At 48.7% G+C, this 163,473-nt stretch carries 120 protein-coding genes, 2 pseudogenes and 2 riboswitches (1 of these 124 cut by a window edge); of the genes and pseudogenes, 30 read left to right on the top strand and 92 right to left on the bottom strand.

Annotated features, from left to right (window positions below; translation table 11 throughout):
* From PLA01S_RS19230 to PLA01S_RS19250, 5 genes are all read right to left on the bottom strand, one after another.
* Positions 1-956, bottom strand: partial view of a sensor histidine kinase gene (locus tag PLA01S_RS19230; RefSeq protein ID WP_127593585.1) — the 5' portion only. 796 nt of this gene lie to the left of the window's left edge; 956 of the gene's 1,752 nt are visible here — the first part of the coding sequence; the start codon lies at positions 954-956; the stop codon falls past the left edge of the window.
* Positions 957-1,166: 210 nt separating this feature from the next.
* Positions 1,167-1,766 (bottom strand): GNAT family N-acetyltransferase, encoded by a 600-nt coding sequence (locus PLA01S_RS19235; protein ID WP_127593586.1) that lies wholly within the window; start codon positions 1,764-1,766, stop codon positions 1,167-1,169.
* 15 nt (positions 1,767-1,781) lie between these two features.
* Complete coding sequence (locus tag PLA01S_RS19240; RefSeq protein WP_127593587.1) at positions 1,782-2,459, bottom strand: DUF6320 domain-containing protein; 678 nt, start codon at positions 2,457-2,459, stop codon at positions 1,782-1,784.
* Complete coding sequence (locus PLA01S_RS19245; protein WP_127593588.1) at positions 2,456-3,727, bottom strand: alcohol acetyltransferase; 1,272 nt, start codon at positions 3,725-3,727, stop codon at positions 2,456-2,458. Before PLA01S_RS19245 ends, PLA01S_RS19240 begins: the two co-directional genes overlap by 4 nt.
* 85 nt (positions 3,728-3,812) lie before the next feature.
* Complete coding sequence (locus tag PLA01S_RS19250) at positions 3,813-4,451, bottom strand: YkoP family protein (protein WP_246059693.1); 639 nt, start codon at positions 4,449-4,451, stop codon at positions 3,813-3,815.
* 461 nt (positions 4,452-4,912) lie between these two features.
* On the opposite strand from PLA01S_RS19250, the gene PLA01S_RS19255 reads away from it, so the two are divergent.
* Positions 4,913-7,303, top strand: a complete 2,391-nt coding sequence (locus PLA01S_RS19255) for an Ig-like domain-containing protein (protein WP_127593589.1) — start codon at positions 4,913-4,915, stop codon at positions 7,301-7,303.
* Between the two features lie 399 nt (positions 7,304-7,702).
* Here PLA01S_RS19255 and PLA01S_RS19260 read toward each other — a convergent pair whose 3' ends face one another.
* From PLA01S_RS19260 to PLA01S_RS19325, 17 genes and pseudogenes are all read right to left on the bottom strand, one after another.
* A complete protein-coding gene (locus PLA01S_RS19260; RefSeq protein ID WP_127593590.1) occupies positions 7,703-9,166 on the bottom strand; it encodes a chitinase in 1,464 nt (487 codons plus the stop codon).
* Positions 9,167-9,778: 612 nt separating this feature from the next.
* Entirely contained in the window at positions 9,779-10,273 is a 495-nt protein-coding gene (locus tag PLA01S_RS19265; protein WP_246059667.1) for a YdcF family protein, read from the bottom strand.
* Between the two features lie 18 nt (positions 10,274-10,291).
* Positions 10,292-10,426, bottom strand: coding sequence for a hypothetical protein (locus tag PLA01S_RS32855; RefSeq protein WP_272868158.1), 135 nt, complete (start codon positions 10,424-10,426; stop codon positions 10,292-10,294).
* Between the two features lie 466 nt (positions 10,427-10,892).
* Positions 10,893-11,468 carry a hypothetical protein gene (locus tag PLA01S_RS19270; RefSeq protein ID WP_307719762.1) on the bottom strand — a complete coding sequence of 192 codons (576 nt, stop codon included), beginning with the start codon at positions 11,466-11,468 and terminating at the stop codon, positions 10,893-10,895.
* A 1-nt stretch (position 11,469) separates the two neighbouring features.
* Positions 11,470-12,030 (bottom strand): hypothetical protein, encoded by a 561-nt coding sequence (locus PLA01S_RS19275; protein WP_246059669.1) that lies wholly within the window; start codon positions 12,028-12,030, stop codon positions 11,470-11,472.
* A gap of 291 nt (positions 12,031-12,321) precedes the next feature.
* A pseudogene (locus tag PLA01S_RS32665) lies at positions 12,322-12,671 on the bottom strand (DUF3267 domain-containing protein); the annotation flags it as partial.
* A 138-nt stretch (positions 12,672-12,809) separates the two neighbouring features.
* Positions 12,810-13,346, bottom strand: a complete 537-nt coding sequence (locus tag PLA01S_RS19280) for a DUF6886 family protein (RefSeq protein ID WP_127593592.1) — start codon at positions 13,344-13,346, stop codon at positions 12,810-12,812.
* 78 nt (positions 13,347-13,424) lie between these two features.
* Complete coding sequence (locus PLA01S_RS19285; protein WP_127593593.1) at positions 13,425-14,024, bottom strand: transglutaminase-like domain-containing protein; 600 nt, start codon at positions 14,022-14,024, stop codon at positions 13,425-13,427.
* A 416-nt stretch (positions 14,025-14,440) separates the two neighbouring features.
* A complete protein-coding gene (gene comI, locus PLA01S_RS32670; RefSeq protein WP_246059671.1) occupies positions 14,441-14,533 on the bottom strand; it encodes a competence inhibitor ComI in 93 nt (30 codons plus the stop codon).
* A gap of 101 nt (positions 14,534-14,634) precedes the next feature.
* Entirely contained in the window at positions 14,635-14,898 is a 264-nt protein-coding gene (locus PLA01S_RS19290; RefSeq protein ID WP_246059672.1) for a PM0498 family protein, read from the bottom strand.
* Positions 14,899-15,544: 646 nt separating this feature from the next.
* The gene (locus tag PLA01S_RS19295; RefSeq protein ID WP_127593594.1) at positions 15,545-16,357 is read right to left on the bottom strand and encodes a DUF2785 domain-containing protein; all 813 of its coding nucleotides are present in this window, start codon (positions 16,355-16,357) and stop codon (positions 15,545-15,547) included.
* Positions 16,358-16,611: 254 nt separating this feature from the next.
* Positions 16,612-17,043 (bottom strand): GNAT family N-acetyltransferase, encoded by a 432-nt coding sequence (locus tag PLA01S_RS19300; protein ID WP_127593595.1) that lies wholly within the window; start codon positions 17,041-17,043, stop codon positions 16,612-16,614.
* Positions 17,044-17,170: 127 nt separating this feature from the next.
* Positions 17,171-17,935 carry an SDR family NAD(P)-dependent oxidoreductase gene (locus PLA01S_RS19305; protein WP_127593596.1) on the bottom strand — a complete coding sequence of 255 codons (765 nt, stop codon included), beginning with the start codon at positions 17,933-17,935 and terminating at the stop codon, positions 17,171-17,173.
* A gap of 174 nt (positions 17,936-18,109) precedes the next feature.
* Positions 18,110-18,928, bottom strand: a complete 819-nt coding sequence (locus tag PLA01S_RS19310) for an SPL family radical SAM protein (protein WP_127593597.1) — start codon at positions 18,926-18,928, stop codon at positions 18,110-18,112.
* A gap of 90 nt (positions 18,929-19,018) precedes the next feature.
* A complete protein-coding gene (locus PLA01S_RS19315) occupies positions 19,019-19,732 on the bottom strand; it encodes a 2OG-Fe(II) oxygenase (RefSeq protein WP_127593598.1) in 714 nt (237 codons plus the stop codon).
* Positions 19,725-20,273, bottom strand: coding sequence for a methylated-DNA--[protein]-cysteine S-methyltransferase (locus PLA01S_RS19320; protein WP_127593599.1), 549 nt, complete (start codon positions 20,271-20,273; stop codon positions 19,725-19,727). The genes PLA01S_RS19315 and PLA01S_RS19320 overlap by 8 nt, the downstream gene beginning before the upstream one ends.
* Positions 20,260-20,856, bottom strand: a complete 597-nt coding sequence (locus tag PLA01S_RS19325) for a bifunctional transcriptional activator/DNA repair enzyme AdaA (protein ID WP_127593600.1) — start codon at positions 20,854-20,856, stop codon at positions 20,260-20,262. Before PLA01S_RS19325 ends, PLA01S_RS19320 begins: the two co-directional genes overlap by 14 nt.
* Before the next feature lie 141 nt (positions 20,857-20,997).
* Here PLA01S_RS19325 and PLA01S_RS19330 point away from each other — a divergent pair, with 141 nt between their 5' ends.
* Positions 20,998-21,984 (top strand): DNA-3-methyladenine glycosylase family protein, encoded by a 987-nt coding sequence (locus PLA01S_RS19330; RefSeq protein WP_246059675.1) that lies wholly within the window; start codon positions 20,998-21,000, stop codon positions 21,982-21,984.
* 62 nt (positions 21,985-22,046) lie between these two features.
* Here PLA01S_RS19330 and PLA01S_RS19335 read toward each other — a convergent pair whose 3' ends face one another.
* A complete protein-coding gene (locus tag PLA01S_RS19335; RefSeq protein WP_164817471.1) occupies positions 22,047-23,393 on the bottom strand; it encodes a TcaA 3rd/4th domain-containing protein in 1,347 nt (448 codons plus the stop codon).
* A 155-nt stretch (positions 23,394-23,548) separates the two neighbouring features.
* Entirely contained in the window at positions 23,549-24,016 is a 468-nt protein-coding gene (locus PLA01S_RS19340; RefSeq protein WP_246059677.1) for a DUF3574 domain-containing protein, read from the bottom strand.
* A gap of 159 nt (positions 24,017-24,175) precedes the next feature.
* Between PLA01S_RS19340 and PLA01S_RS19345 the strand changes: the two genes are divergently transcribed.
* Positions 24,176-24,769: a TetR/AcrR family transcriptional regulator gene (locus PLA01S_RS19345; RefSeq protein WP_127593603.1), complete on the top strand. Its 594-nt coding sequence runs from the start codon at positions 24,176-24,178 to the stop codon at positions 24,767-24,769.
* A gap of 71 nt (positions 24,770-24,840) precedes the next feature.
* Here PLA01S_RS19345 and PLA01S_RS19350 read toward each other — a convergent pair whose 3' ends face one another.
* From PLA01S_RS19350 to PLA01S_RS19385, 9 genes are all read right to left on the bottom strand, one after another.
* Positions 24,841-25,887 carry an ATP synthase beta subunit C-terminal domain-containing protein gene (locus PLA01S_RS19350; protein ID WP_127593604.1) on the bottom strand — a complete coding sequence of 349 codons (1,047 nt, stop codon included), beginning with the start codon at positions 25,885-25,887 and terminating at the stop codon, positions 24,841-24,843.
* A gap of 73 nt (positions 25,888-25,960) precedes the next feature.
* Entirely contained in the window at positions 25,961-26,917 is a 957-nt protein-coding gene (locus tag PLA01S_RS19355; RefSeq protein ID WP_164817472.1) for an acetamidase/formamidase family protein, read from the bottom strand.
* 443 nt (positions 26,918-27,360) lie between these two features.
* Entirely contained in the window at positions 27,361-28,443 is a 1,083-nt protein-coding gene (locus PLA01S_RS19360; RefSeq protein WP_127593605.1) for a glycoside hydrolase family 172 protein, read from the bottom strand.
* Positions 28,444-28,583: 140 nt separating this feature from the next.
* Positions 28,584-30,260 (bottom strand): ribulokinase, encoded by a 1,677-nt coding sequence (locus PLA01S_RS19365; protein ID WP_127593606.1) that lies wholly within the window; start codon positions 30,258-30,260, stop codon positions 28,584-28,586.
* Position 30,261: 1 nt separating this feature from the next.
* Entirely contained in the window at positions 30,262-30,396 is a 135-nt protein-coding gene (locus PLA01S_RS32860) for a hypothetical protein (protein ID WP_272868159.1), read from the bottom strand.
* A gap of 31 nt (positions 30,397-30,427) precedes the next feature.
* Entirely contained in the window at positions 30,428-31,435 is a 1,008-nt protein-coding gene (locus tag PLA01S_RS19370; protein WP_127593607.1) for a LacI family DNA-binding transcriptional regulator, read from the bottom strand.
* 351 nt (positions 31,436-31,786) lie between these two features.
* On the bottom strand, positions 31,787-32,641 hold the full coding sequence (locus PLA01S_RS19375; protein ID WP_246059679.1) for an aminoglycoside phosphotransferase family protein: 855 nt from the start codon (positions 32,639-32,641) through the stop codon (positions 31,787-31,789).
* Between the two features lies 1 nt (position 32,642).
* Positions 32,643-33,176, bottom strand: coding sequence for a hypothetical protein (locus PLA01S_RS19380; RefSeq protein WP_127593609.1), 534 nt, complete (start codon positions 33,174-33,176; stop codon positions 32,643-32,645).
* Between the two features lie 188 nt (positions 33,177-33,364).
* Complete coding sequence (locus PLA01S_RS19385) at positions 33,365-33,742, bottom strand: winged helix-turn-helix transcriptional regulator (protein ID WP_127593610.1); 378 nt, start codon at positions 33,740-33,742, stop codon at positions 33,365-33,367.
* 238 nt (positions 33,743-33,980) lie between these two features.
* Between PLA01S_RS19385 and PLA01S_RS32865 the strand changes: the two genes are divergently transcribed.
* Positions 33,981-34,472: an MFS transporter gene (locus PLA01S_RS32865; RefSeq protein WP_272868160.1), complete on the top strand. Its 492-nt coding sequence runs from the start codon at positions 33,981-33,983 to the stop codon at positions 34,470-34,472.
* Between the two features lie 26 nt (positions 34,473-34,498).
* Positions 34,499-35,416, top strand: a complete 918-nt coding sequence (locus tag PLA01S_RS19390; protein WP_272868161.1) for an MFS transporter — start codon at positions 34,499-34,501, stop codon at positions 35,414-35,416.
* Between the two features lie 90 nt (positions 35,417-35,506).
* Here the strand turns inward: PLA01S_RS19390 and PLA01S_RS19395 are convergent, their stop codons facing one another.
* Entirely contained in the window at positions 35,507-37,381 is a 1,875-nt protein-coding gene (locus PLA01S_RS19395; protein WP_127593683.1) for a beta-L-arabinofuranosidase domain-containing protein, read from the bottom strand.
* Between the two features lie 191 nt (positions 37,382-37,572).
* On the opposite strand from PLA01S_RS19395, the gene PLA01S_RS19400 reads away from it, so the two are divergent.
* The gene (locus tag PLA01S_RS19400; protein ID WP_127593611.1) at positions 37,573-38,433 is read left to right on the top strand and encodes a helix-turn-helix transcriptional regulator; all 861 of its coding nucleotides are present in this window, start codon (positions 37,573-37,575) and stop codon (positions 38,431-38,433) included.
* Positions 38,434-38,458: 25 nt separating this feature from the next.
* On the opposite strand, the gene PLA01S_RS19405 is transcribed toward PLA01S_RS19400, so the two are convergent.
* The 3 genes from PLA01S_RS19405 to PLA01S_RS19415 all read right to left on the bottom strand — a co-directional run bounded on the left by PLA01S_RS19405 (position 38,459) and on the right by PLA01S_RS19415 (position 41,540).
* Complete coding sequence (locus PLA01S_RS19405) at positions 38,459-39,253, bottom strand: SDR family NAD(P)-dependent oxidoreductase (protein ID WP_127593612.1); 795 nt, start codon at positions 39,251-39,253, stop codon at positions 38,459-38,461.
* 120 nt (positions 39,254-39,373) lie between these two features.
* On the bottom strand, positions 39,374-40,219 hold the full coding sequence (locus tag PLA01S_RS19410) for an aldo/keto reductase (RefSeq protein WP_127593613.1): 846 nt from the start codon (positions 40,217-40,219) through the stop codon (positions 39,374-39,376).
* A gap of 115 nt (positions 40,220-40,334) precedes the next feature.
* Positions 40,335-41,540: an MFS transporter gene (locus tag PLA01S_RS19415; RefSeq protein ID WP_127593614.1), complete on the bottom strand. Its 1,206-nt coding sequence runs from the start codon at positions 41,538-41,540 to the stop codon at positions 40,335-40,337.
* A gap of 191 nt (positions 41,541-41,731) precedes the next feature.
* Here PLA01S_RS19415 and PLA01S_RS19420 point away from each other — a divergent pair, with 191 nt between their 5' ends.
* Positions 41,732-42,136: a winged helix-turn-helix transcriptional regulator gene (locus tag PLA01S_RS19420; RefSeq protein WP_127593615.1), complete on the top strand. Its 405-nt coding sequence runs from the start codon at positions 41,732-41,734 to the stop codon at positions 42,134-42,136.
* A 137-nt stretch (positions 42,137-42,273) separates the two neighbouring features.
* Here PLA01S_RS19420 and PLA01S_RS19425 read toward each other — a convergent pair whose 3' ends face one another.
* From PLA01S_RS19425 to PLA01S_RS19440, 4 genes are read right to left on the bottom strand one after another with little or no spacing between them, the layout of a single operon-like run.
* Positions 42,274-43,272 carry an ABC transporter substrate-binding protein gene (locus tag PLA01S_RS19425; RefSeq protein ID WP_127593616.1) on the bottom strand — a complete coding sequence of 333 codons (999 nt, stop codon included), beginning with the start codon at positions 43,270-43,272 and terminating at the stop codon, positions 42,274-42,276.
* 32 nt (positions 43,273-43,304) lie between these two features.
* Positions 43,305-45,020: an ABC transporter ATP-binding protein gene (locus tag PLA01S_RS19430; protein WP_127593617.1), complete on the bottom strand. Its 1,716-nt coding sequence runs from the start codon at positions 45,018-45,020 to the stop codon at positions 43,305-43,307.
* Positions 45,021-45,074: 54 nt separating this feature from the next.
* The gene (locus tag PLA01S_RS19435) at positions 45,075-46,109 is read right to left on the bottom strand and encodes a FecCD family ABC transporter permease (RefSeq protein WP_127593618.1); all 1,035 of its coding nucleotides are present in this window, start codon (positions 46,107-46,109) and stop codon (positions 45,075-45,077) included.
* Positions 46,110-47,165, bottom strand: a complete 1,056-nt coding sequence (locus PLA01S_RS19440; protein WP_127593684.1) for a FecCD family ABC transporter permease — start codon at positions 47,163-47,165, stop codon at positions 46,110-46,112. It lies immediately after the preceding gene.
* Positions 47,166-47,396: 231 nt separating this feature from the next.
* Positions 47,397-47,457: riboswitch (Fluoride riboswitch) on the top strand.
* A 72-nt stretch (positions 47,458-47,529) separates the two neighbouring features.
* Here PLA01S_RS19440 and PLA01S_RS19445 point away from each other — a divergent pair.
* Complete coding sequence (locus tag PLA01S_RS19445; RefSeq protein WP_127593619.1) at positions 47,530-48,855, top strand: voltage-gated chloride channel family protein; 1,326 nt, start codon at positions 47,530-47,532, stop codon at positions 48,853-48,855.
* A 16-nt stretch (positions 48,856-48,871) separates the two neighbouring features.
* Here the strand turns inward: PLA01S_RS19445 and PLA01S_RS19450 are convergent, their stop codons facing one another.
* From PLA01S_RS19450 to PLA01S_RS19460, 3 genes are read right to left on the bottom strand one after another with little or no spacing between them, the layout of a single operon-like run.
* Entirely contained in the window at positions 48,872-49,555 is a 684-nt protein-coding gene (locus PLA01S_RS19450; RefSeq protein ID WP_127593620.1) for a hypothetical protein, read from the bottom strand.
* On the bottom strand, positions 49,552-50,442 hold the full coding sequence (locus PLA01S_RS19455) for an ABC transporter ATP-binding protein (protein WP_127593621.1): 891 nt from the start codon (positions 50,440-50,442) through the stop codon (positions 49,552-49,554). Before PLA01S_RS19455 ends, PLA01S_RS19450 begins: the two co-directional genes overlap by 4 nt.
* On the bottom strand, positions 50,442-50,810 hold the full coding sequence (locus tag PLA01S_RS19460) for a GntR family transcriptional regulator (RefSeq protein ID WP_127593622.1): 369 nt from the start codon (positions 50,808-50,810) through the stop codon (positions 50,442-50,444). The genes PLA01S_RS19455 and PLA01S_RS19460 overlap by 1 nt, the downstream gene beginning before the upstream one ends.
* A 231-nt stretch (positions 50,811-51,041) precedes the next feature.
* On the opposite strand from PLA01S_RS19460, the gene PLA01S_RS19465 reads away from it, so the two are divergent.
* The 3 genes from PLA01S_RS19465 to PLA01S_RS19475 all read left to right on the top strand — a co-directional run bounded on the left by PLA01S_RS19465 (position 51,042) and on the right by PLA01S_RS19475 (position 54,960).
* Entirely contained in the window at positions 51,042-52,175 is a 1,134-nt protein-coding gene (locus PLA01S_RS19465; protein WP_127593623.1) for a phosphodiester glycosidase family protein, read from the top strand.
* Between the two features lie 297 nt (positions 52,176-52,472).
* On the top strand, positions 52,473-54,539 hold the full coding sequence (locus PLA01S_RS19470) for a restriction endonuclease fold toxin (RefSeq protein ID WP_246059683.1): 2,067 nt from the start codon (positions 52,473-52,475) through the stop codon (positions 54,537-54,539).
* Positions 54,540-54,558: 19 nt separating this feature from the next.
* A complete protein-coding gene (locus tag PLA01S_RS19475) occupies positions 54,559-54,960 on the top strand; it encodes an immunity 7 family protein (RefSeq protein WP_127593624.1) in 402 nt (133 codons plus the stop codon).
* A 134-nt stretch (positions 54,961-55,094) separates the two neighbouring features.
* Here PLA01S_RS19475 and PLA01S_RS19480 read toward each other — a convergent pair whose 3' ends face one another.
* The 4 genes from PLA01S_RS19480 to pxpB form a co-directional block, all read right to left on the bottom strand.
* Positions 55,095-55,733 (bottom strand): pyroglutamyl-peptidase I, encoded by a 639-nt coding sequence (locus tag PLA01S_RS19480; protein ID WP_127593625.1) that lies wholly within the window; start codon positions 55,731-55,733, stop codon positions 55,095-55,097.
* A 65-nt stretch (positions 55,734-55,798) separates the two neighbouring features.
* The gene (locus PLA01S_RS19485; protein ID WP_127593626.1) at positions 55,799-56,557 is read right to left on the bottom strand and encodes a LamB/YcsF family protein; all 759 of its coding nucleotides are present in this window, start codon (positions 56,555-56,557) and stop codon (positions 55,799-55,801) included.
* A 6-nt stretch (positions 56,558-56,563) separates the two neighbouring features.
* Entirely contained in the window at positions 56,564-57,565 is a 1,002-nt protein-coding gene (locus PLA01S_RS19490) for a 5-oxoprolinase subunit C family protein (RefSeq protein ID WP_127593627.1), read from the bottom strand.
* Positions 57,562-58,281, bottom strand: coding sequence for a 5-oxoprolinase subunit PxpB (pxpB, locus tag PLA01S_RS19495; protein ID WP_127593628.1), 720 nt, complete (start codon positions 58,279-58,281; stop codon positions 57,562-57,564). Before pxpB ends, PLA01S_RS19490 begins: the two co-directional genes overlap by 4 nt.
* 235 nt (positions 58,282-58,516) lie before the next feature.
* On the opposite strand from pxpB, the gene PLA01S_RS19500 reads away from it, so the two are divergent.
* Positions 58,517-58,696 carry a hypothetical protein gene (locus PLA01S_RS19500; RefSeq protein ID WP_127593629.1) on the top strand — a complete coding sequence of 60 codons (180 nt, stop codon included), beginning with the start codon at positions 58,517-58,519 and terminating at the stop codon, positions 58,694-58,696.
* Positions 58,697-58,833: 137 nt separating this feature from the next.
* On the opposite strand, the gene PLA01S_RS19505 is transcribed toward PLA01S_RS19500, so the two are convergent.
* The 7 genes from PLA01S_RS19505 to yqeK all read right to left on the bottom strand — a co-directional run bounded on the left by PLA01S_RS19505 (position 58,834) and on the right by yqeK (position 68,579).
* Entirely contained in the window at positions 58,834-60,045 is a 1,212-nt protein-coding gene (locus PLA01S_RS19505; protein WP_127593630.1) for a VWA domain-containing protein, read from the bottom strand.
* A gap of 3 nt (positions 60,046-60,048) precedes the next feature.
* A complete protein-coding gene (locus tag PLA01S_RS19510; RefSeq protein WP_174819230.1) occupies positions 60,049-62,421 on the bottom strand; it encodes a DUF5682 family protein in 2,373 nt (790 codons plus the stop codon).
* Positions 62,400-63,503 carry an ATP-binding protein gene (locus PLA01S_RS19515; RefSeq protein WP_127593632.1) on the bottom strand — a complete coding sequence of 368 codons (1,104 nt, stop codon included), beginning with the start codon at positions 63,501-63,503 and terminating at the stop codon, positions 62,400-62,402. The genes PLA01S_RS19510 and PLA01S_RS19515 overlap by 22 nt, the downstream gene beginning before the upstream one ends.
* 15 nt (positions 63,504-63,518) lie before the next feature.
* Entirely contained in the window at positions 63,519-65,381 is a 1,863-nt protein-coding gene (locus tag PLA01S_RS19520; protein WP_127593633.1) for a HEAT repeat domain-containing protein, read from the bottom strand.
* A 25-nt stretch (positions 65,382-65,406) separates the two neighbouring features.
* Positions 65,407-66,837, bottom strand: coding sequence for an SWIM zinc finger family protein (locus tag PLA01S_RS19525; protein WP_127593634.1), 1,431 nt, complete (start codon positions 66,835-66,837; stop codon positions 65,407-65,409).
* A gap of 352 nt (positions 66,838-67,189) precedes the next feature.
* Positions 67,190-67,921 carry a metallophosphoesterase family protein gene (locus PLA01S_RS19530; RefSeq protein ID WP_127593635.1) on the bottom strand — a complete coding sequence of 244 codons (732 nt, stop codon included), beginning with the start codon at positions 67,919-67,921 and terminating at the stop codon, positions 67,190-67,192.
* A gap of 22 nt (positions 67,922-67,943) precedes the next feature.
* Positions 67,944-68,579, bottom strand: a complete 636-nt coding sequence (gene yqeK, locus PLA01S_RS19535; RefSeq protein ID WP_127593686.1) for a bis(5'-nucleosyl)-tetraphosphatase (symmetrical) YqeK — start codon at positions 68,577-68,579, stop codon at positions 67,944-67,946.
* Positions 68,580-69,065: 486 nt separating this feature from the next.
* Between yqeK and PLA01S_RS32675 the strand changes: the two genes are divergently transcribed.
* From PLA01S_RS32675 to PLA01S_RS19550, 4 genes are all read left to right on the top strand, one after another.
* Positions 69,066-69,281 (top strand): hypothetical protein, encoded by a 216-nt coding sequence (locus PLA01S_RS32675; RefSeq protein ID WP_246059685.1) that lies wholly within the window; start codon positions 69,066-69,068, stop codon positions 69,279-69,281.
* Between the two features lie 8 nt (positions 69,282-69,289).
* Positions 69,290-70,321, top strand: coding sequence for an extracellular solute-binding protein (locus PLA01S_RS19540; protein ID WP_246059694.1), 1,032 nt, complete (start codon positions 69,290-69,292; stop codon positions 70,319-70,321).
* A gap of 87 nt (positions 70,322-70,408) precedes the next feature.
* Complete coding sequence (locus PLA01S_RS19545; RefSeq protein ID WP_127593636.1) at positions 70,409-71,368, top strand: carbohydrate ABC transporter permease; 960 nt, start codon at positions 70,409-70,411, stop codon at positions 71,366-71,368.
* 16 nt (positions 71,369-71,384) lie between these two features.
* On the top strand, positions 71,385-72,206 hold the full coding sequence (locus PLA01S_RS19550; protein ID WP_100537780.1) for a carbohydrate ABC transporter permease: 822 nt from the start codon (positions 71,385-71,387) through the stop codon (positions 72,204-72,206).
* Positions 72,207-72,438: 232 nt separating this feature from the next.
* Here PLA01S_RS19550 and PLA01S_RS19555 read toward each other — a convergent pair whose 3' ends face one another.
* On the bottom strand, positions 72,439-74,019 hold the full coding sequence (locus PLA01S_RS19555) for an MDR family MFS transporter (RefSeq protein WP_127593637.1): 1,581 nt from the start codon (positions 74,017-74,019) through the stop codon (positions 72,439-72,441).
* 200 nt (positions 74,020-74,219) lie between these two features.
* On the opposite strand from PLA01S_RS19555, the gene PLA01S_RS19560 reads away from it, so the two are divergent.
* Both PLA01S_RS19560 and PLA01S_RS19565 read left to right on the top strand, forming a co-directional pair.
* On the top strand, positions 74,220-74,591 hold the full coding sequence (locus tag PLA01S_RS19560; protein WP_127593638.1) for a MerR family transcriptional regulator: 372 nt from the start codon (positions 74,220-74,222) through the stop codon (positions 74,589-74,591).
* Between the two features lie 125 nt (positions 74,592-74,716).
* Entirely contained in the window at positions 74,717-75,946 is a 1,230-nt protein-coding gene (locus PLA01S_RS19565; protein WP_127593639.1) for an aminopeptidase, read from the top strand.
* 202 nt (positions 75,947-76,148) lie between these two features.
* Here PLA01S_RS19565 and PLA01S_RS19570 read toward each other — a convergent pair whose 3' ends face one another.
* The 10 genes and pseudogenes from PLA01S_RS19570 to fabD form a co-directional block, all read right to left on the bottom strand.
* On the bottom strand, positions 76,149-81,359 hold the full coding sequence (locus PLA01S_RS19570; RefSeq protein ID WP_127593640.1) for an S-layer homology domain-containing protein: 5,211 nt from the start codon (positions 81,357-81,359) through the stop codon (positions 76,149-76,151).
* Positions 81,360-82,136: 777 nt separating this feature from the next.
* Complete coding sequence (locus tag PLA01S_RS19575; protein ID WP_127593641.1) at positions 82,137-82,709, bottom strand: DUF1697 domain-containing protein; 573 nt, start codon at positions 82,707-82,709, stop codon at positions 82,137-82,139.
* The gene (locus tag PLA01S_RS19580) at positions 82,706-84,103 is read right to left on the bottom strand and encodes a protoporphyrinogen oxidase (RefSeq protein ID WP_127593642.1); all 1,398 of its coding nucleotides are present in this window, start codon (positions 84,101-84,103) and stop codon (positions 82,706-82,708) included. Before PLA01S_RS19580 ends, PLA01S_RS19575 begins: the two co-directional genes overlap by 4 nt.
* A 516-nt stretch (positions 84,104-84,619) precedes the next feature.
* Positions 84,620-85,363, bottom strand: a complete 744-nt coding sequence (locus PLA01S_RS19585; protein ID WP_100537787.1) for a GTP pyrophosphokinase — start codon at positions 85,361-85,363, stop codon at positions 84,620-84,622.
* Positions 85,364-85,715: 352 nt separating this feature from the next.
* Positions 85,716-86,702 (bottom strand): acyltransferase domain-containing protein, encoded by a 987-nt coding sequence (locus PLA01S_RS19590; protein ID WP_127593643.1) that lies wholly within the window; start codon positions 86,700-86,702, stop codon positions 85,716-85,718.
* A gap of 11 nt (positions 86,703-86,713) precedes the next feature.
* A pseudogene (locus PLA01S_RS19595) lies at positions 86,714-87,390 on the bottom strand (MBL fold metallo-hydrolase).
* Positions 87,391-87,463: 73 nt separating this feature from the next.
* On the bottom strand, positions 87,464-105,469 hold the full coding sequence (locus tag PLA01S_RS19600; protein WP_127593644.1) for an SDR family NAD(P)-dependent oxidoreductase: 18,006 nt from the start codon (positions 105,467-105,469) through the stop codon (positions 87,464-87,466).
* Positions 105,466-115,800, bottom strand: a complete 10,335-nt coding sequence (locus PLA01S_RS19605) for an SDR family NAD(P)-dependent oxidoreductase (RefSeq protein WP_246059698.1) — start codon at positions 115,798-115,800, stop codon at positions 105,466-105,468. The genes PLA01S_RS19600 and PLA01S_RS19605 overlap by 4 nt, the downstream gene beginning before the upstream one ends.
* A 15-nt stretch (positions 115,801-115,815) precedes the next feature.
* A complete protein-coding gene (locus PLA01S_RS19610) occupies positions 115,816-125,529 on the bottom strand; it encodes an SDR family NAD(P)-dependent oxidoreductase (protein ID WP_127593646.1) in 9,714 nt (3,237 codons plus the stop codon).
* Between the two features lie 20 nt (positions 125,530-125,549).
* On the bottom strand, positions 125,550-127,934 hold the full coding sequence (gene fabD / locus PLA01S_RS19615) for an ACP S-malonyltransferase (protein WP_127593647.1): 2,385 nt from the start codon (positions 127,932-127,934) through the stop codon (positions 125,550-125,552).
* Positions 127,935-128,292: 358 nt separating this feature from the next.
* Here fabD and loaP point away from each other — a divergent pair, with 358 nt between their 5' ends.
* Positions 128,293-128,883, top strand: coding sequence for an antiterminator LoaP (gene loaP / locus PLA01S_RS19625; RefSeq protein WP_246059687.1), 591 nt, complete (start codon positions 128,293-128,295; stop codon positions 128,881-128,883).
* A gap of 85 nt (positions 128,884-128,968) precedes the next feature.
* Here loaP and PLA01S_RS19630 read toward each other — a convergent pair whose 3' ends face one another.
* A complete protein-coding gene (locus PLA01S_RS19630; protein ID WP_127593648.1) occupies positions 128,969-129,871 on the bottom strand; it encodes an EamA family transporter in 903 nt (300 codons plus the stop codon).
* A gap of 159 nt (positions 129,872-130,030) precedes the next feature.
* Entirely contained in the window at positions 130,031-131,779 is a 1,749-nt protein-coding gene (locus tag PLA01S_RS19635; RefSeq protein WP_127593649.1) for an RNA polymerase sigma factor, read from the bottom strand.
* Between the two features lie 339 nt (positions 131,780-132,118).
* Here PLA01S_RS19635 and PLA01S_RS19640 point away from each other — a divergent pair, with 339 nt between their 5' ends.
* Both PLA01S_RS19640 and PLA01S_RS19645 read left to right on the top strand, forming a co-directional pair.
* Positions 132,119-132,691, top strand: a complete 573-nt coding sequence (locus PLA01S_RS19640) for a thymidine kinase (protein WP_127593650.1) — start codon at positions 132,119-132,121, stop codon at positions 132,689-132,691.
* A gap of 49 nt (positions 132,692-132,740) precedes the next feature.
* Entirely contained in the window at positions 132,741-132,953 is a 213-nt protein-coding gene (locus tag PLA01S_RS19645; RefSeq protein ID WP_127593651.1) for a hypothetical protein, read from the top strand.
* Positions 132,954-133,130: 177 nt separating this feature from the next.
* On the opposite strand, the gene PLA01S_RS19650 is transcribed toward PLA01S_RS19645, so the two are convergent.
* Positions 133,131-133,997 (bottom strand): YitT family protein, encoded by an 867-nt coding sequence (locus PLA01S_RS19650; RefSeq protein ID WP_127593652.1) that lies wholly within the window; start codon positions 133,995-133,997, stop codon positions 133,131-133,133.
* 108 nt (positions 133,998-134,105) lie between these two features.
* Complete coding sequence (locus PLA01S_RS19655; RefSeq protein ID WP_127593653.1) at positions 134,106-134,714, bottom strand: TetR/AcrR family transcriptional regulator; 609 nt, start codon at positions 134,712-134,714, stop codon at positions 134,106-134,108.
* 147 nt (positions 134,715-134,861) lie between these two features.
* On the opposite strand from PLA01S_RS19655, the gene PLA01S_RS19660 reads away from it, so the two are divergent.
* Together PLA01S_RS19660 and PLA01S_RS19665 are read left to right on the top strand one after the other, a co-directional pair.
* The gene (locus PLA01S_RS19660) at positions 134,862-135,890 is read left to right on the top strand and encodes a CPBP family intramembrane glutamic endopeptidase (RefSeq protein WP_307719763.1); all 1,029 of its coding nucleotides are present in this window, start codon (positions 134,862-134,864) and stop codon (positions 135,888-135,890) included.
* Between the two features lie 189 nt (positions 135,891-136,079).
* A complete protein-coding gene (locus PLA01S_RS19665; protein WP_127593654.1) occupies positions 136,080-136,733 on the top strand; it encodes a TVP38/TMEM64 family protein in 654 nt (217 codons plus the stop codon).
* 227 nt (positions 136,734-136,960) lie between these two features.
* Here the strand turns inward: PLA01S_RS19665 and mnhG are convergent, their stop codons facing one another.
* From mnhG to PLA01S_RS19695, 6 genes are read right to left on the bottom strand one after another with little or no spacing between them, the layout of a single operon-like run.
* The gene (gene mnhG / locus PLA01S_RS19670; protein WP_127593690.1) at positions 136,961-137,356 is read right to left on the bottom strand and encodes a monovalent cation/H(+) antiporter subunit G; all 396 of its coding nucleotides are present in this window, start codon (positions 137,354-137,356) and stop codon (positions 136,961-136,963) included.
* Positions 137,340-137,633, bottom strand: coding sequence for a Na(+)/H(+) antiporter subunit F1 (locus PLA01S_RS19675; protein ID WP_076321947.1), 294 nt, complete (start codon positions 137,631-137,633; stop codon positions 137,340-137,342). Before PLA01S_RS19675 ends, mnhG begins: the two co-directional genes overlap by 17 nt.
* Positions 137,630-138,109, bottom strand: coding sequence for a Na+/H+ antiporter subunit E (locus PLA01S_RS19680; protein WP_100537810.1), 480 nt, complete (start codon positions 138,107-138,109; stop codon positions 137,630-137,632). Before PLA01S_RS19680 ends, PLA01S_RS19675 begins: the two co-directional genes overlap by 4 nt.
* A 5-nt stretch (positions 138,110-138,114) precedes the next feature.
* Positions 138,115-139,596, bottom strand: coding sequence for a Na+/H+ antiporter subunit D (locus PLA01S_RS19685; RefSeq protein ID WP_127593655.1), 1,482 nt, complete (start codon positions 139,594-139,596; stop codon positions 138,115-138,117).
* Positions 139,589-139,927, bottom strand: coding sequence for a Na(+)/H(+) antiporter subunit C (locus PLA01S_RS19690; protein WP_071220369.1), 339 nt, complete (start codon positions 139,925-139,927; stop codon positions 139,589-139,591). The genes PLA01S_RS19685 and PLA01S_RS19690 overlap by 8 nt, the downstream gene beginning before the upstream one ends.
* Before the next feature lie 2 nt (positions 139,928-139,929).
* Complete coding sequence (locus PLA01S_RS19695; RefSeq protein WP_127593656.1) at positions 139,930-142,788, bottom strand: Na+/H+ antiporter subunit A; 2,859 nt, start codon at positions 142,786-142,788, stop codon at positions 139,930-139,932.
* A 241-nt stretch (positions 142,789-143,029) separates the two neighbouring features.
* Here PLA01S_RS19695 and PLA01S_RS19700 point away from each other — a divergent pair, with 241 nt between their 5' ends.
* Positions 143,030-143,251, top strand: a complete 222-nt coding sequence (locus PLA01S_RS19700) for a hypothetical protein (protein WP_127593657.1) — start codon at positions 143,030-143,032, stop codon at positions 143,249-143,251.
* An 18-nt stretch (positions 143,252-143,269) separates the two neighbouring features.
* Here PLA01S_RS19700 and PLA01S_RS19705 read toward each other — a convergent pair whose 3' ends face one another.
* The 3 genes from PLA01S_RS19705 to PLA01S_RS19715 form a co-directional block, all read right to left on the bottom strand.
* Positions 143,270-143,899 carry a DedA family protein gene (locus tag PLA01S_RS19705; RefSeq protein ID WP_100537814.1) on the bottom strand — a complete coding sequence of 210 codons (630 nt, stop codon included), beginning with the start codon at positions 143,897-143,899 and terminating at the stop codon, positions 143,270-143,272.
* Between the two features lie 124 nt (positions 143,900-144,023).
* Positions 144,024-144,299, bottom strand: a complete 276-nt coding sequence (locus tag PLA01S_RS19710; RefSeq protein WP_071220365.1) for a hypothetical protein — start codon at positions 144,297-144,299, stop codon at positions 144,024-144,026.
* Positions 144,300-144,327: 28 nt separating this feature from the next.
* A complete protein-coding gene (locus PLA01S_RS19715) occupies positions 144,328-144,531 on the bottom strand; it encodes a hypothetical protein (RefSeq protein ID WP_127593658.1) in 204 nt (67 codons plus the stop codon).
* Positions 144,532-144,755: 224 nt separating this feature from the next.
* On the opposite strand from PLA01S_RS19715, the gene PLA01S_RS19720 reads away from it, so the two are divergent.
* Positions 144,756-145,799 (top strand): UCP032817 domain-containing protein, encoded by a 1,044-nt coding sequence (locus PLA01S_RS19720; RefSeq protein ID WP_127593659.1) that lies wholly within the window; start codon positions 144,756-144,758, stop codon positions 145,797-145,799.
* Positions 145,800-146,042: 243 nt separating this feature from the next.
* Here the strand turns inward: PLA01S_RS19720 and PLA01S_RS19725 are convergent, their stop codons facing one another.
* From PLA01S_RS19725 to PLA01S_RS19760, 8 genes are all read right to left on the bottom strand, one after another.
* The gene (locus tag PLA01S_RS19725) at positions 146,043-146,519 is read right to left on the bottom strand and encodes a hypothetical protein (RefSeq protein ID WP_127593660.1); all 477 of its coding nucleotides are present in this window, start codon (positions 146,517-146,519) and stop codon (positions 146,043-146,045) included.
* Positions 146,520-146,853: 334 nt separating this feature from the next.
* The gene (locus PLA01S_RS19730; RefSeq protein WP_127593661.1) at positions 146,854-147,870 is read right to left on the bottom strand and encodes a hypothetical protein; all 1,017 of its coding nucleotides are present in this window, start codon (positions 147,868-147,870) and stop codon (positions 146,854-146,856) included.
* On the bottom strand, positions 147,857-148,219 hold the full coding sequence (locus PLA01S_RS19735) for a PadR family transcriptional regulator (RefSeq protein WP_127593662.1): 363 nt from the start codon (positions 148,217-148,219) through the stop codon (positions 147,857-147,859). The genes PLA01S_RS19730 and PLA01S_RS19735 overlap by 14 nt, the downstream gene beginning before the upstream one ends.
* Positions 148,220-148,491: 272 nt before the next feature.
* On the bottom strand, positions 148,492-149,292 hold the full coding sequence (locus PLA01S_RS19740; RefSeq protein ID WP_127593663.1) for a Cof-type HAD-IIB family hydrolase: 801 nt from the start codon (positions 149,290-149,292) through the stop codon (positions 148,492-148,494).
* Positions 149,293-149,498: 206 nt separating this feature from the next.
* Complete coding sequence (locus tag PLA01S_RS19745) at positions 149,499-150,920, bottom strand: sucrose-specific PTS transporter subunit IIBC (RefSeq protein WP_127593664.1); 1,422 nt, start codon at positions 150,918-150,920, stop codon at positions 149,499-149,501.
* Positions 150,917-152,419 carry a glycoside hydrolase family 32 protein gene (locus PLA01S_RS19750; RefSeq protein ID WP_127593665.1) on the bottom strand — a complete coding sequence of 501 codons (1,503 nt, stop codon included), beginning with the start codon at positions 152,417-152,419 and terminating at the stop codon, positions 150,917-150,919. Before PLA01S_RS19750 ends, PLA01S_RS19745 begins: the two co-directional genes overlap by 4 nt.
* Before the next feature lie 182 nt (positions 152,420-152,601).
* Positions 152,602-153,594 carry a LacI family DNA-binding transcriptional regulator gene (locus PLA01S_RS19755; RefSeq protein ID WP_127593666.1) on the bottom strand — a complete coding sequence of 331 codons (993 nt, stop codon included), beginning with the start codon at positions 153,592-153,594 and terminating at the stop codon, positions 152,602-152,604.
* 315 nt (positions 153,595-153,909) lie between these two features.
* Positions 153,910-154,758, bottom strand: a complete 849-nt coding sequence (locus PLA01S_RS19760; RefSeq protein WP_127593667.1) for a bifunctional 5,10-methylenetetrahydrofolate dehydrogenase/5,10-methenyltetrahydrofolate cyclohydrolase — start codon at positions 154,756-154,758, stop codon at positions 153,910-153,912.
* 67 nt (positions 154,759-154,825) lie between these two features.
* Positions 154,826-154,905: riboswitch (ZMP/ZTP riboswitch) on the bottom strand.
* A gap of 159 nt (positions 154,906-155,064) precedes the next feature.
* Between PLA01S_RS19760 and PLA01S_RS19765 the strand changes: the two genes are divergently transcribed.
* From PLA01S_RS19765 to PLA01S_RS19775, 3 genes are all read left to right on the top strand, one after another.
* Complete coding sequence (locus PLA01S_RS19765; RefSeq protein WP_127593668.1) at positions 155,065-156,075, top strand: permease; 1,011 nt, start codon at positions 155,065-155,067, stop codon at positions 156,073-156,075.
* A 96-nt stretch (positions 156,076-156,171) separates the two neighbouring features.
* The gene (locus PLA01S_RS19770; RefSeq protein WP_127593669.1) at positions 156,172-157,143 is read left to right on the top strand and encodes a TIGR03943 family putative permease subunit; all 972 of its coding nucleotides are present in this window, start codon (positions 156,172-156,174) and stop codon (positions 157,141-157,143) included.
* Positions 157,144-158,247 carry a CobW family GTP-binding protein gene (locus tag PLA01S_RS19775; protein ID WP_127593670.1) on the top strand — a complete coding sequence of 368 codons (1,104 nt, stop codon included), beginning with the start codon at positions 157,144-157,146 and terminating at the stop codon, positions 158,245-158,247. It begins immediately after the preceding gene.
* Positions 158,248-158,328: 81 nt separating this feature from the next.
* On the opposite strand, the gene PLA01S_RS19780 is transcribed toward PLA01S_RS19775, so the two are convergent.
* Positions 158,329-158,580 (bottom strand): YolD-like family protein, encoded by a 252-nt coding sequence (locus PLA01S_RS19780; protein ID WP_090908448.1) that lies wholly within the window; start codon positions 158,578-158,580, stop codon positions 158,329-158,331.
* A 201-nt stretch (positions 158,581-158,781) separates the two neighbouring features.
* Here PLA01S_RS19780 and PLA01S_RS19785 point away from each other — a divergent pair, with 201 nt between their 5' ends.
* Positions 158,782-158,931, top strand: coding sequence for a maltose acetyltransferase domain-containing protein (locus PLA01S_RS19785; protein WP_127593671.1), 150 nt, complete (start codon positions 158,782-158,784; stop codon positions 158,929-158,931).
* A 324-nt stretch (positions 158,932-159,255) separates the two neighbouring features.
* Here PLA01S_RS19785 and PLA01S_RS19790 read toward each other — a convergent pair whose 3' ends face one another.
* The 4 genes from PLA01S_RS19790 to hxlA all read right to left on the bottom strand — a co-directional run bounded on the left by PLA01S_RS19790 (position 159,256) and on the right by hxlA (position 162,331).
* Entirely contained in the window at positions 159,256-160,464 is a 1,209-nt protein-coding gene (locus PLA01S_RS19790) for a GTP-binding protein (protein ID WP_127593672.1), read from the bottom strand.
* Positions 160,465-160,630: 166 nt separating this feature from the next.
* Entirely contained in the window at positions 160,631-161,047 is a 417-nt protein-coding gene (locus PLA01S_RS19795; RefSeq protein WP_127593673.1) for a winged helix-turn-helix transcriptional regulator, read from the bottom strand.
* An 81-nt stretch (positions 161,048-161,128) separates the two neighbouring features.
* Positions 161,129-161,692: a 6-phospho-3-hexuloisomerase gene (gene hxlB, locus PLA01S_RS19800; RefSeq protein WP_127593674.1), complete on the bottom strand. Its 564-nt coding sequence runs from the start codon at positions 161,690-161,692 to the stop codon at positions 161,129-161,131.
* 6 nt (positions 161,693-161,698) lie between these two features.
* Positions 161,699-162,331, bottom strand: coding sequence for a 3-hexulose-6-phosphate synthase (gene hxlA / locus PLA01S_RS19805; RefSeq protein ID WP_127593675.1), 633 nt, complete (start codon positions 162,329-162,331; stop codon positions 161,699-161,701).
* Positions 162,332-162,719: 388 nt separating this feature from the next.
* On the opposite strand from hxlA, the gene PLA01S_RS19810 reads away from it, so the two are divergent.
* Positions 162,720-163,265: an AAA family ATPase gene (locus tag PLA01S_RS19810; RefSeq protein WP_127593676.1), complete on the top strand. Its 546-nt coding sequence runs from the start codon at positions 162,720-162,722 to the stop codon at positions 163,263-163,265.
* The last annotated feature ends 208 nt before the right edge of the window (positions 163,266-163,473 follow it).

Here is a 163,473-nt window from a genome sequence, read left to right on the forward strand (position 1 = left end):
GGTCCGATGACAGCAGCTCCCAGCGGACAATCCGGCTCCTGGCACTGAATATGCGCCCGATCTGCGATCAGTTGCTCCCCTTGTTCAATGACCCGGCGCGTCACTTCCGTCTGCAGTGGACGGCCTGCCGCATGATGATCAGCCCCCGTGCCGACATGGGCCAGAATCATCCGATCATTCGTAATCGCAATCGCACTGGCGTTGACTTCCTCGTAAAGAATCCGGCATACCGCTTCCGCGGATTGCGCATTCATCCCCTGGCGCATGTATCCAATGGTCCTGCGGGCAATGCGAAGAGAAGCTTGAGCCTGCTGAGCCGCTACCTTCTCCTCTTCATTCAAGACGGATCGAATAATGAGCAGAAACAAAGCACAACCGATCCCGTTAGCTACAATCATCGGAACTCCAATATAGCCGACCAAAGACATCGCCTGTTCGAAGGGTCTGGACAAAAGCAGGATGATCAGCATTTGAAGGGACTCCGCCAATGCCCCCATTAGAAGCGCAGCTGAGAAACGAACCTGCTCATTCTTCTTATGAAACAAGCTGGCCAGAAGACCTGCAAGTATGGTCGCGAGCCCACAGGCCAAACTCGTAAATCCCCCTAATGTAAAACGGTGAAGCCCTGCTATCAGTCCTGCACCGAGCCCGATTCTGTAGCCTCCGAACAATCCGGCCATGACAACACCGACAACCCTTGAATTCGCAATCGCTTCGTCTCCGGAAACCTGCATCATCCATTTGTTGACTTCAAGTGATTCGGTGTTCACCGTAATCCCGGTATACGTACCGATTATACCTAAAATACCGAAGACTAATATGGCCTGAAGCTGTTGTACAGACGTCAGCTTGTCCTGACTTATCATCGACCGGAAGAACCTCAACCGGGTTACGATAAATGCAATCGTCACAATAATTCCAATCCGCTCGGTCATTGTAATCAGCAGTTCAAACATGGCGTCACCCCGCAATCTGACTTGGAACTCGGTTACTCGTCACGCATAGATTCCTTATGAAGTTTGCCGTAAACCTGGCAATACATACTAAATTATCATGGCTGAAGCTCAAAAAACAACAAAAAACCTCCCGCTTCAATTCGTTCTAAAGCGGAGGTTGTTAAACTCCAAACTGCCATATTCGTGTGAGAATCTAAGTTTAGATGAATATCACCTTATGAACGGTTTTCTCCATTCCATATAAATACGGTCGTTAAAGCCTTTCTCCCCCGAGTCATTTTCGGATATGCGTTTAAACTCCCGAAACCCTAATTTCTGATATAACCGAAGCGCGGTTTGGTTGCTGTCGGTCACTTCCAGAACATAACGCTTGTATGGCAGCTCCTCCATGACATGCTTCATTAAGGCGGTGGAAACGCCTTTGCCCCGCGCTTTCGTGGTAGTTGCCACACATTCGATATAACCCGTCTCGTCATCATAGGACAATGCCGGGTTAAATTCGTTTTTCATGACGTTATATGCAAATTCCCCTGTCTTGTCTCCAAATGCCTCCTGAAGCGGAGCTGATTCGACTGGCATGGCCCTCTGCCCATTATGGGAACATGCTAAAATCCCGATAATGATGCCCTGGACCTCCGCCACATAAAACACCTCAGGACTGAACAGACTTCGGAAGGCTTTCTTTAACGTGTTTCGGTCCTGGGTGAAATAGGACAATTCGTTATAATACCCATCAACAAACACTTCCGCGACTTCCTCGCGAACGTCTCGTTCATATTCTGCCATTCTTCTAATCGTAATGGAGCACATCTTGTTCTCCTCCTGTCAAAAATGTAATCTGCGCTTCATATCCTTTCGGAATCCCTTATCTGCAATCAGACACATCCCGCCAAACGTTAATAAGGCATATACGGCTGCCGCAACGGCTGTCCATAATACGTGCGACATGCCGACGGCATACAGTAATAAGGGCACAAACCCAAGCAAGATCAGGGTCAATAAGTAACCTGCGAACTCACGCCAGCGCATTTTTCTGGTGCAGCATATAACGGTAATCAGAAGGGTTGCCGCCATCATCAGGAACGGAATGACATAGCCGGTTGACCAGTAGTTTGTACCCGCTGCCACGTTAAGCCAAAGCAACATGCCGGAAAGCCCGAGCAGCTGTACGACGATTTTGCCGCCGAGATGCGACTTGGACATCAAGGTATGTCTGATGAACAGCCATGCATATAGCACGCAAGGCATGAGGTACAGACTCCACCATACTTCGTGATTTCCCAGAATATTTATAAGAACGGACAAACCGATGACGGATACTGCAATGAAGATAAGCCACTTGGATAACAGACTGCTCGCACGCTGCTCCTCTACAGCCTCATAGACGGGATACCAAGAATTGCCTACGGATGGTGCATCGCCCTTACCATGTAAATTTCTTCGGCATAAGGGACAAGTTGCGTGCGCCGGGTCTACGGATACCCCACAGCTCTCGCATCTCATGCGCCCATCCCCCAATCATTGCTGACAATCCTGATATCCAATTCGCTTAGGTTGGCAAGCTGACGAAAAAAGTGCCTGATCACATCGCTCTCAACGATATTCCTGGCAAAGGTGATGGTAAGCTGGTCATTGATCGAACTGACGGCACAGTTCATGGGACTCTTGGCCGTCGGGTACATCGTGGTTTCCATCGACTCGATATGCGCAGCCATACTCGCAGGGATCTCGACTCGGCCCAGATTGGTAAGCGTAAGCGTCTTGGCTTCTTCACCGTAATGGTCGAATCCATATCGAATCGCCAGATCCTTCAATTTCAGCGGCGTGAATCGGGATAACAGGTTCTTCTCATATTTCATGCTGCTGGCCATCGCTTGGGTTAGATAAGGCTTCGTCGATTTCTCTTTCATCTGTGCATGCACGATACCTTGTACCTCATCAAATGTCATGCCTTCCTTCATCTGTACGCCAATGTTAATGACCGCAAAAAAGTTGCGCAGGCTGCTCGAAGGGAAGACTTTTCGCAGGTTCACCGGCATGCTGATCACGATCGGCCGATTCCCGTTGTTAAAAGGCAACGTGGTCTCATAAACCGCCATGATCAAAATCGCTGTCAGGTAAGCGGTGAGGATCACTCCCTTCTGCTTGGCCGCGGCATTCAGCCGCGAAGCGTGAATCATGCCGTGGATGACGTTGTGTCCATAAGGCGAGAATCGGGTACCGGGAATTTGCAATGCCTCCGGCATTCTGGAATCGGCCGTGACCGATGTATAATGAGCTTTAAAGCTGTCCTGTGCTTCGGCATAACGGGCAAATGAAGCGGGCGGCAGAATCAGACCTTCCTTGTCCTCCACGTTCTCACCGAGCAGATATAAATATTGGAACACCAAGGTTTTGAGGAACTCCAGTGCTCCTCCTCCGTCCGTCAGCGCATGGAATATCTCCACACTGATTTTGTTGCCATGATATAAAACCCTTACCAAGCTTCCGTTCTCAGTCGAGAGGGCTGCAGGAGCACAGGGATAGGTGGTTTCCGGTTCCACCATCAAACGCGTCTCCTTCTCCCGCAGGAATTTCCAGAACAGGCCATTTCTAAGCTCGACATTTAACAGAGGGAATCGCTTTATTACGCTATCGAGCGCCTGTTGCAAAACCGATGGCTTCACGTGACTTGTCAGCATCATCGACAACCGGTAGGTTGATGAATTCTCCCTTCCCGCAACCGCGGGAAACAGCTTCCCGGCGTGGTCAAGTTTATACCATTCTTCCATCTGTTGCTCTCCTCATTTCTTTTTGAACTCCCATATAGCTGCACACAACAGCCTTATCTTATGTACGTGGCAATGCCTCTTTCACTCAAGCTTCAACCGCAGCCGATACCAAGACGGTATGCCCCTCTTCACGTGAAGGCCGCTTATCCGCCATTGAAAATCGCTTCAACAGCGATGAGCGGGTATGTATCAACATCATGGGAACGAGTAATTCGGTTCTTCGATCAATCCGGCTCTTGCCATCCGGATGCATCACGGATAACAGCATTCGCAGATAGGAAGTGGTCAGCTTTTGGAACAAGTCCGGCTTCATCGCTTGATGCTCAAAACCAAGCCCATGCGTTAATCCACGGTGCAGCAGGGTAATCCCGACCAATGCGCTGACCTTGCTGAACTCGGACTGGTCTTCATATGCACGGCAAATCTGCAGCATGGACTTTCTTGCAAGTCTTGCTATTTTCAGAGCCGCACGATCCGGCCCTTCCGATCGAATTAGTTTCAGAATCGTTTCATTATCTAAATGAAGCTCGCCGACCAGATCTCCATTCTGAATAACCGTTGAGTCCTCGCAGAGGATGCACTCTCCTCGATGCTTCTTAATCATGACCGTGCATATGCCAAAGCGCGAGATATGCGAGCTGCGGAACCTGGAAATGAAGCTGAAGATACGTTCCCATATCATCCAGGAGCTTTGCATGACGGTTTTAAGTAATTTTCGCAGCAGTTGGAACACCCCACTATTTTTTGATAGAATATTTCATTCCATGTTTTTCCGGTAGAAATCCGTTAATCTCATCATAAAGGAGATCTGCACAGGTTCACACCGTCTCAGGTACAGAGTTGCTCTCGGTCTCAAGACGTAGATGCGGATAAAACAGTTGCGCCGCGACGATCACCCCGAATCTGATGATGCGGCCCGTTCACGGTATGCCTATGCATATAAGCCGGGAACATGGCAATTTTGAACGGGTTGTCATCGGCTTATCGAATATGGAGTTGAACCTGCCTGCCATAAAAAATAATAATTTGACACGGACCCGACATCGGTTCTATTCGGTTTTTTTCGTAATATTAAAAAGTAAGCGCTTCATATTTACGAAAATGTATACTCCTAGGATAAGCAAGCGATTGTAACTGCCGTAGAGTCCATTAGGTTTACATCATACTGACAAGGATGTGACTAAGATGATGTTTTCACATTTCCGTAGGTGCGGGCTTTTGTTTCTGGCGGCAGTTCTAATTTCTGCAATCTGTATCCCATCTCCCCATGCCAAGGCAGCAGCGTTAATTACAATCGATTCCCATCAGGAAGGGCAAACGCTTCAGCCGGGTGTGGCTGAGTTATTCGGGACCTACTCCGGCGTGTATGAGCTTCAGCTCATCGTAAATGGTGAGTTTGTGACGGATGTTCAGATGGATGATCCCAACGGTGATAACAGCGGGTCCTGGTCCTACAAGCTCGACACAAGTCAATTGGACGGTTCAGTCGAAATTGTGCTGAAAGCAAATGACGCGGTTACGCGTTATGGCATCTGGTCTCCTTGGATTCACCTGAACGTCGATAATCCTGCAGCCCATATTCCGGAAGTAGAGATTACCAGCCCTATAGAGTATACGTTGCAGCGTAACAAAGTGGATATTAACATATCCGCTACAGGTAAAAATCCGATATCACTTGTTGAGCTGCGCATCAATGGTGGAGAATGGCTGCAGGTCTCCCCTGCCAAAAACGGATATCAATATACATTCGATTCGCGTCAATCCCCGCAACAGGTTCACAGCCTGGAAGCCAGAGCAACCGATACTTATGGCAATACAGGCTATAGCCTAACGGTCTATGCAAGAACAGGGGGGAAGCCCCCGGTTAACCAAGGTAAAAATCCCGCGACGGTTACAGATGCCGTCTATATGGATCTCATCCATCCTACTCAAGTTAGCGTAATAGATGAAGTATACAATCCCTCCGCGACGAATCCTGAAACGGTAACTAGCAACACCTATACTCCGGAACCACTGCCGGATCAGGATCGAGCGATCTGGATCTGGGAAAATGCCTCCTACCCTCTCGTCCTGAATCCGAACTCCCGCGTTGTCCTCTCGTCCATGGCAAAGGATACAACGACCTTTAATCAACGTCCGATTACGACACTTTATTTGGCTGTCGGTCAATATAACGGAACCAAAATGCTGGAGGATCATCGAAGCGAGGTTCAACAATTCATCGAGTGGGCACACGCCGAGGGTTTTCGGGTTCAAGCGTTGATCGCCGGCGGTACTACCCCGCCTTACTTCGGAGCCTATAGTCGATATCAGACTCATGCCGTAAGGGAATTTGAGCAGATATTGAATTACAATTTGGCCTCAGGCGAGTCCGCACGTTTTGATGGCGTGAACTTGGATACAGAACCGTATATCCTGCCGGATTTCAAAACTGCAAAGCCTTCCGTCCAGATTCAGTACCTGGATATGCTGCAGCTGCTAATGGAACGTAAGCAGGCATCGGGACTCGCCTTGTCAGTCGGCGCCGCGATTCCAAGATGGTACGACACTTCTGCCGACGCCAGCAATATTTCATGGAACGGAAAGACGAAATGGCTGTCTGAGCATATTCAGGACACAGCCGATTATATCTCGATTATGAATTATCGCGATCAGGCCGAAGGCAGCGCCGGCATCATCGCGCAAGCGCTAAATGAGCTGGCCTATGCCAATTCGATCGGCAAGCCGAAGTCGGTTGTGATCGGAGTCGAGACGAAAGACATCGCGGATGGCGGGGATCCGGAAACCATCAGCTTCCATGAAGAAGGGCGAACTTATATGGAGCAGGAGTTAAACAAGGTGTACGACGCATTTCTGAATGATTCGGCGTTTGGCGGCATTGCACTCCATCATTACTCCTCGATCGTTGATTTCCCAAGCGAATGGGGCCCTGGCGGCTACGCATGGCAGCCTCCTTCCGACCTTGAACCACCAAGCACGGTTAGCGGGGCAACAGCGGCCATGTTTGATTTTCAGCGCATTCATGTATCTTACAATATGGCGATGGATAACACGGCGGTGAATGCATATCGGATCTACCGCGGGACCGAAGCCAACTTTGAGATCGGACCGGCTACTTTAGCCGGAACCTCCAAAGGACTTTCCTACAAAGATAACGGGCTGCTGCCGAGCACCACCTATTATTATAAAATCACGGCAGTTGATATCAGCGGCAATGAAGGAGCTGCCAGCGCGGCTGCTTCAGCAACAACAGCACCGTCCACCATGAAACCGATGGTGATTGATCAGATGACCGTCACCTACTCTGCCGGTGTCGCCAGTGTCTCCTTGCAGATGGTCGATATGGAAACAAGGCTGCCTGTTACGGCCAAGATCAGCGGACGATTCACCCATATGGCAGGCAAATATGTTAATGCCGCAACAAATGCGGAAGGCGTATTCCAATCGCAGTCCGAGCTCATCTCCGTTTCCCGAGGGGAGATCGGTTTCCTGCCGCGGCGCATCATGGCGGACTCCTATTACTGGGCCAGTGCTTATGACCAACTCCCGTACCCGACGGTAATATGGGAGCCCTGAGGCTCTGTTTGATCGTAAATTACAGTCGCAGATAGACAAGAGACGCCCGGGCCTAGGCCTGGGCGTATTGTTGCTTCACTATTTTGCATGATAAAAAACAGCCGTCCTCCTTACAGTGTCTATGGACGAAGCGATGCAGCAATACAGCACTACGTATGCGGATCATGCTTCCGATCCCTATTGCCCCCAGATTTCTTATGATCCTATTATAAGGTTGAAATCCGGGGACAAAGGGGACCGCTCTGCTTCTCCAGCATAATTCCGCCTTCTCCGTTGAAGTTAGGTATCCAAATAGAAACCTCTCTATGATAATGACGGTTTAATACCACCACCTATCAAAGAGAGGTTTCCTTCTATTAAATATAAAAATCTACTGAAATTGTACTAATATCATTAATGTTAAGGCAGCGTGTTCAAGAATGGTCTCACCGTTTTGGCAAGCGTGTAATTCGTGGTCGCATCCCAGTTAATGGACCAAGTCATCGCTCCCCGGATAGCAGGGTATTTAGCAATGGGCTTATAACTTCCACAGCTGTTTCCAGTTGCTAAACAATTTAGGGCATTATTTACGACCGTTGAAGAAACATATCCTCCTCCAGCAGCTGAAGAGGTAGCAGGTACTCCTATTCCCAATTGGGAAGGTGATACCCACTGCAGCGTTAAGTCCGAAAGAGCCGTCAGGAAATCAACCGTGCCTTGGGAATAGCATTTTCCGTCACGTCCTAGCATGCATCCAGAATTATAATACTGGACGTTAATTACGGTTGTCATATCCTTCAGATTGTTATAAAGCTGCATATAAGAGGTGTTTGGATTCTGCATGTCTATCGTTTGGGGAGCCATCGTCAGAACAAAATCATTTCCTACTTTTTGCTTCAGTTGGCGGATCGCATTGGTTAAATTAGGTACATTCATACCGTGCTCCAGATCAATGTCTATCCCATCAAGACCAAATTGAGTGATGATTCCGTACATGCTGTTCACAAAGTTCGCTACATTCGGGGAAGGATTATTCAAATTAATGTTCCCCATTTCCCCTCCAATGGATATAATGACCTTCTTGCCTTGAGCGCGTTTGGCCTGAATATCCGCGATCAGTTCGGCATTGGTGTACCCGCCAAGCGCTGCGGATAGAGCAGAATCTACAGTGAAAGTGACACCACCAGGGTTAGCAGGGTCCATCTCAGCAAACGCTAAAACAATGATGTCGTACTGATCCGGTATATCTCTCACTTTCAATTTGCTCGCACCATTAACAAAGTTCTGCCAGTACCCTGTCAATATATGCTTCGCCGGCTGGGGACCTCCCCCTGTTTCTTCTGAAGTGGTTGCATTCACGGTCGCACTAGCAGTAGAAAGATTCCCGGCAGCATCCTTAGCAATGACCTTAAAAGAATATGTCGTGTTCGGTGAAAGACCCGTTATTATCGCTGTCGTACCGGTAACAGAAATGGCAAGGGATGTGCCTTGGTATACATCATACCCTGTCACGCCTACATTGTCCGTAGATGCTTGCCAGGATAAAGTAACACTTGAAGAGGTGACTGCACTTACAGTTACATTCGTAGGAGTTGTCGGAGCTACAGTATCATTACCTCCACCCCCTTGAACAAACTGCCACAATGCAGGAACATTGGGCGGTTCCCATCCGGGTAATGAGGTATGAGATTGAATTGCTTTATACGTTTTTCCATCGTACGTCACGTTGTCGTTTACGGCATAAGATACATTGGGTGCCCAAGCACCTCGTTCTGCTGCAGACACCTCAAGGGGAAAAAAGTTCATCACCATAGACACGACGACCAATAAAGGCAACATCATCATTCTCGATTTGTCCAGCACTCTGGATAAACCCTTTTTCATCCATTAATCCCTCCTCAAAATAAGTGATAGTTAAGCCTTAGCCTATGTTGCGTAAGACGACATCACCTCCTTTATAAAACACGATGATCTTGCTAAATTCCCTTAAATTAGGTCGATTCATTTCATTTACTCAATTTTGATTAATTTACATATTTAGTAAATTGATTCATATGTCAAGAATTTACTTTATATGTTAATTTTTATCAATAGCTCTAACGGATCAATTTGTGTTGTATGTAAGAAGATTTTCTAACAAGATACGCCCGGGCCTAGGCAACACAAAAACAACCGTCCTCCTTGAAATGGTTTCAGGAGAACGGCCTCTTCGATCATTATATGCAATGGTGATAAAAACCCAACTCATCGTGAGGCAGCACTACGTATGCGGATCATGCTTTCGATCCCTGTTGCCCCCAGATTTCTTATTGTACTTCTCCAAGGTTGAAATCCGGGGGCAAAGGGGACCGCTCCGCTTCTCCAGCATGATTCCGCCTTCTCCGTTGGAGTCTGGAAGACCCTCAAATGCGAATTATCGAACATGCGTCAATATATCAGGTTTGAACCCTAATGACAGTTAGAGACTGGATATAATCGGTGAAATCTTGATTATTTTCAAAATTCAATCTCCGCATCAACAAAATATCGGCCCCTTACCCCACCAATCACTTTGTTAAGTTCACTCAGCACCCGTTTCTCTTCGACAGGATCGGTCCACCAATTGTCACGTCTCCCTAGAGAACGATGGTCCGGACACCATACATACTCATACCAAGGGGGCATAAAAGTCTTGAGCATAAGTTGGCATCGGCGCATATGACCAGGTGCACTGACAAGCAAGAGTCGGTGGATTCGTTGTAACCCCAATGCCCGGTCTAGCACGGTTAGGGAGGCCATAATGTTTTCCTTCGTATGGTTGGACATCGTTTCAATAAAAATGGATTCTGCCGGAACACCCATTTTTATCGCTTCATCCCGCATCATAACCGCCTCAGGTTGCTCCCACTCGCCAAATCGGTCTCCACCAGTGAATAATAGATAGGGGGCGCGTCCGCTTTTGTATAATTCAACCGCTTTCCATACCCGGTCCAGGTTTTTTCCGCCAAACACAAAGATACAATCTCCGGACTAAGTACCATCATCAACTTCCGTTTCCGCTCCGAACACCACCGTTGTGATCTGTTCTCTCGTTAATGTCTCTGGATTCATCTGTGAGATCAGCAATAAGATCGCCTCCCGTTTATCATATTCATCAAAACCCAAGCCAGGCTTGGTCGACTTCCGTATCGATAAAATTACACAAGTTTTGCAGCGTCTAGAGCCCTCCATGTTCCATAAACGTTGGACTGAACGAGAACTCTATGCTTTAGCCTAATCTACTGATTTAACCCGCTTTGCCATAATAATATCCGGTTTTCCTATTCCATTCGCATCTGGTATAACGCCGACGATTGCAAAACATAACTTTCTATAAAAGTTCGCTGGGTGATCTAGACTTTCAAAATTGGATAGATGGGACGGAATATCATCATACAAATTCACGTTTGCTAGACTGGTTTGATTATACTCATCATCCGTACCCAATATGGCAGAGTCTATTGTGGGCCATGCTTCAAAACTCTCATGCAGTAGCCTCGCTGTTTAATTTATCTTTTCAGTATCCGTTTCTAACAAATCCATTATGATCATGCATGTACTCCCACCATTCTTTAGATTCTATAACATCATCTCATTCCTTTAGATTACTCAAAAAAAGACGAATCACGCGATCGTCCCATACCTGAACTTCAATATATCGTTCTGGTCCTTGATCTCCATCTTTATTCCAATCTTGCGGCCAACCATATTCATCCACCAGCCGGAGGACTTCATTCTTTAAGTAAACCTTCCCTCTGTAAGGCTTGTCGTCTTTATAGCGCATTGTGGGAAATAAGTCACCATAAGTAAAGCTAATCGTCTCGGGGGCAACATCAGCGAGGGGAATCCTGACTTCCCTCCCGTTCTGATACCAATGCTTGATCCATTCGCAAGGGCCAAGTGTCATGTAATGTGGATATGTATTCGTCGGCCTGCCCCCCTTGGCTATGAATAAATCTCTTGCACGCATTTCAAGATCCCGACGAATAACGATATAATCATCTGAGCGTTGACTCGCAAACATATTTTTATTTTGTTGGAGTCTTCTCTGAACTTGCTGTGCTTCTTCTATGGATAGTGCGGATAGATTTCGAAAGGGTCCGGTTGCTGCTTCATAATAATGATATAAGAATAATTCCATGGATTTTTCCTTTCCTTGTGAAACCATACTACTGTCTCCTCCAAAACTCAGGATCTCCCATTTCATACAACATCTCGCCCTCATCGTTGAAACTTCGAATGGTAATGGGTGAGTTCAAGACTTCGTCCATAAGCGCATACCACATGGTATAAGATTTATTCTTTATTATGGTGGCTGCCTTATTTTTCTCACTTAATAGAACGATATGGCTGGTTTCCGGATTATTCACGATCCCATACAACAAATGAATGTTTTCCGACGGTGATTCTTTTCCATACCATGCTAATTGATTTTCAATGCCCACCTGATCTTTCCCGATATACCCTTTTAATTTAAAGCCTCGGTATGCTTCCTTTAATGTTACTACCCCTATTTCGTTTTGTAATGTTGAGAAAAACACCAGTGTATTATTCTTATCCAAATGTACATGCAATATCTCATTGAGACCTGGCTCCAACTCACGGATAGTTTTTTCAATCTGGCTATAGACAGTATCCTTTCTCAGTGACCCAATAAAGAGAATAGTAATGCAGATAACGACGATCAACGTAATGGAGATCACAGCTATTTTTTTGTTAGATAACCGCATCATAACCTCCTTCACGAAACTTTATATAACTACTGTTTTTTATCAATTTTCTGCGTAGTTCTATTAATTCATGGGAAATCACTGCTAGATAAAGGACATCCATACTCCCGAAATAATTCGGAGCTCCCACACGTATTGGAAAATCACCGAAATTCGAAATCACCTTTTGACACGGTGGTAGCCACCTTATATCTTCCGTTAGTCCACATGCTTGATTATATTTCCGTGTAAATCCGTTGTTTGGCGAATCGCTCAATGCTTTCAAACCGTCTCAAGCAGTCCATGATCATATTACTGTAAACGGTAGTATCCTCTACAAAATATACTATTCTTAGGTTTAATAAGAATTAAAAAAGAATTGATGATATCAGAAGATGATATGACCATGTTAAACCAACAAATGTATAACATGAGTGATTTCATAAATCCGCTCATAAATATTGAAGCAAAAGCTGGAACTATAGACACCATCATAAGCGGAAGACTCATGAATAACCAAAATCTCTATTAGATAGGGAAGCATTTGTATTAAGCCAAAAAAATATGACGCTAAAAGTCAAACTTATATCACCAAGCTTATAAATAACTATAATGTGAAAGAACTCGTGTAATATGAATATACAAGCACTAAATAGGATTAATGTTACAAAATATCGGTTCGCAATCAGTAAAGGACAATGCTTCTTATGATCCAACTGCTGATCAATTTCCCGTAAGGGTGCGGGCAAGGACATCTGAGGCAAATAAGGGAAACGCTGAATGCTGTTGACAGGTTGGTATCATCCTTTGTTCACATTAAGTTTTGACGATTTCTTGGCATTATTAAATCTATGTATTCCATATTCCTTAAAATCTGAAGAAATAATTGATTCCCTAAGAGGACATAAATTGGGTGTAACCCTTAATTCAATTCCCTTACTTAATAGTCGTTCCACCAGTCTATCAACTTTCTCTACGCCAATTGGCTTTACGGTTTGGTAGGAAATATAATATCCTGCAGTCTTATCAAATATTTCAAACCCCTCGTCCTCGAAGTGGTACTTATATAATGTTTGTTCAACGATTCTTCCATACCAATCACTTTCTACAGTTACAATAATGTCAGCAAACGTGTTATTAAAAAATAATTCATTGTTTTTCTCACTGATATCCTCTGTTCTTCTACATACGATTCGCGGACAATCCCTCGGGAAGTAATATGAGAATTCATGTTCCTCATCTATTGCCCAAACCACTGCCGGAAAATCCGATCGGTTCTGATTTTCTCTTGGGATGAAGATTTCAATATCAGCCTCTTCGCTAAAATGAAAAAGCATTCATGCACCTCATTTTTATATATGTATTTCTGTAATTCCGTATTCAATTACCGCCTTTTGCTTGCTGCCTTCATAAGTTCACTCACTCAGGTCTTCTGGTAATCCGCCTAGGTACATCTCCATACCATTTGAATAGGTTTCTAGTGTTTTAATAATGAGGGGGTGAGGCTGATCGTAATTAATCTTATAATCCTTCTCGCCATATTCTTTCCTCATGGGAAATGCTAATCTCTCCTTATCTATTGAAAACTGTGCATTTACGCCCTCCTTATTTCCTCTTCCGTCTAACCGTATCCACCTGTCATATTCCTTCAAATACACTGTATTCAATGCATGTATGCAGTACCCATCCTCGGGTTTATCGAATAGGGTTATCCTTTGATAACAAATGCCTGAAGGTATACCCATTCCACGCAGTATTCCTGCTAACAAATGAGATTTGGCATAGCATATTCCATGTCTTTTGTTCAATACTTCAGAGGCCTTCCTTGTTACTTCATCGTTTTTAATATCAAAAGAATGATCAATCTGGTCGCGCACAAATTCAAATGCTGCTTTTATTCTTTCGATTTCAGTTTCTTCTGTAAAAGATAAGATCACATCTTGTATTTGAGCATCAAAATAATCAATATACTCAGATGCCTGTAGATAAGCTTCCATTGATGATAACTGCTTCATTGTTTCTCCTCCTAGTTGTCTGTCCCAATGTCAGTTAACGTTCTTGTGCCTACGAACCCCAGAGGCTAAGGGAGCAACGCGACTGGTCCGAAGGACTAAGCCTCGTAGATCTGTTCGCTGAATTCACTTCACTGTATTCCTCGTCTCGCGAACCAAGGGCAAAGCCCGTAGCGGAGATATATTGTTATATGATGGGGATGCCAACTTCGATTCACCTACAATAAATCGTTTCTATTTGTTTCTAATTGTAAATTTTTATTTCAGGCTTTGATACATTTTTTCATTGTGTTATTATATATGTAATAAAGACCAAGTGCTGCGAACACTTGGTCAGTACAATTGGCTTGGATGGTTATTCCCTTCCTAGTCAGATAAGAACGAAACCCACCTTCAGCTTCCAACCTTAGGGTGGGTTTTTACTTTTTCTTGTTGTTATTAATGTATGTTAAAAGAGCAAGAATGAACGTCCCAAAGAGGAACATGATCGTTAATGCATCTTTAACTTCCATGGCTTCACCTCCTTTCGAAGGGAAACCATGCCCCCCAAGATTCAATTGTAGTTATATTTTACCTTTTATCACATCTACGTACAAGCGTTCCTATCATTTTATTAATTACTTTTGAAGGTTTTTGATATATCTATCATATGGATATGACTTTCACTTGCTTCAAATCCAGATCGATCCCCAAACTGTTGAATAATATGGTCAATATTGATTTCTATATGATCTTCAGAGTTTTTCTTTATTACAATGCAACCTTCTACCTCCACAAAGTCTGGCCATACTACATCAATTAATTCAGATTTATCATGATATTTAAGATCATACGCTCTCTTAAGAATTTCATTGATTGTCTTATTTGATATCTCCATCGTATCAGTCCTTAAAGATTTATTACTGCGCCAATTTCGCATAACGTTATTGTATTCACGACGCTCCACCACCATTAAGTCCAAAGGACCGCGATGCGGTTAGGTGGTGCTGGTGTGTCCGCCCGGGATCGTCTCCAGCTTGATCCATGTCTTGGCGGACCGAGGGGCAAATGCCCCGAAGCGTGAAGTTATGTATAGTCAGTCACTTCATTGAACTCTCCACATCGTTCCTCTTAACAGTCTTATTTAGGATTAGTCGAACAACTTCTTCTGTTCCTATATGGTCCGTCAATCAATGGCTTAAAGGCATCCCAATAAGTTCCTAACCCCGAATTTGTAAATAATTCTTTGATATCATTATAATTTGCTGGACCTATGTATGCGGGTGAGAAATCTGTTATTTAACGTTCACTCACCAAATCGTTATCAAAATCATAATAAAATCACAACAATGAAACAAACCATAATTCGTATTGAAGTATTAAGGACCTTTTACTTACTTGGCTCCGCCACTTAACCTTACAGGGTTGTCTGCTGAATTACCTCTTCGAAAAGCCTCTTGTAGACCAAGGGCCAAATGCCCGCGTGATATGTTGTTATCGTTCGTTCGGGACTTCTTCGATTTAGCTAGAATTAGATTTGTTTTTTAAAGCTGTTTTAATGTTTTTATTATTTCATTTGTTATAACTTCAGATCCACTAATATCCAGTAATTTAAAATAGACACTTCGTAAAAGGTTTTTGGTATTTCCTCTTTTAATCTCATCTTGAGGATACATTCCCAATCTTTCAAAGCCTCCAAGTTGTTGCACCCAATTAATTAAAATATCTTTCTTTAGAATATTACGTTTTACAATTTGAATAACTACCTCTGCTATCCTATCATCTTCACCGTTTATAAAGTAATGGTTATTAACACAAGCCTTTTCCCCTATCATTTCTAAAATAATCAATATCTGTTTATGAGAATAATAGGACGAGGCTACAATAGAATCTAAAGCATCAGCTGCATGTGCAATCGAATGTGCCCATCCCTTATCTAATATATATCCTCTTAAATCCTTTTCAAGTTCAAAATATAAAGTCACTCTAGAGTAAATATATTCATAATCAGTTTCAGTTAAATAATTGAAGATATCGTTATAATGTAAAGCAAGCGGTATGAACAAGACTGAAAAAGAACGCGTAAATACTGTATCTTGATCGTTATCACCTATTCCATAGAATAAATGATCATCATCTAAAGTAACGTACAACACTTGTCTTACTATTTCTATACTTAGTTCTTGATTCATTATCCATTTACTTAAAGTTCCATAAATGAGCTGATCCCTTAATTCCTCATCGATCGACCCAATGTGTTGAATCATTTCTTGAACTACTTGATTCATTTCTGTTCCTTTAGGAACTTTATAATTATTATTCCTTACATCTCTTAGAAGTTCTTTTATCTTGTTCATATATTTCTCCTTATTTTAGATATCTCCCGAATCTCCGATAACGTTTATGTATTCCCGAACCCGAGAACCTTAAGGCCCGAAGGGCCGGTCGCGGCGCGGTTAGGTTCGCAGGGTTGTCCGCCAACGCTTCCCTGTACCTCTGAATTCGCTCCGCAGTGAAATCCCTTCGCTCTTGGCGGACAAGGGGCGAACGTCCCGCTGCGGGAATATGGTGTTATGTGATGTCTGCCTCATCTTCGAAAAACTTTCAAAAATTATAAGTACTTCTTAAAGGCTTTACTCGAATCACCGTCATAACCTAACTTTGTATAGAACTCGTGTGCTTGCTTCCTCGAAGCTCCGCTTGTTAAAAAGACCTTAACACAATCCCTTGAAATACACAGATCTTCAATATGCTTCATAATGAGCGATCCATAACCTTGACCTTGTCTGTTTCCAGATACAATTACACGTTCTACAACCCCAAAAGGTTGTGACTCTATCAACGCATCTAAACATAGATGCAGATGTGCAGTGGCAACGATCTCTTGGTCTACTTCGCAAATGAACAAGAAACTATTAGGATTTTGTTTAATTTCTTCTATTCTATCTTCCAACACTTTTATTTTTGTGTTGTTTGGAAGCAACTCTTTATATAGTCGTTCAATAGCTTCGGCGTCATTTGTTTCAGCTTCACGAATTATCATTCACATTCTCCTCTGTATTTAGGCTGATTTCACATAACTCCAAATCCACGAACTTCGCAAATCCCCATCACAATGAGAATCCACGAAGTTCATGAACACGGCTGAACTCACTCCATTAACGAAACCTCTAGATCCCCACCATCACATTCCCGCCACACACTGGGATATATGCCCCGGTAATAAACGATGACAAGTCCGAAGCCAGGAATGCCACGGCATTGGCGATCTCCTGGTCCGTTCCGCGGCGCTTCAATGGAACGGAGGCTTCATAGGAGGCGCTGTGTTCGGTTCCGTTCTCCCGATCGCGGTCGCTGATCGTCCAGCCTGGCGCGACCTGGTTGACGGTGATACCGTGCTCGCCGATCTCTTTGGCGAGCACGCGGTAGACGCCGTCCATGCCGCGTTTTCCCGCAACGTAGGCCGACTGGCTCGGAAAGTTTTGGATCGAACATTCGGTGTTGATCCCGATGAAACGGCCGCTTTGACGCTCGATCATAGCAGGTACGAAGGCTTTCGCCAGATAGACGCTTTGCATGACGCAGGATTGGAACTGACTCTCGTAATCTTCCGGCGCTTGCTCCAAGACGGATGTCCATTGATAGGATTCGACGGCATTGGCAACAATGATATGCGGGAGCGCACCGAAGTGTTCAAGCACCGCATCCCGCATGGCATTCACCGAAGCTTGATCCGTCACATCGGCTTGCACCGGGAAAGCTCGTCTTCCCATCGACTCTACTTCTCGCTGAAGCTCTTCGGCCTTGGCTTGGCTCCCACGATAGTGAATAACCACATCCGCGCCGCATTCTGCTAGAGTTCTGACCATGACGCGGCCTAATTGGCCCGCGGCTCCCGTAATTAACGCAATTTTATCCGTCAAATCCATCTTCATTGTTCATTCGCTCCTCTACGTTTGACTGGTTATTTTCGCCTATCATACCATAATCCTCTACCAGCAGACATGGCAAAAAAGACCGGAAACGTTCTCCCAGTCCTCGCCTAAACCTATCAAAGTCTATCTAATCCATGAATCACGGATTATCTACTATACTTGCCAACCTATCCCCTAAGGTTCAAAACCCTGCTGGCTCACAAACAACTGCTCCTCCGGAAACTCTCTGCTAAATCGATCGTAGACCACTTGATAAGCAGTAGGATCGTACCATTCCTGCTCCCCAAGCTCCTCATACAGAGCCTGAACTGGCAGTCTCTTCGTACGTTTACCGCCACTGCCGTCCCCCATAAAATAATCGTCGATGCACACGCGATGAACGAGTTGCCGCAGGATCAGTGGGAAAGCCTCCGAGCTCGGAAGCACGGGTGCAATCGCTGCTTGAGCGGGAATTCCTGCGTCCCTCAGGAGTGCGAGGGTCTTCAGTCTCGCTTGGATCGGCGGGGCAGACGGCGTAAAATGTTTGCGTATCTCCTCACGGTCCGTCTCGACCGTCATGCTTACCCGCACGCGTTCTCCTAACTGCTGCAGCAGATCGATATCCCGCCGGATCAACGGACTGCGCGTCTGTACGAGCAGAAAATCCGGCGGCTCGCCGACCATCACCTCAAGCAACGCGCGAGTCACCATTTCCTTGGCCTCAACCGGCTGGTAAGGATCGGTGCTGGAAGACATGAAGATCGTGACGGGTCCCTTGGACTTGGCACGCTTCAGTTCTTTTCGCAATATATCAGCAGATTCGAGCTTAATGTCGACCCAGCTTCCCCATTCCTGATTGCGGAATATCGATACCGGCATTTGCCGGACATAGCAGTAAGAACAAGCGAAGGCGCAGCCCGTATACGGGTTCAATGTATGGCTGTATCCATTCAGGAATCCCGTTCCTTTATTGAGTAGGGTCTTCGGCGTTTTATAGTACACTTCATGTTTCACCTTGGACACACCTCATTTCTACACTTTCTTCTATTATACTATTTCGCTCCTCCCATCCCATAATGAGTGAGTAAACACACACGCCCCCCTCTACTTCGCATCATGAAAAATAATCCCGAGGCTGTATCTGGTCCCCGACGTAATCGTGCTGACGCCATGCCGAAGCGTGGTCCGGTAATACCCCCGCGCTCCCTGAACGGGACGATGGTTGGTTGGAAAGATTAACCCCGCCCCTTGTTCCAAGGTGATTACATGTCCCCGGCTCTGTGCCCGCGGCCGCTGCTCCATAAGCAGAAACTCTCCGCCCGTGTAATCGACTTCCTTCTCATTCAGCACAAACACCACTTGAAACGGGAAGAATTCATCTCCGTACAAATCCTGATGCAAGCAGTTATAGCCGCCCTCTTCATATTTCAAAATCAACGGCGTCGAACGCTCTTGCCCTTGCGCGTGACACATCTCGAGAAACGCATCCAATCTCTCCGGATACCTCTGTTGATGCCCAAGCTGCGTCAACCAGCGGTTAGCCGTCAGTGCAAGCTCAGGATAGAAGCTTTCCCGAAGCTGCTGCAGCGATTCTGGAAGCGGAGCTTGATAATACTTGTACTCTCCGATCCCAAACCGGTACCTAGCCATATTGATCGTGTTTCGGAACCGCTCCTCTTCCGAATATGTGTTGATAATCTCTGTACACTCTTCAGGCAGCAGCAGCTTTGGAATGACCGCATATCCCTGTTCATCCAGAGCTGCTTGTATCCCTGCCCAATCCAGCCCTGCTATGCGTTGTGGCAACGATTTAGGCATACTTCATAGACTCCCTCATCCTGGCTCGCTCACCCTCAAGCTCCAGCAGCCGGGTCTTCATGGCAAGCCCCCCGCGATACCCCGTCAAAGCGCCGCTTTTGCCAATTACCCGATGACAAGGCACTGTTATCAGCAGCGGATTAGCTCCAATAGCCGCTCCTACAGCTCGAACCGCTCCCGGCTTTCCAATCTGGTTGGCGATGTCAGAATACGTAAAAGTCTGCCCATACGGGATCTGGCACAACGCATTCCATACCGCCATCTGAAAAGCGGTCCCCTTGTAATCCATAGCCAACTCAAACCGATCGCGCTTCCCCTGAAAATACTCCACCATCTCGGCGGCATACGACTGCATGGCTTCATCATTCTTCACGAGTTCACAGCCAGGGAATTTCGCTTGTACCCAGTCCTCCAACTCTGTTAAAGGCTTATCCTGTGATCCGACGTAACATAAGCCCTGCTCCGTGGCCGCGATGTATACGCTCCAGTTATCATGACGCAGTTGAGTCCAGTTCATGGTAATTGAATTATTGGATTTCATGATCGTGCACCTCCGCACTCGTATTTTTCAAATATTGCCCGCGATAGCTAAGGGGAGTCATCCCCGTCTTCTTCTTAAACAGCGTGATAAAATAAGCCGTGTTCTCCATGCCCACCTTATGGCCGATATCCGAAATGGCCAAGCTGGAATTCGTCAGGAGTTCCTTGGCCTTGCCGATCCGGTAATCTTGAATGTATTCCATCGGGGTCTGACCTTTGACGCGCTTAAAGATCCGGTGCAGATGGTACGGACTGCCGTGGCTCACATCGGCCAATACATCAAGCGACAAATGATCCGTGTAGTGTTTATCGATATACTCGGTGACGAGTTCAATCCATTCATGGTCCGGCAGGCGTTCTCCCGTCGGCTTGCACCTTTTGCATGGTCGGAAGCGCTCAGCTCTCGCTTCATCGGCCGATTGAAACACGCGTACATTTTCAAACTTCGGGGGTCTGGATTTGCAGGATGGTCTGCAGAAGATCCTCGTTGTCTGCACCGCATAAAAAAACTTGCCGTCACTATCCTTGTCGTTGTCGATAATAGCTTTCCACTGGGCTTCAGTCGGTTGTATCCGGTATGCCACGTTTCCTCACCTCCGCTAACATTATAACCACAGGATATCCTTGTTGTACGCTTTTTGGAATAGAAGAGCAAGATAACAAAATTATACGCCCCCTGTTTATGGTACAACTAGTATAGATAATTCCAGGAGCGAAAGGAAACGATGAAGATGCAGGAACGAAACCAGACACATGACGACAAGCGATATCCTATCGAGAATCAACTCCCCCAGGACAGTTGGGAAGACCATGCCCATACAGTAAGGCTTTTTGTACCGAAGGAGTTCAGTTTTACGGAGAACCTCAATTATTTGCAAAGATCGCCGAACGAATGTCTTTATCATATCCGGAATGACAGGATCTACCGGGCTATCCCACTTGATGGTGATATCGCTGTAATTGAAGTCCGTGCGGAGCCTCAAAAGCAAGCAATCCTTGTTCGGTTCTTGGGGAATACCGCCCCATCCGATCCCTGCAAGCGAGAGGAAGTTGCGGGTTATGTCCGAGACTGGTTCGATCTGAATACCGATCTCATACCGTTCTATACGATGGCGGAGGCAGATCCATTGCTCAGTCAAGCCGTTCAATCCTTCTATGGGCTTCGCAACATGGGCATTCCCGATTTGTTCGAGGCTTTGTGCTGGGGCATTCTGGGGCAGCAAATTAACCTGGCCTATGCCTATACGTTAAAAAGACGTTTCGTTGAAGCCTTCGGCTGCCGCGTGGAGTGTGAAGGAGAGATTTATTGGATTTTTCCAAGACCTGAGGACATTGCACCGCTACGTGTTGAAGACTTGGACGGGCTTCGGATGACCGTGAAAAAAGGCGAGTATCTTATCGGAGTGGCCCAGCTTATGGTAGAAGGAAAATTGACGAAGGAGCAGCTGCTTGAAGCAGGCAGCTTGAAACAAGCGGAGAAACAATTGGTCAGCATTCGGGGGATCGGACCGTGGACGGCAAACTATGTGCTGATGCGCTGTTTGCGAATGCCGGCGGCTTTTCCGATCGATGATGTGGGTCTGCACAATGCCATCAAACATCTGCTGGGTTTGGAGGTCAAACCGACGAAGAAGGAGATACTGGAGCTGTCGGCAGCATGGGCGAACTGGGAATCCTACGCCACCTTTTATCTGTGGAGGTTTCTCTATTAGAGAAAGAAGGGGATGCCCACGTCTACATTTGTAGCTCCGTCAGAGACATCCCCCTCGTTAATTTAAAACACCTTTAAAACCGTCCAAGCTCCATCTTCGTAACCAATACTTAAATTCAATAATTGGGTATTATCGATATCATCGATTTCACCATCAGATAGTGTCAGTATATATTCCGCCACGATCCCGGTCACTTGAATCACATATTGATCCAATTCTATATCGTAATAAACCTTGACGTCCTCAAGTGGATCATCGGAAATCCAAATATCTTCAAACTCCACTTCTTTCAAGGTTCTTTCGGAGTACGCACCCGAGTAATACAAACTACCGAGACCGTCCAGGACACCTTGGAGTAAATCGCCTTCATGATGAGGGTAGATTTTCTCTAGTTCGCTAACGTCCTTAGAGCCATACGCTTTTGCTCTGGTGTCTAAGAATTGACGGACAAAATCAATCACTTCGTGTGCCGTCTCCTCTTGAAGCTTCGGCGTTATATCATAATCGGATGATAGGTCTTCTATATTGACCGGCTCGCTTTTGGCTTCTCCCCAAGGAAATTTAGCCACGCCATAGATTTTCTGCGATCCATCGTCGAAGGCTGGATAAAAATAATCCGACGATTCCTGTTCGGTATCCATGTAACTTCTCTGTATAAAAGGAGTCGGCTTATCGTTCAGATACAGTTGGACTTCCCCAAGATCGCTGTTAATTTTGACCTGCTCGCCCGTGACATATCTAGAATAATCGGTCTCGGATTCCAAGCCGAATAAGCTGACCGTCTCGCTCTCGGTAATTTCTTTGTCCGCATATTCAAACGTGGTAGTTAAATCAACCTGATACTCACCGGGGAATAGCGGCCCCATTTTCGACGTTTGATTATCCTTGGCAACCTTCAATATCTCTTTACCATCCACCTTTATGGTACCATTATCGTTCTCGAGCGTTATGCTCAAATATTGCGGACGAACGCCGATTTTGAACGTATCGGATAAGAATCCCGACTCTTTCTTTAAATACAACTCGCCCGCATTTAGAAGTTCTTCTGGCGACATGCTGTCCAGCAAACCGGTGTTTACATAGTCTGCTTCCTCCAACACAGCCTGTTGCCCAGCGATAATCTCCAGCGTTTCCTCATAATATTCCGGTTCTTCCTTCATATACTGGATCAGCCGATGCAGACGGTCCTCCGTCGCCTCCATGGCCTCGTCGTCCACGGACAGCAGCTTTTTCAAAGCTTGAGTATCTTCTGCCGCTATTGCATTTTGAAACTTCCGAATGGTCTCGGATGCCTGTTTATCTCCCTTAGACCCTGCTGAAAACACTAATATCAAAACTATGGCAATAACGATGACAGCGGCGATAATGAGGACAGGCTTATTTTTAAACCTGAGTCCAATCGGTTGCATACTCGGCCCACTATTGGATGGCTGGCTCATGAATTCCCTCCAAATTGACAAAGTAAAAGGCAGAAGATCCTTCTGCCTCATATTTTTAATGATTTTAGATAAATGAAATATGTTAAAACGCATTATAATTCCAGTCATTATTTAGCCCGCTGGTTTTATTCAATGAAATACATCTTGCCATCCACCTCAATGGATACCGAAGATTGTGCGAGATCCTCTTTCACCTGCTTCGCGTAGGCCACCACTTGATCCAAGGATTTTTTATCCAATGATTCAGCAAAAGCGTACACGATCGTCACATCCTCCTTGACCAATGATTTGTCTTTATCGACCCAAGCACCTTCACCGTCTACAGCCGTAGCGCCGCCAAACCATTCCGAGAATTTAGTTAGTGCCTGATCAACAAACTTTTGCTGTGCTTCCTCAGTGATTGGAATATTCCCCTTCACCGTGGATGGGATATAAATCTTGACCACGTGGCTGAGGTGAAACTGTCCGTCAAGAGCACTCCCCGTAACGCCAGCTGTCGCTGCCCCCTCCGCACTGTAAGACTGCTGGACCGGCACGAGAACCAAAGCCAACAGAATTACAATTGCAACTGTAATCATCCAATTCTTTTTCATCACTCTTATCTCCTTTACACCTTTTTTCACCGAGCGGTTCCAAGCCACAATCACAATTCCAGTTTGGATACCAACCAGTCGGTATTAGTTGGGAATATTATATAAAAGAGATATGTTATAATCAATGGGACGTCAGAATTATAAAAAGGGGAATTTTGGATGGGAAATCAGGAGCAATCACAGCAAACCATCGAAAAATTAATGAGGTCCGGAGTAGAGCTGTTCTCTCGCCAAGGTTATTCCAGTACAAGCGTAGATCAAATTGTAAAACATGCAGGATACTCCAAGGGAGGCTTCTATGCTCACTTTTCCAGCAAAGAGGAGTTCTTGCTTACCATAATTAAAGATGGCATTGATTTTTATTTCGATGATCTGAAGGCCGCGCTGGCACGGAATGACAGAAATTTGCTTACAAATTTCAAGGACTATTCGCTGCGTTTAGTTAGAGAATCGTATAAGCAAGGATCCTCTATGCTGTTGATTCAAGGGTGCATGAACTCGAATGAGCTGCCAATGGTCAAGGAAAGGCTTATTCAACAGATGGAGGAATGGAGACAATTTCTCGCACACTTTTTCCAAGTGATGAAGGATGAAGGCATTGTGGGCAGCCCGTTGGACGCCAGGATTCTTGCAACAGCATCCATGGCGATCTTTAATGGAATTAATCTGCAGCACTTCGTTGATGAACGGGTCCAATTGGAAGAAATGCTGCTTGTGATCCTTGAGCTGCTTCAAATCCGGGAACCAAAGTAAATAGTACTTTTTATACGCCAAAGAGCCGAATCCTGCTTCGCAATTAGGAATCGGCTTTTATGGTTTTTGGACTAATTCAGTTTCCCGATCCAGGATAAACTCTCCACTGATCGGTGATCCATGCTGCCGTTCAAAATAGCTTGAACATCATGCAGCGTATCCTGCAAATGCACCCGCTCGCCTGGTAACCCGGTATAAGCTTCGGCAACGTAAAAAGGCTGCGTAAGATAGGCCTCGAGCCGTTCTCCCCTCTCATAAACCTCCGTCTCGGATGCCGGAATGGCCTGCAATCCTCGAACTTGAACCAGTGAACGCAGCTCGCGATAACGGCGCAGCAGCTTCTGGGCCCGCTGTTGGATCGATACGTGAGCCTGATCCAGATGAACGCCTTCTGATACGGATGATGTAGAATATAACGGGTTGACCGCAGGGAACATATGTCTTGCCGCCAGATCGGCATCGAAATACCACAACGTCTCCAGCGGTCCGTAAGGCATGTCTTCATCAACAACCGCACCTTTGAGGTCCACAAGAAAAGTCGTGACCTGCCTCATGCCCTCTTGTTGAAAACGTTCCTGAAGATCGTAGATTTTGCCGGTCAAGACGTGCTCCCGGTCTGCTGCAAACACAATGTCTTTCTCGGTATTCGCATTCGCCACAATGGAATAGGTTTCTTCTATAGAAAAAGCAACCTTTTCTACGTCATTCAGCATATCCTGCAGTTCGGGATGTTCGCCTTCCGGCTTTAGCAAAATCGTCATGAACCCTTCTTGCTTGAAGTGATGAAACAGCTCGCCGAGCAGCACGAGTTGACCCATACCGGGACGGGCGACCAGACCAACGGTACCGCCTTTTGCCAAAGGGGCAAATAGATCAAGCGGTTTGATGCCGGTTTCGATCATCTCCACGCTTTCCCCGCGCAGGATCAGTTCATCCAGACTGCATTTCGCCAGAGATGCCAATGCGGCAATGGTGCGGACTTCCGCCCGACCAACGGGTATTTTTCCCGTACAAAGGTTGGAGACTGTGGCGGGCCGCAATCCGACGGATTTGGCTGCGCTGGTCAGGTTCGGAACCCTTTGTCGTAAAAGTGATACATTCAGCTTCAGATTGTCCAAGTGCGTACACCCTTTTAAGTGATAGATTGATGGTACTGCTTCATCTCTTTCAGAAAAGAATCTTAACTTCCTTTCACCTCAATGCCCCAAAAGGTAAAAATGCGTGCACGCCCTTAAGGATGTTCACGATCTGGGTTACCCTCAGATCCACCGTCAAGGTGGCGTAGGCGTACGCCTCCGTTCTTGAAATAGAGTAAAGCTCGGTCATGAGATCCAGCATCCCGCTTAATGCCATCCACATTGCTTCGTCCAGGTCCTCGTGAAACCCCATCGTAAGCCAGCCGGTACTCGTCTTGGCTCTGGGCATCGTTATGGGCATGTCGTCTCGGATATGAAAGGTTAGACACACCTTCTCCATGGGGCATTCCAGGGCGGGACCGCTAACTTCGCCGTCTCCCTGAGCCGCATGTCCATCCCCTGTTGAGAACAGCCCGCCATCCACCGGGATCGGCAGATACAAGGTGCTGCCGGCGGTTAATTCTTTGCAATCAAGGTTTCCTCCATATGGGCGCGGTACAAAAGTCGAGTGCTTGCCTTTTTCCTTCGGGGGCATGCCCATAATCCCCATAAACGGCTTCAGACCGACGCTGTACTTGAAATTTCCGAACTGGCTCCTGCCTGTCATTGTCCGGGTATCCAATTCATAGTCCAGCGTCACTTCCTTGGCGTCGGCCATGCCCAGCTTCTCGTTCCAATAGCTGGGAAAACCGCCGGCAGAGGTCCACCCCCACGATCCGGGAACGACTTCGTTGATCTGGATCTCCAATGTAAGGCCGGGTTCGGCCCCTTGAATATGGACGGGACCCAATAAAGCATGCCCAAAATGCTTCTCCTGCCGCTCCGGCTTACGCTCCGTAAACTTCGTTCTCGACGCTCCTGGGGCAGAACGCTTCTCCAGTCCCCAACCCGCGTCCAGGGTTTGATACACGACGGTATCCCCGGACTGAATATAAAGCGCCGGCTCCAGTTCCCTGCTGAAGAATCCATGAAGCGTATGAATATCCGGTTTTAGCATATGAACCTGTGACATCCATCTTTCTCCCTTCACAGCCGTAATCAGAGTGGCCATTCCATATCTCATATTCTCACCCTGTTACTTTATAAGGTATTTTAAATTACTCTTAGAGTCAACAATTAATTACTTCAAGACGTAATAATAATTACTCTTAACGCAATCCATTGCTCATTCCCGGTTGTACCATGGTGGGTCGTCGGAGCATAAAAAACCGTCCGCTGCGCAGTATCACTGCGAGGGACGGTTCTCATCACCATGTCCAGTTAAATTTCATATCAGCTAACGATGGAGCGTTCATCGTAATGGTATCCGTTACTATACGTCCGGTCATTCTCATTGCACTCTATCAGGTTTGATCGGGCGCATAGTTCATTTCTTTGGAAGCGCCATGCGCTCCCGCAAAAGGCTCCATTTATTCACACTATCACCTTACCGGCTGGTAAGCAATAGCTCCTCCTTTATATAACCTCCCGCTCATCATTATCCGGAAGCTCTGGGAATGGCGCATGGGGCTCGGCTTGATACCAGAACGCCGTCGATGCAATATCGCTCTGCTGCGGAAGATACCTTCCTCCGGACCTCCAGCCGAGATCCTGAATGGTCACGCGAAGATCGTTTTGAAAGCGGATTGGATCCATGACATGCCATCGATACATGCCAAAACGCTGCTGACTTCGATACAATCCATCGGGCTTCAGCACTTGGTGCATCCCCAAATATGGCGTCGAGTAGGTTCGATAGGTACCAATCGGCTGCTCCCAATTCCAAGCACCACCAAAATAATCTTCCGTTCCCGTACCGCATATGGTCGGATAATCCTGATCCCCGTCCATATAGAACTTGATCTCGCCTTCACCCCACCAGCCGTTATTATTCACCTGCCAGGCGAGGTAAGTCCCTACATAGTGACCGTGTCCAGTCACCCCATCCAGAATGGTGTAAACCTCTTTATAAGGAACGGGATTCGTTCTCCGCCACTGCGCGTGAAAATAAGCCTCATCATCCGGGATGTCCGTCAGCGTATAGTCAATTTGATAGTAAAGGACTGCCTTTTCCGGCGCACGGTTCTCCATCGTCAAACGGGCATGCTTGCGGAAGGGCATCTGCCAGTAGCTGTTCATGCCGCCGGCCGGATTCACGGCAACCGGAATCGAATTGACATCGCTGCGCTCGCCCCATCCGTTACAGAACAAATCACCGACGGGTACTTCAACCGAAGGGTCCTGCTCATCATCCCAATACATGCGGATAATCAGATTGCGCCACAGCGTCGGATGGCAGGTGAGCCAGATATGCTGAATCGCCCCGGGACCCTGAATGTCACCCATCGTAAAGGTTTCTCCAGGTAAGATCTCCACGGAAGGAGAGACCTTCCAGCCCACGCCCAAGTCCCTGGAAGCCGCTGCGCCCGTGCCATCGGTGGCCATACCGCCCTCTCCTTTTTCACCGGTAAAATTCTCCGCGCTGATGGATCTCGTCTGCGCATTGGACAGCCGGGATAAATTTCCGAGGTGCATGTTAAGCCCATTAAAGTTCATCATCTATTATCACTCCTTAGTATGTGATATCGTTACGCCCGCTCCCACTGCTGTTTTGTTTTTTCATTTTCGGGACAATACATCATGACGAACGAGGCCTGCAAAGCGGCAATCACGCGTTCATTTAGGTGTTCACTCTTGCATCATTCCGGCGATTTTCCGCTTCGTAATGCCTTCAAGCGTTTCAGCACCCCGTTTTCGCCTCTTCCCAAATAATCATGAAGTCCTTTATATTCCTTGTATAATTGATCATATACACGCACATTGGCCTCAATCGGCTTAAAGGTCTCTTCGCGAACACGAGCCATGACTTCTGCCGCCTCTACGATGCTCCCAAAGCCTCCCTGCTCTTTGCCTGCCGCCACGGCGCCGAACATGGCTGCACCAAAAGCAGCCGTCTGGACGGTATCGGCTATTTTGATTTCTCTGCCGGTAACATCGGCATAAATTTGCATCAGCAGCCGGTTTCGCTGCGGCAATCCGCCGCAAGCATAGAGCTCCTGGACTTCTACGCCGCTTTCGGTAAAGGCCTCGATGATCGCCCGCGTTCCAAAGGCGGTGGCCTCCAGCAGTGCCCGGTATATTTCAGCCGGCTTGGTCTGCAGGGTCACTCCAAGGATGACGCCGCTCAGATCGGCGTCCATCAGTACGGAACGGCTTCCATTCCACCAGTCCAGAGCCAGCAGGCCACTTTGGCCAGGCGCGTATTGCGCCGCTTCCTTCTCAAGCCACTCATGAATGCCAAGGCGCTCCTCGGCAGCCTTGCGTCGGACATATTCCGGTACTGCCTCATCCACATACCAGGCGAATATATCGCCAACGGCCGATTGTCCTGCCTCATACCCGTAATAACCGGGAATGATCCCGTCCTCGACGACACCGCAAATGCCTTCCCCCGTCACTTCCTTGTCGCTTAATATTAAATGACAAGTTGAGGTTCCCATGGCGAGTACCAGTTTACCCGGGGTTACGACACTGACGGCCGGTACCATGGCATGGGCATCGATGTTGGCTACGGCTACCGCGGTGCCCGGAAGAAGTCCGGTCAAAACGGCCATCGATTCGGTTAATCCGCCCGCTTTCGAACCCAGTGGCTTGATCGGGCCTCTCAGCTTCGTCTCCACGAGGGCCCCGAACCTCGGATCAAGCGACTGCAGGAATTCCTTGGACGGATACCCCTCCCGTTTATGCCAATTGGCTTTATAGCCTACGGTGCAGCTGCTCCGTGCGAGCTGACCGGTCAATTGCATGACCACCCAATCGGCGGCCTCCATGATCAGTACAGCTTGCTCATACAGCTCGGGAGCTTCATTCAGAATCTGCAAAGACTTCGCAAGCATCCACTCCGAGGACAGCTTCCCCCCATAACGTGCAAGAAATTTCTCCCCTCGCCGCTTAGCAGCTTCATTGATCAGGTTCGCTTCATCCTGCGCCGCGTGGTGCTTCCACAGCTTTACCCAGCTATGCGGATTGTTCCTCCATTCCTCCAGCATGCACAGCGGAGTCCCTCCGGCATCCAGCGGCATCATCGTGCATGCCGTGAAGTCGATGCCGATCCCGATGACTTGATCCGGTGATACGTTTTCCTCCGACAGCACACGCGGGATGGATTGCCGAAGCACCTCCATGTAGTCGCCCGGATGCTGCAGCGCCCAATCCTGCTCCAGCTTCAAACCCGAGTGGATCAGCACCTCGTCCATGACTCCGTGCGTGTATGGCGTCACATGGGTAGCAACTTCTTGCCCGGTCGTGATATCAACCAACAGAGCTCTGCCCGATTCCGTACCGAAATCCACGCCAATGGTGTATAACTGCTTCATGTTATCTGCCTCCTATTTGTACAAAGGACCATAAGCTGCGCATGCCCGGTAATCGGCCGAGACCGGCTCCAATCAGCCGAAAGAGGCCCAGGCGCTTGGCTGGAATATCCGTTCCTCCGTAACGTTGTGCATGCACACCGGAATGCGGAGCATCGATGCCAAGGTGATTAATTCAGCTGTTTCACTTCATTGCTGTAAATCTCAATTTCAGGCTCGGACAGCGGGGCCTCATCGCGAATTCGACGCAGAAGAATCTCCCCGGCTTTGATCCCCATGTCATAGGGATGCTGCTTCATATAATAGAGTCCCGATTCCTTGAGTAATGGACCGGCCTCTACCTCACCGAAAGAAGCTACCGCTATGTCGGCCGGAATCTTTAGACCGCTGCGTACAATTTCAAGCAGAACGCCAAGACTCATTCGGTTGTTCAGGGATATAATTGCAGTTGGCCGACGCTCCGAACTCAGAAAATGCCGCACCGCCCGGATTCCGTCCTCTGTAGAAAAGTCACCGTTATACACCATGGGTTCCTCGTTCAGGCCGTATTCCTTCATCGCTTTCCGAACACCGTCAAGACGTTCCCTGCCTGTGCTGGATCTCGTCGGACCATTTACTACTCCAATTGCCGTATGACCATCCTCAAGCAGCTTCCGGGTCAGGAGGGATGCGCCTTCGGTATTGTCCTCGGCTACCAAATCGAGAGTCAATCCCGCTTCCGGCGAGTCCGGCTTTCGGTCTACGAGAACGATCGGCATTTTGGCATCCGCCAGCTGCTGGATCGCTGGATCATTACCGCCTGACGTCGCCAGTACGACAGCGTCCACGCGCTTTTCCTGCATAAGCTTAAGCAATCGTCTTTCCTTGTCGGGATTCTCATCCGAGCTGCAGAATATAAGCTGAAAGCCTTCTTTGCCTACAATATCCTCAATACCTCTGGAAATGCCCATAAAATAAGGGTTGGAAATATCGGGAACGACGACCCCGATCATATAGGTTCGGTCCTGCTTCAGACTGCGGGCGATGGCGCTTGGACGGTAATTCAACTGGTTCACCGCCGCCATCACTCGCTCTTTAATCTCATCGCTTACATAATCGCTGTCGTTCAGCACTCTTGAAACGGTTGCCGTGGATACTTCTGCTGCCGCTGCTACTTGTTTAATCGTTGCTTTTGCCAAACATTGTTCACCTCAAAACGTCATGATTCCGATATGTAATCGATTACGTAAACGATTACATTCACAGATTACAAGATGGGACATACTTATGTCAACCCTCTTTATTCAAACTTCGGAGAGAAGTTTAATCGAGCTTTTTGCAGAGCTTTAACTTATCTCAATCTTGGTCGATTGGATGGGTTATCACGCTGCTTTTAATAGAAGAAAAGCCCCGTACCATCATGCAAGACGGTTGATGCTTCCACTGCGATCAACCGTCTTGCATGATAGTATCTTAGGGGGGCAAGTGTACTACTGCAAGAATCCTCAAATCAAGCACACATTAATAGGGAACCGAGATGTATTTGGGGATCAGACTTCAAGAGGCTTGAATTTTAAATACGCGTTGCTCTTCAATATCGACCTGACCCTTGCGATCGTATCCTTTCTAATGGGTGGGTGGTCCGCTCTACTGAGCAAAACCCAGCGCAGGCACGCTATGGCTTCAAACAGCTCAAGCTCATCCGTTTCGTAACGGTTCTCGGCACAAAATGCAGCACGGTAAAAGGAAGCTTGCTTCTCGCTTACATATATCCAAATTAAGATAATCGACCATGCGATGTCATATCGGGGATCGCCTATTTGGACATTCGTCCAATCGATCACGGTCAGTTCGTTTTCATTCTCAAGAATATTGCCAAGGTGATAATCGCCATGGATGACATATTCTTGTTTCATGTTCGCACGCTGAACAAGTTCCATCAATGGATGTTGGATATCCGGAAACTCATCAATTCGAGGATAAAAATAGGAGATGAAGTCATAACTCGGCAGCCCGAATCCGTTCAGGCTATCCAGGGGCAGCTTATGTATATCCATTAACATCTTCGCAAGCTTTACTAGTTTAGGCCGATTGACTTTTTGAACGGGCGTGCCGTCGTAACTGGTCAGCATCGCTGGATTGCCATTCCGGTCTGTCCCCCAGCCCAAAGGCTTCGATACTGCTCTTCCGTGCGAGTACAATGCATTCAATATTTGATATTGCATTTGAACATCGGGCTTGGACGCTTTATTCCATACCTTTAGTACATAGTCTGCCGGTGATGTGGTGATCTTCACCACCTCTGCTTCCAGACCGGAATCTAACGGGACGACTTGAAATGTAGTTTCATGTTCCAGTAATAACTCAAGCGTCTCGTTTTTCTTCAACCAGTTTATTTCTCGCAAATTACGTTCCTCCGTCATTGTGCAACGACTCGATGGTTGTGAAAATACGCGAATAAACAGCTTGGATATTGGTCTCATTCATTACACCGTTGTATAAACCGTAACCCCAATGCTCAGCATCCTTGCCGTAGTATCCTGTTGCGTACATATCCGTTGAAAGATCCGGAACCTCATCATAGGACAATTCTTCGATCGTGAAGGGGACATGAGATTTGTTAGACTCGATATAGAAAAAGGGAACTTCAGCCTTGTTATAAACTTCTGTATACTTGGGCTCAGAAGCTTCCACCAGATGTTCTTTCGTTATGAAAACGGCGTCAAGCTCTGTGGAAAGGTTTAAATCCTCTAACTGCTCAAATGTAACCTCCTTAAAATTCACATGTCCCTCCTCCCTTACTTGCGGTGTTTTTCCGATCACCCCAATAACGAGGCTTCTGCCCTCATAAAGGGGCATATCGATCGAATCTCGTTGAGCATTGCCATTTATCAGAATAACAAATACAAGCAATAGGACCACTATTATTTTTTTTCTCATGAAGATCTCCTTCGGTAATTTTCCCTTTCACCAACCTAACATCAAGGGATGAGGTCCAGTACCATCTTTTCCAATAACTCCATATTATGTGTATTTCTGAGCTTCGTAAACACTTATCTTAACCTTGAAGGCATATCTGTACAACAAAAAAACCGCGATCAACGCGGTTTTTCGTGAATTTCGTTTATCTATTTCTCTGCTGAGGAACTGGCTTTTCCTAATGGAGCCAGATGCTTTTTCCTAGAAGCTCCCCAATCATGTATCACATTTAGGACATCTTCAAATTCTCTACCCTGGTCTGTCAATGAATACTCCACGGTAACCGGCATAGTCGGCAGTACCTGGCGGTTAATGATGCCGTTTTGCTCCAGATGCCTCAGAATCACTGTCAATGATTGCGTGCTGATATTGCCCAAACTCCGACGCAAGCGGTTAAACCGCTGGGGACCATCATGCAGTTCACCAATTACGTGAACTGCGCGTTTCACTGCGACTATTTTTAAAACCTCGCCAATAACCTCCGTACATTCTTCATAATCTTCACCATGCTCTGAACGATCGCTCAAGTCATCACCACCCTAACGTAAAGTAAGTTGGTCTATATTAAATGATCTAATCAATAAATATTGCCTACTGTTATTGTTGGTTTAGAGTCATTATAATTTGGCACATAGCTGTTATCAAGGTGCAAACTTGAATACTGCTTTACGTATCACCTGGAATCGCGCGATTCTCTTTCTGAATGGGGTCACATATCCGGAGATGTGGCTTCGAACAAAAAAATATAACAGAAGGAGACAATACATGTCGACCACCATTACTACCATAAAAGAAATTCGCGCACCCTTATTCGCTATTATCATTGGCATGTTTATGGTCCTACTTAATATGACAGCCATGAATGTAGCCATTCCTAATCTAATGCATTCCTTTCAAAGCTCATTATCTTTCATGCAATGGGCGACCACGGGTTATATTCTTGCCGAAGCGGCCATCATTCCGGTAGCCGGCTGGCTGGCTGACCGTTTTGGCAGCAGGCGCATGTTTATCCTGGCGATCTTCATTTTTACAATCTGCTCTATTCTGTGCGCACTCTCGGTCAACGCAGAGCAATTTATACTATTTCGTGTACTTCAAGGCTTAGGAGGAGGCATAGTCATGCCCATTGGTTATGCCATTGTCTTTCAGATCAGTCCTCCTGATAAGGTAGGGACCGTAATGGGATCGTACTTGGGCGTTCCCATTCTTATTGCACCAGCCATAGGCCCCGTGTTTGCCGGGTGGTTGGTGGATTAAACGTTAGCTGGCCATCTTTATTCTGGGTGAATGTACCTGTAGGCTTATTAGGAATCTGGTTTGGACTACGATATCTTCCTAAATTGAAGAATCAGACTCAAGCCAAGCTGGATAAACTCGGAATGATTTTTGGTCCAATCGCTTTTGCCGCCCTCGTCTATGGCGTGAATCAAGGGGGCGATGCAGGATGGGGTTCCATACAGACCATTATCGGCCTTGCGGTTGGTGTTGCTGCGCTTCTACTATTCATCCTGGTTGAACTTCGCATGAGCGAGCCTCTCCTTGAGCTGCGATTGTTCCGCTCCAAGTCTTTTACAAGTGCTATGTTAATTCTATGGATAACAGCCGCTGCATTCTATGGAAACTTCTTTCTCGTTCCCGTTTATCTCCAGCAAGTGAAAGGATTTAATGCTTTTGATACTGGGCTGCTCATGATTTCACCTGCCATTGCCAGTATCGTACTCATGCAGATTGGTGGACGTATGTATGACCGGATTCGGAGTGTAAAGCTGCTTGTTATTATCGGTACTGCACTTCTAGGTCTGGGAGCATTCTTGCTCTTTACGGATTCATCTGGCAGAGGAACGGGAACGATAATTGTCGCAATGACCTTATCGGGATCCGGCCATGCATTATATGCTATGTCTTTGAATGCCTTCGTCATGAAAGCTGCACCGCAAGGGTTAATCAACCGTGTTACATCCCTAAACAATGCTTCACAGCAAGTGGTGGGCTCCTTTGCCGTGGCTGTCTTCTCAACATTGTTGACGACCCGTATTCCGGCTTCTTTTCATTCAGTACCGCAAATCGATGCTTGGGCTGACGCATTCTCGTTTACATTCCTTGTTGTAATGGCTGTGGCCGCTCTCGGGGTCGTCGTGGGGTTATTCCTCCGTAAACCGACGGAACAAGTGGTTAAACCCATCGATCAGCCAACAGCATGATGAGATGACGGATGGATAAACAAGAATCCCCCTAAACAGGGGGATTCTTCATTATAAACCGATTATAGCATGCTTACTTTTGCTTATTTCTTAGCTCCCCTTTTTCCGCTCTCCAATCAGAGGAAATTCACCGATCCGTAGCCTGGCGCTTCCATACGGAACTAACTCCAATTCCATAATGGGCTGTCCGTCCGTGTTCGGATGCAGCGGAGGGTTTCCGGCGTTGTTGCCTTCCATCTTCCAATCCCGAATCAGCTGGCCTTTAACCTTCACCCTAACAGGTGTATCCTTTGCCAGGAACGGCTGGCGGACCATATCCTGCTCAAGTACCTCGAATGACGTATCGGAGACTAAACCATATTTCCACGGGGATGCAGGGTATATCTCCCAATCGTGGAACATGTCGCGCTGCCGGATCATCTGCCAGTTCTCCTTCACGGGCAGCACATACACCAACGGCCCTCTTTCAATGCTAGTAGCGTACATGCTGCGCGACACGGTCTTCACTTCCATGGGCAAATGAATGTCCAATCGGTCGCCGTTCTGCCAGTTCTGTACGATTCTTGCATAACCGGACTCCACCTGGAATGGCAATTCGCGCCCATTCAGAGTTATGACGGGATCGTCGCACCAAGCCGGGATGCGCAGTGATAGTGGAAACGATTCCGCGTATTCCAACGACAATTTAATTTGAATGCGATCCTTGAACGGATACTCTCCGGTTACCTCGACTACAGTCGGAACGCCTTGACGACCGACCGTGGTTCTCACCGTGCATGGGGCATAGGACACGGCAACAAGCCCTTCCTCCTGATCCTTCATCCATAAATGCGAGGTCAGCTTGGGCCAGCCCTGATGCATGTTAGCCGTGCAGCACCCGAAGTTCGGCTCCAGACCGAAGACGTTGGCGTCCGGGCTGTTGCTCCAGGACCGCGGAGCGACATTGCAGATCATCTGGTTGACTTGCTGATCATACTGATGCGAGGTCCAATCCGGAGAGATGGCGGCAGGCAGCGCATTAAAAGCGACCTTTTCCAGGATATCCCCGAAACGTCCGTCCCCGAAAATACGCGTCAGCTGCTCCATCGAGAACATATACTCCACGACGGCACATAATTCCACGCCTTGACTCGGATGGGTGCCGGATAACCACTCGTCCCCCGAAAACATGCCGTGCGCTTGACCGTGGTACGTCATCAGGGAATCAATGCCCCGATGTACGCTTTCCCGCTCCACCGGATTTCCGTTCAGTTCATACAGCAAGCCCGGCGTTTTGATTCCCATCGCCACATTCACGACATGGGTTGTCCAATCCCACTCTTCGACCTTTCGCCAGAACGGAAAATCATGAAAGATATCGCTCCAGTCCGTGGTTTGTCCGGCAACGATATCGGCAAGCTCTAACAGAAAGGGCTGCTTCGTACGTCTATATAACCACACCATGCACAGCAGCATCTCTGCTCCCCTTGTTTGGGCCCAGCCCCGCAGCGGTTGTTCCTCGATAACCGAATGGACATAAGTGAAAAACTTCGTCAGAAAAGGGATGATCCGTTCATCGCCTGTTGCTTCTTCATGCTGCATCATCACTTTCAGCATGATCATGTAATGCCACCAGTCCTGCTCCTTATCAATATCCTGATTGACGGAGGTTATACGGGCCGGACCGAACATGCCATTTTCCTGCTGGCTGGCAAGCGACCACTCGACCCAGCGATTCGCTTTGGCAATCAAAGACTCGTCTTCAAGCAAATAAGCTAACGGAAGCAAGCCATCGACATAATACGGTCCCCGTTCCCAGCTCTCTCCTTGGCCGCCGAGCCACCCATTCTCATCCCCCACGTCTTTCCACTGTTCTTCCAAATGTCCGGTAAACCCGCTTGCTTGAATCTCCAACTGACTCTTAAGCCAGCCGGTCGGTTTAATTGCTCGAAGTGGCAAGCTGTTAAAGGCAGCATCATGCAGCATCAATTTCCACGCTCCTTGTTTCTGTCTTGTTGGTGCACACTCTGGTTGAAATATACCATCTCAACCAGGCGTACCCTATACACAGAAACAACATCTTTTTATCCGATTGCAACATGCTGTGTTATTGATTCCGGATCAGCATAACGATTATCATAGAGAAAAGCTCGTTTGAGGAGGAGGCCTGGCCGCAGATGATCTTCCAGTTCACGGCGCCGCCGCTACCGCACTATATGATTTGTGGAGAAGATACCTATCAGGTAGGAGACAAACATCCGGATCGCTATAACATCGGCGTCTTTGATCTGATTCTGGTGACAAGAGGGGCGTTATTCCTGGAGGAGAACGGCATTGCTTACAGGGTACAGAGCGGCTGCCACCTGATTCTAAGGCCCGATGCCGCGCACCGGACATATCTGCCCTGTCAGGAGGAGACCCACTTTTATTGGCTGCATTTTCAGACACTCGGTCGTTGGATTGAAACGGAGGAGCTGACCCTTTTTGCCTTATCGCAAACCGATCAGCCTTATGTACAGATCGAGAGTTTTTCTTTTTACATACCCAAGTATGGAGAGCTGCCCACGATAGAGCAAGCGAGACTCCTGATCGAACAATTGCAGAACCTTCAGCAATCATCTTCTTCCGCGGCACGCTGGAAGCAGCAGCAGCTGCTGCATGAGCTGCTCCTGCTGTTTCAGGCCGAAGAGGAAGGAATCCAGCATCAGAATCCTCAATATGCCATAGCCGAACGAACCGCCAACTATTTGAGACAACATTACAAAGAACCGGTGAGCTACCAGCAATTATCCGATGCGATGCATTTCCACCAGAACTATCTGTCGATCTGTATGAAAAAAACGTTTGGCTGCACGCCCCTGGAATTTCTGACACGGCATCGGATCGAACAAGCAAAGCAAATGTTGATCCACACCAATGATCCGATTGGATGCATTGCCGAAGAATCCGGGTTCGGTTCATTTCCGTATTTCATTCGCTGCTTTGTTCGTTATACAGGCTTCAAACCCAAATCCTTTAGGCAAAAATACCGCTCATAACGAATTTTTCAATTCATTACCTTGCTCAGAATACGCTTCGTACCAAGCCCCCGTCGATTCGAAGCGCCGAACCGTTAATCGCCGAGGATTTGGGGCTGCTGAGGTACGTAACAAAATCCGCAATCTCCTCCGGTCGAATCAACCGCTGGATAATGGAAGTCGGCCGATTTTCCTTCATAAACCGCTGCTCTGCCTCTTGGATGGCAAGTTCCTCGTCTGGATATAGCGTATTCAGCATCGTTTCAACGCCTTCCGTAAGAGTGGATCCGGGCATCACGGTATTTACCGTTACGCGGGTTCCTGTCGTCAGCTCGGCCAAGCTCCGGGAAAGGGACAGCTGCATCGTCTTGGTCGCGCTGTAATGTGCCATCTCCTGGGAAGGCATGACAGCTGCTTCGCTTGCGATAAAAATAACTCGACCCTCATTGCGATTGATCATGTTCTTCAAATAATGTCTGGTTAACCGGACACCGCTCATGATATTCGTCTCGAAGAACCTGAACCACTCCGAATCGGGTATATCGAAAAATTCAGCAGGCTCGAAGATCCCTAAATTATTGATCAGAATATCAACGACCGGAGCAGCTTCCCTGACCTGATGACAGCCCTCCTCCGTTCCGAGATCCGCCACGGCATAACGCAGCTCGGCATCCGGGTGCACGGCATGAATGTCATGGATCGCCTGTTTAACTTTATCCTCATGCCTTCCATTAATAATGACGGAAGCTCCCTCGGCTGCCAGCGACATGGCTATCGCTTTGCCAATACCGGATGTCGAGCCTGTTACCAATGCGACTTTTCCCTTAAGATCCAGATTCATCTTGTTCTCTCCTTCCAAATTATGTAGGAATGGACTCTCCTGACCCCTGTTGTGCTGCCGACAGTACAGGAGAGCCACAATATTCATTACACTTCTATTCTTGCCGTTCACGCAGATTTCTTAGAAATCAAAATTGTCGGGATCCGGTCCCACTCTGTGATCCTGATTCAAGCTGTCGATGCGCTGCATCTCCTCAACAGACAATTCAAAATCAAAGATGGCCGCATTCTCGGCGATCCGATGTTCTTTGGTCGATTTCGGAATCGTGACTACGCCGTTCTGCATATCCCAACGAAGAATAATCTGGGCAATGGATTTATGATGTTTGTCGGCAATGTTTCGAAGCTCCTCTTGATCCAGCAGCTGTCCTTGCATTAAAGGAGACCAAGCCTCAAGCTGAATTCCGTTCGCCTGACAGTACGACTGCAATTCTTTTTGCGTTAATCGGGGATGATATTCCACCTGGTTCACCATCGGTTTGATTTCCGTTTCCTTCATTAACCGCTCCAGATGATGAATCTGGAAGTTGCTCACACCGATCGCTTTCACGCGTCCTTCTTTGTACAACGTTTCTAACGCCTTCCACGCCTCTATATATTTCCCTTCAACCGGCCAGTGTATAAGGTACAAATCCAAATATTCCAGGCCCAGTTTCCGAAGACTCTCCTCGTAAGCCTTCATAGTCGATTCATAACCCAGATCGGCATTCCACACTTTGGATGTGACAAACAGATCTTCCCGCTTGATACCGGCAGCTTCCAAGCCCTCGCGAATGCCTTGTCCCACGCCTTCTTCATTGCCGTATATGGCGGCCGTGTCCACGCTGCGATACCCATGCTGGATGGCCGTACGTACGGCATTCACCAGCTCCGGTCCTTCTTCTACCTTAAATACGCCTAATCCAAACCAAGGCATGTTGACGCCATTATATAAAGTGGTTGTATCTTGTAAGTGTTGTGCTGTCATGTTGATAAACCTCCGAACATTTTTTGGGTTGTGATTAAATTAACCTATAATGAAGTATCTCCGATAAAACGCTTAGACATCACCTCCCTTCATCATAAAATAATCACTCAGGCATTCAGGCCGCTTGCTTATCCGGCTTCTCCGAGTTCTTCCGTTCCAGCTTCAAGCTCCATCCGGTGAGAACCACCGCGCCGAGTACCATCAGCGCCCCGATCCATGCCGTATGAATCAGACCCATGGAATTCGTGATCAAGCCTCCTAGAAAAGCGCCGATGGCGATGCCGGCATTAAATGCGGCAATGTTGAGCGCGGACGCCATATTCACAGCCCCCGGTGCAAACCGCTCAGCCAGCATCACGACATAAACCTGTAGTCCCGGCACATTCATGAAAGCCAGAAATCCCATGAGAATAATGGTGATGAGTCCCGCCACTTGAAACGGTGCGGTAAACGTAAGCGTGAACAGCACCAGCGCTTGGGCGATGAACATATAGAACAGTGCTTTAAGCGGGTTGCGATTGGCTGCCTTCCCGCCGATCACATTGCCGACCGCAATAGCGATCCCGTATACAAGCAGGATGATGGCCACCGTATTTTCCTTAAAGCCTGTTATATCCTGCAGCAATGGGGATAAATAAGTGAAGACCACGAAGGTGCCGCCATAACCGAGAGCCGTAATCAGGAGCATAAGCAGCAGTCTGCCATTCGTCAGCAATTTAGCCTGGTCCCGGAATGAAGTGCGTTCTCCCTTAGGCAAGTCCGAAGGGACCAGGATACTGTTCGCAATCAACGCAACAATACCGACTACAACAATGGCAACAAAAGCAAGTCTCCAGCCCCACTGTTGACCTATAAACGTTCCAAGCGGAACGCCCGTGACCGTGGCTACCGTCAGGCCCGTAAACATAATGGAGATCGCCGATGCCCGGCGATTCTCTGGCACCACGCTTGCGGCAATGATTGAGCCGATCGACATAAATACGCCATGAGAAAAGGCCGACAGTACGCGTGCGGCAAGCAGAATACCAATGGAAGCTGTACTGGCCGCCAAGCTGTTACCGATGATAAAAATGATCATAATCCAGAGCAGCAATGTTTTTCTGGACATCCTGGACGTTAGCGACGTTAGGATTGGCGCCCCAAAGGTAACGCCCAGCGCATACATCGAAACGGTTAATCCGGCCGTTGTTACGGATATATTCATATCCTCCGCAATCAACGGCAGCAGCCCTACGCTGATAAATTCCGTTGTTCCGATAGCGAAGGCACTAACGGCAAGCGCCAGCAGCGCAAACAAACTTCTTCTTTTATCTATCATCATGGTGTTGATATTTCCCCCTATCCTATTCTCTTGCTTGTATATTGTAAAAATATTGAGTATGGTGTAATCCAGCTGGCAAATGCTATTATGATCTATATCGTTTTTTGTGTGAAGAACGTACTTTTTTGTAATGTAGGTACCTGACAGTACCCTAGGCACTTTTTAGTGCCTATAGAAATAGGAGGATGACTATGCAAGCAAAGAAATACAACATCGCCGTCGAAGCGACATTGGAAGTGATCGGAGGCAAGTGGAAATGCGTCATTCTGTGTCACCTGACCCATGGCCGTAAACGAACCAATGAACTGAAGCGTCTCATGCCGCATATCACGCAAAAAATGTTGACCCAGCAGCTGCGGGAGCTCGAGGATGATGGCGTGATCAATCGCATTATTCATAATCAAGTGCCGCCCAAAGTGGAATATGAGTTGAGCGATTACGGCATGAGTTTGAGCGGAATTCTGGATATGCTCTGTGCATGGGGAGAAAAACACATTACGAAAGTATATGGGGACAAATTCAGCGTGCTTGAAGATAGTATTCTGAATGATAAACTGAAAGCCGTGGACGAGCCAACATCCACAGATGCGCGCTAAATCTGAATGTTAAGCAATCCTAATAACAACAAGGGCACGGTCCGTGATCACGGACCGTGCCCTTTTCGTATAAACCCTCTCTTCCTAGCATATTCGAAGTCGCCCAGCAATCTATCCGGGATCACCGATACCGCTGGTTATTTCGCGTTTTCCTTCTCTTTTTGGCTAACGATCATTTCCGTCACTTCCTCCGCCTGAGCCAGGACAGCAATGGGATCAAACGGCCAGAACCGCTTGGCATCCAGATAAAACACGCGATCCTGCTTCACCGCCTCAATCGATGTCCACACCTTATCCTTCTTATCCATCTTGGCACCGTTAGACTCATCAAAGAAGATATAATCGCCTGCATAATCGTTGAGCACTTCCAGGGAGACCTCTTTATATGTCACGTTGGCATCAATCAATTCTTTTTGAATCGTTGCCGGAGGTGTTAGCTGAAGCTCCTTGTAGATCGCCAAGCCCCCGCGATAAATGCCGTCACCGTACAGATAGAAGGTTTTGCCGAATGCACCAAAGATCGAGAAAGTCTCTCCCTCTTCCACCACAATATTCACTTTCGCGCGCAGTCCTTCTATTTTCTCATCAAAATCAGCTAGCCATTTCTTCGCTTCTTCTTCTTTGCCTAGAATAGCCCCCAATCCCTCTACTTCTTCGTGCACGCTTCGATAGGTTTCATAAGGAAGAATGACCGTCGGTGCGATTTTGGACAATTTCTCGTATAATTCCGGGTCCGAGTTAGCGCTGATAATCAGGTCGGGGTTCAATTCCACAATCTTTTCCGGAGCGCTTCCCCCCGTGTTCTCTATGCCCTCAATCATGTCTTGAATATGGACGTTCTCGAGATCCGTCGCTGTCGCGCCGACCGGCTTTTCTCCGAGCAGCAGCAGAGTTGGCAGGTAGGCATCAACTACAATTCGCTCGGGCACGGCCGGAATTTCGATTTCTCCGTTAATCGTATCCACCTTTTTAGTCGTGGGCGCTGAGGCCTCAGTCAGGGGCTTGTCCGTGCCCGCAGTGGTTTCACCGGCAGAGCCCCCATTATTCGCGGTATTTCCATTCCCGCTGCATGCCGAAATAACGATCGAGCATAACACGAGCGTGGAGAGCATGACACGTATTTTAGACTTGAACATGTTTTATCCTCCTAATAAAATGATGGCTGGATTTAAGCCCCGAATTGAGCTCGATGTAATCGGCTGTATATGCCGTGCGCCGCGAGCAGTTCCTCATGGATTCCTTGTTCGGCAATGCCTTTGTCTGCAACAACCACAATGCGGTCTGCATTCTTGATCGTTGCGAGCCGGTGTGCAATCACCAGGGTCGTGCGTCCCTCCGACAGTTCGGCCAGCGCCTGCTGAATCGCCGCTTCGGTCTCCGCATCCAATGCAGACGTCGCTTCATCCAGAATAAGAATTGGCGGGTTCTTGAGGAACATCCGGGCGATCGACAGGCGCTGCTTCTGTCCGCCGGACAGCTTAACGCCTCTCTCGCCGATTAAGGTGTCCAGCCCATCCGGAAGTGAAGCGACCAGCTCCTCAAGCTGGGCACGGCTCACGGCTTCCATAATGTCGCTCTCTGCAGCGTTGAGCCGGCCGTAGGCAATATTTTCGCGGATGCTGCCGTCAAACAGGAAAACATCCTGCTGCACGATGCCAATATGGGAACGAAGGGATTGCAGCGTCATGTCTCGGATATCGATCCCGTCAATCGTTATCCTCCCGGCTTCAACGTCATAGAAACGCGGCAGCAAAGAGCACAACGTTGTCTTGCCTGCTCCGGACGGACCCACAAGCGCAACGGTTTCACCTGCTCGGATGGACAAACTGACATTCTGCAGCACTTGATCTTTGTTCTCGTACCCGAAGGATACCCCGTCAAAGGCAATGTCTCCCCGCAGATGGTTAACCGGCTTTGCACCCGGCGTATCCGCAACGTCCGGTTCGCTCTCAAGCAGCTCCAAATAACGCTTAAAGCCGGCGATTCCCTTCGGATACATCTCAATGACCGCATTGATCTGTTTAATCGGACCGAGGAACACATTGGACAGCATAACAAAAGCGATAAATTCCCCGTTGGTCATCCGGCCTTCGATCACGAACCAAGTACCGCACACCAAAACGAACAGGGAAATGAATTTCATCAGGATAAAGCTGATCGAAGAGTTCCACGCCATAATGCGGTAGGCAATCAGCTTTGTCACGCGGAAGCGGTTGTTGTTCTCAGCAAAACGCGTCATTTCATGCTCCTCATTCGAAAAGGCTTGAACCACACGGATACCGCTGACGTTGTTCTCCACACGTGCGTTGTAATCGGCAATATCGGAGAACATGCGCTTGAATGCTGCCGACATTTTTCCACTGAAATACAGCGATAAATAAATCATCAATGGAACGATCACAAACGTCATTACGGCAAGCTGCCAATTAATCCCGAGCATGATGCCCAAGGCTCCGGCAAGCGTCATAAGGGCAATGAACAGATCCTCCGGACCGTGGTGGGCAATTTCCCCGATATCCATCAGGTCGTTTGTCATCCGCGAGACTAGATGCCCCGTCTTGTTATTGTCAAAAAAACGGAAGGATTGCTTCTGAACCCGATCAAACAGCTTTTTGCGCATATCGGTCTCAATGTTGATGCCGAGTTTATGCCCCCAATAGGTGACCACGTAATGCAAGAAGGAACTGACAACATAAATGCCGAGAAGACCCAAACAAGCGTATAAGATCCACTTCCAGTTTCCACTCGGCAGCAGGTCGTCTATCACGCGGTTGACAGCAACCGGGAATATCAATTCCAGCAAAGCTGCAAAGATCGCGCAGCAAAAATCCAGTATGAACAGCCCTTTATAAGGCTTGTAGTAGGAAAAAAATTGACGCAGCATAAGGACCTCCTTAATCCGTAATTCCGTTATAGAAATGAGCAAGTCCTTCCCCTTTTAAGCTCTTGACCTGGATAACAGGTACAGGAAATAGGGAGCACCAATCACCGCAACCACGATCCCCGTAGGAATCTCAGAAGGTTGGATAATCCAACGTCCCAGAGTGTCGGCTGTGATGACCAGCAGTGCACCGACCAACGCCGTTACCGGCAGCAGCATCTGATGCTTCGCACCGACCAAGCGTCTGGACAGGTGGGGCGCGATAAGTCCGACAAATCCAATTCCGCCGCTTACCGCGACGCAGGAGGCTGCTAAGCCAACCGCCGCTGCCAACAGCTTCAGCTGCTCCCTTGTGACGGAAGCACCGAGTCCGGTCGCCATCGGTTCTCCAAGATTGAGCACGTTCATCACCTGCGCTTTATACATGACGAAGGGCAGAAGCACAAGGATCCATGGGAGCAATGCCAATACAAACTTCCAGCTCGAACCCCAAATGCTGCCCGCTAGCCAAGTGGCAACAAACTGGTATTTTTCAGGACTCAAGCGCAGCGTTAGCACGATCATAGCCGCACTAATGCCAGCCGCAACGGCAATCCCAGTTAACAGCAGCCCAGTCGGCTTAAAGCCCTGATTTTTCTTATAGGCCAGCACGCATATTAAGGCAGCGGTTAAGCTCGCCCCAATCAATGCAAGCACCGGCAGTAGATAGACAGGAGCCGCCGTCGTGCTTGGGAAAAATGAAATGAACAGCATCACCATCAAGCCTGCTCCCGAATTAATCCCCAAGATTCCCGGATCCGCCAGCTCATTACGGGAGATTCCCTGCATCACACATCCCGATATCGCTAACCCGGCCCCAATAAGCAGCGAGATGACGATCCGCGGCAAGCGGAATTCGAACAGCACCAGTTCCTGCTTGTCCGTCCCGCTGCCAAACAGGGTTTTTATGACCTCAAGCGGCGATAAACGAATGACTCCCGTGTTCATACTGATCAGAAAGACCAGAATGATTAATGCAACCAGGACAGACAGTGTCATGAACCTGCGCTTCCTGCCTTTTCGTTCATGCATGTTATTGGTAACAGCTTCCATTCACAGTTCCCTCCTTTCTTTGCGTGCCAAGTAGAGGAAGAAGGGCACCCCGATCAACGCGATGATCGCGCCCACCGGTGTCTCGTAAGGGGGGTTCACCATTCTTGCTGCAAGGTCGGCAATGACGACCAGCAAGCTCCCAAGTACTGCCGAGCAAGGAATGATGAGCCGGTAATCCACGCCGACCAGCTTGCGCGTGACGTGCGGAATCATGAGACCGACAAAGCCTACCGCACCGACAACCGAGACGGCAGCGCCAGCCAGCACCAGCACGATAACCGTTCCGGCCAGCTTGACGAGTCCTGTTCGCTGCCCGAGCCCGCGGGCAATTTCATCGCCGAGGCTAAGCATGGTAATGGAGCGTGACAACGCAATAGCTCCCAATATAGCAGCGACGATCCACGGCAGCATAATCTTCAGATGGACCCACTTAATCCCCGCCGTTCCGCCTGCATACCAGAAAGCCATGTCCTGTCCGACCTGAAAATACAATGCGATGCCTTCGCTAAGCGCACTTAACAGAGCACTAAGCGCAGCACCCGCCAGAACAAGACGTACCGATGTCAGACCGCCTTTTGCCATGGAACTGACACCATACACGAGTACCGCACCTAATCCTGCCCCAAGGAATGAGAACAGAATCAGGTACATATAAGGCAGCCCCGGAAAAAACGAAAAGCAGAGGGCAATGGCAAAACCCGCTCCCGCATTTAATCCGAGCAAACCTGAATCAGCGAGCGGATTCCGGGTCATCCCCTGCATGATCGCGCCCGATACCGCAAAGCAGGCGCCCACCATCGCCCCACCGAGGACCCTCGGCAAGCGCAGCTCCTGTATAATCTGATGCTCCGTCACATCGGGATTAAAGAAAAACACCGCCTCCCATACCTTTCGCAGATCAATCTCGGCCGCACCGAGCGATATCGATAAAGCTATGCCAAGCACCAGCGCTGCCATGCCTCCGGTGAGAATCAGGGTCGCAGCCCATGGTCGCCCCTTGAGTTTAACGTGGGTCTTGGAATCTGTAAGACTTGGATTGGACGTGTTTGATGACATCATTTTCCCCTCAATACTTTGATATTGATTCTCATTATCATCTGTAACTATAAAATAAAGGTCTTTCCTGCGTCCATGGACATCTTGAATTTCTTACCTGAAAAAAGTCCATGTCCAAGTCAAGCACTTTTTTCCAAATTAAAGCATACCTCTTTTGGCTCAACAAAAAGCTCGCTCCTGATGGATTGTGCCATTGACACAGAAACCTCTATTCCATTACAATAAATGCTAATTGAATGAGGCGATGGAGTTCGCCATAACCGCTTCGATAGCTAATGACTCCTACCAGAGGTCGCTTTCCTGGTAGGAGTCTGTTTGTATATTGAAGGGTTAGCGGCGAATACATAGAAACGGGTGAATTTGCATGATTAAAAAATGGTTTGAAGGTACCGAAAAATGGCCCTACGCCTTGTTGTCCGGTTACTTCATCAAATGGATCGTTCTGGGAAGCTTCGTTGGATTGATGACGGGCAGTGCCTCCGCCTTCTTTCTTTACAGTCTGGACTATGTAACCTCCCTTCGCATGGAGAACCCTTGGCTGCTGTTCTTCCTTCCCATGGGAGGCGCCGTGGTCAGCTACCTATATTTCAAGTTTGGCAAGAGCAGTACCAAAGGGAATAACCTCATCCTTGAACAAATCCATGGCGGTACGGAATCCGTTCCATTGCGAATGGCGCCTTTAGTTCTAATCGGAACATTAATCACGCATCTGTTCGGGGGCTCCGCAGGACGTGAGGGCACTGCCGTTCAGATGGGAGGAAGTTTATCGGAATGGTTCGGTAAGCTTATCCGCGTAACGCCGGCGGATCGAAAAACCCTGCTTATCTGCGGAATTAGCGGCGGTTTCGGATCCATCTTCGGCACGCCGCTAGCGGGAACGCTGTTTGGACTTGAAGTGCTTGCCATCGGAGTGATCTCGCATCAAGCACTATTACCTGCATTCGTAGCCAGCTTGGTCGGGAATCTGACGGCCACCTCTCTATGGGGTGTCAGCCATCTGCATTATTCGATCGGAGACATTCCGGCTTTGAGTTTCATGGTGATCCTAAAGGTGATTTTGGCCTCGATACTCTTTGGTCTGACAAGCCGACTATTCAGTGAGCTAACCCATTCCTTGAAACGGTGGTACAGCTATTTCTTCCGGAATCCGATGATCAAAAGCGCTGTCGGCGGCATCATCATCATTGGACTGGTTTATCTGCTTGGGACACGCGATTATTTGGGGCTGGGGCTCCCCCTGATCGAAGCCTCCTTCACAGGCGAAGTATCGCCTCTCGCCTTTCTCGGCAAAATCCTCTTTACCTCGCTGACGCTCGGAGCAGGGTTTCAGGGAGGAGAAGTTACCCCATTGTTTGCCATCGGGGCAACGCTTGGCAACGCGTTGTCGGGATGGATCGGATTATACGCACCGTTCCTGGCGGCATTAGGATTTATTGCCGTCTTCTGCGGAGCGACGAACACGCCAATTGCTTGTTTTATCATGGGAATCGAACTGTTCGGCGGGGAAGGTGCCGTTTATATGTTTATGGCCTGCGTCATCAGTTATCTCTTTTCCGGTCACTCCGGCATTTACACATCTCAGCTCATCGGCACTTCCAAACACCCACGGCTCTCGTACCCGCCGGGCACGACCCTTGCCGGATCGAAGACGTTAAACAAACGGAAGCTAAGGCAAAAGACGTCCGAGTAATCGGACGTCTTTTGCCTTACACCGAGCTTTTGCGAATCGAACGGTAACTGAAGAGAGCAAGGATAAGCGTGATCGGAATGAACCACAGCGACAATTCAAAAGCAGTGTATTTCACAACCCAGTCAATCACATGTCCCCACCAGCCATATTGGGTGATCAGTACGCTGAGCCCCGATAATAGAATGAAATAGGTCGCAAGCATGACAAAGGTCTTAATGCCGCGATTACGAAGATAGAACACGCCGATTCCTATCCCAATAAAGGCAAATGTAAGAAGCAATATGAAATAAATGATGAATTGTTCTAATAGCGTGCCGTCATTCAAATACGGCAGGTTGAAGAACGATATCCGGTCTCCCCAAGAACCCGTAATACGTTCAATTTCTGCTAAAACTAATAATATAATCGACGTAAAGACGCTGTACGATACCACCATCAGAACAGAGCCCAGATAGAAGTCCGTTCTTCGAATGCTGAATCCGAGGGAGAATGGAAACAGCTGCAGCACCGATACCAGAGCCGCGATAAACACATAGATAAAGATCGTTGCCAATCCCCCGGCATAGATCGCTTCACCATTAACCAATACGCTGATAATGTAGTTGATCAGAAAGCTGAATGCCGTGATGGCCCAGGGCAAATAGAACCAGGATAGTTTCTGTCTCGAATAAATATGGATTACGCCAGGAATTCCGTTCATGGTTGGATCCCCACCTTTTCGCGCTTAGTTAAATATACGATCAATTGTTGAAGGGAAACGGGGGTTGTTTCCAAGCCCAATTCCTCCGCCTCTTTATGCAACTTCGTAGTCGCACTTCCCATCACCGTGACGGACAACATGGAAGCGAACGACTCCCGATGTATCACTTCCAGCCCTTGGATAAACGATTCAACCGTTCCGGAGGGACCGACGATCTTAAACGCACGTCCCCGCAAGTCATCCGTAGCATCGTCAAGCAAAATTCGACCGGAATCGATAACGATGATATGCTCCAGCAATTTGCTAACCTCATCAATCAAATGCGTGGACAGAATAATCGTGCGTGGATGATTCGTGTAATCCTCGATCAGATGATCATAGAACAGCTCTCTTGCCACGGCGTCGAGTCCAAGATAAGGCTCATCAAAGATCGTGATCGGTGCGCGGCTGGCGAGTCCGACGATGATGCCTACCGATGAGAGCATGCCGCGGGACAATCTCTTTACGAGTCGTTTCATAGGCAGCCGGAATACCTCGATCAGTTTGTTCGCATATGCCGCATCCCAATTCGGATAAACGTTAGCGGCAATTCCCATAACGTCCTTGACCGTAAAGATATCCGGATATTTCTGGCCTTCCTTAATGAAGCATACCTGCCGGATCACCTTCTGATTTTCGTATGGATGCTCTCCGAATACGCGAATCTCCCCTTGGCTTGGGAACAGCTGCGCCGTTATCATCTGCATGATGGTCGTTTTGCCCGCGCCGTTCCTGCCCAGCAATCCATAGATCTTATTCGCCTCGATGGTAAAGCTCACATTATCGACAGCCGTTGCATCCTTGTATGCCTTGCTCAAATTCTTGACTTCAATCACGGTTTGGCTCATCAGTCTTGCTCCCCCCTGCGGATCATTTCCGATAATTGATCTTTGGTAATCCCAAGTTTAGCCGCTTCCTTAACCATGGCGACCACGTACTGTTGATAAAACTCCGTCTTGCGCTTCTCCATCAGCAGTTCACGAGCTCCAGAAGCTACAAACATGCCAATCCCCCGTTTCTTGTACAAAATTCCTTGATCCACCAGCAGATTTACGCCTTTGGCAGCCGTTGCCGGATTGATCTGGTAAAAGGCTGCAAACTGATTCGTTGATGGAACCTGCGTTTCCTCAGGCAGTCGTGCTTCGATGATGTCATCTTCAATTTTGTCGGCAATTTGCATGAATATCGGTCTGCTGTCATCAATCTGAAATGCCATTTACCTCACCAACTTTCGTTTATAACCTCGTTAGATAATTGGTTAGTTACTCATGTAATTAACCATATAAGAGATGAAGTTCTTTGTCAATGGGTTCTCGGAATTTTTTCACAAAAACAGGAGAGATCATAGACTTTTGTCCTAAACAAATAGTCCCTGTAAGCCGATAAAATATAGGCACAAATTCTACGCCCAATACAGATAAAGAGAAAAAGGAGCTTGAGAGAAAACATGAAAAGAATCATTGCAATCGTTGTACTGGCCATGCTGACGGTCATCACGCCGCTTTATGCCGCATCCGCCCCCAAAAATTTGGCCTACGTGGACAAGAACAACCAGTCCTTCATCTCGGTCGGGGTACTCAAGACCTATGACGGCGTAAAGGTAGCTTATACAGCTGCAGAGAAGAAACTCAACATCACCCGTGAAGATACTGCTCTAACGCTATATCTGGGCAGTCGGAATGCCTATATAAACGGCAAAAAGGTTCAGGCTAAAGCAGCCCCGTTCTCCGAGAACGGCTCCACTTATGTACCGCTGCAATTTGTCAGCCAGCATCTGGGTCTTAAGCTGTCCTGGAGCAATAACAGATCCACCCTGAACATTACGGACGGCAGCGTGTCAAACACCCTACCCGTTCTTTCGGGGAACATGATGACCCGTTCATCCAAGGCCGTGACGTCGGCCAGAAAAACATTTAAAGTGGGCTCCCGTTCCTTCAGCGCACAGGTCGTCACCGTTTCGCTGCTCCATCCGAAGGTGGAACTGGACGTGGTTTTGGCAGGCAATAAAGCAGGGAAAGTCGAAGACTTGCGGAGCATAGCGAAGCGCAGCAACGCCGTAGTTGCCATCAACGGGACGTTCTTTGACGCCTATACTTCGGGAGCGTACAAAGCACCGTACGGTTATTTGGTCAGCAAAGGCAATATTTTTCACAAGGCCTCGGGAGATAACCGGACGATCTTCACCTATGACAGCAACAATCTGGCGACGATGATGCCGGGACTCGACTTCAAATCCGTATATGATGCAGGCCGCATGGAAGGAGCACTTCAAGCGGGTCCGCGTCTGTTGACCAATGGCACGGTGACGCTGGACGTCAAGAAGGAAGGATTCAAGGATCCGAAGATACTGACGGGCGGCGGCGCACGAAGCGCGCTGGGTATCACGAAGGATCATAAGCTGATTATGTTAACGACAGGCGGAGCAACCATTCCTCAACTGGCGGAAATCATGAAGCAGGCAGGTGCCTACCAAGCAATGAATCTAGATGGCGGGGCTTCCAGCGGATTGTATTATAACGGCTCTTACTTAACGACGCCAGGCCGTCAGATCAGCAATGCCATCGTCGTAAAATATAAATAATCACCTCCTCTCCCCTGGTTATCCGGATATTCTACCGGCTGATCAGGGGAGTTTTCTTTTTTTAGCAGCACTACCTCCCCTTCGAACCGCATATGCTGATCAAAGAAATGTTTCACTATGAGGACCCATTGTGTAAATATATAGCAAACTGTCTATAGGGAGCGATTCGTAAGATAGTGGTTCATTCAGCGGGGGGTGGATTCGATTACATCGTCTATTGCAGTCATTCGGACGAGAATCAGGGACACGATGGAGGGGATATATCGGGTTTGGAAGGAATGGATTGGGAGGTACCCTTTGATTGCCAAGGTGTATCACTTATTTTCCTGGCTTTCCCTGCTGGTGCTCGTTATAAGTCTGGTTCTGATCGAAGAGTCGCGGACCATGCTTGTGCAATATTTGTGGTCTTTCTATGTACTACTGCAATTTTGGCTGCTAAGCCGGAGCAAAACCGTTACCTGGAAGCAGGTCAGCTTGTTTGTACTCTCAGGCGTTCTTTTGGTCATTCCCTTGACCAACGGGACCATGCAGGGACTTCATTTGATTTTTGGAGGACGGACGACCGACACATGGTCATTCGCCGTCATGACACCGGTCGTTGAGGAAATCTACAAGCTGCTGCCGCTGGCATTGTATTTATTTTTTTCAAGAAGAGCCACTACGTTAAGCCTGAGCGATTATGTATTATTAGGGGCTGCTCCCGGCATTGGCTTTCAATTTATGGAGGAGCTGTCAAGACGCTTGGTCCAAAGCAATTACGGGGTGTCTTTTCTCGGCGGCAAAACGCTCCACTGGGAGTTCTTCGATTGGTTTCCGGGCTACTTTGAGGAAAGCTTTATTCCGACCATGATGAATGTTACGCATCCTGTACATAGTGCCATGATCGCGCTTGGAATCGGCATAGCATTTCGATACGCCAAACGTCTGACACGCTGGGTCTATGCATTTCCGGCTGTCCTTCTGTTCTGGGCTATCCTGAATCATGCGGCCTGGAATGGACAGAATCGGCTGCCGGAGTGGGTACTTACTCTTCATGAATGGACTGGTGAGGGCTACCGAACCGAAGGCATCTTCCTAATCCTGCTGGTTGCAGGGTTATTCATCGACTATTTCGATCTGCATCGAATTCGTGACCGTCTCCCGGTTCTGAAGGGTGAGGCTCTCATCAATCCATTAACGGAGTGTTGGCAGATGACGCGGGCTCTCTTTACAGACCGGAAACGCCTCGGTTACCTGATCGGATTCTACCGAGAACGACGCGAGCTCGGATATTCGTTATTGTATGGCAATCTCGAAGCAGCAGGCCAAAGGGATCAGGTCCAGGAAAATGTAAGAAAGTATACCGCCGTTCTGGGAGCCATCGGCATCCTCATACTTGCTGCCGGGATCCTGTCCAGTATCGGCGCTTCGATGATAGCTGGCGACTCCTCTTGTTTCGCGTGCTTGTTCGACTCTCTCCAGAACTGGTGGGATCGGCTTAGCGGCTGGGAACAAGCGGGTCTCATATTGGGAGCTTTTGCCCTTTCCCTGCTATTTGTCAGCTTCTGGCCTGCTCTTGGTATTGCCTTGACCGGTGCCGGCATTGCCGGTGGCGGACACGAGATTGCCGGATACATCCGTGACCCGAAGAAGCTGCTATCCCCACAAAATGCGGCCGCTGCCGTGTTAGCCGTTATCCTCAGCCGTATTCCAGTCGGTAAAGGGTTATCTTGGCTGTCCAATAAGCTGGGCCCACGAGCCGGGAGGTGGCTGGATACACTCGCCGAAAAAGTCGGCTTGAAAACGCGCGATGAGCCGGATACTCCAACTGGCGGAACTCGCGATCCAAAGCCTGACGGTACGAATGAACAACCGGAAGAGAATCCGCGGAAGCCAGATGGTGACCATGAGAATAAACCTGATGAAGATAAGCCGAATCCAGATAAGCCTGACAACGAAAAGCCGGAGGAAGAAAAGCCAAAAGACAAACCCGATGATGAAAAGTCTGACGAACCAAACGACACACCGCAAGAGGTGCCGAGATATTCCGGAGAACTGCAGAAGGTTAACAAACCGGATGCTGCCGCCGATGCGCTTGCGGAGCGACTTGGCGGAGAATCGAGAATGAAGTTTGATTCCGACCCCATCGGGCGGGAATTCGACGCCGTTAGCGATGAATATATTGCCCAGACCAAGCCGGCTTTGCAGCAGGTTAACAAAAAGGTCCGTGATCAAATGAAAGCGACCTTTGAAGCAGCGGAGCAAACCGGCAGAAAGGTCTATTATCATTTTGAAGGAGAGCCTGCCCAATCCGTTATTGACAAATTACATGAATACAGCCAAAGATATGGAATAGAAGTCCACATTGATACCGATCCATTATAACGACAAGGAGTGAACATTCATGTATGAATTTCACGGCTGGGCTACCATCCAGGAGAATCCTGCCGAAGCGGATGCCGGGCAGCTCGACATGATCATTCAGAAAATACAGCTTAAGATGACCGAGTTTGCATGGGGCAGCGGCTTGCTATCCTTAAATGCGGCTAACGGCTCCTATTACCTTCATGTCGGAGGTTTTACGAACCGCAAGGGAGCTGAGGCTGCCGAGATCGTAGCGCTGTACCAATTGATTGGCGAAATCGCTCCCGGCTCATACGGTCTTCTGTATACCCGAGATGATGAAAATCTGGAGGGTTATGACAACGAGTTCCGGGTTCAGGTGCTGGCACGGGGACAACTGCGGGAACAACGCGATTCGTTTCTCTCCCCTTGCGTCCCGGTGATCGAAGATGAGGTCGATTAATGACCATATGAAATCATAGAAATCCCGCAACCCCACCATGTTTTGTTCTCATGGTGGGAAGCTGCGGGATTTTTGTTGAGCCGTTATCGTTGGTATATCCGAATGGATATTACCAATGGATGAGTGACAGTGACTTAAGCTCGTCCGTTCAATTCTTCCATCGTTGCCTGCACGATGATCCGCAGGCCATTCAACATCGTTTCATGGGATAAGGTCGGCAAGGCCGGCTTCTCCACGGCCATCTCCGTCGAAGCCGGAAAATGCACAAAGCCGCCAATAGCAGATCTTTGCTGAAGGCGAATTTCGTTCAAAATCGCATACATCGTATTGTTGCAAATATATGTTCCGGCTGTATTGGATACCGAAGCAGGAATTCCAGCTTCCTTCAGCCGGTTGACCATCAAACGGATCGGGAGAGTCGAGAATAGTCCGTCCGGTCCGTCAGCGTCTATAGGCTCATCTTGAGGTCTTGCACCACGATTATCCGAAATCGTCGATTCCGGCGGTATATCCTTGATATTGATGGCGATCCTCTCCGGTGTAATGGCGGTCCGCCCACCCGCTACGCCGCAGGCGATGACCGCATCGGGTTCGTATGCCTTCATCTCTTGCAGCAGAATGTCCGCACACTCATCGTAATGTACGGGAAGAAGCAGCGTTCTGATTTCTGCACCGGGGAAGTCGTCGTGCTTGATCTCCTTAACCAGTTTTTCGGTTGGATTGATAGAACTTCCGCCAAAAGGTTCAAAGCCTGAAATTAATATTTTTAACATCTGTCATATCTCCTGTACTCGTTTATGTAAGCTGCCGGGTCACGTAAATAGCATCCTGACTTTTATTATAGCAGCGCTTGAATGCTTACTCCTTCAGCTCCAAGCCGTGATCGCAAGGTGCTGGCGAACAGCGATGCGTGCGCGCCATCTCCATGAATGCAGACGGTATCTGCCGTAATGGGGATCACCTTGCCGCTCAGGGTAACTACCACTCTTTCTTTCACCATCCGCACGACTTGCGTGACCGCAGCTTCGGGATCGCTTATGATGGCATCCGGCAGATTTCTCGGCGTGAGGGTGCCGTCATCCTGGTAGGTACGATCCGCAAACACTTCGCTTGCTGTGCGAAGGCCAGCCCTCTCCCCCGCCGCGATTAACTCGCTGCCTGCCAACCCATACAGAATGAGCGTTGGATCGATATGCTTGATTGCCGATGCAATCGCGTCTGCAAGGGGTCTGGAGGTCGCTGCCATATTATACAGAGCACCGTGAGGTTTTACATGCTGCAGCCCGGACCCTTCCTGTATCGCAAAAGCCATCAAGGCTCCAACCTGATAGGTTACCATATCATAAGCTTCGGCAGGCGTAATCTCCATTCTTCTTCTTCCGAAACCGACCAGATCAGGCAAGCCAGGATGGGCACCGATCGCGGTACCGTTTGCGATAGCCTGACGGACCGTTGCCCTCATGACCGCCGGATCGCCTGCATGAAATCCGCAAGCAATGTTTGCTGAAGTTATACTGCGAAGAAGCTCCGTATCATTGCCTAACCTGTAAGCACCGTAGCTCTCTCCCATATCGCAGTTTAGGTCCACTCGAACCATGCTGACTCACAACTCCTTTAATTTAAGCTTGATCATGGTTTCCAACATTCGAAGCTCTCGAACGTGAGCTGTATAAAGCTGTTCTGCTTCTGCCAAGGATATTTCCGCAAAGCGAATCGCAGCCCCAGGCGACAGCTGAGCGATCAACGAAATATCGACGGTCGCCACTTGTGCGATTTTGGGATAGCCTCCAAGCGTCTGCCGATCCGCCATTAGAATGATGGGCTGGCCATCTGCAGGTACCTGCACCGTTCCAAGGGCTACCGGCTCGGATATATATTCTTTTGCATGGCTTAATTGAAGCAACGGGCCGGACAATCGGTAGCCCATACGGTCCGATTGCGGAGTTACGGTGAACCGTTCTCCGAGCAGCGCCTGCTTGCTGCCTTCGTCAAAGTTATCATATTGACGCCCTTTCAGCACGCGTATCACCGCCTCCTGTCCTGGACCAGGATACCCTTCAGCAGAGACGGCCCATTTTACGGTGAGGAAACCGCCGTAATCATCAAGGTATCGTTTAGACGAAACCAGGGGAAGCCGAGAAGGATGGGCATGCACCGTATCCCCTTTCTTCAACGGTCTCCCTTCATGCCCGCCGATTCGGGCCCTTAAATACGTACTGCTGCTTCCCATGACCTGGCAGACATCAAATCCGCCCGATACGGCCATATAAGCGCGACAGCCCGTTACCGGCTGTTGAAAGCGCAGAACACGGCCCGCTTTGATCAGCACGGGACGCCACATAGGAACCTTCACGCCTTCGATCGATGGCGATAGATCTCCGCCTGTAATGGCAACCCACCGATCGCTATGAAATTCAACCGCGAATCCTGACCATGTAATTTCCAGAACGGCCCGTTCATCCTCATTGCCAACTAGTCGATTGACGATCCGATAAGCGTAGTTATCCATGGCTCCTGCCATGATAATACCGTATCTGCCGTAACCCCGTCTTCCCGCATCCTGAAGAGTAACAAGAAGTCCCGGCTTTATAACGGTTATACTCATAGACCCACTTCCCTTATCTGTTCGTATTCCTCCGCTTGAATAGGCCGAAACCGGATATATTGCCCGCTCTTCAACAGCGTTGGAGGCTCAGCTTCGGGGCGAAATAAAGCGAGCGGTGTCCGGCCGATAATCTGCCACCCGCCCGGCGTTTCGATCGGATAAATGCCGGTTTGCGTGCCGGCGATTCCTACCGATCCAGCCGGTATAAGCAGCCTTGGAGTCTGTTTCCTCGGTGTCGCAATTTGCTCCGGGATACCTCCGACATAGGGGAAGCCGGGCGCAAATCCGATGGCGTAGATTAAGTAATCCTGCCCGGAATGAATGCGGATGACATCCATGGGAGAAAGGTGGTTCTTCTGAGCGACTTCGTCCAGGTCCGGTCCATAGTCGCCCCCATAACAAACCGGAATGTCAACAACCTCATATTTTGTGATGTCCTTCCCTCCAGCTTCCTCCTCCATCCGCTCATCCAACATCGAACAGACATAAGCAAACACCGTATCGAATCCGTCTGGTTTGCCGATCTTATCATGATCATAGTAAACCGCAACGCTCGTATACGAAGGGATGCATTCGATCCAGCCTGGAATAGGGTTCTTTTCCAATCGCCTCGTCATACCTGTAACCAGGCGATGTACCTTCTCGCTCACGATGTCTTCGAATTGAATGAGAACAGCCGAATCCCCTAAAGGGAAGAACGAATAAGACTTACTCATAGGACATTCTCCGTTCCATATGGACTGCTGATTATCGTCAATCATTGAATGATTATTCCTATGATAGCAGAGAAACGGGCATCCGTTGAATATGAAGTTAAATTATTTGTCGATAGAATCAGGAACAGTTGGCTCTGTACGGATCATGTCAAGCGTCCATGCTGTTATCTGCATAATTTTAGGGAATGGTTGGCAAAATACAGAAGTCGTACTTTAATAAGGAGGTGCCACCAACATGAGCCCACAAAACCATAACAGTAACGAACCGACAAAAGCAGAAGTACAAACCACGAAATTGAACAAAATGCCGATTCCAGGTGAATTTGACACCGAGATTTCTGCCGAAGAAGCAGCCGAGGTGTTTAAACAGCAGCAGCAACCAAACTCTGGTCATAGCTCCGAGAACCAACAATAATACAAGTAGAAGACCTCACGGATGATCCGTTGTTTACAGGATCGTCCGTGAGGTCTTTTTAGGTGTATTATTTTACAGTCATTCGGGTTTTTATGGTTTAATTAGCCATCCATGAAGCTCTTATTTAAGCTTTCGGTTTAAATCCCCTTGGTGCCTAACCGCTTCGCAAGTTCCGCCAGATCATGCCCTTTAAGGGCTCCTTCCACCAGCTGCGGAAGAAGCGCAGGGGTGCATGCAAAGCAAGGTGTTCCGTCTCTCGACAGTGACCTGGCTACCTGCTCATCATAGAACGGTTTTCCCTCGTCGGATAATGCGAGGAGACACATCGTCTTGACTCCCGCTTCCCGTAATTCACGCATTCGCCGAATCAGCCCGGCTTGATTGCCGCCCTCGTACAGATCCGAAATGATGATAAACAGAGTCTTTTTCGGTTCTTCAATAAATTGCTCGCAATACGCAACGGATTTATGAATATCCGTTCCGCCGCCAAGCTGGATGCCGAATAACATATCCACCGGATCATTGGCACACTGCTCCGTCAAGTCAACGACTTCCGTATCGAATACAACCACACGGGTGTCGAGCGAAGGTATGCTTGCAAATATGGATCCAATGACCGAAGCCCAGATCACGGATTCCGCCATGGAACCGCTCTGGTCGATATCCACGATGACGGTCCATTCTTTTCTTCGTCTTACTCTGTCAAAATAATAAAAACGCTCCGGAATGATCTGCTTGCGGTCCGCATCATAATTTTTCAGATTTCGCTGTATCGTCCGCTTCCAGTCAATACCGCTGAGCGAAGGAAGCGGTGTATGCCGCCTGCGGTTCAAGGCACCAGTCACTGCCCTGCGAATATCATCCTGCAGGCGCTGGACAAGCTCGTCCACAACCGCCTTCACCAGCAGGCGTGCCGTATCCTTGGTTTTCTCGGGAATCTTGCCTTTCAGGGACAGCAGCGTGCCAACCAGCTGTATATCCGGCTTGACCGTAGCCAGAACCTCCGGTTCAAACAGCAGCTGCTTCCAGCCCTTTCGTTCCATGGCATCATTCTGGATAATGGAAACCACGTCTTCGGGGAAAAAGGAGCGGACATCACCCAGCCACTGCGCGAGCCGGGGAGCCGACTTTCCTTGCCCGGCTGCCCGCTGCCCCGCGGACGCACTTCCAGCTTCCGCCCCGCCGTCCGTACTATCATAAATCGCGGCCAGCGCACGGTCCATAATCATTTCTTCCTCCGACAGCTGTACGTTTCCCCCGGCGCTATAGCCCGCTAGCTGAGGTTCAGCCGACTGGCCCAGAATAAGCCGCCAACGCGATATTTGGTTTGGTTCCGGTATGCCACTCATCGCCTAAAAGTCCTCAAAGTCAAAATCATTCAAGTCGTCGATCATCTCCGCTTCTTCCTCCTTCAGGTCACCGGTCAAAATTTCGGCAGCCTGCTCTGCATTCACGCCCCATAGCTCGCCAAGCAGCTCGGCAATCATGGTCTTCTCCTTCGCCGAAAAGCTGCTGAACGCCCGGCGCAGAAAAACAAGCGCACGAGTGAATTCATCATCCTCCAGAGACTGGATGTAATCATTCAGCTGCTCCCACAGGCTCAATCGCGAGAGAAGGGCATACCGGTTCCGCATCGATAAGCCTTCAAACCATCCTGCACCCAAATCGGCCGGAATGCCGGGCGATAGTCTGCGAGATACTTCTTCGGCACACTGCCGGGCGGAAATCGCATTCCGCTCCATCAATACCGCACACGCATATCCCGACAACCTGGCGTTCAAGTCATCCCTCTCAGACAAATGCCCGAGTTCTTGCAGCCAAAGTTCCTCATCCACCTGCTCCGCGTGCTCCATGGCGACACTGTTCAGTTCATTCAAGGCAGTTATCATCGAGCCTGATACCTCGTCGCTGCACTGGCTGCCATCGAGCAAAAACAAACAAGCGCGCATAAAGAGCTGCTGCAGCAGCGGTACTAACGGCTCTGTATTCATCCGTCTGATTCCGCCGTAGCGGATCAGAACGGATAACTCCCGGGAAGCTGCCGCAATCTGTACGACATCGCGGCTGTCCACAGCAAGCTTTTGCAGGGTCTGCCGACCTGCTTCCATCTGGTGAATCATCCCGCATTCATATGCGATCCGGATGAGCGAAGAGGCTTCGTCAATCGAGCTGCAGCCCGCCAGCTTCTGCTGGAGCATATAAGCGGCGGCTACCTCTACCGTCTCTCCCAGCAGCGTCGATTCGACAACCTGAATTTCAACCTCAGGCGTCCATTTCACAACCCAGTGCTCCGCCCACGCCCCTTGCTCCTGCCCGCTGGGTCTGGCCTTAACAAAATCAATCCCCAACAGCTTCAAGCGGTGAAACAAAAAGGACCGGTTCAAATCGAGATACGCGGACTCTTTCGAGGTTACCCTCCGGTTCTCGCGCAAATCCAATATTAAATCGTTCGCCACAACCGATTTATACTTCTCAAGCTTCAGCCTTTTCAGCTGGCGGTTCAGGTCGTCCTGGATCGGTGTCTGGCTGACGCCTTCGGCCAGCTCGCCGATCGCCGTACCGATCTCCACTCGTGCAAGCTCCTCTGCTACGACGGAAAGATCGCCGTGCCCAAGCAGCGTCTGGGCCGCATCCCGCAAATCCCGCAGTGTCGGGAGACCGCCACGATGAAGCGCTGCGAGCGACTCCGCCAACCGGACGGCTTCGATCACCTCCGCCGTGGAGCGGTGGGTACCATTCTTTCTCATCGAGCCCGCGACCATGGATAGATAATGATGCGGCAATTCCGCTAGCGCGCCCTGCTGCATTCGTTCCCACATCATCTCAAAATAATGGGGAGCGATATTCCCGGCACCATAACCGGAAATGGACGACAGTTTATAGTAGGAATAAGGCATCAGCGTCAGCTTGGTTATCCGGTTAGGAAGCTGATTCAATTCCTCGTCGCTCATCGGGCTGGACAAATCGCTAAGCGCGGAGGCATGGTAAGCCCCGCAAACGACTACAATGCGCTCGGGGTCATGCCCTGCCGCAATCGCTTCAACAATCTGACGGCGCATATACGACTCCCGGACGGCATTGTAGGCGTATTCCACAGTATCCTCACGACGCTCCTTCTCCTCCGACAGCTCTCGCATATGCACGGAAAAAGCCGATATGGATTGCCGGTAAGAGCCTTCGCTCAGATTATGTTCGTAACTCCGCTCCCAGTACATATCGTAATCATATTCGCCGGCAAGCTCGGCAATCCGCTCATATACGGATTTTTCGTCCGGCTGGCTCTCGTCCATCGGCTCAGCTGCCCCCGAGCTGGATCCATGATCCTCGCCTTCAAGCTCTTCCCCGTCCGTTTCGCCGTCCGAGCTGCGGCGCAGCTCCTGCAGACAGACGGCAGCAGATGAGGGCAGATCGATAAATGCGGCATAAGCTCCGTGCTTCTGCGCCCATCTCATGGCCTGATATTCCGGGGAATATACCGCAAATGGCCACAGAATCGTTCGTACGGGCAGTTCTTCGGTAAACGCCAATATAGCAACCGGCGGCTTTGTTGTTGCCTGGGTCAGATGCCGTATTTCCCCGCTTGCATCCGACGGCCCTTCGATGAGCACCGCCGTAGGATTGATCTCATTCAGAAAGTCCAGTACATGCTTCGCACCGGCGGGCGACAAATGCCGAACTCCAAAAACATGTATGCCGGCAGCATTCACTGGTTGATCTCCTTGCATGCGTTATATAAACCCCGCCACTGCGCTCCGCGTTTCTTCATGATATTATCAAGATATTCCTTCCATACGAGCCGGTCTTTATCATCATCCTTCACAATCGCCCCTTGAAGTCCCGCTGCCAAATCCTCATCCGTCAGCTCACCGCTGCCAAAGCTCGCTGCCAGCGCCATGCTGTTCGTCAGGAGCGAAATCGCTTCAGCCGTCGAGATCACTCCAGCCGGGGACTTCACCTTTTCCTTTTTGTCCAGGGTCATGCCGCTGCGCAGCTCTCGAAAAATCGTCACGACCTTGAGCAGTGCTTCATCTGCGGGAGCAGCAGCCTGCAGATCATAAGAGGAGGCAATCTCGGACACCCGTTTCTTCACGATTTCGATTTCGGTACTCAGATCCGCTGGAGCAGGAAGAACGATAATATTGAAACGACGCTTGAGCGCTGTTGACATCTCATTGACCCCGCGGTCTCTTGTATTTGCAGTAGCGATAATAGAGAAGCCTTTTCGGGCGTTCATTTCTTTTCCGAGCTCAGGCACCGATATCGTCTTTTCGGACAAAATGGAGATGAGTGCATCCTGTACCTCCGAGGCACAGCGGGAAATCTCTTCGAACCGGGCGATCCCTCCCGCTTCCATCGCCCGCATGATCGGACTCTGCACCAGCGCTTCGGGTGTAGGGCCTTGAGCGAGCAGCATGGCATAGTTCCAGGAATACCGGACGTGCTCTTCACTCGTTCCGGCCGTTCCCTGAACGACCAGACCGGACTTTCCGTAGATCGCTGCCGCCAGATTTTCGGACAGCCAGGATTTGGCCGTGCCTGGTTCCCCGATTAATAACAGGGCACGGTCGGTTACCAAGGTAGCGACCGCCATCTCGATCAACCGCTTGTTCCCGATATATTTAGGCGTAATTTCCGTTGGGCCTGCCTTGCCGCCGACGATGAATTTGAGTACGGATTGAGGTGACATCTGCCATCCGGCAGGAATGTTCCCGGAATCCTCCTCACGCAGTGCTTCCAGCTCGTGACGGAACAATATTTCCGCGGGCTGCCGCATGATATCTTGTAATTGCTCTTGTCCTGCTGCCATGGGCTTTTCACTCCTTTAAATTTCTTGTTCCTTCATCATCCGAAGGATGTAACGAAGCTGATCTTCGGCGCTGTCCCGATAGTTGCCCAGCACCGCATGAACGCGGTCATAATAGCCTGACGGTAATCGGCAAAGCTGCTTAAATATAAAAGGTTCAATCATATAGCAGTCCTGATTGCGCTTATCCTCCATTGCGACCACAATAGCTTCCAATAACGCTTCATCCTTCATGCCGGAACGTACAAGCCCCATAATGATCAAATTGGCAAACCGATTGCGGAATTCCGGTGAATTCTTCAGCTTCGACAGCAAATACGACTCGGCTTCGAGGTGTCCCCGGCGGGCGAAAGCGCTCACCAGTGCAAGCTCATCCTGCTCGATAAACAGCTCAAGCCATCTGTCATCCCAGCTTGCTTGCAGCTGCTCCTGCGGAAGCATTTCCACGTAATGCGTATAGCTCTCCTTCCCCGTAAACGGCATAACTTCCTCATATGGTTTATACTGCCTATGGATGACCATATCTGACAGGGTGTCCAAAAGCCTTTTTCGTTCTTTGGCCGCGTTGCCAAGGGACGAGGAGGCGAAGCCTTGTAACAGAACGTCCTTGTATTGTTCATATACGCGGTCCGGCGGGAGCACGCGAGCGGCTTTTTGGAATACCTCGCGGACATAAGAGCTGCCATGTCTGTATTGCTCCAAATCATTCTCCGCGTTTTGGCGAAGCAGTTCCCTGGCTTCCTCGGAATCCACGCGATTCATGTAAATGACCGCTTCATTCATAAGGTATGTCCAGCCCAAAGACTTGATATATAAGGAATATTGCTTAAGCACGTTCCGGTACAGCTCCTCGAGCGCCGGACTTTGTTTATCGTGCAGTGCCCACAAGCAGCGCTTCACCTTGCTCCAGCTCTCCTCCAGCTGTTGCTTGTCATCCGGAAATTCGGAAACCGCTTGAAGCTCGGCGGACATGTCTCGTACAAGCCAATCTGTCAACAAGGCGGAACGGCATTTGCCCAGGGCAGGGTTAACCAACTCTTTGTCTTTTCCTTGAGCGGCTTCATACAATCGCTCCACGGCTCGTTCCGAACCGTTCTCGGCAAGTGCATCATAAGCCGCCTCGCGGATCACCTTCTTCTTGCTCTTGCTCCATTCCATCAGATCAGCTTCATACTCATCGTGGCCTGCAAGCAGTTTGATCGCCATGCACCGCACCTCATCGCTGCCGGTCTCGGCCGCTTGTCGGATCAGCTCTACTATTTCCTTGCCGCCGGTTTGCGCCATCACCTTCAGCTTCCGCGACTCCGGCTTTCCGCCCTCCGGATTAAAGCTTTCCAGCAGAAATGGAACGATTTCCGGGCCATACGCTGGCAAAATCTCATTGGCTGCTAGCTCTCCAATCTCGACATAGGGGTCATTCAAAGCTTCAATTGCAAGATATACCAGTCGGAAATCCCGGAACAAGCCTTCCTTCCATGCTTCTTCTATGATCTCGTAACGGCCGCCGCCCGTTGTAGTCAGCGCGGTCTGTACAGCGGAAAGCTTGCGGAAGGATAAATGGGATGATAGTGAAACCGGATGATGGTCTACCAGGTGGAGCTCTCCTTCAGGGGCTGTCGTTCCTTGGGTATGCAGCACGGAGCTCAGCAGCTGGTTCAAATCCTGAAGCAGCTGTGCCGACTGGGTCTCCTTCCCGGATTCCGGTTCCATTAAAGCGCTGATCCCTTCACCCAATCTCTTGAACACGGGAGCGCGCTCTCCGAGCTGCTGAAACTGCGGCAGCAGCCTCTTGAGGCGGAAGTCGCCTGCCGCGAGTTCGCTGCCGGCAATATATAAACGCCTAACCTCCTGGTTAAGCTCCTGCAGTAATGCCGTACTCATGGTTGTTCCTCCTTCTTTACCCTGCTCAGTACAATAGCCGGATGATTTCGTGATTCGTAATGATGGTCAGCGGCTGCGCCAAGAGGCGGCCTGTCGTCAGGCAGTGCTCAAACATAACCAGCATGGAGACACCGCTCAGCTTCTCCTCCGGCAGATACCGCAGCATCGGTACCGTCGGCTGTAAAAATACGTCACCAAGCGCAACCGACTGTCCGGCTTCATCCGTGATGGCATACTGACCTTCGGCGTTCCGGCTGATCCGGGAAACATGAAGCAGCATCACGGGATGGCTGTCAGCGAGCGGATTTTTCAGCTGGTTCTTCACCTTTTTAATTGCATCAGCATAAGAGCCCGCCGCATATTCGTGAATCCAAACCATATCCTCCTCTGTCACCGGAGTTGAAGTCATCTCTTCAAAGCGGACTCGCCGGTTCATATCCCCCGGATAACGGTACAATACAGGGACTCGGGCTTTTTCGAAAAAGCTGTCTTCCTCACGCATCAGCTTGGCGGCCTTATAGGGACGGTACTGGATCGTTCGGTGAATTTCGCCGCTGTCCTTCTGAATCCAGTATCCGGTATCCACATGCTCCAGCCGTGCATCGTCGGCATAACTCAGAAAAGAAAGCTGGATCAACTCTGCCTGTTCACTTACGAGCCCGAAGCTTTGCAGCTCCGTCAGCTGCCAGGCATGCCCCAGCCATTCCTCAATCGTCGACTCATGATCCAGCGCCATTTCCGGATCCTCAAGCTTTGAAGTCAGATATTGTCTGCCCTTTTTAATAATTGCGTTCATGACGGCTAGCTGCTCCACTGCATATGTATAAGCTTTCTCCTGGTCTTTGTCCGACAGCACCAGCGCCAAGCGGCGAAGTTCCGACTGAGCACCCGACAAGTAATAATTGCCCATCTGCTTTACATGTTCCTGGATCAGCTTTTGTTCCTTTTTATCCAATGTTCCTAATCCGTTCCGGATCAACGAGTGGATCAGCTTCTCCAATACGTCCAGACCTTCCAGTTGCGCATTGATTTTCTTTTTTAATGCCGATTTGTTGACCTTCTTCGGTTTGGGCGCTGCCCCTTCGGCCGTTTCTTTGAGTTTACGCTCTTCCCGCTTCTCCGCTTTCTCCCGCTTGGCAGCCAAATCTTCCGGCACCTCGGCAGGGGTAAACGACGCTCCCCCAACATACGCATAAAGCAGTCCAAGCACATGCTTGCACGGAAACTGCCGGCTCGGGCAAGTGCACCGCATAACCGGCTTCTCCGGCACCGCAAAATCGGCGGACGGCTGGTAATCGGAGCTTCCGCTGCCTGCACATGTGCCGAACAGCACGGCATGGTCCTCCGAATGATGCAGCTGCAGGAACCGTCCTTTTTTTACAAGACCCTGCCCGTTCTTAATGGCTGCACTATTCGGTGCATGCGAATCGATCCATGTCTCTGTAATCTCAACCAAACTCATACCCTCCTAAATCAAGTCACTGCTGGTCATGCACAGTGTAATTATCCATTACTCTTAATCATATCTAATCGGTGTCTGGCTCCCTACCCTTCTTAAGACCTATTTAAGAACATTCATTCCTATTTATTTAAACATCTTCTTCTTTTAATAGATAATAATGTAAAATCCGATTTATGTGATTCCTAACATAAGATAAACGTCTATCGACATACTTTCTCAGTAGACAGACCGCATTTAGCGGAAGTTTTTCTTGCGAGATAAGGATGCTAAGCCTTGGAAGTTTATACTTTCTTATCTCTTAAAAAAGAGCCGGCATAACCGGCTCTTCAGAAATCGATATCATCCATTAGTCTTTCCTTACTTGATACCGTCCCGTTCTAACCTCAAGAATATAGTCCTCAGGGGAAGGCATGCCGGATTCCAAGGCATCCTGTACGGCTTGTTCAATAGGGTATGGCACGCGAATAAATTGAATGTTGAAAGGAGCAGGATCTTCGCTGTCATAGATCCCCTCCAAAATGGCATAGGAGGCGTCAGGCATTTCAAGGGGGTTGCCGACGCTGCCGGTATTAAACAGCGTTCTCCCGTCCAGATGCTGGTGATACGCATTATGAATATCCCCGTAACCGGCGACATCCGCGATTCTCGGGTCCCCACACAGCGGGGAACTGTGAAACAAGGTTTCCCGCTGCTCCTGATCATCCCAGGGCTGTATCCGCTCGTACACGCTGCGGGGCGAAGCATGAAACAACCGGATCCATTTACCGCTCATCATGAACTCAAGGATATACGGAAGATCGGCAAGATATTGAAGCCTCTCGCTTCCGAGTCGATGCTGATGCCATTGGAGGACCGGATTGTCGGTTTCCTTACCTATAAAGTCATCCCAGTTCCCCTTGATGACTTGCTGGCAATGGGTTCTCACCATATCAACCGCGATATCTCCGTGAGGGCCTTTGCCAATCAAGTCACCCAGGCAATAGATGGTTTCGATTCCGCGCTGTTTGATATCCTTCAGAACGGCCTCAAGGGCAGGGATGTTTCCGTGTATGTCGGAGATCAATGCAATTTGCGTCAATGAACCCGCCTCCAAACTTCATTTATTTCGGATTGCTGTCATTATAGTTTAGTGAATCCCGTAATTCATCATATGCGTCTCGAAGCCAAGGATGGACAACTTTCAGCGATTCACGCCGTCTCCATAAGTATTGTATATATTCAAATGAGGCATGATCCAGCGAGATTTGCAACTGCTCCGTAATCTCCTTTAAATATGGGGGAGTCCCCTTCTGATCCCACTCGATCTTGTTAGCGACGAACAATACCTTGTCTACCAAAGATGCCTTGGCTCTCAACGTTGTATGGCAGCCAACCGCATTTAAAATTTCCTGTTCTGTAATCTTGAACATATTCTCGGCCATGTATGCCGATATTTTCTGATGTATGATCATCGGAAATTGCTCTTCTTCAGGCAATAGATCCAACCCGATCTCGCGGGATACCTGAATGCGGACGTGATTTGGAAAAACGGCGCTAATATCATGAAGATACCCGGCATATTCAGCAGCGGTCGGATCGGCACCATAGAGAACAGCAATTCTGCGGGCTTCCTCCCCCACTTTCAGTACATGCTCCGCTGTCTGTGGACATTGGTGTTTCTGCAGAAAGCTGGCCACGTCATTCCTAAGATTCCCGGTGAGCTTGTGCCCCCCAAGCTCACCGTAGGAACTGATCATCAATCGACGGTTACGCGGGTCATTCACTCTTTTCACCTCACCTAATCTCCTTGAATTTACCAATCTAGCACTTCATTTTCCATACAATATTCACTTATACTGAGAATAGTTTGAAGCTATTATACATGAAAGTCAAAGAAAGGAGGTCATCCGATTCCTTGCATCGTCGGCCGGGTATTAGAGCACGCGATGCGTATATCCACAACAACGACAATACATAACGCACATTGGAAGGAGGCAATTATACACGGGAACGAGCCCAAAGGATTCTATTAAAAAGCAGCCCGGAGGCTGCTTCATTCAATGGAATTAGTTAGGGATGATCCGAAAACGCACCGTTTGTCCATTTATTATTCCTTAATATGGAATGTTTCGATTTTTAGTCTAATGTTTATAAAGGTAATCATATATTTTTACTCACGCAAGCTTGGTAACTGAATAAGATTTAAGCATCACCGACTTCACCACGTTAGGAGGCTGACGATAGTGAATACACGCAGGATGGTTAGCTTGGGGTTACTGATTCTTGTTATGGTCATCAGCGGTTGCGCTGGGAATGTTTCCACCGAAAAAACGAAAACGCTTACACTTTGGTACTGGAACCGAAGCCTGGACGATGAGCTGATTAAGTCCGTTGAAAAGGAATTTCCGGGATCCGAATCGATGCGCAAAAAATCGGTGGCGACTTCAAATCGAAGCTAAAAACAACGCTGGCGGCCGGTTCCGGAGGACCGGACATCGTCGCTTTTAACGACTGGGTGGCAGAGCTGTTTACGAGTTCGGATCGTTTCTACGATCTGTATGAGCTGGGCGCCAAGGACATTGAGCCCGATTTCCTGGATTGGAAATGGAAGCTAGGCGTTACGCCCGAAGGCACCATGATTGCCCTTCCGATCGATACGGGGCCAACGGCTCTATACTACAGGGCCGATTTGTTCGGGGAAGCCGGGCTTCCGACCGAACCGGATGATGTCCACGCGCAGCTCGGCACCTGGGATCAATATTTCGAAGCCGGGCAAAAGCTGCAGGAGCATTTTGATCAAAAAGTGAAAATGCTCGACAACATCACCAACATTTACACGCAAATGAATGCTCAGTCTGAACGCATATATTTTGCCGAGGACGGTACGTTTATCGGCGAAACCGCTGAATCTTCCATGAAGCGGGCCTGGGATACGGCGGTGAAGGCTTCCCAGATGAATCTGAGCGCCAACGCCAATACTTCCTCCTCCGAATGGAATGCCGCCATGAACAATGGACGGGTCGCTTCCTTTGTCGGTGCGGTATGGATGAAGGAAATATTGATGCAGGCGGCGCCGGATACCAGCGGCAAATGGAGAGTAGCACGCGCACCTGGCGGGGACGGGAACAATGGCGGCTCCTTCCTGGCCATTATGAAAACGAGTAAATATCCGCAAGAAGCATTTGAAGTGATGAAATATATTCAGAATCCGGAAAATCAGGTTCAATCCTTTAAGAAGATCAACCTCTTCCCTTCCGCCAAAGACGCGCTGGATGCCCCCGTGATGAAGGAACCCGAGGAATTTTTCGGGAATCAGGCGACTGGCGAGGTGTTCTCGGAATCTGCGCGTAACGTCAAACCTGCTTATTTCGGCGGTAAATTCGCAAATGTAAACGGCATTGTCAATCGAGAGCTGTCATCCGTTGCGCTCCAGGGCAAGAATCCTGATAAAGCCTGGGAAGACGCGCTGGCCAGAGTCAAAAAAGAACTGCTGCGCTGACCCGGATCCGTTTTTCGGTTCTTACCTGTATGTTTCTCGATGGCTATAAGTACTTAAATACCAACCGCTTGAGGAGGTTACAGTACGATGGATAATCCAATGCTGAATCATACGCCCGCGGAACAGAAGCCTGTTCCTAAGCATCCGAAATCACAAGACAGACTGTCCGCACAGATATGGAAACACCGCAAAGAATATTTGGCGATTTCCCCTTTTTACATTCTATTTGCCATATTCGGGCTCTTCCCGATCGGCTTCTCGATGTTCCTGTCCTTTCAGAAATGGGACGGCATCGGCGAGATGACCTATAACGGGCTGGGCAACTACCAATTCATGCTCACCGATCCGGAATTCTGGAGAGCCGTCGGCAACACGCTGCTCATCTGGATCTACTCCACGATACCGATGCTGTTTATCGCGCTGGTTGTTGCCTTCCTGCTTAACGCATCGTTTGTCCGATTCCGCACATTCTTCCGAATCGGTTATTTCCTGCCGAACGTTACCTCACTCGTAGCGGTTGCCATCGTGTTCGGTACGGTATTCTCGAACAATTACGGCCTGCTCAACTATATTTTGTCCTTGCTCGGCCTGAACTCTATCGAGTGGTTGAATAAAACATGGGGCATACAGCTCGCCATTTCGGTCATGGTCATATGGAGATGGGCAGGGTATAACGCCATTATCTATCTTGCCGGGCTGCAGAGCATCCCGACCGTCCTGTACGAAGCTGCCAAGATCGACGGTGCCTCCGGCATGCAATCCTTTTTCAAGATCACCATTCCCAATCTAAGGCCCATCATACTCTTCACGGTTATTACTTCGACCATCGGCGGCATGCAGATCTTTACTGAACCGCAGGTGCTTGTCGGCAATGATGGCGGCGTCAGCGGCGGCGGTATGACCATCGTCCTCTACCTATACCGTGAAGCCTTCGTGAATAACTATTTCGGATATGGCGCTGCCGTCGGCTGGGGAATGTTCCTGCTCATTGCACTCTTTTCCATCGTGAACTGGAAAATGGTGCAGGGCAGTCCTTCCAATGACTGAAATGGGGGTGAATCGTATGTTCAAATGGAAATCCATATTCCTTCACATCGGGTTAATCGCCGGACTGCTGCTGTCGATTTTCCCCTTCTATTGGCTGCTTGTAATGGCAACGCGCACCACTTCGGATATTTACAGTTTTCCTCCAAAACTATGGTTTGGTCCTCACTTGCTCGATAACGTGTCGAGGGTGCTGAGCAGCATCGATTTCTTCGGCGCCTTCTGGAATACCCTGTTCGTAGCTTCTGCTTGTACGCTGTTAGTCTTATTCTTTGATTCCCTGGCCGGATTCACGTTCGCTAAATTCCATTTCCCGGGCAAAAAATGGCTGTTTGTGCTGCTGCTAGCTACCATGATGGCGCCTGCCCAGTTGTCCCTGGTGCCCTCGTTTGTCATTATGGCAGAGTTCGGATGGGTAGGAACTTATAAAGCGTTGATCATTCCGGGAATGGTAAACGCCTTCGGGATCTTCTGGATCAGGCAATATGCGCAGGAGTCGGTACCCTCGGAGCTGCTCGATGCCGGCAAAATCGACGGCTGTGGATTCTTCCGCCTCTACTGGAATATATCGCTGCCGATTCTGCGTCCCGCCCTGTCGTTCCTGGCCGCCTTCACGTTCATCGGCGTTTGGAATGACTACCTGTGGCCGCTTATTATTCTAAATGATGAGAACAAATTCACCTTACAGGTTGCGCTCTCCTCATTGAACGGAATATATACGACTGACTATTCGATGGTCATTGCCGGTACGCTGCTCGCCGTCATTCCGCTGATCGTTATGTTCCTGTTCATCAGCAAGCAATTCATTTCCGATATTGCAGCAGGTGCCATTAAGAGTTAACCATCAGGGGGTGCCCCAAAAGATCCTGGATCTGGCGGGATGCCCTCTTTTTCTCCTAAGAGCAACCGACTGAAAAGCAAGAAATGGCGGTGCAAGGATAACATCCTGAGCACCGCCATTATTTCATAGAACATAGCTTTCAACCTGACGAACCATCAGTCCAATGAGCAATCTGCTTGTGGGACAAATCTTTGATATTTTGACCCCAGATCATACCACCGAACTGTAAACGCTACGGCACCATCACCAGCTTTTCATTTTCCGGAGTTTCTCCCTCTTCTTCTGAATCAACCATTGCCTCCCTCTTTAACTCCGCTGTTTCATCCAACTTTTTACGGCCCATTAACGTTGCTGCTGCAAGCGCTAATGCTGCAGGAACAATTGCCCAGGCAAATGTAACCGCAATAGAGGAAGCGAGGGTGTCCGAGATCGGTTTGAGCAGCTCTGATGGAATCAGAGACCTCGTCTCCGGCGCCAATAAAATGTGGGGATCCTTCAGATCGAATCCTTCAGGAAGACTAGTGGTGTTCATTCCTCCCGATGACAGGGATCCGGTGAAGGAGCGGCTCTGTATTAACCCGAACACCGTTATGCCAATGGTCATTCCAAGCGATCGCGTGAAGTTGAAAGTCGAACTCGCCATCCCGCGCTGTTTATAGGATAAGCCATGCATGACGGCTGTACCCAGCACGGAGAACGATCCGCCGATGCCAAGCCCGATCAGCACCATATATAGGGTTACGATGAACCTGCTGGATTCCGCCGTAAGCGTCGATGCGAGCACCATCCCTCCCGTGAACAGGACAAGCGTCGGGATCATGATATTGCGATACGATATTTTACTCATCAGAAAACCGCTCACCGTAGCCGTGATGACGGAACCCACCATCATGGGCAGCAGGACGAGCCCCGAGTTCGTTGCGCTTCCGCCGAGTACGCCTTGTATGAAGATCGGAATATACACGGAAGCCACGATGAACGATCCTCCGCTAAATAAACCGCACAGCACACTGGATGTATAGAGTTTATTCCTGAACAAACGAAACGAGATTATCGGTTCCTCCGCCCTTCTCTCCGCAAGCACGAAGAGAACCAGCATGACAAACGCCATAGCAAACAACGCCAGAATGATCCAGGAATTCCACGCCAACTGCTTGCCGCCAAGCTCTAAAGCAAACATGAAACAGATGACACCCGTCAGGAGCGTAGCTGCTCCCATCCAATCAATCGGCTGCTTGGAACGTTCATGCGATTCCTTATAAAACAGCGTAACCATCATGAAAGCCGCGATGCCGATTGGCAAATTAATATAGAATATCCACTGCCATGTAATATGATCCGTAATATACGCACCTGCAAGCGGTCCGAATATGCTGGATAATCCGAACACGGCTCCGAATAACCCGGTGAGCTTACCCCGCTTGTCTAGGGGAACCGTATCGAACATTATAGCGAATGCAATCGGGATGAGCGCACCGCCGCCGATACCTTGCACGGCACGATATAGCGCCAGTTCTGTAATGGAGTTCGCCGTTCCGCACAGCACGGAACCCAGCATAAATACAATCATCCCGAATACAAAGAACTTTTTGCGACCGTACATGTCGGACAGCTTCCCGAAGATCGGCATTCCCGCAAGCTCGGCGACCATATAAGCGGAGGTCACCCATACGAAATGATCAAGCCCTCCGAGCTCCCCGACGATGTTCCCCATTGCGGTCGCTACGATGGTATTGTCCATGGAGGCCATTAATATGCCGAGCAGCAGGCCGGCAAGCACGATGGGTAATTTGTTCGTTGATTGTGTCTTCAAGTTCTCATACACTCCTTCTAAGTAAGTTTCTTTCTTTACTGTTGTCATTGTAATTCAGAAAATATGACAGGTGACTGTCACACTTTTTGCCCTACTTCTCTTTTTTTTCGACTATATAAATAAAGCCCAGACACTTTAAACCCACATACCTGGTAGCGTATAATCTGGGTATCCAACTCATGCAAGGAGGTTCATGTGGAATGAAGATCAGTGAATTATCGCAAATCAGCCAGGTCAGTGCACGCTCCATCCGGCATTATGAACAAAAAGGCCTGCTTGAAGCCGACAGGCTTGATAATGATTACCGTCATTTCGACACATCGGCCATCGAACGGGTTAAGATGATTCAATTGTATTTGAAACTGGGATTAACGACGGATCAAATCAAAGCTTTATTCAAAGGTGAGGTCACTTCTCCAGATGATTACGAGTATTGCGAGGAAATGCTCTCCATTTACCAAGAGAAGTTAAGTCATGTGGATGGTCAGATCGCAGCTCTCCATGAGTTGAAAAGACTGCTTGAAAGGCAAATTTCCCTTACGATAAAGAAAAAGAATCAGGTCCCTGTCTGACGACATCCGCGGCCCCGAGCGTCATCATGCTCAGGGCCGTTCATTTCAAGGATTAGATCCGTTATCTGCATTCCTACTTAACATGTTAAAATAAAGTGTACATCTGAAATGGAGGAAATCTACATATGGACAATTTCGAGAAAAATCTAGAGAAATACGCGGAGCTGGTCATTAAGGTTGGCGTAAACGTTCAACCGGGCCAAGTGCTGATCGTCAATGCTCCAATCGAAACCGTAGAATTGACACGCCACATCGTGGCCAAGGCGTACGATGCAGGCGCGAAATATGTGCAAGTCGACTGGGATGATGAGCGAATCACCCGCATTCGCTACGAGAAAGCACCCGATGACTCTTTCGGTTATTATCCGCAGTGGCAGGCTGACACCATGCAGCAGCTTGCTGAAGGTGGAGGAGCCATTCTGCGCATTAAGGTTCCGGATCCGGAGCTGTTTCGCGGCATTGATTCGGCCAAAGTATCTACAGCCGTGAAAGCCGCTGCCGTAGCTAACGAGAAATACCAGGTTTATGTGCGCAACAATAAAATCAGCTGGTCGCTCATTAAAGCCCCTACCCGTGCCTGGGCCGATAAGGTATTCGCGGATCTTCCTGAAGAGGATCGTATTCAAGCGATGTGGGATGCGGTATTCCAGATGAATCGGGTGGGTAGCGAAGATCCAGTTGCTGCTTGGCGGGATCATATTGCTCAGCTGAAGCAACGCCAGAATCACATGAATGCCAAACGCTATAAGAGTTTCCACTATCGTGCGCCGGGAACGGATCTGCGCGTGGACATGCCGGAAGGGTATCTCTGGCTCGGCGGCGGCGACGAAAATGAAGCCGGCGTATATTTCGTGGCAAACATGCCAACCGAAGAAATCTACACGATGCCGCACCGTACCGGCGTGAACGGGACCGTAACCAGTACGCTTCCGCTTAATTTGAACGGCCGCCTGGTGGAAGGCATGAAGCTCACGTTCAAGGACGGCAAGGTTGTCGAATATGAAGCCGAATCCGGACGGGAGCATCTTACAACACTCCTGGAAACGGACGAGGGCGCGTCCTATCTAGGAGAAATGGCACTCGTACCGCATGACTCGCCAATCTCCCAGCTGAACCGCGTCTTCTATAACACCGGTATCGATGAGAATGCATCGTGTCACTTTGCCCTGGGAAGCGCCTATCCTGTCAATATCGAGGGCGGCACCAAGATGAGCAAAGAAGAACTGCTCGCTCGCGGAGCCAATGTTAGTCTGACGCATGTTGATTTCATGATCGGTTCGGCTGAGCTCGACATTGACGGCGTGCTGGCTGACGGTACAATTGAACCTGTATTTCGCGGCGGACTATGGGTTTAAATTCTCTCTGAAAGGGCTGGCCAACTTATTGAGGATGCATACCCTTAAAGCGTAACCTTCCATCCGCATCGCTCGCGACTCCCGGCGCGGCGTGTTTGGCGTTACATGACGGTGGTCAACCATTAAGCCTTCAACATCAAAAAGGCTTACACTAAAGCGCCCGCTCTAGTGTAAGCCTCTTATTTGTTCTTAAATCTTATGGTTATTCTCCATGCTCCAGCATCCGAAGAATCATCATGACCGCTTCCGCACGGGTAGCAGATTCCCGAGGATCAAACCGGTTACCCGAACGACCATTCACGATGCCGGCCGCGGCCGCGGCTGCGATTTCCTTCTCCGCCCAAGCCGGAATGGCTTGCTGATCACGGAATTCCGTTTCTGTTTCTGGTAAGGCAAGGCCCAGATAACGTGTGATCATGACCGCCATTTCAGAACGGTTGACGGATTGATTCGGTCTGAATGAGCCGTCTTGATATCCCTTCACAATGCCTTCGGATACAGCCCATTGAATCGCTTCAATTGCCCAGGACCTGATCAGGGAACTGTCTTTGAAATTCAGCTTCCCAGTATTCCCTTGTCCTTCCAATGCTTTGGCCATCATCACCATAAATTCAGCGCGTGTTACTTGCCGATCCGGTTTAAAGGTCTGATCCGGATAGCCGCCAACGATACCGAGCTGAACAGCTTCCTCTATCGCCGACGAAGCCCAATGTCCAGCGATGTCTGTTAACATCACCGGTTTTGGCTCCGGCTTCGGTTCTTCGGTCCCCGGCTTCGCCTTACGGTGAATGGTTAACTGGTAGGTTTTGGTCGTACCGTTCTCCGCCCGAATCACCAGCTTCAACAGGTTAGCCCCTTCCTTCAGCGCGATTACCTGATCCTTCTTCAGTGGTTCTTCTCCCAGAAGGATTGTTGCCTTGCTATGCGCCGCATCAACACGGAGCTGCACGGAATCGGCTTCCGTCTCAAGTCGATACTCTGTCGTGTTCTCATGGAATGCAGGGGTTAGTTCAGCTGCTTTGCCGCCGATGATCACTTCAAGTCCTTTTAAACGGTTGTCTCCAGATAATACATGGCCTCCAGAGGATCCCGGTTCTGATCCCGATGATGGAGGATTCTCCGGTGAAGGTACAACCGAAGCGTTATAGGCACGAATCGCGGCTTGCAGAGCGTTGATCGCATCCTGTACTTCCTCGGCAGTTGCATGATCCTGTTGCGCTATGGCGCTGGCGCTTTCAATGGCAGCACGGAGTGTTGACCTTGCTGCGGCCGGATACTGCCCCGGCGATGTACCTTCCCGTGTTTTGTCAAGCCTTTGCTGTGCCGATGCAATCAATCCGATTAACTCGCTCTTGTCAACTGCTGCTGCCGGTGTTGTGACCGAGTTATGAAGTCCGGCGCTCTCTCCCGCAGCATTATAGGCTTTTACGGTAAAATGATATCGGGTGTCCGGCTCCAAACCGGAGGCGGTATGCGAATACACATCATTTGTCACCGTAACTACCGGTTCAGTTCGCCCTTTCAGATATACACGATATCCATCCACGCCATCATCTGCGGTCGCTTCCGGCCAGCTCATGGATACGCCGTTTGATGTGATGTCCGAAAATTCAAGCTTCCCGGCTGTCCACACAGGTGCACCCGGAATTTCTACGGCTTGAGTGATGACCGTTAAAATCTCACTCGGAGCCGATTCCGTGCCTTGCTTATCCACGGCGGTAACTTTGAATTCATACAGCGTGTCCGGGGTCAGCCCAGTCGCTTCATATACGCTATCCGTGACAGTTGCCACGCGCTCCCCGTCCTGATACACATTATAGTTCACAACTTGTTGGTCCGGACCGTTCGCGGGATCCCAACCGATTTGAACCGTTGACGATGTCACATTCAGTTCTTTCAGGTTGGTCGGAGCATCAAGCTTTCCGCCATCTGTCGTGAAAGTCCACACATCCGAAAGGGTTTTCCCTCCGAATTTGTCTTGTGCGACGACATACCAGGCATAGGTTCCATCGGAATGAAGTCCTGCCCACGGCTGAGTAACCTCAGTACCGCTAGCCACGTTCTGCGGTGTACCGATGGGTGCTCCTCTCAGATGATTTACTTGGATCGAATCCGTTGCTACCCGCTTTAATTTCGGTTCAAGATCCAGATTCATCATGAATTCATCCGAGCCATTCGTATAATAATTGTACTTGTCCAGATAAGGAGAGTACGTATTCACGTAAATCTGATTGCTATCCTTATTAAAATGCAGCAATCTCAAGTAACCACTACCGCCATCGGCATGTCCTTGATAGTCTGCCAGCATCTGATACACGGTTCTGTCCGCAGTACCGTCACCATTATCATCCAATTCATTTTTAAGCAGACTGGCTCCCGTGTAATGGCCGCTTAGAACGGCAACTACGTTGGGGTTCGGTACGACAACTTCCTTGTACAATTTGTTGCCTATACCGGAGCGGGTTCCGTTCGCGAGCATGTAATCGTGGAAATTCAGAAATGCGATACGGTCCGGATATTCTGCGAGAACCTCGTTCATCCATTTGATGTCCTCGTCTTCGACGCCCCATCCCATATACATCATGATGAAGTCGTTGCCTTCAACGGAGACAAGATCGTAGTGTCCGCGATTGTCCTTGTAGGAACCTCCGTAATATGGCTGATTCTTATAACGGTCCTCCCCGAAGTATTGACTGTAGGTCGTGTAATCCCAATCATAACTTCCCACATCATGATTCCCGGCAAGCACGCCGTGCGGAAGATTTGCATCCTCCAGCATCTTCATGTAATCATCGGCACGCTTCCATTGATACTCAGCTGTTGGATCATTCACGATATCACCGGTATGGAACAAATATTTGATGTTCATATCATCGATGGAATCGACAATCCAGTCGAATTGCTTCTGCTGGATACGCGGGTACAGCTCCGTTAAGAATTGGGTATCCGATACCCATACAAACGTGTAATCATAATCCCCACGGGAAGGGATTTCATCCTGTACGATGACATCCACTTTGCTGTTCAGTACGTAGTCTGCTGCCGTCAGTTCGCCTCGAAGCGTAAAATCATTTTCAGACTGGGCAATATGTTTAGTAACTTCCGTCCACTTGTTCAAATTGTGGTTCCATGCATACATCGTAACCTTGCGGCCGGGCACCGTGTGTCCTTCCCAAGTCACTTCAACGCTGTCACCCGGCTCCACGGCATGCTCCAGCTCTACCTCAAACCTGATATAAGGGAATTTGGACGTGGAATCCACCGTGACATATTGATCGTTGGATTCAGCTACCAGCTTCAATTCCTCTTCGGTCAGCGCGGTTTCGCCCGCCGGGAACCTATCTTTAGGCGGCTCTTCATCCGAGGCATTCTTGGACAGCTTCACCCGATCGCCGCTTAATGCATGATACGGATAAGCCTGATGGAAGGAGACCTCAAGCTCGTCATCCGATGGATCGCTGACTTGAACCTTAAGCTCCGGCGATAACCCGGTTCCGCTCTCCATATCTGCTGGTGAGATCAATACAGGTGCATTCGGATGCTCCGGTGAAGTGTTAAACGTAACCATACGTTCCGAGATGTTGCCGATCTTGTCCACTGCGCGGATTTCCAGCTTATGATCGCCTGGATCAAGCTCGGAGGATGAAGTATCATATGGCACCTGGATGGCTTGACCATCTAGCAGGACCTCCACCCGTTCCACGCCGGATACATTATCTTGGGCAGTCACATCGATCGGAATGCTTCCCTTATAACTCTTCCCCTCTTCAACGGTCACGTTAATTTCCGGTCCATTGTTATCGACCTGAACGTTGGCAAGTGCTTCAGACTTACCCTTTACATTCAAATCAACCTTGTGCTGCCCGTCTGTTACCGACGTGGTATCCCATGCGTAAGACAGGGCTTTTACTTTATCGGCAGGAATATCGAATTGAAACGCAACAAAAGGCAGAAACCGTCCATCGTCTCCAAGGTCGTGGATAAGCGCAGGATCCTTAAATTGCGGATCCCGGATTTCGGTCCCATCTCCTAACAGCAGCCGTACGTTGCGGGCATTAAAGTCATCCATATTTCCCGTCGGCTTGTCATCCTCGAAATAGGTTTTCTCGTTATCGCCGGCCCGAAGGGTAATTTCGTTTGTGCCGCTTGTCAGCCATTGCGGTTCGATGGGGACAGCAATCGTTTGATAGCCGTCAATGTTCGCCTCGGTCTTGAACAGAACATCCTTGCCAATGGTTACCGTGTTGATCCCATCGTCAATACCATCGCCTTCAAAAACAAAATAAGCGGAATGCTCCATAACAGGTGTGCCTTGAACCGGCTGCCCGTCGATATGAAGCTCAAGATCGGCAGGTTCTACCCCATCCGCTGCCCCCCGAATATACGTTATCCCGGTAACTGTCTGTTGATCGTCAACATTCAGGCTGGCGCTGGCACCATTCCCCGTAAGATCGACTTCGTATTTGGGACTTTCTACTTCCTTAAAGGTGTTGGACACTGTGAAATAGTACTCCAGCTTGGTGTGTCCCAGCAGTTCCAGATAAGAAATCGTATGGCTGAGGCCTTGCTCCCCTTCCTGAAGCTGTACGACCTTGTAATCGTTCTGTCCATCGACACGATAAGATAGCGCGAGGGAAGTAACCATACGATCATCATGCGCTTCTGCGGCAATCTCCAGATTTTCGCCCGGCTCCACATTCGTCGTTGTCGTCCGGTTGGCAACGGTTGGTTCCTTGGTCACGTCGATATGTACCGGCTCCGCAGGCACCTCGGAATGCTGCATCGAACCCGGCGTAGCCTTATGCTCCAGCTGGGAAATTCGCTGCATCTTCAGGCTGCCATCCTCCGGATACTTATAGAAGATCCCCTGATCGGAGCCGTTATGAACATCTCCGTCATTGTAAAATGCGGACACGATCGGACGGCCAGTGTTTGTCACAACCACGAGCTCCCGCATGCGTGAATTGGACATGCCGCCTGAGAATATTTTGACAACATCGGTGTTTTCAATCAGGTTCGTGCCGTAATTTTTATTAAAATCAGCAATCGTGGATTTGCTGTTCTGAGCGTTAATGATCCAGAACACCAGCGTGCCTCTGGATGGAATCATCACCTCATCGGGAACATGAGCCCAAAGGGTATCACTCTCCAAGTAACGATAACGAATTTTGTAATGGCTGAAGTCGATGTCTTGATCGGTATTGTTGTATACTTCAATAAATTCATATCCGTCGGCGGTTCCTACATTCGTAGAATCAGGAACAAGCTCGGTGATCAGCAGTTCAGGCACATTGTTCAGCTTGGTGGATGACTGGGCTGAAGCCTGTCCTGCGAAACCGGTAAACGAGGCCGACAACACGATACAGAGAATCAAGAAGCAGGATATACATCGATTCAGGACGATCTTAGACAATGGAAAACCTCCTAGAAATGATTTTTTGAACAATCAATTCAGTTCCCCAATTCTCCAGGTCTCCATGGGATCTCCAAATTTTAATTAAAGCGTTTTCAACATTAAATCCCTCACGATATCAGATTCAGGCTATCTCCTAGAGAGATCTATTTAGCACCTCACCTCCTAAGATCAATAATTGCATATTCCCTTCGTTTTTTAAACCACTTTATGTAAAATCTGATAAATGATACACAAGTCCCGGAATCAGCTAACCATCTAGTAAAATAGGACAATATGTCAACAGACCTTCATCACTATTTTTTGAGTAAGCATCCATATCTCAAGGTCCGCATACGAGATTAGCATGACGTTTAAAGCTCATTACTTCCGGACTATTCACGTCTAATCCGGTTCATCTTTGAGCAAGCATCTGTCCCATCCTCTATCATAGGATATGGCTTCTGCTTATTCTGCACAAAAAAAAGACCCCGCGAATGATATCGCAGGATCCTTATCAGTGGGAAGCGATTCTGTTATTCATTATGCAGCAATTTTCCAATTGCTAGGGTGCCTTACCTGAAAAGAATCGAAGAAACTTCGCTCTCCTTCTCCTTTTGCGAGTGTTCATGGCGAATCAACTGCCTTTCGGAATGACATCATGTTCTTCCGTCCGTCGATTGACAATACCACTTCCCACTTGTTCTATATTTACCCGTTCCTCAGAAAGTGAAACACTCTAGCCCGAACTTCCTCTCGAATTGGGAGATCAACCTATGTCCCCTTCATTTGTATAAATTATTGCGATTGCTCACTCTTCATCGACTGGGACAGTTGTACCAGCTTGTTCATGGTTTTCCAATTCCGCATCGTCATCGGTACGCTAAGCTTCGACAACTGAACCGCCAGCTTGGAATTCCGAACGCTTTCCTTGAACAGTAAGTATACCTCTTCACCGATAACTTCGAAGGTTTCTTTTTCGTTCGCATAAAGCCTTAATTTCTCCACGTCTTCAGCAGCAGGCGCTTCCGGCAGCATGGCAACATAAAGACTCTCAAACTCCGATGCCTCCTCCGCTTGACGTATCGTTTCATCCGAAAATGGACCATTCCGGACGATCCCCTCAATTTCCTCGGAGGTTCTGAGCATCACCGATATCGGGAAGCCGAACGTTTCAAGTATGCCTTGCTCCATTAGGACTCGAAGCGTTTCCTTGGATTCCGCAGATTCAAAGAGCACGTTTCCGCTCTGGATGTAGGTCTGCACACGAGCTAGGCCCATACGTTCAAGCATCTTCCTTAGATCGGCCATTTTGATTTTGTTGTGCCCGCCGACATTGATCCCTCTGAGCAAAGCGATATAGATTGTCATTGGGGCATCCTTTCCATGATCAGACCTGCCGTCTTCTCCCCGTTTGCGATGCAATCCGGTATACCCACTCCATAATAGGAGCATCCCGCAAGCAGCACGTTAGGATACAGTTCATCCATTTTATGCTCTAATGACTCCACGATTTGCCGGTGCTTCAAATGATAATTCGGCATATTGTCATGCCATTTGGTGACTTCGCATGACACGGGCTCAGCCTCGATGCCTAAACTCCAGCGGATATCCTCCATCCCGACACGCTTCAATTCTTCGTCGGATAATCGGATTAATTCGTCATAATGCGGATTGGAGCTCTTGTAGAACAATCGCATCAATAACCGATTATTCTCGGAGGTATGTTCCCATTTCCGGCTCGTCCAGGTGCAGGCATCACATTTTAACTGGGTTCCCTTAGCCGTAATAAATCCCGTTCCATCATAAGGAAGCTCTTCGTCTTGAATATCATAGGCAAGGTACACGCTGATGAGCGATTTGGTATAGAGCTGGTCAAAGTCCTCGTTAAGCTGCGGATCTTGCAGCAGTTCCTTTGCCGCAGATCCCAGCGTGCTTAATACAACAAAATCTGCTTCAAGCTTTTCACCATTTGCCAACCTTATCCCGTAGCCGCTAGCTGTTTTCTCCAGCTTCTCTGCGGCAACGCCCTTGTATATCTTCGCACCTGCTTCTGTCAGGCTCTGTGCCAATGCGTCAATCACAACCGAGACTCCGTCTTTGAAGGAAAGAAATTTCTTATTGCCCGAACCAAGAAATTTCTGTTTATTCTCGGCCAAACCACCCATGATGCTGCCGTACGTATTTTTGTACTCCAGCAAATAGGGAAACGTGGATGCGATGGTCAGGTCATGAAGCTCCCCGGAATAGACGCCCGATATGACCGGAGCGATCTGATTCTGAACGGTTTCCTTGCCTAGGAAAGACTCGAGGAACTGCCCCAGAGAATCATGCTTGGTAAACGTCTCATTCGGCGTGTAGTAGTCCTTGAGCGCCTCCACCTTCCCCTCGGCAGACACCAGCTCGCTTTCGGCCAAGGATTTCAGGCTAAGCGGTATGCCGAATACACTCTCATCCGGGATTCTTTTCAAACCTGCAGTCGTATATATAAAAGAAGTCCCCGTGGCATTATACACAACCTGGTCTGTTAACTGAAGTTCCTCCAGAAGTGGTGCCACATTCGTTTTCCGGGATACGATCGAATCCGCTCCGGTTTCCATCATAAATTCACCGTTCTGAACGGTTCGGATTTTGCCTCCCAACGTTTCACTTGCCTCGATAAGCACCAGTTCCATATCCTGTTGATGGCGATTCAACTCTTTTTGCAGATAGTATAAGGTCGACAGTCCGGTAATGCCGCCGCCGATGACTACGGTAGTTGTCACTGTACATACACCTCTATTATGTAGGTTCATAACATCTTAATCATGATTGTTACCATTGTATCCAATTTCTAAGTATATCATAGAGGCCGTTCTTTCGAGGATCGCCATTCCCTCAATATTGTGAACAGATCCGTTCACAGCCACCGGCTTCCCGCCCGGCGCTAATATATCGTGCGTACTGCTCCCTTTTATGCACGTGCTTGGATGGTTGTCGACAGCAAAAAACTCCGCGAGATCACTCGCAGAGTTTTTTTATCGTGGGAAGCGGTATATCCATTCTGACGCCATCATTCCATTGCTTTAATAGCTTGCGGTGTACTTTGGAATAATTCAGATTGTGTCGTCCTTATTCCTCGTCATGTTGTACATGGGTATCAAATCCTTTCGGTAATTCCGACTTAACGTCTTGTTATCCGTCTGGTGTTGATGTGTTTCCACTTCCCACTTAGGATATATATACCCGGTGCACGGTCGATGAAACAGGTGAAACTTTTCTTATTTCCCCCGGCGAGAACTTTATTTATCCTCGGTCAACACTTCAAGCAAGCCTGCCGGAAGCTCATACTTGCGGTTGTTGATCTGAATGCTCTTCAATTCCTCCAGCAGCGAATCATCGCTTTCCGAATCCTTAATGGCCTGCACTTCGTGGTGCAATTGCTCCATCTGACGGTCCAGCGCGTTAGCCGTATCGGCAGCCTTCTTAAGCTCTTCCAGCAGATGCTGAGGAACCGACTTATTATATTTGTAGAAAATTTTATGCTCCAAGCTCGCCCAGAAATCCATGGCAATGGTTCGAATTTGGACTTCAACGCATACCTTCTCCACCCGGTCGGAGAAAAAAACTGGCACTTCGACTAAGAGATGCAGGCTTTGGTAACCGTTCGGCTTCGGATTCTTGATATAGTCTTTGACATTTAGGACCGTTAAGTCGCTCTGCTTCTGCAGCATATCGCTGATTTTGTAAATATCGGTAATGAATGAGCAGGTGATTCTTAAACCCGCGATGTCTTTGATATTATCTTCTATGGAACTGAGAGAGATGTTTCCGCCTTTTCGGAGCAGCTTCTTCATAATGCTCTCCGGCGATTTCAGGCGGGATTTCGTATGTTCGATCGGGCTATAATCATGAAGAGCCTGGAACTCCTCTTTTAATATTTCCATTTTGGTTTCGATCTCATCTAAGGCGAATTTGTATTTCATCATAAATCGGGTAATTTCATTCCGAATGATTTTGAGCTGTTCGATTTGCAAAGAATTCATGGGATACTTCCTTTCGATTGTGTGATTCAGAGCCGTGATGACTCGAGTAGTAAATAAAAACAAAACACGCTGCTAACATTCTAGAAGTTCTGTTCCCTCTTTAAATAGTAGTTGATATTGAGGTGCGACTGCAACTTTAGTGCAATAACGTCAAAAAGACGCTGCAACCAGAAAGTCGCAACGTCTTTTATCTTATGCCAGCATCGCGCTGCTTAATATCGTTGGTATAAACCATATCTTGCAAGGCGTTTATGCTCGTATTTTATTATCCCATACGTTTTATGAACAAGTTATTATTTCTCGGGTAATCGCAAAATACTCATGGTTTCGACATCATTGCTCTTACAATGACTTAAGTGGTTACTCGTTCCATTTTTATTTTGGAAATGACTTGTTCCAATCTATGGATATCCTTATGAAATGGACTTAGAACGGTGTGTATATTTTGGACTTCATGGGAGCCAAACACTTGATGATTATGCTTAATGAAGGTGGCAAGTGTTCCTCCAGGGCCTAAATCTACAAAAATCTTATCTTTCAGGGGCATCAAAGATTTCAACGCATCGCGGAATCGGATCGGTTCCCTCACCACGTTCCATAAGTATTCGGGTTCGAAAGCAGCCACCCTCTGTCCGCTAAAAGATGAAATTATGGTCGTATGGGGAGACTTTAAAGCTAAAGAGCTTACATGGCGCTTATAATACGGGCCTGCCGGGTCGATCCACTTGGAATGGAAACCATGACGAATGGGTAATCGCTGAGCCATGATGTTACGATCTCTTAAATAAGACTCCGCTTCGGAAAGGGCCGCAACTCCTCCCGAGATGACAAAATGCGTATCAAAATTAACCGATGCAATTTCACAGTTCTGATAAAGTATCGGTTCACTGCTGTATAGCGATACCTGATCAAGAATAGCGATCATGCCCCCGGGTTCGCAATGATTCTGAATGATTTCAGCTTGAGCAATCACATGCTCCAACGCCGAATTGTAATCCATGGAACCTGCGACCGTGCAGGAAGCAAATTCCCCCAAGCTTGTGCCTAACACATAATCAGGGTAGATCTGATATTCCATAAATACCTGAGCTAAGGCATACTCGATCATGAATATTGCGGGGTGCGTAAATGGTAATGAATCAAATGGCCGGCTGATTGGATAATCATTCTCGTATAGCTCGCGGGTTACCGATTTCCCGGAGATTTGATAATAATATTGATCCAGCTTCTGAATCCAATGACGGAATACCGGCTGATCCCGATATAACTCCCTGCCCATTTGGTAATATTGCGATCCTTGCCCCGAAAACAAAAATACGATCGATTTCCCCACTTTCATTCACTCCCATTTTATCGAAAATTAAATATTCCTTCTTGATTTGGCCTCATTCTGAAATTGACAAAATGCTTGAGCGAATCCAATTGAAAGTAGATGTTCTGATCGTACAACATACTTATCGTTTGACCAGGAGGGGTCCCATAGGAATGACCAGGAAATACCCGCAGTTCCGGAGCCGCAAAAGATTTGATTTTTTGAATGCTATAAAACATCGCCTCAGCGGAGCCGCCCTTAAAATTGCATCCCCCGCAGCCTTCAATAAAGAGTGTATCCCCCGTAAAAATACAGTCTTCAAGCAAAAAACACATACTTCCCGAAGTATCCCGGGCGTCCACAAGCACGTCACGTTTGTCTCACCGAACACGACGACCTCATGATCGGATAAACCTCTCAAATGTCGGCAATTGAAACCATAGTCTTCAATTTCCACGCTCGACATGAATACATCGCATTCATAAATCTCGGTTAACACCGACGCCAAATTTACGTGATCGTAGTGAGAATGGGTCAGCATAATCCCTTTCACATCTGCGTTTAAATCGTTTAGCTTGCCTATTATGGTATCGAGTTCCCATGAAGGATCAATGATGATGGCAGAGCGGCTGCTTTTATCAAAAACAATATAGCTATAATTAATAAAGGGATGCGAAACCGTTCGCAGTACAAACACTTCGTAATGAACCATGATTCCTCCCCTTTCACATTGGGTTACAAAAAACTCCCGGCTAAGCGCCGTTTACTGCAGCTTAACCGGTATTCGTTCATGCCTTGACTCCGTGTAATTCTTTCGTCTTCTCTTTAAACATGTGGAGAAACTCTTTGGTCATGCCATGTTCCGAATATAACTCTTCGCAAAACGCAAAAATCGTTTCATAAGATTTGGCTTCTGATAACAGCACCATATGATTGGAAGGATCTATATCCATAACATGCAGATTAGGAAATTGACGTTCCCATTCCTCCCAGTAGGTTGCATGGTCAAGAGCGGAAGAATCTTCGGTAGTAGAGAAATAGGGTTCCAGCTCTCCGAAGATCAGTCCACCTTTATTGCGGAAGTAGTAGCAGGTTACTGCATCGGGTTCGGATAGGGGCCTCACCGAAAATCGATCAAATTGGTATGCATGCTGTATCTTGATATTCGCTTCGATCATCGACATGATTTGCTCCTCCGTCTTGGTGAGTCCGCGGGTGTTTCCAAGCTTAATTAACTGTTCAAACAATTCCTCTTCCTGAACATTCAGATCCAATTCATTCCGATGGATAAGCGTCTGCATAAATTTATCCGGTTCCTGGAAATTCTTTGAGGCAAGGGCCAAATTAACGGCTTGCAATACGGCCGTCTTTCTGGACACGGCTCCTTGCTGAAACTCTTTTCCATATGGTGAATCCAGCATCACCACTGAATTCACCGAATGTCCAAGCTCCTGTAATTGACGCGTCACTTCATACGCCAGTACTCCGCCTAAGGAGTAACCTCCCAGATCATAAGGCCCGTTAGGCTGAACGGATTGAATAATATGGGCATAGTACGCAGCCATCGCCCCAACCCCTTTTAACGGGGATCGATCAGTTAACCACCCTCTTGCCTGGATGCCGTAAAATGGCCGCTCGCTCTTTTGCGCCAGCTTTTGATACATTTCCACGCCACCCAAGCCACCATGAAACCAAAATACGGGCGATCCTTGCGAGCCATTGTTAAGAAGGATTAGTTCGGGAAACTGCGGCCAACTCCCGGGCACTTCGGACTTGCCTTGTCGGCTGATAATGCGTGACCCATCCACTTTGCTCAGCGATTCGATCATTGTAATGATATCCAGAAGCGTCCTGCATTCCTGAAGTTTAACGAGATCCACCGCCGGGGCCAACTGATTCTGCAATTGCTGCAAGAGCTGCATCAATAGAATGGAGTCAAGCCCATATTGATCCAAAGGCCGGTCTGGGTTCATCTCAGGGGGTGCCATTCCCAATATTTTCGATACGATCTCGATAACACGGCTGCTTACATTAGGGTCCGTCTCATCCATAACCGATGTGGTTACTGTTAAACGATGGGTTGAAGCTGCACGTTTAACCTGTCCCTCATGGATCTCTTTTGCACCATCGCCATCAAGATCGGGCCAGCACCTTCTCCTCTCAAACGGATAGACAGGCAGTGACATTCTACGAACCTCTTTTGCATCGTGAAGTGTTTCCCATGGAAATATGCCGCCTCTTGTCCATTGGAGAGCGATATCATTCAGGTTGTTATCCGCAAATAATGTTAGAACGGCATCCGAATCCATTTTGGTCTTGGAATTGACTGTCTCTCCTGTAAAAATGACGGGATGCGAATCTTTCGCCATCGGGAGGACTTGCGATATTTTCAGGAATTGCCTGAAACCACTAATCAGCTCCTCGCGACAGCTTGCAACGAAAGCCAGCCGGGATTCCATCTGTTCTCTGCCTATCTGCAAGGTGTATGCGAAATCGGATAAAGAGAATTCCGGCGCACGTTCTGCGTATTCAAGCATGTGCCGAGCGTATTCTTCCAGTCGCTCTGTACTTTTTGCCGAGAGAGCTACGATCTGAGGTTTCCTCGAAGGTTCCTGATGGTTACCGGCAGCTGCCGGAACATACTCTTCCAGGATGACATGAGCGTTCACACCGCCGATGCCATAGCTGTTTATCGCCGCACGTCGCGGGAGCACCTTACCATGCACATCGGTTAACGGCTCCCATTCATGATGCTCTGCAGAAATTCGAAGCGGACTTCCTTCCAGCGAAATATGCTGACTCGGACTCGTAAATCGTTTCACTCCAGGGATAAGGTTGTGTCTTATCGCCTGAATGGACTTGATCAACGAAGCCATGCCTGAGGCAACTTCCCCATGACCCAGTGAAGGCTTCAGCGTGCTGATATAACAAGCGCTCTCTCCCAAAGATCCAGATGGGGATGGATCGTTAGACGCTATCTCCTGATAACCCGTCTTCAATGCATTGACTTCGATGCCGTCGGCGATAGGCGACGCGATACCATGGGCTTCAATATAGGATATCGTCCGGGGGTTAACACCCGTGCCTTTAAATGCTTGGGCCATGGCTGCCTTCATCCCTGCGGCATTGGGCGAGGTCAATGACATTCCCTTGCCCCCATGGGACACGCCGGTCCCTTTAATTAGAGCATAAATTAAATTATTGTCCTCAATCGCTTTCGACAATGGCTTGATGATGATTGCACCAACACCTTCGCTCCGAACAAATCCGTCCGCGTTGGACTGAAAGGATTTAGCTTTTCCATCCGGGCTTAGATATCCCATAGCATCAAAGCCTATGAAGCCTATAGGAGAAATCAGCAGGTTTACAGCGCCTACAATTGCTTGTTCGCATTCTTCGTTATATATGGATCTGATCGCTCGATGTAACGCTACCAATGTAGAAGAACAAGCCGTTTCGTAGTATTCACTGGGACCTTGCAAGTTTAATGCATATGAAATGCGGTTCGGAATCAGGGACGGGACCACGCCCGTCATCGCTTGGGGATTCCCTTGTGAAATCGAAGTGACGTTCATATAATCGCCTGGGCCTGCAGCTACGAAAACGCCTGTAGGATGTTGCGAGAGCTTACTCGGCGAAATGCCGGCATCTTCAACTGCCTTCCAAACCTGGGTCAGCAGGAGACGCTGTTGGGGATCCATCATTTCGGCTTCTCTCGGAGAAATACCGAAAAATAACGGATCAAACTCTTCCACGCCTTCAATAAAGCCTCCCCATTTCAGACTAGTTTGCTCTTCGTCTTCAGAAGGATTGTCCAAGCATTCTCTCCAATCCCAGCGTTCTTTCGGTATTTCCGTTATACAGTCCTTGCCCTCCACGATATTCTTCCAAAATTCATCCACATCCTTAGCCATCGGAAACAGGCCACTGATGCCCACAATCGCAATTGGCTCAGATTCAGAATCAGTGGCCTTCGGGTCCGGAGACGGCGACTCAGGCCGGACTGCCATCCTTGCCGGGCGAGAACGTGATTTTCTCAAGGGAATCTCTTCTTCTTCGGGCCCCCTTGTCTTCGGCACGGATATATCCTGCTCAACGGTTAATGCAGCCTTTACATCAAAGGCCCCCCGATGTTCCGCTAGCAAATACTCGGCAAAGCTATCCAGCGTCGTATATTCAAAAAACACGGTAGGCGTCAATTCAAGATGGTATTCCTCATTCAGATGATTGGCAAATTGCGTAAGCGAGATGGAATCAAACCCATACTCGCTTAACTCCGAATGCATATCGATGTCTACCAGCTTGACCTTTAGCAGCTTGGATACCGTCTGGACCAAGGCAGATTCTACCCTTTTCGCCAAGTTGGTATCCTCTGACTTAACGGGTGCTGGCATGTTCTCATGCTGAACGGATGCGGCTGCAGGCAGCATTCTAGGCTTCACTCGGGACATGATGCCTGTCATTACTACCACCTGGTTCCTTCCTGAGGCAAACCCCTGATACAGCGCTTGGATACCTGTCGAAGTCTGCATTGGGACAGTACCCAGGCTCTTCATCATGATTTTTTCGACTTCCTCGTCAACACGCATACCGCCTTCTTTCCAGAGCGGCCAATTGATGGATAACATGCGTCCATGCCTTTGCCTGGAAGCCGTAAGCGCATTTCTATACTCCGCGTAGGCATCCATGAAAGCGTTAGCGGCTGAATAATCCGCTTGTCCCGGATTCCCCGTCGCCCCAGCCACAGAAGAAAACGCAATGAACAAATCCAGTTGAATGTCTTTGCTGGCTTCGTCCAGATTTACGAGTCCCCTTACTTTGGGTGCCATCACGTTTTCCAGCTCTTCGACATCTTTTCTGAGAATTAGATTGTCCCGGATAATGCCCGCCCCATGAATGATGCCGTTCAGGCTTCCGTATTCCTCATGAATGCTCTGAATTAAGGAAGTAACCTGCTGCTTATTTGTCACGTCGACTTGTCGATAATCAACCTTGGCTCCAAGAACCCGCAGTTTATCCAGCTCGGCATGCGTGTCCTCATGCAGTGATGAGCGTCCGGTAAGAATCAATACGGCCCCTTTCGCTTTATGGAGAATCTCTTTGGCAAAAATGATGCCAAGACCTCCTGCACCACCTGTGATTAGGTAAATGCCTCGGTCTCTCCAGGGAGCAGCCGCCTGCATAGCATCAGCTTGGAGTTCATCCCATCCGGCAACCCAACGTTTGCCGTCCCGATACCGAATGCGTTGATCCATTGGATATTGACTGTTCTCCATGAATACGTCCGTTATATTAGAATCAACGGATTCTATTTCGATATATTGACATACCAGCTTGGAGTTTTCCGACTGTGCAGCCTTCATCAAGCCGGAGATCCCCGATAACAACAGCTGATCATGCTGCGAGAGTGACAACACCTGGATAAGGATTTTATCTTTGGGCTTGTCTCTCAGGATCGCTTGAATTTCCTCAAAGATTCGGGCCGAATACGTTATGAACCGTTCTTCTATTCGTTCCTGATATGATTCCAGCGTAATGCAACGGGCCTGGCTCAACGGATGGTTTAAACTCTGCTCCATGCCCGAACCGATTTCACACAGGAACACCAAGTGTTTGGCATACTCCGGGGCACTGCTAATCCGAGCAGCTGGCTGGTCCCTCCAGATCGGTTCCAGCATGAGGATGCCAGGCGTTTCCGAAACCGTCGATGATTTCACCTCTCCGTCAAACACCCTGGTTGAAAACCCCTTCATTTTTACATAAACCTTACCCAGAACATCACATAGGTCGATATCCAGTTTCTGCACTTTACTCTCTGGTTTATTTCCGTCACTGTACCGGATTCGTGCCCACATCTCGGAAGGACAGCTGCCGAATACCTCCAGCTCTTGAAGGGCAAACGGAAGTCCCGGCTTCAATGAAGCAGTCGACGCTGAATCTGGGCTCATCATCATGGATATGGTGGCCTGCAGAGCAGAATCCATTAGGCTGGGGTGCAGTTTAAAAGGAGTAGCTGCGTCGGTCACGCTGGATGGAAGAGACAGCTTCGCTAAAGCCTGGCCACTGCCCAAATAGACTTTTTGTATGCATTGATGTGCCGGACCGTATTGTATACCCATTGCGCTATAGGTTTCATAGATCTTGCTTGATGAAATGATGTCCCGATTGCATTCAGTCAGAAGCGATTCAATATCCAACGAAGCATGATCATTCATGCTGCATACTTCCGCACTTCCCTGACTGTGCAGCACCGGTTCTCCTCCCGCTTCCTGCTCACTGTATACTTCATAGGAAATTTCACCATTGTCCTCATGATATAGATCCAAATGGACTTGAACCGGTTGATCTTCCGCCAAAATGGGCCGAGCCCATACGACATTTTTAAGCCGAATTCCTGTGCGACCTTGCTCCAGCGTCTCTCCGGCAATTTGTTCTACGGCCGTTCGAGCCATTTCAAGATAAGCCACTCCAGGCAGAACCCGCTGTCCCTTCACAACATGATCCTTAAGGAAAAACTCGCCCCCCGTAAAGACCGAACTGAAACGCAGCCCCGAAAGATCGGAGGTATTCCGGTGAAGTAAAGGATGAACAACCGATACGGCCGGAACTCCAACAGGCTCTGTTGCATTGGCATCCTTCTCGAATTCAGGAATCCAGTAAGGTTCACCAGCAAACGGATAAGTTGGCAAGCCAATGCGGCACGGCTTAACGTCTCCATAGATCTGGTTCCAGTCGACACCCAGTCCTCTTACCCAAAGATTGAGAAGTTTGGCGTATTTTCCGCGCTGGATCCATTTGATAACGGCTTCCTGAAACTCTTCATCCGCTTCGAAGACTGACAACGTCTCCTTATTGCGTTTAACCTGTCCCCGGAACATGTCCTTGATATGACCACGGCCCTCAATGAATCCTTCCAACTTCATCTTAAGATCGTCCATAGACCCTACGATCCATGCCAATCGTTCTTCCATGGCTTCACGCCCCACTTGAAGCGTATAGGCAATATCAGCAAGCGCGCCGTCCGAGAACTGTTCTTCCGTAATGGCATACAATAACTGCCTGGCCTTTTCCCGGAGCCTGTCTTCGTTTTTAGCCGATAAGAGGATTAGCGCAGGACTTTGCGAATTGACGGCAATGCGGGCCCGTGGATCGTTTACCGGGACATACTCTTCAACTATGATATGTGCGTTAGCTCCCCCTGCACCGAAGGATGAAATACCGGAACGGCGAGGAACTTCCTGTCCATCAATCGTTGGACGTTTCCAATGAGCGGTATCACGCTGCACAACAAATGGCGTCCGATCAAAGTCAATATTAGGGTTTAAACCATGCCCGTGCATGACATTTTTCACTAAGGTTTGATGCTTCAATTGAAGTAATACTTTGGTAAGCTGCGCAATACCAGCCGCTGCCTCTGCATGTCCAATGTTGGATTTGACTGAAGAAATGGAGCAATATCCTGTATCCCCGGTATATTTGCCGAATACATCCGTCAAGCCTTTAATCTCAATCGGATCCCCGAGGGAAGTTCCGGTGCCGTGAGCTTCAATGGAACTGATGCTTCTTGGATCAATCCCGCTTTGGATAAGCGCCTTTTCAATCGCCTGAGACTGGGACACTGGACTTGGTACCGTATAACCGTTCGTCCTGCCCGCATGACTGACCGCGGTTCCTTTTATGACCCCATAAATGGAATCCTGATCCTTGATTGCCTCCTGCAAAGGTTTCAAAAATACGGCGCCTACCGCCTCAGACGGCACATAACCTGTTCCCCCTTCGCCAAAAGCCCGGCATCTTCCGTCGGAGGCGCTGAATTGTCCCTGGCACAATGTAATATACTTGCTGGGATGGAGCGAAAGATTTACACCGCCGGCGATTGCCATCCGGGACTGCCCATTTCGAATGCTTTCACAAGCCAAGTGAACAGCATATAGGGATGAAGAACATGCTGTGTCCACCGTCAAACTCGGACCTGTAAAATCCATGATATAAGACACCCGGTTTGCTATCGAGAACATCTGGCTTGTCGCCAGATACATCTCTTTATTGGCTTGCCCGGCAGCATCGGCCATAAACAACTGATAGTTGTTAAAAGTAGCCCCGACAAAGACTCCGATTTGATTTCCATACCCATCCCGCTTCGGCGATTTCCGGGTATATCCCGCATTCTCCATACAGCCCCAGGCAACCTCAAGAAACAAGCGTTCCTGCGGATCCATGTACATGGCGTCTCTCGGTGAAATATTAAAAAACAATGGATCGAAATATTCAATGCGATCCAAGAAGCCTCCCCACTTGCTATAGCTTAAACCTCTCGCTACCGCTTTGGACCGGTCCGGTTCATAGAAGCCGTCTAAAGACCAGCGGCTTGCCGGAATTTCTTCAATGGAGTCCTTTCCTGCGTACAGGTTGTTCCAGAACTGCTGCAGCGTATCTGCTTTCGGATAGCGCCCAGCTAACCCGATAATGGCAATATCGGTCGAGACGTTTGGCTGCCGATCCGTTAATTGGATAGAACGGCTTAAAGGTATCGCTGCTGGATTAGGAGCTTGCGGAGGTTGTTTTGGGGCCGGTCCCACTTGCTCAACCTGCTTTAGGTTCTTCAGAGATGTTCCATTCACAGCTATATCCACATGTTTGGAAACCCCTTCATTATATTCCCGTGCCAAATAAGCGGCTAATGCTTGGATGCTGTTGTACGTATAAAAAAGAGTGGCGTCTAATTGTCCAACCCATAGCTCGATTTTTTTATTTAACGCATGAATCATCAGGGAATCCAGTCCCAATTCTTCAAAGGAGGCCGCATTCTCCAATTTATCATGGGGAATCCCGGTTACCTCCATTAAGAGGGTTCTTAGTTGAGCTGAAACTGCCGACACCAGCGCTTCAGAATCCATTTCGGCTGAATGATGTGGAATCTCAACATCAGCTTTGATCTCCCCATCATATGTGCGGTCAGTTAACGGACTCACCTCAGCTTCTACTGCAGGATGAGGTCCTGCGTCATCGATCCTCCTGATTGTTGGCTCATCAAATTCTGCTTCAGCAGTATTCACCCAATAGCTTTCCCGTTCAAATGGATACGTCGGCAGATTAACCTTGTAAGGTCGAACATGTCCAAAAAGTTGACCCCACTCGATTTCATATCCCTGGCAATAAAAGTCCGCCAGGGCATAAAGCGTCTCTTGAAATTGGCTTTTGCCAAGATGCTGGGTACGGCACTTCGCAAGAAGTTCCTGTATATACAGTTGCATCGCTTTTTGTCCGGTAAAATCGCGGGGAACCCTGCCTTCGAAAAGATTCGGCACTTTCTCGCGGTTCCCAGCCTGTTTCATTACATAAACAGCATCGCTTAAATCCTGTATGACAACGGCACAGCGATAACTGAAATGAACTCGGCCATTCAGCAGCGTATAGCTGATATGCTGAAGGTCCTCATCACCCCACTTCTCGTTAACGAGTGCATGAAGCATATCCCGGATTTTTTCCTCGAGCGCTTCTTTTGTTTTGGCTGAAAGTGCAAGCACATAGTACGGCGGTCGCTTCGTGGACACAGCAACTTTTTTCCTCGAATAACTCTCGACAACCATGTGCGCGTTAGTTCCGCTCATTCCGAAAGCGCTAACGGCTCCTTTTAGGGATGCTCCGTTTGCTTGACTCCATGCCTTCGCTTTCTTGTTTACATAGAACGGGCTGTCCGCCCATTGGATATAATCGTTCTCTTGCTCAAAATGAAGGCTTGGCGGAATCATTTCATGACGCATGGACATCACGAGATTAATCAGGCTAACCAGTCCGGAAGCCGCAAAAGTATGGCCAAAATTCGTCTTGGAAGAGGTAAGCGCGCAGTACCCCTGTTTCTCGGTATGCGCTTTAAACGCTTCATTCAAGGCATTAATTTCTACTGGGTCGCCCAATTTTGTCCCGGTGCCATGGGTTACAATGTACTCTATTTCTGCTGGATTGATCTGATATTGATGGTAAACTTCTTTCAACAGATTGGTTTGGGCAATTCCGCTGGGAGCTGTGATCCCATTGGTTCTCCCATCATAATTAATTCCGCTTCCGCGAATCACCGCATGTATAGGGTCCCCATCCGCTTCGGCTTGTGACAAGCGTTTGAATACCAAAGCGGAAACAGCTTCACCAGGAACCGTTCCGTTAGCCCGTTGGTCAAATGCATAACACTTGCCGTCTGCAGATAATATCCCGGCCTGACTAATACCAGCGTATGCATTGGGTGTAAGCAGCAGATTGACTCCTGCCACGATGGCCGCATCGCACTCTCCATTACGAAGGCTCATACACGCTTGATGAGCTGCAACCAGTCCCGATGAACATGCTGTATTAATGGCCATATTCGGCCCGGTCAAGTTCAGAAAATACGATAATCGCGCTGCCAGAATAGCATTATGGTTAGAGGTTATACTCCCTTTGTCTTTCACAAGCAGATGATAGTCGCCGTCTTCGACTCCAACAAACATCCCGATCTTGCATCCGCCGAGCTTGTCCTCCCCATAACCGGCATCTTCCAACGCCCTCCAGGATTCCTGAAGCAATAGCCGCTGTCTCGGATCCATCGTTTTCGCCTCATTAGGCGAAATCTCAAAAAACATCGGATCAAATTCACGGACGCCCGGAATGGTTCCGCACCATTTGCAATGGATTGACGTTGATTCCTGCTCGCCATCCCCATAGTATCGCCGCCAATCGAATCTCTCGGCAGGAACTTCCGACACGGCACTTTGGCCTTCCGCCAGGATCGTCCACATCTCATCGATGTTTCGAGCTTCCGGAAACCGTCCGCTCATGCCAATGATCGCAATAGGCTCTTGGAGGTTTGATGATGATGAAGCTATTCGTTCCTGCACCCTCGCTCTCTTGAATGCTTTTGGCTCAGCTGCAGCTGTGTCCGGGTGGTTTGGCGATTCCGTATCTGAAATCTGACTTTCTCGATAAAATTCCGTCGTCATTTCGTTATGCTCTTTCAAAAAATAATCGATTAATTTTCCGATCGTGGATTGTCCGAAGAACAACGAAGGTGTGATATCCAAGCTATAATGCCCGGTCAGCACATTGGCAAATTGTGCAAGATTGATGGAATCAAAGCCGAATTCCGCCAAATTTTCGTCTAAATCCAGCTTATCGCGAGGGATCTTAAGGAGCTCGCTTACGATTTCCTTCATATCCCATTCCAAGCACTGCGCAAGGCTCAATCCCTTCATTTCATTCCGCCATCCCTTGCCGGGAGCAGCGTTCGCATTTACGGTAATTCGTGTTTGTCTATTCGCTTCTGATGAATTCTCGTTGTTGGCCAGCCCCAGGAATCGATGCACCCGGCTCCGCTGACCAACCAGCACCAGATGCTGCGAAAGACTGTGAGAAAGAATACGCTCAAATACCTGTAAGCCCTCTTCAGTTTCCAGCAAGCGCTGACCGCTGGATTTCAAATACATCTCAGTATTATCCTGATCCTGAAAGCCCATGCCGCCTTCCTTCCAAAGCGGCCAATTGATCACGATGGATCGACCGGCCCGGTTCTGTTCGTTCCGATGTCGCGCATATGCCATCTGATACCGGTTTCCAATGGCGTAGTCGCATGAACCAAAATCGCCGATCACAGCCGAGGTGGATGAGAAATAACAGATAAATTCCAACTGCTGCTCATCCTGAAGTATTTCATCCAGTGCGAGTGTTCCTTCCACTTTAGGAGCGAGCACTGCATGGAAATCTTCCAGCTCTTTTTCAAGAATATTTTGACGGCTTGACATGCCGGCCGCATGAATAACCCCATGAATAGGTCCGAAACGAGCCTTTGCAGCGACCAAACCTTCACGCATATGTTCCACGTCACAAATATCGGATTGGAGATATAGAACTTGACTGCCCAGGTCCTCCAGCTCCTTGATGCCGGCCCGTATCTCATCATTCATTGGGGATCTGCCTGTAAGGATTAAATTCGCAGCATATCGGCTTGCGATATGTCTGGCAAAAAGAAGCCCCAAGCCGCCGCATCCGCCGGTAATCAGGTAGGTTCTCCCTCGCTTCAACATGATGGAATCAATCTCCAGCATGGTGGGCTTGACTCGGCAAATATATCGTTTACCGTCCTGATACAGTACACTTCCTGATTGGTTTGCTTGAAGTTCCGTCCACAGCTTCCCAATCGGGACGATCAGAGACTCCTTTCGCAACCGTGCCTGCAACTCAATGGAAACGACACTTACGCTAACATTTGGCAGTACGAGACCTAAAGATCGCTCAAAGCCAATCCATGATTCCATATAACATCGCTCAATCGGATTCTCGAATTGGCCGGCAAGCAACAACTGCTTCGGTTTTAATTTTGCGGCAGCGATAGCCTGAACCATATGCACGATGCTGGAATAATCTTTGATGTATGCAGCATCTTCAATAGGCCATAAATACAGCACGGCATCGATCTCTTTGAAATCCTCACGGATACTCGACAGCGCCTGTACATATGAATCCCTATTCGTCGCGGGAATACTGTAATCGTGCCTGGATTTCTTGTCAAAGACGGTACTTCGCGAAACAAAAATAACCTGCGTGTCTCCACCCAAGGCTGTGGCTTTGTCCATAACAATCTGTTTGCTCTCCTCTTCTGTTAGGAAACAAACCAGCGTCTTTAAATCGGCGTTATGGATATCCTCTAAAGCCTCTTCTTCCCAGACCTCTTCAAATGTCATCAATTCGTAAGCTTCTTGCGGCGCCGCACCTTCTGTTATTCGAAGCTGATCTTGTTCCACTGAAGGCCCATGATGTGCATCTCTTCGGGGCCTGTTTATGATTCGGAAGCGCCCGGGTTTCGTATTTGGAACGCCAGCGGTCGCGTCTTGGACAGATGCCCAATAATGCTCTCTGGCGAATGGATAAGTCGGAAGCTCTGTCAGCTGGGCCAGTGCACCGTCATATAAACCATCGCCGCTGATCTCATACCCTTGGCAGTACAGATCAGCTAATGCATAGAGTGCTTCCCGGTATTTATCCGGATCTTCCTTCAGAGATTGGGCAGATCTCAGTAGATCGTTGACGTACTGCTGAATCAAAGCTTGGCCTTCAAAATCACGTGGCACTTTTCCAGCAAAGCGATTGGGCAGTCGTAATGTATCCCCGTTAGCCGATAATATATATTCTGCGTCCTGTTTATCCCCAGCAACAACTGCCATACGATGGTTAAAATGCTGTCGTCCTTCCAACAAGGTATAACTTATTTTGCTCAACGATTCCTGTGATGCATCCGCTTTTCCTAGCATGACAACCATATCTTGAATCTTCTCTTCCAATGCTTCCTTCGATTTGGCAGAGAACGTAAGCAAATGATAAGGGGGAATGCCTGCTGGCTCTTCTTCGGAAGCTGTAACGTAGCTCTCCAAAACCATATGAACGTTCGTTCCGCTCATTCCGAACGCACTTACGGCACCCAGACGTTTTTTATTTCCGCTGGCTGGCCAGGGTTTATTCGTTGTATTGACATAAAAAGGACTCTCCGTCCAATGGATATAATCATTCTCCTGCTCAAAATTCAGGCTTGCAGGAATCGTTTCATGACGGAAAGCTTGTATCAGATTGATCATATTGACTAACCCAGAAGCGGCGAAGGTATGCCCAAAATTCGTTTTATTGGAAGTAATCGCGCAATATCCTTGTTTATCCGTATAGGCTTTGAATGCATCTTGAAGGGCGTTTACCTCTACCGGATCCCCCAGTCTCGTTCCGGTCCCGTGTGTTACGACATATTCAATATCACCCGGGTTAACACGGGACTGTTCATAAACGGCTTTCACAAGCTCGGTTTGCGTAACTCCGCTCGGAGCCGTGATTCCGTTTGTTTTGCCGTCATAGTTGATACTGCTGCCGCGGATCACCGCCAAGATCGAATCCCCATCGGCTTCTGCCCTGGATAAACGCTTGAGCACAACCACGGTGACCGCTTCTCCAGGAACAAGCCCGTTCGCCCGTTTATCAAATGCAAAGCATGTACCATCCCTGGAGAGCATCCCGGCCTGACTCATTCCAACATACGGGTCTGGAGTAAGCATCAGATTGACACCGGCAGCAATGGCCGTATCACACTCATCATTGCGAAGGCTGAGACAAGCTTGGTGTGCTGCGGCCAGCCCAGAAGAACATGCCGTATCCACCGTGAGTACCGGACCATTCAAATTCAGAAAATAGGACAGCCTTGCCGCTAGAATAGCATTATGGTTGGAGGTAATCCCTGCCTCTCCTCTAACTAGCTGCTGGTAATCCCCTTGCTCAGCACCCACAAACATGCCAATTTTCCCAGCTCTGATTTTTTGGTCTCCGTAGCCAGCATGCTCCAACGCCTTCCAGGCTTCCTGGAGCAATAAGCGCTGCCGCGGATCCATTGATTCCGCATCCTTAGGTGAGATCTCGAAGAATAACGGATCGAATTCGCTAACGCCTGGGATACAACCGCACCATTTACTGTCTGTCTTGTGAGGATCCTTGTCTGAGGGACTGTAATAATGACGCCAATCAAACCGATCAGCGGGAATTTCTCTCACTGCGTTCCTTCCCTCGGTTAGAATCGTCCACATTTCTTCAACGTTTCTCGCTTCCGGGAATCGTCCACTCATGCCGATAACGGCGATGGGCTCATGGGCATCATCAGATAAGTTCCTGCTTAGCTTCACCTTTGACTGCGCGATGGGGCGTGTTTGGGGAGCGATCTTTGCAGGCCTGTGCTCGTCAGCCTCATAGTAGAACTCGGCAAGTGCTTCTTGATGCTCCTTCATCAAATACTCCGTTATTTTACTTATCGTGGAATGACCGAAGAATACCGAAGGTGTTAGTTCCACCCCATAATGCTTAGACAGCCTGGTCGCCAAATGGGTTAAACTTATGGAGTCAAAGCCAAAATCAGCAAGATTGATTTCGTTGTCCAGCCTACCCTTCTGAATTTGGAGCAATATACCGATCTGTTCCTTCAAATCCCATTCAATGCACTGCTTCGTGTTCATGCCTCTCATTTCTCTTCGCCGGCCTTTACCTGACACAGCTCTTCGATGACTTGCCGCGTGGTTTGTTTCCTTGGAGATTCCATCCATCTCCATCCTTGCAGACTCATTCACATCCGCCGAGTCCACGAGCGACTTCCGGGTTGATGAAACAACGCCTTCATTAATCAACTGTTTCTCTGCAATATAATATCGTTCCCTCGCAAAGGGATAGACGGGCAGGCTTCGACGACGTGGTTTAACGCCATTCCTATACAGGATATTCCAATCCACGCGCAGGCCCTGAACCCATATCATGGCGATGCTACGAAAATTCCGCTCCAGTACCAGCTTCTCCATGGATGAATCCGCTTCTTCTATACTCTGTTGCTCTTTACCCGGCTTCATCTGGCCCCTGTAAAGTCCATCAATATCGTTGTGTCCCGTCAAATAACGCGCTAGCTTAGCTTGAAGATCTTGAATCGATTCCGCAACGACTGCAATCCGTTCTTCCATGGCTTCTCGCCCAACCTGAAGAGTGTAAGCCGTATCAAAGAGCTGACTATCCGATAAATCCTCCTCAGCCATCATCTCCAAGAGCTGTTTCACTCTCTCGTTTAGGCATGGTTGGTTTTTGGCTGACAACGGAATAACCACAGGAAGACCATCTTGAGAAGACGGGGCCGGGCGATACGTCTCCTCAGGCGTATATTCTTCTAAGATGACATGGGCATTGGAACCGCCTGCTCCAAAGGACGAGACACCCGCTATCCTAGGAAACTCTATAAGCTCTCCATCCATATGAATCATCGGTTTTTGCCATTCCTGAAGCGATTGTTGGACGACAAAAGGCGTGTTGGCAAAGTTAATGTTCGAATTCAGTTCTTTAGCATGCAGACTGGGTACCAGCATCTTATGCTTCATTTGCAAGACGATTTTGGTTAGACCTGCCATGCCGGCTGCCGCTTCCAAATGGCCGATATTGGATTTGGCTGAACCGATGGAGCAAAACCCCGTATCCCGTGTATCTTTAGAGAATGCTTGGGTAAGCCCCGTAATTTCAATGGGGTCGCCGAGATCGGTTCCTGTTCCGTGCGCTTCGATATAACTGATCGCTCTTGCATTTATGCCTGCTTTATCCAGTGCAGCACGGACGAGTTCTCCCTGCGCTACAGGATTGGGTACAGTATAGCCGTTGGTTTTACCGCCATGGTTCGTACTGGTGCTTCTAATCACGGCATGAATTTGATCTTCATCTGCAATTGCACGTGACAGAGGTTTCAGAAGAACGATCCCCACGCCTTCGCCAGGAACAAATCCGTTTGCGCCCTGGCCAAAACTTTTGCATCTGCCATCCTTCGAGAGCATTTGTTGTACGCTCAGCCAATGATAATTGGAAGGGTGCAAGTACAGATTCACGCCGCCCGCGATCGCCATTTCACATTCTCCCAGATGAAGATGCTCACAGGCTTCATGAATCGCGGTCAGAGAGGAAGAGCACATCGTATCAATCGGCATGCTCGGTCCTTGTAAATTCAGATAGTACGAAACTCTGTTCGCGACTGAGCTAAAGGAGGTGTATGGGTTAACATGTTCCCCCTGCTCCCATAAACCGGGGCCGTACAGATCGTAACCCGTCTTCGTGATCCCGGCAAAAACGCCTACCCGGCGATGATGCCTGATCGCCAGATGCTCCCGCGTATAACCCGCGTCTTCTAACGCTTCCCAACAGGACTCGATGAACAAGCGCTCTTGAGGGTCCATCATCATGGCTTCGCGGGGAGAAATATTGAAAAACAAAGGGTCAAAATCCGCAAATCCCTCTAAAAAGCCTCCCCATTTACTATAGCTCTTGCCTTGCGCCACCGCTTCCTGTGGATCCGGATCGAAGAAGTCTTCCATCGGCCAGCGGTCATCAGGTATTTCGGTAATACAATCTCTGCCTGCCTTAAGATTCTCCCAATATTCGTTGAGATTGCGGGCAGAAGGATAGCGTCCGCTTATACCGATAATAGCAATGGGTTCTCGCGATTTGAGCTCAGGTTTATGGATTGGAGAGCGGGTAGAACGGTTCTTCTCTTTACGGAATGAAACGAGAACAGGAAAAGGTTCACCGGAACGCGGTTCCACCGATGGTCTTGCAGATCCCTCCTCACTCTGCTCTCCCAGCCCTGTCCACCACACACATCGTTCCGTGTGTTCCGCAGTCAGATAATCAAGGACTTCACCTAATGTCTGGTACTCGTAGAACAATGTTTTGGAAAGCTCCCCGAAGATCCCTGCCATCTTGGCATTCAATTGGTTGATCATGATCGAGTCGATTCCATAACTCTCAAGGGGTTCATTCACATGTAATTGGGTAACCTCGAGTCGCGTCACTTCTCCGAAGAGGACTTTGAGTTGACGGCCCGTTCTGTCTCTTAACAAGCCCTCATCGACTTGGTGACGCTTTGTTGGTTCAGAAGCTGCTGATTTAGGAGTGGGACCGGGTAGCAGCCTCTCTCTGATCTGATCTACTTGACCTGACAGGATGAGGACTCGATCATGACCGGAAGCCAGTGCTTGATGCATAGCCTGTATACCGGTTTTCGTGTCCAGAGCCGTCATGCCCCAGCTTTGCATCATCGATTTCTCCGTTATTTCATCAACTTCCATTCCGCCATCCTTCCAGTATGGCCAGTTGATGGACAACGATTGGCCTTGGCGCAGTCCGGATGCTACGAGACCGTTTCTATACGCCGCATAGGCATCCATATATGCGTTCGCAGCAGCATAATCCGCTTGTCCCGGATTGCCGAAACAGCCCGCGATCGACGAGAAGAAAATAAAGAAATCCAGCGGCAAATCCTTGGTGGCCGAATCTAGATATGTCGTCCCTGACACTTTGGGATTCAGCACTTGCTCCAATTCATTCCCGGTCTTCTTAAGTATGAAATTGTCACAAACGACACCTGCACCATGGATGATCCCATGCAGGCTTCCGAATTCCTCCAGGATGTCATGAATCAGAGGTTCTACCTGGTCCTTAAGAGACACATCCGTTTGTTTATAATCGATTCTGGCCCCTGTTGCTCTCATCTCATGAAGTTTGGCTTCTTTATCCATAGATAGTACAGAACGACCGGTAAGAATCAATACTGGATCGTTAACTTGCCGGATAATATCTTCCGCAAACAGGAGTCCGAGTCCACCTGCGCCTCCGGTAATCAGATAAACCCCGTTGTCTTTCCATGGAATGCTCGCCTCCACCGGCGGAACAATAACTTCATTCCACCCTGCCTCCCACCTTTTTCCTTGATCAAAGCGTATGATATCTACTGCCAACCCCTTGCTGTGGTTAAGCATCTGCACGAGTATTGATGCCTCTACATCCGGTTCTATTTCTATCAGTTGACCGCTTAATCGCGGGTTTTCCATATGGGCTGTTCTTAGAATGCCGTAAAGTCCGGTGAACAGCTTCTGCTCACCCTGAACCGGCACCACAAGTTGAATAAGCACCTCGCCGGTCACTTTCTGCTCCATTATCGTTTTCACGAGGTCAAGAAACTGCTGTGCATAAGATTGGAAGCGTTGATTGATCTCCAGGTAAGAAGGTGACTGAAGCATCAGGCACTCAATGCCTGTCAGCCCGCTCTGTAGACTTTCGAAGGTTGAATGATCCATCTCACAAAAGATGGCTAGATGCCGGACATAACTCGACGGATTCCCACCATTCATGGTCTCTGATTCTTTATAGATCGGTGTAAACAACTGGACCGCTGAAGCAGACACTGATCCTTTTGAACTTGAAAGAGCATCCTGATTTCTCATATTTGTAATCCTCCTCCAACCTTTGCGTGTTTTACGGTGTGCTGTCCGTTGCTCTCCAATCGCGCTGTAAGTCCTCTCATGGTTGCGTATAACGCTCCGTGATGATCGTAGAAGTCAATATCCACTTTGATATTTGTCCCCTGAACGCCGTACGCACTGTTTCGTACGTGAACCCATGACAATGGAGTTGGCTTACCGATCATGTGAACCTCCTGCAAGGATAGTGGTTGTGCAGAACCCACGATTCCGCTACCCATTTGCTCATCCCAATCTGGCAAGAGGCCTAACGTCGCTTGCATAGCTGCCTCGGTTAGACTTGGATGCAGTATGAAATGATGGGATGAAGCCCGGAAAGCAGAATGCATTGAAAGCTTCGCGAGCAGCTGGTGATGTCCGATAAACATCTCCTCTACCACTTGCTGTTGAGGACTATGAATTATTCCTGCTTCCACATATCCCTTGTACCAATCAAACTTCGAGAAATATTTCACATTGCATTGTGCCTGTACAAGACTCATATCAGCCCGCGATGCCGCGCTTTGTAGGGCAGTTGTCGACACCCGTCCCTGATTGTGTATAACCGGATCTATGCTATTCTTGTCAACTGTACTGTAGATTTCATATGAAAGGTCTCCCTCATCCGGGAAGATATCAATATGAAGCTGCAAGTCTTCTTGCACAAATTCAACCGGTTGGGACCAAACTACATCCTTGATCTGGATCACTTCAGGAGGGTCAAAGAAAACTCCCCTCGATAACTCCGCTGCTTTCCTAGCCATCTCCAGATATATCATCCCCGAGAATATGTTTCTTCCTGAGACATCAGTTGAAGCCAGTAAAGGTTCGCCTCTGTTAAAAGTCGAGCTGTAGCGGACTCCCGAAAGATCCGATGTGTTCTGGTGAAGCAGAGGGTGCAGCATGGCCTGCCCATGTGGGGCTGATTCAATAGAAGAACTGCCTTTGCTTTTTTCATCCGGTACCCAATAGCGTTCAGTTGCAAAGGGATAGGTTGGCAGAGATATGATGGTATAGCGTTCATTCGTGAACAACGCTTCATAATCAAGCCCATATCCTTGAATATATAACTCAGCAATGGTTGTTAGCCGCTCCATATATTCGGTGGGTTCGACCGAATGGCATTCCTTGATGCATTGGTTTCCGTATCGCTTTAAGGAAGGCTGTTCCCGGCGATCATTTTCATTCAGTTCCGAAATATAAACCTGTGGTACCTTGCTTCTTGCCAGCCATTTACCAAGGAATATCGTTAATTCATCCAAACTCCGAACTACGCAGGCTAACCGGTTGTTAAAATGCTTTCTTCCCGCCAACAAGGTATAGCTAAGGTTTCCGCAGTCCGCTTGCCTGTCATCCTGGCAGTAATCCAGTAGTTGATTCGCCTGCTTGCGCAGCTGCTCAGGCGTACGTGCAGATAACACAATCAGATATCCCGGTTTGTCGGTATGTCTCCCTGTTGGTTCCGGTCCCTCTTCTATAACAATATGGGCGTTTGTTCCGCTGAATCCGAAGGAGCTCACGGCTGCTCGTCTTTTACCACTCCTTCCTTTCTCCCAATTCCTGAGGCTCGTATTTACATAAAAGGGGCTGTCCTTAAACTGAATATTCGAATTCCCCGTTTCAAAATTTAGCGTAGGCGGAATTTGCTTATGCTTCAAAGACAGCAAAACCTTAATGATTCCCGCGACGCCAGCCGCATGGGCCGCATGACCGATGTTGGTCTTGATTGAGCCGATCGCGCAGTACTCCTTGTTGTCGGTATAATTTCTAAAAGCCTTCGTTAGTGCCTGATACTCAATCGGGTCTCCCAGCTTCGTGCCCGTTCCATGAGCTTCAACAACCTGTATATCGCCAGGATCAATTTGAAAGGTATCATATACGTTTCGTTCCAGGCGTTCCTGAGAGACGGCGCTTGGCGCCGTTATGCCGTTCGTCGTTCCGTCTTGGTTCATTCCCGATCCGCGAATGACTCCATAAATATGATCCCCGTCATGTATCGCTTCCTGAAGACGCTTCAGCACAAGAACACCCGCCCCTTCACCAGGGATAAATCCGTCAGCACGCTCGTCAAAAGTATAGCTGTGGCCCGTTGTCGAGAGCATTCCCGCTTTGTTGGTGCTCAAGTAGTACCATGGCGTAGACTGGATAAACACGCCTCCAGCCAATGCCATTTCTGTCTCGCCTGACCATAACCCCTGACATGCCATATGGACGGCGACTAATGAGCTGGAACAGGCCGTATCAATGGCGATGGCCGGCCCCTTGAGATCAAGATAATACGCAATCCGTGCCGGAATGACCGACCCGGCTATGCCCCAGAATGCTTGCGCCGGCGCATCATCTCCGAAGAGCTGTTGATAATCGCCCGCACCTCCAAGACAGCCGACATAAACGCCGCACTCGCGTCCCTGAATCCTGGATCCGGCATAACCTGAGTCCTCCAGTGCCTTCCAGCATTCCTCCATAAATATCCTTTGCTGAGGATCCATATAGCTGGCTTCCAGGCCATTAATATTAAAAAAGAATGGGTCAAACTGATCTATATTCTCTACAAAACCACCGCGATCGCAATACTGGGCCTCTTTCGGATAATGTGCCGAGAGATCCCAACGCGGAGACTCTCCAATAAGTTCTGCTCCGTTGGACAAGTGCGTCCATAGTTCGTTCACGTTAGCTGATTTAGCATACTTTCCGCTCATTCCGATAATGGCAATCGGTTCTTTGTTCATGGGTGTCACAGGAGCGACCTCATGCTTTACGAGATCAGCGGCTTGCTTGCCTGATAAAGAAGCCTTGTCGATAAACCGGCTGGAATAAGATGGCGATGCTGCTTCACCTAGTTCAGGTATATCCCGCCGATTGTCATCAGAGACGACTGCTTTGTTTAAATTCTGCCCAAGCAGGCCAGCGACTGCATCCCTGTGATCCGATAAAATATAAGCTGTAAGCTGCTTAACTGAACTGTAATCAAAGAGGCTCGTGGTATCGAGTTCGATTCGTAAGGCTTGATTAAGGACTTGTACCAGATGAACCCCGATAATGGAATCCAGACCATAATCGGCAAAGGACTCCTCCAACTCGATTTCGCTCCTATTTACTTTTAATGCTTCGGAAAGCTTCTCAATGATGGTCTCCTTCACATGATCTTCCAGCATCTGTTCGGTCATAACCGTGCTGGCCTGTTTAGCGGCAACGTTCTTTACTCGAGCCTGCTCTTCCACTGTGGAAATTGTTCCCAACCTGTCCCTCGTATCATATGGTTTGGCATTAGACGTGCGTTTGACCTCCGCATCGGCTCTGTCTGAATGGGGCACTTGTTTCACTCGGACCACCCCGTTACTACTTGCCGCAATGATCTGCTGTCCCCATTCATGAGACTCTTTTGCCGGAAAAAAAACCGCTTCGTAGCCTTCGGACTCCAACACGTCCTTCCAGGTTTCGGGATACAGACCCGGACTACCAGGAATGCGTAAAGGTGCATCTTCATAAAGCCACCAACCTTCCAGGAGCCCAAAGGTTAAGTGCGTAAATAATCGGTTATCGCTCAGCTCATTGATTAGAATCAAACCGTTCTTTTTCAGGACGGATTTGGTATTGCGTAAAGTTTGGCGGATATTTCGGGTCGCGTGAAGCACATTTGTTGCAATAGCAATATCGAATTCACCCGAAGGGGTGTTCGAGCCAGCAACGGGCGCATCAACATTCAATATTTTATAAGTCAAAAAGGGATTGTGCGGACCGTACTCCTTCTTAGCAAATAATAAAAACGCTTTGGAAATATCGGTGTAGCAATACTCCTCGATATAATCATTGTAAGGCTTTAATTTTTGGAAAAGCCTGCTGCTTGTTCCTCCCGTGCCGGCACCAATTTCAATGATTCGGATTTTAATGGCAGGAAATTCGTTGATCCGTTCCTCCATATACGCCAATAAGGTATCGGCAAGAACTTCATTGAAATGATCGGCGACGGGATTATTTTTATAGATGCCCTCCACCAGGTTCATGGAGGAATTCGGAAACATAATATCGGTGGCCAGGCGTTTACCTGTCAGAATTTCAGGCAATGCATGCATGAGCTCTTCAGCTAGTGTCATCCATGCCTTTAAACTCGGATCTTCCAGCCATTCGACTTTTTTCAGTTCCCATTCCTTCCATAATAAAGCCTTATCGACGGATAACGGATCCGTTACTTTGTACATATCACCATCCTGATAGAGGTAATGATGCTGCACAAGGACGCGCAAGCTTTCCTCAAACCACTTTTGGTACATTGGGATTATTCCAGTATGGGCTTTGCTCTCGGCTGACTTCGTATCCTTTTCCAATAATCCCATTGACGATAGCTCACTTAGCAGCATTCTTGATAGAAGGCTGATCATTTCCTTATTTAAACTTCGGGCCTCATTCATGTTCTGGAGCCGATCTGCTGTTCCCGAATTATAGTCCCTAATTTTGTTGATCACTGACGGTATGCTATCCGATCGGATATCGATGCGCTCTTTAGGATTCATGCCTTCCACGATAAGAGGTTTGGTCGTTGTAATCATCGCCATTTGATGAATCGGATTGGAAACCAATCGTTCCAAAGCTTTCATGCCAGCCTCAGGCTCAATGAGCCCCATCCCGATCCGGGACAGCTGCTGTACATCCTCTGAAGCAGAAGCGTCATCGCTGCTCCAATATCCCCAATTCATTACCTTCACCTTGCACGGCCATTCATGCGAAAGCCGATGTGCGAACGCATCCTTGAACGAACAGCCCGACGCGTAGTGGCTCTGTTTTGGATTTTTAATGAAAGCGATCAAGGAAGAGAAGAACATAACAAAATCCAATGGTTCCTTACGGAATACCTGGGCCATCCGTACGGTCACGTCAATCTTGGCCGATAGTCCTGATCTGAATTGATCCTCTTCCATGTCCAGGAGGCTTCGATTCGACAGCACCATCGCCGAATGCACAACGCCGTTAATTCGCGAAAATGTCTGCTTTATTTTTTCATAAGCTGCTCTGAGTTCTTCATAATCGGCTGCATCTGCTGAGATATAGACGGGTCTGGGTCCAAAACGAGCGATTCTATCCAAATCCGCCCGCATATGTTCATCCATCTGTCTGCGGCCGATCCACACCACATGGGCTCCATAAGCACGAACCATATACTCGCTCCATGCCTTGCCGATACCGCCAGCTCCTCCAATTACGACATATACGCCACCGTGCCTAAAGCTTGATTCCGCCGTTTCAGTAGTATTCAATGGTATAAGCTGCTGCCGGTACCACTGCTGTTTCCGGTACACCCAAGGGTGTCCGCGCCGATCAGCAGGAAGAGTGAATATCTCGGTTACAGGCCACAGACTACCAGCCTCCAAATCGATAATTCGGATATTCCAGCTCGGATATTCTTTTGCCATTGAACCTACCAGACCGTGAATGCCGGCATGCGAAGGATCGACCTTGCGAGATTCGTTAACCCTCTGCGTGTCCAATGTGATCACTGTCCATCCCAAGCTGCGGGCAGAATAACCCAATCCAATGAACGCTTTAATCAAGCGGAACAATGGAATAACGCCATACTCCTGTCGTTCAATCAGTTTTTCGTCTTCCAGGGAAGTTGACGTACCTGCAGGAGCAACCCACACGATATGATCAACTATGCCGAAAGCTTCAAGTTTTGCAGCAATTTCTGATATCGTATCTGCTGGTTTCATATTAAAAAAATGCACCCGCGGGTACATCTGTTGAATCATGTTCCTATTCTCTTCCCCACCAACATAGATCACATGATCGGAATCATGCGCCTGCCATGTGCCATTCTCTACCGGGACGGCCTCCCATGCTGGACTAAGATGAATATTTCCAACAGGCGTTTGTACCATTGCCTCCTGTGGAGCCGAATTAGACCGACTGCTTACCTCAAGCTCCCCTTCCAGCACCCTTGTTGAGAATCCTTTGATACGAACACAAATATTGCCCTGATCATCACATATATCGATATCCAGCTTTGGAGTTAAACCTGTCTTTGCATCCTTATCGTTGTTTCGTATCCATGCCCACATATTCGGCGTGCACTCCCCCCGAATATCCAGTTCCTGAAGGGCAAAAGGCATCACCGGGTTCACCGAAATCGGGGGCATGCCGCCAGAATTCATAGAATAAGCGATCGTCGCCTGTAAAGCTGAGTCCATTAGGCTTGGGTGGAGAACATACTCCTTCAAGGTATTTGAAACGGATGATGGCAAGGATAACTGAGCCAATACTTGTCCCGCACCTACATACGCTTTCTCTATTCCCCTGTGGGCCGGGCCATACTCCATCCCCATCTCATGAAAGACCTCGTAGAATTGGGAGGATGAGAGGCATTGTTCGCCGCACTGTTTCTTCAAATCTTCAATATTCAAGACATCCTTCGTTCCAGCTGATAGCAGCTCCGCGCTGCCTTTGCTGTGTACAACAGGCTCTGAATTTGTGCTCTCCTGAACTTGACTGTATATTTCGTAAACGATCCCTCCATGCTCAGCGGGAAGCAGCCGGATATTCACTGCAGCATATTCCTCCCCAACGGAGATAGGCCGAATCCAAACCACATTTTTCAGACGGATTCCCGTATGATGCTCCGCTCGGCTGCCAAGGGATTCCATGACTGCCATGCGCGCTATCTCCAGATAGGCAACACCCGGTAATATCTTCTGCTTCCCCACGACATGATCGGATAAGAAAAATTCATTTCCCCTAAAAGTGCTGCTAAATCGCTGCTCGGTAAAATCGGACGTGTTTTTGTGCAGCAAAGGGTGTATGCCTGCTTCAGCAGCCGCAGCTACGATTGGTTTTCCGGCAGCTGGTACCCAATAACGCTCCCGTGCAAACGGGTAGGTCGGTAAACTGATCCGGGAAGGCCTGGTGCTCTCGCCGTATAATAAATTCCAATCTAACTCCATGCCCGAAGCCCATCCCTCAGCCAATTCAGCCCAATATCCCTCATCGATCCATTGCCTGACGGACTGCTTATTCCTATCACCTGCAGAGGACGATGCAGCTGTATCCTTCATCAACTTGGCATTGCCTCTAAAGCCGTGTTTAAGTTCTTTATTCTCTAGAAAAGCTTGAAGCTCCTGAATCAATTCGAGGATATCCTGAGCGACAAACACAACTCGTTCGTCCATGGCTTCGCGTCCGACTTGCAGTGTATAAGCCACATCTTCGATGGAGATTATCGAGCGGTTCTGTCCCCGCTTGACCTGATCATCGGGGCCGTCATCATGATCAGTTTCAACGTTAGGAGCTCCCATCACTTCTGGGTGCTCATTCAGAAGATGAGCGGTTACGGAAGCAATCGTGCTTCTCTGTCCCCATTCCTGATCATCGATCTCAACGAGGAATTCATCCTGAATTTTTCCCTTTAATAATCGAATATGAACAGGCTCGACTCCATATTCACTCCACGGAACATCTAGTTCAATGAGTTCTTCATGAACATGCATGATATCAGCTAATAATTCCTTCAGTTTACCTTGTAGACCGACTGTAAATCCCGGCTCTTTATCCTGCTGTACCGGCTCGCTCTCAGGCAATCCTAACAGATAATCGAGCATCTCTTTTGCGTAGGTTTTGAGCCTTTCTTCATTTTTAGCCGAAACAGGAACAATCACAGGTCGATCTTGTCCATGGTTCGCCTGCGTTGTATCGCTTACTTTCGCACCTATGTATTCTTCTAGAATCATATGGGCATTTGAACCAGTGGCTCCAAAAGAACTTAACGCAGCTCTCCGCGGATAGCTAATCTTGCGCATGCCTTCCATGGTTACAGGTTGTTTCCATTCCTCCTTGGTGTGCTGCACATAGAATGGAGATTGTTCAAAATCAATATAGGGATTCAATTGCTCGGAATGTAGGGAAGGAACCAGTGTTTTGTGATAGATTTGGAGAGCTGCCTTCTGGAGGCCGATAACTCCCGCGGCGGACTCCGCATGGCCTATATTGGACTTTACTGAACCAATCGAGCAATACTGCCGCTCTCGGGTATACAACTCGAAGGCTTTCATTAACCCTTCGATCTCAATAGGATCCCCCAGCGAGGTGCCTGTACCGTGAGCTTCGATATAACCAATGGTTCGCGGGTTTATGCCTGATTGTTCGAGACAATCAGCGATCACTTCCCCCTGTGCCACTGGGCCAGGCACCATAATGCCGCTCACAGTCCCTACATGGTTGATCGCGCTGCCTTTTATAACCGCATAGATTCGGTCATTATCTTGGATTGCTTTATTTAATGGTTTTAAGAGGACTGCCGCAACGCCTTCGGCTGAAACGTAGCCGTCGCCTCCTTCGCCGAAGGTATGGCAATAACCATCACTTGAATGCATCCCCCACAACCCGTATGTCATATACTTCGACGGGTGCAGAGATAAATTCACCCCACCGGCCAATGCAACTTCGCTTTCTCCACGTTTCAAACTCTCCATCGCCAGATGAACGGCCGTGAGGGAAGATGAACATAGCGTATCCACGGTCATGCTGGGGCCATGGAAATTGCAAAAATATGAAACCCGATTGGCAATAGGGCCTGCATTCAGTGAAAGTGGAAATGCTTCCCCTTGGGAAGCAGCCTCTGCGCCCACCAGGGAATAATCCTTATGCATCACCCCCGCGAAGACGCCTACCTTCCGCCTGTTATTTTTACCTCGGGGCGGAACTAATGATTTAGGGGTATATCCAGCATCCTCAATAGCTTCCCAGCAAGTTTCGAGGAACAACCTTTCCTGGGGATCCATCGTTTCTGCTTCACGAGGGGATATTCTAAAGAATTTCGGATCAAAACAATCCGGGTCGTCAATGAATCCCCCCCATTTGGACATTGCTTTCCCGCCAGCTGATTTTATACCATCCATCGTCTTCCAGTCCCAGCGGGATTTTGGAATTTCGCTTATGCAGTCCTTTCCCTCCTGCAAATTCCTCCAAAATTCGTGAAGGTTTCTAGCTTGGGGATATCGGCCGGACATACCGATAATGGCAACGTCTCCTTCCGTTGCCGGATTATCAGAAAGATTGGAACCGGAAAACGAGCGCTTAGACGAACTCTGAAATTCCGGATCTGAAGCGGTATCAGGTACGGATATTACCGATGCAGCCTCGGGTTGCTTGAATTTTGAAGCATAGTTTTCTTCGAGATAAGAAGAAAGCTCGGCAATTGTTGTGTACTCAAACAACAAAGTCGGCGATAACGAGATATTAATGCTGGTCTCAATCGCCCTCACAATCTCTAACAATCGGGGGGAATCCAGTCCCATCTCGTAGTATCCGGATTCAGGATGGATATCCTCCACCTTACAGTTAAGTGTGTCCGCCATGAGTTGCCGCAGGAACCATTCGATCGAAATAACGGGTGTCGTTTCGTCGGCACCCTTTATGTGAAACTGCTTATTGGAGGTGACCCGAGGCGGCTTGCGCCGCTCCGTGATCTGAGATGATGAATGGGACCCTTTTCGCTCCGGATGGATCAACCCGGCATCGCGGACCAGCTTCGTGGATAAGTTTTTTAGTTCCCCGACTTTTTTTCCATCCCCATTAAAAAACTCCATCGTCCAAAACATCAGCTCATTCTTATGAAGGACGGATTCTCTCTGCACCCTTGTATAACACCGTTGCTGGAGCGGTTCCGAAGCATTAAAAACGGCATAACTCAGAGGCAAGAACAAGCGCTGTTCCTCTTGAGCCGAAGGAGCATATATTCTTCCACCTCCAACGCCACTGCCGTCAATCAGGGCAGGATGAAATAAGAACTCTTGCGAGCTGGCCATTGCTTCCCGACTAATAGAAAGATCCAGAATAGCTGCTGAATCCATCTCATAAATCTGGCCTTCCGCCTTCATAAATCCGGTATGCACCAAATCCTGGCTTCGGTACTCTTCATAGATGTCCTGGATGGGGAGCACACGGTTTGCTGCCCCCTTCACGAAGCCTAAATCCAGCGTTTCCGAGTATGACACCTGATCTCTTGCATGCATCTCCGCAGTGGCATAAAGTGTTTGCTCTGGTTCTTCCAGACCGTTACGACGATTCTGTCCCTCCAACCGAATCTTCCATATACCAGGAGAAGCCTCATCACATTGAATGCCGAGTCTTATAGTAACATCCCATCCGACTATGAGCGGTTTATATATACTTAAATGACGAAGCTCAAGTTTGTTGAATGCATAGTGATGCTTCTTATAAACCTGGTAGATAAGGTCAATATAGGCCAGTCCAGGCAATAATTGTTGCCCGTATACCTTATGATTGCTAATAATCGGGTTCTTGGCGGACAGGTTAAACTGTTCGTACATCACGTTTGCTCCCTCCTAGTCGAAATTTTCCCAAAAAATGCCCTGCGGAACGTTTGCTGCTGTTATTCTGCCGCTTGATAAGGTTTTGGAATGAGTTTGAGTCTCCCATAACTGCCGCCTATTTAATTCCGGAACCGGTAAAGGCAGTCTTCTAACACGTTGAAGAGGTAACCCTGCGCCATCCTCCAGGATCACATGAGCGTTGGTTCCTCCGTCCGCAAAACAGTTAATTGCCGCCACTCTGGATGTATGCGCCCACCCGGTTTTTTCTCTACTAAAAAAGAACGGAGATGATTCCATATCATAGTGAACCATCGCTTCTCCGCCTGATAAAAAAGGAACGAATTGCCCGTGATGCAGCATCAACACCACTTTAATAAAACTGGCAATGCCTTCTGCACAAAGTGGATGTCCGATATTAGGTTTCATCGATCCCAGCCCCAGCGGAACCGTGCTCGATTCCCGATAAATCGACTGAATCGCTTTAAGCTCCAGCAAATCGGTCACCGTGGTACCCGAACCATTCGTTTCAATATAGCTGATTTCCTCGGGTTGCCTTCCACTCTTGCGCAAGGCAGTCTCTAATACTTCCCTTTGTGCTTGAATATTCGGGGTTGACGGTCCTGCCGTTCGCCCGTCATTATTAACCGCCAAGCCCTTAATGACTGCATAGATCTTATCGCCATCGGCAATAGCTTGCTCCACCGTTTTCAACAGAACCATACCTGCGCCTTCTCCCAGCACGATACCTTCAGCCCGTTTGTCAAACATATGGAAGTCCTGTACCGGACTTAAGATCCCGCGTTGTTCAAAAATTTTGTGTGCACGGTCAGTGGTTAGCAGACTCGCGCCTCCGACAATCGCCGAATCGATATCGCCTGCTCGCAGAGCTTGTACCGCCATGTTCATCGCTACCAGCGCCGAAGAGCATGCTGTATCCATTACAACGCTTGGACCACGAAGGTCAAGGAAATGCGAAATATTGGCCGCCAGATAGTTCTGCCCAATCGCCACAATAGGATTACGCGCTTGGTATAAGTCGGATTCCTCCGGTTGATGCTGCGTTCGGGCTCCAATATAGACTCCCATCGGCTTGCCCTTTAATTCTTGCGTCGAATATCCAGCATGACATATCAGCTTCAGACTTTCTTCCAGCACCAACAGTGCCTGCGGATCCATGACTCTGGCATCTTCTTGCGGGATCAGGAAAAAGGACGGATCAAAGCTTGAGATTTCCTCAAGCATTCCAGCGTAATATGAGGTGGAGTGCCCCCACCGTTCATACGGAACCCGACGAATGGCCGATTTCCCTTCGGACAAAATCCTCCAATAGGCCTCAAGTGAACCGGCACCAGGGAATCGGCATGACAATCCTACCACCGCTATATCCGTGGCAGGTTCGCCTTGAAGTCCTTTCCTTGATGCTCCGCTTTCTAACAAAGCCATCAGTGCCTGAGGTGATGATGCCTTTACATCAGACATGGATTCACCAATATCCACAGTCTCCAGCATCTGCGATACCGCAGCAGAATGAGCATTGACCATCCAGCCTGCCAATGATTCTATGGTCGGATATTCAAATAGCAGGGTAGGCTCCAAATCCAACCCGGCCAGCTGATTGATTCGGCGAAGCAATTGAGCGATCATGATTGAATCTACACCATAATCTTGGAAAGCTATATCGGGCTCCAGTTTCGAAATAGGAATTTTCAGTTCTTCGGCCAGCAGCTCCGTAAGCCATGCTCGCGTTTGATTCAACAGGCCTTGGGGACTCTTGTTGGAATTAGGTTCCGGCGTTTGCCCGCTTTGTCTCACCCTGCCTTGCAAGCTCCCCTGGTTGGCAAACTGCATAAGCTTGCCGGGATTCCACAATTCGGGATTGACCACAGCCGGCATAACCACCGATGGTATTCGGTTTGAAAGAATCTGATCCAACAGCTGTAAGCCTTCCTCATTGGTTATGCTCAGCAAACCCGTCTGCTCATAAGCCCTGCTTCTCACTTCGCCCATTCCCGCCTCTTTCCAGCTCGGCCACTGAATGCTGGCAATGGGTACCGTATGTTTCGCTTTCTCCGCAAAATAATCCATATAGGCATTCGCCATTCCATAATCACTCTGTCCGGAAGCTAAAGCTGGAATCGTGGACGAAACCGAAGAGAAGAGCAGGAAGAACGATAAAGATTCATTTCGGAAGCACTCGTAGAGTACACGAAGGCCTGACACTTTCGGTTCGAAGACCTGCTCGATTCCGTCAACGGATTTTCTAATAAACGCTGGATTATGGGTGTCAATCCGCCCCGCACAATGAATAACGCCTCCGATGGGACCCATTGTCCTTTTGACCGACTCCATGCTCTGCCGAACAGCTTGCTCATCCGATAATGAGACCGACAAGATTTTCACTTCTGCTTGAAGTTCTTCCAACGCTTGAATCGCCTGAATTTTTTGTGCTACCGGCGTATTTTGCCCTTTAAAGAGACTCCATTCTTCACGTAAAGGCAGAACCTCCCGACCGGTCAGGACCAGCTTCTTAACGCCATATTTCTGTACAAAATGCCTGGCGCATAGGTAACCGATTCCTCTTGTTCCTCCCGTAATCCAAAGAACATGGTCCTCGGGGAAAGCGAACGCTTCTTTATCGGAAATTATCCCCTGCAACTCTTTCAGCGAAGCCCGATATCGCTTACCGCCCCGGTAACAGATTTCCGTGTCCCGACTTTCTGCAGCATATTCGTTAACGATCTGTTCAGCTATGATATGAACATCCGTCTCAGCATCCACATCCACATGCCGTGAGCTCAGGCGGCTGTATTCACTCTGCAGCATTCTGTACAGTCCAGCGCGTTCGGCACCCGACAAGTTGACTTCAGCATTCTGGAAAGCCTCCAGGCATTTCGTTACCCCAAGCAGTGTTAGGCCGTCTGTGTCAGCAAGCTCGATCCATTTCTGGAGCCAGGGAACCCATCCGGTCAGCCCCGTTGTATTCAACCCGCAGCCTACAACGTCGATACAGCCTCTATATTGCTTCCAATCCTGTTCAGTCTGATGAAACTCGCGTACCATATCCTGAATATCAATGATCCGGCTGCTTTTAAAATGCCTGGATATGTGAATAGCTAATTCCATCGTTTCCTGAGTAGTCAATATCGCAATGGTTTGCGTTACGGATTTGCGTCTGTCAGCAGAACCATCTATGGCAGTCAGTTCCCACTTTTTATTCAAATAGCTCACTTTGCGCTCAATTGGACTTTTTTTCCCGTTAGGGGTTACAAGTTCTCGCTTGGACTCCGGATTGCTCCACGCCTGAGCGTTACTCGGTTCGGGAACCCAGTAACGATCTTCGAAAAACGGATAGGTGGGCAAGCTGATTCTGCGTGGCTTCGTATCCACGTAAAGCCGGTTCCATTCCACATCCAATCCTTTAACCCAGAGACTTGCGAGCTTGTCATATTTTCTACGCTGAATCCATTTAGCAATGGCTTCCTGCAGTTCTTCGTCTCTTGTAAATACAGATAACGCTTCTTTGTTCCGTCTTACCTGACCATAATAAATACCGTCCACATGATCGCGGCCTTCGATATATTCCCTTAGTTTATAGGTCAGCTCTTTCATCGTAGATACAATCACAGCCAATCGTTCCTCCATGGCTTCCCGACCTACTTGTAGAGTGTAAGCCATGTCAATAAGGCTGGAGTCTTCATGCGGTTGGTCGCTGATATCCGCGAGAAGACGCTGCGCCTGTAACCTCAGCTGTTCTTCGCTTTTACCTGATAGCACAATGATGACCGGATTGAGACCTTCCATGATGATTGGTGAAGACTCCTCGACTCCGGGGATATACTCCTCAATGACGAGGTGGGCATTGGACCCTCCCGCACCAAAGGACGATATTCCTGCAATTCTTGGGTACTCCTTCATTACTCCATTCAACTCGAGGACAGGTCTTTTCCACTCCGCAAGCTCTTGCTGCACAACAAATGGAGTCTGGCTAAAGTCGATGTTGGGGTTTAAAACCCGCGAATGCAATGAAGGCACCAGCTGCTTGTATTTAAGCTGAAGCAGAACCTTGGTCAAGCCTGCGATTCCAGCCGCACTCTCACAATGTCCAATATTCGATTTTGCAGAACCGAGTGCACAAAACTGCTTATCCCCTGTGTATTCCTGAAAGATGTTGTGTAATCCCGTTATTTCAATCGGATCCCCCAGCGAGGTTCCCGTTCCGTGCGCCTCCATATAACTGATCGTGCGCGGCTCAATCCCCGCCTTCTTGAAAGCTCGTCCAATGACGCTGGACTGGGCTTTGGGATTCGGTACCGTGTATCCGTTGGTTTTCCCCCCGTGATTGATTGCAGTCGCCTTAATAACTCCGTAAATCTGGTCCCGATCCTCCATGGCATGGGACAGCGGTTTAAGAAGAACGGCTCCCACCCCCTCACCAGGCACGTATCCTTCTCCTCCCTCGCCAAAACTCTCACATCTTCCTCTGCTGGAGATAAACTTCCCCTGTGACAGATACAGATATTTATTGGGATGAATCGAAACATTAACCCCGCCCGCAATCGATACCTTGCATTCTCCCCTCAGCAAGCTTTGGCAAGCCAGATGAATGGCCGTCAAGGATGAAGAACACATCGTATCTATGGTCATACTTGGGCCATGGAAATTGAAGAAGTAAGACACCCGATTGGCGATGGATGCCGGCAGTCCGGGTAGCGCCAGGGGATTCCCCCTTGCTTGCTCCTGAGCACCGTAGAGCTGATATTCCTGATACATGGCACCGACATAGACGCCCACACTACCTTCCAAGCCAAAATCGCTGTATAAGCCCAGGGTTTCCCGGGTATATCCCGCATCCTCAAGGGTTTCATAGACACATTGCAGAAACAGGCGTTCTTGCGGATCCATCATCTCCGCTTCCCGAGGGGATATATTAAAAAACAAGGGATCAAATCGATCGACCCCTTTGAGAAAGCCGCCCCATTTACTGTTGGCTGTTCCTGGTTTGTTGCGATCCTCGTCATAATATAGATTGTAATCCCAGCGGTCGTTCGGTATTTCCGTAATGCAATCCTTGCCATTCTTCAGTACCTCCCAAAACTGCCGAATATTCTCGGCGCCGGGATACCGCCCGGACATCCCGATAATGGCAATATCCATCGCGGAAGACGCATCTTCATCCTGTTGCTTAATGGTTGGCTGTACAAAACGCGCACGTCTAAGGCTGGCAAGATGAGATATATCCGGCCCTTTCATTGAAACGGAAGGCGCTGCAAGCTGAACTGCGGGTTCTGCAGACAAACCCTCTCCCAGCACGCTCACCAACTTATCACGGTATGATTTGATGAAATATCCGGTCAATTCCCGGATATTCTGGTATTCGAAAAACAACGTTTTGGACAGCGAGCCAAACGTTTTCTCCAATTCATTAGTCAATTGGGTGGTCATGATGGAATCAATGCCGTAATGCTCCATCGGTGCATCCGTTTCAATTCGCTGTACGGGCAGCTTCAAGACGGTCGAGATTTGTTTTTTCACGAAGCTAATTGCCTTTTCCGTAAAATCGTCCTCACTCATACCCGGGAAGAGCTCATGATCTTCATGTCCTTTCCCTTGAATCGCTTCGATTTGCGTATCTTCCACAATCTGTTTTTCTGTGAGTTTTGTATAAAAATGCTCTAAATCCCCTTCCATGACCAGAACCTGGTCATTACGGGAAGCCCACGCTTGATAGAAAGCAAGGACAGCCGAGCCTGTATCGATAGCCGCCATGCCTAACTGCTGCATCATCATCTGTTCGGTCTTTTCATCGACATGCATCCCGCCGTCTTTCCATAAAGGCCAATTCATGGACAGGGTGTGCCCGCTCCGCTCCTTCGAACGCACAAGCTCGTTTCGGTACGTGGCATAAGCATCCATAAAGGCATTAGCCGAGCAATAGTCCGCCTGACCCGGGTTGCCCACGACTCCGAATACCGATGAAAAAATGACAAATAGATCAAGCTTCAATTCCTTGCTCGCCTGATCCAAGTTTACGATCCCTTCCACTTTCGGTGCCAATACCGCCTGCAGGTCTTCTACAGTTTTATTAAGAATAAGACTGTCTTTAATCACTCCAGCGCTATGAATGATTCCACTGAGACCACCAAACTCAGCTGTGACACGCTGGATTAGGTCATCTACTTCCTTGCCATCGGTCACATCAACCTGCCAGTATTCCGCTTGGGCCCCATGTACTCTTATTTCCTCCAGTTGAGACTCCATTTCGTTGCTGAGATCAGAACGGCCGGTTAGAATCAACGTCGTACCCTTTGTGCGTTTGGCAATCTCATTGGCAAAGATGAAACCGAGACCGCCCATCCCACCTGTGATCAAGTACGTCCCTGTGTCTTTCCACGGATTGCTATCTTCTCCCTGCAAAGCTTCAACCGCATCCCAGCTTTTGACCAATCGCTTCCCTGACTCGTACCGGATATGAAAATCCCGGGTGTCCTGAAGATTGCTTTTCAGCTTGGAGACGAGCTCCTCCGGCGTTTCTCCCGAATCGACCTCAATCATCTGGGCCGCGAGTTTTGGATTCTCGAGTCTGGCTGTCTTAAGAAGTCCCCCCAAACCGGAGATTAGCTGTTGGTCTCCATGCCTGGAGAATACGATTTGAATAAACGCTTTCGTCCTCGTTCCGGCTTTAAGAATGCTTTGAAGTTCCTTTAACAGCTTTACCGAGTAATCTTGAAACCGCTCCTTTATCCCGTTACGGTTGGATTGCAAGGATAGAATGCGAGCCCCGTTTACATCGGTTTCTATGCGCTCCTTCACCACATCGTCCATTTCGCAAAGCACGATACAATAGTCTTCGTAGCTTGCGAAAGTCGTATCCCTGGAAATAACCTGTTCCTTCCAAATAGGGTGCAGCATGAGCGTGTCCGAATCTGTACGTGATTGGAGCAAGGTTTCCTCGTCACTTCGTTCTCTCCAGGATAATTCTCTCATCCTCACACACAACGTTCCTTGCTCATCATAAAGGTCAATATCAACTTTCTTTGATTGTCCTCCAGTGGTATTTTGATTGCTGTATTGAACATGTGCCCACATGACTGAAGAGCATCTCTGTAACACATCGAGTTGTTCAAGTGCAAACGGAAGAAAAAGCCGCGATGAAACTTTGCCGTCGGAAGTGCCTTGCTTCTCCGAACCAAGCATCAGAATCATTGCGGCTTGCAAAGCCGAATCCAGGAGGCTGGGATGCAGAATATATCGAGCTGCTGTACTCTCGATCAAGGAAGGCAACAGCAGCTTGACCAGTACGCGGCCGCCCCCGCTGTATACCTCTTCTATCCCTTGGTGGGCTGGACCATAATGAATTCCGGAGCGCTGAAAAGTCTCATAAAAATGCTTCACCGTATCGTTTGTCCTGGTTAATTGTCCTTTCAATCGATCGATATTCACGCTGGTCATTTCGCCATCCAGATCTGTGTTAATCTGAGCATTGCCCTGGCTATGTACAATAGAATCCCCGCGTCCCTCTTCGGTTTGACTGTAAACTTCGTAGGTAACGTCACCGTTTTCGCCTGGAAAAAGCGCAATATGGACTTGAACCGGATGTTTACCAACGATTACCGGCTTGGCCCACACCACATGTTTAAGCCGAATCGGTGAATCAGCATAAGATGATAACCCAGATGCCTTTTCAACCGCTTCCCGTGCCATTTCAAGGTACGCTACGCCCGGCAGCACATGGCGCCCCTTCACCATGTGGTCCTTCAAGAAAAACTCTTCACCCGTAAAGGTAGAACTATAGCGTTGTTCTGAAAAATCGGATGTATTCAAATGCAGCAGCGGATGAACATAGGAGGTTTCAGCCCTCTCAGCTGTAACAGCATGATCCGAGACGCTTTCCGCTGGGATCCAATACCGCTCCCGTGCAAAAGGATAGGTGGGCAAATGCACATGCTGTGTCTTTCCCTTCGGAAATATAGCCTTCCAATCCACTTCATGTCCTTTTACATATAATTCTGCTAATGCCTTCAATTTGCTGCCGTATTCCTGTACATCGCTCCTCTTGAGGGACTGTAGTTCTGATACCAACACCTTACCCAGATGTTCAAGCAGCGGCTCTTGCTTCTTACCGATTAACGAGATTTGATCTTTACAATATCCATCCGGTTTACTATTCTCTAGCACCTGCTTTAATTTCTCCCGAAGTTCCGGTACATCCTTTACCACATAGGCAGATCTTATTCCGAAATGCTCCCGCTGGAGCAAGAGAGTTGCGCTTACATCCGTCAGGCTGATCCCACGCCCATTCCTATCGATCCATCGTGCTAGATCCAGCTCCCTTTGCCGCAAAGATTCTTCTGTTTTCGCAGATAAACAGATGAGATAGTGGGGGAGCTTCTTGGCGGATTTTTTCTTCATCGCGGGTGCTTCTTCGAGGACGATATGCGCATTCGTTCCTCCGAACCCGAATGAACTAATGCCTGCACGTCTCGGAAAGCTTTGTCCGTCTGCTCCCTCAAGAAGCTTCCACTCCTGCAGCTTGTCTACCATGTAGAATGGACTTTCTTCAATTGAAATACGGTGATTCAATGTTTTGAAATTTTGCAGTCCAGGCAGCTGTTTATGCTTCATGGACATGAGGACCTTGATCAGTCCGGCAATCCCGGCGGCAGATTCCAAATGCCCGATATTTGTTTTCACCGAACCCAGGCCGCAATAATTCTTGGAAAGTATTTGGTCCTTTTTCGATCGTAATTGAAAGGCTTTTAGCAGTCCTTGAAACTCCATCGGATCTCCTTTGGGAGTTCCCGTTCCATGAGCTTCAATATAACTGATGCTTTCCACGGGGATGTCCGCTTTCTTATGGGCCTCAGCTATAACATCTGCCTGGGCTTCAGGGTTGGGATAAGTAAGTGTATGGGTTCTGCCATTATGGTTCACGGCAGTTCCCTTTAAGACGCCATAAATGGAGTCCCCGTCTTCTAGGGCTTGTTCCAAAGGTTTAAGCAACACGACCCCTGCCCCTTCACTGCGCACATAGCCATCTGCACTGTCGTCGAAGGTTTTGCATGAGCCGGTCGGGGACAGCATCCCTGCTTTGGAAAAGGAGATATGACGTGAGGGGGTAAGAATAAGGCTGACCCCTCCCGCAAGAGCCATATTGCTCTCCCCGAGAAGTATGGACTGGGCCGCCGAATGAATCGCGTTAAAGGAACTTGAGCATGCTGTGTCTATCGGAAAACTCGGACCTTTCAAATTAAAGAAATGGGAGATTCGGTTCGCTATGACGGCAGATGCCGTTCCTATGGAATGATAGGTTTCGATAATCTGGTTCGTCTGCTCCTGCAGCCCTTTATAATCAAAATTAAAAACCCCCATGTAAACGCCGATTTTGTCCCCTGATATCTGGGAAGGAAGGATCCCGGCGTCTTCCAAACAGGACCATGATAATTCCAGCATGATCCGCTGCTGGGGATCCGTCGCTTCTACCTCCCTTGCCGAAAGGCCGAAAAAGCCCGGATCAAAGGCCTCTGCATCTTGAATAAAGCCGCCCCACTTGCTGTTACTCTTGTTGTCAGCCTGCGGATCGCCCCAATACTCCTTCCAATCCCAACGCTCTTTGGGGATCTCCTGAATGCTTGAACGACCTTCTTTCAGATTGTCCCAGAATTCTTCATAGTTCTGTGCTCCCGGAAACCGGCAAGCTATACCAATAATCGCGATTTCATTTTTCATTTATATGGTACACCTCACTTTTAATAAACCTCTTGAGCGCTTCGATTGCCCTGAAGATCTGGCAGGCCAGGTTCCTCCGAAGGCATTCGAAAGCTGTTAAATCTCCGGTTCAACAGGGCAGCCGTTTCCGTCATCAGTTTCTCGGCAATCTCATCTACATGCCGATTCCGCCAATCCTCGAGCTCCGTTCCTTTCACCCATTGATTAAATGCGCCTAAGGCTGGCCCGCAATGAATTTGATAGTCGACTTTATTCTCCTGATCCCCTTGCAGAGCCAATCGCGTGCTGTAACTGAAATACCACCTGAATATCAAAGCCATTTTATATTTGGGATTCCGTTCTGCCTTCTCAACGACTTGAGGGTAGCGTGTCCGAACTGTTTCATATACGCTCTCAAAGCTGCGCTTGAAATATTTTTCTTGGATCTGCGCCTTTGTCTTCTCGTCAATATCATCAATGGAATTGTACTGACGGTATAAATCGTACAGTTTATTGGAGCGTGCCGGGAAGAACAGTCCTTTTTTCAGCACCTGTACCCGAGCCCCCATCTCAAACATATCCCCGGCAGGCGCGTATTCCGTATCCTGAACGTTCATTTGCTGGAGCAAATCCTTTACTTCGTCGCTAGTTCCAGCCTCGACCGTGCATTGGTTAATCGAACCTGTCACAATGAAATCCGCACCCAATGTAAATGCCGCCGATATGGCATCTGGGGTGCCGATCCCCCCTGCAGCTCCTATCCGAATGCTTGTAGGGTATGAATACCGTTGCATCATCTCATCCCGTAATTTAATCATGGCCGGCATTAAGGCATAGGCCACGGCACCGTCTGTATGACCACCGGAATCTGCCTCGGCACAAATATCATCAGCAACAGGGACTTCCCTGAGCATAAGAGCTTCTTCCAACGTAATCTTGTTTTCTTCCCGCAGCTTTGCAATGATTCGCTCGGGTGCTGGACTAAGAAACGCCTCGGCAACTTCCGGCCGCGATACCTTGGCAATCATTTTATTTATCGAAACAACCCTTCCATCGGCATCGCGGGTTAAACTTTTGGCTCGGTATTTGACCAGGGCTGGAGTGATATTCATGAAAGCTGCCGCTTCCATAACCTTCACGCCGCTCTGAAGAAATATGTCCACCGTTTGTTCTTCGATTTCCGGCTCAGAAGGATTGTGCACCAAGTTCATGCCGTAAGTTTGACCTTCAGAAAGTTCTTGCTGTATGTATTGAATCGCCTCGGCGATTTGGGGTAATTTTAAACCTCCAGCTCCGAAAAAACCCATCATTCCTGCCTTGCCCATTCTTACAACCATTTCTTTGGAGGCAATTCCCCGGTACATAGCCCCAGTCATATAAGCGTATTTAAGATTGTAATCCCTTCTGAATGCTGCGCTTCCCAGCGAACATGGTTTAATTTCGAATGAATACACTTGTTCGACAGCTATCGGTTCAGATTTATTAGATATCTCTAAATGGCTTTCGTTCAGATCCACATGCACGGTTTCAATAACTGCTTCAGCAACGAAAGCAGGTTCATCCACAATTAGAGGTTCCGCTTCGTTCTTGATTCTCCCAATTAAATCGGTTAAAACCCTTCCCGGACCAATCTCCTCAAAATCGATAACACCAAGCCCCATCAAATATCGAATACTTTCCGTCCATCGAACGGAGCTTGTAATCTGTTGAACCAGATTCCGTTTGATAGAGGACGTCTGATATCGCCTGGCATACACATTGGAGATTACCGGAATACGCAATTCATGGAACGTGAAGTTCTGGAGAAAAGCTTCAAATTCTCTGCCCGCATCCTCCATATGACGAGAATGAAAGGCACCGCTCGTTCGCAAGGGGATAAACATCATGACATCCTTAAGCGATTCAAAGACCTGCTTGGCGAGATCCATGTCTTCCCTCGCTCCAGAGATTACGATCTGATGAGGGCTATTCAGATTGGCGATATCGATGGTTTCAAGTCCGTGTTCCTGCAGCACTTCTGCAATTTGTTCCTCGGTCGGTCCGATGACGGCTGCCATGCCGCCCCCCGCAGCCTGGCTCATTAACTGCCCTCGCTTTTGTACAAGTCTTAGACCTGTAGCAAAATCAAAGGCTCCTGCGGCCAGCAGGGCGTTATATTCCCCCAGACTATGTCCCGCAACAAAATCTACCGTTCTTGCCGAAAGCTTAATCTTGCTGAAGTAGCTTAAAGCATTTACGGTATATAATGCCGGTTGGGTATACTGAGTCTTATTCAGATTAAAATCAGGATCTTCCAAGCATAACTGTTTGATCGAATATCCTAGAATATCATCTGCTTGTGCAGTCAATTCTTTAAACTCGTCGAAAAGCTCCTCACCCATTCCTTTTTTCTGGGCTCCTTGGCCGGGAAATACATAGGCTAGCATATGCTTGTACCATCCTCCCAAATAGATAATTATTGGTGTTGATTGAGCTTTGGACTTTTTGAAAATGAACATAAAAATGCCTACGATGTCCTCCCCAACGAACTGGAGGCTTCGTAAGCATTCACACGAAATACGTGTATCATTATGGCCCTTAAATGTTCTTAACGCGCCGGAACGTCGATTAAGTCAGTTTAAGTTTTTGTTAAATTAAGTCATTCATTACCAATATATTATTATATAAATATTTTTTTGTAAACTATTAATCTTATAAGATTAGTCGTTTATTTTTTCTTTCAATTTCCCTGTTTCGACATTTATTTCATAAATTATTTGGTATTATCTTCTTCATCAAAAGGAAGTGGGGGAGCAATTTATGTCATGGTATGCGTTATTTGTTAAAACCGGATACGAGTCTTCAATTAAAAAATGGCTTGACGCCAGATTCGATGATAGCTTGCTAACCAGCGTGATTCCTAGAAGGAAAGTACCGGAGAAGAAAGACCGCCAGGAATACCATGCGATCAAAACACTTTTCCCCGGCTATGTGTTTGTGGAGACAAAAATGAATTTTTCCATATATTATACATTAAAAGAGAATCCCTTCATTTACAACTCGCTAAACTATCTTAATAACAAGGATAAGGGATTACTCCCATCGAATGCGCAGCAAGTCCACCTGTCATCTCAAAAACCGGACGAGTCTTATTTTTTCAAAGAGATCCCCAAAGATGAAATGCTGATCGTTCTCAAACTGATCAGTGAAAGTGAAGTTATCGAATATTCCCAAGTCACGTTCCAGGAGTCCAATGTCATCGTTAAATCGGGTCCGTTGAAGGGAATGGAAAGCCTTATAAAAAAAGTCGATAAGCATAAAAAGCGCGCGAAAGTGCTCATGAACATCATGGGAAGAGAGCAACTGGTCGATTTTGGAATCGAGATCATTAGATGATGGATACATGGACCTGCTTCCCCACACAGAAAAGGGGCTGAAATCAGCCCCCCATTCCTATCAGCATTATGATTTTCTTCTGAGCCTATCTTTGTACCGCTGGCACCCCGCCCCGCTTCTGCGCCGCCATCTGCGGATACGCAATGCCCAGCAGGATGACAATAACCCCGATCCATTGCAGCGCAGTCACCTGCTCGCTCAGCACCAGCACCGAAGCGATAACGGCGACGGGCAGCTCTCCGGCACCAAGAATGGTTGCCAGTCCCGTGCTGATTTTGGGTGCACCCAGTGCGAATAGCAGCACGGGCAAAACAACACCGAATACGCCCAAGATGAGGCCGAACAGCCATAACCCGTTGTCAAACAGGGATATCTCCGTGTACACTTTCGGCGTGAACAGGATCGTCAGCAGAATCAGGCCACCCGTTGAGGTATAGAAGCTCCGGGTAATCGGTGACATCTGCGTCTCGACCCGGCCGCTGAAGAAAACAAACAAAGCCATCATCAAGGCAGCAGTCAGCCCCAATAAAGTCCCTTTCAAATTCAGCTGAATCTCGCCTGCGCCCAAAATCCCCCCAGCCATAATCGTCCCGACGAACAGGATGATAACGGAGATGACAGTGGATTTATCCGGCCATTGCCGTTTCACAATGGCTTCGATCATGACGCCGATCCAGGTAAATTGAAATAGAAGAACAACGGCAATCGATGCCGGAATGCTCTGAAGGGCAAGGTAATACGTGACGCCTGTAAGACATGTACATAACCCAACCCCAGCTAGTCTTAGGAATTGCTTGCCCGTAACCTTTTGACGTCCAAAAAACAGCATCAGCACAAACAGAATGATCCAGCCTGTCCCGAATTGGCTGATCATAACCTCCTGAAATAGGAATCCTTCCTGGTAAGCGAGCTTAACGACCGTTGACAGAATACCGAAACAGCAGGCTCCCAAAAATACGAAGAATGAATTTTTCAACAAATGCAACAACTAAAAACTCCCCCTTACGCAACAAAAAAACCCCACTTTCACTGTTTTGGAATCCAGAAAACAGTAAAAAGTGGGGTTGACTCTGTTTGATATTGAATTATGGTCTTATCTTAAGACAAAATCTCAACATTGTAAATACCAAATGGGGTAAGTTTGTATTTATGAAGACAGCTTTGCAAAGATCTCTCTCAATTTAGCAACAGCCTCGATTTCCAGAGCTTTAATATCCTCTACCAGCGATATCGCCGTTGTTGCTTGAACCTCCGAATTAGGCTCCCCGCCTAACGGAAATGGAAACATCTGATGCAGGACACTGAACTTCTCGCACATTCCCGAATATAACGCACTGGCTTCCTTGAACTGCTGCGTAAGCTCCGGTCCTTCCTTATTCGCATCGGGCCAAGCTGCAATCAGTTCCTTAAAGAACTCAGCAGCGTAATACCGGGCATCTCTTAATACCTCGATGTTGTAAGCATGACCGTTCGGTTCTATCTTCCGCCCCTGCAGCGATTCAATCCAGGCATCATATGCCGCAAGCCCCTTCACTGCCGTCGGCACCACGCTTTCTTTCCCCTCATATTGTTCGATGGCGGTTTCAAGCGCAAGTCGAAGCTGCTGCTGAAGCGTTAAATCGACCGAACCCTCAATGGCCAGGACGAACAGATCTTCCAATACACTCCTTCCGAGATTCTCATAAGGCAGCGTATCCACTCTTCCGCATTCCTCGGCATAGAGGGTTCTGGTCTCATCGTCATATCCATACAGCGTACCGAATTCAGGAATGAAAATATCCCATGCCAGCACAGGGTATCCGCGATCCAGCGAGCTATGAATCAAATCAAGTGCCCTTGGCAGCTCCTGATGAATGCTGCGCTTGCTCATGGCGCTCTTCTCCAAGACGGATGGATCCAGTAGATTGGCATTTGCACCGATGCCCTCCGACATGCCGTCGACATATTTGGAATGGAAGCCGATATTATGAAGTCCCCGAGATAATACTTCGCCAAAAAAATACGCCGTCGGACCTGCAATGTGAACTTGATCCGGAATGATGTTAATCCGGAATGCATGACCTGTAAGCCCCATAACCATCGGCAGGGATAGCTTCCGATCCGTAAATTGAAGCATTTTATACGTGGCATCCGCAGCGGTTGTCCAAGTTTTGATTTCTTTCAACGATCCTTCATACGACAGAATCTTCTTTTTCATAATTCCCAAGTCCCTTCTCGTCTTAATATAAGAGTCAACGGTGACGCGGATTTTTTCTTGGATCACTTTCTTCCGTGATCTCGAAATAATCTGATACACATTGGCCGAAGAGAGCTGAAACAAGTTGGCAATTTCTTGCGGGGACAGCTGATCGAAAAAATGGGATTCGAAAATAAGCCGTTCGCGTGGCTTCAGGCATTGAATGATGTCCGTTAAAACACGCAGCGTCTCTTGCTGGACGATTCGATCCTCCGGCACGTTGAATCCAGCTGCAGCTTCGGTTGCAGAATGATGGAGCCTGCCCAGAATGCTGTCCAGATTGTTCCACTGATCTGAACCCCCGGCACTATCAAACCTTCCCCTGCCTTCAAGCTCGGTGAAGGTCTGCTCTTTCATCACGTGGCTTCCTTTAAGCCGGGTATAGGCCTGATTCCGGACGATCCGCTGCACCCACGGCAAGAACCGCCGGGCATCGACCAATTTTCCCAGGTGCATGAACGCACGGATTAGCGCATCCTGTACAACGTCCTCTGCCAGGTAGGACTCCCGGGTTATAGCTCTGGCATAGCCATATACCTTGGAGCGATGACGCCGAACAAGCTCCCCGAATGCTTCCCGCTCCCCTGCCTGCGCATATTCCACCAACTCCTGATCTTCCATCTCATCCCACTGGACCGTGCGGTCTGCTGTCGTTTCCAATTGCTCAAACCCTCTTTCTTATCGTTGACTACTTATATGACCAGAGAAGTTTGTCATTTCTGACAAAGTAATTGAAAAATATTATACCTTTTTTTGATTAGCCTGGTGCCATGATTAGAAGATAACCTCGCCATATTGCGCGGCGAAGTCCTGTCCCTTTTTTTCATTCCGCGCCTAAGTCATATATGTCAGAATATAGTCCTTACAGGCAATGGACAAATGCTGTCCAATAATGCGACAATATACTCTGCATGTCATATCTTATATAGTAAGAATAACGAATTTTGCACCACGACACTCAAAGAAGCAACATTGCACTTATAGGAAGGGAACGAAAGCATGGCTCAATTATTTTTTAAGTACGGCTCCATGAACAGTGGTAAATCCATCGAGATTTTGAAAGTCGCCCATAACTACGAAGAACAGAACAAACCGGTGCTCCTCTTTACGTCCGCTATCGATGACCGGGATGCCGTTGGTTATGTATCCTCACGAATCGGCCTGCGCCGCGAAGCGATACCTATATCCGATACGACCGACATCTACGGGATTGTGAAGGATCATCAGCCTAAGCCATACTGCGTTCTTGTTGACGAGTGCCAGTTCCTGTCCAAGGACAGCATCCTGCAGCTCGTTCGAATCGTAGATGAGCTTAACGTGCCTGTCATGGGCTTCGGACTAAAGAATGATTTTCGCAACGAGCTGTTTGAAGGTAGCCGCTGGATGCTGATTTATGCCGATAAAATCGAGGAAATGAAGACGATCTGCTGGTTCTGCGAGCGCAAAGCGATCATGAACCTTCGCGTCATTGACGGTAAGCCCGTGTATGCCGGCGAGCAGATTCTGATCGGAGGGAATGATACCTACTTCCCTGTTTGCCGCAAATGTCATACCAATCCCCCTTTATCATAGGACGTTTTTACGAACAATCCACCATTCAAACGTAAGGAGTAGGTGATCCATGCCGATAGTCAGACCGCTATTAACCGACCAGGACTTTCAGGAAGTTATGGAGCAGCAGATCCGTATACGCATCTTCAAGGATAATCATCTGGTTGATTCCGGCAGTCTCGTCATCCGCTTCACCGACGAAACCGTCATTACGCAATCCAGCGTCAGTTCGCTCGGTTATCATAAGCGGGAAGAATGCGAATTTTTTGAAGTACGAAAATGATAGATGGATTGCCTGAGTGCTTACATGATGGACCTCTTCTACGAAATCTCTATCAGACCCTCAGGCAATCCGATCTTCTCCCCCGCTATAAAAAAACAGCGGCCTTCTGCAGAACAAGATCTGCAAAAAACCGCCGTTCGTTAAGCAACCTATTACACGGAGAGCGTGTGCTTACACCTAGTGAATATCGGACTTCGCCATGCTTCCGCCCAGCACGTCCGCGACATTTTGAATCGAAATAAATGCGTTCTTGTCAATCTCCTGCACAACCGTCTTCAGCTTCGCAATCTCCAGCCTAGTGATGACGCAATAAATCATCTGCGTATCCTCTTTCGAATACCCGCCCTTGGCATAGATCATAGTCGTGCTGCGGCCCAGTCGCTGCATGATGGCACTTGAAATTTCTTCGTATTCATTGGATATAATCGTAACGGATTTGGACTCGTCCAAGCCCTCTACCACAATATCCATCACTTTTGCCGCTATGTAGTATGAGAAGATTGAATACATGGCCGAATCTGCACCGAATACAAACCCTGCCGTAATGAAAATAAAGACGTTGATGATCATGATGATCTGTCCGACCGGCATCCGCAGCTTTTTGGACAGCAAGATGGCTACGATCTCCGTACCGTCGAGAGCTCCGCCGTAACGAATGACAAGACCTACCCCGAGACCCAGGATCAAACCGCCGAACAGTACCGCCAAAATTTTCTCGTTCGTAAACGGGTCAACATGATGCAGAAAGGTTGTTGCCACCGACAACACCACGATCCCGTATAACGTGGAAAACGCGAAGGTTTTGCCGATCTGCTTGTAACCGATGAACAGAAACGGCAGGTTGATGATGAACAGGAACACACCCAGTTTGATGGGCGTAATCGTTGATAATACGATGGAAATACCGGTAATACCACCGTCGATAATTTCGTTGGGCACCAGGAATATTTCAAGCGCCACGGCCATCAGAACTGCACCGATGGTAATAAAGATGAACCGTTTCAGAATTTCGCCGACTGTCAGATTTTTGTGTTTTTTGACCATGCCATTCTCCTTTTGTATCTTTTTTCACACGAAGTGCCTGTCGAAGAACCATTGTATTAAAAAAAGGAATGACATGTCAATGTTGACACGCGAAGTGACATGGGTCTTTTAGGCCATTGCCTTGTCATCCAGACATAAAGAACGCAGATGCTGATCGATAATCCTCTCGATTTTTTCTTTGGCGAGTTGCTGTGGCCTCATGATATGATGAATCGCTAACCCATCCACCAATGCGTATATTCGCTCCTTCTCATATTCAAGATCCAACTCCGGTTTAGCCAGCTTATGGGCAACCAGGGTATCCACCACATAATGGCACGCCTTGGTTAAACCATCGTACATATGATCGGTCATTATTCTTAATTCGGGATAGACCAACGCTTTGGCAACAAACGACATCCACACCTCCATCTCCATCGTCCTATCCTCATCCATCGGCAGAAATTGCATCAACACTTTCTTTACATCCTCAAACACGGGTCCCTTCAAGGACAGAGAAGCAAAACGTTCTTCAATCCTCTCGATAATCAGGTTCATACAGAAAGCTAACAGCTCAGCCTGGCTGGTAAAATAGTGCCTCATTGAACCTACGGATAAACCCGCCTCTTCCGCGATATTGCGTACCGTCGCTTTTTCGAGTCCACTCCTCTGAATAACCCGCAGGGCAGCCTCAGCGACCCGTTGTCTTTGCTTATCATGATCTACGATTTTCGGCATAACCCCATTATACACTTCCGGTTTTTTTTAATACAACGTACGATAAACAACATTTCAGCATCTTTCGTTTGCTTCGTTAATGCCTACCCTCGTAAAAATAGGTGCTCTCTATGGAACACCTTGGTAGAACCAATACTATATATATTAATGTCAAAAAGAATAGTGAACACGGGTAGCGTGTTCCAGGAGAGGAGAGAGTTCGTCATTCGCACATTAACTGAATCGAAGGCTCAACATGGTGTCTCTCGAGCATTCCGTGATCGGGAGGGCCGCTTAAACCTGTTCTGGCGTGTCGTCCTTGGGTGGCTGGCTTTTGTTGCCGGGCTCAGTTTAGCGGTTGTGATTGCAACGGTTGCGGGCTCTTACGAAATTCCCACGCTCGGGCTGCAAATTCTCCTTGCAGTCGTAACGACCAGCGTATCCGTGCCGCTGATTTATCTGCTTAGGCGTTATGCCGACCAGCGTCCCTGGAGCGGACTTGGTCTTAGCTCTCCTCCTTCCGGTTTTCGTTATTTCCTTCTCGGCATTGGCTTCCTTGCCCTTGTCACGGCAGCAGCCCTGCTGATTGGCAGTGCCGCCGGATGGCTCCGGATCGTTGCTTTTCATTTACCTGTAGCTACGATGCTCGTTATCCTCATCAATGCTCTCATTGCATTTTTTTATGAAGCTTTTCCCGAAGAAATCACCTTCCGCGGTTATGTGTATCGGAACCTGAATACCCGTTTTCCGCGCTGGCTTGCTTTGATCCTTCAGGTCGTATTGTTCGTGCTTGCACCCATCGCCGTAACGGGATTCATGGTAGCGATCGGAATAGGGACATGGGACCTGATAACGGTGGAGTATATCGTTAACTTAATCGCGTTCGGTACGGTTCTGCAGCTATGCCGCATCGTATCCAACAATCTGTGGATGAGCATCGGCTTTCACCTGGCCTGGCTGGAGATGGTGCGATACGTCGTGGTGCCTTCGAGTTATGCATTCATCGAGATCGAATACCTTTCGGTCTGGGGCAATTATATGTTAACAATCGGTTCGGTCATTATCGGAATCATCCTATTGATCGTCTGGTCGCTGCGGGGCAAAAATCGAATCGATTGGAACCGGATGGAGCCGGATCTTCCGCCGGATTCGAATCCTGAAACCGAGGAAGCGGCATCCACCTCCCGTTCGGAATAGGAATATGTCAACCGGTATAGCTCAAACTCACCGCTGCTTTGGCGGAGTTTGGGCTTTTGCCTGTATCCGGCTCCCGCATTAATACTTGCAATTTATAATATTGATTCCGGTTATGCTATAATATATTCCATCCGCGATCGACCGGAAAATACATCATTTTACCCCAGGCAGGGAGAGGATTTACTCATCATGTTGGAATGGCTTCAGAACGTGTGGACCCATATGAAAGAAATTGACATGGATCAAGTGCAGGGATGGCTACAGCAGTACTCGCAGCTGGGTCCCATCCCGGGTATTTTGCTTCCATTTATAGAGGCGTTTCTCCCCTTTCTGCCCCTTATTGTCCTGGTCATGGGGAACTCGGCGGCCTATGGTTTATGGTGGGGATTCTTGCTGTCCTGGATCGGCGTTTGCCTTGGATCCGTTACGGTATTCTGGATTGTTCGTAAGCTGGGAGGCCAGCTAGGATTGCTCATACAAAAAAGAATGCCGGGGTCCCAGCGTTTCTTCCATTGGATCGAAGAAAAAGGCTTTACGCCCATCTTCATCCTGTACTGCTTTCCCTTCACGCCTTCCTCGCTGATCAATATCGCATCCGGCATCAGCACGGTATCGGCAACGACGTTCACGATAGCCGTAATGGCAGGTAAATCCGTCATGATCTTTATGGTCGCATTCATCGGACATGATTGGCAAGCCTTTATCCAGCAGCCTTGGCGCATCCTTATCGCGGCCGTCGTCCTCTGGCTGCTGTGGCTGGCCGGCAAAAAGATGGAAAATCGTTACCATCACGATGATCAGCCGGGAAGTGTCGTGATAAGCAACAAAAAGACAAAGCGTTAAAATCGTAACAAGACCCGCCTATCCCTACAACCGGAACTGGCGGGTCTTGTTCATAATAGACGTGCTATGAGTCCATGTCCAAGCGTTTCGCAAACCCGTTTTGGCCAATTCTACCATAGGATGACACCCACGAACCAAGGCATAAAAAAAGAAACGGGCTTCCCAAATTCGCGGAAAGCCCGTTTTTCATATTCCCGATATTTCAAATCGTAGCCTTTTGTTCGAGGTCACCCCTTCTCGGAGTGCTCCCCCTTCCGGGAAGCGCGCATCCGCTCACGTTCGCGCTTGAGTTCAGGCTTAAGGTCATCGAGAACGCTGTTCTCCCACATGGACACGCCTGATCGATAGGCCGCTCTCCCGTTCAAGTGACCTGCTACCGGCCCCGTAATGAATACGAATACGATTCCCAGCAGCAGTTTGGCACTGACATGCTCCAGGTAGAAGGTGAAATACAGGAATGCGCCTGCAAGGATAAAGAGGACGCCCAGCGTAGCAATTTTCGTAGCTGCATGGGACCTCATGTAAACATCCGGCAGACGGATAAGGCCAAATGCACTCAATGCACCAAGCAAAGCGCCGAGCAGAACCATCAGCGCGATCAGAAACTCACCGATCTGACTCATCGTTTGTGCGTTCAATGACATCACCCCTCTCGATATATCTGGCAAGCGCAGTCGTTCCGATAAACGTAAGAATCCCGATCAGCAGAATGATATCGAAATAGACGGTTGTCCGGAACAGCATGCACAGGACAGCGATCATGGACAACAGAATGATTCCGATCGTATCCAGCGACATGATCCGGTCGTTCATGGAAGGTCCCTTGATTAATCGGTACAAGCAGCCCAGTATTGCAAGCGACAAAATCACCAGAGAGGCAATCAGGATGCTATGGATCATGTGCGGGTCACCTCCTTGATCGCGCGTTCGAAGGTACCGCGGATCTGATTCGACAGCTCTTCGACGTCTTCAATATCCATCGCATGAATATACAGCGTCTGACCATCGCGAGACACTTCCAGGGTAAGCGTTCCTGGCGTCAAGCAGATCAGGCACGATAACACCGTAATTTCCCAGTCGGATTTCAGCTCGGTTGAATAGGCGAAGATGCCGGGACGAACATTCAGCTTCGGTCTTATGATCTGTCCGATTACGGTGAAACTCGATTTTAACAGTTCCCTTAGGAACAATAGCAGCAGCAGGATGATGGACCAGAGCTTGCGCAAATAGAAATCGTTCGGCCAGAAGCGTCGCAGCAGAAAAATCAGCAAGATTCCGATCAGATAGCCGATGATAAATTGCTGGGGGGACCAGTTATTGTTCAAGAACATCCAGACAACAGCAATAATGATATTTAACAGGATTTGATGGCCCATATCCACTACTCCTTTAATACAGCGTTAATATATAGTGATGGGTCGGATAATACGGCGCCTGCTTGAGAGGTATAGGAATAAATCCACTCCGAGCCCACCCCAAGGACAATCACCATAACCGTTAGCCCGATAGCTGCCGCATAAGCTGTTCTGTGGATTCTAACCGGTTTCGATTCTTGCTGTCCAGGTGATTCGCCCCAGAATGCCCCCATAAACACTTTGATCAGGGAATACAATACCGCCAAACTTGATGCCAGTGCCAGTCCCGTTAACACATAATGACCCTCGCTCAATCCGCCGCGGACGATAAGTACTTTGCCTAGGAATCCGCTAAGCGGCGGGATGCCGACCAGCGCCAGGGCAACGATAAAGAACATCCATCCCACCAAGGGATGGCGCTTCATCAGTCCGCCCATATCGCTCAGCTTGTTCGTGCCTGCACTAGCCATGATGATACCGCCTAGAATAAAGAGCAGTGCCTTTGCAATCATGTCATGCATCAAGTAGAATACGGCTCCGTTCAAGGAGTCGGAGGAGGCCACCGCCACACCAAAGGCGATGAAGCCGACACTGATGATGATATTGTAATTCAGAATGCGTCCGAGATCCTTATACGCAACCGCGCCCAAACTGCCCAGAATCATCGTTGCCGCGGCCATCCAGCCGATGACGACATGGATGCCGCCGGTGTCGTGATGGAAGATCAGCGTAAAGGTTCGGATAATCGCATATAACCCAACCTTCGTAAGCAGGGCGCCGAACAAAGCCGTAACGGCTGCCGGAGGTGCGCTGTAGGAGCCAGGCAGCCAGAAGAACAGGAACAAGCCCGCCTTCAAGGCGAATACAATCAGGAACAACAGACCGATGACCGACAAAATCCCATCCTGCTGTACTTCTGCTACGCGCAGGGATAGATGCGCCATATTCAGCGTGCCGACCGTTCCGTACAAATAAGCAACGGCTGCAACAAACAAGGTGGATGAAATAATATTAATCAGCATGTACTTCAGGGTTTCTCTCAGCTGACGCTTGGTACCGCCCAGTACGATCAAGGCGTAGGAAGCGATCAGCATGACCTCAAAACAGACAAACAGGTTAAACAGATCCCCTGTCAGGAACGATCCGATCACGCCGGCCAGCAAAAATTGAAAAAAGGCATAAAAGTAATGCTTCTCTCTCTCTTCCCCGATACTCCGAAAGGAATAGAACAGACAGGCAGCCGCCACAATCAACGTCGTAAGCACCAGCAGCGCCGCGAGCATATCGGCTACAAACACGATCCCATACGGCGGCAGCCATCCGCCCATATAAAGCGTCTGAATGCCTTCGTGATTTACCTGATTCACAATGAACAACGCCACAAGCAGGTTTAGTATGACACTGACCACACTGATCCAGCGCTGTGCGCGGACGTACTTGGAGCAGAAAATAAGAATAACGGCCGTAACCAGCGGAATAAGGAGGGGCAGAACAATCACATTATTCATCATCCATCCCCCTTAGCTCCTCCATGTTGTCCGTGCCCAAGCGTTGATACGCTTTATACGCCAGTACGAAGAAGAACGATGTGACGCCAAAGCTAATGACAATGGATGTCAGAATCAACGCTTGTGGAACCGGGTCAACGTAAGAGGAAGCCTTCTCGCCAAGCAGCGGAGCAGCACCGGTCTTCAGCCGCGACATGGTAAGCAGCAGTAGATGGACCCCATGGGTTAACAGTGAAGTACCGAGAATAATCCGCAGCAAGCTTTTGGATAAGATCTGGTATATCCCAACCGCAAATATGATCCCGATGGCAAGCGACATATATAGTTCCATGGTCAGTTATCCCTCCCAATCGAATTGATGATGGTTATCGTCACGCCAACGACGGCCAAATAGACGCCGAGGTCGAAGAGAACCGCAGTAGCCAGCTCGGTTTCCCCGAGCAATGGCAGGTTGAAGTAACCGAAGGAATGACTTAAGAACGGTGCATCAAAGGCAAAAGAGCCGATCCCCGTAAGCAGTGCGATGGCAAGCCCCGCCGCCGTAACCTTTCGGAACTCGAAGGGCACGATCTTTCGGGTCATATCCATGCCGAAAGCCATCGATAACAGAACCAGTGCGGCAGCAGTCATCAGCCCTCCGATAAATCCGCCGCCCGGCTCATGATGTCCCGAGTTGAACAGGAACCAGGAGAAGGTTACCACGATAAAGATAACCACCTTGGATATGGTTCGAAGAATGACATCATTGCTGTTGGGCAGATATGCCCCTTCATAACGATCCCGCTCACCCAGAATGCCTTCACCCAAATCGATTTTGATCAAAGCATATATCCCAAGGGATGCAATGCCAAGAACCGTAATTTCAAGCAAGGTATCGAATCCGCGGAAGTCCACCAGAATGACATTGACGATATTTTTACCGCCGGCCGAGTGGTAGCTCTCTTTAATGAAGTAATCCGCGATGGAGTCGAAGGTTCTGCCGCTGCTTGCTGCCAGCGCGATCAACGTCACGACAGCACCGACGCCTACCGATATGAGCAGATTTCTCCACTTCAGGCTCATTGGCACCTTCTCCCGCTTCAGCTTCGGCAGATGATAGAAACAGAGCAGGAACAGCATGACGGATACCGTCTCGACGACCATCTGAGTCAACGCCAAATCCGGAGCCCGGAACAGAACGAAGAACAAGGTCACCATGTAGCCGGCAGCACCGGTTAATATGATCGCCATCAGTCGCGTCTGGACGAACGGCAGCGCAATGACCGGGATCACCAGGCCGAGGATGGCAACGGCCTCATAGAAGGACATCGGTGCGTAGTCCGTCATATCAAATCCAATATGATCGACCAGCAGAAGTCCCCCGCCAAGAACGGCAATGAAAAACACAAAAATATAAATCACGTAATGACGGAGCGAGCCTGTCATGTAGGTTGAGGTCAGCGTTTCGCCGCCTCTTTCGAGGGCCCGCAATCCCCCGTCATACAGCTTGTTCAATGTCAATCGCTTCGTTAGCGATGTATTCAATATACGTGCTCTGCCGTGAAGCTTATAGAGAACGGTTCCGAGAACAATGATGCCGATGGTCATAAAAATCTCCGTTGTCCAGCCGTGCCACATCTCGATATGCACGTGAAAACGATCTTCTGCTGCGAGCAGCCCTGGATGAATCGCGGCCATCGCCGGTTCGATGAGTGCATGGGACAGCAGGTTCGGAAACAGACCGAACACGATGGCGAGCGATGCCAGAATGACCGGAGGAATCAGCATCCCCAGCGGTGCTTCGTGCGGCTTCTTCTCCAGTTTTTCAGGCTGGAAGCGTCCGGTGAAGGTTTTGAAGACCAGGATCATGCTGTACAGGAACGTAAACACACTGGCGATCCAGGCAACGACCGGGATCAGCACGCCCCAGGTCTCGGCATTCCAGAAATTCATGCGAGACGCTTGTACGACCGCCGTAAAGAACATCTCTTTACTTAGGAATCCGTTGAACGGAGGCAGACCGGCCATGGAAAAAGCTCCAATGACGGCCACGGTAAACGTGATTGGCATGAGCGACATCAGACCGCCGAGTTTCCGCAGATCCCGTGTGCCCGTCTCATGATCCACGATGCCAACGACCATAAACAAAGCGCCCTTGAATATCGCATGGTTCATCAGATGGAAGATGGCTGCCGTCGTCGCTTTGGTGTAGAGCAGCGTGTCCACGCCGCCTCCATAATAAGCTGCGGCAGAGCCAAGACCGAGCAAACTCATGATCAGCCCCAATTGGCTGATGGTGGAGAATGCCAGCAGTGCTTTCAGGTCCGTCTGCTTGATCGCACGGATCGAAGCGTAGATCAGCGTGGTCAAGCCCGTAATCGCAATGATCCAGAACCAGGAAGCTTGCCCGGCAAACACCGGGCTAAACCTGGCAACCAGATAGATTCCGGCCTTAACCATCGTAGCGGAGTGCAGATAAGCACTAACCGGAGTCGGTGCTTCCATCGCATCCGGCAGCCAGATATGGAATGGGAACTGCGCGGATTTGGTGAATGCCCCCAGCAGGATCAGAATCATGGCCGGAATAAACAGCGCGTCTCCGGCAATGCCCCCCACATTCGCCACGATCTCCCGCACGCTGAAGGTACCTGTCATGATGTACAAAAGGATAAACCCTGCGAACATGGCAAGTCCGCCAAACACGGTAATCAGCATGGATTTTAATGCTCCGTATCTGGAGCGGTCCCGATGATGCCAGAATGCAATCAGCAGGAATGACGAAATACTTGTCAGTTCCCAGAAGCCGTATAGCACCATCAGGTTATCGGAGAGCACAACCCCAAGCATGGCGCCCATAAACAGAAGCAGATAAATGTAGAATTTGTGGACCGCTTCCTTGTTCTTATCCATGTAGAAGATGGAGTACAGTACAACGAGTGAACCAATACCGGATATTAAAAGTGCAAAAATTAAACTTAATCCATCCAAATAAACGGTAAAGTTTATTCCCACGCTTGGAATCCATTCCAGGACAGCTTGAAGCTGTTCACCTCCCTGAATGGTTGGGATAAGCCTTAAAAAATAGGCGAACAGGACAACCGGTACCGGCAAAATGACCCATCCGGTGTGGACACGGCCAATGAGCTTGTAGGTCAGCATAACCACAAGCGCTACAATAAAAGGTGCCATTACGGCGATGTGCAGCCAAGACAAAGTCTACTCCTCCTATAGTCCGATTTTTCCTTCATTAGTAGTATTTCCCCATTATTTAGGCATAAGTCCAAAAAAACACAAAAAGAGCCCGTTGATGGCAGGCTCCTCCAGGTAAAACCATATGGTATTTTTTCGAATCACACTGAAAATCAGTATATCTTGAGATCAAAGCTTTGTCAAAGGTATCTTGGAATGAAAAGAGGTCCATTGGGAAATCACTGTATGTAAAGGAGTGGTTCCCATGATGATCAAAAAAGCGGCTGTTTGCGCTTTCATCTTTCTCGTGGTATTGGCGGCGGCCATCGTGACCCATATTCGCACACAGCCTGCCTACCGACAGGATAACCAGCCAAACGGCGTATATCAAATGCAGAATTCCCAAGGTGGATCTCCCTGGTTCTCTCCCCGGGAATATGTGAAAATCATTCGCATATCACCCGACCCCTTACCGGATCAGCCATAACCCCTGGATCAGCATCGTTTATCCGTGAATTTGGATTTCGGTATTCTCCTCTTTGCTTCGTTTATTTCTTCGTATCAACCACGAAATGATCAGGATGACGGCCAACACCGCAACAATTCCCGCTGCATAGTATCCGTACCGGTTAATCAGTACTCCAATATGATCGACGACCTGATCGCCGACAAACATGCCCAAAGAGAAATAACCGATGGTCCATACAAAGGACGCGGAATACGAATACATCGCAAATCGGCGATACGGCATCCCTTTCATGCCTACCGCATACGGAGTAACGTTACGCAAGATGGGCAAAAAGGCGCTGATGCATATGGCGTAATTGCCATATTGGCGGGTCAACCGTTCGGATACATCGAGAAACTGGCGTATCTTCGACTTTTCCCCTACTCGGTTTAACAGCTTGCTCGCGGTAAAGCGGCTAAGCATGTAACCTACCGTCGATCCCGAGCACACGCCAAGAAACGTCATGATAAAAGACGGAAACGGCGTTAAAATTTCGGATGCCGCTAACGCTCCGCCTGTCATTGCCACGACTTCATTAGGCACAGGAAGACCGACCAATCCAAGGCACAATACGAGGAATAATGCATAGTGCCCGATCTGTTCAATAAAATCTAATAGCGTATCCACCCCTGTCCCCCTAATCCGTCCCTAGAATATAGTATCAGCTTATATGACAACGTGGCTTTCGCAAACGTGCTGTAGGCGAGGATATGAACTGGACCTGAGACCAGTTTTATTATGGATCATGCCATTAGAGATTTTTAAATGCCGATATGAAAGAACCCGGATCATCCTTCACCGTGTACGAATACACGCCTTGCTGGGTGTGCAAGTATAAGAAACCACCGCCGTCTCCCATCGGCCGATACGACAGGTCAAACACCTGCTTAATCGGGAACTCCCGGTATTTCGTTACGATTCGATCCTCGTACAGGAACATCTCCCGCCCCTGCTCTTCCGTTCGTTGTTCGATGCCATCCACAACTCGGTTGATTTTGTAGTACGGCTGTACGGCTACCCAATTCACAAGCTCCCTCCTTGCTGTCTTTACTTTTTTATTTGGAAGATCGCACTTCCCCCTTCTTCTTTCTGCGGCTCTTGATTCGTTCCAGCAGCTCCAGCGCCCCGATAAATAGTACGAATACCACGAAGAGCGCAATCGCCCGGCCAGGCTCGATCAGACCGGTAATAGATGCAACGATGCCGGTAATGCCTACAATAATAATACCTAATACGGATAGTTTCCAACCTGTTAACATATGTATGCTCCTAAAGTAAACGTAATTGCCATCCATCAAGATCATATCTACATGAAAAAAATACGCTAGACACACACGGAATGTATCATAAAGAAGCACCCATGTTCAAGTTATAATCGATTCTCCAATTTCAATTGCCAACACTCATGACATTTGCAATAATTTACTCAGGAGAGAAATTATAAGCCTACCTCCGAACACTAAAAAGACAGGAGGAACATGTTATGAACTCAACAACCTGGATGCTGATTATTTTATTCATTGCGGTGGATGTATGGATTATTTCTTTTTTCGTGAAACGCTCGTTACGCAGACGCAGCGGACAGCAGCTACCTAAAGGCAATAAGCTTGGCCTCGGGAAGATACCCGAGCTGCCGCCGATCGTCAAAGCTGGAAGCCCGGCGAGTGAGCTTGTCGGGAGACTGGAAGCTGCGCTGCCCTACACCTATCAGAACATGCTAAAGCAGCGAGTGATGAGTGAGCATCCGAATCTGTCCGAACAGGAGTATGAATGGAGATGGCAGGAGCTCAAACGGTTCTTCATCATGTGCGCCGTGCTGGATCGTGTCCCGATGTTCAGCAAAGACGTGGATGAAGTATGGCATGAAATGCTGATGTATACATACGAGTACCAACAATTCTCGGAACGCTTTCTTGGTAAAATGCTTCACCACGCCCCAAACACCGGAAGCGAACATGTACCGATTCCGAATGAACGCGCGTGGTTTGATACGGTATATGTACAATTATTCGGCTGGCATGAATGCAGCGCCAAACTATGGGGAACCTTCTTCCGCGTCCCGCTGCCGCGAGAAGAGCTGGAGGTCTGCACTTCCCGCCATTTCACCGTGAATCATGGACAGAAGCGCTTTAATGCCTGGACCTATGAAAAGATCCCTGCAGCGCGTACGGCCATTGATGCTATCATCCAGGATCTGCAGGATCGGGTTCGAACCGCCCAAGAAGAGCCGGCGCGTCATGAGAAGCTGGTCCATTTCCGAAATAGCGATGTGCTCCTGGCAGCGGCCGTCTATTTTGCCTGGAACGCACCGGAACAATTTGGTGACCATATGATCCCTGATGAGCGCGAGCTTCATAAAAACAACAGCAGCTCCTCCTGTACCTACGCTTCGGCATGCGGGTCCGGCGGATCGGATTCGGGTGATGGGTCCTCAGGCGATGGATCCGGATCCTCTTGCAGCAGTGGTTCATCCTGCAGCAGTGGGTCCTCTTGCGGAAGTGGCTGCGGGGGCGGCTGCAGCAGCTAAGCTGCAAACTTAACAAGGAACGCCTGCTTATTAATGAACAGAACATAAAGCATGGGCCCAGATTTCAGGCCCATGCTTATCCCGAGACGAAAATAACAAACGGTCATAGCAAATTTACTTGCTCAGTTACGCATAAGCCATATGTCCGGAAAACACCCTGCATCTCCAACTAAAATAAAGAAGCACCTGAACCCATTCATCGAAGGTTCAGGTGCTTCTATTCTTTGATATAAACTCGGCATATTAATTGTTAGATGAGAGAACCAAACCGGAACGGGTTTGCGGTCCGACCTTACGCACGGAAATCTGGTTCCGCTCGGCCCAACGCGTAAGACTCCGAATCCCATCGCAATTTTTCTCTTCAAATTTAAAGCAGCAATACATTGGATTCACGTTCTTGTCCTTGAGGTTTATTTGGAATGCGGCTTTATGGCATCCGGAAACCTTGATCTCACGTATCTGGTCCGCATGAATCTCTACGCCATTGATTGTAATCGTATCCGAAGTCTCCTGAATATTCACTTCCCGTTTCACCAATCGGGCATACCCTTCAATAGCTAGTGCCGCAACAACAACGACGTTCACCGCCATCTGCATATAGAATAGGACAGGATAGGAATATTCGGTCAAGGTCGCTACCTGGAACAGGATAATGCTAATGACAAAGGAAAATAAAATAACGTCTTTCATTCTTGTAGAGTAATGGATCGCGTATTTCATATTAATCAGCTCCGTTCATTCTGTAAGGGTTTTCATTTAGCTCTTACCTTATTATAACACCATTGTACATAATTTTGACACATATCATTCACATTTTCGTCAAAAAAATTATTTGCGTCACCCCTTATCCTATGCTTATCCATTTTGCTTCGTGTCGTTCATAGTCTAGCCAACCTTGTAAGTACACGGTGACGAGGGGAGGTTGTCCTCGTTAATGGCGGCAAAAGTGGATGAGGAACGATTCGTTTTCCTATGGTGTCTCCTAACAACAAAAAAGAGCATCCCGCCAGATCCAAGATCTTTTGGGACACCCTTTGCTTCAACACTTTTATCTTTATTTGGTTAACGCCGTATTTCCTTCCTTTCCCCGAAACCGTTTCATCACGACAGATACGGTATCAATAAGGGTAATGACCACAATGATGTAAATGAGTCCGTCCCTGGATCGATCCCAAATTGATTTTACGGTCTCATACGCTTCATCTCCCGGTGTTACGAGACCGGCTTGAACGAGCTGATCCATGAATGTCGGATTCCAAATCGTCATATCGGAGAACAAGATCACGGCAACGATAACGGAAGCAACGTTAAATATGACATGCATGACGGCGAGCTGCGGCGTCCACTTTCTTGTGATTAATTTCATGGCTTCATTGAATATGCTGAAGGCGGTAAGAAGCCAGATCAGCGGCAAATACTTGGCAAAGACAGCCTGTTCAAACACCGGAATGGCGATCGAGTTTTCATCGAATCGATGAACACCGATCAGGTTAATGGAAAACGTGAACAGGACGAAGAACAGCACGGAAAACAGGATGCCCAGCACCGGCTCGATCGGTTTAATCCGAGCGGCTGGTTCCGGAATTGCAGGTAAATCGGATGGTTTCCATGGGCCTTTGGAGACTTGGCGTGCACCGCGGTATTCGATATAGGCAAAGATAACGGTAACCCAAGCAAACCCGTGGATACCCACGCTCAGCAGGGAGACGAAGTACTCCAGAAGCTTCTCGGCGGTGGGAGCCGTGCTTGCAAAGAAATCAACAATGTAGACGATGCCAAGAGCGACGACGACCGAGTACAATACAATCCGCAGAACAGCCCAATAACTGTCAATCAAACCGGGACCAATGAGATAACGCTCTCTCCCTCTGTATCTTGCTGCCATTTCCCCGGGTGGCCCGAGCTCGAACAGAACCTGTTCCACATCTGCAATGCTTGCGATCTCACCGCCGGCTCTCCGGTCTTCCAGCATGTCTTCGATGAGTCCGTGAAGTTCCTTTTCAATCTCGGCCCTTTGCGATTCGGGCAGCTTCTGCGTCACCGCATAAATATACCTGTTAATCAGATCCATTACCTGAGTCCCCCTTGTCATCAACAAGTCCCTCCAGACTAGTCATCATATCCTTCCATTCATGGTAGAGCTGCCGATATATATCCTTGCCTGTCTGACTTATGATGTAATATTTCCTCGGACGAGCTTCATTCGTATCCCACTCGCTATCCAGCAGACCTTGTTTCTCCAATCGCCGCAGCAAGGGATACAGGGTACCCGCTTCCACGCTGATCCCCTTCTCCTGCAATATGGTCACCAATGAATATCCATACTGAGGTTCCGACAACTGGCTGAGAACACCAAGAATGATGGTTCCTCGCCGAAGCTCCTGCACCAAACTGTGTAGAATGTCTTGATCCTCTGACATATCATCATCTCCTGGAAATCATTATACTGTATGCCACACACTAATGTATATAGTCAAATAATAATTATTAACAATTATTTTTCGTTTAATACAAGTTGCAAGGCTGCTAAACCAGGCAGCAGCCCACGTTGAGGCCTGCCCTTTCATGTAAAAAAGGTTATCCTACAGTCGGGACAGTCCCAGACCATAAGATAACCTTTTTATATACTCTCATCTCATTTACACATTCCAAGTGATGTTGCTTTGCTGTCAAACCTGCCGCTTTCGAAAAACTACACGATCTCCTGCGGTTCCTTGCCCAGCAGACCCAACATGCGGAGTCCATACTTGATCCCGTCTTGACCGACATCGCGGGTTATATGTCTGGCCGCCTGCTTGACAATCTCCGGCGCATTGCCCATCGCCACACCGTGGCCCACGTATGCCAGCATCTCCAGATCATTCAGATAATCGCCAAAAGCGATGGTATCCTCCAGATCGATGTGCAGCAGCTGAATTAATTGTTTGATCCCTTCGGCTTTGGATCCGCCGGATGGCAGCACATCGATTCCGTAAGGACCCCACCGAACGAAATCGAACCGACCTTCGAATCGGTTCACGTAAGCCGCTTCCTCATCCTCCGTGCAGAATACAATGGCCTGATAAATGTCTCTGCCCAAGTAATATTCGGGATCATATTCCGGAATCGCAAGTTTCAGTTCTCCCCAGCTGGAATCGATATGAACATGCTCGGTTACGTTCATCTTCATGGCTTCACTGCCGGCATATATGATCGGATGGTCAAGCTCCACGGCCTGCTCCGTCAGCTGCTGCAAGGCATCTTGCGCCAATGGATTTCCATATATCGGTTTGCCTTCATGAACCACATACTGACCATTCAAACAAACATAGGAATGGATACCGAGCTCCTCCCGCAGCTCTTCAAAATGATAAGGGGCACGCCCTGTCGCTATGGCGACGATGTGCCCGGCTTCCTTTAACTCTCGAATGGACTCCTTCGTTGTAGCCGGAACCTTCTTTTCATGATCCAGCAGCGTCCCGTCAATATCAAAAAATATGATTTTTTTGTTCAATGAAACTCGCCTCTCTTCCGTATATTCTAGCCAGTACCCATATTGTAAATGATGAAAAGCATTTCAGAGCAAGCCATAATTTCAGCAAGGTCGCTCGGACGCTTCCCGAACATGCATAAAAACCGCGCCGGTGCACGGTTTTCACGATATCAAATATGGATGAATTAAAGAGCCCGCCTATAACAGACGGACTTCTTCTGTGGTCTTTATTTCGCTTCCGAGCGAACCTCGTCGAGCATTTTATCATTAAATCCGAACAGCCAAGTCAGCACAAAAGTTAGAGCCATCGCGGTTACGTTGCACAAAATATAAAGTGGAAGCTGGCTGTTCAAGTATAAGAGCGTACCCGGAATAACGGTAATCGCCATACCCGTAGCCTCAAGCTGGAAGATGGAAGCCATGAAACCGCCCACGCCACCGCCGATCAAGGCGATAACGAACGGTCTGACGTAACGGAGGTTAACCCCGAAGATCGCAGGCTCCGAAATTCCCAGCATGGCCGAGAATGCTGATGGCAGGGATAACGCCTTTAGTTTTTTGTTTCTCGTCTTGAGTCCGACAGCGAGACAAGCTGCGCCTTGCGCTGCCATGGCACTTGTCACGATCGCATTAAACGGATTGCTTCCCGTCTTCTCAAGAAGCTGAATTTCAAGGAAGTTAAAAATATGATGCACACCGGTGACCACAATGATCTGGTTAAAGAAGCCGATCACAAGACCCGCAATGCCGAACGGCAGCTCCAGCAAGAAAGTCGTCACGTTCATCACGACCTCTTCCAAGGAGTGGAACACGGGTCCGATTGCGAACAGACCAAGGATGATCATAACGAGCAAGGTTAAAAATGGCGTAACGATCAGATCAATTGCTTCAGGAATGCGTTTTCTCAAAAATCTCTCGAATTTCGCGCCAAGGAGTCCGATGAAGAAGGCTGGCAGGACCGAGCCCTGATATCCGACAACCGGAATGAAATCGAAGAGCATGAGTGCTTCGGCCGAACCGTTCGCCACGCTATAAGCGTTGGGAAGAGCCGGGTTAACCAGCATCAAACCCAGCACGATACCGAGCACGGGGCTGCCTCCGAACACCCTGAATGCGGACCATGCCACCAATGCCGGCAAGAAAGCAAAAGCCGTATCCGTCAGTACCTGGGTGAAGAGCAGAAAATTAGGCGAGATATCATCCGGTACCGCTCCAAACCAGGCCAGGACGGTTTCTTGCGTCAATAATCCCCGTAATCCCATGAACAAACCTGTGGCGACTAATATCGGGATAATCGGCACAAACACGTCACCGAACGTACGAATCGCCCGCTGAAACGGATTCCCTGATTTTTTCGCCTCGGATTTCAACTCATCCTTGCTTGTGCTCTCCAGCCCAAGCGATTCAACCGCTTCAAAAATCTGATTAACGGTTCCTGTTCCGAAAATGATTTGATATTGGCCGGAGTTAAAAAAAGCGCCTTTAACCTTATCGATATTCTCGACCTTCTTCTGGTCTATCTTCTTCTGATCGTGAACCATAATTCGGAGTCTCGTAGCACAGTGAGCAAAGGAAGCAATGTTCTCCCTGCCACCGATGGCTTCCACTACCTGCCTTGCAATTTTCCGATTATCCGCTGCCATGTTCATTCATCCCCTTCTATATCTTTTACGGCTTGGGCAAGATCCCACTTCGTGACCTTCAATCCGGCGCTGCCGTTCTTTGCAAAAAATCGAATATGACGGCTGTCCTGCTTAGGAAATATCCGACTCGTAAATACCTCTTGGCCATCATTGACGAACACTTCTGCCGAAGAAATATCCACAAAGAGATGGAATTTGATCGAGTCTGCTTTGTTATGCAGCATACAGGTTCGTGTCGTTCCGTAATCACTCACAATCGTTGCACCCGATGATGAGCGATCCAGTTTAACCTTCTGCCTGACAGCGTCATACCAAATGACTGTGCGCTCCGTTTCGCCGGCTCGAAATTCAATGCCAACAACATCCGCTTCGATCGCATGGAACTCGCATATCATCTCGAATACGGTCCCTTCGAACCCTGTATAACTCTTCACCTCGCTGTATAACGTATCCGCTGCTTCCATGGCTGTCCCACGAAGAGTTTCCAACTCGGGGACCGGCTGCTGAATCAGCTTGCCCTCACGGAAAGTGAGCACACGTGGAAGAGTCAAACAATGCGCCCAGCCATGCGAGTCCGTTGGATAGACGACCTCCGGCAAACCCATCCAGCCTACCATGATGCGCCGGTCCTTCTCATCCAGCATAGTCTGCGGTGCGTAGAAATCAAAACCTCTGTCCAGTTCGTAAAAGGGGCCGTGTTCAAACTCCAGCGTACCCCGATCCAGCGGTTTGCCCGAGATGTAGCCGGATTGGTAAATGTTCCGGAATTCGTCGTTTTGCGGACTCAGCCCCTGCGGTGAAAACAGCAGCACGCCCTGTCCTTCCAGTTCAAAATAATCGGGGCATTCCCACATATAGCCGAAATGTCCGAGACGGGTTTGGATTTCCCCTTTGCATTTCCAATCCAGCAAATCCGGTGATTCATAGACAACAGCCGTTCCTGTCTGATCACCCCTCTGGGCGCCGATGACGAACCGGAACAGGTCTTCGTCTTTCCATACCTTCGGATCCCGGAAGTGCTCGGTATATCCGTCCGGCACACGGTCAATCAGCGGTTGATCGAATTTCGTAATGGTGCCAACGCGGTCCATCACCGCCATGCATTGATAAGAATGCCTGTTCCATCCCTCATCCCGGGTATTCCCGGTATACATCAAATACAGTTTGTTGTCTTTCACGATCCCACTTCCCGAATAGGCGCCATATGCGTCAAACGAGTGCCCGGGCTCAATGGCAATGCCTTTGTTTTGCCAGTACACCAAGTCCTTGGAGGAGGTGTGGTACCAGTATTTCAAGCCGTGAAACGTACCCAGAGGAAACCATTGATAGAACAAGTGATATTCCCCGTTATAATAAGAAAATCCGTTGGGGTCATTCAACAAGCCCATGATCGGCTGTATGTGAAACCTCTGCCTCCATTCGCTTTGTTTTGCTTGCTCCTTTAAGGAGGAAATCTCTTCGGGAGAGGCCTGATCCAGGCGTCGGTATATACGTTCTCTGTCCATGTCTCTTCTCCTTGTAAATGGGCTTTCTAATAGCATCAAACGGATCATGCTGTGCGTGAACATCAGCCTGATCCAATTGCAGTGGAACCGGTTCCAACTCAAGGTAAAAATAATGAACTCAGCTCCAATACCAGGCAAAAGCAGTATTGGAACCGGTTCCGTTTTTTTTCAGTATAAAATACCTAATTTAGATTGTCAACGCTTTCCCGATGAATCATATCGCAATTCATGACCGTCAGGAAATCCACAGGCTCGTCGTTGACCAGCTTTATAATATGCTGAGCTGCGAGGTGGCCCGCTTGGGAATATCCATATTTAACCGTTGTCAATCCGGGATGAATCACTTCGGTTACGTCGTATCCGCCAAAGCCGGTAACGGAGAGTTCGTTGGGAATATGAATGCCTCTCATGTGCGCCGCTTTCATCACGCCCAGCGCAATGTTGTCAGTAGCGCAGACCACCGCAGTAGGCATCGTTCGGTTTTGCTCAAAAATAGCCAAAGCCTCCGCAACTCCATCCGACATCTTAAATCCACTTTCATAGAAAATCGCTTCCACCCCGTCATACTCGCTTAACGCCTTCAGAAACCCTTCCTTCCGCTGAACTCCGACAGCAACGTCTTTTTCCGTCACACCGATATAAGCTATATGACGGTGTCCCTTGGACAGCACATATCGGCCCATGTCATAGCCTGCGGCATGGTCGTTATAAATCATGCTGTGGACCTCCTTATGCTGTTGTCCGAGCAGAATGACGGGAATGCTGATCTCTTTAATCGCGGCAAGATGTGTTTCCGTCACCTGGGTGGCGAATAAAATAATGCCAGATATTTTTTGCCTAGCGAGATCATACAGCGCTTCAATCTCCCTGGATAAATCCTGGCTTGCATTGATGATGAGAAGCTGATAACCGTGTTTCCTTAATTCTTCATCCATGCCGGCAACGGTCTGCGATGCTGAGAATGAATCCAGACGCGGCACAATGGTGCCGATCATGCTGGTTTTTTTCGCTTTCAAGCTCTGTGCGAACGAATTCGGAATATAGCCAGTTTCCTGAATGACCAGCTCAATCTTTTGGCGTGTCGCATGACTGACGGAACCTCCGTTTAAGAAACGGGAGACCGTGCTTTTGGCAACTCCGGCTTTTTTGGCAATATCTGCAATCGTGTTCTTCATTCGGCGCTCCCGGGAGCCGCTTGCGGCGCTGCACCGAACGGATAAACCTCCGCAGCTCCTTGCTCCGCCACACAACAGGCAATGATTCGTTTGTGCATGAATCTCTCCCCTTCGATTTCACTTTTTCCTAACTATAACATGACGTCTGGGCATCCGTGAAATGCAGACTTCACCCCGAGCATTTGATGGGCAATACTTTTCTGCGTTCCAGACTCTAGCGAGGAACGAAGCGATTCAAAGGGGGATTCTCCATGCAAATCCCCTTTCGGGACGCGCAAATGGACCGTGCCTTATCCCGTTATTACATGGTTACTGTTAGGCTTGCACGGTTCGCTCAGCCGATTCGACGGTATGCTTCAGCAATGTAGCAATCGTAACGGGGCCAACACCGGCAGGTACTGGTGTAATTGCGGATGCCAACTTCGCGCAGGCTTCGTAATCGCAGTCGCCGATATTGCCTGGATTATAGCCGGCATCCAATACGACGGCTCCCGGCTTGATCCAGTCCCCTTGAATGAAATTAGGCTTGCCTACGGCCGCAACCACGATATCTCCCTGGGACACAATCTCCCCAAGGTTCTTCGTTCTCGAGTGGCAGATCGTAACGGTAGCATTGCGATTAAGCAGCATCAACGATACCGGCTTACCCAGAATCGGACTGCGTCCGACCACCACGGCATGCTTCCCTTCGATCGGCAGATCATAATAATCCATAATCGCAATAATCGCGGCAGGCGTACAAGACGGGTAATCGGCAAAACCAAACGCATTTTGCGAGAAACCGAGCGTGGTTACTCCATCCACGTCTTTTTCAATATCAATAGAATCAAAAGCCGCCCGTTCATCGATATGATGCGGTACCGGATGCTGCAGCAGAATGCCGTGGACATTCGGATCCTCGTTCAGCTCTTGGATCGCGGCAATCAGCTCTGCTGTCGTTGTCGATGTCTCCAGTACCACTTTCTTGGATAGGATGCCAAGCCGCTCGCAAGCATTTCCCTTCATCCGCACATAGGTCGCCGAGGCAGGATCATCGCCAACCAGAATCGTTGCCAGACAAGGCGTTACCCCTTGCTGCTTCAATTCCTGTACCTTTACGGCCAGCTTGGCCTTGATATCGTCGGATACCTTTTTTCCATCCAAAATTACGGGTTCCTTACTCATGCTAATCCGCTCCTTCGCCATTGTATTTAAAAAACATAAAGAGGCAAGGCGACTTCATCGTCTCCTTACCTCTTGCCCAGGCGTACGGCATATGATCCTATGTGCTCCCTCTTGGTACCCCAAGCTACGCCAGTAACACATAGATAACTTTTTTTAAATATACCACGACTTTGGACATCGCGCTACCGATTATGAAACTGACTATTTTAAATCGTAATCTTTTTGATTAATTTATGGGAATCACGTATGTTGCTGATGGTACAAGCATAGAATGTCCTAAGATCAAATCGCTCCAGGAGGCCCAAAATGAAATATCCGGTAATCTTCAGAATGCTGCCCTTCATGATTCCGCTTGTCTTCGTGATTCCGGTCTTGACGATATGGCTGCAGAAGGATTCAAGTCTAATCTCAAGCCATGACATACAGCAGGTAAAAACCATCTTTACGGGTATTTTCCTTGAGGCACTTCCGTTTGTGCTGCTTGGGGTGCTAATGTCGTCCCTCCTGCAAATGTTCGTCAAAGAACAGTGGGTGCGTCGTATCACGCCCAAAAATCCGGTCGTCGGGGTCCTGTTCGCTTCCATGCTGGGGATCATGTTTCCCATATGTGAATGCGGTATGATCCCGGTTGTCCGAAGGTTGATGCTCAAGGGGATGCCTGCCTACATCGCCGTAACCTTTATCCTCAGCGGTCCCATCCTGAACCCCATTGTGTTCGCTGCAACGATCATGGCCTTCCGCTCGCATCCCGAAGTGACGATCGGCCGGATGGGACTGGCTTTTGCAGTCGCGGTGACGGTAGGTTTGCTCGTCTATGTTTTTTCAAGGAGCAACCCGCTCAAGCGTTCTTTTCAAGAGTTTTCCGAACGGGATTCCGCCAATGGCGGACGCAAGCTGCATGAGCATCCCAAAACATGGAGAAGCATGTTTGTCCACGCCGGGGACGAATTGATTGAGATGGGCAAATACCTGGTTCTTGGCGCATTCCTGACGGCCTGCATCCAATCCTTCATTCCAAGGGAGGAGTTGCTGGCATTGGGGAGCGGTCCCGCCGCCTCTTACTTGTTCATGATGGGGTTTGCTTTCATCCTGTCCCTCTGCTCGACTTCGGATGCCTTTGTGGCATCGGCGTTCACGCACACCTTTACCGTAGGCCCGCTTGTTTCCTTCCTGGTGCTCGGTCCGATGCTGGATTTCAAAAGCCTGCTCATGCTGTCGGCTACTTTCAAAACCAAATTTGTGATCGGTTTAAGCCTGCTGGTGATGACACTAGTATTTATCGGCTCTGTAGCCGTTGACGCTCTATTGGGTGGTTAGCTGGCGAGAGAAGGAAGATTTGCGAAAAACCAAAAGGATTACCGAGGACCGTTTAGGCTCACCAGGTACCCGTTGAGATTGGAGATGATTGGGACCATGAAGTCCAGTTTGAGGATACGGATTCACTATATGCTCCGGTCGCTGCTAGTTGCGGCTCTCGCCGCTTATATCATGCACTTGAACGCTTCAGATTCGCTCGAATATTACTTAGCGCCTCATATGCAGACTCTGCTGCTTCTATGCCCGGTTCCGTTGTTGTTCATTGCATTCGGCATGATGTGGCATTCCCTTTCAGGTGATTCCGGAGAGGTGTGTGATTGCGAGCACCCCCTTCCTGCCGGCCTTGTCAAAAACGTAACGGTATACGGGCTATTCATGGTGCCGCTGCTGTTTGGCCTGCTCCTGCCGGACCAAGCCCTCGGCAGCGATATGGCTGCCAAAAAAGGCATGATCTACACCTATCCGAATCCCGATGTACGCCGTAAAACCGATGACCGCAACGCTTCCGTCTTTTCGGGCACGGATAAGCAATTACCCGAAGTTGATCAGGGATCACCAGAAGACCTCACATTAAACGAACGATTCGTTGCCAAGGACATCTATAGCGTGGAGTTTGCAGAGCTTGCCAAGCGCTTATATACGCTGCCCGTCATCCGGGTGGAACCGGACATTTTCTCGGAAACCGTCGGGGCCATGGATATGTATAAAGAGCAGTTTCAAGGAAAAGCCATCACAGTGCAAGGCTTCGTCTTCCGCGACGAACATATGAATGAGGATACCTTTGCCGTCAGCCGATTCCTCGTCATGTGCTGCACGGCCGACGCCGTCCCGTTCGGGGTTCTTGTGCGCGGCACGAATGCTTCGTCGTTCACGAATGACACGTGGGTTCAGATCGATGGCACAATCCAGATCACCACTTTGAACGGTAAAGAGACTCTGCAATTTCAAGCGGAGCAGATTCAGCCGATTGAGCAGCCTGCATCCCCTTACATTTTCACGAATCCGGACTCCGTCGCGGAGTTTGATGAACTATATTCGAATATAAAGATACCGGGAGGTAACAAATAAATGAACAAGATACCTGTTGTACTGATTAGCGGGTTTTTGGGAAGCGGCAAAACCACGCTGCTGCTCAGACTGCTGGCGTATGCCGCCAAGCAGCAGTGGAGAACCGCCGTATTAATGAATGAGATGGGCGAACAAGATGTGGATGGCGATACGGTCTCCGGCGAAATGCCCGATCTTCCGATTGAGAAGCTGCTCGACGGATGTATCTGCTGCACCAGGCGAGACGAGCTGGGTCAAGCATTACAGACCCTGTTCAATCAGAAGCCTGATCTCATATTTATCGAGACGACCGGGGTGGCGAATCCTGAACAGATCCTGGAGGATCTGCAGGATCCATCCCTGTCTGATCAAATCTCAATCCAGCGCAAAATCGCCTTGGCCGACTGCAGCAAATTTCTTGAATACAACAGCTTCTTCGCATCCAGCCGTGAACTGGTCCGCACTCTGAGGGGGCAGATTAGCTTCGCGGATATGATCATTCTGAACAAGGCAGGGGACTGCGACGAAAAACAGATCAACAAAGTCATCACCTCCATCCGAAAAATAAACACGACAGCAAGTCTGGCCGTAACCGACTACAGCCGGTTGGATGAGAATGAAGTGTTTACGTCGCTTCAGCTTCAGCCCCGGGAGGATGGGAGCCATTCGTCTCCATCTTCGAACCGGAGGCAAGGGAATCTTGCGGATCGTACGCAAGACAAACCGTTGACTGACGATCGCGGCAAGCATGGGCACGACGCCCCTGAGGGAACAGTCATTGACCTTGACCACCATAGCCATCAGCACGGAGAGGCGTCCGGGCACAGCAGCCCTTCCTTTACAGGCCTGGACACCTTGACATTATCTGCTCCATCCCCCTTTCCGCTTCAGATGAGCGTAATTGAAACTTTTCTCGCCGCTCTCGGCTCCAGCCTGATTCGGGCAAAAGGTTACATTCATCTTTCGACGAGTCCCTCTCTAGTTCAGTGGGCGGGTTCACAGCTTGAATGCCAACCCAGCACGCTGCAGCTGCAACTTGGCTATCTAACGCTGATCGGCCATCGTTTGAATAAAACGCGCATCGTCCAGGAGTGGGAAGACTTGCTAAGCGGCGTGGTGCAATGAAAGCTGGATGGTTGGTTGGATAGATAATAGATGTAAAAAAAGGAGGTCCTCAGAGGATCTCCTTTTTCGATATGCTTCTGATTAGTCCCGAGGATAATTCACTTCCATAATGTCCATAAAAGGAACCTTTGTAATGACGCCATTCTGTTTCATATGCACCTTCCCTGTGCGGGAATCCATTTGATCGATTTGTCCGCGGACCGCTTCTTCCCATCCCCAGACCGTCAGTACGATAACCGATTCCTCCTGGTATGCTTCCGTAAGCTGATTTCCGAGCTCTTCCAGTACAAACTCATCTCTAGTGGGTCTCTTTGGAACTTTTGCTTTTGCCATAACCTTGTCCTCCTGCTTTATGTTGTTCATGCGTCAGCATTACATTCTCAATGAAAACTGAACTTTTAATATAACTGAATTAGGAATCTACTTCCTATTATACATGAAATACGATTCAGAATACTTGGGCGCTCCTATGAATCAAATTAATTACAGCAGCTCTAATTGAACTTTACATCACGCAAGTTTGGAGGTAATTACATGAGCGAGAAAGAAAAAGCTGCACAGGGGCAGCTTTATAATGCGAATTATGATCCGGATATACTCGAAGAACGTAATTATTGCAAAACGCTGTGCTTTGAATATAACCAACTGCCGCCTACCCCATTCTCAGAGAGGCAAGAGTTATGAAAAAAATATTGGGCAGAACATCGGAAATGTTTAATATGGAACAGCCTTTTTGGTGCGCAGCGGAATGAAGGATTAGAATATGCGTATAAACAGGGAATAACTTTTTGAACTTTCCATGACAAAAATCCCCTTTAAGTAAACTGTAGCGCTCTTCTTCAGCACTGTGTACGAAAAGGGGATCATATTCTAGAAAACCTGATCATGTGGGAGATGTTAATCTGACATCATCAATACGCTCTGTATATCAAGAACGGCAAAGCCACTACAAGCGGCTCTTAAATGTTCGTAATTATTACGATTAATTTCATTCAAAAAAATATAGCCTTAAAGCGATAGCTCTTCGATGGCCATCCATGGCAGCGGATTGTGAAAAGTCGACCAATCCAGCTGCATTTCCTGATCGTTCAACAAACATTCGTCCAGCTTCTGTTCGATTTGTGTCTGTTCCATCCCAATCCCGATCATCACGAGCTCCGTCATCCGATCTCCCCAGACGCCATCCCATTTTCTCTGCACATCCGGCTCACTCTGAATCAGCTCCTGCTGCTCCTGCTCGGTTAAAGCAGCCACCCAATATCCTGCAGGCCCGAATTGAATCGAAGGACCGGCCTGACTTAAACTTGCCGCAACATCCTCACGTACAGCCAGCCAAGCGATCCCTTTTGCACGTACGACCTCTTCCGGCCAATCACTCAAAAATTCTGCCAGGCGCTCCGGATGAAACGGCCTTCTTCTCCGATATACAAAAGAGCTGATGCCGTATTCATCCGTTTCCGGCACATGCTCTTCCTTCTGAAGCTCCTGAATCCATCCGGGGGACTGACTGGCTTTTTCAAAATCGAATAAACCGGTATTCAGAATTTCCGTAGGAGCGACTTGTCCTTTCACGGTGCGTATGATTTTGGCGCTTGGCTGAAGCTTACGAAGGATGCCTTCCACCTTGGCCAATTCATCTTCGCTTACCAGATCGCATTTGTTTAGTAGCAGTACATCACACATTTCAATCTGGTCAATCAGCAGATCCACGACTTCCCGCGTATCCTCTTCGCCCAGCGCTTCCTTCCGATCAAGCAGGCTTTGGCCCGAAGAGAAGTCTTTCCAGAACCGGTTCGCGTCCACAACCGTCACCATGCAATCCAGCCGGGCAAGGTCAGACAACTGGATGCCGGACACCTCATCCGGATAGACAAAGGTCTGCGCAACGGGCACGGGCTCGCTGATACCCGTCGATTCAATGAGGATATAATCAAAACGGTTTTCCTGTACCAGCTTCTGAACTTCCTGCACCAGGTCTTCCCGGAGCGTGCAGCAGATGCAGCCGTTGGACATTTCGACCAGCTTCTCATCCGTTCGGGACAGACTCCCTTCCCCTCGAACCAAATCAGCGTCAATATTCACTTCGCTCATGTCGTTCACAATGACCGCTACCTTCAATCCATCACGATTATGAAGCACATGATTCAGCACCGTCGTTTTGCCTGACCCGAGGTAACCGCTGAGTACTGTAACTGGAATCCTATTGTTGTTATTCATGTCTTGAACTTCCTCCGTTTCTTAATCGTAATAATTACGATTTATACGGTATGATATTATATCTCCTCCATTAAATTGTCAATCCTTCCGTGCAAAATAACTTTCATTCAAACAAAATAAACCTCCGGCATTTGTCTGCCGGAGGTTTGTTTGATTTAAGATTTCACTACTTCTGGGCGACTGCTTGTTCCGCTGCCTGTTCATCGTCTTTATTCTCAGGCAACTCGCCGTCTTTCCAGATGACCTGTTCGCCGTAATCTTTTCCCCAATCGTACATCAACTTCAAAATTGGCATTAAGCTCTCCCCATAAGGCGTGAGCGAATATTCGACTCGAGGCGGAACCTCGGGATAAACCATGCGATGAACGAGCTGATCTTCCTCTAATTCACGCAGCTGATTGGTCAGCATTTTTTGCGTGATGTGGGGAATCATTCGGTTCAGTTCACCAAAGCGTTTAACGCCCTCCAAGCCAAGATGCCATAGGATGATCAGTTTCCATTTGCCGCCGATGACCGCCAGGGTTAACTCCTTATGGCAGTTTATTTCCTTCAGATTAATTCGCTGCTTGACCTCGTTTGCCATAATGCATCACCCCTTCATGCCTATAGTATACAACGGGTGCGGGCATATCAACAAAAGTGGAAAACATCACGTGACAGCACCTTACTCCAAATTGGCGTGCAGGCCAAACATTTGGTCCGAGTGGAGCTCACTCTTCTCCATTAATCTCAAGATAACCGCATCGAGCACGATCAGCATGCTTTGCTCAAACAATGAAGCCATCGGTTGAACGGTAACGAGAGTATCCTGATTCTGCTCCTTCGTTGTGCCCGGAAGCTGAACCATGGCATCCGACAGCTGACCGATACGTGATTCGGGCTTCACGGTTACGACCGCTACGGCCGACCCGATACCCTTGGCTTTCTGAGCCATCGCCACCAAGCTCTGCGTTTCGCCGGAGCCTGAACCGATAAGTAGTAAATCCCGCGCGCCGATGGCCGGAGTTACCGTATCGCCGACGATATGCACCTTATATCCCATCTGCATTAACCGCATGGCAAATGCTCGGATCATCAGACCGGATCTGCCGCCCCCTGCCAAGAAAATGGCATCGGATTGCTCGATCCGTTCAATCAATTCCTCGATCTGGACAGCATCAACCTGCTGTATGGATTCCGCGATTTCCTTGGCAACGACGGCTGCTTGTTGAAATATCTTTTGACTCATTCTGATTTAAGCCTGCTTCACAAGTTGGTTCATTTGAGCCGCTGCAACCTTCTTGTCCGTTTGGCTTGTAATTCCGCCGCCAACGATGACGAGATCGGGATTCGCCTGGATCACTTCAGGGAGCGTCTCGATTTTGATTCCGCCCGCAACGGCGGTCTTCGCATGTTTAACGACACGTTTGATCGCGGCCAATTCCTCGAATGAGTTTTTGCCTTCCGCCTGGTGGTCGTAGCCGGAATGAACGCAGATGTAATCGACGCCGAAAGCATCAATCTCCCGCGCCCTGCCTTCAATGTCCTTTACATTGATCATATCCACCATCACTTGCTTGCCTTGCTTGAGGGCTTCCGCCACCGCGCCTTTGATCGTGGAATCGTCGGATACGCCAAGCACCGTAATGATATCCGCGCCGGCTTCGGATGCTTTCATCACTTCATAACCGCCCGCATCCATAATTTTAAGGTCGGCCAGCACGCGAAGATGTGGGAACGCCTCTTTAATCGCTTTGACGGCATGAAGTCCTTCGTTAATGACAACCGGCGTGCCGATCTCCACGATATCGATAAACTCGGCTACCTCCGCCACGACTTCTTTTGCTTCCGGAATATTCACCAAATCCAATGCCAATTGAAGTTCCATATTGTCAATCTCTCCTTATGAGTGTATTGGTTAATAACAACACGATCATTGTAGAGTAGATAGTTTACTTTACGGAAGTACGTACTTATAAGTGAGATACTTACGTGGAAGTAAGTAATATGGAGGGACAAGGGTTTTCAGGTTTTCGTTTATTTACGAATTTCAGTTTAGATGCTGGTAAAAAACAATTAAGCCTGTTTGTTCACTTTAGCCCAGCCTTCGGCTGTGGTTTAATATGGTTGTCAGGCCGGACAAAATGATCGGAAAGGAGGCTGAACGAATTGATTCAGAATATGGAGGTGGCATCCGCATAAGCGGGTGTCACGTTTAAGGGAGCCCCTAATAGGGCTCCCTTCATTTGTAACCCAATCAAACTGGAGGAAACACGATGTCACATTCATGTAAACCAGCCGTTATCGTTGTCACCGGCGTCATGGCTTCCGGTAAGTCGACGGTAGCCCAGCTGCTGGCCGAGAAGTTTGAACGCGGAGTCCATTTGCGGGGAGACTCGTTTCGGAAAATGATTGTCAGGGGCAGGGAAGAAATGCTTCCGGATGCTTCTGACGAAGCGGAGCGTCAGCTTGCCTTGCGCTACAGGTTATCCGCCTCCACTGCCAGAACCTATGCCGAAGCCGGTTTTCATGTCGTTCTGCAGGACGTCATTCTCGGCCCGGCGCTGCAACAAATAACCGAAATGCTAAACGGCCTTCCCGTCTTCGTTGTTGTGCTGAACCCATCCGAGAATGCCATCAGCGCACGCGAGTTGATTCGTGACAAAAAAGGCTACGGGGTATGGACCATCCATGAGTTGACCCGGCGGTTGACCGACGAGACGCCGAGAATTGGCCTGTGGCTGGATACCTCCGATTTATCTCCTGAAGAAACGGTTGAAGAGATTTGGAAGCGGATGTGGGATGAGGGGCAGATCCGTTAACATAAACCCGGTATCATTCTTGACAAGGCTTCCTGGTAAAAAACAATTAAGCCTGTTTATTCACTTCATTCCCGCCGCCAGCCATGGTTTAATATAGATGTCCGGCTGGACCAAATGATCGGAAAGGAGGCTGAACGAATTGATTCAGAATATGGAGGTGGCATCTGCGTAAGCGGATGTCACGTTAAGGGGAGCCCTGTATAGGGCT

Source organism: Paenibacillus lautus NBRC 15380, from assembly GCF_004000945.1.
Classification (GTDB): Bacteria; Bacillota; Bacilli; order Paenibacillales; family Paenibacillaceae; genus Paenibacillus_AQ; species Paenibacillus_AQ lautus.

Coding starts and splice junctions, on each gene's coding strand:
- PLA01S_RS19300 (WP_127593595.1), bottom strand. CDS start 17,043: ATGATAATTCGTGAAGCTGAAACAAATGACGCCGAAGCTATTGAACGA.
- PLA01S_RS19585 (WP_100537787.1), bottom strand. CDS start 85,363: ATGAATTCTTTGCAAATCGAACAGCTCAAAATCATTCGGAATGAAATT.
- PLA01S_RS19655 (WP_127593653.1), bottom strand. CDS start 134,714: ATGCCGAAAATCGTAGATCATGATAAGCAAAGACAACGGGTCGCTGAG.
- PLA01S_RS19320 (WP_127593599.1), bottom strand. CDS start 20,273: ATGAAATCCAATAATTCAATTACCATGAACTGGACTCAACTGCGTCAT.
- PLA01S_RS19330 (WP_246059675.1), top strand. CDS start 20,998: ATGAAGATGCAGGAACGAAACCAGACACATGACGACAAGCGATATCCT.
- PLA01S_RS19500 (WP_127593629.1), top strand. CDS start 58,517: ATGAGCCCACAAAACCATAACAGTAACGAACCGACAAAAGCAGAAGTA.
- PLA01S_RS19475 (WP_127593624.1), top strand. CDS start 54,559: ATGTATGAATTTCACGGCTGGGCTACCATCCAGGAGAATCCTGCCGAA.
- PLA01S_RS19785 (WP_127593671.1), top strand. CDS start 158,782: ATGAGCGAGAAAGAAAAAGCTGCACAGGGGCAGCTTTATAATGCGAAT.
- PLA01S_RS19415 (WP_127593614.1), bottom strand. CDS start 41,540: ATGATGATAGATAAAAGAAGAAGTTTGTTTGCGCTGCTGGCGCTTGCC.
- PLA01S_RS19755 (WP_127593666.1), bottom strand. CDS start 153,594: ATGAAGAACACGATTGCAGATATTGCCAAAAAAGCCGGAGTTGCCAAA.
- PLA01S_RS19690 (WP_071220369.1), bottom strand. CDS start 139,927: ATGGAACTATATATGTCGCTTGCCATCGGGATCATATTTGCGGTTGGG.
- PLA01S_RS19765 (WP_127593668.1), top strand. CDS start 155,065: ATGAAATATCCGGTAATCTTCAGAATGCTGCCCTTCATGATTCCGCTT.
- PLA01S_RS19345 (WP_127593603.1), top strand. CDS start 24,176: ATGGGAAATCAGGAGCAATCACAGCAAACCATCGAAAAATTAATGAGG.
- PLA01S_RS19730 (WP_127593661.1), bottom strand. CDS start 147,870: ATGGATCTGATTAACAGGTATATTTATGCGGTGACGCAGAAGCTGCCC.
- PLA01S_RS19340 (WP_246059677.1), bottom strand. CDS start 24,016: ATGAAAAAGAATTGGATGATTACAGTTGCAATTGTAATTCTGTTGGCT.
- PLA01S_RS19280 (WP_127593592.1), bottom strand. CDS start 13,346: ATGCTTTTTCATTTTAGCGAAGAGGCTGATATTGAAATCTTCATCCCA.
- PLA01S_RS19560 (WP_127593638.1), top strand. CDS start 74,220: ATGAAGATCAGTGAATTATCGCAAATCAGCCAGGTCAGTGCACGCTCC.
- PLA01S_RS19440 (WP_127593684.1), bottom strand. CDS start 47,165: ATGTCATCAAACACGTCCAATCCAAGTCTTACAGATTCCAAGACCCAC.
- PLA01S_RS19665 (WP_127593654.1), top strand. CDS start 136,080: ATGTTGGAATGGCTTCAGAACGTGTGGACCCATATGAAAGAAATTGAC.
- PLA01S_RS19810 (WP_127593676.1), top strand. CDS start 162,720: ATGTCACATTCATGTAAACCAGCCGTTATCGTTGTCACCGGCGTCATG.
- PLA01S_RS19365 (WP_127593606.1), bottom strand. CDS start 30,260: ATGAAGCAGTTATACACCATTGGCGTGGATTTCGGTACGGAATCGGGC.
- PLA01S_RS19700 (WP_127593657.1), top strand. CDS start 143,030: ATGATGATCAAAAAAGCGGCTGTTTGCGCTTTCATCTTTCTCGTGGTA.
- fabD (WP_127593647.1), bottom strand. CDS start 127,934: ATGCTAGCCTATGTATTTCCCGGCCAAGGAGCCCAGAAAAAAGGAATG.
- PLA01S_RS19430 (WP_127593617.1), bottom strand. CDS start 45,020: ATGCTGCGTCAATTTTTTTCCTACTACAAGCCTTATAAAGGGCTGTTC.
- PLA01S_RS19380 (WP_127593609.1), bottom strand. CDS start 33,176: ATGAGAAAAAAAATAATAGTGGTCCTATTGCTTGTATTTGTTATTCTG.
- PLA01S_RS19745 (WP_127593664.1), bottom strand. CDS start 150,920: ATGAACATGGCAGCGGATAATCGGAAAATTGCAAGGCAGGTAGTGGAA.
- PLA01S_RS19405 (WP_127593612.1), bottom strand. CDS start 39,253: ATGAATCTGGATCTTAAGGGAAAAGTCGCATTGGTAACAGGCTCGACA.
- PLA01S_RS19790 (WP_127593672.1), bottom strand. CDS start 160,464: ATGAATAACAACAATAGGATTCCAGTTACAGTACTCAGCGGTTACCTC.
- PLA01S_RS19600 (WP_127593644.1), bottom strand. CDS start 105,469: ATGAGAAATCAGGATGCTCTTTCAAGTTCAAAAGGATCAGTGTCTGCT.
- PLA01S_RS19235 (WP_127593586.1), bottom strand. CDS start 1,766: ATGTGCTCCATTACGATTAGAAGAATGGCAGAATATGAACGAGACGTT.
- hxlB (WP_127593674.1), bottom strand. CDS start 161,692: ATGAGTCAAAAGATATTTCAACAAGCAGCCGTCGTTGCCAAGGAAATC.
- PLA01S_RS19650 (WP_127593652.1), bottom strand. CDS start 133,997: ATGGTCAAAAAACACAAAAATCTGACAGTCGGCGAAATTCTGAAACGG.
- PLA01S_RS19780 (WP_090908448.1), bottom strand. CDS start 158,580: ATGGCAAAAGCAAAAGTTCCAAAGAGACCCACTAGAGATGAGTTTGTA.
- PLA01S_RS19490 (WP_127593627.1), bottom strand. CDS start 57,565: ATGAGTATAACCGTTATAAAGCCGGGACTTCTTGTTACTCTTCAGGAT.
- PLA01S_RS19715 (WP_127593658.1), bottom strand. CDS start 144,531: ATGTTAACAGGTTGGAAACTATCCGTATTAGGTATTATTATTGTAGGC.
- hxlA (WP_127593675.1), bottom strand. CDS start 162,331: ATGGAACTTCAATTGGCATTGGATTTGGTGAATATTCCGGAAGCAAAA.
- yqeK (WP_127593686.1), bottom strand. CDS start 68,579: ATGATCAGTTCCTACGGTGAGCTTGGGGGGCACAAGCTCACCGGGAAT.
- PLA01S_RS19660 (WP_307719763.1), top strand. CDS start 134,862: ATGTCAAAAAGAATAGTGAACACGGGTAGCGTGTTCCAGGAGAGGAGA.
- PLA01S_RS19455 (WP_127593621.1), bottom strand. CDS start 50,442: ATGAGCCAAACCGTGATTGAAGTCAAGAATTTGAGCAAGGCATACAAG.
- PLA01S_RS19565 (WP_127593639.1), top strand. CDS start 74,717: ATGGACAATTTCGAGAAAAATCTAGAGAAATACGCGGAGCTGGTCATT.
- PLA01S_RS19395 (WP_127593683.1), bottom strand. CDS start 37,381: ATGCTGCATGATGCTGCCTTTAACAGCTTGCCACTTCGAGCAATTAAA.
- PLA01S_RS19610 (WP_127593646.1), bottom strand. CDS start 125,529: ATGAAAAATGAAATCGCGATTATTGGTATAGCTTGCCGGTTTCCGGGA.
- PLA01S_RS19295 (WP_127593594.1), bottom strand. CDS start 16,357: ATGAACAAGATAAAAGAACTTCTAAGAGATGTAAGGAATAATAATTAT.
- mnhG (WP_127593690.1), bottom strand. CDS start 137,356: ATGAGTCAGATCGGTGAGTTTCTGATCGCGCTGATGGTTCTGCTCGGC.
- PLA01S_RS19260 (WP_127593590.1), bottom strand. CDS start 9,166: ATGAAAAAGGGTTTATCCAGAGTGCTGGACAAATCGAGAATGATGATG.
- PLA01S_RS19675 (WP_076321947.1), bottom strand. CDS start 137,633: ATGATCCATAGCATCCTGATTGCCTCTCTGGTGATTTTGTCGCTTGCA.
- PLA01S_RS19305 (WP_127593596.1), bottom strand. CDS start 17,935: ATGAAGATGGATTTGACGGATAAAATTGCGTTAATTACGGGAGCCGCG.
- PLA01S_RS19640 (WP_127593650.1), top strand. CDS start 132,119: ATGGCTCAATTATTTTTTAAGTACGGCTCCATGAACAGTGGTAAATCC.
- PLA01S_RS19480 (WP_127593625.1), bottom strand. CDS start 55,733: ATGTTAAAAATATTAATTTCAGGCTTTGAACCTTTTGGCGGAAGTTCT.
- PLA01S_RS19515 (WP_127593632.1), bottom strand. CDS start 63,503: ATGGCAGCAGGACAAGAGCAATTACAAGATATCATGCGGCAGCCCGCG.
- PLA01S_RS19760 (WP_127593667.1), bottom strand. CDS start 154,758: ATGAGTAAGGAACCCGTAATTTTGGATGGAAAAAAGGTATCCGACGAT.
- PLA01S_RS19450 (WP_127593620.1), bottom strand. CDS start 49,555: ATGAACGGAATTCCTGGCGTAATCCATATTTATTCGAGACAGAAACTA.
- PLA01S_RS19795 (WP_127593673.1), bottom strand. CDS start 161,047: ATGGCAAACGAGGTCAAGCAGCGAATTAATCTGAAGGAAATAAACTGC.
- PLA01S_RS19290 (WP_246059672.1), bottom strand. CDS start 14,898: ATGGAGATATCAAATAAGACAATCAATGAAATTCTTAAGAGAGCGTAT.
- PLA01S_RS19510 (WP_174819230.1), bottom strand. CDS start 62,421: ATGCAAGGAGATCAACCAGTGAATGCTGCCGGCATACATGTTTTTGGA.
- PLA01S_RS19425 (WP_127593616.1), bottom strand. CDS start 43,272: ATGTTCAAGTCTAAAATACGTGTCATGCTCTCCACGCTCGTGTTATGC.
- PLA01S_RS19420 (WP_127593615.1), top strand. CDS start 41,732: ATGCAAGCAAAGAAATACAACATCGCCGTCGAAGCGACATTGGAAGTG.
- PLA01S_RS19550 (WP_100537780.1), top strand. CDS start 71,385: ATGTTCAAATGGAAATCCATATTCCTTCACATCGGGTTAATCGCCGGA.
- PLA01S_RS19245 (WP_127593588.1), bottom strand. CDS start 3,727: ATGGAAGAATGGTATAAACTTGACCACGCCGGGAAGCTGTTTCCCGCG.
- PLA01S_RS19750 (WP_127593665.1), bottom strand. CDS start 152,419: ATGGACAGAGAACGTATATACCGACGCCTGGATCAGGCCTCTCCCGAA.
- PLA01S_RS19355 (WP_164817472.1), bottom strand. CDS start 26,917: ATGTCACAGGTTCATATGCTAAAACCGGATATTCATACGCTTCATGGA.
- PLA01S_RS19255 (WP_127593589.1), top strand. CDS start 4,913: ATGATGTTTTCACATTTCCGTAGGTGCGGGCTTTTGTTTCTGGCGGCA.
- PLA01S_RS19680 (WP_100537810.1), bottom strand. CDS start 138,109: ATGGGCCATCAAATCCTGTTAAATATCATTATTGCTGTTGTCTGGATG.
- PLA01S_RS19445 (WP_127593619.1), top strand. CDS start 47,530: ATGATTAAAAAATGGTTTGAAGGTACCGAAAAATGGCCCTACGCCTTG.
- PLA01S_RS19410 (WP_127593613.1), bottom strand. CDS start 40,219: ATGACAGCACAACACTTACAAGATACAACCACTTTATATAATGGCGTC.
- PLA01S_RS19275 (WP_246059669.1), bottom strand. CDS start 12,030: ATGCGGTTATCTAACAAAAAAATAGCTGTGATCTCCATTACGTTGATC.
- PLA01S_RS19605 (WP_246059698.1), bottom strand. CDS start 115,800: ATGTACGAACAGTTTAACCTGTCCGCCAAGAACCCGATTATTAGCAAT.
- PLA01S_RS19775 (WP_127593670.1), top strand. CDS start 157,144: ATGAACAAGATACCTGTTGTACTGATTAGCGGGTTTTTGGGAAGCGGC.
- comI (WP_246059671.1), bottom strand. CDS start 14,533: ATGGAAGTTAAAGATGCATTAACGATCATGTTCCTCTTTGGGACGTTC.
- PLA01S_RS19485 (WP_127593626.1), bottom strand. CDS start 56,557: ATGGTTCGAGTGGACCTAAACTGCGATATGGGAGAGAGCTACGGTGCT.
- PLA01S_RS19505 (WP_127593630.1), bottom strand. CDS start 60,045: ATGAGTGGCATACCGGAACCAAACCAAATATCGCGTTGGCGGCTTATT.
- PLA01S_RS19645 (WP_127593651.1), top strand. CDS start 132,741: ATGCCGATAGTCAGACCGCTATTAACCGACCAGGACTTTCAGGAAGTT.
- PLA01S_RS19725 (WP_127593660.1), bottom strand. CDS start 146,519: ATGAAATACGCGATCCATTACTCTACAAGAATGAAAGACGTTATTTTA.
- PLA01S_RS19270 (WP_307719762.1), bottom strand. CDS start 11,468: ATGGTTTCACAAGGAAAGGAAAAATCCATGGAATTATTCTTATATCAT.
- PLA01S_RS19770 (WP_127593669.1), top strand. CDS start 156,172: ATGAAGTCCAGTTTGAGGATACGGATTCACTATATGCTCCGGTCGCTG.
- PLA01S_RS19285 (WP_127593593.1), bottom strand. CDS start 14,024: ATGAAGCAGTTATCATCAATGGAAGCTTATCTACAGGCATCTGAGTAT.
- PLA01S_RS19735 (WP_127593662.1), bottom strand. CDS start 148,219: ATGTCAGAGGATCAAGACATTCTACACAGTTTGGTGCAGGAGCTTCGG.
- PLA01S_RS19400 (WP_127593611.1), top strand. CDS start 37,573: ATGATCTTCCAGTTCACGGCGCCGCCGCTACCGCACTATATGATTTGT.
- PLA01S_RS19720 (WP_127593659.1), top strand. CDS start 144,756: ATGAACTCAACAACCTGGATGCTGATTATTTTATTCATTGCGGTGGAT.
- PLA01S_RS19335 (WP_164817471.1), bottom strand. CDS start 23,393: ATGCAACCGATTGGACTCAGGTTTAAAAATAAGCCTGTCCTCATTATC.
- PLA01S_RS19685 (WP_127593655.1), bottom strand. CDS start 139,596: ATGAATAATGTGATTGTTCTGCCCCTCCTTATTCCGCTGGTTACGGCC.
- PLA01S_RS19465 (WP_127593623.1), top strand. CDS start 51,042: ATGAAAAGAATCATTGCAATCGTTGTACTGGCCATGCTGACGGTCATC.
- PLA01S_RS19315 (WP_127593598.1), bottom strand. CDS start 19,732: ATGCCTAAATCGTTGCCACAACGCATAGCAGGGCTGGATTGGGCAGGG.
- PLA01S_RS19240 (WP_127593587.1), bottom strand. CDS start 2,459: ATGAGATGCGAGAGCTGTGGGGTATCCGTAGACCCGGCGCACGCAACT.
- pxpB (WP_127593628.1), bottom strand. CDS start 58,281: ATGAGTAAGTCTTATTCGTTCTTCCCTTTAGGGGATTCGGCTGTTCTC.
- PLA01S_RS19545 (WP_127593636.1), top strand. CDS start 70,409: ATGGATAATCCAATGCTGAATCATACGCCCGCGGAACAGAAGCCTGTT.
- PLA01S_RS19460 (WP_127593622.1), bottom strand. CDS start 50,810: ATGGCATTTCAGATTGATGACAGCAGACCGATATTCATGCAAATTGCC.
- PLA01S_RS19590 (WP_127593643.1), bottom strand. CDS start 86,702: ATGAAAGTGGGGAAATCGATCGTATTTTTGTTTTCGGGGCAAGGATCG.
- PLA01S_RS19360 (WP_127593605.1), bottom strand. CDS start 28,443: ATGATGAACTTTAATGGGCTTAACATGCACCTCGGAAATTTATCCCGG.
- PLA01S_RS19435 (WP_127593618.1), bottom strand. CDS start 46,109: ATGGAAGCTGTTACCAATAACATGCATGAACGAAAAGGCAGGAAGCGC.
- PLA01S_RS19575 (WP_127593641.1), bottom strand. CDS start 82,709: ATGACAATCTATATCGCTTTGCTCAGAGGGATCAATGTCGGCGGGCAC.
- PLA01S_RS19520 (WP_127593633.1), bottom strand. CDS start 65,381: ATGAGTACGGCATTACTGCAGGAGCTTAACCAGGAGGTTAGGCGTTTA.
- PLA01S_RS32865 (WP_272868160.1), top strand. CDS start 33,981: ATGTCGACCACCATTACTACCATAAAAGAAATTCGCGCACCCTTATTC.